Source organism: Pseudomonas sp. (assembly GCF_002796985.1).
GTDB lineage: Bacteria > Pseudomonadota > Gammaproteobacteria > Pseudomonadales > Pseudomonadaceae > Pseudomonas.
In genome coordinates this window covers 1-230,686 of record NZ_PEKX01000012.1, presented here as the reverse complement: position 1 = coordinate 230,686, position 230,686 = coordinate 1, and the positions used below count along the sequence as shown (strand labels likewise).

Below are 230,686 nucleotides of genomic sequence, written 5' to 3'. Positions count from 1 at the left end.
CAAGGAAGTCGCTGATGGCGCCGGAGAACACCTTGACGATCAGCGCGGTAGCCTCGGCGATGCCCTCGATCAGGCCGACTGCAACCATGCTCAGCCCCAGGCTGCCGACCAGGAACAGCGGCAGCAGGCTGTGCAGCAGTTCGGAAGACACGTCCATGAACAGGCTGACGAAACCCAGCGCCCAGACTGTCCCAGGAATGCGCGGGCGTGTGCGGTCCGTGCCGTCGGCCATGGTGAAGCTTCCTTGTGCATCAGGAGAGGGGTGAACAGTCTGGCCGATCACCCATCAAGAAAGCGTCAAGGTCGACGTTTACAAGCGTGCGCTTATAGGCGGTCGAGATCGTCGCGCTGGGCCAGTTCGGCCAGGGCTTCGCGGGAGTCCAGCGGGAGTTCGCCACGGCCTTCGAGGACTTCGTGGAGGAAGCTCATGAACACCGTGTAGACCACCTCGCGGCCGTCATCGTGGCGGACGACGAAGAAGGGCGCGGTATCCACGCCGTATTGGGCGGCAACCAGCCAGCCGGTGCTGGCGGGGTTGCGCTCGTCGGCGACCAGGGTGCGGTCGATGCGATTGAGGTAGCCGCCCTTGACCAGGCGTTCGTGAACTTCGCGGCACTTGCGGCAGTCCTGGCCATCGGCCAGGACCTTCTTCACCAGGGTGATGCGCATGGAATCGGCTCCGCCGCAGGCATGCAGGCGTCCGATCCTGGGCTGCGGGCTGACTTGGGAATTTCCGTCAGCCGAGGGTAAGGCCTCAGGCCTTGCTGATCAAATTGCCGGCGTGCAGACCGCACTCTTTCTGCGTGGCTTCTTCCCACCACCAGCGACCTTCGCGCTCGTGCTGGTTCGGCAGCACCGGGCGGGTGCAAGGCTCGCAGCCGATACTGATGAAGCCGCGCTCGTGCAGGCTGTTGTAGGGGATTTCCAGCATGCGGATGTAGGCCCAGACGTCCTCGCTGCTCATGCTGGCCAGCGGGTTGAATTTGACCAGCGGTTTCTCCGGGGTAGAGAAGGCGCCGTCCAGTTCGACCACGGCGACCTGGCTGCGGGTGCCGGGGCTCTGGTCCTTGCGCTGGCCGGTGGCCCACGCGGTGACGGTAGACAGCTTGCGCTTGAGCGGCTCGATCTTGCGGATGCCACAGCATTCGCCGTGGCCGTCCTTGAAGAAACTGAACAGGCCCTTTTCCTTGACGAACGGCTCCAGCAGGCGCGGGTCCGGGGTCATCACTTCGATGGCGATGCCGTAGTGCTCACGGACCTGCTCGATGAAGCGGTAGGTCTCCGGGTGCAGGCGGCCGGTGTCCAGGCTGAACACCTTGACGTTCTTGTTGAGCTTCCAGGCCATGTCCACCAGCACCACGTCCTCGGCGCCGCTGAAGGAAATCCACAGCTCATCGCCGAAGTGCTCGAAGGCAAGCTTCAAGATGTCCTGCGGGGATTTGCTGGCATAGCTCGCGGCGATTTCCGCGATATCGAATGGGAGGCTCATCAGGCGGTATTCCTAGTTTTAATGGCGCAAGGCGCTCTGTGGGCGCGATGGTAGCAAAGAGGCGGATATGCCCCTAAATAACCATCAGGAAGGTAGACTGTGGTGTTTGGGTATAAGTGGCGCGTTGCGCCGCTGGGAGCGAGCGGCTAGAGTGCCGCCTCTCAAGTCAATCCTGCGGGGAAATCGTTCGTGGAAATCGCCTGTCTCGACCTGGAAGGGGTTCTGGTTCCGGAAATCTGGATCGCCTTCGCTGAAAAAACCGGTATCGATGCGCTCAAGGCGACGACTCGCGATATTCCGGATTACGACGTGCTGATGAAGCAGCGTCTGCGCATCCTCGATGAGCACGGCCTGAAGCTGTCCGACATCCAGGAAGTGATCGCCACCCTGAAGCCGCTGGAAGGCGCAGTGGAGTTCGTCGACTGGCTGCGCGAGCGCTTCCAGGTGGTGATTCTCTCCGACACCTTCTACGAATTCTCCCAGCCGCTGATGCGCCAGCTCGGTTTCCCGACCCTGCTGTGCCACAAGCTGATCACTGACGAGACCGATCGCGTGGTGGATTACCAACTGCGCCAGAAGGATCCGAAGCGTCAGTCGGTTATCGCCTTCAAGAGCCTGTACTACCGTGTGATCGCCGCTGGCGATTCCTACAACGACACCACCATGCTCTCCGAAGCCCACGCCGGCATCCTGTTCCACGCGCCGGAAAACGTGATTCGCGAGTTCCCGCAGTTCCCGGCCGTGCACACCTATGAGGACCTGAAAAAGGAGTTCCTCAAGGCGTCCAACCGCCCGCTCAGCCTGTAAGACTGGCTGTGATGAAAAAGCCCCGCATCAGCGGGGCTTTTTCTTTTGTGGTGGCTTTTTGTAGGAGCGAGGGGGACTCCATCGTTATTGCTCGCGAACCGCGCACGTCGACGTGGCCGGGAATCTGTTCGCGAGCAAGCTCGCTCCGACAGGGAAGCGCCAGGATTCAGAGGCTTTCCAGGGTCCGCAGGAGCACGTCCACCTTGGTCAGCGATTCCTCGTATTCATCCTCCCAGTTGGAATCGGCGACGATGCCGCCGCCGCCCCAGCAGCACGCCTGGCCGTCCTTCACCAGCACGGTGCGGATGGCGATGGAACTGTCCATTTCGCCACGTACGTCGAGGTAGAGCAGGCTGCCGCAGTAGATGCTGCGCTGGGTCGGTTCCAGCTCGTCGATGATCTGCAGGGCGCGAACCTTCGGTGCGCCGGTGATGGAGCCGCCGGGGAAGCTGCCTTCGAGCAGGTCCAGCGCGTCCTTTCCTTCCGCCAGTTCGCCACGCACGCTGCTGACCAGGTGGTGCACGTTGGGATAGGTCTCCACCGCGAACAGCTCGGGCACGCGCACGCTGCCGGGGCGGCAGCTACGGCCGAGGTCGTTGCGCAGCAGGTCGACGATCATCAGGTTCTCGGCACGGTCCTTCTCGCTGGCGAGCAGGGCTTTGGCATTCTGTTGGTCGGCCTCGGGCGTGTCGCCGCGCGGGCGGGTGCCCTTGATCGGGCGGGTTTCCACCTGCTTGCCGTGGAGCTGGATGAAACGCTCCGGCGACAGGCTGAGGACGGCGCCTTCAGGCAATGCCAGATAACCGGCAAAAGGCGTAGGACAGGCTTCGCGCAGTGCCCGGTAGGCCAGCCAGGGCGAGCCGTTGCAGGGTGCGCGGAAACGCTGGGTGTAGTTCACCTGGTAGCAGTCGCCGGCGAGGATGTAGCCGTGCACGCGCTCCAGCGCCTCGCGGTACTGCTCGCGGCTGAGGTCCGGGCGGAACGGGGCGGAGAGCCGGAAAGGTGCCAGCGCTTCATCAGTGCGAGCGCTATCGAACAGCGCGATAAGCCGGTGCCGTTCGCCTTGTGCCAGCGACGGGTGGAATACCAGCTGGCTGCGGCGCTCCTCGTGATCGGTCACCAGCGCCCAGGCGTACAGGCCCAGACGCGCATCCGGCAAGGCCAGGTCGTCGAGGTTCGGTTCGGGCAGGTATTCGATGCGTCGGCCAAAGTCATAGCCGAGATAACCGATCATTCCGCCGACGAATGGCAGTTGGCGATTGTCCGGGACTTTAGCCTCGCCCAGGCTCTGCAAGGCGGCTCTTGCGCGGGCAAAAAAGCTCTTGGCCGATTCGTCGGCGGTGGGCGCCAGTTCTGCCAATGGCCAGGCGCTCAGAAGGTCATAGCGTCCACGTGTGGCAATGGGTCGACCGGCGTCCAGGAGGACGGCACCGGGCGCTCGGTGGATCAGGGCGAAGCGTTCACCCGGGTCTTCCTGATAGGAAAGCGGGTGCAGGAAACAGTCAGGCATGGGTAACAGCGTGCAGGCAAATGAGGTGAACAGGTCGTCTGAAGCGTCGATCCTAGAGCTATTTCTTCAGTTTACGTCGGAAAGGCATTCTGATAAGAAGTGACGAATCCCACGCGGACATTGCTCCGTACCAACAACGATAATGACATAGGGATACAGGCCGTGGATGTAGTGCTCGAACCCGCAGCCGGCAGCCTTCTGCGCTCCAGATTAACACCCCCTCGGGTGCCTGCTGATTATTTGATTCGTCCTGAGGTCCAGAATGCCCTGGACCGTCATCCTTATGCCTCGATACTGCTTTTCTCGGCTCCAGCCGGTTTTGGCAAGACCACCGCGCTGGCGGCACTGGCTGGCAGGCGTGCCGGCGAAGGCCACAAGGTCGCCTGGCTTTCGCTGGAGAGTGACGACGACGACCCCGGCCGTTTCTGCCTGAAACTCATCCAGGCGCTGGCCAGCGCCGTGCCGGGTACTGGCGAGGATGCGTTGGGCTATGTGCACAACACCATGCGCGTGCCCGTGGTCGCGGTCATGGAAAGCTTGCTGATGGACCTTTCGCGCGACGAGTGCAAGGTCCTGCTGGTACTCGACGATCTGCATGAGCTCACCCATTCCGAGGTCTTCGCCGGCCTCAATCGGCTGGTGCAGTACGCACCACCTGGCCTCACCCTGGCCATCGGCAGCCGTTCACAGCCGCCGCTGAACCTCGCCACCTGGCGCGCTAAGGGGCTGTTGCTGGAAGTCGGCCAGGACGAGCTGCGCCTGTCCCGCGACGAAACCCGAGAGTACCTGGCCCGTGATGGCCTGCAGCTCGAAGATAGCTGCCTGCAGTCGCTGCACAACCAGACCGAAGGTTGGATGGCAGGGGTGCACCTGGTCAGCCTCTGGCTGCGCCAGCAGAGCGGTGCACCGGAAGACCTCAAGCTGCTCAGCAGCGACAAGGCGGCGGTGGGCGATTACCTGCTGCGCGCGGTGTTCGAGCGCCTGCCTGCCGACGTGCAGGAAGCACTGCTGTCCCTGGGGATTGCCAGTCGCCTGAACGGCGACCTGGCCAATACCCTGACCGGTCGCCAGGACGGTCAGGCACTGCTGGAGCACCTGGACAGCATGCAGCTGTTCCTCCTGCCGCTGGACCGCGACCGCCAGTGGTACCGCTTCCACCAGCTGTTTGCCGATTTCCTCCGGGCCCGCCTGCGCGAGCGCGACCCGGAGCGTTTCAAGCAACTGCACTTCAACGCCAGCCTGTGGTTCACCAACCACCACATGCCGACCCTGGCCATCGAGCACGCCTGCCTCGCAGAGGACCCGGAGATGCTCGCCGCACTGGTGGATGGCTGTGGTCTGGACCTGATCAACCGCGGCCAGCTCTACCTGATCTCGCGCTGGCGTAAGCAGGTGCCGAACGAGATCGCTGAGCGCTACCCGATCCTGGTGCTGAGCGACGTCTGGACTCGTGCCTCGGAGCTCAGTCTGCCCGAAGCCAATCGGATGATGGATGAGCTGCTGGCGCGCTGGGGCGATCCCAAGGGCAGCGGCCCGATGGGAAACCAGTACCTGTCGGCGCTGGCGGTGAAGGCCGTGCTGGCGCTGCAGAAGGACGACCTCGAGCAGTGCATCACCCTGGCACGCAAGGTGGAGAGCCAACTGGGGCAGAACTCGGCTTTCCTTGAAGGCGCCATCCTGCTGATTGCTGCCTTCGCCCAGGTCGTGCGTGGCCAGGCGGAGCAGGCGCGGCGGCTGATGGGCCTGGCGCAGCAGCGTAACCACTTCCTCGACGGTCGCTACCTGCACATGCAGCAGTGCACCATCGAGGTGGTGCTGGCGCTGGAACAGGGCCAGGTCAAGCAGGCGCAGATGCTCATCGAACGTGTGCGCGAGCAGGCCATGCCGCTGTTCGACAAACGCTCCCAGGCCCTTGCCCTGCCAGCCATCGCCGAGGCGCTGACCGCCTACTACCGTACCGACCTCGACGGCCTGGAAGAGCGCCTGCGCTGGGCGCTGGGGCGGGTCGACGTGGTCAACCCCATCGATCTGTACGCCCAGGGCATGCAGTGTCTGGCGCGTATCCAGCGCCTTCAGGGGCGCGGCAAGGAGGCGCTGGCCACCCTCGGGCTGATGCAGACCCTGGCCTCGCGCAACCAGTCCTGGCGCTTCTTTGCCATGGCTGTCGGCGAGGAGATCAACCTGATCCTCCAGGAAACCGCCACCGACCGCTGCAAGCGCGCCGAGCAGCGGCTCAAGGCGATCGACTGGGCCAAGCTCGCCAGTCACTACAAGCAGATGCCGTTCAACCCGGTGCTCTGGGTGCAGGGCATCAGCCGCGTGCGCCTGCTCCAGGCGCGCGGGCATTTCAGCGAAGCGCTGCATGAGATCACCCAGCTGCGCAGCATGCTGCAGCCGGGCTGGCATGGCTTGCAGCGCTTGCGCCTGGACCTGCTGGCGGCCCTGAGTTACCAGCGTCTGGGCTACCAGGAACGCTCCCACAGCCTGCTCGGCCAATGTCTGGTGGGTGCCGAGCGGGAAGGGGTACGGAGCATTTTCATCGAGGAAGGCGAGGGGATTCGCCAGCTGTTGCAGCAGTTGGAGTCCACCGAGCGACAACCGGCGCTGCAGGTTTTCATTCGCGGAATGTTGACCGTCTGGCCGGGGCAGGAAGCACGCAGGTCACCCGAGGTGCTCGAAGAAGGTCTGACCGACCGCGAGCGCGAGGTGGTATGCCTGGCGGCCCAGGGACTCTCCAACGAGGAGATTGGCCAGCAGCTCTCGCTGGCCCTGGGCACCGTCAAATGGCACCTGCACAACATCTACGAGAAGCTCAAGGTGCGCAATCGAACCCAAGCGATACGCCGTGCCCGCGAGCTGAGTCTGCTCTGACATGACGACCCTGACCGCTTTGCCGCAGCAACCCTTGCCGCTGCTGCGCACCAAGTTGTTCCCGCCGCGCGCCGACAGTGATTCGCTGCTGCCGCGCCGCGCCTTGATCGACCGACTGCACGCCAACCGCCAGCAGCGCGTGCTGATCCTCAGCGCGCCGGCCGGCTTCGGCAAGAGCACCATCCTCAGCCTGTTCCGCCAGCGCCTGTTGGCAAGCGGCGCACGGGTTGCCTGGATGTCCTGCGACGAGGGCGACAGCGAGCCGCAACGCCTGGTGCAGTACCTGGTGGCGAGCATCCGCAGCGTCGAGGCCGATTTCGGCACCAATACCTCGAATCTGTTGCAGTCGGATATGACACTGCCGCTGGAAGGCATCATCGATGCCTTCCTCTCCGATCTGCGCCGGCTCGAAGGGCCGCTCTACCTGCTGCTCGACGACTTCCACCAGATTCGCCACCCGGCGCTGGCACACGGCGCCCGCTACCTGATCGAACACCTGCCGGAAAACATCCGCCTGGTCACCAGCACCCGCTATCGTCCGCGCTTCCTGGTGGACGAGCCGGGCCTGGCGCCCTGGGCTTTCTGCCTGAGCGGCGACGACCTGCGCCTGACCCGCGAGGAAACCGACACCTTCCTCACCGGGCTCAAGGGCCTGGCCCTGAGCGACAGCGAACTCAAGCTGCTGCACAAGCGCACCGAAGGCTGGATCACCGCACTGCATCTCGCCGCCCTGGCGCTGGCGCGCAATCCGGATCGCGCGGCGCTGCTCAAGGGACTCTCCGGCACCGAGCGCGACCTCGCCGATTACCTCGCCGAAGACGTGCTGCGCAGCCTGCCTGAACCGTTGCAGCAGTTCCTCGACCAGACCTCGGTGCTCGACGAATTCTGCGCCGAGCTGTGCAATGCGCTGACCGGGCGCCGCGATGGCCTGGACATGCTGATGCGGCTGCAGAACGAACAGCTGTTCATCATCCCGCTGGACGACCAGCGCGAATGGTTCCGCTATCACCACCTGTTCGCCGAGTTCCTTCAGGGGCGCCTGGCGCGCAACTCCGACCCGACGCCATTGCTGCATGCTGCCGCGCGCTGGTGCGAAAGCCGCGACATGGCCGACCGGGCGATCAAGTACGCGCTGCGTGCCCGCGACTATGCCTTTGCCGCCGACCTACTGGAGCGTCAGGGCGCCAAGCTGATCGCCGGCAACCGTGTCTACGGCATTCTCGGCATGCTCGGCAGCATTCCCGCCGAGGTGATCCGCGAGCACCCGGTGTTCCAGATCTTCTACGCCTGGCAGTTGGCCTTCGAGCAGAAGTTCGCCGAGGCCGAGGCGCTGATCGAAGAACTCAGCGTCCGGCTGCTGCAAGGGCAGGGCAAGGTGCGCCACTTCGGCATGGCCGAGTTGCTCGGCGTGGCCCAGGTGCTCAAGGCGCTGGTGCTGCTCTACCAGGACAAGCTGGAAGCCTGCCTGAAGGTGGCGCGCCAGTGGCTGGCTCTGGTGCCGGGTAACCAGCCGGTGTTCCGCGCCAGCCTGTCGTGCATCCAGGCGGCGGCCTATGCGCTGCTGGGTGATTACGCCGAGGCGGCCAACGCCATCGGTGTCGCCCGCGAATGTCTGCGCATGGCCGACAGTGAGTACCTGCAGGTCGTCGTCAGCATGATCGAGGCGTTGATCTGCAAGGAACGCGGTGAGCTGGAACGCGGCCGGACCATCGCCGAGAGCGCGCGCAGCCGCGTGGAGCGGGTTTTCGGCCGGCGTAGCCGAGTTGGCGGGCCGTTGTCGCTGGCGTATGCCGACCTGCTGTATGAGCAGGATCGTCACGCGGCGATCCTCGCCGAACTGCCGCTGGCGACCACCTGGCGCGACGTGGCTACTCCGGTGGAACTGATCAGCCGTGGCCAACTGGTGATGGCCAAGGCGCGGTTCTTCGCCGGCGAGGCCGAACAAGGTCTGGCCCAGCTCGACGAATGGCTGGTTGGTTTGCAGTCGCCGGGCTATGAGCGGGTCCATGCGCTGGCGATGAGCTGCAAGGTGCAGTTGCTGCTGTGGATGCGCCGGCCCAATGAGGCCGAGCGCGTGTGCCTGCAGTTGGCGCGGCACCTCTCGGGGCTCAACGCCGAACGCTATGCCGACGCCCACGCGGCGCTGGTCATGGCGGAGGCGCGTCTGGCGCTTTCCGAGCGTCACGCCGAGCGTGCGCAGCAGCGTCTGGAATCGTGCCTGGCGGGCTTTACCTCGCCCTATCAGCGCGACCGACGGCTGCGTCTTTCGCTGTTACTTTCTGTGGCGTATTGGCAGAAAGGTAACAGCGAAAAAGCCTTCGCTCTGTTCGCTCCTACCTTGGAGGAAGCCTGGAACCTGGGTTACCGGCGCCTGTTCCAGGACGACGCACTGTGGCTGCTGCCGCTATGGGAGGCCTGGAAGGGTGCCGAACCCAAGCGTGCCTCGGCCTGGCAGGGGGTGGCGGAAATGCTCCGCGAACAGTGCCGCAGGCTGTCCGTAGATCCGGAAAGTTTCGATGAAAATCAAGATGTTAGCCATCGCGAACGGGAGATTCTGCGGCTCGTGGCGGCCGGCTTGTCGAACCGCGACATCGCCCAGGCGGTGCATCTGTCGGAGGCCACCATCAAGTGGCATCTGCACAACCTGTTCGCCAAGCTGGGTGTGCGTAGCCGGACCCAGGCGGTACTCAAGGGGAAGAGTCTGGGGCTGCTCAGCGAAGCTTGAGTCAGGTGGTGGGTTTTGCGCCATCCCTTGGATGGGCTGGCAGGTTCACGGCGGGCCAGTAGCTTGGAGATCAGGACGCGAAGCCTTGTGCTTCACGGATCCATGCCGGCGGCGCTTAAGGAAGAAGTCGCGGGTCTGGAAGACCGGCAGCAACCGGTCAATCTGCAGCGGGGCACGACGCCCCTTGCAGTGCCTGGGGCAATCCCACCTGAACACTGGAGACTTATAACAATGAAAATCAAGCAACTGGTTCTTGCAAGCGCAGTTCTGGCCACCCCGTTCCTGGCACATGCCGACATGAAATCCATGGATGACGCTGCACTGTCCGGGATCACTGGCCAGGATGGCATCAGCATCGCCGGTACCTTCAATGCCCAGATCGGCGCGATCACCTACACCGACGCCGATCCCAAGGGCGGCTCCCTGGTGCTGCAAGGCATTCACCTGCCGAGCGTGACCATCAGCGACGACGCTCCGATGACCATCGATGTCGTGACCAACGACGTCAAACCGCTGGGCGGCGGTACTGCTGTCGCTACCCAGCAGCTGTCGATCGGCCTGCCGACCGTGACCGGCGACGTCACCATCGACGCCGTCAAGGTTGGCAGCACCGGCGCCAGCATCGGTTCGCTGAGCGTCTCCAACCTGAACCTGGCCGGTTCCACCGTGCGGGTCTGGGGTCACTGATCCCGAAGGTTGAAGCGCAGTACCCCTTGCCGGCTTTCGCCGGCAAGGGTCTTCCAGGATTGACTTCCAATATTGAAGAGAGGGGTGGGATGTTCGAGATTCTGCTGGGAAGCCTGTTGGGCCTGTTCGGTTTTACCCAGGCCGTGGATACCAAGCCGCAACAGCAGGGCACAGTGAATATCTCGCAGCCGCTCACGCCCAACGGTCCCTTCCGCGAATCGGTCCAGCTTGAACCGATGAGTCAGGTGCAGTTCCGCAACGTCATCCGCCAGGCCTACGACTACAGCTGCGGTTCGGCGGCGCTGACCACGCTGCTGGATTACTACCTGGGGCGCAACCTGGAAGAGCGTCAGGTCATGGAAGGCCTGATCAAGTACGGCGAGGCCGACAAGATCGTCCAGCGCCGTGGCTTCTCGCTTCTGGACATGAAGCGCTACGCCGCAGCCCTTGGCTACAAGAGTGGCGGCTTCCGTGCCGAGTTCTCCGACCTGGACTCGCTCGAACACCCGGCGCTGGTGCCGATCCACTATGCCGGTTTCAAGCATTTCGTCGTGGTCCGCGATGTCTACAACGACCACGTATTCGTTGCCGATCCCGCCTTGGGCAACATCAGTTTCACCCGCGCCCGTTTCGAAGCGATCTGGGACCAGAACGTGCTCTTCGTCATCTACCCCAGCGGCCAGGAGCCCAAGAACGCCCTGGAGCTGCGCGAGGCCGACCTGCGCCTGGTGGACGACCGCACCGTCAGCCTGCTGGCGTTCCGCGAGTTCCCGGAGATGAGCAAGCTCACCCAGAACCAGATTGGCGAAGCCGCTACCAAGGGGGATGTCCAGTACATCCGGCGCAAGTGATTGTCCGATCGGCCCATACGAATAAGAACAAGACCAGGGGATAGCAACATGGATTTGAAGGGGTTTGCGTGCGTTGCCGCTCTGGCCTTGCTGGTAAATACCGGCGCACTGGCCGAAGAAGCGACAACCGACGACGCGCGTGACGCGCTGGCCAAGAAGGACACCGATGCCGACAGCGCCAAGGCGCTGGAGCAGGTGTTCCAGGCCGCCGAGAAGAGCTACACCCTGCTCAAGAAGGGTGAGCGTCAGCTGACCTACGGCTTCGACTACACCATGATGCGCGACACGCGCCTGCAAGCCGTGCGCAGCGGTGAGAACGTTTACAGCGTGCTGGCCCAGAGCGAGGCGCAACACACCTTCACCAACTCCTTCACCTTCGACTACGGCATCTGGGACAACCTGACCTTCAGCATGCGCTTGCCGTTCGTAGCCAAGTACGACACCGAGCGCGACATCCATGCCTACAGCCTGGGCGACGTCTCCGGAACCCTGCGCTGGCAGCCCTGGGCTACGCGCCGCGGCCGCCCGGTCACCACGCTTTACGCAACCCTCGGCCTGCCCACTGGCGACAGCCCGTACAAGGGCAACGTGCAGGACGACCTGTCCACCGGCAACGGCTTCTACAGCCTCGGTGCCGGGGCCAACATGTCCTACGTGATCGACCCGGTCGTGCTCTACGGCTCGCTGGGTTACACCTACAACATGAAGGTCGATGACATCCACCAGAACCAGTACGGCGAAGAGCTGGAGAAGGTGGCGCCGGGCGATACCGTCAACTTCGCCATGGGCATGGCCTACGCGCTGTCCTACGACGTCTCCCTGGCCACCTCCTACCAGATGGCCTACTCGTTCAAGAACAAGTACTACTTCAACGACCGCACGGTCGAGGCGCCCGAGCAGACCAGCGCGATCATGAACTTCTCGCTCGGCCTGCGAACATCGCCGGATTACATCGTCAACGTGAACGCCGGTTTCGGTCTGACCGAAGACTCGCCGGATGTACTGCTGGGGGTTTCCCTGCCCCTGGATATCCAAGGCCTCAAAGCCCAGTAACCGACGAGCGACTACCACATGACAATGCGCATTTCGCCCCTCGCGGTGGCGATGGCAGGGGTAGGGTTTGGCTGGGCGACGCTCGCCAACGCCCAACTGGCCAACGATCTGACCATCGGCAACCCCAAGGCCATGGCCATGGCCAACGCGGTCACGGCGGATTCCACGGGCATCGACGCGGTGCACTACAACCCCGCCGCCCTGACCAAGCTCAAGGGACGCCAGACTCAGCTCAAGCTGATCACCGGGGTGATGGACATCCGCGCCGGCTTCAAGGCTCCGCCGAACTACGGCTCCTCTGCTTTCGGCCTGGACGACGATCCGGTGGCCGGAGAGAACAGCCGCACCCTGACCCCGACCATGTACCTGCCGGGCCTCGGCGGCATGACCGATATGCCGTTGCTGGTGGCACCGCTGGCGGGCCTGTCGATCAACCCGCCGGGCTCCAAGTTCACCTTCGCCACCAACGTCTACGCGCCCCAGGCGCTGGGCTACTCGCGAGATTCGGACAGCGACCCGGCGCGCTTCGAAGGGCGCCGCGTGTCGCTGCAGCGCATCACCTACTTCTCGCCCTCGGTGGGGTACGAGGTCAACAACGACCTGTCGGTGGGGCTGAGCATCGGCTTCTCGCACCAGGCCATGGCGCTGGACACCGACTTTCGCAACCCCGGCCTGCTCACTGGCCTGCTGCAGACCCTGCACGACACCACCTGTGTGCCCGGCGCGCAGGAAATCGTCGAGCTGGTGTTCAACGTCTGCGGCGGGCGCATCGGCCCCTACGACTCGCTGGCCAACCTCAAGCTGGACATGCAGCAGAGCCTCTCGCCCAGTTACAACCTCGGCGTGCTCTGGGAGCCGTACGACTGGTTCGCCTGGGGTGCGACTTACCAGAGCGAGTCGCGCATGCACCTCAAGGGCAAATACCGCGTCGACTACACCAAGGACTGGCAGGGCTTCTGGTCCGGCATGCAGAGCTCGATCTTCGGCGCCTTCCTCAGCCCGCTGTTCCCCTACGGCAACGCGGAGGAGGAGCACGGCGTAGCGACGCTGAACATGGTCAACCCGGACAGCTTCTCCACCGGGATCAAGGTGCGCCCGTTCGACAAGTGGCAGTTCAACTTCGACCTGAAGTGGACCGACTACAGCGACTGGAACAACCTGGAAATCGAGTTCGACAAGGAGCTCGACCTGCTGCGCATCGCCAAGAACTTCGCCCCCAACGGCGCCACCGACCACAGCATCATCCTCGACCGTGGTTACCAGGACACCTGGAGCTATGCGATGGGCATGCAGTACGACGTCAACGACCGCCTGCAACTGCGCGCCGGCTACGAGTACCGGCCCTCGGCGATTCCCAAGGACAAGGCCGACGCCCTGGTGCCCATCGGTGACGCCGATCTCTACGGTCTCGGCCTGGGCTACCAGTGGGACAAGGACACGGTGATCGACCTGGGCTTCAACTACTTCATCTCCAAGCAGAGCATCAAGGCGGGCACCAGCTGCAACCTCAACTGCACCGGCATCGATAACCTGGTCTACAACCCCTATGCCGGCCTTGACGTCAGCACCACGGTGAAGGCCTACGTCTTCGCCATGACTTACCGCACCACCTTCTGAGGGCATGAACATGGGCAGGCTGACCCTCCTGATTTCCTGCATCGCCGCCGCCGGCCTCAGCGCATCGGCGCAGGCCGCCAGCGGCCGCTACCTGTCGTGGATCGACGACAGCGGCCGGGTGCACAACACCTTCGTCGACGCCAGTTACGCCAAGCAACAACGCCAGGCCGACCAGCGCATCGATCGGAGCGACCGCGCGCGGATGATCGACCTCAGCGCCACCCAGTGGCCGGGTAGCCGGCCAGCGGGGGAGAGCAAGCGTCGCTATTTCACCTGGGTCGATGCCCAGGGCAACCTGCAGAACAGCTTCTACGCCGCCGGCCAGGTAGCGCCGGGGCGTGCGGACTATGTGCTGCCCAATGGCGATCACTCTGCCGAGTACATCGACGCCGAATCCTATGAGGACCGTGGCTTCGTCCGCAGTGAGAATGGCAACCCGTACTTCACTTGGGTCGATGACAAGGGCCAGATCCGTAATTCGCCGATCACCGGCGAGCAGCGCGCGGAGACCTTCCGCCGGGGCGAGCAAGGGGGTAGCAATATCGCCTTCACCGAGGGCCGGCAGATCGACCTGAAAGGGCGCCCGAGCAACCTGCCGGGGCTCGACGGCATGGGCGAACAGACCGATGCGATGAAGGCGCTGCTCAAGGGCAGCGGCAAGACGCTGGACGATCTCTACGTCGACCTGCAACGGCGCTGCTGCGATCAGATGGGCGATGGCGACTTCACCGAGCTGACCTCGGACGAACCGCGCTACGAGGAACTGAACAAGTTCTCGCCGAGCTTCGATTTCCCCATGGGCAAGAGCTACTTCGTGGCGATGAAGCTGCCCAGTTCCCAGCGCGTCTACGGCCTGCGCGTGCGCAGCTTCGCCAACCACCAGGTGGTCTATCCGTCGCTGCTGTTCCTCGATGAGCAGAAACGTCCGACCCGGCTGGTGAGTGACGCGGTGTACAAGCTGAATCCGGAAACCTGGTACCGCTACGCCTTCATCGAAGGGACCATCCCGGTGCGCGCCAACCAGGGCGAACGTTACGTGCTGCTGCTCACCACCGACGAGGACCGCAGCCTGCAGACCCTCGACAACAAGCCCTACAAGCGCCCGCTGGAAAACCTGGCGGTCAACGAGGCGGGCATGAAGGTGCGCGAACATGGCGACCAGGGTGGCTTCGAGCTGGCGGTGGTGCGCTGATCCTATTGCACCGGGCTGCTCTTGCTCTTCGTAGAAGCGAGCTTGCTCGCGAACGGACTCTCCGGTGATGTCGAGGTGGGGGGCGGTTCGCGAGCAAGCTCGCTCCTACAGTGGGAATCCTCCACCCATGAAAAAGCCCGGCATTTGCCGGGCTTTTTCATGGGGCAGGGCGCCTCAGACTTCCTTCGGGTGCACGTGGCCAAACAACTGCTGGGAGAAGCGCACGCGCTCTTCCACGGTTTCCTTCACGCCCTTGGCTTCCATCTCGGCGATGTGTGCTTCGACGGCATGGGTGCGCAGGGTCAGGCCGCAGTCGTTGGCGATCTGGATGTTCAGGCCGGGGCGAGCGTTGAGCTCCAGGATCAGCGGGCCCTTGTCCTGGTCCAGCACCATGTCCACGCCGATGTAGCCCAGGCCACACAGTTCGTAGCAGCCAGCAGCGAGCTTCATGAAACCGTCCCAGTTGGGCAACTGCACGCCGTCCACCGCGTTGGTGGTGTCCGGGTGCTTGCTGATCTTGTTGTTCAGCCAGGTGCCGCGCAGGGTCAGGCCGGTGGCCAGGTCCACACCGACGCCGATGGCGCCCTGGTGCAGGTTGGCCTTGCCGTTGGACTGGCGGGTTGGCAGGCGCAGCATCGCCATCACCGGGTAGCCCATCAGCACGATGATGCGGATGTCCGGCACGCCTTCGTAGCTGATGCTCTTGAAGATCTGGTCCGGGGTGACCCGGTACTCGATCAGCGCGCGGTCGCGGTGGCCGCCCAGGGAGTACAGGCCGGTGAGGATGCTCGACAGTTGGTGCTCGATTTCCTCATGGCTGATGATCCGTCCGGAGACCGTCTTGTAGCGCTCCTCGAAGCGGTCGGCGATCACCAGGATGCCGTCGCCGCCGGCGCCCTGCGCCGGCTTGATGACGAAGTCGCTGCGCTCGCCGATGATCTCCGGCAGGCGTTCGATCTCCTTCTCGGTGGAGATGATCCCGTACATTTCCGGTACGTGGATACCCGCCTCGATGGCGCGCTGCTTGGTGATGATCTTGTCATCGACGATCGGGTACAGGTGCCGCTGGTTGTACTTGAGCACGTAGTCCGCGTTGCGTCGGTTGATGCCCATGATGCCTTTGGCTTCCAGGGCTTTCCATCGCTTGATCAGGCCGAACATGGCTTAGTCCTTGAGGAAGGCTTTGAAGCGGAACAGTTCGGTCAGGCGGTAGCCGCGGTAGCGACCCATCGCCAGCATGAACGACACCAGGATCAGCAGCACGGCCGGGAAGGTGAACACGAAGTACACCAGCTCCGGTACACGCATCAGGATGTGCGCCAGGGCGGCGGCGAACAGGGTGCCGATGGCAGCCTTCATGGCGTGGGCGGCGCCGCGCTCCTCCCAGGTGATCGACAGGCGTTCGATGCTCATGGTCAGGATCACCATCGGGAACAGGGCGACCGACAGGCCGCTCTCGAAGCCGAGCTTGTGGCTGAGCAGGCTGATGGCGGCGATCATCACGACCACGAAGGTCAGGACCACCGACAGGCGCGGCAGCATCTGCAACTTCAGGTGTTCCAGGTACGAGCGTAGCGACAGGCCCAGCGCGGTGATCACGGTGAACAGGCCGATACCCCACTGCAGGCCGGTCTCGCGGAAGGCCAGGGCGATCAGCACCGGGGTGAAGGTACCCAGGGTCTGCAGGCCGATCAGGTTGCGCAGCACCAGGATCACCAGCACGCCGAACGGGATCATGATCATGATCTGGAAGGTCTGCTGGGTGGACAGCGGCAGGCCGTACAGCGAGTACTCGAGGAAGGCCGCGTCGGTGTTCTCGTCCGACAGCTTGGCCAGGCGGATGGCGTTCATCTCGCTGCTGTTCAGGCTGAAGCTGACCTGGGCCTTCTTGCCACCTTCGATGGACAGCAGGCTCTCGTCACCCAGCCACCAGATCAGGCGGTCGTTGGGCAGGCCGCGTTCGCCGGTTTCCGGGTTGAAGTACAGCCATTCCTTGCCGTTGTAGCTGCGCAGCCAGAGTTCGGGCTGCTGCGGCTGGTTGGCGATCAGGCGGATGGTGTGCACGCGCTCCAGCGGTACGTGGGCCACCGCGAGCAGGGTTTCGACCACGTGGGAGCGCTTGTCCAGGCTGGTGTCGCCGGCCAGCAGCAGCTTCACGTTGTCATCGTTGAGGTTGTTGGCGCGCTTGATGGCTTCGCTGACGAAGGTCTCGACGTCCGCCGAATGCTGGCGGATGGGCGCGATCAGGGCTTCGGCGGCGATCTTGTCCGGGCCTTCCAGGGGCAGGCTGTCGCGGAAGATCGGGCCCTTTTCCTTGGCCTTTTCGGTGGCGCCGGCATAGCGCTTGGTCAGCACCAGGCGGTAGTAGAGCGTCTGCTGGCCGCTGGCGCGACGCGAGGACCAGGTCACCTTGCGGTTACCGTCGGAGCGGTTGATGCCCACGCCGTAGTTGTTCGAGACGAAGCTCTCGTTAAGGCTGACGTAACCCTGCGCCAGGGGGGGCACGAACATCTGCACCTTCACCGGAGTTTTCGGCGTGGCGACGAACTCGACCTTGGCGTCGATGTTCCACAGGTCGTCGGTCTCGGCCTCGGTCATGGGGATGCCGAGGACGAAGATCTGGTAGGCGGTGATCGCGACGCCCAGCGTCAGCAGGATGGCGATCAGGACCTTCAGATGCAGGGTAAGAGAGCGCATGGGATTACTCGGCAGGTTTCGCTACGGGTTGGCAGCCGGGCTTGCCGGCAGCGTATTTCAGGCTCGGGTCGACCAGGGCTCCGAAGCGCTTGAGCGCGTCGGAGCCGATCAGAAGCGGGTATTGGAAGGCGCTGCGGTCAGTAAGGTTCACTTCGATGGTGCGCAGGGCCTTGCCCATGCACAGCTGAAGCTCGATCACCGGTCGCGCGGTGTAGGCCTTGCCTTCGTCGGGGTTGTAGTCGCCGTGGCGGCGCTTGATCTTGCTGATGCGCGCCAGGGGCTTCTCGATCGGCTGGCTGTCGGCGGTGTCGGTGGCCAGGTAGAAACGCACCCAGGTCTCACCGTCACGCTTGAAGCGCTTGATGTCGCGGGCGCTGAGGGAAGCGGTCTTGGCGCCGGTGTCGAGCTTGGCGGCCAGTTCGATGCCCAGGTCGTTGATCTGCGCGTATTCGTTCAGGCCATAGACCGTCTTGCCGGCAGCGGCGCTGATGCCGGGGAGCAGGAAGATGCTCAGGAAGAGGAGCAGGGCAGTGGGCTTGAGTCGCATGGGCCTTGATGAGTGAGTGGCCGCAAAGCCTTGAAAATGAACGCCCCGGTCGTCACCCCTCTGGTCTTGGCCGGCATGCCAGCCGACGGGGCCTGGTGACGCCAGGCAATAGCGCGGCGAATTCTATCATGTGGTTTTTCGCTGGCGACAGTCGGTTGGTGTCTTGGCAGGGTATTTGTTGCAAGCGCATGACAGGCGTGTGCTCGCTCGCCAGGAATCGGGGCGAGCGACGGACGCCCTGGGCGCCGCCGGCCGCAAGGCGGCCGGCGGCGCGAGGGTCAGGGTTTCTCTTGCGGTACGCTGATCTCGGTCCAACTGCTGTCCGGGTCGAAGCGGCTCAGCTTCATGGCGATCTTGCCACTCTCCGGGCCGAGGTTCTTGGAGAAGATCTCGCCGTCATGGCTGATCATGAAACTCATGACGCCGGTGTCGCCGTACTTCACCGGCCAGGCGACCAGGGCGAAGCCGCGGGTCATCTTGCCGCCGATCAGGTAGTCATAGGCACCGCCTGGCGCCGAGGGGCCCTGGGCGGTGAGGATGCGATAGTGGTAGCCATGCCAGCCATCACCGGGGAGTTCGTCGCCGAACAGCGGGCCGAGCGGGCTCTCCTCGCCGCCTTCCTCTTCCGGCCAGTACAGGCCGTCGTGCTGGCCGTCGCTGCTGACGAACTTCTGCGCGTATTCCAATACTCCGTCACCGTTGTGATCGACTTCGGCAAAGTCCATCTGTGCATCGTGGTAAGCCTGCACGGCGTCAAGCGTCGCCTCTTCATTGCGACCTATGCGGCGGATGCGGATTTCTTCACCGCCAGCTTTGGCATTGAAGGCCCAGCCGTTCTTCTCGTGGACGATTGGCAGGGGCAGGGTCCAGGGATCGTTGCCGACCACCAGGTGGGCCAGGTGAGGGTTGTCCTTCTCGATCTGGTGCTTGTTCTTGTAGTGGGCGAGGAAGGCGTCTACTTCGGCGCGGTCTATGCCTTCGGTAGGGATATAGCTGTGCCAGTCCTTACCCAGCAGCGCGGCCAGGCGCTCGGGATCGGCCTTTTCGGTGCCCAGTGCGGCGATGAAGGCGTCGGCGGCTGCGTCAGGGGTAGGGAAGCTTTCCTGCGCCAGCAGACCGCAGGACAGGGTGCCCAGGAGGGCGAGCGCCAGCAGGCGCGATGCGATAGGCATGGCTCGTCTCCTAGCGGTGCCGGCCGCCGCCGGAAAGCGCGCGGGCAGGGCGTTGTACGGTGTGGCCGGCACGCGCCGCCTGCGGACGGCTGGCGACGGCTCGGCTGGCCTGGCCGCGGTTGGCGAGCTCGCGGGACTGCCTCGGGTTGTTGGCGCCGGCGAAGGCATTATTGCGCGGGGCCTGTGTGCGGGCGTGCTGCTGGCGCGCCTGTTGGCGGATCTGCTGGTTGTTCTGCACGCGTGGCCGCTGCTGCGTTTGGCTATTGCGGTTCTGCGCCATGTTCTGGGCACGCTGACGGTTGTCGGGAGTGCGGTTCAGTTCGCGGGTGGCGGCCTGCGCACGTTCACGAGCTTGGGCGTTGTCGCGAGCTTCGCGGTTGCCTTGCTGTGCGCGCTGGAGGGCCTGCGGATTGTCCCGCAGGTCGCGAGTCGCTGCCTGGGCACGCTCGCGGGCCTGCATGTTGTTCGCCGCCGGCGGGGCAATGCCTCGTTGGGTCAGGCTTTCCCTGGCCTGCGCGCGCTCCTGCGCGCGGTTCGAGTCGAAGCCGCGCATTGCTTCGCGCTGCTCGCCACCAGCGAGGCGGCGGTTGTACTGCGCGCGACTGGTGGCGTCGCGGTAGGGCACGCCATTGCGGTAGGTCGGGTTGTGCTGCCACTTGGTGCGGTTGCCGTTGATGTTCCGGTTGCTGTTGAACTCGCGGTTGACGTTGACGTTGCGATTGAAGTCGTTGTGGTGCTCCACGTCGACGTCGATCTCATGGTCATCCCAGTCGCAGTCGCCCCAGAGCGAACCGACGATAGCGACACCTGCGCCGAACGCCAAGCCGGTGGCCAGCGCGGTGGCAACAGGATATTCGGGCGGCGGCGGGTAGTAGGCCGGAGGGCTGGACGGGTACGCCCAAGTGCCATAGACCTGCGTGGGGTTATAGCTGGGGACGTAGACCACCTGCGGATCGGTCGGCTCGATGATGATCGTCTGCGCCGGTGCCGGTTGCTGCACCACAACGGTATCCCCGCCGGAAGCCGGTTGTGCCGGGGCGGGCTGGGCGGCAGGCTTGAGGGTGACGGTCTGCTGTTCGTTCGACTGCAGATTGCCGGCGGCCTGGGCCTGGCGGCGCAGGCGCTGGATCGAATCCATCACCGCCTCGGGCTGGGCCAGGAAGGCATCGCCGACGCGTTGCACCCAGACCGGGTCCTGCCCCAGCGTCGCCAGCACCAGGGGGAAGGCGACCAGGGACTGGACGCTTGGGTCCCACGGCTGGTCGGCGACCTGCTTCACCGCATCATCGCCCACCGCTTTGGGGTGAGCTTTTGACCAGGCCGCAGCATCGGCCACGTTGCCGGGGTAGGTGGTCGCCATCAGCACCTGCGCCAGCAGCGAGTCGGGATACAGCGCTAGCGGGGCGAGCATCTGGTCCAGCTCCTCGACGGTGAACACCGTCTGGGAGGGGGCCGTCGGTGCTGCCGCTGGGGCAGGCGTTGCCGGTGCCGGTGCCGGCGGGGGCGCTGGTGGTGGTGTGGGGGCGGCGGGCTGGCTGGCGGGTGAGGGGGCAGGCGTAGCGGCCTTGGCGCCGGGCTTGTCGCCCGAGTCGCAACCTGCCACCACCAACAAGGCAACCAGAATCAGGTACTGACATTCTCGCATGGCGCTCTCCTGTGCCGGGAATGCCCGATCCGTGAAAACTGCCACGGGTAAAACGCGGGTTCAGAGAATGATAGGCGTACTCGCGAGAGGCTGCAGAAAGTCGAACGGCCGGTATTGCCGACCGTCGGTTGGGGCGATTTGCCGAGCGGAAGCCGTTACTTTAGCCGGCGTTCCACACCCTTTTCGACGAGGATCTTCGCGGAAATTTCTTCCACGGAGAAATGGGTGGAGTTGATATAGGCGATGTTCTCGCGGCGGAACAGGTTCTCCACCTCGCGGACCTCGAACTCGCACTGGGCGAAGCTGGCGTAGCGGCTGTTGGGCTTGCGTTCATTGCGGATGGAAGTGAGCCGTTCGGGATCGATGGTCAGGCCGAACAGCTTGTGCTTGTAAGGCTTGAGCGCATTGGGCAGTTGCAGGCGCTCCATGTCTTCTTCAGTCAGCGGATAGTTCGCCGCGCGGATGCCGTACTGCAACGCCATATAAAGGCAGGTCGGGGTCTTGCCCGAGCGCGACACACCGACCAGGATCAGGTCGGCCTTGTCGTAATAATGGGTGCGGGCGCCGTCGTCGTTATCGAGGGCGAAGTTCACCGCATCGATCCGCTCCATGTAGTGCGGGTTGTGGCCGATGCTGTGGGATTTTCCGACGGAATACGATGAGTCTGAGGATAATTCTTGCTCGAGCGGGGACAAAAAGGTCGAGAAGATGTCAATCATGAAACCGTTGGATTGCGCCAGGACCGAGCGGATCTCACGATTGACGATGGTATCGAAGATGATCGGTCTCGCCCCGTCCGCCTCCGCAGCCCGGTTGATTTGCTGTACCATGACGCGCGCCTTTTCTTCGGTATCGATGTAAGGTCGCGTCAGTTTGGTGAAGTTGATGTTCTCGAACTGCGCCAGAAGGCTCTGGCCGAGGGTTTCGGCAGTGATGCCGGTGCCGTCGGAAATGAAAAATGCAGTTCGTTTCATGTGCGCTGCGGGCCTTATAGGTAGGATCGAATCCTGGTTATGATAGGCCCCGCGTTTGCAAGGCCCTTTGCCGGGGCATTCTCACCCATTTTTCCGGCTCCGGCCAGACAGGGTGGGGCCGCCCCGACGTGTATGACCTTTTCCAACACCTAGTGGAGAGATCACCTTGGTAGAGTACGTAGTTTCCCTCGATAAGCTCGGCGTCCACGATGTCGAACATGTGGGGGGCAAGAACGCATCCCTGGGCGAAATGATCAGTAACCTCGCCGGTGCCGGCGTTTCCGTACCGGGTGGCTTCGCCACTACCGCCCAGGCCTACCGTGACTTCCTCGAGCAGAGCGGCCTGAACGAGCGCATCCATGCGGCCCTCGACGCCCTCGATGTGGATGACGTCAACGCCCTGGCCAAGACCGGCGCGCAGATCCGCCAGTGGGTAATGGACGCCGAGTTCCCCACTCGCCTCGATGCCGAGATTCGCAAGGCCTTCGCCGAGATGGCCGGCAGCAACGACAACATGGCCGTGGCCGTGCGTTCCTCCGCCACCGCCGAAGACCTGCCGGACGCCTCCTTCGCCGGCCAGCAGGAGACCTTCCTGAACATCCGCGGCGTGGATAACGTGATCCGCGCGGCCAAGGAAGTCTTCGCCTCCCTCTTCAACGACCGTGCCATCGCCTACCGCGTGCACCAGGGCTTCGACCACAAACTGGTCGCCCTGTCCGCTGGCGTACAGCGCATGGTCCGCTCGGAAACCGGCACCGCCGGCGTGATGTTCACCCTGGACACCGAGTCCGGTTTCCGTGACGTGGTGTTCATCACTGGCGCCTACGGCCTCGGAGAGACCGTGGTGCAGGGCGCCGTGAACCCCGACGAGTTCTACGTGCACAAGCCGACCCTGGAAGCCGGCCGCCCGGCGATCCTGCGTCGCAACCTGGGCAGCAAGGCGATCAAGATGATCTACGGCGACGAAGCCAAGGCCGGCAAATCGGTCAAGGTGGTCGACGTGGAGAAGGCTGATCGTGCGCGCTTCGCCCTGTCCGACGCGGAAGTGACCGAGCTGGCCAAGCAGGCCCTGATCATCGAGAAGCACTACGAGCGTCCGATGGACATCGAGTGGGCCAAAGACGGTGACGACGGCAAGCTGTACATCGTGCAGGCCCGCCCGGAAACCGTGAAGAGCCGTTCCAGCGCCAATGTGATGGAACGCTACCTGCTCAAGGAAAAAGGCAAGGTCCTGGTTGAAGGTCGTGCGATCGGCCAGCGCATCGGCGCAGGCCCGGTGAAGGTGATTCGTGACGTTTCCGAGATGGACAAGGTTCAGCCGGGCGACGTACTGGTCTCCGACATGACCGACCCGGACTGGGAACCCGTGATGAAGCGCGCCAGCGCCATCGTCACCAACCGTGGCGGCCGAACCTGCCACGCCGCGATCATTGCCCGTGAACTGGGTATCCCGGCAGTCGTTGGCTGTGGCAACGCTACCGCGGCGCTCAAGGATGGCCAGCGCGTGACCGTATCCTGCGCCGAAGGCGACACCGGCCTGATCTACGAAGGCGAACTGGGCTTCGACATCCGTCAGAACTCGGTCGACGCCATGCCCGATCTTCCGTTCAAGATCATGATGAACGTCGGCAACCCGGACCGCGCCTTCGACTTCGCCCAGCTGCCGAACGAAGGTGTGGGCCTGGCCCGCCTGGAATTCATCATCAACCGCATGATCGGCGTGCACCCGAAGGCGCTGCTGAACTTCTCCAGCCTGCCGGCGGACATCAAGGAAAGCGTCGAGAAGCGCATCGCCGGTTATGACGATCCGGTCGGCTTCTACGTCGAGAAGCTGGTCGAGGGCGTCAGCACCCTGGCCGCCGCTTTCTGGCCGAAGAAGGTCATCGTGCGTCTGTCGGACTTCAAGTCCAACGAGTACGCCAACCTGATCGGCGGCAAGCTCTACGAGCCGGAAGAAGAGAACCCGATGCTCGGCTTCCGTGGCGCCTCGCGCTACATCAGCGAATCCTTCCGCGACTGCTTCGAGCTCGAATGCCGCGCGATGAAGAAGGTTCGCAACGAGATGGGCCTGACCAACGTCGAACTGATGGTGCCGTTCGTGCGGACCCTGGGCGAGGCCTCGCAAGTTGTCGACCTGCTGGCCACCAACGGTCTCAAGCGTGGCGAGAACGACCTGCGCGTCATCATGATGTGCGAGCTGCCGTCCAACGCCCTGCTGGCTGACGAGTTCCTCGAATTCTTCGATGGCTTCTCCATCGGCTCCAACGACCTGACCCAGCTGACCCTGGGCCTGGATCGTGACTCGGGCATCGTCGCGCACCTGTTCGACGAGCGTAACCCGGCGGTGAAGAAGCTGCTGTCCAACGCCATCCAGGCCTGTAACCGCGCCGGCAAGTACATCGGTATCTGCGGCCAGGGCCCGTCGGACCACCCGGACCTCGCCAAGTGGCTGATGGAGCAGGGCATCGAGAGCGTGTCGCTGAACCCCGACTCGGTCCTCGACACCTGGTTCTTCCTCGCCGAAGGCCAGTCCTGACGGTTCCTTCACCATCCTGAAGAGGGCGGGTGATTTCACCCGCCCTTTTTTATGCAAGCGATTCCATGCAAAGCAGCAGTCAACTTTTCCCCGTCGCACTCCTGAGTGCCGAACTGCGCGGTGACCTCACCGAGGACATCTACCGCCTCAAACCGAACAACAGCCCGGACTCCAGCGTCGAGCTGGCCGTTACCCGTCTGGGGCGGCCGGATGAGCGCCGGGGCGTGCCGGTGATCCTGCTGCACGGCAGTTTCTCCAACCGGCGCTTCTGGTACTCGCCCAAGGGACTCGGTCTGGGACCATACCTGGCACGCGCTGGCTTTGATGTGTGGATCGCGGAAATGCGCGGGCACGGCCTGTCACCGCGCAACCACGACTATGATCGCAACCGGGTGGCGGACTACGCCCGCTTCGACCTGCCGGCCATTGCCGAGTTCGTGGTCGAGCAGAGCTGTCAGGCGCCACACTGGGTCGGTCACTCGCTGGGTGGCATCGTTCTGGCGGCTGCGCTGGGTGGCGGCTACCTCGATGAGAACCGGGTCGCCAGCATTGCCTTGTGCGGCAGTCAGGTCAGTCGCACCTATTGGCCGCTGAAACTGCCGCCGATTGCCTGGGGCGGGCGATTCCTGCTCAAGCGCATGGGCGGGCTGTCCGGTTCGCGGCTCAAGCGCGGTCCGGAGGACGAGCCGCTGGGGCTCGCCCTGGAAACCCTGCATTGGTACAGCCTGTTCGGTCGCTTCGGCGAGAAGGACAACGATTGGTGGGGCGGTTTGCAGAAGGTTTCCCTACCGGTGCTGGCCATCGGCTCCGACGGAGATATCCAGGATCCGGCCTGGGCCTGCCGCAAGCTGCTGGAGCAGTTCGGCTCCGGCGTGCGGGAATACCTGCATCTGGGGCGGCGCCAGGGCTTCTCCGAGGATTTCGGTCACGTCGAGATGCTGGTCAGCAAGGGCGCCCAGCGCGAAGTCTGGCCATTGTTGCAGCATTGGCTGGAGCACGGCGCCTTGCCGGCAGGGCAGGGGGCTCTGGCGCAGGCTTGAGCTTGGCGCGGCAGGGAGTAGACTGTGACGCCATTGCGGCTTTCGGTCACATCCCGGCCTGAAGCCCTGGCGGATTTCATCAAGAGGAGCGTCTCCATGCATTACGTCACCCCCGATCTGTGCGATGCCTACCCGGAGCTGGTCCAGGTCGTCGAGCCGATGTTCAGCAACTTCGGCGGGCGGGACTCCTTCGGTGGCGAGATCGTCACTATCAAGTGCTTCGAGGACAACTCGCTGGTCAAGGAGCAGGTCGAGAAGGACGGCAAGGGCAAGGTGCTGGTGGTGGATGGTGGCGGCTCGCTGCGTCGCGCGCTGTTGGGTGACATGCTGGCCGAGAAGGCCGCCAAGAGCGGCTGGGAAGGCATCGTGGTGTACGGCTGCATCCGTGATGTCGACGTGATCGCGCAGACTGATCTGGGCGTGCAGGCGCTGGCCAGCCACCCGATGAAGACCGACAAGCGCGGCATTGGCGACCTGAACGTGGCCGTGACCTTCGGTGGCATCACCTTCCGCCCGGGCGAGTTCGTCTATGCCGACAACAACGGCATTATCGTGTCGCCTAAAGCGTTGAAAATGCCGGAATAATTCGAACCTTCCAGCTGAGGTTCGGGTCAATGCCGGAAGCGAAAGCTTCCGGCATTTTTCATGGGCCTTTCGACAGCGACCTTGAGCAAAGGAAATGGGCATGCAGCAGTACGAGAGCGGCACGGAGCGCGGACTGATCGACGGCTTCGTGCTGGATGGCCATGGCGGCGGTCGGCGGATCACCCGCAGCGAACTGCCGCTGCTGGATCTCAAGCCCGAGGAAAGCCTCTGGGTGCATTGGGATCGCGGCGTCCCCGAAGCTCAGTTGTGGCTGCGTGAATCCAGCGGGCTGAATGAGTTCGCCTGCGACCTGTTGCTGGAGGAGGCGACCCGGCCGCGCCTGGTGGATCTGGGAGGCGAGCGCTTGCTGCTGTTCCTGCGCGGGGTCAACCTGAACCCTGGCGCCGTGCCTGAGGACATGGTTTCGCTGCGCGTCTACGCCGAGTCGCAGCGCGTTATCTCCCTGCGCTTGCGTCCGCTCAAGGCCGTGGCTGACCTGCGCGCGGACCTGGATGCCGGGCGCGGCCCCAAGACGGCCTCGGAAGTGGTGCTGTACCTCGCCCACTACCTCACCGACCGTGTCGATACGTTGATCGGCAGCCTCGCCGACCAACTCGATGCCATGGAAGAGGCAATCGAAGAAGACGAGCGCAGTATCCCCGACCAGCACCAGCTACGAACCCTGCGACGACGCGCCGCAGGTCTGCGCCGCTACCTGGCGCCGCAGCGGGAAATCTACTCGCAGATGGTCAAGTTCAAACTGTCCTGGACAGTGGCCGACGACGCCGACTACTGGAACGAGCTGTACAACCGTCTGACCCGAAACCTGGAAGAGTTGGAGCTGGTGCGCGAGCGCATCAGCCTGATCCAGGAAGCCGAACATCGTCGAATTACCGAACGGATGAACCGCACCATGTACCTGCTTGGTATCATCACCGGCTTTTTCCTGCCCATGAGCTTCGTGACCGGGCTCCTGGGCATCAACGTCGGCGGTATTCCCGGTTCCGGTTCGTCCTACGGCTTCGCCGTGGCCTGCGTGGCAATTCTCGGGATTGTGGCTTTCCAGTGGTGGATCTTCCGCCGCCTGCGTTGGCTCTAGGTGTGACTTTTGAGGTAGTGGGGGCGTCAAGCACCTCACACAGGCGAGGTGCGCATGCACGACCCATTTGAAGAATCCCTGCGCGATCTGCTGCGAATGCCCCCGGAACAGCCGGGAGACGACTCGCGCCTGGATCGCGTCCTCAAGACCGCCAACCGCCAGGTGGGCGCAGGCGACCTGTTCAGCCTGATGGGGCACTGGTTCCAGGCCCTGTCCATTGGCGTGAGTCGTGGCGCCGCGCACCTTGCACCCGTCTCGCGCCACGCGCAGAATTCCGCCCCTTCCGCTGACAAGGCCGACTGAACATGCAATTCGACATCTGGACGCAAAGCCTGCTCACCGCCATGAACACCCTGTGGGGCAAGCTGGCCGGGTTCATTCCGAACCTGCTCGCCGCGCTGGTGATCGTGCTGCTCGGCTTCGTCGTTGCCAAACTGCTCGATGCACTGCTGTCCAAGCTGCTTGCCAAACTTGGCCTCGATCGCCTGATGGCCGGCACCGGCCTGACCAAACTGCTGTCGCGCGCCGGCATCCAGGTGCCGGTGTCGACCCTGATCGGCAAGATCGTCTACTGGTTCGTGTTGCTGGTGTTCCTCGTCTCGGCGGCGGAATCCCTAGGCCTGCAGCGCGTCTCGGCGACCCTGGACATGCTTGCGCTGTACTTGCCCAAGGTGTTCGGCGCGGCGCTGGTGCTGATCGTCGGCATCCTGCTCGCTCAATTGGCCAACAGCCTGGTGCGCGGCGCCGCCGACGGCGTTGGTCTGGAGTACTCCAACGGCCTGGGCCGCGTCGCCCAGTGGCTGGTCATCATCATCAGCATCTCGGTGGCGATCGGTCAGCTCGAGGTGAAGACCGACCTGCTGAACTACATCATCGCCATCGTGCTGATCACCATTGGTCTTGCCGCCGCTCTGGCGCTGGGGCTGGGCAGTCGCGAGGTGGCGGGACAGATCATCGCCGGGATTTACGTACGAGAGCTGTATCAGGTCGGACAACAGGTGAAAGTCGCGGATGTCGAAGGCATCATCGAGGAAATTGGTACCATCAAGACTATCCTGCTGACAGACGAGGGTGAGTTGGTGTCGATCGCCAACCGCATCCTGCTCGATCAGCGTGTAACCAGTCGCTGAAGATGATGACCGATTGCCGGCACGGCTTCCTGAAAGCCGCGCCGGACGCTGACTTGACCTGGCCCGACCCGACTTGAACAAGCCGCAATCACTGTCCTTGCGCTATGACCCGCGCCAGCTCACCGACGAGGAGCTGGTGGAGCGTTCTCACGAGGAGCTTTACCACGTGACACGGGCCTATGAAGAGCTGATGCGCCGCTACCAGCGCACGCTCTTCAACGTCTGTGCGCGCTATCTGGGCAATGACCGGGACGCCGATGATGTGTGTCAAGAGGTCATGCTCAAGGTGCTGTATGGTCTGAAGAACTTCGAGGGGAAATCGAAGTTCAAGACCTGGCTGTACAGCATCACTTACAACGAGTGCATTACCCAGTATCGGAAGGAGCGGCGCAAACGCAGATTGCTCGATGCGCTGAGTCTGGATCCCATCGAGGAGGCTTCTGAAGAGAAGGCCCCGAAAGTCGAAGAGCGAGGTGGGCTAGACCGCTGGCTAGTTCATGTCAATCCCATTGATCGGGAAATTCTCGTGCTTCGATTTGTTGCGGAACTGGAATTCCAGGAAATCGCCGACATCATGCATATGGGGCTCAGCGCCACGAAAATGCGCTACAAACGTGCACTCGATCGAATGAGAGAAAAGTTTTCGAATGTGACGGAATCTTAGTCCGGGAAATATTGTCTCTCTGTTTGGCGAGTTCTGATAAACTTGCCACCCAAGTTGTACAGCCTATGGTTAGGACAACTTATTGACCACCAAGATGGGGATTTAACGGATGAAACTGAAGAACACCTTAGGCGTCGTAGTTGGCTCGCTGATCGCCACTGCCGCTGTCAATGCGTTCGCTCAAGGCCAGGGCGCCGTCGAAGTCGAGGCTTTCGGCAAGCGCTACTTCACCGACAGCACCCGCAATATGAAGAACGCCGATCTGTACGGCGGCTCGGTTGGCTACTTCCTGACCGACGACGTCGAGCTGGCTCTGTCCTACGGTGAGTACCACGACGTTCGTGGCACCTACGAGACCGGCAACAAGAAGGTCCATGGCAACCTGAGCACTCTGGACGCCATCTACCACTTCGGCACTCCGGGTGCTGGCAACCTGCGTCCGTACGTTTCCGCCGGCGTTGGCCACCAGAGCCTGACCAACATCAACTCCGACAACGGTGGCCGTCAGAACCTGACCATGGCCATGGTCGGTACCGGTCTGAAGTACTACTTCACCGAGAACTTCTACGCCAAAGCCAGCCTCGACGGCCAGTACGGTCTGGAGAAGCGTGACAACGGTCACCAGGGCGAGTGGATGGCTGGCCTGGGTGTTGGTATGAACTTCGGTGGTGGCAAAGCCGCCCCGGCTCCGGAGCCGGTTGCTGAAGTCTGCTCCGACTCCGACAACGACGGCGTCTGCGACAACGTCGACAAGTGCCCGAACACCCCGGCCAACGTCACCGTTGACGCCAACGGCTGCCCGGCTGTTGCCGAAGTCGTTCGCGTTCAGCTGGACGTGAAGTTCGACTTCGACAAGTCCAAGGTTAAAGAGAACAGCTACGCTGACATCAAAAACCTGGCTGACTTCATGAAGCAGTACCCGTCCACCTCCACCACCGTTGAAGGCCACACCGACTCCGTCGGCACCGACGCCTACAACCAGAAGCTGTCCGAGCGTCGTGCTAACGCCGTTCGTGACGTACTGGTCAACGAGTACGGTGTTGAAGGCGGCCGTGTGAACGCTGTTGGTTACGGTGAGTCCCGTCCGGTTGCTGACAACGCAACCGCCGAAGGCCGCGCTGTTAACCGCCGCGTAGAAGCCGAAGTGGAAGCCCAAGCCAAGTAATTGGTCTGAGCTGACGAGAAAAACCCGGCCTAGGCCGGGTTTTTCTTTGCCTGCAGAAAAGTGGAGCTCAGGCGGTGCGGGCCAGGATTGCCTGCTGCGCGGCGGCTGCGACTTCGCCGATCACCAGGATCGCCGGGCTCTTCAGGGCGAAGCACTGGGCGTCCTCCAGCACGTCGCGCAGTTGGCTGCGGTACTCGCGCTGGGTCGGCAGAGAGGCGTTCTCGATCATCGCCACCGGCGTGCAGGCAGCCATGCCACCTTCGAGCAGGCCGTCGCGGATTTCCGCCAGTTTCGCCACACCCATGTAAACCACCAGTGTCGTCCCGCTTTCGGCCAGGCCGCGCCAATTCAGCGGGCTGTCGTCCTGGGTGTGTGCCGTCACCAGGGTCACGCCCCGGCTGACGCCGCGCAGGGTCACGGAGATTCCGCACTGGGTCGCTGCTGCCAGCCCGGCGGTGATGCCGTTGACCAGCTCGCAGTCGATGCCGCGCGCAGCGAGCCAGTCAGCTTCTTCGCCACCACGGCCGAAGATGCACGGATCGCCGCCTTTCAGGCGTGCCACGCGGCGCCCCTGGCGGGCGTAGCGCAGCATCAGACGGTGGATGAAATCCTGTGGGGTGGAGCGGCAGCCGCCGCGTTTGCCGACGGCAATCACCCGTGCGGATGGGCAGTGCTCCAGCACTGCGGGATTCACCAGGTCGTCGATCAGCACCACATCGGCCTGCGCCATGGCGCGGACGGCCTTCAGGGTCAGCAGCTCCGGATCGCCGGGGCCGGCACCGATCAGCCAGACTTTTCCACTCATGTCGTACTCCTCAGGCTGCCGTCTTCGCGGCTTGATTCAGGCGGTCGCCAGCAGTGGCTTCTGGGCCAGCAGGCGCTTGATTTCCGGTACACAGGAGCCGCAGGCGGTCCCGCACTTGAGCTCGCATTTGAGGCCTTCCAGGTCCAGGCCGTTGTCGATGCCAGACTGGATGCGGCTCTGGCTGACGTTCAGGCAGTTGCACAGGGTCTTGTCCGCCGCCGCGCTGACCTTCCCAGGTGCAGCGCTGAGCGGGGCGAGCAGCCAGCGGCGCAGTTCCTGGTCGGCGCGGCCTTCCTTCCACAGTTCGCGCAGCCAGGCGCGGGCGGCGGTTTCGCCGGCCAGGCGCAGCGAGACAATTCGCGATTGTTCGATACGTACACGTTTGCCGACGGTACGGCGCGGGTCGTCATAGGCCATGACCGGGCCGTCGCAGAGGTCGAGCAGGGCGTCGATGCGGGCCAACCAGTCCGCGCTGGGGGCCTCGTGGTGCGCGGCGCGGATCACCAGCGCCAGGCGCTCGCGGCCGGTGGGGCTGAAGCTGGCGTAGCGCAGGTCTTCGAACAGCGGGCGCAGGGCATCGAAGCGCTTCTGCACGTTGCCTTCCACCAGGGCAAAGAATTGCCAGGGCAGTTCGATCCGGCTGACTTCCACTGTGGCGTGCTTCAGCTCGGGCTGGCGCGACAGTGGGTCCACTGCCGGAAGGGTAAGTACATTGATGCCCAGTCCCTTGAGGAAGCGGTCGCCCCAGTGCATCGGCAGGAAGGCCTGGCCGGGGCGCAGGCGGTCGTCGGCCTGCACCGGCAGCACCAGTTCGCCACGGCGGCTATGCAGGCGGACCAACTGGCCTTCGCTGATGCGCCGGCGACGCAGTTCGTCCGGGTGCAGGCTGAGCACGGCTTCCTCCGCGTGGCCGAATAGTTGCGGCGCTGTACCGGTGCGAGTCATGCCATGCCATTGGTCGCGCAGTCGTCCGGTATTGAGGATCAACGGGTAGCGGGCGTCGCGTTTTTCCTTCGGCGCGCGGTAGGGCTCGGCGATCAGCCGGGCGCGTCCGTTGGCGGTGGGAAATTGCCCGTCGCCGTACAGGCGTTCGGTGCCCCGGACCGCGCCGGAATGGAATGGCCATTGCTGCGGGCCGCGAGTGTCCAGCAGCGGGTAGTCGATGCCACAGAGGTCAAGATCACGCTCGCGGGTCAGTAGCTTGTATTCGTCGAACAGCGCGGACGGCGAGTCGAAGTCGAACAGGCTGCTTTCGCCGGGGCGCAGGCGCTGCTCCAGGCGGCGGGCGAAATCGCAGACGATGCTCCAGTCCGCGCGCGCCTCGCCGATGGCGGGGATGGCCGGACGCACGTGGCTGATGCGGCGTTCGGAGTTGGTCACAGTGCCTTCCTTCTCGCCCCAGCTGGCGGCCGGCAGTAGCAGGTCGGCGTACTGGCAGGTCTCGCTGGTGGTGAAGGCTTCCTGGACGATGACGAAGGGGCAGGCAGCGAGGGCTTCGCGCACGCGGGTCTGGTCCGGCAGTGATTGTGCCGGGTTGGTGCAGGCGATCCACAACGCCTTGATGCGCCCGTCGCGCACGGCGTCGAAGAGCTCGATGGCGCTCAGGCCGGGGCGCTCCGGCAGTTGTTCGACGCCCCAGTAAGTCGCCACTTCGGCACGGTGTTCGGCGTTGGCAGCCTCGCGGTGGCCGGGCAGCAGGTTGCACAGGCTGCCGGTCTCGCGGCCGCCCATGGCGTTGGGCTGGCCGGTGAGGGAGAAGGGGCCGGCGCCGGGGCGGCCGATCTGCCCGGTGGCCAGGTGCAGGTTGATCAACGCGCTGTTCTTCGCGCTGCCGGCGCTGGACTGGTTCAGACCCATGCACCAGAGCGAGAGGAAGGACGGTGCCTGGCCGATCCACTGTGCGGCTCGCTGCAGGTCGTCGACGGCGATGCCGCAGATTTCTGCCACGGCCAGCGGGCCGTAGTCGTGCACCAGGGCTTTCAGCTCGTCCAGGCCCTCTGTGTGGGCGTCGATGAAGGCGCGGTCGGTCCAGCCTTCCCAGAGCAGGATGTGCAGGATGCCGTGGAACAGCGCGACGTCGGTGCCGGGCAGGATCGCCAGGTGCAGGTCGGCCGCCTCCGTGGTGTCAGTGACGCGCGGGTCGATGACGATCAGCTTCATCTCCGGGCGACGTGCGCGGGCCTCTTCCAGGCGGCGGAACAGCACAGGGTGGGCATAGGCCATGTTGCTGCCGGCGATCATCACACAGTCGGCCAGTTCGATGTCCTCGTAGCTGCAGGGCGGGGCGTCGGCGCCGAGGCTGCGCTTGTAGCCGACTACCGCCGAGGACATGCACAGGCGCGAATTGCTATCGATGTTGTTGGTGCCGACCAGGGCGCGGGCCAGCTTGTTGAAGGCGTAGTAGTCCTCGGTCAGCAATTGGCCGGAAACATAGAAGGCCAAGCTGTCCGGCCCATGCTCGCGGAGGGTTTCGGCGAAGACGCCAGTGGCATGTTCCAGCGCCGTGTCCCAGTCGGTGCGGGCGCGCGACAGGCCCTTGCCCAGGCGCAACTCAGGGAACTGCGCGCGGGCATCCGCATCGCCGGTGAGGTGCAGGGTCGAGCCCTTGCTGCACAGACGGCCGAAGTTGGCTGGATGCTGCGGGTCGCCCTGTACGCCGAGGATGCGCTCGTCGTCGTGCTCGATCAGTACGCCGCAGCCCACGCCGCAGTAACAGCAGGTGGATGCGGTGGTGCGACGGTTCGGGGTCATGGCGCGGCCTCGCTGTGAGTCAGGCTCTTGGAGAATCAGGCGCAGTGGGCCTGGTCCGGAACAGCGGCGCCACGCAGGGCCAGCAGCACGCGGCCGTCCTCGACCTTCACCTCGTGGCGATGGGCGCAGCCCTGGTCGGGGGCCACGGCTTCGCCGCTGGCCAGTTCGATCTGCCAGTTGTGCAGCGGGCAGGCCACGCGCTTGCCGTAGATCAGGCCCTGGGACAGCGGGCCGCCCTTGTGCGGGCAGCGGTCGTCGAGGGCGAAGACCTCGTCGCCTGCGGTGCGGAAGATCGCGATGTCGCCCTTGGGGCCGGCAATGACGCGCGAGCCCAGCGGGTTGATGTCGTCCAGGGCGCAGATGTCGAACCAGTTCATGGGGTGTCTCCGGCAATCAGGTAGGAAGGGCCCCGATGGCGGGGCCCGGCAAGCACTCAGGCGGGTTCCAGTTGCTGGAGGGGAATCCGTTCGAATTCCTTCTTCAGCGGCTGCTGGGCGATGCGCTCCTGCCACGGGTCCTGCTCCAGCGAGAGGGAGAACTGCAGGCGGGCATTCAGTGCCTTGCGGTTTTCCGCGTCTTCCAGCACGGCCTTCTTGATGCGCTCCAGGCCGACCCGTTGCAGGTAGTGCACGGTGCGTTCGAGGTAGAAGGCTTCTTCGCGGTAAAGCTGCAGGAAGGCACCGCTGTACTCGCGGACTTCGTCGGAGGTCTTGAGCTTGACGAAGAACTCCGCTACCTCGGTCTTGATCCCGCCGTTGCCGCCGATGTACAGCTCCCAGCCCGAATCCACGCCGATGATGCCGATGTCCTTGATCCCGGCCTCGGCGCAGTTGCGCGGGCAGCCGGAGACCGCCAGCTTGACCTTGTGCGGCGACCACATGTTGAACAGGTCGTGCTCGAGATCGATGCCCAGCTGAGTCGAGTTCTGCGTGCCGAAGCGGCAGAACTCGCTGCCGACGCAGGTCTTCACGGTGCGGATGGACTTGCCGTAGGCGTGGCCGGAGGGCATGTCCAGCTCCTTCCAGATGGCCGGCAGGTCGTCCTTCCTGATGCCCAGCAGGTCGATACGCTGGCCGCCGGTGACCTTGACCATCGGCACCTGGTACTTGTCGGCGACGTCGGCGATGCGCCGCAGTTCTGCGGCGTTGGTGACGCCACCCCACATGCGCGGGACCACCGAGTAGGTGCCGTCCTTCTGGATGTTGGCGTGGGCGCGTTCGTTGATCAGGCGCGACTGCGGGTCGTCCTTGGCTTCGCCCGGCCAGCTGGAGATCAGGTAGTAGTTCAGCGCTGGGCGGCAGGTGGCGCAGCCGTCCGGGGTGCGCCAGTCCATGAAGCGCATGGCGCTGCTCAGGGTGATCAGGTGATGGTCGCGGATCGCCTTGCGCACCTGGCCGTGGTTGAGGTCGCTGCAGCCGCAGATGGCTTTCTCGCTCTTGGGCTTGACGTCCGCCGCGCCGCCCACGGTGCTGATCAGGATCTGCTCCACCAGGCCGGCGCAGGAACCGCAGGAACTGGCAGCCTTGGTGTGCTTTTTCACCTCGTCGACGCTGAACAGGCCGTTCTCCTGGATCGCCTTGACGATGGTGCCTTTGCACACGCCGTTGCAGCCGCAGACTTCGGCGCTGTCGGGCATGTTCGCCGCGCTGTTCTGGCCCTGGTGGCCGACGTCGCCCACGCTGCTCTCGCCGAACATCAGGTGGTCGCGAATCTCGCCGACGTTATGGTTCTCGCGGATCTGCCGGAAGTACCAGCCTCCGTCGGCGGTATCGCCGTAAAGGCAGGCGCCGACCAGCACGTCGTCCTTGATCACCAGCTTCTTGTACACGCCACCGATGGGGTCGGAGAGGGTGATGGTCTCGGTGCCTTCACCGCCCATGAACTGGCCGGCGGAGAACAGGTCGATGCCGGTGACCTTGAGCTTGGTGGAGGTCACCGAGCCCTGGTAGCGGGCGAAGCCGAGCATGGCGAGATGGTTGGCGCAAACCTTGGCCTGCTCGAACAGCGGCGCCACCAGGCCGTAGGCGATGCCGCGGTGGCTGGCGCACTCGCCCAGGGCATAGATGCGCGGGTCATAGGTCTGCAGCGTGTCGTTGACCAGGATGCCGCGGTTGCAGGGCAGGCCGGTCTTCTCCGCCAGGTCGGTGTTGGGGCGGATGCCGGCGGCCATCACCACCAGATCGGCGGCGATCACTTCGCCGTCCTTGAAGCGGATGGCGCAGACACGGCCGCTGCCGTCGTCGATCAGTTCTTCGGTGTGGGTGTTCAGGCGGAAGTGGATGCCGCGCGACTCCAGCGCTTCCTGCAGCAATTTGCCGGCAGTACGGTCCAGTTGGCGCTCCAGCAGCCAGTCGGAGAGGTGCACTACGGTGACGTCCATGCCGCGCTGCTTGAGGCCGTTGGCCGCTTCCAGGCCGAGCAGGCCGCCGCCGATGACCACCGCGTGGCTGTGGGTGCCGGCGGTGTCGATCATGGTCTGGGTGTCGGCGATGTCGCGGTAGCCGATCACGCCCTGCAGGCGGCTGCCCGGCACCGGCAGGATGAAGGGGTTGGAGCCGGTGGCGATCAGCAGGCGGTCGTACTCCGCCTCGGTGCCATCTTCGGCGTACACCTTGCGGCGATGACGGTCGATGCGGCTGACCTTGCGGTTGAGCAGCAGGCGGATGCCGTTCTCGCTGTACCAGTTGAGGTCGTTGAGGACGATGTCTTCGAAAGCCTGCTCACCGGCCAGTACCGGGGAGAGCAGGATGCGGTTGTAGTTGGGGTGGGGCTCGGCGCCGAACACGGTGATGTCGTAGAGGTCCGGTGCGACCTTCAGCAGTTCTTCCAGGGTCCGCACACCGGCCATGCCGTTGCCGATCAGTACGAGCTTGAGCTTTTTCATGTCAGGGCTCCGTCACGCAATCGCGGAAAACAAAAAAGGCGTCCCGCCGGTTACCCAGCGAGGACGCCTTTGTCCAAGTCCCGATCGGTCGGGAAGTGCGAGCCTCTTCGTTGAGGGACGCGCTTTTGTAGATTGTTGCCAGGGGTAATGCAGGGGCTGTGCCAACTTTCTCGGCCCCCGGTTTTCGGGGCTTTCGGCTGGCCTGTTCTGCCGGTTGGCCTTTTTGCTGCACTGCGGTGATGCGTTCTGAACCGATCTGGTGCGCCTTCAGCCCCCGTGCAGCAGCCAGAGCAGCAGCCCCAGGTTGATCACCAGCGAGGCCAGGGCGACACCGCGCCAGACCCGCAGCGGCTCGCGCTCCAGCAGGGGGCGCGGGCGCGCCGGGGCCTGCCGCTCGCCTTGCTCCAGGATGAGCAGGCATTCTTCGGCGGTCTCGAAGCGCTGTTGCGGCTGGGCGCAAGTCAGTTTCGCCAGCCAGTCGTCGAGCCAGGCTGGAACGTCCGGACGGTAGCGGCTGGCCGGTGCGGCCGTGCCGAAGCGCGGATGCTGGAAGGCTTCGATCTCGCCGTAGGGGTAGTGCCCGCAGAGCAGGCGGTGGAGCGTGACGCCGGCCGCGTAAAGGTCCTGGCGGGCGTCCGGCGCCGCACCCTGGAAGGATTCCGGGGCGAGGTAGCTCGGCGTGCCGGGCAGGTCGTGCGGGTCTTCCTGTGACAAGCCGGGGCAATAGGCGAGGCCGAAGTCCAGCAGGCGCAGCTCGCCGTCTTCGGCCCAGTGCAGGTTTTCCGGCTTGATGTCGCGGTGCAGGATGTTGCGCCGGTGTAGCTGGCCCAGGCCGCGCAGCAGGCGCTGGGCGAGGTCCAGCCAGTCGGGCAGGTTCAGCGGGCCGTTGAGCTTCAGCTGCTCGTCCAGCGTCTGTCCCGGATACTCGCGCATCACGTAGTACAGGTGCTGGCGTTGCGGCAGGCTGTGCAGTTCGGGGAAGTAGCGGCCCTGCACGCGGCGCAGGAACCACTCTTCCAGCAGCAGCGCCTGGGCGGCCTCGGGGGAGTCGCGCAGCGCTGGCGGCAGGGTCTTGAGCAGCCAGGGACGATTCTGCCGGTCGCGCACGCGGTAGATCAGCGATTGGCGGGACTGGGCCAGCTTGCCCTCGACCTGCCAACCCTCGAATTCCTGCTCGTCTCGCAGGGCGGGCGGTGCGGGCCAATGGTCGAGCTGGGCGAGGGCGTCGCCGAGGCTCGCGGGCGGCAGTTCGTCCACCTGCAGGAGCAGGGCGCTGGCGTTGTCCTGGCTGCCGGCCAGGTGCGCGGCACTGACCAGTGCGTCGGCGCAGGCTTGCAGGCTTTGTGCGTCCTCCAGCAGGCGCTGGATGGCGCTGTCGCCGAGGGCGGCCCAGATGCCGTCGCTGACCAGCAGGAAGCTCTGCCCGGCTTCCAGTTCGCCGTCGCAGTAGTCCACTACCAGGTGCTGGTCGAGGCCCAGCGCGCGCTTGAGCACGTGCTGCATGCCAGGTTGCTCCCAGACGTGGTCCTGGGTCAGACATTCCAGTTGTCCGGCATGCCAGCGATAGAGGCGGCAATCGCCGACATGGGCGAGGGTGAAGCGCCTGCCCCGAAGGACCAGCGCAGTGAGGGTGGTGAGCAGCGGCTGGCCGCCGCCGTTGGCCTGCAGCCAGCGGTTCTGCGAGATCAGCAGGCGGTCGAGGGCCTGGGCGACGGCCCAGGTCTCGGGAGTGGCGTAGTAGTCGGCGGCCAGCGCCTGAAGGCTCAGGCGCGCGGCCAGGCCGCCGTCGGCGCAATGGCTGACGCCGTCGGCGATGGCGAACAGGTGCCCCTTGCTGGCGGCCAGCCCGGCGGGCGGGGTGACCACCCGCAGGGCATCCTGGTTCTCGTCGCGCGGGCCGGTGGCGCTGGCCTGGGCGAAGGACAACTGCAAGGTCATCGCCACCACCTGTAGGAGCGAGGGGGACGCCATCGTTGTTGCTCGCGAACTGATTTACAGGCGACTTCGGTGTCAAGCGGTTCGCGAGCAAGCTCGCTCCTACAAAGGCGCATCGTTCAGACTCGCGCTGCGGTGACGGCCGCGCTGCCCCAGGTGGTGCGCCAGCGGGCTTTCACCGCGTGCAGGCCGAACCAGGCCAGCACGCCGAGGCTGGCGAACAGCCAGAGGCCGATCTGGTAATCGCCGGTGGCTTGCTTGATTGCGCCCAGGCCCGCCGTCAGGCAGAAGCCGCCGATGCCGCCGGCCATGCCGATCAGGCCGGTCATCACGCCGATGGTCTGGCGGAAGCGCTGCGGCACCAGCTGGAACACCGCGCCGTTGCCCGCGCCGAGGCTGAGCATGGCGACCACGAAGAGGCTCAGTTCGGCGATCGCGCTGGGCAGGTGGAAGCCCACGGCGGCAATGCAGATCGAGGCGACGGTGTACATCACCAGCAGGCTGCGGATGCCGCCGATACGGTCGGCCAGGGCGCCGCCCAGCGGGCGCATCAGGCTGCCGGCGAACACACAGGCGGCGGTGTAGTAGCCGGCTGTCACCGGGTCCAGCCCGTACTGGTCATGGAAGTAGCCGGGCAGGGTGCTGGCCAGGCCGAGGAAGCCGCCGAAGGTCACGCTGTAGAAGAACATGAACCACCAGCTGTCGCGGTCACCCAGGGCTTTCAGATAATCACCCAGGGACTTGGCCGGTGGGCGCTCCGGGGCATTGCGGGCGAGCAGGGCGAACACCACCAGGGTGACCAGCAGCGGAACCAGTGCGAAGCCAAAGACGTTCTGCCAGCCGAAGGCGGCGGCGATGGCCGGCGCGAACAGTGCGGTGAGCACGGTGCCGGAGTTGCCGGCGCCGGCGATGCCCATGGCCTTGCCCTGGTGCTGCGGCGGATACCACTGTGAGGCCAGCGGCAGCGCCACGGCGAAGGAGGCGCCGGCCATGCCCAGCAGTACGCCGAGGATCATCGCCTGCTCCAGGCTGTGGATGCCCAACTGCCAGGCGCCGAACAGCGCGCAGATGACAATGATCTGGCCGAGGATGCCGGCCGCCTTGGGCGACCAGCGATCAGCCAGCAGGCCCATGAGGAAGCGCAGGATGGCGCCGGACAGAATTGGCGTGGCGACCATCAGCGCGCGCTGCTGGGTGGTCAGTTGCAGGTCGGTGGCGATCTGCACCGCCAGCGGGCCGAGGACGTACCAGACCATGAAGCTCAGGTCGAAATACAGGAAGGCGGCAAACAGGGTCGGCGCATGGCCGGATTTCCAGAAACTCGTGTTCATCGAACACCTCATCAGCAACGGTAGAGGAGCCCGGTCGCGCGCCACGTGGCAGCCGCCGGGATCGAGAAGGTCCTGTGCCCCTGCGCCGGGGCAAACGAAAAAGGCGTCGCTCCACCCACCGCAGTGCGCGGGTGTGGATGCGACGCCTTTGTCGAAGTTGGGTAATCGCCGTTGATTACCATCGCCTTGTGCAGAGCAAGGCGCGGGCCAACAGCGGAAAATCCATGCGGGTCAGCAGGTTAGTGGGCCTGCCGGGTCGTAGGCTGAGCCACAACGGGGCGCACGCGGCGATGGCGTGCTCCCCGTTGGGGCGATTCAGGGCGCTGGCGGGGACGGGAAGAGCACGACCGGTCCCTTGGGCGTACCGCCGGGCGGCACGTAATCGGGAGCTCTGTTTCCGGCTGCACCCAGATGGCGGACATAGCGATAGATTCCGCGCAGATCGGCTTCGTCCATGATCCGCAGGGTGTGGGAGGGCATTGGCGGACGGAAGTTGGCCTGGCGCGCTACCGCCAGCCACTGCTCCTCGTCATAGGCCTGCATGGCCAGGCGCAGGTTGCTGGCGTAGGTGGTGCCCCAGGGGCCGCTCCAGCCGAGCTGGTCGCCGGTGAGCCAGGTGCTTTCGGGGACCTTGTCCGGGGCGAGGATGTAGCCCGCGGTGTGGCAGTCGTTGCAACCGGCGACTTGCACCAGATAGCGGCCGCGCTGGACCGGATCGGCATCCGCCGCATGGGCGATGGAAAACAGGGAAAGGAAGGGCAGGCACAGACAGCTGGACAGCGCGCCCACCCGCAGGAAGGACGGCATGCTGGGATCTCCTCTGGAGGCTGACGGGTACGACTCCAGAGGTATAGCGCGCCGCCGCTTCGCTTGCCGCTCAGGCGACCCAGTTGACGTTGGCGAAGGTGTCGCGGAACGCCTCGGGAATAGGCACCACCTTGTTGGCCTTGTAGTCGAAGAACACGAAGCCGGACTTGGCCATCGCCACCAGGGTGTCGTCGGCCGGGCGGGTGATGCGGAAGATGATGTCGCCGCCGTACTTGTTGAAGTCCATGACGCCGACCTCGAACAGCAACTGGTCGCGGGCGTGGGCTTCGGCGCGGTAGGTGGTGGCGAGGTCGGTGACGATGATGCCGGTCTCGCGGATGCCGTAGTCGAACAGGAAGCGTGCGCGGGCCTCGGAGATCATCGAGATCATCGAGTCGTTGCCCAGATGGTTGGCGCCGTTGATATCGGTGACGCGGACGGTGAGCTTGGTGCTGTAGATGAACAGTTCTTCGGGGAATTCCAGTTTCAGGCGGGCCATGGGCGCTCTCGATGACAATGCGGCGGGCAGTGCGGTGGTTGGTGCGGGCGGAAGTGCATTCTACGCGCAGTCCGCCCGCGCCGCGCCTCATCAGGCCAGTGAATGGCGCTTCAGCGGTGGGCCATGTTCAGGTGAAAGACGGTTACCCGCGCGCCTTCACTGCTGCTGCCGTAGTTGTCATTGATGTAGGCGCCGGCCTTGAAGTAGAGCAGTTGCTTGGACCAGGTGGTGCTGAGGATCTTGCGGTAGTAGTTGGCGCGGCCGTCGGAGCTTTCCACGCGGATGGCCAGGTTGCCCACCGAGGTGACGCGCAGGCTGTAGTTGAAGCGCTGGTCCAGGGCGAGGCCGTCCAGCAGTGGCACGTTGATGCTGGCGCTGTCGTCGGGGTGATTGCGTACCAGGGCTTCCAGCCGGCCGCTGCCCTGGCTGGGAATGTAGTGGTACTGCAGCTTGATCAGGGGTTCGCCGTCGCCGGTGTACGGCGAGCGACTGTGAATCTGACCGATGATGATCTTGTTCTTCGACGGCACCTGCTGGACGCTCATGGTCACGCGCAGTTCGTTATCGCCCTGGTTGTAGTACCAGTTGGCGACTTCGCCATTGCGCGTGGTCTCGCGCAGTTCGCTGCGTGGATAGACGCTGTCGGAGGTGTGCGAGCCGGTCACGGGCACCCAGAACACCACCTGGCTGCCGCCGCGCTGGAAGTAGCGGCTTTCATAGCCTCGGGCGATCTGCTGGGTGGTGACTTCGGTGGGACGTGGGTCGGTGGGAACGCTGAGGTTCCAGGTGCTGAGGTCGATCATGGGCTTGCCCTTGCTGAGCCGCACAGGCGGCGAGGTCGGGTGGGCGCCGAGGTGCCTAGCCGGCGGCGGCCACTGCGATGCGCCATCGAACCCTGCCGATGACGCTCCTGGGGCCCGGCCAGGAGACCGGGCGGCCGCAGCATAGGGCGTTGCGGGCGAGGCGGGGGCCAGCTGGGCGGGTGGCGAAATGATCGCGCCTTGCCGCCGCTGGCAGTTGGCCGGCCTCACGCTTTCAGCATCGGCACCCCAACATCAGTGCCCCAACATCTCGTGCATCGCGATGATCTGTTCCGCCACCTGCGCGAGCTTCTGCTGGCGGCCCATGGCCTGGCGGCGCATCAGGGTGTAGGCCTCTTCCTCGGCGCAGCCTTTCATTTTCATCAGCAGACCCTTGGCCAGCTCGATGCGTTTGCGCTCGGCCAGTTGCAGCTCGCGCGCCTGCAGTTGGGCACGCAGGGCCTGGTCGCTCTCGAAGCGGGCCATGGCGACATCGAGGATCGGCTGCAGGCGCTCGGCCTGGATGCCCTCGACGATATAGGCGCTGACCCCGGAACGGATGGCCTGGCGCATCACCTGTGGGTCGTGCTCGTCGGTGAACATGACGATCGGGCGCGGCTGGTCACGGCTGACCAGCACCACCTGTTCCATCACGTCGCGGCCGGGGGACTCGGTGTCGATGAGGATCACGTCGGGGTGCAGGGCCTCGACCCGTTGCGCCAGGTCGACCGTGAGGCCGGATTCGTCGATCACCTCGAAGCCGCACTCCACCAGGGCGGCCTTGAGGCGCCCGACCTTTTTTGCGGTGTCGTTGATCAGCAGGACGCGCAGCATGCTCAACCTCGCTCCGCCAGGGCATTCAGCTCGAAGCTGCGGGCGTAACCGGTCGGGTCGCTGCCGTCCCAGAGGCGACCGTCGATCAGGGTCGAGGCGCGCATCAGGGCTTTTGGCACGCCGACGCCCACGGCGCTGGCGGCTTCGCGGTACAGATCGAGCTGCTGGACCTGGCGGGCGATGCCGAGGTAGTCGACGTCCTCGCGCAGCAGGCCCCAGCGGCGGAACTGGGTCATGAACCAGAGCCCATCGGACAGCCAGGGAAAGGTCGCCTGACCGTCGTTGAAGAAGCGCAGCGGGTGCGCGTCCTGCCAGGCGTGGCCGAGGCCATCCTGATAGCGGCCGAGCAGGCGCGGTTCGACGCTGGCGAGCGGGGCGTTGACGTAGTCCTCGCTGCTGATCAACTGGGCGGCGCTGCGCAGGTTGTCCTCGCTGGCTTCGATGAAGCGGCTCGCGTCGAGGAGGCTCATGATCAGTGCGCGGGCGGTATTGGGGTACTGCTCGACGAAGGCGCGGGTGGTGCCCAGCACCTTTTCCGGGTGGTCTGGCCAGATCTGCTGGCTGGTGGCGAGGGTGAAGCCCATGCCTTCGTCCACCGCCAGGGCGCCCCAGGGGCCACCGGCGCAGAAACCGTCGATGCGCCCGGCCTTCAGGTGCTCGACCATCTGCGCCGGCGGCACCACCAGGCTGCGCACGTCCCGCAGGGGATGTATGCCGTGGGCAGCCAGCCAGTAGTACAGCCACATGGCGTGGGTGCCGGTGGGGAAGGTGTGGGCGAGGGTCAGCTGCGCACCGTTCTGGCGCACATGGCTTTGCAGTGCTTCAGCGCAGGTCACGCCGTCGCGCATCAGCGGGGCGGAGAGGTTGATCGACTGACCGTTCTGGCACAGCCCCATGAGTACGGCCATGTCGGTAGCCGGCGCGCCGCCCAGGCCCAGTTGCAGGTCGTAGATGAGCCCGTAGAGGCTCTGCGCCGCATCCAGCTCGCCGCTGAGCAGGCGGTCACGCAGCCCGGCCCAGGAGTTCTGCCGTTGCAGGTTCAGGGTCAGCCCGTAGGGCTGGCCAAAGCCCTGGGTCGCGGCCACCACCAGCGAGGCGGAGTCGGTGAGGGCCATGTAGCCCAGGTTGAGCGCGGTCTTCTCCGGGGCATCGGAGCCGGCCACCCAGGCCAGGCTGTCCGGCAGTGCGCTGCTGCTGTCGATCATTTCCACCTCTGCACACACTCTCAATGCACGCTCAACGCAAGAGAATGGCGCCGCGCCACCTGCCGTCAGAGGAGGTGACCGCGACGCCATTGTCGATTGTTGATTGTCGGGAGCGATCCGCCGTTGGATCGCAGGTGTCAGGAGTGGAGCAAGGGCTGTGCCAGGCGGGTGGGCAAAAAAGAAGCCCCGCCATGGAGGCGGGGCGCAGAGGAAGGGAGCGCACCTCTGGAGGGTTCCACAAGGGCACCTGAGCACGGATATCGGCAGGAGCCTGTTGTCCACCATAGCCCTCGAAGCCCGAGGCGCAACCGGTCAATAAGTATTAGGCCCATCGTTAGGATGGGTGCGAAGCGCTCTATTTCGGCCCTTGCAGAAAAGAAAAGCCCCGCACGAGGCGGGGCTTTTCATCACGCTAGGAGACTCAGACCTGAACGGCTGGGATCTTCGCGTTGGCTGCAGCTTCGCGGAACTCGGCGATCTGGTCGAAGCTCAGGTAGCGATAGATATCGGCAGACATGCTGTCGATGTCCTTCGCGTAGGCCATGTACTCCTCGATGGTCGGCAGTTTGCCGATGATCGAAGCGACGGCGGCCAGCTCGGCGGATGCCAGGAACACGTCGGTGGCGTCGCCCAGACGGTTCGGGAAGTTACGGGTCGAAGTGGAGACCACGGTCGAACCGGTCTGTACGCGAGCCTGGTTACCCATGCACAGCGAGCAGCCCGGCATTTCCATGCGCGCGCCAGCCTTGCCGTAGATGCCGTAGTAGCCTTCCTCGGTCAGCTGGTGGGCGTCCATCTTGGTCGGCGGAGCCAGCCACAGACGGGTCGGAATGCCACCCTTGACCTTGTCCAGCAGTTTGCCGGCAGCGCGGAAGTGACCGATGTTGGTCATGCAGGAGCCGATGAAGACTTCATCGATCTTGCGGCCTTGAACGCTGGACAGCAGACGGGCGTCGTCCGGGTCGTTCGGAGCGCAGAGGACCGGCTCCTTGACGTCGGCCAGGTCGATCTCGATGACCGCGGCGTACTCGGCGTCCTTGTCGGCTTCCAGCAGCTGCGGGTTGGCCAGCCAGGCTTCCATCGCTTGCGCGCGGCGCTCCAGGGTGCGGGCGTCGCCGTAACCTTCGCCGATCATCCAGCGCAGCAGGGTGATGTTGGACTTCAGGTATTCGGCGATGGCGTCTTCCGGCAGCTTGATGGTGCAACCGGCAGCCGAACGCTCGGCAGAGGCGTCGGACAGCTCGAAGGCTTGCTCGACGGTCAGGTCGTTCAGACCTTCGATCTCGAGGATGCGGCCGGAGAAGATGTTCTTCTTGCCTTTCTTCTCGACGGTCAGCAGGCCCGCCTGGATGGCGTAGTAGGGGATCGCATGGACCAGGTCACGCAGGGTGATGCCCGGTTGCAGCTTGCCCTTGAAACGCACCAGAACCGATTCCGGCATGTCCAGCGGCATGACGCCGGTGGCAGCGGCGAAGGCGACCAGGCCGGAACCGGCCGGGAAGCTGATGCCGATCGGGAAGCGGGTGTGCGAGTCACCGCCGGTGCCGACGGTGTCAGGCAGCAGCATGCGGTTCAGCCAGCTGTGGATGATGCCGTCGCCCGGACGCAGGGAGACACCACCGCGGGTCATGATGAAGTCCGGCAGGGTGTGGTGGGTCTTGACGTCGATCGGCTTCGGATAAGCGGCGGTGTGGCAGAAGGACTGCATCACCAGGTCGGCGGAGAAGCCCAGGCAAGCCAGGTCTTTCAGCTCGTCGCGGGTCATCGGGCCGGTGGTGTCCTGGGAACCGACGGTGGTCATCTTCGGTTCGCAGTAGGTGCCCGGACGTACGCCCTGGCCTTCGGCCAGACCGCAGGCGCGGCCAACCATCTTCTGGGCGAGGGTGAAGCCCTTGCCGCTGTCTACCGGAGCTTCCGGCTTCTTGAACAGGTCGGATGCCGCCAGGCCGAGTTCGGCACGGGCCTTCTCGGTCAGGCCACGGCCAACGATCAGCGGAATACGGCCGCCGGCGCGGACTTCGTCCAGCAGAACCGGGGTCTTCAGCTCGAAGGTGGTGACCACTTCGCCGCTGTCATGACGCACGACCTTGCCTTCGTACGGGTACACGTCGATGACGTCGCCCATGGCCAGGTTGGTGCAGTCGAATTCGATCGGCAGGGCGCCGGCGTCTTCCATGGTGTTGTAGAAGATCGGGGCGATCTTGGTGCCGAAGCAGAAACCGCCGCCGCGCTTGTTCGGCACGTAGGGGATGTCGTCGCCGAAGAACCACAGCACCGAGTTGGTGGCGGACTTGCGGGAGGAGCCGGTACCGACCACGTCACCGACGTAGGCGACCGGGAAGCCCTTGGCCTTGACGGCTTCGATCTGCGTCAGCGGACCGACGGAGCCCGGCTGGATCGGCTCGATGCCGTCACGGGCCATTTTCAGCATGGCCAGGGCGTGCAGCGGGATGTCAGGGCGCGACCAGGCGTCCGGAGCGGGCGACAGGTCGTCGGTGTTGGTTTCGCCGGGGACCTTGAACACGGTCAGGGTCAGCTTCTCGGCGACGGCCGGACGGGCCTTGAACCACTCGCCATCGGCCCAGGACTGCAGCACGGCCTTGGCGGCGGCGTTGCCTTTCTTGGCGCGCTCGGCAACGTCGTGGAAGGCGTCGAACATCAGCAGGGTGTGCTTCAGTTGCGCGGCGGCAACTTCAGCCAGCTCGGCGCTGTCCAGCAGCTCGACCATGGTGGTGATGTTGTAGCCACCCTGCATGGTGCCCAGCAGCTCGAGGGCGCGGGTCTTGGAGAGCAGCGGGGAAGTGGCTTCGCCCTTGGCAACGGCGGACAGGAAGCCGGCCTTGACGTAGGCAGCTTCGTCCACGCCCGGCGGGACGCGGTTGGTGATCAGGTCGAGGAGAAATTCTTCTTCGCCGGCCGGCGGGTTCTTCAGGAGTTCGATCAGACCAGCGGTCTGTTCGGCGTTCAGCGGCTGGGGCACGACGCCCTGGGCGGCACGCTCTTCTACGTGTTTGCGATAGGCTTCAAGCACAGTATTTCCCTCATCAGTGGTCCCGGAGGACGCGTATCCAGGAGACCTCTCCGATCCATTCGTCAGGCATGGTGGACGGTAATCCACTGACCTACGACGGCACCGGCGATCTCCGGGCAGAAGCTGTTTTCAAAGTTTTACGCCGGGCTGGCCTGGGACTGATGGGTCTGGACGCTTGAGGGGAACGCCAGACCGCGCGGCTGCCGGAATCTGTGCTTCGTGACGCTTTGAAAACAGCTTCTTTCGGACAATGACGCCAAAAAGGCGGACCTAGTCTAATGGAATTAACCGGCCTTGGTAAGCCGATTTACGTGGCTCCGAAGGGTGATCTTGCCTAGACAAAGGGCTAACATGTCGCCTTTGCCCGCTACCTGTTGCCCCATGTCTTCTCAGCGCATCAAAACCCCCTGTGTCGGGCTCTGCTCGACGGTCTATGGCGACCTGGTCTGCCGTGGCTGCAAGCGTTTCCATCACGAAGTGGTGAACTGGAACCGTTACGGCGACGAGGAGAAACGGGCGGTCCTGAGCCGTCTGGAGATCCTGCTGGCGCAGGTGATGATGGCCAAGCTGGAAGTCTTCGATGCGCCCCTGCTGCGCAGCCAGCTGGAGCAGCGGCAGATTCGCTTCGTGCCCGAGCAGTCGCCCTATTGCTGGGCCTACCAGTTGATCGCCCGCGGCTCGCGGATGATCAATCAGGTGGAAGCCTACGGTCTGGCGCTGCTGCCGGAGTTCCGCGGATGGCCGCTGCCGGACCTGCGCGATGCCATCGACAAGGAGTTCTTCATTCTCTCCGAGGCGCATTACGAGCGTTACATTGCGCCGAGCTTCCTGGTCGAGGGATTGGAGCCGCAGGCCTGATTCGCCCTGCGCATTGAAAAAGCCGCCTCGAAGGGCGGCTTTTTTGCGGGCTTTTCGTAGGAGCGAACTTGCTCGCGAACGGATTTACCAGCAGCTCCAACGTTGAGCGGGTTCGCGAGCTGCCGGTATTCAATCCGCGTTCGTCAGGGCTTAGCGGCGATCTCTTCCAGGTGGGCGACGATGTCGTCTGGCTTGAGGACCAGGATGTCGCTTTCCAGGGAGTCGAGCACGACTTCGGCGGTGTTGCCGATCAGCGCGCCGGACAGCCCGGTGCGCGCCACGCTGCCGATCACCGTCACTGCCGCGTCGAGGTTATGGGCCGCGCGCGGGATCAGGACATCCGCCGGGCCTTCCTCGATGTGCAGGTGCTGGTCGTCCACGCCGTATTCAGCCTGGAACGTCTTGCAGGCCTCGCGGTACTTGGCCTCGATGGTTTCGCTGAGCTGGAAGGTCGGGTCGGCGGCCGAGAGCATGGGGGAGGGGTGGGCGCTGATGACATGCAACTGGCCGTGGGCGAGCCCGGCAATGTCGTAGGCGTGGCTGACGATCCCGGCGTGCAGGGTGCGGTGCTCGATGTCGTTGTTGCCCACGTCCACGGCGGCGAGGATGTTGCGCCCGGCCCAGGGCAGGCTGGTCTTCACCAGCAGTACGGGGGACGGGCAGAAGCGCAGCAGCTTCCAGTCGTCGGGGGTGAGCAGGGCTTTCTTCAGCGGGTTGTCCGGGCTGTGCTGCTTGATCACCAGCCCGCAGCCTTCGGCCTGCTGCTCGGCGATGATGGTCTGGTGCAGGTTTTCCTTCCACGCCTGGCGGCTGGAGGCGCTGAAACCTTCCTGGCGCAATACCTCGGCAACTTGCTCGAGCTTGGCGCTGTAGTCGGCGCGACGTTCGCAGGCCAGCAGGTGCAGGTGCGACTGGGTCACGCTGGCAATCAGGCGGGCCCGTTTCAGTGCGAGACCTTCCGGCTGGTCCGGGTCCACGACTACGAGGATGCTACGGATGGCTTGCATGATCGTCTCCCTTCGTGCGCGTTGTTTATGTGGAACAACTGTAGTCGGGTTATCTCACTCATGACGTTGAGGCATATCAACGCCGGACGCTGGTTCCGCGCAGCGGCCCTCGTATAATGCCCCGCCTTTATGACACCGGCCAGCGATTGGCGGGTGCGCCAAGTGTTTGCGCCGCTGCGCGGCGGCCTGCGGGTTGGAGAAAGAACATGCTGTCTGAAATCAGGGAATTCCTCGGTTGTGCCACGCCGGATGCGTGGGTGGAAGCCGCGCTGCGCGATCCGGCGGTGATGCTGATCGACCACAAGAACAATGAGTTCAAGGCCGCCAGCACAGCCCTGGCCCTGATCGCCAAGTACAGCACCCACGAGGAGCTGGTGAACTTCATGTCGCGCCTGGCGCGGGAGGAGTTGCGCCACCATGAGCAGGTGCTGGCGATCCTGAAGAAGCGTGGCATACCGCTGCGGGCGATCTCTGCCGGCCGCTACGCTTCCGGCTTGCGCGCCGTGGTGCGCAGCCATGAGCCGAAAAAGCTGGTGGACACGCTGATCGTCGGCGCCTTCATCGAATGCCGCAGCTGCGAGCGCTTCGCCGCGCTGGTGGATCACCTGGACGCGGATCTCGCCAAGTTCTACGGCTCGCTGCTGAAATCCGAAGCGCGACACTTCCAGGGCTACCTGAGCCTGGCGCGCCGCTATGGCGATGAAGCCGACATCGAGCGTCGCGTGGTGGAAATCCGTGAAGTGGAGGCTGGGCTGATCCAGTCGCCCGACAGCGAGTTCCGCTTCCACAGCGGTGTGCCGATGGAGTAGGTGGCCTGAGTCGGACATCGGAATGAAAAAAGCGCCCAGTTCGGCGCTTTTTTCTTGGCTGCTTTTTGTAGGAGCGAGCTTGCTCGCGAACGGAGTTCCCGGCCGCTCTGTAGCCGGGTTGGTTCGCCAGCAAGCTCGCTCCTACAATTCCCGTGTCAGTCCTTTACCTTCAGATCCAGCGCCAGGTCGCGCGCGGCCTTGGTGGCGAGCACGCCCATCAGTTGGCCGATCTCGTCCTGGCGACTGCTGGCGCCGGTCCCGCTGCCGGCCATCATCACGCTGGGTACCGGTGCCTGGGCGGCCGCTTCGGCCCATACCTTGTTGATGGCGATCAGCGCGTCGAGCTTGGGCTGCAGTGCGCCGTCTGCCTTGATCACCGCTTCACGGGCATAGGCGTCGGCGTCGGCGGTGATCTTGGTGGCTTGAGCGGTGACGGCAGCCTTGTCGCGCAGTAGTTCGGCGGTCTGCTTCTCGATCTCGGCGCGCTGCTTCTCGCGCTCGGCGTTGATCACGGCGAGCTGCTTTTCGGTTTCCGCCTGAGTGGTGCGCTCGATCTGGTCGCGCAGGGTTTCCTGGCGCTTGGCTTCCACTTCCTTCTCGCCGCGGGCGGTGACCAGCAGTTTCTCTTCCTCTTCCTTCAGGCGGTTCTGCCGGGCTACCGCCAACTCGGCCAGTGCCTGCTGTACCTTGACCATGCGCTGCTTGTACTGCGGGTTCGGGTCGACGTTGGTGATGCGCGCCTCCACCACTTCCACGCCGAACTTGCGGAACTGCTGCTGCTTGCGCACCGGGATGCCCTTGGCGTCGATGACCTTCTCGGTGACGAACTGGCTGGCGTTGTTGTCGCCGTAGCTGCCCTGCTCGGTGCCGGCCTGGAGGATCGCGGTCTGGTGCGGGACTGCGCCACGCGGGCCGCGGACTTCCTTGCGCTTGATCAGGTACAGGCCGTCGTTGAGCTGATTCTCGAACTCTGCGGCGAATTCGCTGCGGGCGCCGGCGTAATAGTCGTCGGCGGTCATCAGCGAGGCGGTGGCCTGCAGGGTTTCCTTGATCGCCGGGACCAGCGCGGTGCGGATGAAGTTGTCCGGGTTGCGGTACTCCTGGGCCATCTTCAGGAACTGGTCGCCGCCGGGCAGGCGGAAGCGCGCAGAGGATTCGACCTTGGCGTCGACGTTGCCGAGGAAGACGATGGGGAAGGCTTCGATGGTGGCGCCCAGCCCGTCGTTGTCCGGGTTGTTGTCGTTCTCGTCCATGATCAGCACGGATTGCACGCTGATGGCTTTCTTCCAGGTAGTCGCGCGGCCGAACCATTTGGTGGCGTAACCCACGTCGTCGACAATCTTCTCGTCGCCGAAGATGGTCCGCACGTGGGTCATGAAGCCGGCTTCGTTATAGAAGAAGACGCCGTTGAACAGAATGAAAGCGGCGGCGACCAGTGCCAGGGGCAGGGCGCCGAACTTGATGAGGTTTCCCTTGCTGAACATGTTTCTTCCTTGATTGAGCAAACCGGCAATGCTGCTCAAGGCGGCCGGTTGCGGTCAAGCGGAAGCGTCTTATTGTGCGTATGGGTTAACGTCAGATGGCCACTATTGCGGTGGCCATTATGCTCAGAGCGGGAAGGGCGCCTGCTCCAGGCCCTGTTCGTCAGCTTCCAGAGCCCAACCCTGGCTGTCCCAGTCGCCAAGGACGATGCGCCGCGCGGGGCGGCCGTCGATCTCCAGTTCATGGACGGCAGGGCGGTGGGTGTGGCCGTGGATCAGGATGCGCACGCCGTTATCGCGCATGATGCGCTCCACCTCCGCCGGGGTGACGTCGACGATGTCGCTGGCCTTCATGCGCGTCTGCGCGCGGCTTTCCTTGCGCAGCTTGCGCGCCAGCTTGTGGCGGGTGGCCAGGGGCAGGTTGCGCAGGATGAACAGTGTCAGCGGATTGCGCAGCCAGCGGCGCAGTTTCATATAGGCCGCGTCGAGGGTGCACAGGCTGTCGCCGTGCATCAGCAGGATTTTCTCGCCATCCAGGTCGATCAGGCTGGGGTCCCGCAGCAGGGTGCAGCCGGCCTCGCGGCAGAACGCCTGGCCGATCAGGAAGTCGCGGTTGCCGTGCATCAGGTAGATGCGCGTGCCGCCGTCGGACACTTCACGCAAGGCGCGGGCGATCGAGCGCTGGAATTGGTCCATGCCGTCATCGCCGATCCAGGCTTCGAAGAAGTCTCCGAGGATGTACAGCGCTTGCGCCGCACGGGCGCGGGTGGCGAGGAAATGCAAGAACGCCCGGGTAATATCCGGGCGTTCTTCTTCGAGATGCAGGTCCGAGATGAACAGGACGCTCATCTATTTACTCGCCGATGACTTCGGCTTTCTCGATGATCACGTCGTCGGCCGGCACGTCCTGGTGGCCGGAGCGCATGGTGGTGGCGACGGCCTTGATCTTGTTGACCACGTCCATGCCGTCCTTCACTTCACCGAACACGCAGTAGCCCCAGCCCTGCACGGTCGGCGCGCTGTGGTTGAGGAAATCGTTGTCGGCCACGTTGATGAAGAACTGCGCGCTGGCCGAGTGCGGTTCCATGGTGCGGGCCATGGCCACGGTGCCGATCTTGTTGCCGACGCCGTTGTTGGCTTCGTTCTTGATCGACTTGCGGGTGGACTTCTGCTTCATGCCCGGCTCGAAACCGCCGCCCTGGACCATGAAGTTGTTGATCACGCGGTGGAATACGGTGTTGTCGTAATGGCCAGCCTGTACGTACTCCTTGAAGTTGGCCACGGTTTCCGGCGCCTTGTCGTCGAAGAGTTCAAGGGTGATATCGCCGAAGTTGGTCTGCAGTTTGACGGTGGTAGGCATCAGGGAATTCCGCTCTTTGGAAAAATCGAAGGCCTGTCAGGGGGTTGACAGCTTCGGCTATGATAAGCGCTTTGGTTTGGCTGGCCTACCCTGGCCGAACACCAGCATGATCAAGGACACCATGAGCAAGCCTACCGCCGATACGAAAGAAGCCACTGTTGCCGCCAATTTCCTGCGCCCGATCGTTCAGGCCGACCTGGAAAGTGGCAAGCACCAGAAGATCGTCACCCGCTTCCCGCCGGAGCCCAACGGCTACCTGCATATCGGCCATGCCAAGTCCATCTGTCTGAACTTCGGCCTGGCCAAGGAGTTCGGCGGTGACTGCCACCTGCGCTTCGACGACACCAACCCGGCGAAGGAAGACCAGGAATACATCGACGCCATCGAGGCCGATGTGAAGTGGCTGGGCTTCGAGTGGGCTGGCCAGGTGCGCTACGCGTCCAACTATTTCGATCAGTTGCACGCTTGGGCGGTTGATCTGATCAAGGCCGGCAAGGCCTTCGTCTGCGACCTGAACGCCGAGGAAATGCGCGCCTACCGTGGATCGCTCACCGAGCCAGGCAAGAACAGCCCGTTCCGTGACCGTTCGGTAGAAGAGAACCTGGATCTGTTCGCCCGCATGAAAGCCGGCGAGTTCCCGGACGGCGCCCGTTCGCTGCGTGCGAAGGTCGACATGGCCTCGCCGAACATCAACCTGCGCGACCCGATCCTCTACCGAATCCGCCACGCCCATCACCACCAGACGGGCGACAAGTGGTGCATCTACCCCAGCTACGACTTCACCCACGGCCAGTCGGACGCCATCGAGGGCATCACCCACTCCATCTGCACCCTGGAGTTCGAGGATCACCGCCCGCTGTACGAGTGGTTCCTGGCTAACCTGCCGGTCCCGGCGCAGCCGCGTCAGTACGAATTCGCGCGCCTGAACCTGAATTACACCATCACCAGCAAGCGCAAGCTCAAGCAACTGGTCGATGAAAACCACGTGCATGGCTGGGACGACCCGCGCATGTCGACACTGTCCGGCTATCGTCGCCGTGGCTATACCGCCGCTTCGATCCGCACCTTCTGCGACATGATCGGCGTGAACCGCGCCGGCGGCGTGGTGGACATCGGCATGCTGGAGTTCGCCATCCGTGACGACCTGGATGCCAATGCCGGTCGCGCCATGTGCGTGCTCAAGCCGCTGAAGGTGGTGATCACCAACTACCCGGAAGGCCAGGTCGAGAACCTCGAGCTGCCGCGCCATCCGAAGCAGGACATGGGCGTGCGCGTGCTGCCGTTCAGCCGCGAGATCTACATCGATGCCAGCGACTTCGAGGAAGTCCCGCCGGCCGGCTACAAGCGCCTGATCCCGGGTGGCGAAGTGCGCCTGCGCGGCAGCTACGTGATCCGTGCCGACGAAGCCATCAAGGATGCCGCCGGCAACATCGTCGAACTGCGCTGCAGCTATGACGAGAACACCCTGGGCAAGAACCCCGAGGGCCGCAAGGTCAAGGGCGTGATCCACTGGGTGCCGGCCGCCGAAAGCGTCGAGTGCGAAGTGCGCCTGTATGACCGCCTGTTCCGCTCCGCCAACCCGGAGAAGTCCGAAGAGGGCGGCAGCTTCCTCGACAACATCAACCCGGACTCCCTGGTGGTGCTCAAGGGTTGCCGCGCCGAGCCGTCGCTGGCCAGCGCCACTGCCGAGGATCGCTTCCAGTTCGAGCGCGAGGGCTATTTCTGCGCGGATGCCAGGGACTCCAAGGCTGACGCCCTGGTATTCAACCGCACTGTGACCCTGCGCGACTCCTGGGGGCAGTAACGGATGGCTGACTTGCAGATCTACAGCACGCTGTCCAAGACCAAGGACAGTTTCAAGCCGCTGCTGGGCAACCAGGTGCGCATGTACGTGTGCGGCATGACCGTGTACGACTTCTGCCACATCGGCCATGCCCGCGTGATGGTGGCGTTCGACGTCATCGCCCGCTGGCTGCGCCATCGCGGCTACGACCTGACCTACGTGCGCAACATCACCGACATCGACGACAAGATCATCCGTCGCGCCCAGGAGAACGGTGAGTCGTTCGAAGACCTGACCGGCCGCATGATCGCCGCGATGCATGAGGACGAGGCGCGCCTGTCGGTCCTGCGTCCTGACATGGAGCCGCGCGCCACCGGCCACATCGCCGGTATGCACGAGATGATCCAGACCCTGATCGACAAGGGCTATGCCTACGCGCCGGGCAATGGCGACGTTTACTACCGGGTTGGCAAGTTCGCCGGCTACGGCAAGCTGTCGCGCAAGAAGATCGAAGACCTGCGCATCGGTGCGCGGATCGAGGTCGACGAATCCAAGGAAGACCCGTTGGACTTCGTGCTCTGGAAGGGCGCCAAGCCGGGCGAGCCGAGCTGGGAATCGCCGTGGGGCGCCGGGCGTCCGGGTTGGCACATCGAGTGCTCGGTGATGTCCACCTGCTGCCTGGGCGAGACCTTCGACATCCACGGTGGCGGCCCGGACCTGGTGTTCCCGCACCACGAGAACGAGATAGCCCAGAGCGAGGCGGCCACCGGCAAGCTCTATGCGGCCAGCTGGATGCACGCCGGCGCGGTGCGCGTGGACGGCGAGAAGATGTCCAAGTCCCTGGGCAACTTCTTCACCATCCGCGAGGTGCTGGAGAAATACCACCCGGAAGTCGTGCGCTTCCTGCTGGTCTCCAGCCACTACCGCAGCCCGATCAACTACTCCGAAGACAACCTGAAGGAGGCCAAGGGCGCGCTGGAGCGTTTCTACACCGCGCTGCGCGGCTTGCCGCAGGTGACTGCCGCGGGTGGTGAGGAGTTTGTCGAGCGCTTCGGCGCCGCGATGGACGACGACTTCGGTACGCCGGAAGCGGTAGCTGTGCTGTTCGAGATGGTCCGCGAGGTCAACCGTCTGCGTGAAGGTGATCCTGCAGCCGCTGCAGAGCTGGCGGCGCGCGTGCGTGAGCTGGGCGGCTTGCTGGGCGTTCTGCAGATGGATGCCGACGAGTTCCTTCAGGCGGGCGCGGCCGGCAAGGTCGATGCGGCGCAGGTCGAAGCGCTGATCCAGGCCCGTCTGGATGCCCGCGCGGCGAAGAACTGGGCCGAATCCGACCGCATCCGCGACGAGCTGACCGCTCTGGGCGTGGTGCTGGAAGACGGCAAGGGTGGCACTACCTGGCGTTTGGCCGAGTAACAGCTTCATGAAACGAAAAAGCCCGCATCACTGCGGGCTTTTTCTTGCTCGTCGAACACCTGTCAGGTGTGCAGGTGTTCGGCGGCGTACAGGGTGTTTTCCAGCAGGCAGGCGCGGGTCATCGGGCCGACGCCACCTGGCACCGGGGTGATCCAGCTGGCGCGCTCGGCGGCGACGTCGAATTCGACGTCGCCCACCAGCTTGCCGTCCTCCTGGCGATTGATGCCCACGTCGACGACGATGGCGCCTTCCTTGATCCACTCGCCCTTGACCAGGCCCGGCTTGCCGGCGGCCACGACCACCAGGTCGGCGCGGCGCACGTGGTCTGCCAGGTCACGGGTGAAGCGGTGGGTCACGGTAACGGTGCAACCGCCCAGCAGCAGTTCCAGCGCCATGGGGCGGCCGACGATGTTCGATGCGCCGACTACGACTGCGTCCATGCCGTACAGGTCGACGCCGGTGCTTTGCAGCAGGGTCATGATGCCCTTCGGGGTGCACGGGCGTAGTAGCGGGATGCGCTGGGCCAGACGGCCGATGTTGAAGGGGTGGAAGCCGTCTACGTCCTTGTCCGGGCTGATGCGTTCCAGTAGCTGGGAAGCATCGAGGTGGGCGGGGAGGGGAAGCTGGACGAGGATGCCGTCGATGGCCGGATCGGCGTTCAGGCGGTCGATCAGCGCCAGCAGCTCTTCCTGGGTGGTGCTGGCCGGGAGGTCGTAAGCCTGGGAGAGGAAGCCGACCTCTTCACAGTCCTTGCGCTTGTGCGCGACATAGACCTGAGAGGCGGGGTCGCTGCCGACCAGGATCACAGCCAGGCCGGGGATGCGCAGTCCTTGCTGGCGGCGCTCATTGACGCGTTGGCCAATCTGCTGGCGGAGGCTGGCGGCGATCGCTTTGCCGTCGATCAGTTTTGCAGTCATGTCGGGGGGATAACCATTAAGGCGGGTGAAAAGAAGGCGCGCATTTTCGCATGCTGCCTCCATAAGGCAAAGGCGGGCGCCCCTGATTTGGCGTAACTCCTTTATCTCTTTGAACTTTTTTTAAAAAAGTTGTTGACGGGGTATGGCCTCATCGATAACATGCGCCCCGCTTGCCGAGCACAGCCTGAAACACGAAAGAGGCGGTGCCAACCGATTCAGTGGTTCCACTGGGTCTGCTTAGCAAGGGTTGCCGCCACTAAAGCGCCCGTAGCTCAGCTGGATAGAGCATCCGCCTTCTAAGCGGATGGTCGCAGGTTCGAGTCCTGCCGGGTGCGCCAAGTGGCGTTCGGTACAAGCAAATGTAATATGGTGGGCGTAGCTCAGTTGGTAGAGCACAGGATTGTGGCTCCTGGTGTCGTGGGTTCGATTCCCATCGTCCACCCCATATTCCGAAGCGCCAGGCCTAGAGCCTGGCGTTTTCGTTTCTGCGGTACCCTGCGGACGTGGTGAAATTGGTAGACACGCCGGATTTAGGTTCCGGTGGCGCAAGCTGTGAGAGTTCGAGTCTCTCCGTCCGCACCATCTTCTTTCCATAAGCTCTCGCATCCGTGAATTTCCGCAGCTTCCAGTCAGGGTGACTTCTGCATTTCTAGCTACTAGAATGCTTGCCCTTGATTCTGGGAGCCGGAAGGACCGGCTTACGTCTGTGCCACGAGGAATATCCATGCAAGTTTCCGTTGAAAGCACCTCCGCTCTTGAGCGCCGCATGACCGTTGGCGTGCCGGCCGAGCGCATCGAGACCGAAGTCAACAAGCGTCTGCAGCAGACTGCTCGTCGCGCCAAGGTTCCTGGCTTCCGTCCCGGCAAGGTGCCGATGAGCGTGATCCGTCAGCGCTACGAAGCCGCCGCTCGTCAGGAAGCCCTCGGTGACCTGATCCAGGAAACCTTCTACGAAGCCGTGGTCGAGCAGAAGCTGAACCCGGCTGGCGCTCCCTCCGTCGAGCCGAAAGTGTTCGAGAAGGAGAAGGGCCTCGAGTACATCGCTACCTTCGAAGTCTTCCCTGAGTTCCAGGTTGCCGGTTTCGACGGCATCAAGGTTGAGCGCCTGCAGGCCGATGTGGCCGACGCCGACCTCGACAACATGCTGGAAATCCTGCGCAAGCAGAACACCCGCTTCGAAGCTGTTGATCGTGCCGCTCAGAACGACGACCAGGTAAACATCGACTTCGTCGGCAAGATCGACGGCGAGGCCTTCGCTGGTGGCTCCGCCAAGGGCACCCTGCTGGTGCTGGGCTCCGGCCGCATGATCCCGGGCTTCGAAGAAGGCCTGGTTGGCGCCAAGGCCGGTGAAGAGCGCGTTCTGAACGTGACCTTCCCCGAGGACTACCAGAACCTGGACCTGGCCGGCAAAGCCGCCGAGTTCACCGCTACCGTCAACAGCGTCGCCGAGCCGAAGCTGCCGGAATTGAACGAAGAGTTCTTCGCTCTGTTCGGCGTGAAGGAAAGCACTCTGGAAGGCTTCCGCACCGAAGTTCGCAAGAACATGGAGCGTGAGCTGCGTCAGGCCATCAAATCCAAGGTGAAGAACCAGGTGATGGAAGGTCTGGTCGAGACCAACCCGATTGAAGTGCCGAAAGCCCTGATCAGCAACGAAGTCGACCGTCTGCGCGTGCAGGCTGTCCAGCAGTTCGGTGGCAACATCAAGCCCGATCAGCTGCCGGCTGAGCTGTTCGAAGAGCAGGCCAAGCGCCGCGTCGTTCTGGGTCTGATCGTTGCCGAGTTGGTCAAGCAGCACGAACTGAAGGCCGACGAAGCCCGCGTTCGCGAAATGATCGAAGAGATGGCTTCGGCTTATCAGGAGCCGGAACAAGTCGTTTCCTGGTACTACAAGAATGACCAGCAGCTGAACGAAGTCCGTTCGGTTGTACTGGAAGAACAAGTTGTAGATACTGTCCTGCAGAAGGCCAATGTGACCGACAAGCAGGTATCCTACGAAGACGCGGTCAAGCCTGCTGAAGCTCCGCAAGCAGCCTGATTCGTCGCTTTGTTCGATTGTCATAAGCCAGCCTTCGGGCTGGCTTATGCGCTATAGAGACATGACTTTTTATTAGGGAGTGATCGTCGGACATGCACAATCCTTATATGCCGCAAGTTCCGAACATCCAGGCCGCTGGTGGTCTGGTGCCGATGGTGGTGGAGCAGTCCGCCCGCGGTGAGCGTTCCTACGACATCTATTCGCGCCTGCTGAAGGAGCGGATCATCTTCCTGGTCGGCCAGGTCGAGGACTACATGGCCAACCTCGTGGTGGCCCAGTTGCTGTTCCTCGAGGCCGAGAACCCGGACAAGGACATTCACCTCTACATCAATTCCCCGGGTGGCTCCGTGACCGCTGGCATGTCGATCTACGACACCATGCAGTTCATCAAGCCTGACGTATCCACCATCTGCGTTGGCCAGGCGTGCAGCATGGGCGCGCTGTTGCTGGCCGGCGGTGCTGCTGGCAAGCGTTACTGCCTGCCGCACTCGCGCATGATGATCCACCAGCCGCTGGGCGGCTTCCAGGGCCAGGCCTCGGACATCGAGATCCATGCCAAGGAAATCCTCTTCATCAAGGAACGCCTGAACCAGGTGTTGGCGCATCACACCGGCCAGCCGCTGGACGTCATTGCCCGTGATACCGATCGTGACCGCTTCATGAGCGGGGATGACGCCGTCAAATACGGACTGATCGATCAGGTCTTCACCCAGCGTCCTGCTGCCAACTAAGCCTCTCCGCAGTACCGCGGCCGGTAATCCGGCCGCTCGCGGGCTTGAAAATGCCTGCGAATGCCTTCATCTTGTCCTTCACGTATATCCCCGATTGGAACGATCGAATGACTGACACCCGCAACGGCGAGGACAACGGCAAGCTGCTGTATTGCTCCTTCTGCGGCAAGAGCCAGCACGAAGTGCGCAAGTTGATTGCCGGCCCCTCGGTCTTTATCTGCGACGAGTGCGTCGACCTGTGCAACGACATCATCCGTGAGGAGGTGCAGGAAGCACAGGCGGAGAGCAGTGCGCACAAGCTTCCGGCGCCGAAAGAGATCCGCACCATCCTCGATCAGTATGTGATCGGCCAGGAGCGTGCCAAGAAGACACTGGCAGTAGCGGTGTACAACCACTACAAGCGGCTGAACCAGCGTGAGCGCAAGGATGACGTCGAGCTGGGCAAGAGCAACATTCTGCTGATCGGGCCGACTGGCTCGGGCAAGACTCTGCTCGCCGAGACTCTGGCGCGTCTGCTCAATGTTCCCTTCACCATCGCTGATGCCACCACCCTCACCGAGGCTGGCTACGTGGGCGAGGACGTCGAGAACATCATCCAGAAGCTGCTGCAGAAGTGTGACTACGATGTCGAGAAGGCCCAGATGGGTATCGTCTATATCGACGAAATCGACAAGATCTCGCGCAAATCGGACAACCCATCGATTACCCGCGATGTGTCTGGTGAGGGCGTTCAGCAGGCTCTGCTGAAACTGATCGAAGGCACCGTGGCTTCCGTGCCGCCTCAGGGAGGCCGTAAGCATCCGCAGCAGGAATTCCTGCAGGTCGACACCCGCAACATCCTGTTCATCTGTGGTGGTGCGTTCGCTGGTCTGGAAAAGGTCATCCAGAACCGTTCCACCAAGGGCGGCATCGGCTTCAGTGCCGAAGTCCGCAGCCAGGAAGCTGGTAAGAAGGTGGGGGATGCTCTGCGTGAGGTCGAGCCGGAAGATCTGGTGAAATTCGGCCTGATCCCGGAATTCGTCGGCCGTCTGCCGATCATCGCGACGCTTGAGGAGTTGGACGAAGCAGCGCTGATGCAGATTCTCACCGAGCCGAAGAACGCGCTGACCAAGCAGTACGCCAAGCTCTTCGAAATGGAAGGCGTGGACCTCGAGTTCCGTCCGGACGCTCTCAAGGCGGTCGCTCGCAAGGCGCTCGAGCGCAAAACCGGCGCCCGTGGCCTGCGTTCGATCCTCGAAGGCATCCTGCTCGATACCATGTACGAGATCCCCTCGCAGAACGACGTCAGCAAGGTGGTGATCGACGAAAGCGTCATCGAGGGCTCCTCCCAGCCGCTGCTGATCTACGAGAACAGCGAGCAGCCGGCCAAGGCTGCACCTGACGCCTGAAACCAGAAGGGGCCCTAGGGCCCCTTTTTTCTTCCCATCTACCGCGCTTGTTTTTTCCCAGTCCTAACCCCATCTTAGGCCGAAGGGTCCAAACCCCATCGTTATGGCCAAGTGCCGCTGTAGAGCCGAATATCATGAAAACACTCGTCGAGTTGCCCCTGCTGCCCCTGCGTGACGTAGTGGTTTATCCGCACATGGTCATCCCGCTGTTCGTGGGTCGTGAGAAATCCATCGAGGCCCTCGAGGCCGCCATGACCGGCGACAAGCAGATCCTGTTGCTGGCGCAGAAGAATCCTGCTGACGATGATCCGGGTGAAGACGGCCTGTACCGCATGGGTACGGTCGCTACCGTCCTGCAACTGCTGAAACTGCCCGATGGCACCGTCAAGGTGCTGGTGGAAGGCGAGCAGCGAGGCCAGGTAGAACGCTTCATCGACGAGGAGGCCTACTGCCGCGCCGAAGTGTCGATCATTGATGAGCCCTCTGTCGGCGAGCGCGAATCCGAAGTTTTCACGCGCAGCCTGCTCAGCCAGTTCGAGCAGTACGTACAACTGGGCAAGAAGGTCCCGGCCGAAGTCCTGTCCTCGCTCAACAGCATCGATGAGCCCGGTCGCCTGGTGGACACCATGGCGGCCCATATGGCGTTGAAGATCGAGCAGAAGCAGGAAATCCTCGAAATCACCGAGCTGTCTGCCCGCGTCGAGCATGTGCTGGCGATGCTGGACGCCGAAATCGACCTGCTGCAGGTCGAGAAGCGAATTCGCGGCCGCGTGAAGAAGCAGATGGAGCGCAGCCAGCGCGAGTACTACCTCAACGAACAGATGAAGGCCATCCAGAAAGAACTGGGTGACATCGATGAAGGCCATAACGAAGTCGAAGAGCTTAAGAAGCGCATTGACGCTGCCGGTCTGACCAAGGAAGCCATGGCCAAGGCCACTGCCGAGCTGAACAAGCTCAAGCAGATGTCGCCGATGTCCGCCGAGGCGACCGTGGTGCGTTCCTATATCGATTGGCTGGTGAATGTGCCGTGGAAGGCTGAAAGCAAGGTGCGCCACGACCTGGACAAGGCCGAGGATATCCTCGATGCAGACCACTACGGTCTGGAAGAGGTCAAAGAGCGCATCCTCGAGTATCTCGCCGTGCAGAAGCGCGTGAAGAAGCTCAAGGGTCCAGTGCTCTGCCTGGTCGGCCCGCCCGGCGTGGGCAAGACCTCGCTGGCCGAGTCCATCGCTCGCGCCACCAACCGCAAGTTCGTGCGCATGGCCCTGGGCGGCGTGCGTGACGAGGCCGAAATTCGTGGCCACCGTCGTACCTATATCGGTTCCATGCCCGGTCGCCTGATCCAGAAGATGACCAAGGTAGGCGTGCGCAACCCGCTATTCCTGCTGGATGAGATTGATAAGATGGGCAGCGACATGCGCGGCGACCCCGCATCCGCGCTGCTGGAAGTACTCGACCCGGAACAGAACCACAATTTCAACGACCACTACCTCGAAGTCGACTACGACCTCTCCGACGTGATGTTCCTCTGCACGGCGAACTCCATGAACATTCCGGCAGCACTGCTGGACCGCATGGAAGTCATCCGTCTGCCGGGCTACACCGAGGACGAGAAGATCAACATCGCCTCGAAATATCTTGTACCGAAACAGACTGCGGCTAATGGTCTCAAGAAGGACGAACTGGTCTTCGAGGAAGCGGCTACCCGCGACATCATTCGCTACTACACCCGCGAAGCCGGCGTGCGTAGCCTTGAGCGTCAGATCGCCAAGGTCTGCCGCAAGGCGGTGAAGGATGGTGGCAAGGCCAAGCGTATCGACGCTGTGGCAACGCCGGATTCGCTGGAAAACTACCTGGGTGTGCGCAAGTTCCGCTACGGCCTGGCCGAGCAGCAGGACCAGATCGGCCAGGTGACCGGTTTGGCTTGGACGCAGGTGGGCGGCGAACTGCTGACCATCGAATCGGCCATGGTGCCCGGCAAGGGTGCATTGACAAAAACCGGCTCACTGGGCGACGTCATGGCGGAGTCCATCACCGCTGCATTGACTGTGGTTCGTAGTCGTTCGAAGAGCCTGGGCATTGCCCCGGACTTCCACGAGAAGCATGATATCCACATCCACGTGCCGGAGGGCGCGACGCCCAAGGACGGCCCTAGCGCGGGCATTGGCATGTGCACTGCACTGGTTTCGGCAATCACCCAGATCCCGGTGCGTGCGGACGTTGCGATGACCGGCGAGATCACCCTGCGAGGTCAGGTTCTGGCCATTGGCGGCCTGAAGGAAAAACTTCTCGCAGCACACCGGGGGGGAATCAAGACTGTGATCATTCCCGAGGAAAACGTACGAGACCTTAGGGAAATTCCGGATAATATTAAGGCCGATCTCGTTATTAAACCGGTTAAATGGATTGACGAGGTCCTGCAAATTGCGCTGCAATACGCCCCGGAGCCCTTGCCCGATGCGGCTCCCGAGATGGTTGCAAAGGATGAGAAGCGCGAGTCTGATTCCAAGGAGCGAATCAGCACGCATTAGTTGGGGGGCTTTCTTGACACTGTTTTTGAGCCCTTGTTATAAAGCGGCACTTGCTTTGTCAGTTGGCAAACCAACACCTGCTTTTGCTTAGACCTTACACATAGAAACATACTCAACAGAAATAAGGGGACTTAGAGTGAACAAGTCGGAACTGATCGATGCTATCGCCGCATCTGCTGATATCCCGAAAGCTGTTGCCGGTCGCGCTCTGGACGCGGTGATCGAGTCCGTAACTGGCGCCCTGAAGGCTGGTGACTCCGTCGTACTGGTAGGCTTCGGCACCTTCGCTGTCAAAGAGCGCGCTGCTCGCACCGGTCGCAACCCGCAAACCGGCAAGCCGATCAAGATCGCTGCTGCTAAGATCCCGGGCTTCAAAGCCGGTAAAGCCCTCAAGGACGCTGTCAACTAAGCGTCTTTTTGGACTTGACCTGTACCAGTTCAGCTTCGGCTGGGCTGGTCACGGAGCGGTGACCCGGCTGGCGTAGGTCGGTTGGAATCATCGGGGGTCACGGGCTCAAGCCCGCAAGCTCCACTCGTTACGAGAAGGCGCATCCTCGGATGCGCCTTTCTTATATCCGCCTTTTTTCCACGCCGCGCCGCCATTGAAGGTGGGTCGTGGCCGCGTCGGGGGCCGCATGCTGCAAAACATCAGGGACAATTCCCAAGGCTGGATCACCAAGACCATCCTGGGCGTGATCGTTGTCCTCATGGCTTTGACCGGGTTCGATCAGATCATTCGCGCAACCCACCACGAGAACGTCGCCGCTCAGGTCAATGGCGATGACATCGCTCTGTCGGAGCTGCAACAGGCTGCGGACATGCAGCGTCGTCAGCTGATGCAGCGCCTGGGCAAGGACTTCGATGCATCCATGCTCGATGACAAGCTGCTCAGGGAATCCGCGCTGAAGTCGCTCATCGAGCGCAAGCTGATCCTGCAAGCTGCGCAGAATGACAAGTTCTCCTTCTCTCAGCAGGCGCTGGATCAACTGATCCTGTCGACCCCTGAGTTCCAGGTAGATGGCAAGTTCAGTGCCGATCGCTTCGACCAGGTCATCCGCCAGATGGGCTACGACCGCATGCAGTTCCGCCGCATGTTTGGCGAGGAAATGTTGATGGGCCAACTGCGTGCCGGCATCGCCGGTACTGGCTTCGTCACCGACGATGAACTGAATGCCTTTGCGCGACTGGAGAAGCAGACCCGTGACTTTGCCACCCTGACCCTCAAGGCCGACCCGGCCAAGAGCAAAGTCGAGGATAGCGAGATCAAGGCGTACTACGACGCGCACAGCACCGAGTTCATGACGCCCGAGCAGGTCACCATCGACTACGTCGAGCTGAAGAAGTCTGGCTTCTTCGATCAGGTCGAAGTGAAGAAGGAAGACCTCGATGCCCTCTATCAGAAGGAAATCGCCGGCCTGGCCGAGCAGCGCGACGCCGCGCACATCCTGATCGAGGTGAACGATAAGCAGAACGACCAGCAGGCCAAGGCCAAGATCGACGAGATCAAGGCGCGCCTGGACAAGGGCGAAGACTTTGCCAAGCTGGCCAAGGAGTTGTCTAACGACACCGGTTCCGCCGCCAACGGTGGCGACCTGGGCTTCGCTGGTCGCGGCGTGTATGACCCGGCCTTCGAGGAAGCGCTGTATGCGCTGAAGAAGGGCGAAGTCTCCGCTCCGGTGAAGACCTCCTACGGCTGGCATCTGATCAAGCTGCTGGGAGTCGAAGCGCCGGAAGTCCCGACCTTCGACAGCCTGAAGGCGAAACTGGAACACGAAGCCAAGACCCAACTGGTCGAGCAGCGTTTCGTCGATGCTACCAAGCAACTGGAAAGCTCCGCCTACGAGGCTTCCGATCTGGGGCAGCCGGCTCAGGACATGGGCTTGAAGGTGCAGACGAGCAAGCCGTTTGGCCGTGAAGGCGGCGAAGGCGTCACCGCCAATCGCCAGGTCATCCAGGCCGCTTTCAGCCCTGAAGTGCTGGAAGAGGCTGCCAATAGCGGAGCTATCGAGCTGGATCCGGATACTGTGGTCGTGCTGCGCGTGAAGGAGCATCACAAGCCTGAGCAGGAAACCCTGGAGCAGGTCAGCGATAGCATCCTCAAGCGTCTGCAGGTCGAGCATGCTGCCGCCGATGCCAAGACCCGTGGCGAAGCGCTGCTGGCAGGTCTGCGCGACGGCAAGATCCCGCTGACCCAGGCTCAGGAAGGCCAGCAGTGGAAGGTTGTGGAAGCTGCCGCCCGCGGTCAGGAAGGTGTCGATCCGGTCGTGCTGCAGAGCGTGTTCCGCATGGCTCGCCCGGAGGGTGCCGACAAGCCCAGCCTCGGTGGTGTCGCGCTGCAGAACGGCGACTTCGTACTGGTCAAGCTCAGCGGTGTGAGCGAGCCGGAAGGCAAGCCGACCGAAGAAGAGAAGGCGATGTACCAGCGCTTCCTCGCTTCGCGTAGCGGCCAGGACGACTTCGCTGCGTTCCGTCGCTACCTGCAGGATCAGGCGAAGATCGAGAAATTCGACGAAGCCAAGAAGTAAGAGACTGGGGTCGCGCAAGCGGCCCTCGTTTTGCGCAGTAAAGGAAAAGGCCGCATCAGCGGCCTTTTTCTTTGCCTGTGGGAAGGCTCAGTCGTCGGCCAGCGGGCCCATGGCGGTGGTGTTGAAGCCGCCGTCGACATAGAGGATCTCGCCGCTGATGCCGCTGGCGAGGTCCGAGCAGAGGAAGGCGCCGGCATTGCCGACTTCCTCGATGGTCACGTTACGCCGCAGCGGAGTCTGGCGTTCGTTGGCGGCGAGCATCTTGCGGAAGCTCTTGATGCCCGAGGCGGCCAGGGTGCGGATCGGGCCTGCGGAGATCGCGTTGACGCGGGTGCCTTCTGGGCCGAGGCTGCCGGCCAGGTAGCGCACACCGGCTTCCAGGCTGGCCTTGGCCATGCCCATGACATTGTAGTTGGGCAGGGTGCGCTCGGCGCCCAGGTAGGAGAGGGTGAGCAGGCTGCCGTTACGGCCCCTCATCAATGCGCGGCCGGCCTTGGCCAGGGCGACGAAGCTGTAGGCGCTGATGTCGTGGGCGATGCGGAAGCCGTCGCGGGTGGTGACTTCGGTGAAGTCGCCGTCGAGCTGATCGCCCGGCGCGAACCCCACCGAGTGGACGATGCAGTCCAGGCCGTCCCACTGCTTCGCCAGCGCGGCGAACACGGCTTCGATGTCCGCATCGCTGGTCACGTCGCAGGGGAAGCACAGTCCGGCTCTGGAGCCCCAACCGGCGGCGAATTCCTCGACGCGGCCCTTGAGCTTGTCGTTCTGGTAGGTGAAGGCGAGCTCGGCGCCTTCACGGTGCATCGCCGCGGCGATGCCGGAGGCGATGGACAGCTTGCTGGCGACACCGACGATCAGTACGCGTTTACCGGCGAGAAACCCCATGTGATTGCTTCCTTGTCTGCTGTTGGCTCAGGCTTGAGTGGGCACCATGAAGGCTGCCTCCAGCAGTTGCTGCGTGTAGGCATGCTGTGGCGCGGCGAAGACTTCCTCGGCCAATCCCTGTTCGACTACCTTGCCGTGGCGGATCACCATCAGCTGGTGGCTGAGGGCTTTCACCACCGCCAGGTCGTGGCTGATGAACAAGTAGGTCAGGTTGTACTTGGCCTGCAGCCCGCGCAGCAGTTCGACCACCTGGCGCTGCACGGTGCGGTCCAGGGCCGAGGTCGGCTCGTCCAGCAGGATCAGCGCCGGCTTGAGCACCAGCGCGCGGGCGATGGCGATGCGCTGTCGCTGGCCCCCGGAGAACTCGTGGGGGTAGCGGTGGCGGGTGTCCGGGTCGAGGCCGACTTCCTTGAGCGCTTCGATGATCGCCCGCTCGCGCTCCTCGGCTGTGCCCATGCCATGGATTTCCAGGCCTTCGCCGACGATCTGGCCCACCGACATGCGCGGGCTGAGGCTGCCGAACGGGTCCTGGAAGACTACCTGCATCTCGCGGCGCAGAGGCCTGACTTCCGCCTGGTTCATGCCTTCGATGGCCTGGCCCTCGAAGCGAATGCCACCCTGGCTGTTGATCAGGCGCAGGATGGCCAGGCCCAGGGTCGACTTGCCCGAACCGCTCTCGCCGACGATGCCCAGGGTCTGCCCGCGCGGCAGGCTGAAGTCGATGCCGTCCACCGCCTTGACGTGGTCGACGGTTTTGCGGAACACGCCTTTCTTGATCGGGAACCACACGCGCAGGTCGTCGACCTCCAGCAGCGGCGCACCGGGCTCGTTCTGCGCGGGGGTGCCACTGGGTTCGGCACCGAGCAATTCACGCGTGTAGGGGTGCTGTGGCGCCTCGAAGAGGGTTTCGCAATCGGCCTGCTCGACGATGCTCCCGCGCTTCATGACGCAGACGCGATGGGCGATGCGCCGAACCAGGTTCAGATCGTGGGTAATCAGCAGCATGGCCATGCCCAGCCGCTGCTGCAGATCGCGCAGCAGGTCGAGGATTTTCAGTTGCACGGTGACGTCCAGCGCCGTGGTCGGTTCGTCGGCGATCAGCAACTCCGGCTCGCAGGCCAGCGCCATGGCGATCATCACCCGTTGCCGCTGGCCGCCAGAAAGCTCATGGGGGTAGGCCTTGAGGCGAGTGGAGGGGTTGGGAATGCCGACCAGGTCCAGCAGTTCCAGCGTGCGCGCACGGGCTTGAGCACCGCTCATACCTTTGTGCAGAGCCAGCACTTCACCGATCTGCTTCTCGATGGTGTGCAGCGGGTTCAGCGAGGTCATGGGTTCCTGGAACACCATGGCGACGCGGTTGCCGCGAATGCTGCGCAGCTTGCGCTCGGGCAGCTTGAGCAGGTCCTTGCCGGCGTACTGGACGCTGCCGGAGGGGTGGCTGGCGGTGGGGTAGGGCAGCAGGCGCAGGATGGAGTGCGCGGTGACCGATTTGCCGGAGCCGCTTTCACCCACCAGCGCCAGGGTCTCGCCCTTGCGGATGTCGAAGCTGATGTGTTCCACCGCGCGCACCTGCTCGTCGCCGCAGAGGAAATCGACGGACAGGTCGCGGACTTCGATGAGGTTCTCGTTCTGGGTCATGTCACTTCCTCGGGTCGAAGGCATCGCGGGCGGCTTCGCCGATGAACACCAGCAGGCTAAGCATTACGGCCAGCACCACGAAGGCACTGATGCCCAGCCAAGGTGCCTGCAGGTTGGACTTGCCCTGGGCGACCAGTTCGCCCAGCGACGGAGAGCCGGCAGGCAGGCCAAAGCCGAGGAAGTCCAGGGAGGTCAGGGTGCCGATCGCGCCGGTGAGGATGAAGGGCATGAAGGTCAGGGTGGAGATCATTGCGTTGGGCAGGATATGGCGGAACATGATCGCCCCGTTGCGCATGCCCAGGGCGCGGGCGGCACGCACATACTCCAGGTTGCGGCCACGGAGGAACTCGGCGCGCACCACGTCCACCAGGCTCATCCAGGAGAACAGCAGCATGATTCCCAGCAACCACCAGAAGCTTGGCTGGACGAAGCTGGCGAGGATGATCAGCAGGTAGAGCACCGGCAGGCCCGACCAGATTTCCAGGAAGCGCTGGCCGAGCAGGTCGACCCAGCCGCCGTAGAAGCCCTGCAGTGCGCCGACGATGACGCCGATGAGGGAACTGAGCACGGTGAGGATCAGGGCGAAAAGCACCGACACGCGGAAGCCATAGATCACCCGCGCCATCACGTCACGGGCCTGGTCGTCGGTGCCCAGCCAGTTTTCCGCGGTGGGCGCCGAGGGGGCCGGCACCCGCAGGTCGTAGTTGATGGTGTCGTAGCTGTAGGCGATCGGCGGCCAGAGAATCCAGCCGTCTTTCTGCGCGATCTGCTCGCGCATGTACGGGCTCTTGTAGTTGGCCTCCATGGGGAATTCGCCACCGAAGGCGGTTTCCGGATAGCGCTTGACCACCGGGAAGTACCACTCGCCGTCGTAACGGATGGCCAGCGGCTTGTCGTTGGCGATCAGCTCGGCACCCAGGCTGAGGACGAACAGCGTAAGGAACAGCCAGAGTGACCACCAGCCGCGCTTGTTGGCCTTGAAGCGCGCCCAGCGGCGCTGATTGATGGGAGACAGGCGCATCGGATTACTCCCGGTTCTCGAAGTCGATGCGCGGATCGACCAGCGTGTAGAGGACGTCGCTGACCAGTTTCATGATCAGGCCGAACAGGGTGAAGATGAACAGCGTGCCGAACACTACCGGGTAGTCGCGGTTCAATGCCGCCTCGAAGCTGAGCAGGCCCAGGCCGTCGAGGGAGAAGATCACCTCGATCAGCAGCGAGCCGGTGAAGAAGATGCCCAGCAGGGCCGAGGGCAGGCCGGCGATGATCAGCAGCATGGCGTTGCGGAATACGTGGCCGTAGAGCACGCGGCGCTCGGTCAGGCCCTTGGCGCGGGCGGTGACCACGTACTGCTTGCCGATTTCGTCGAGGAAGCTGTTCTTGGTCAGCAGGGTGATGGTGGCGAAGTTGCCGATCACCAGCGCGGTGATCGGCAACGCCAGGTGCCAGAAGTAGTCGCGGACCTTGCCGCCCCAGGTCAGCTCGTCGAAGTTGTTGGACGTGAGTCCTCGCAGCGGGAACCAGTCCCAGTAGCTGCCGCCGGCGAACAGCACCACCAGCAGGATGGCGAAGAGGAAGGCGGGGATGGCGTAGCCGACGATGATCGCCGAACTGGTCCAGACGTCGAAGTGGCTGCCGTGGCGCACCGCCTTGGCGATGCCCAGCGGGATCGACACCAGGTACATGATCAGTGTGCTCCACAACCCGAGGGAGATGGAGACCGGCAGCTTCTCGACGATCAGGTCGGTGACCTTGGCGTCGCGGAAGAAGCTCTGGCCGAAGTCCAGGTGCACGTAGTTCTTGAGCATGATCCAGAAGCGCTCGGGCGCCGGCTTGTCGAAGCCATACATGCGCTCGATTTCCTTCACCAGCTCGGGGTCGAGGCCCTGGGCGCCACGGTAGTGCGTACCGGCGGCGGGGACTTCACCGCCGCCGCCAGAGATGCGCCCGGTGGCGCCGCCGCTGGCAGCGTCGAAGCCTTCCAGCTTGGCGATCATCTGCTCCACTGGGCCACCGGGGGCAGCCTGGATGATGATGAAGTTGATCAGCAGGATGCCGAACAGCGTGGGAATGATCAGCAGCAGGCGCCGCAGGATGTAGGCCAGCATCAGTTTGTTCCTTGGGCGACAGCGCCGTCAGCCGGTGCTGCGCTCGTGGCCTTGGCGTCCGTCTTGGTCGGTACGGCCTTGTCGCGGGCCTGCCACCAGGTCTGCAGTGCATAGCTGTACGGCGGCAACTTTTCCGGGTGGGCGATGCGGTTCCAGTAGGCGAGGCGCCAGTTGCCCAGGTACCAGTTGGGCACCACGTAGTGTCCCCAGAGCAGGGCGCGGTCGAGGGCGCGGGCGTGGCGCACCAGGCTTTCGCGGGAGTCGGCGTTGATCAGTGCTTCCACCAGGGCGTCGATGCCCGGGTCGCGCAGGCCGATGAAGTTGCGGCTGCCCGGCTTGTCGGCGCTGCTGGAGTGCCAGAACTCGCGCTGCTCGTTGCCCGGCGAGCTGGACTGTGGCCAGCTGCTGACGATCATGTCGTAGTCCCGCGAGCGCAGGCGATTGATGTACTGCGAGACGTCGACGCGGCGCAGCTGCATGTCGATGCCCAGCTCGGCGAGGTTGCGCTTGAAGGGCAGCAGCACGCGCTCGAAGTCAGCCTGGGCGAGCATGAACTCGAAGCTCAGCTGCTTGCCGTCGGGACCAACCATCTTGTCGTTCTCGATCTTGTAGCCGGCCTCCAGCAGCAACTGGTAGGCCTTGCGCTTCTGCTCGCGGATGATGCCGCTGCCGTCGCTGGTGGGTGGCACGTAGACCTGGGTGAAGACCTGTGGCGGCAGCTTGTCGCGCAGCGGTTCGAGTATCTTCAGTTCCTCGGCGTCGGGTAGCTCCTTGGCGGCCATTTCGGAGTTCTCGAAGTAGCTGCCGTCGCGCAGGTAGGAGCCGAAGAACAGTTGCTTGTTGGTCCACTCGAAGTCGAACAGGTTGGTGATGGCCTCGCGCACGCGCGGGTCCTGGAACACCGGGCGGCGGATGTTGAAGGCGTAGGCCTGCATGCCCCACGGATTGCCGTTCACCGGCTCCTCGCGGACGATGCGGCCGTCGCGCACGGCTGGCGAGTCGTAGGCGGTAGCCCAGTTCTTCGCGATGCGCTCGTCGTTGAAGTCGAACTGCCCGGCCTTGAAGGCTTCCAGAGCGACGGTGAGGTCGCGGTAGGACTCGACCACCACGGCGTCGAAGTTGTTGAAGCCGCGGTTCACCGCCAGCTTGTCGCCCCACCAGTCCTTGACCTTCTCGTAGCGGATCGAGCGGCCGGCCTCGACCTTGGCGATGCGGTACGGGCCGCTGCCCAGCGGCGGCTCCATGTTGGTCTTGTTGAAGTCGCGGCTGGCCCACCAGTGCTTGGGCAGGATCGACAGCTGGCCGAGTATCAGCGGCAGCTCTCGGTTGTCGCCGTGCTTGAAGTCGAAGCGCACGCGCAGCTTGTCCTCGGCCACCACCTTGTCGACGTCCGCGTAGTAGTTGCGGTACATCGGGTCGCCGTCCTTCATCAGCGTCTCGAAGGTGAACACCACGTCTTCGGCGGTGACCGGCGTGCCGTCCTGGAAGCGCGCTTCCGGGCGCAGGTAGTAGCGTACGAAGCGGTGCTCCGGGTCCTTCTCGATCTTCTCGGCGAGCAGGCCGTATTCGGTGAAGGGCTCGTCGAGAGAGTGGAAGGTCAGGGTGTCGTAGATCAGGTTGATCTGCGGCGCGGAGTTGCCCTTGGCGATGAAGGGATTGAGGCTGTCGAACCCGCCGAAGTCGGAGAGACGCAGGGTGCCGCCCTTGGGCGCATCGGCGTTGACGAAGTCGAAGTGCTTGAAGTTCGCCGGGTACTTGGGCGCCTCGTCATACAGGGTGATGGCGTGCTGCGGCGCGGCCTGCGCACTGCCCAGCAGTCCCAGCAACAGGCCGGCGCAGAGCGCGGCGCGGCGGGGGCTTTTCATAGGGTGTTCTCCTGGTCTTTTTGCCACCAGGCTCGCAAACCCAGCGTGTAGGGCGGCGTGGTGACGAAGGCGAAGCGGTTGCGGTACGCCAGTCGGTGTTTGTTCAGGTACCAGTTGGGAATGCTGTAGTGCTGCCACAGCAACACCCGATCCAGTGCGCGGGCCGCGGCTTCCTGCTGGTTGCGGTCGGTGGCGCCGAGGAGCTTCTCGAGCATCGCGTCCACCACGGGGTTGGCGATGCCCGCATAGTTCTTGCTGCCCTTCACCGCCACCTGGCTCGAATGGAAGTACTGCCATTGTTCGAGACCGGGGCTCAGGGTTTGGGGCAGGGTCATCAGAATCATGTCGTAGTCGAACTGGTCCAGACGCTGTTTGTACTGGGCGCGGTCCACGGTGCGCAAGCTCGCATTAATGCCGATACTGGCGAGGTTCTCGCGGTATGGCTGGAGGATGCGTTCCAGGCTGGGATTGACCAGCAGGATTTCGAAGCGCAACTGCCTGCCGTTGGCGTCCAGCAGGCGGTCACCGGAAAGCTTCCAGCCGGCTTCGCCCAATAGACCCAAGGCGTGGCGCAGGGTTTCCCTCGGGATGCCGGCGCCCTTGGTCACCGGCACCGTGAAGGGGCGCTTGAACAGCGCTTCTGGCAGTTGCTGCCTATACGGGGATAGCAGCAGCCATTCCTGGCCCTGGGGTACGCCGGTGGCGGAAAAGGTGCTGTTGGGGTAGTAGCTGCTGGCGCGCACGTAAGCGTCGTTGAACAGTGCGCGGTTGGTCCACTCGAAGTCGAACATCATCCCCAGCGCTTCGCGCAGGCGGCGATCAGCGAAGGTCGCGCGACGGGTATTGAGGAACAGCGCCTGGGTCTGGGTAGGGATCTGGTGGGGGATTTCCACCTTGGCCACTTCGCCCCGGCGCACTGCCGGGAAGCGGTAGTTGCTGCGCCAGTTCTTCGCCTGGTGCTCGATGTAGAAATCGAATTCGCCGGCCTTGAAGGCTTCGAAGGCAATGCCGGCATCGCGGTAGAAATCCACCTCGACGCGGTCGAAGTTGTACTTGCCACGGTTCACCGGCAGGTTCGCGCCCCACCAGTTCTTGACTCGCTCGAACACCAGGCGGCGACCCGGCGCCACCTCGGTGATTCGGTACGGTCCGCTGCCCAGCGGCGGCTCGAAAGTGGTGGCCTGAAAGTCGCGGCCTTTCCAGTAGTGCTGCGGTAGCACCGGCATTTCGCCCAGGCGCAGGATCAGCAACGGGTTGTCGTGGCGCTTGAAGACGAAGCGGATGCTCTGCGGCGAGAGGATGTCGACCCGCTGCACTTCCTGCAGGTTGGTGCGGTACATCGGGTGGCCGTGGTGCAGCAGCGTGCGATACGAGAACGCTACGTCGTAGGCGGTGATCGGCTTGCCGTCGTGGAAGCGCGCTTCCGGGCGCAGGTTGAACACCACCCAGCTGCGGTCCTCGGCGTACTCCACGCTGCGGGCTATCAGGCCGTAGCTGGAGGCGGGCTCGTCGCCGGATGGGTCATACAGACCGGTGCCGACCATCAGCGGCTCGTTCAGTTCGCTGACGCCGTACTGCAGGAAATCCGCGGTGCTGACCGGCGGGCTGCCCTTGAAGGTGTAGGGGTTGAGGGTGTCGAAGGTGCCCAGCCCCATCAGCCGCAGCAGGCCGCCCTTGGGCGCCTTGGGGTTTACCCAGGCGAAGTGGTCGAAATTGGCCGGGTACTTGAGGTCGCCGAACTGAGCGTAGCCGTGGCTCTCGGTGATCTGGGCGGAGGCGGGGAGGCCCAGGAAGAGGCCTAGGAACAGGAGAGACAATCGACGCATCAGGCGTAGGATCCGATCCTGGCAGGCTGAAGGGGTTAGCGTCGTACAGTAGCAGCTTGTCCTGGCTGCCAGAAGACATGCAGCCGGGGCTGTGCGCCCCGGCGCAAGGTGACACTCAGCGGCTGGCGGTGCCGAGGTAGAGCGTCAGGGTCTGGCCCGGTTTCAGCGCCTTGCCGCTACGCGGATTCCAGCGCTGGATGTGTTGCATCTCGACATTGAACCGCTTGGCGATCATGGACATCGAGTCGCCTTGCTTGACCTTGTAGTAGGTTGCGGCGTCCTGCTTGGTCTTGCCCTTGCCAGTCGACGCCACCTGGGAGGCGTTGCCGCCTTGCAGCGCGAGGGTCTGGCCCGGCTTCACGCCGTGGCTGTCGAGCTTGTTCCAGCGCTTGATGTCGGCGACGTCGACATTGTTCTTCCTGGCGATCTGCCAGAGCGTGTCGCCGCTCTTCACGGTGTAGCTGCGGCTGCTGGTGCGGGAGCTGGGGGCCGCCTTGGAACGGTCCACCTGGGCCAGTTGGCGTGGGCTTTCCGGCTCGATGGTCGGGCGGCCGGGCTGGCCGGGAATGACCAGGGTCTGGCCATTGCGCAGGCGGTTGGCGCTCAGGTGGTTGGCTGCCTTGAGTTCGGCCACGCTCAGGCGGTAGCGCTGGGCGATGCTGTGCAGGCTATCGCCCTTGCGAACGCGATAGCGCGCACCGCTGCTGGCAACCGCCATCGGCTTGATCTCGATGGGCTGCATGTTGGCGACGCCGGCCTGCAGGGTGTCGGCCTTGTCCAGCGGTACCAGGAGGTGGTGCGGGCCGTCCCGGGTCACCTTGCGCTTGAAGGCGGGGTTGAGCTGGTACAGCTCATCCTCGTCCAGGTCGGCCAGGGCGGCGACGCGCGAAAGGTCCAGGCCCGGCTTGACGCGGATCGAGGTGAAGTAGGGTTGGTTGGCAATCGGGTTGAGGTTGATGCCGTAGATGGTCGGGGCATTCACCAGTTGCGACAGAGCCAGCAGCTTGGGCACGTAGTCCTGGGTTTCCTGCGGTAGCGGCAGGTTCCAGTAGTCGGTGGGCAGGCCTAGGCGCTCGTTGCGCTCGATCGCGCGGCTGACGGTGCCTTCGCCGGCGTTATAGGCGGCGAGCGCGAGCAGCCAGTCGCCATTGAACATGTCGTGCAGGCGAGTCAGGTAGGTCAGTGCGGCGTTGGTCGACGCGGTGATGTCGCGGCGACCGTCATAGAAGTTGGTCTGGCGCAGGTTGAAGTGCGTACCGGTGCTCGGAATGAACTGCCACAGGCCGACGGCCTGTGAGCGTGACACGGCCATCGGGTTGTAGGAGCTCTCGATCATCGGCAGCAGGGCCAGCTCCAGCGGCATGTCGCGTTCTTCCAGGCGCTCGACGACATAGTGCATATACGGTGCACCGCGCTCGCTGGCATTCTCCAGGAATGACTGGTTGCTCATGAACCACAGGCGCTGGCGCTCGATGCGCGGGTTGGTGTCGATCTGGTCCTGCAGCTGGAAACCATCGCGCATGCGCTCCCAGATATCGTTCTGGGCTTCGGTCCAGGCCGGGTTGAACTGCACGTCGACGGCACGGGAGGCGATGCGCGCCTGACTGTCGTCGGCAGCCTGATGGGTCGACTGGCAGCCCGCCAGGCCCGCAGCGAGCAGCACGATAGAGACTCGGATGGCGCGCGCCAAGGCGTCTAGATCGGAGGTCTTTCTGGTCTTTGGCGGCATTGGCTGATGACTATGTCCGAGGCAAAAATTTCGGCGATTCTAGAAACCGAGCCTGCCTTGGTCAAGATTTCGCCAACCTTCAGAACTGGTCCTTCCAGCGGCGAATGGTCGCAAAGACCTCTTCGGGCGTGCGGATTTGCTGGCCGCTCCGCTCGTCGGCCATTTTCTTAACGGATGTTTCTGACACGCGAAGGAAAGGATTCGTAGCCCGTTCCAGGGCAATGGAAGAAGGAAGACTGATCTTCCCTTGTTCGCGCCAGCGGCTGACTTCTTCGAAGCGGGCCAGGACTTCTGGGTTCTCCGGCTCTACCGCGCAGGCGAAACGCAGGTTGCTCAGGGTGTACTCGTGGGTGCAGTACACGGCAGTGGGGCCGGGCAGGGCGGCCAGCCGGCCCAGCGACGCATGCATCTGCGCTGGCGTGCCCTCGAACAGACGACCGCAGCCCGCGGCGAACAGCGTGTCGCCGCAGAACAGCAAGGGTTGCTCCTGGCTCTGGCTGAAGTACGCGATGTGGCCGAGGGTGTGGCCGGGCACATGGATCACCTGGAAATCCAGGCCGAGCACTTCGACACGGTCACCCTCGTCCAGCGCCACGTCGCGGGCTGGAATCTTTTCCCCGGCCGGGCCCAGAACTCGGGCGCCGGTTGCGGCCTTCAGACGGGCGACGCCGCCGACATGGTCGGCATGATGGTGGGTGACGAGGATGTCGGTCAGCTTCCAGTCGGTGTGGGCTTGCAGCCATTGCTCGACCGGCGCGGCGTCACCCGGATCGACCACCGCGCATTCGCGGCGGGTCACATCCTGCAACAGCCAGAGATAGTTGTCGGAAAAGGCGGGCAGAGCATCTATCTGTATCATGGGGGGAAAGTCGCCAAGAGGTGGGCATTGGCGCATAGTAGTGCGGATACGCACTTTTGTGTCGCGCTGTCCCACAGGGGGTAGTGATGATCGAAGAACCCTTCGCCCAGGCCGATGCCGACTGGCTGGAGTTGATCGACCAGGCCCGCCACTGGCTGTCCGGGCCGATCGGCGGAATGATGCTTGCCGAAGAGCAGCAGTTGCTGATCGACGAGCTGGAGCGCTATTTCGGCGGTTACCTGGTGCATTACGGACCGCATGCCGAGTTGCCCGCCAGTGTTGGCAACATCCAGCGCGGTGTGCGCCTGGGGCCGCCACTGCCAGGGGTGGAAATCGCCTGTGACGAGGCGGCCTGGCCGCTGGGCGAACACGCCGCCGACGTGGTGCTGCTGCAGCACGGCCTGGACTTCTGCCTGTCTCCCCACCGATTGCTGCGTGAAGCCGCGCGCAGCGTGCGCCCTGGCGGACATCTGCTGGTGGTCGGGGTAAATCCCCGGAGTGCCTGGGGCATCCGGCATTACTTCGCCCGCGATGCCTTGCGCCGCGCGCGCTGCATCTCGCCGAACCGGGTGTGCGACTGGCTGAACCTGCTCGGCTTCGCGCTGGAGAAACGCCGCTTCGGGTGTTATCGTCCGCCGCTTGCATCGGCGAAATGGCAGGGCCGCCTGGCCCGCATGGAAACCTGGGGCCCCGTGCTGCAAGGTTCCGGCGCCGGCTTCTATCTGTTGGTGGCGCGCAAGCTGGTGGTCGGTCTGCGGCCCCTGCGTCAACCTCGTCGTGAACCGCGCGGGCAGTTGGTGCCGTTGCCGGTAGCCAAGGTCAGTCGCCGCGATTCCGAATCCTGAATACGAGTCCAATGAGCGAAGAGAAAGTCGAGATCTACACCGACGGCGCCTGCAAGGGCAACCCAGGCCCCGGTGGCTGGGGCGCCGTGCTGTTCTACAAGGGCGCCGAGCGCGAACTGTGGGGCGGCGAGGCGGAAACCACCAACAACCGCATGGAAATGACCGCCGCCATCATGGCCCTGGCGGCGCTCAAGCGGCATTGTGACGTGCGCATCGTCACCGACTCGCAGTACGTCATGCAGGGCATCACCGAGTGGATGCCCAACTGGAAAAAGCGCGGCTGGAAGACCGCCGCCAAGCAGCCGGTGAAGAATGCCGACCTGTGGCAGGCGCTGGACGAGCAGGTGAACCGGCATACTGTCGAATGGCGCTGGGTGCGCGGCCATACCGGCCACCCCGGTAACGAACGCGCCGACATGCTCGCCAACCGTGGCGTGAGTGAATTGCCGCGCTGAGAATCAAGAGCGTCCGGAACGCTCCGGGCGAATCAACCGCAAAAAGGTTTCACACAGAATGCGTAGCGTCGTACTCGACACCGAAACGACCGGTATGCCGGTCACTGACGGCCACCGGATCATCGAGATCGGTTGCGTCGAACTCGAAGGCCGCCGTCTCACCGGCCGACACTTCCACGTCTATCTGCAGCCCGACCGTGAAATCGACGAAGGCGCCATCGCGGTCCACGGTATCACCAGCGATTACCTGAAGGACAAGCCGCGCTTCCGCGAAGTCGCTGACGACTTCTTCGAGTTCATCAACGGCGCACAACTGATCATCCACAACGCCGCGTTCGACGTCGGCTTCATCAACAACGAGTTCGCCCTGCTGGGGCAGTCCGAGCGTGCGGAAGTCAGCGACTACTGCTCGATCCTCGACACCCTGCTGATGGCTCGCGAGCGCCATCCGGGCCAGCGCAACAACCTCGATGCCCTGTGCAAGCGCTATGGCGTCGACAACTCCGGCCGTGACCTGCACGGCGCACTGCTCGACGCCGAGATTCTCGCCGACGTCTACCTGGCGATGACCGGTGGCCAGACCAGCCTGTCGCTGGCTGGCAACGGTGCCGAGGGTGACGGTAGCGGTCGCGCGATGGCTTCGGCGATTCGTCGCCTGGCGGCCGAACGTGGCCTGACTCGCGTCATTCGTGCCACCGATGAAGAGCTGGAGGCGCACATCGCCCGCCTGGCGGTGATCGAGAAGTCCGCTGGCGGGCCGTCGCTGTGGGCGCAGATGGAAGCGCCGAAGGAGTGATCTTCCGTGCTGCCTGAGAAAAGGCCGCCTTCAGGCGGCCTTTTTCATTGCGCATTACCGCTGTAAGCGGGTCATGCCCGCGATCCGTTGGCAGGGCCGGCGCTTTCTTTTGCTCCGGTGATGCGCTTCTGCTGCATTGGTCTGGGCGTTCCTGCGCCGCTTCGACGTGCGCGTGGACTTTGTGTTTCGCCCCCTCGGGCGAGTCACTTCTTCCAAGCGCCGAAGAAGTAACCAAGAAGGCTTGCCCTGGACATCCGGTTTTTCGTTTGGGGCGAAACATACCCTCGTTGAATCGAAGTTTCAGGGGCACGAACTAGGCGTCCCCCTCGACGGGCCATCCCTGGCCCGACAGCGCTCTCGCGACATCCATGTCGCTCAACCCCTGAAGCTCCGATTCAACGAGGCCTCCTGAACGGGGCCGTTCGGAGTGCGCGATTGTTTCTCTGGAAGTCTTCAATTGCCAGAGCCAGAGCCAGAGCCAGAGCCAGAGCCAGAGCCAGAGCAAAGCGCTCAGCACGGATAGTCCTGTCACCCACGCGACGTTTTATTACAGCCGTCAGCCGGCCGCATTCCCCTACATTCCGTGAGTCCATACTCTGAAAGGGATCGACGCCAGTCGTACGTCCATTCAGGGGTTCACAATGTACAAAGACTTAAAATTCCCCATTCTCATCGTTCACCGCGACATCAAGGCCGACACCGTGGCCGGCGACCGGGTGAGGGATATCGCGCGGGAGCTGGAGCAGGATGGCTTCAGCATTCTCTCCACCGCCAGTTCCGCCGAGGGACGCATCGTCGCCTCCACCCACCACGGTCTTGCCTGCATCCTGGTCGCCGCCGAGGGGGCGGGGGAGAACCAGCGGTTGCTGCAGGATGTAGTGGAGCTGATCCGCATGGCGCGGGTGCGCGCGCCGAAGCTACCGATCTTCGCTCTCGGTGAGCAGATGACCATCGAGAACGCGCCGGCCGAGTCCATGGCCGACCTGCACCAGTTGCGCGGCATCCTCTACCTGTTCGAAGACACCGTGCCCTTCCTCGCGCGCCAGGTCAGCCGCGCCGCGCGCAAGTACCTGGAGGGCCTGTTGCCGCCATTCTTCAGGGCTCTGGTAGAGCACACTGCACAGTCCAACTACTCCTGGCACACGCCCGGCCACGGCGGTGGCGTGGCTTATCGCAAGAGTCCGGTGGGGCAGGCCTTTCACCAGTTCTTCGGGGAAAACACCCTGCGTTCGGACCTCTCCGTCTCGGTGCCCGAGCTGGGCTCGCTGCTTGACCACACCGGCCCGCTGGCCGAGGCGGAAGCCCGCGCGGCGCGCAATTTCGGCGCCGACCACACCTTCTTCGTGATCAACGGCACCTCCACGGCGAACAAGATCGTCTGGCACTCCATGGTCTGCCGCGACGACCTGGTGCTGGTGGACCGCAACTGCCACAAGTCGATCCTCCATTCGATCATCATGACCGGCGCCATCCCGCTGTACCTGACGCCGGAGCGCAACGAGCTGGGCATCATCGGGCCGATTCCGCTGTCCGAGTTCAGCCGCGAATCCATCGCCGCGAAAATCGAGGCCAGCCCGCTGGCTCGCGGCCGCGAGCCCAAGGTGCGGCTGGCAGTGGTGACCAACTCCACCTACGACGGCCTTTGCTACAACGCGCAGATGATCAAGCAGGCGTTGGGCGACAGCGTCGAAGTGCTGCATTTCGATGAAGCCTGGTACGCCTATGCGGCCTTCCATGAGTTCTACGCCGGTCGCTACGGCATGGGCACCCGCCGTGACGATAGCGGCCCGCTGGTGTTCACCACCCACTCCACGCACAAGATGCTGGCGGCCTTCAGCCAGGCGTCGATGATCCATGTGCAGGATGCCGGCGTGAGGCGATTCGAGCAGGCGCGCTTCAATGAAGCCTTCATGATGCACATCTCCACCTCGCCGCAGTACAGCATCATCGCCTCGCTGGACGTGGCTTCGGCGATGATGGAGGGCCCGGCGGGGCGCTCGCTGATCCAGGAGACCTTCGACGAAGCCCTGAGCTTTCGTCGCGCTCTGGCCAATGTGCAGCAGAACCTCGTCGAGGATGACTGGTGGTTCTGCGTCTGGCAGCCGCCGGGTGTGGAGGGTACCGACGAGGTCAAGACCCGTGACTGGGTGCTGGAGCCCAACGCCGACTGGCATGGCTTCGGCGATGCGGTGGAAGATTACGTGCTGCTCGACCCGATCAAGGTGACCCTGGCCACGCCGGGCCTGACGGCTGGTGGCCGTCTGGATTCGCGCGGCATTCCCGCCGCAGTGGTCAGCCGCTTTCTCTGGGAGCGCGGGCTGGTGGTGGAGAAGACCGGTCTGTACTCCTTCCTTGTGCTGTTTTCCATGGGCGTCACCAAGGGCAAGTGGAGCACCCTGGTCACCGAGCTGCTGGAGTTCAAGCGCAGCTACGACGCCAACCAGCCGCTGGCGGACGCGCTGTCCAGCGTTGCCCAGGCCGGCGGCGCGCGCTATGCGGGCATGGGCTTGCGTGATCTGTGCGACGAACTGCACCGCTGCTATCGCGACCACGCCACGGCCAAGGCCATGAAACGCATGTACACGGTACTGCCGGAAATCGCCATGCGCCCGGCGGATGCCTACGCGCAACTGGTGCGTGGGGAGGTCGAGGCTGTGCCTGTCGATCAATTGGAAGGGCGCATCGCCGCGGTAATGCTGGTGCCCTATCCACCGGGTATTCCGCTGATCATGCCGGGCGAGCGGTTCACCGAGTCCACCCGCTCGATACTCGATTACCTGATTTTCGCCCAGAGTTTCGAGCGCAACTTCCCCGGCTTCGATTCCGACGTCCATGGCCTGCAGGTACGCGAGGTGGACGGCGAAAAACGCTACACCGTGGAATGCTGTAAATGACCGCTCGGCCCCTGTTTCCGGGGGCCGGCGTCCACTTTGAATCGAGTAACGATTCTGCTGCGGCTCGGTGAGGAGAGCGGTGAAGGGCGCGGTGAGGGGAAAGGGAAGTCTCCCCATGACGAAAGCCTGCTGATCAGCCACGACCCTGAGTTCTTTGCTGCTGCCACCGGTATTGGCGAGGTGACATGGGCGGTGACGAACGCCTCCATAACCATCCGCGGATAACCGCGCCCAATGGCATGGGGTTCTGCCCGGGTGTTCCGCTGCTGTCGGTAGGGCGCAGCCGCTGGATGCGCTGTGCATCTTCGACAGCGAACCCTGGGCAGACTGCTCCGGTGAGGACTGCGAACGCCTGCGTGAGCGGGCGCGCCGGGAGCTGTCGTTGCAATTCGAGCGGCGCTACGAGATCGGCCCGCACCAGGTCGGGTGCTGTCTGACGGGTGGGTTTTCTGCAGCGACATTGACCGGGCGGGGCGAAATTGCTCGAAACGAGCGACTTAGTCCTGCAAAACGGTTTCCTCCTTTGCCTGGTGCTGTCTACCCTGTAGGGCAGATCGGAGTTTTGCGTGCGAACAGGCTGTAAGTGCCTGAAGGCAAAACGCCGCAATCAATAATGAGTTGAGTCGCAGGCTTCTAAGGAGCGCAGATGGCGGAAGGGAAAAAGGGCAGCATGGGGTTCTGGAGCTGCACTGCGCTGGTGGTTGGCAACATGGTGGGGTCGGGGGTGTTCCTGTTGCCGTCGAGCCTGGCGGCGTTCGGAGGGCTGAGCCTGTTCGGCTGGCTGGTATCGAGCACCGGGGCGGTCATCCTGGCCTTCACTTTCGCCCGGCTGGCGCGGCTCAATCCCAGCGCCGGCGGCCCCTATGCCTATACCCGTGACGGTTTCGGCAGCTTTGCCGGCTATCTCTGCGCCTGGACCTACTGGAAGGCCGCCTGGATCGGCAACGCCGCCATCGCCGTCACGCTAGTGGGCTACCTGCGGGTGTTCATTCCGGCGCTGGCCGACCCGTTGCTGATGGTCGCCACGGCCATCGGCGCCATCTGGCTGTGCACCCTGATCAACCTGCGCGGCATCACCGCCTTCGCCGTGGTGCAGAACTGCCTGACCGCGCTCAAGCTGATCCCGCTGCTGCTGGTGGGCATCCTCGGCTGGTTCCACTTCAACCCCGAGTACCTGACCATCCCCGCCGCCAGCGAACTGCCGAACATGGGTTACGCCCAGGCGATCGCCACCACGGCGGCGCTGACGCTCTGGTCGTTCATCGGGCTGGAATCGGCCACCGTGCCGGCGGATGACGTGCGCGACCCGAAGAAGACCATTCCCCGCGCCACACTGGTCGGCACCCTCGCGGCCGCCGCCGTGTACATCCTCTCCATCACTGCCGTGCAGGGCTTGATGCCGCCGGAAGTGCTGGCCAAGTCCACTTCGCCTTTCGCCGATGCAGCGCGCATCCTGCTGGGCACCTGGGGCTACTACCTGGTGGCTGGTGGAGCAGTGATTGCTTGCCTGGGCGCGCTCAACGGCTGGGTATTGCTGCAGGGCCAGATCCCGGTGGCGCCGGCCCGCGACGGGCTGTTCCCTGAATCCCTGGGCAAACTCAACAAGAACGGTGCGCCGGCCAACGGGCTACTGTCTTCGGGGTTGCTGGTGACGGCGCTGGTGATGGTCGACGGCCACGGCGAGCTGGTGGAGGTGTTCAACGTCATCATCCTGCTCGGCACCATGACTGGTGTCGTGCCCTATGCGTTCTGCACCGCCGCGCTGCTGCAACTGCTGGCGGTGAAGCCGGAGTCGTTCTCCCCGCGCTCTCGGCCGCAGGTGCTGGCCATTGGCTGCCTGGGTTTCCTCTACTCGCTGTGGGCGCTGTACGGTACCGGCCAGCAGGCGATCTTCTGGGGCTTCCTGGTGTTCATGGCGGGTATCCCGATGTACACCTGGCGCCAATACCGCAACCGTGCACAGGGTCTGCCGCTGGCTTCCGGCGATTGACTGTCACGTGGGCCACGTTCCAGCCAGATCAATCACTTGATGGCCAATTTGCGAGCCAATTCGCGTCCGATGCCGTGGGCTGCGTCACAGACCACGGCATCGACTTTTAGTTTCGCCTTGTTATAGTGACGCGATTTCCGACATCTATTTCCCACGCGAATCAGAAACACCAATAAGAACTGTTGGCCCGGGCTCCAGCGGCTGCGCCGCACCCAGATAAGAAGCAGGGCATACCCGAGGACATTCCCGTGACCGAATACAAAGCCTTCCGCGTTGAACTGGCGGACAAGATCGCCCATGTGCAGATCAACCGTCCGGAAAAGCTCAACGCGATGAACGTCGATTTCTGGAAGGAAATCATCGATATCTTTCAGTGGGCCGATGAAACGGATGAAGTCCGCGTCGTCGTCCTCAGCGGCGCCGGCAAGCACTTCTCCGCCGGTATCGACCTGGCCCTGCTGGCCCAGGCCGCCAGCCACCTGGGCAAGGACGTCGGCCGCAACGCCCGCACCCTGCGCAAGACCATCCTGCAACTGCAGGGCTCCTTCACCGCCGTGGACAAATGCAGCAAGCCGGTCCTCGCGGCGATCCAGGGCTACTGCATCGGCGGCGGCATCGACCTGATCTCCGCCTGCGACATGCGCTACTGCAGCGCGGACGCGCAGTTCTCCATCAAGGAAATCGACATGGGCATGGCGGCCGATGTCGGCACCCTGCAACGCCTGCCGCGCCTGATTGGCGATGGCATCATGCGTGAGCTGGCCTACACCGGGCGTAACGTCAACGCCGAGGAAGCGCAGCGCATCGGCCTGGTCAACTGCGTCTATGCCGACCATTCCGCGCTGCAGGACGGCGTGATGGAGCTGGCCCGGCAGATCGCCGCCAAGTCGCCGATCGCCATCCGCGGCACCAAGGAAATGATCGGCTACGCCCGTGACCACCGCGTCGAGGACGGCCTCGAATACATCGCCACCTGGAACGCCGCCATGCTGCAGTCCGCTGACCTGCAGGCCGCCATGATGGCGCACATGAGCAAGAAGACCCCCGAGTTCGCCGATTGATGTCCGTTCACTCTTCTTGCGCGCAGGAGGCGCACTAGGCCGATGGTTACTGGAGCCACGTCCCTCAGTCTGGTCCGCGACGAGTTGTTCGCGACGATGGAGGAGGCCGAGCAGAATCTCGAGCACTTCATCGCCGAGCGTCAGAACGGCAGCCTGCTGCAACATTCCGTCGATTGCCTGAGCCAGATTCGCGGCACGCTGAATCTCATCGAGCTGGCCGGCGCCGAACTGCTGGCGCAGGAAGCGCTGGACCTGGCCACCGACATTCCGACCGGGGTCAGTGAAGACCGCGACGGCCAGTTGGCCGCGCTCGGCAACGCTCTCTATGTGCTGCGCCGCTACCTGGAAAACCTCGAAGCGCACCGCCAGGAAATCCCCGAGCTGCTGCTGCCAGCGATCAACGACGTGCGTCAGGCCGCCGGCCAGCCCGCGCTGCCGGAGAGCTTCTTCTTCAGCGCACGCCTGGATCTGCCGCGCCCGCTGCGCGCGGTCACCGCGCCGCAGGTCGAAGACCCGGCCCGCGAAGTCCGCCGCCTGCGGCAGATGTACCAGGTCGGCCTGGTAGGGCTGATCCGCGAACAGAATCTCTACCCCAGCCTCAAGCTGATGGGCCGCGCGCTGGGCAAGCTCGACGTGCTGCTGGGCAGTGCTGCGCGCACCCGCCTGTGCTGGGTCGGCGCTGGCGCGCTGGAGTCGCTGGTGGACGCGCAGATGCTGCCGCGCAAGACGCGCAAGCAGGTGTTCTCGCGCCTGGACCGCGAGCTGAAGCAACTGATCGCCAACCCGCAGTACGAAGCGCCGCGTCAGTTGCTCAAGGAGCTGCTGTACCTCACCACGCTGGCTGACACCAGCGGCGTGCGCGCCACCGAATTGCGCCAGGTGTTCGGCCTGGCCCCGCTGCCATTCACCGATCACCTGCTCGAAGACGAGTCGCAGCGCCTGTCCGGTCCCGGCAAGTCAGTGATGCGCTCGCTGTCGGTGGCGATCCGCGAGGAACTCACCGCAGTGAAGGACCAGCTCGACTTGATCGAGCGTGGCGTATCCCAGGCCGATGCCTTGGGCATCCTGCACACCCAGCTGGGCAAGCTGGCCAAGACCCTGGGCATGGTCGGCCTGAACTCCGCCGCCACCTCGCTGCAGCATCAGCATGGTGTGGTTGCCGGCTGGGTCGCCAAAGGCTCGGTGGATGAACCTGCCGCGCTAAACTCCCTGGCCGACGCGCTGCTGTACGTGGAGAGCATGGTCGGCAACCTGGTGCGGGGTGAGCGCATGAGCGCACGTCCGGCTCCGATGGGCGAGGACGACTCCTTCGCCGTGCACCAGCTCGCCGAAGCCCGCATCGTGGTAATTGACGAGGCCCAGGCAGGCCTGGCGCTGGCCAAGCGCGCGATCACCGCGTACCTGGAATCCAATGGCGACAAGCTGCACCTGGCCAACGTACCGATCAGCCTGCAGGCGGTGCGCGGTGGGCTATGGTTCCTCGGCCAGGAGCGCGCGGCATTGCTCGTGGGCGCCTGTGCCGATTACATTCAGGGGCAGATGATCGAAGTCACCCAGATGCCGTCCGAGCAGATGCTGGAAACCCTGGCGGATGCGTTGACCGGCCTGGAGTACTACCTGGAGGGTGGAGCCATGATGCGGCCTGAAGGCCAACCCGACGTCCTCGACGTCGCCAGCGAGAGCGTCAAGGCCCTGGGCCTGACGGTGGCAGCCTGATGCGTACCGGGCGCTGGGAATCCTCGATGTTCGAGGTGGCAGCGAACGGTGGCTGGGCGCTTGCCCACTGCCAGCAACAGTTCCTCGCCGACAGCAACGGCGTGCTGTTCCCCCGTGACTGGCTCAAGCGCCAGGACCTCTCGGTGCTGTCCGAGCATGCCGTCGGCCAATTCGACGGCGAGCCGGTGTACTTGCTGGAAATCGACCGTACCGACCCGCTGGAAGACGCCAGCTGGGTCAGTCTGCGCCAGTTCATGATGCAGGCCGAGGAAGACCTCTTCGCCATGCTCGGCTTCGCCAGCCAGGTCGGTATCTGGTGGCGGCAGAACCGCTTCTGCGGCAGTTGTGGCCAGCCCAATCTGCGCATGCCCCGCGACCGTGCCATGCAGTGCGAAAGCTGCGGCATCCAGCGTTACCCGCTGCTGTCGCCGAGCATGATCGTGCTGGTGACCCGTGGCGATGAAGTGCTGCTGGCGCGTTCGCCGCGCTTCGTGCCGGGGATGTACAGCACCCTGGCTGGCTTCGTCGAACCAGGCGAGTCGGTGGAGCACTGCGTCGCGCGCGAAGTGCGCGAAGAGGTGGGCGTCGAGATCGGCAATATCCGCTACATGGGCAGCCAGCCCTGGCCGTTCCCGCATTCGCTGATGTTCGGCTACCACGCCGAGTACGTCAGCGGCGAGATCGTCATGCAGCCGGACGAGATCGAGGATGCCCGCTGGTTCCACGTCGACGAGTTGCCGCGCCTGCCGGCCGAGCGCTCCATCGCCCGCTACCTGATCGAGGTCTACCTGGCGCGCCGCGCCGGTCGTCCCGATCCCGTCCTGCCCGGCGGCGCCTGAAGCTTCAGGCGCTGCGCGAGGCCATCAGACTGCGCTGAACCAGTGCTGCCAGGCCAGGCGCACGGTCAGCGCCAGTACCACCAGGATGAACACCGGGCGGATGAACTTGGCACCGCCGCCAATCGCTGTGCGCGCGCCGAAGTAGGCGCCGACCATCAGCGAACTGCCCATGCACAGGCCCATCAGCCACACCACCTGACCCGAGGCGATGAACACCGCCAGCGCGACGATGTTGCTGACGAAGTTCATGCTGCGCGCCACGCCGCTGGCGCGAACCAGGTCGAGCGGGTACATCAGCAGGCTGCTGACGGTCCAGAAGGCGCCCGTGCCGGGGCCGGCTACGCCGTCGTAGAAACCCAGGCCGAGGCCTTGCGGCCACTGGCGACCCTGGGCGATACGCGGGTTGGCGTCCAGCGGCGCTTCGGGCGTCTTGCCGAACAGCAGGTACAGGCCACAGCCGAATACCACCACCGGCAGCATGCGGTTGAGCCATTCCGCCGGCATCAGGTGCGCGGCCCAGGCGCCCAGTGCGGCACCGATGGCGGTGGCGATGATGCCCTTGCGCCACTGGCGCGGCTGGAACAGTTTGCGCCGGTAGAAGGTGTAGCTGGCCACGGCGGCGCCGAAGGTCGAGCTCAGCTTGTTGGTGCCCAGCGCCAGGTGTGGGGGTACGCCGGCAGTGAGCAGGGCCGGGATGGTCAGCAGGCCACCGCCGCCGGCGATGGCATCGATGAAACCGGCGAGGAAGGCGACGCCGGCAAGAATGACGAGGGTGGTCGGGTCTACGACGAGTTCGAAGGGCATGAGTCAGGCCTTGATCGGGGGCCCGTGGCGACACTCTCTCGTAAAGAATGGCGCGCGGGAAACGTTAACGGGCCCGAAAGCTGCGACGGTCTGGCTGGCCGCGCAGATACGCGGTGCGCATAATGCCGGCAATTCCACGTGTAAGGAAATCATTCGATGCAGTACGACGGTCTGGCTTGGGTCGTTGCCCTCCTGGCGCTGTTGGTCCTGGTGGTAGCCGCCCGCATTCTGTTTGACCGTCACTGGTTCCTCGGTTGGTTGCGGGGCACGGCGGGGATGCTGTTCGTGGCCGTGGCCGCGCTGGTGGCGCTGGTGGCCTGGGATCTGCGCAGCTACGACGCGCTGCCAGCGGAGCGCCCGCTGGCGACCTTGAGCTTCCACAAGCTGGGCGAGCAACGCTTCGAGGTAACCCTGCTGCAAGGCGATGAGGAGCGCCGCGTGGAGCTGGCCGGCGACCTCTGGCAACTGGATGCGCGGGTGCTGGAGTGGAAAGGGTTGGCACGGCTGATCGGCCTGGCGCCGGGCTACCGCCTGCAGGACCTCAGCGGCCGCTTCCTGGCCGTGGAGCAGCAGAGCCTGGGGCGCAAGGTATCGCTGGCGGACGACGTGCCGGGTATCGACCTGTGGCGCTGGCTGCGCGACGGCCAGCATGACCTGCTGACCTTCGTGCCCAAGGCCGGCCGGGTGAACTACCTGCCGCTGGCGGACCAGGCGGTGTTCGCCGTGCGCTACGGGGCGGGTGGGCTGACCGCCGAACCGATGAATGCGGCGGCGAACCAGGCGCTCAAGACCTGGCAGTGACTGCTGTTATGTAGGAGCGAGCTTGCTCGCGAACCCGCATCACGCCGGAGTCCATGGGGGCGAGGCGTTCGCGAGCAAGCTCGCTCCTACGAAAACCCCACGTTCCGCCCATGAAGAAGGGAGCCAACCGGCTCCCTTTTTCGTTTCCGCGATAACGCTTAGGCGAGGAAGCCGCCGTCCACGTTCAGCGTCACGCCGGTGGTGTAGCTGGAGGCATCGCTGGCGAGGTACAGCACGGCGCCGGCCATTTCGCTCGGGTCGGCCACGCGCTTGAGCGGGATGCGCTGCAGGGCAACGTTGCGGATGGCGTCGTTGCTCACCAGCGCCGAGGCGAACTTGGTGTCGGTCAGGCCCGGCAGCAGGGCGTTGCAGCGGATGTTGAACTGCGCGCATTCCTTGGCGAAGACCTTGGTCATGCTGATCACTGCGGCCTTGGTCACCGAGTAGATGCCCTGGAACTCGCCGGGGGTGACGCCGTTGACCGAGGCGACGTTGATGATGCTGCCGCCGCCGTTGGCCTTCATCAGCTTGCCGCCTTCGATGGACATGAAGTAGTAGCCGCGGATGTTCACGTCGACGGTCTTCTGGAAGGCCGACAGGTCGGTGTCCAGCACGTTGCAGAACTGCGGGTTGGTGGCGGCGTTGTTGACCAGGATGTCCAGGCGGCCGAACTGCTCGCGGATCTGGGCGAAGACGGCCTGGATCTGCTCCATCTCGCCGATGTGGCAGGCAATTGCGGTGGCTTTGCCGCCGGCGGCGACGATTTCGTCAGCCACGGCCTGGCAGCCGTCGATCTTGCGGCTGGAGACGATCACGTGGGCGCCCTGTTGGGCCAGCAGCTTGGCGATGGCCTCGCCGATGCCGCGGCTGGCGCCGGAGACGAAGGCAATCTTGCCTTCGAGGTCGAACAGTTGGGTCTTGGACATGGGAGTTCTCCTTGTTCTTTGGCGCCTTTTACAGGCGGGACTTGCCGATGACTTGCAGGCTCACCTGTTCCAGCAGCTTGTTGGCATGGATGAAGGTGGCGAAGCGCTTGTCCTGGGTCTGGCCGTGGAAGAAGCGGTAGTAGATCTGCTGCATGATGCCGGCCAGGCGGAACAGGCCGTAGGTGTAGTAGTAATCGAGGTTGTCGATCTGGATGCCGGCGCGCTCGGCGTAGTAGTCGGCGAACTGCTGTCGGGTCAGCATGCCCGGCTCGTGGCTGGGCTGGCGGCGCAGCATCTGCATCGGTTGCGGGTCGCCCGCTTCGATCCAGTAGGCGAGGGTGTTGCCCAGGTCCATCAGCGGGTCGCCGAGGGTGGTCATTTCCCAGTCGAGCACGCCGATGATCTGCATCGGGTTGTTCGGGTCGAGGATGACGTTGTCGAAGCGGTAGTCGTTGTGCACGATCCCCGGCTTGTGATGGTCGGCCGGCATCTTCTCGCGCAGCCAAACCTTCACCTGTTCCCAGGCCGGCGCATCGGGGGTCAGGGACTTCTCATAACGATCGATCCAGCCGCCAATCTGGCGCTGCACATAGCCCTCGGGCTTGCCCAGGTCACCCAGGCCGCAGGCGTTGTAGTCGACGTTGTGCAGGTCGACGAACTTGTCGATGAAGCTCTTGCACAGGGCGGTGGTCTTCCCGGCGTCGAGGTTCAGCTCCTTCGGCAGGTCGCTGCGCAGGATGATGCCGTTGACCCGCTCCATGACGTAGAACTCGGCGCCGATCACCGATTCGTCGGTGCAGTAGGCGTACGCCTTGGGGCAGTAGGGGAAGCCGTCCTTGAGCTGGTTCAGGATGCGGTATTCGCGGCCCATGTCGTGGGCGGACTTGGCCTTCTTGCCGAACGGCGGGCGGCGCAGGACCAGTTCCTGGTTGTCGTACTGGATCAGGTAGGTCAGGTTCGAGGCGCCGCCGGGGAACTGGCTGATGCGCGGCTGACCCTGCAGGCCGGGGATGTGGTCCTTGAGGTAGCCGTCGATCACGGCGGCATCGAGTTCTTCGCCTTCGCGGGAGCGGATGGTCTGGTCGGTCAACGACATGCTGGTCCCTTTCTTGTACGGGCTTTTACGAATCGTCCTCGCGAGAGCCCAAGGCTCCTGGCGAGGTGCGCGCAGGCCGGCGGCCGTCTCTTGCCCGATGGGTTGCGGCAGGATCAGGCAAAGCAATGATGGCGCCGGGTGATCATTGGCTAATCTAATGTCCGGCCCGGCCTGTCACAAGTGCACAAAGCCCTTATTGGCGTTCGTGTTGCACCCCGATCAGGCTGCCTGATCCGGGCCTTGCAGCGGGGCGCGGGCATAAAAAAACCGGAGCCATGGACTCCGGTTTTTCGTGCTGCGCGGGCAGGTTTTCCTCGGATCAGACCGGGAACAGTTCGCCCAGCTTCATCGCCAGCATCATGTCGCCTTCGGCGCGCAGCTTGCCAGCCATGAAGGCCTGCATGCCGTCGGTTTCGCCGCTGGTGATGCCCTTGAGGGTATCGCTGTCCATGATCAGGGTGACGTTGGGGGACTCGGCGTCGCCCTGTACGACCTGGCAGGTACCGTCCTTGACGACCAGGTAGTGGTTGTCGCCGTCTTCGATGTTGAACTGGAACACCAGATCCAGGCCGGCGGCCGCGCTGGCGTTGAACTTGCTCTGCATGGTGGAAACGATGTCAGCAACACTCATGGTTCTATTCCTTTTCTAGGTTTTCTCGCGCGACGCTCGCGTCGCAATGGGCCGGTACTCAACGATAGGTGATGAGTTCCGGCGCCCTCAACAGTTCCAGATGCACGTGACTGTTGAAGGAAGCCAGGGCCACTTCGCTGCCGCGGAACTTCAGGCGGTTGAGCGAGGTGTTGACGATCTGCCAGTTGAGTTCGAAGGCGTTCAGCGCCGGGATGCCGGTCACCTGCTGGAGTACCGCAGTGATGGTGCCGCCGGAGGTGAATACGCCGATGTTGTCCTTGCCGCTGGCCGACTCCAGCAAGCGCTTCAAGCCGCCGTGCACGGTATCGAGGAATTCCGCCCAACTGACCAGGCCGTCCTTGTCGTGGTCGCCGGAAACCCAGCGGGAGATCACGGTGGAGAACAGGCGCTGGAATTCGGCGCGGTGGTCGGCGGCGTTGCGCATGATGTGCAGCGCCTGCGGCTCGATCTCGAGCAGGTCCGGCAGGTGCGCGCGGATCACGGCGTCGGCTTCGAATTCGTTGAAGGCGGAGTCGATTTCCAGGGTGGGCGTATCGATCCCGGCTTCGTTCAGCCGGCCCATCACCGCTTCGGCGGTGTGGCGCTGGCGGCGCAGGTCGCCGGCGACGCAGCGGTCGAAGCGCAGGCCCAGGCCAGCCAGGTGCTCGCCGAGGATTTCCGCCTGGCGTACGCCGGTGGCCGAGAGCACATCGTAGTCGTCGGCGCCGAATGAAGCCTGGCCATGTCGAATCAGGTAGATGCTTCCCACGCGCAGTATCCCGGCAGGGCTGAAAGTTCCGGCGAGGTTATGAGGATCACCTGGGGCTGTCAACGAAAAAACATACGCTTGTTTGAATGGCATTCGCTGGACTGATGCAGCGGTTTGCCAGCGCTGGTGGCGGGCCGGCGGCGTGGGTATGCTTGCGGGATTCGCTGCGCTCGCCTGGCGGGCTCGACCAGAATTGTAAAAGGGGATGTGAGTGGAGTTTCTAGCGGATTACGCGGGTTTCCTGGCCAAGACCTTCACCGTGGTGGTGGCCATCGTCATCGTCCTGGTGGTGATCGCCGCACTGCGCGGCCGTGGTCGTCGTGGCGGCAGCGGGCACCTGGAGGTGCACAAGCTCAACGACTTCTATAAGGAGCTACGCGAGCGCCTGCAACATAGCGTATTGGAAAAGGCCAAGCTCAAGGCCCTGCGCAAGTCCGAGGCGAAAAGCCTGAAGGACGCGAAAAAGAAGAAGGGCGGCGAGAAGAGTCGCGTCTATGTGCTCGACTTCGATGGCGATATCAAGGCCTCGGCCACCGAACAGCTACGCCATGAAGTGACCGCACTGCTGACCCTCGCCACGCCGCGCGACGAAGTGGTGCTGCGCCTGGAGAGCGGCGGCGGCATGGTCCACGGCTACGGCCTGGCGGCCTCCCAACTGGCGCGCATCCGCCAGGCCGGCGTGCCGCTGACCGTCTGTGTCGACAAGGTGGCCGCCAGCGGCGGTTACATGATGGCCTGTATCGGTGAGCGCATCCTTTCCGCGCCTTTCGCCATCCTCGGCTCCATCGGCGTGGTGGCGCAGTTGCCCAACGTCAATCGCCTGCTGAAGAAGCACGACATCGATTTCGAGGTGCTCACCGCCGGCGAGTACAAGCGCACCCTGACCGTGTTCGGTGAGAACACCGACAAGGGCCGCGAGAAGTTCCAGGAAGACCTGGAAACTACCCACGAACTGTTCAAGCGCTTCGTCGTCCACTATCGCCCGCAACTGGCCATCGACGAGATCGCCACCGGCGAGGTCTGGCTGGGCCAGGCGGCGCTGGGCAAGAAGCTGGTCGACGAGCTCAAGACCAGTGACGAGTACCTGGCCGAACGCGCCCGCGAGGCCGATGTCTACCAGCTCAGCTACGTGCAGAAGAAGTCCATCCAGGAGCGCTTCGGCGTCGGTGTCAGCGGCGTGATCGATCGCGTGCTGGTGACCTGGTGGGACCGCCTGGGTCGCAGCCGCTTCTGGCAATGACGCTTCTGGCAAAGATTGGGTGTCGGGCGCCGGGATCGCGCCCGTTTTAGCGAATTCGAAAGAGGAGGGTCGAGATGAGTGCATTCAAGGCGTTGTGGGTCACGGAGAGCGCACACGGTGTGTATGACCTGCAGGTGGCCGAGCGGCAGGTTGCTGATCTGCCGGCGGGTGAAGTGCTGGTGCGGGTGAAGTATTCCTCGCTGAACTACAAGGATGCGCTGTCCGCCAGCGGCAACCGTGGCGTCACCCGCAAATACCCGCACACTCCCGGCATCGATGCCGCCGGCGTGGTGGAAGCGTCCTCGGTGGGCGAATTCGCCGCCGGCGATGAAGTCATCGTCACCGGCTACGACCTGGGCATGAACACGCCGGGTGGTTTCGGCCAGTACATCCGCGTCCCTGCGGCCTGGCTGATCAAGCGCCCGCAGGGCCTGTCGCTGCGTGAAGCCATGATCCTCGGCACCGCCGGCCTGACCGCTGCGCTGTGCGTCGACAAGCTGGAACGCGCCGGCGTCACGCCGTCCGCCGGCCCGATCCTGGTCACCGGCGCCACCGGCGGCGTGGGCAGCATCGCGGTGATGCTGCTGGCGCAACTGGGCTACACCGTGGCTGCCGCCACCGGCAAGCTGGAGCAGGCCGAGCTGCTGAACCGTCTTGGTGCGCGGCAGATCCTCGACCGCGCCACCGTCTCCGACGGCGTCGACAAGCCGCTGCTGCGCGAGCAATGGGCTGGCGCGGTGGACACCGTGGGCGGCGACATCCTGTTCAACGTAGTCAAGTCGCTGCAATACGGCGGCAGCGTCGCCTGCTGCGGCCTGACTGCCGGCGCCGCCTTCAAGGCCACCGTGCTGCCCTTCATCCTGCGCGGCGTGAACCTGCTGGGCGTGGACTCGGTGGAGCTGCCGCTGGTGGTCAAGGCTTCCATGTGGGACAAGCTGTCCCTGCAGTGGAAGCTCGACAACCTCGAAGCGGCGGTGCGCGAGGTCAAGCTCGACGACCTGCCGGCCGCCATCCACCAGATCCTCGCTGGCAAGCTGGTCGGCCGAGTGCTGGTGACGCTGGACTGATCCTCTGATCGATGCCCGCGCCGGGCCTGGGTGTCAGCCCAGGTCCGGCAGCAGGTAACCCGCCCACAGCGAATCGGCGAACTGGCTGCGGAAGAAGCCGAAGTGGCCGATGCGCTTCACGCCGATGTCTTCCGGGGCGATTCTCTTCACGGTCTTTGGCGAGCCACGGTAGAAGCCGTGCAGCGACTCGGTGTTGCGCCCGGACATCATCTCGTCGTCGGTGAAGGAGATGGAGGTGATCGGTGTGCGCACCGAGGAATACGCCTCGCGCACCGCGCCGCCTTCCGCGCCGACGGCGTACTCCGGGTCCAGGCACCAGCGCCGCCATTGTTCGATCACCCCGCGCGGCAGGTCGCCGACCACGCCCAGGCGCTTGCCTGGGAAGTAGCCCAGCAGCGGCGTGATGGTCGGGGCCAGGCAGTACCAGAGCAGCCAGGCCTTGTGCCGCAATCCCTTGGTGTTCTCGCGCCAGTAGCCGCTGCCGGTGGCGATGGTGAAGGCGCGCTGGATGCGCTCGTTTCCACGGACGAAGGGCAGTATCTGCCCGCCGAGGCTGTGGCCGATCCAGTACACCGGCAGCTCGCCGGCGGCCTCGACCACCGCGTCGAGCATGGCGCTGCAATCATGATTGCCCCAGGCAACGACGTTGACGTCCAGGTCGCGCAGGTGGCCGGCTCGGGACTTGCCCATGCCGACGTAGTCGAAAGTCACGGCGAGGTAGCCGCGCTCGGCCAGCCAGTTGGCGAAGGCAGTGTAGAAGCGCTGCTCGACGCCCATGGCGGGGACGATCAGCACCGCTCCGCGAGCTTCGCCGGATGGGTAGTACCAGTGGCTGGAGAGGTTGTGGCCGTTGCCGTTGTCCAGCGGGCGGGGGAGCGGGGTAATCATGGCGGGTTCCCTCAGGCCTGGCTGACGTACATGGTGATGTCGGCGCGGAAGACTTTCTTGTCGCCGACATAGGCGAGCACCGGCACGGTAATGTCGCCTTCCTGGTTCCAGTCGATCGCGCAGCCATCGGCTACGGCGCGGACGTCGCCCTCGGCCTTGGCCAGGTATTCCACAGTCATGCCACGGGGAATCCAGCGGCGGCCCTTGGGGATCGACACATCGGTCAGGGTCCCGGCCACCAGTTCGGCAGCGTTGCACAGGGCGATGGCGTGCACAGTGCCAATGTGGTTCAGCACTTCGCGGCGTTTGGGGAAGGTGACTTCCGCATAGCCCGGGCGCAGCTCGACGAACTGCGGGGCGATGGTGGAGAAATAGGGGGCGACCTGGCCGATCATGGCGCTGAACTGCGCCGGGCCGGCCTGTTGGAACATCTGCAGCATCTGGCTCATGGTGGCTCCGCAGGCTGATGGGGTGGGGCAAGCTGGGATTGAAGATCTGTGATTGAAGAGCTGTCATTGAAGAGAACAGCGCGCCCAGGCAGTATACGAAGATTAGAAAGTAATTCTAGAAGATTATTCTAGAATTACTTTCTGGAACGAATTCCCGATAGGAAGCCCATGGCCCGACCTTCCCGCAAAGACGACATCCTCCAGGCCGCGCTGGCCTGCTTCAGTGAATCCGGCGTGGATGCCACCACCATCGAGATGATCCGCGACCGTTCCGGCGCCAGTATCGGCAGCCTCTATCACCATTACGGCAACAAGGAACGCATCATCGGCGCGCTGTACCTGACCGGCATCGGTCAGTACGCGGCGTTACTCGATGCGGGGCTGGAGGAGGCGAAGAGCGCCGAAGCGGTGGTGAAGCTGTTCGTCACCTCCTACATCGACTGGGTCTCGGCCAACCCACAGTGGGCGCGCTTCATCCTGCACAGTCGTGGGCGCGTGGAAGCGGGGGAGATGGGCGAGGAGCTGCGCGAGGCCAACCGCCAGCAGGGCCGGCGCATTGCCGAACTGCTGGCCGAGCATCGCAAGACTGGAGCTTTCAAGGCGCTGTCGGCGGAGCTGTTCAACTCCGTGGTGATCGGCCCGACCCACGACTACGCGCGCAACTGGCTGGCCGGGCGTACGCGAATGGACCTGATCGAATGCCGCGAGCAGCTGGCGCAGATTGCCTGGGAGAGCGTGCGGGCCTGATTTCGGGGGGGCGCAGTGAATCCTGTAGGAGCGAGCTTGCTCGCGAACAGAGGTTTCCCGTCGCGCTGGCATCCAGCGGATTCGCGAGCAAGCTCGCTCCTACGAAAAGCCCCAGAAGCCGCGCACCAGCGTAGGGCGAATAACCTGGAACAGGTTATCCGCCGTTGCCCCGGCGGCGGATAACGCTGGTCCGTTATGCGCCCTACGAGAAACGCGCCGTGCAGAAATGAAAAAGCCCCGCAGTGCGGGGCTTTTTACTGTCGCTGAATCAGGCGAGCTGACGGCGACGGAACAGCGGTTGCGGCTGGGTCACCGAGGTCTGGTAGACCTCGGAGAAGTCGTCCAGGCCGGCCAGCGCGGCTTGCGGGTCGCGGTCGGCGCGGATGGCGTAGGCGTCGAAGCCGCAGCTCTGCATGAAGAACAGCTGGTCGCGCAGCACGTCGCCGATGGCGCGCACTTCGCCCTTGTAGCCGAAGCGCTCGCGCAACAGGCGCGCGGTGCTGAAGCCACGGCCGTCGGTGAAGGCGGGGAAGTTCACGGCGATGACCTTGAACTTGTCCAGGTCTTGCGCGATGGCTTCGGGCTCTTCGTCCGCGTCCAGCCACACGCCCAGGCCGCCGTCACGGCCGCGCAGGGCCGGGCCGTGTTCCAGCCACAGGTTCAGCGGGATGATCACGTCGTCGCAGTTGGGCACGGTTTCCAGGGTCGCGTCCTTGGGCAGCAGGTGCCAGCGGTCGTCGACGACCTCGCGGTGCTTAATGATTCGCTGCATATACGCGCTCCTTGAAGAGGTCGATGCCGATGCGACGGTAGGTATCGAGGAAGCGTTCGTCTTCGGTGCGCTGTTCCACGTAGACCTTGATGATTTTCTCGATCACGTCGGCCATCTGGTCCTGGGCAAACGACGGGCCGAGGATCTGCGCGAGGCTCGCTTCACGGCTGGAGCTGCCGCCGAGGGAGACCTGGTAGAACTCTTCGCCCTTCTTGTCCACGCCGAGAATGCCGATGTGGCCGACGTGGTGGTGGCCGCAGGCGTTCATGCAGCCGGAGATGTTCAGGTCGAGATCGCCGATGTCGAACAGGTAGTCGAGATCGTCGAAACGACGCTGAATGGCTTCGGCTACCGGCAGCGACTTGGCGTTGGCCAGGGAGCAGAAGTCACCGCCCGGGCAGCAGATGAGGTCGGTCAGCAGGCCCACGTTGGGGGTGGCGAAACCGTTCTCGCGCAGTTCGCCCCAGAGGGTGAACAGCTGCGATTGCTCGACGTCGGCGAGGATGATGTTCTGGTTATGGCTGTTGCGCACTTCACCGAAGCTGTAGCGGTCGGCGAGGTTGGCGATCACGTCCAGCTGCTTGTCGGTGACGTCGCCCGGCGCCACGCCGGTGGGCTTGAGCGACAGGGTCACGGCGACGTAGCCAGGCTTCTTGTGGGCAAAGGTGTTGCGGGTGCGCCAGCGGGCGAAGCCGGGGTTCTCGGTGTCCAGCTGGGCGAGGGCGGCGTCCTGGTCTTCCAGGGCCTTGTAGGCCGGGTCGACGAAGTGGGCGGCCACGCGCTGCAGTTCGGCGTCGGTCAGGGTGCTCGGGCCGTCCTTCAGGTTCGCCCATTCGGCGTCGACCCGTTGGGCGAAGACTTCCGGCGTCAGTGCCTTGACCAGAATCTTGATGCGCGCCTTGTACTTGTTGTCCCGACGGCCATAGCGGTTGTACACGCGCAGGATGGCGTCCAGGTAGGACAGCAGGTGCTTCCACGGCAGGAATTCGTTGATGAAGCTGCCGACGATCGGGGTACGGCCGAGGCCGCCGCCGACGGAAACGCGGAAGCCCAGCTCACCGGCTTCGTTCTGCACCGCTTCCAGGCCGATATCGTGCACCTCGATGGCTGCGCGGTCGCTCACGGCGCCGTTGACGGCGATCTTGAACTTGCGCGGCAGGTGGGCGAATTCGGGGTGGAAGGTCGACCACTGGCGGATGATCTCGCACCAGGGACGCGGGTCCACGAGCTCGTCACGGGCAACACCAGCGAACTGGTCGGTGGTGGTGTTGCGGATGCAGTTGCCGCTGGTCTGGATCGAGTGCATCTGCACGGTCGCCAGTTCGGCGAGGATTTCCGGCACGTCTTCCAGTTCCGGCCAGTTGTACTGGACGTTCTGGCGGGTGCTGATGTGCGCGTAGCCCTTGTCGTAGTCACGGGCGATCTGCGCCAGCTTGCGAACCTGCCGGGATGCCAGCAGGCCATAGGGCACGGCGATACGCAGCATCGGCGCATAGCGCTGGATGTACAGGCCATTCTGCAGACGCAGCGGGCGGAATTCCTCGCCGGTCAGTTCACCTGCCAGGTAGCGGCGGGTCTGATCGCGGAACTGCTTGACGCGATCCTCTACGATCCTTTGATCGTATTCGTCATATACGTACATGAATCATCCTGCTGTCAGGCTATAGCGCTCAGGCGTACTGCGTGTCCCGGCGCGCACGGCAACGCGCTCCACGCGGAGTGGGGCGCACGATACCAGTTCGGGAATATGCGCAAAAGTGATGTTTGAGTATATGGCGAGAACTTTCAGATCTAAGCCGCGGCGGGCCTGAAGCTCAGGCGGGACGCGGCTTGCGCCGGGGCGATGGCGCCCTGTTGCATCGCTGCCCTCTATCGCTATTTCAAATGGCAGCGGCGCAATGGGTGTCGATCAGGCGTCGCGGCCGTGGGCGGCGTCGCGTAGTTGCGAGGTGTCGACGCGGACGAAGATCGAGTCGCCCACGCAGGTCAGCACGTCACCGGCGTAGACCTCGCAGATGATCCGGCTCTTGCGTCCGACTTCGCCCTCGACGTAGGCCTTGAGGGTCAGCGGTACGCCCATGGGCGTCGGCTTGATGTACTTGATGCCCAGGTTGCCGGTGACGCAGTCGATACGCGGCAGGCTGCCCGGCTCGCGGCCTTCGGCCCGGTAGTGGTAGGCCATGGCGGTCCAGTTCGAGTGGCAGTCCACCAGCATGGCGATCAGGCCGCCGTAGACCAGTTCCGGCCAGCCGCAGTACTTGGCTTCGGGCAGGTGCTCGGCGACGACGTGGATGCCGTCCTCGTGCCAACGGCTCTTGATGTGCAGTCCGTGCGGGTTGCTGCCGCCGCAGCCATAGCAGACGCCTTCCGGCGCGACAGTATCTTGCAGTGAGTCGACGTGCATGGTCGTTCCTTAATCCACTCGCTTGTTGTTGTTTCAAGGGCATGGGGAACCGGCAGCCTAACGGCATTTGCGCAGCGGCGGAAAGAGGCGGTTCCTTGAGCACAGGGCAGGGCTGGTCTTAACTCTTGCCTGTGGTCCTTCAACCAATAACGAGAAAATGGGGGAAGCATGAGCGAAGAAACGTCCCACAAGACAAGCGACAGCGTCGTCGATGCCCGCGCCGCATTCATCCTGATCCTGCTGGTGGTCGCCACCGCCGTGTATTGGGTCAGTCACCAGTGACAACGGTACCGGCGGGCCGTCCTGCGGCCCGCCAGGTACCTTCCCTCTCAGTTGGGTCTTCTAGAGCCCGGCGAAATGCAGCACCAGTTGCACCAGCCCGTAGAGCAGCAGCACGAAGATCAGTGTGAAGAGAATGCCCAGGGCGATGAAATGGCTGGGCTTGCCGTGGGTGAAGTCGCGCGCGCGGTTGCGCCCGCTCTGCACGCCGAAGGCGGCGGCCAGCACGCTGTGCAGCATCTGCCAGAAGCTTGGCGGCTTGTTCTGTTGCTCGTCCATCATTCGTCCTCCTTTTGCCTGCAAGCCTAGCTCCTGACGGAGCAAGCGCTAGAGTTCGATCTGCGTCCACTGGCGCTTCTGCCACATCACCGCGAAGATCGCCGAGGCCAGCCCGCGCTGGAGTATCTGCATGCTCCAGATTGCCAGCAGCCCACCGCCCAGCACCGGGCCGACCAGGTAGGCCAGCGGCAGGAAGAACAGCCACTGGTTGCCCAGGCTCACCGCCATTACCGTGCGCACGGCGCCGGCACCGAGCAGTGCCTGGGTCAGTACCAGCGCGGTGGCGTCGATCACCATGCCCATGCCGGTGAGCATCAGCGGCACGCGGCCCAGTTCGATCAGTGCAGGATCGCTGACGAACAGTCGCAGGATGGCTTCGGGGAATATCCAGAACGGCGCCCCCAGCAGCGCCAGCCCGCAGGCCGCCACCTTGACCACATCCCAGCCCCAGCGGTGCGCGCTGTCGAAATCGCGCTCGCCCATGCTCTGGCTGACCAGCGTGGTCGCCGCCATCCCCAGGCCGACGCCGGGCAGGATCAGGAACAGCGCCAGGTTGATCAGCACGTGGGCTACCGCCAGTTCGCGGGTGCCGACCTGGGCGATGATCCAGAACAGCAGGGTGATGCCGGCGGCGAAGAAAAACTGCTGCAGCGAGTTGGGCAGCGACAGGCGCAGCAGGGTGCGGATGTCCCGCTCGCGTGGCAGGCGCGGATGGAAGCCCTGGGCGCGGGCGTCGCGCCAGGTGATCCAGGCGTAGATCAGCGAGCCGAGGTACAGCGCCAGCGTGGTACCCAGGCCGCTGCCCACCGCGCCCATCCGGGGCAGGCCGAACAAGCCGTGGATCAAGCTGTAGCTGATCGCCGCGTTGGCCAGGTGCATTACGATCAGCGTACGCATGTACATGCCCGAGCGCCGCGTGCCGTTCCAGTAACCGCGGAAGGAGAAATTCAGGCCGACGGCAAGCACCGACAAGGCGCGCCATTCGAAGTAGGGGATGCCGACCGCGAGCACTTCGGGGTCGTTGGACAGGGCGCGGACGATGGGCTCGGCGAATAGCAGGCAGATCAGCGTGATTGGCAGCGACAGGCCCAGCGCCACCAGCAGCCCGCAATTCAGCGGTGCGGCCAGCTCGTCGCTGCGCCCGTCGCCCCGGCGACGCGCCACCAGCGCCTGGACTCCAGCGCCCAGGCCCATCACCAGAGAGATGGCGACGAAGTTGGCGTAGCTGCCGATGCCGACCCCGGCCAGGGACTTTTCCCCGAGATGGCCGACCATGGCCGCATCCACCAGGTTGAGCAGGCTCTGGCTGAGCATGCCGCCGATGATTGGCAGGCCCAGGCTGAGGATATTCTGAAAGCGCTGGCGCTCTAGCATGGCGTCTCGGGGCAGTAAGCTCCGGCCTGTTCTGGAGATCCGTCGGGCCCGTGCCGGTAGGGCGCCGTTGTGGGGAATCCTAGCCGAAGCGACAGTTTTTCGCTCCTGCTTATGCCGGAATATGTCTACGAATACTGTGAATATTGTTCCGGTGATATTTCCGATACTTGTGTGAGCGTGCGTCACGCTTTTCCGCTTTGGTGAACGGGAGCGGCGTACAACGATGAGACTCAACTGACCGGGAAAACCTGTGCGAAAGCCAGGAACGCAGGGCTATTGAGCAACAGCCCGGACGTTCGTTCGGGCCCTCTGAGAGTTTGCGCTTGGCATCCTCCAATCTCCCGGTGAGCCTCTGGAGCAACCCGTGCTGATTGGTGGTGTTTGTTGGCTCAAGGGCGCGCGCCGATGCCGTGGCTGGACGCCAAGCGCGGCAGGCTGCTCGCGCAGGCCGGCGGAGACGTGGCCCCGGAACTGGCCGCAGCGGGCAATACCAAGGTGGTCCGCGTCAGGCTCAAGCTCATGAAGTCCCTGGTACGCCACGATGTGATCGAGGACATCCTCATCACCCCCGGCCGTTAGTACGACATCATCCGGCCCATGGCGAAGCACGAAGGCGTGTTCATGTTCTACGTGCAGGACAAGGTGAAAGCCAACCTGGTGCTGGCCCGGCGCAAACGGCAGGAGGTGGGGCGCAGGAGGCGATCTGAGGAGAGGGTGGGATCTGAACGCGGGCGGGCCGGGGAGGCCGCCCGCGTTTTTCAGGGGCGGGACTTACTCGAACAGGCCGTGCCAGCAGTCACTCAGTTCGCCCAGCTCGAAGGACTTGGCCCAGGACTGCTTTTCCAGCCACAGGCGGGTGGTTTCACGGTCGGCTTCGGTCAGGCTGCCGACAGCGTTCAGGCACAGGTAGCCGGTGAACTCGCCATCTTCGGTGGCGCCGCCGACGAAGACCCAGCCCTCGGACTCGACGAAGGCGATCCACTGATCGAGCACGTCATCCAGGTCGCCGCTGTAATTCACTTCCAGGCTGAAGCCGAATTCCTGGAACTCGGCCAGGCGCAGTTTCTTCAGCAGGCGGCGCTTGCGTGGTTTGGCCATCTGTTCGGGCGTGAGGTATTTCATCTGTCATTCTCTCGTCAGGGTAAGTCCGGCGGATGGCCGGGCTTCAGTCCAGGGTGTCCTGGGTGATGTGCACATCGGCGAACCATAGCTCGCGCCAGCGCTCCTTGCGCTCCTCCAGCGGTAACTGGCGTGGTGAGGCGGGTTGGGAAGCGCCCAGGGTGGCGGGATTATCCCGTATCCGGGCGTTGAGTGCAGCGTAGGTTTTCCCGTCGTCGTCCCAGAGCCCGCTTGTCAGCACTCCCCAGCGGCGGCATAGAAGGAATTCGACTGTGCCACTGCCCTGTCAATCGTGTTGCGTATCGGCGAGGGACTGGCAATGAATGGAAACCTTGCCAAGGGCATCCGAAATATAGGCCGCGCCATGCTTTCGGCAAAACTGGCAATCTCAGGCTCGCGGAGTGAGGCGGGGAGTTGCTGGTGGAAGTTGGCGTAGACAGTGATATTGCTGCAGTGACACTGGCGGTGGATAGAGTGTGTCATGCAGAGGGTTCCTGGCGGCAGTTCATCCGGGGGGAGTGACTCCGCGCTGCGGTATGTTCAAGCGGCACGGGGCATTGGCTGCCGGAGAGAGCTGTATGGCATGTGACGAAAAGGCATCCGTAGATGCCTTTCAGCCGAAAGCTGGGTGTTACAGGTAGAAAAGTGTCAGTTGCGCGGTTCCCATCACCTTGCCCGCGGTGACTTGCGCTGCTGTCCCTGTTCGGTAGTACGAAACATTCATCTTGATAGGGATGGAGGAGTTGCCCGACGCCGAACTGTAATCAGACACCACGTAGCTGGAGTCGCCAAAGCGAATTGGAGCGGTGTTGGCTTCATTGGTGATTCGCAGGCCGACGCCTTTCGCCATGTTGGTGCCGGTGGCGTTCTGGAAGGTGCCATCAGTTGCGCTGATGATCGTACCGATCGGGTCGAGCTGGTATTTGATGCTGTTCATGCCGGCCGGACAGTTCCGGAGGGTGAACTGGAATGGCTTGGTCCTGATGCTGGTTGCCGAGGCGAAATCGGCCTTCTTCGCTGCATCGAGGATGACCTGCGCTCCATCGGCCGTGCAGCCCAGAGCCTGGAGGTTCACTGAACTGACGAGGTAGTTCTTGCTGCCAACAGCCGTGGAATAGTTTCCATCGGTATCCAGTGCGGTATAGCTGAGCGTAAACGCCGGCATCGTGCCGGCGACAATCTTTCCGGTCTTGATCAGGCGGGCTTGCAGCTGGGCGCCGTAGGTGGAGGAGGTCGACTCTATGCTGTAGCAATAGGCGTAGCTGTATGGAATGTTGCCTGAGCCGGTTAGCCAGCCGCTCCATCCGTTGATGCCGCCGTTATCCGCACAATGGGGCCCCGCTGAATAGGTCCGAAAGCCGTAGACGATGCCAACGCCGGCTAATCCGGTATTGAAAACCTTATAAGTCGTTCCGCCTTCTGAATAAGTGCCTGCTTGTGCCAAGGTGGGGAATTTGATGCCAATGCCCACCTTGGTGTTGTTGTCGGAGGTGCAGGAGTAAATATTGGATGCCGCCGCGCCGGCGATCCAGTTGGATAATGGTGTCATCGACGCAGTGTTGTCGCGGGGGACTGAAATAGGGCTTGGAAAAGTGAAGGTTTCAGATCCGCCACCGGTGAAGCTACAACTGCTCGAAGCCAGTGATTGTTGGCTCCAGATACTCAGGATTAGTGTCAGTGCGCTATAGACTGCCGCTGGCCGAATTCTAAGAATCATTTTCAACCTCCCAGGTTTTCTCATTTCCATATCTGTAATCCTGTATCGGTGGAGAAAAGTGTTATTTGATTGCACACCGAGCCGGTCGTGCTCGTGTGCTAGTTGATCCACTCTTGAGAACGTGCCGCAGGTATTGCCATGGCCTTGGATGAGTCTTTCGGCCCGGATAACTAATAAAGCGTTATTGACCCGGCGTCTGTCCGATGGAGATTCCCGCATGTTGGGAAAGTTCTTATTCCAGCAAGGATTACGCTATGAATTGGGAGTGCTTCCTGGAGCGAGCTGAAGTCCCGTCGATTCTCCTTCATTTTGTCGGAGCGAACCCGTAGCGGGATGGATGATCAGCCAGGATCCAGTTCGGGTAGGCGTCGTGGTAAGCCCGTTCGATGTAGTCAGCTACCCGCTGAGGGGCATTCGCCTGACGAAGCTCGACAGGTTCGAAGATCCGGTGGCCGAACCTGCCTTGTCTGAATGTCAGGTGGAAGCACAGGAGTACGGCATTGGTGTGCCCACCGATGTTGAATACTCCGCGATGCAGGCGTGCGGGACGGCCTAGCATGGACACTTCCACGGTTTCCATGGGGTATCGCTGCATCATGTGGGGCGGCACGTCGCTGAATAGAACGGCCGCACCATCCCGCTTCAGCGCTCGCAACAGACGAAGGCCGAGAGCCGACCGATTGTTTTCATCGAGCGTGTGCAGTATCCGCAATCCAGGTATCAGGATATCTTCCTGGCGGCCGTAGGCTTCCCTTGGGCTGCCCGATACGACGGCAAGCTCGGTCAAGTTCAAGGCTGAGCGCAGTGCATCGACCACATAGATGTTGGCGTATTCGGATACATAGTGAAACGGCGAAACAATCACGGGCTTGCCGGGTGATTCTCGGTGAATGCCATTGATGATTGCGGCCAGCTCGGCTGCCGTTGACTCAAGCGCCGGCCAATGATCCCCCCGGCCGTACAGCCGGCCGAGATGCATGCGACGGTCCAGCAGGTGCTCGATATCTGCGCTGGCCATGGTGCGCCAGGCGTCCTTCTGGCTCAGTGAGGCGCTGTCGCTTCCCCATTCGTAGCGTAATCGTCCCCGCCAACGCGACTTGGCGCTGACGAGGCTGCGCAGCCCCCAGGACAGCAAGGCGACCCGCTCCAGCGAACGTGCGGACAGTGTCAACAGGCAGCGGTCTTGCCAGCGAATAGCGGCCATCTCAGTTCACCTGGGCATCGGACGTCAACCATGCGTCAAGCACCTGGATATCACCGAGACCCAGAGAAGCGACTTCGGCCTTCAGCGCCAGGAAGGCTGTCAGCATCTCGTACTGGGCTTTCGCCTGCTCGCCACGGCTGCTGAACAACAGTTCCTGCGCTCGCAGAACATCGAGGTTGGAGCGACTGCCTGCCTGGTACCCCATGCGAGTCGCTTGCAGGGCCGATTCGTTGAGACGAGCGATATCCCGAAGTGAATTGCTTCGTTCACGCGCCCAATTGAGGCGCTGGAACCACTCGCGTGCGTCGGCCGCCGATTTGCGAGTTGCTGCCAGCAGCTTGTGCTCGGCTTTTTCTTCGCCGGCCGTGGCCTGGCGCAAGCGCGCCCGATTGGCTCCACCGGTAAACAGCGGGGCGGAGATAGTGAGCATGGCACTATTGGTCGTGGTGGGATCGGAGTAGCCGGCGGCGGCGCCGGATGGCGCGTGACTGGCGCTGAAGCTGACGACTGGGTAACGCTGGGCGCGTGCTTTCTCGGTATCTTCGCCGGCGATGCGGACCTCGAGCTGGCCCAGTTGGACCGGGAAGCTGCGTGTCTCGGCCTGGTGGACCCATTGCTGAAGGCTCTGGGATTTCAACCAGGGTCTCGTGCGCATTGGACTGATCACGGATTCCAGGGTCACCGGGCGCCCAGTCAGAGTTTCCAGAGCGCGGCGACGGGACTCCAGAGTACGAGTGGCGTCCTGCCTGCGCAATTGGGCCTCGCTCAGGCGCGACAGTGCTTCCTGTGCATCGATGACGGTTGCTTCACCGCCGGCCTGCAGTCGCTGGGTCAGGTCATACTGTTCTGACACGGCACGAAGGTAGTCGCTGGCGCGGCCCAGTTCCTGAGAAGCCGCCAACAGGTCGAAGTATGCATTCGCAGAGCGCAATACCAGGGCTTGCCAGGTACTGGCGTATTGGAGCTCTGCCTTGGCGCTGGCAATGCTCGCCTGGCGCAGTTCCACCCAGCGTTCCCAGTCGAACACGGGTTGCGTGAGCGTCACCATCCAGCCGTTCTGCCAGTATTTGGCCGTTGGCTGGTTTTCCGTCGTGATCTGGTTGTAGGCGCGGCCCCATCCGCCATCGAGCCTGGGCAGGAGCGCCGCGCGTGCCAGCGGCACTTCCTCTCGCTCAATCCTGATTTCGGCGCTTGCGGCGGAAAGCTCGGCATCATGGACAAGTGCGTCATTGACCACGGCCAGCAGTTCACCCGCGAAGGCGGCCGAAGGGACAAGGCTCATCCACACCCAAAACACGAATCTCATGCCTGCTCACCCGTGCGAAGGGCGCGGTCCAGAAGCTTGCCCTCGATCAGTTGATAGCTGCGCTCGAAGCGCGATGCCAGCTTCGGGTCATGGGTGATGACGATCAGCGTGCGATTCGTTTGCTGCAGGACGTCGGCAATCGCCGTCACCGAATCCGGGTCCAGGTTGGACGTGGGCTCATCGAGCAGCAGCACTTCGGAGTCCTGATACAGCGCTCGCGCCAGCAGCAGGCGCTGGCGCTGGCCGGCGGAAATATTGGCAATCGAATCGCTGATGATGGTTTGGGTGCGCATGGGCAGTTGCATGACGTCACCCAGGAGTCCGACATCCTTCAGGAGCTGGTTGATGCGATGGTGGTCGGGGCTGGCGCTGAACAGGGAGATGTTGTCGGCGATGCTGCCGTTGAGGATCAGGTCGCCTTGGCGCATCTGGGTCATATGTTGGCGAACTTCGTCGACGGCAAGGTTCGCATAGCTCACACCGTTCAGGCGGATCTCGCCTTGCTGTGCCGGTTCCGCCGCGCAAAGCAGTTTGAACAAGGTGGACTTGCCGACGCCAGAGGGGCCGACGATGGCGATCTTGTCACCCCGGCGGATATCCAGGGAGACTCCTGACAGTACGGCCCGGTCGGAGATGCCGTAGCTGAAGCCCAGGTCGCGCACCTGAATCGAATCAAGGCAGCGAAGTTCAACGGTCCTGCCAATCTGCCCCTGCAGCGCATAACGCTCCGGCTCATGCTCCACGATGTCGGCGACCCGTTGCACCGGAACGCTCAGCATGAAGCGACCGAAGAGGGCATTGATGGCTTGGGCAAGCCGAGCGGAGGCCAGAGACTTGTAGATCATGAACGAATAGAAGACACCTACTGAGACCTTGCCGTCGAGCATCAGTCCGGCGGCCAGCCAGGTGACGACTATCACGTCGGCATATTCGACCAGCCCCAGTACCGCGTCGCGGAAGGCTGTCAGCTTTGCGCTTTGCAGCACGGCTGCAGCGTTGGCTCGAAATCTTCCCATGAAGAGCGCGGTTCGGCGGGTTTCACCGCAGGCCAGTTTGATCAGCGAGGCGCCGCGAATCGTCTCGATCAGGGTGTCGTCGCACTGGGCCGACCTTTCCAGCACCAGCATATGTGCGTCGCGCATTGGCACGTAGAGCGCAAACGCAGTACCCAGGTACAAAGCGAAAATACCCAGGGCGACGGCAGTCAGCACGGCGCTCTGGATCAGCATGAGGGTAATGGCCAGGGCGGCGACCACGAGGTCGATGCGCAGCGCAATGCGTGTCTGCACCGAGTAGCTGTTGATTTCTTCCTGTGACTTCATGCGAGCGAACAGGTCACCGACATTTCGCTTCTCGAAGTAGGAGATGGGGTTTTTCAGGAGTTGCCCCACTAGACCTTGGGTGACGTTGACGCTGACCAGGGTTCCCGCGAGTGCAGTCAGGTAGGTCTGAACGAATTTGCTGAAGGTGCCGATGGCGAAGATGCTGGCGAAGGTGATGGCGAGTATGTGCAGCAAGTTGCGGTTGTCGCTGGTCACGACCTGATCGAGTACCAGGTTGCCGAAATAGGGCATGGCGAGAATGGCGAACTGACTGCCGATGGCGATGAAAGCCAGCTTGGCGATCTGGCCGTGCAACTGCGGATTCAGGGCACGTACCTGGTCGAGCGCACCTGGCACTTGCGACCGGGCCTTGATGCGAGGCAGCCCCGGAGTGGGTGTGCACTCGAGCAGGAAGCCGGAGGTATTCGCCAGGAACATCTCCAGACCAAGACGGCGGCGGCCTGACGCCGGATCGATCACCACCACATGACCGCGCCGGTACTTCTCGAAGACCACGAAGTGAGCACCACCGAAGTGCAGGATCGCACCCGGTTTGATGTTAGGCAGATCGTCGCTATCGAACTGGAAGGCCTGAACGGCGAGTCCGAAATCGGTGGCTACGTCGAACAGGTCCATCAACGTCAGGCCGTTGGCGGAGAGGGGGCGGTGAGCTGCGATCTCCCGTGTTTCCGTCGCTCGCCCGAGATGCGTCAGAACCATTGCCAGGCAGGCGTAGCCGCAGTCGGCGACTTCATTCTGGTAGATGATGCGCACGATCAGCCTCGCATCATCTGGAAGAGTGGTTCCAGTACCCATTCAGCAATGGTCCGGCGCTCGATCACCACGCTGGCGGTGCCGCGCATTCCCGGAAGAATGCGCAAAGGCGCTCGAGCTGGGCCGAAGACTTCGCCTGAGAGCGTTGCCCAGGCCATGTAGTTGTTGATCTCCATGGCTTTCCCGGGAGTGAGGGGGGCGGTGTTCTCGCTCTTGTTCATCGCGGTGTCCGAGATCGAGCCGATGCGGGCCTGGAGGGTGCCGAAACGGGCATAGGGGAATGAGTCCAGCTTGAGGCGCACAAGCTGTCCTTCCTTGACGAAACCGCGTTGCCGCGATGGGATATTCAGTGCTGCCACCAGGGGCTCGTTGGAGCCCGAATTGATGACCAGGGCAACATCGTCGATTGCCAGCGAGTGTCCCGCGACCAGGCTGGAGAAGGTGATGACACCCGAGTGGGGGGCGTAGATGGTGGTGTTCTGTCTATTCGCTTCGAAACGCAGGCGGATGTCCTGAGTCTCGCGGTCCAACTGAGCGCCTGTCTCTCGCTGTTGTACTTTCAGTTCGCTGCGGTTGCCGCGCAGCGTCTCGATCTCGCTCTGTAGCGAATGGCGTCGGCCCTCGCTCTGAGCGACTTCCGCAGCGCTCTGGTTGGCCAGAAGGCGCGCCTGCTCCTGGCGATCGGCCGTCACGTAGCCGGCAAGGCCTTCGAGGCGTTGCTGTGTCCTGCGGGCGTCGGCAGCGATCTGCTGGGTTCGCTGCTGCTGCCGGGCTAACGCCTGCAGCTCCAGTTCGCGGGCGCTGAGGGTGAGCTCAAGGGCTTGAAGGCGTGCGTCGAGTGCGGCCAGACGATCACCGTGTTGAGAGGTTGCCGTGGCGATCTGCTCATCGCGCATCGTCTCGTCGAACCTTGGCTTGGGCGTCCCGTCGCTCGACAGGGTGAGATCGCGGTCGAGCTGGAAGAGCGGCTGCCCCTGACGGACCTCCTGCCCTGAAACGACCTGCACGGCAGTGACCAGCCCTGTCAGTCCCCGCACTTTGATCTCTGACGGCGAGACGATTTCACAGGGAACATCTCGCTTGAGTTCGACTTCCTGGAAGAATGCGTAAACGACAGCCAACGCCACGAACGTTGAAGTGAAGTAGGCGATCCAGCGCCAGGAAACGTCGGCGAAACGTGGCAGCTTTTCTACTGGGGTGCTCAAACTATCAACCTGCTGTACTGCGCGAGGCTTTGGCCGGTGCTGGCCAGCGTTGTGGGAAGAAATCAGAATTTTTCTGGCGGGTAGGACGCTGTCCGAAGCTTGATGTCGGACAGCGCTGTATGGCGGAAGGACTGGGCTAATCCGTTATCCTCGATCCACCAGGGAAAGGCTGTGGATCACCCCTGAGCCTGCTGGTTGGGTCAATTACTGACCGCCGCCACCGCCGCCACCATTCGGCTTGGGAGCTGGTGCCGGTGCCGGTGCCGGTGCCGACTTCCGCTTGCAGCAACCGCCTGCCAGTTCGGATTTGGCCAGTTGCTCGCGCTCGATTTTTTTCATGGTTATTTTCCCTGTGTATCAGTTTTCAGATTGATTTTTTCTTGTGCCGGAAGGTTATGGATCTTCCTTGCTCCCCTTCTTCAAGTGAGTGTCGGAAGAGGGGCATGCACCAGGGTTCGTATAGGCTGAAACCGTTTCCTGAGTGAAAGGTTAATTCCGGCGTAGTCGTTGTAAGGTTTTTTTTGTGAAATTGAGCATGTCGGCCAGAGTGAGGTGCGTCGGTATAAAAACTTTGACTCATACAGTTCCGAGATTCGCAGGGGCTGGTGAATGCAGGGCTGGAGCCGTTCAGTTGAAGTTTGAATTCGTGAAGAATATTCGACGCGTGAGCGTAAGTTAATTGTCTTTATTGGGTGGTGCGCAATGGGGTTAAATTTATATCGTTGTCAGAAATGTCTGATATCAGGGGGTGTGTTTCGGTGAAGCCTGAATATTCGAGAGGGCTAATTTTAAAACTCAATTCTTGAGCGAAAGATTGCAAGTTTTCGAGTTGGGCGCTTTCGACGATTCAAGATGCCCACACGCGTGGTGTTGGCTGATGACGCAGAGGGGGCGGAAAAACGACGAGGGATTAATTGCCGCTCCAGCCGTTATGGAACGGTTCCTGAAGTGCGGCACCCTGGCCTGTGGGGAAGGAGGAGAAGGGGACGAGCACGGGCGGTGGAGGGGCAATTCACCCGTGATCGGCAGTGGGGGCTGGGCGGGACGAGGTGTCTCCGCCCAGATTTCAGGGACTATCGATCGTAGCCGGCGAGTTTCAGTTGTCGTACCCCAGGTTCGGCGACAGCCAGCGCTCGCTGGTGGTGATTTCCTGGTCCTTGCGCGCGCTGTAGCGTTCGATCTGGTCCTTGTCGACCTTGCCCACGGCGAAGTACTGCGCCTGTGGGTGGGCGAAGTACCAGCCGCTGACGGCGGCGGCGGGGAACATGGCGTAGTGCTCGGTCAGGGTCACGCCGGAGACGCCCTTCGGGTCGAGCAGCTTGAACAGCGTGCCTTTCTCGGTGTGGTCCGGGCAGGCCGGGTAGCCGGGCGCCGGGCGGATGCCGACGTACTGCTCCTTGATGCGCGCCTCGTTGTCCAGGTGCTCCTCGGGCTGGTAGCCCCAGTATTCCTTGCGCACGCGCTCGTGCAGCCATTCGGCGCAGGCTTCGGCGAGGCGGTCGGCGAGGGCCTTGACCATGATCGCGCTGTAGTCATCGCCCTTGGCCTCGTAGGCCTTGGCCACTTCCTCGGCGCCGATCCCGGCGGTGGTGATGAAGCCGCCGACGTAGTCCTGCACGCCGCTGTCCTTGGGCGCGACGAAGTCGGCCAGGCTGAAGTTCGGCTTGCCGTCGGGCTTGATGGTCTGCTGGCGCAGGTGGTGCAGGGTGGCCAGCTTGTGGCCATCGTCGCCGTAGACTTCCAGGTCGTCGTGCTGCACCTGGTTGGCCGGCCAGAAGCCCAGCACCGCACGGGACTTGATCAGCTTCTCGCCAATCAGCTTGTTCAGCAGTTCCTGGGCATCGTTGAACAGGCTGGTGGCTGCTTCGCCGACGACTTCGTCGGAGAGGATGCGCGGGTACTTGCCGGCCAGGTCCCAGGAGATGAAGAAGGGCGTCCAGTCGATGTACTCGACCAGCTCGTTCAGGTCGATGTCATCCAGCACCTTCACGCCGGTGAAGCTCGGCACCGGCGGCTGGTAGCCGGCCCAGTCGAACTTGGGCTTGGCGGCGATGGCCTGCTCGTAGGTCAGGCGTTCGGTGCGCGCGCTGCGGTTGGCGGTGCGCACACGAACCTCGGCGTACTCCTCGCGCAGTTTGCGGGCGTACTCGGGTTTCATTTCCTTCGACAGCAGGGTGGTCGCCACGCCCACCGCGCGGGAGGCGTCGGTGACGTAGACCACGGCGTCGTTGCTGTACTGCGGGTCGATCTTCACCGCCGTGTGCGCCTTGGAGGTGGTGGCGCCGCCGATCATCAGCGGCAGGCTGAAGTTCTGCCGCTGCATTTCCTTGGCGACGTGGACCATCTCGTCCAGCGACGGTGTGATCAGGCCGGACAGGCCGATGATGTCGCACTTCTCGGCGATGGCGGTCTGGAGGATCTTCTCGGCCGGGACCATCACGCCCAGGTCGACGATGTCGTAGCCGTTGCAACCCAGCACCACGCCGACGATGTTCTTGCCGATGTCGTGCACGTCACCCTTCACCGTGGCCATGAGGATCTTGCCCTTGGCTTCGGGCTTGTCGCCTTTGGCTGCTTCGATGAAGGGGATCAGGTGGGCCACCGCCTGCTTCATCACGCGGGCGGATTTCACCACCTGCGGCAGGAACATCTTGCCGGCGCCGAACAGATCGCCGACCACGTTCATGCCGGACATCAGCGGGCCTTCGATGACCTCGATGGGGCGCTCGCATTTCAGGCGGCACTCCTCGGTGTCTTCGACAATGTAGGTGGTGATGCCCTTGACCAGCGCGTGCTCCAGGCGCTTCTCGACGCTATGGCTGCGCCATTCCTCGTTTTCCACTTCCTTGGTGGCGCCGCCGCCCTTGTAGTTGTCCGCGATAGCGAGCAAAGCCTCGGTGGCGTCCGGGCTGCGGTTGAGCACCACGTCCTCGACCTTGTCGCGCAGCTCCTGCGGGATCTCGTCGTAGATCTCCAGCTGGCCGGCGTTGACGATGCCCATGGTCAGACCGTTCTGGATCGCGTAGTAGAGGAACACCGAGTGGATCGCTTCGCGCACCGGGTTGTTGCCGCGGAACGAGAAGGACACGTTGGACACGCCGCCCGAGGTCAGGGCGTAGGGGAGGTTGTCGCGGATGTAGGCGCAGGCCTCGATGAAATCGACCGCGTAATTGTTGTGTTCCTCGATGCCGGTGGCGACCGCGAAGATGTTCGGGTCGAAGATGATGTCTTCCGGCGGGAAGCCCACTTCATTGACCAGGATGTCGTAGGAGCGCTGGCAGATTTCTTCCTTGCGCGCCTGGGTGTCGGCCTGGCCGGCTTCGTCGAAGGCCATCACCACCACGGCGGCGCCGTAGCGCTTGCACAGGCGGGCGTGGTGCTTGAACTGCTCGACGCCTTCCTTCATGGAGATCGAGTTGACGATGCCCTTGCCCTGGATGCACTTCAGGCCTGCCTCGATCACTTCCCACTTGGAGGAGTCGATCATGATCGGCACGCGGGAGATGTCTGGCTCGGAGGCGATCAGGTTGAGGAAGCGGACCATGGCGGCCTTCGAGTCCAGCATGCCCTCGTCCATGTTGATGTCGATCACCTGGGCGCCGGCTTCCACCTGCTGCTGCGCCACTTCCAGCGCTTCGGCGTAGTTCTCCTCGCGGATCAGCCGGGCGAACTTGGCGCTGCCGGTGATGTTGGTGCGTTCGCCGACGTTCACGAACAGCGAGCTGCGGTCGATGGTGAACGGCTCGAGGCCGGACAGCCGGCAGGCGCGGGGAATTTCCGGGATGGCGCGCGGGGCGTACTTGGCCACGGCCTTGGCGATGGCCTCGATGTGCCCCGGTGTGGTGCCGCAGCAGCCGCCGATGATGTTGAGGAAGCCCGAGGCGGCGAACTCTTCCACGACCACGGCCATTTCCGCCGGGGTCTCGTCGTATTCGCCGAAGGCGTTGGGCAGGCCGGCGTTGGGGTGCGCGGAGACGTGGGTCGCGGCCTTGGTCGACAGCTCTTCCAGGTACGGCCGCAGCTCTTTCGCACCCAGGGCGCAGTTCAGGCCGACGGAGATCGGCTTGGCGTGGCTCACCGAGTTCCAGAACGCTTCGGTGGTCTGGCCCGACAGGGTGCGGCCGGAGGCGTCGGTGATGGTGCCGGAGATCATGATCGGCAGTTCGACGCCCAGCTCTTCATAGACGCCTTGCACGGCGAAGATCGCGGCCTTGGCGTTCAGGGTGTCGAAGATGGTCTCGATGAGGATCAGGTCGGCGCCGCCCTCGATCAGGCCACGGGTGGATTCGCTGTAGTTCTCCACCAGTTCGTCGAAGGTGACGTTGCGGAAACCAGGGTCGTTGACGTCCGGGGAGATCGAGCAGGTGCGGCTGGTCGGGCCGAGGACGCCGGCGACGAAGCGCGGGCGGTCAGGGGTTTCGGCGGTCTTGGCGTCAGCGACTTCGCGGGCCAGGCGCGCGCCTTCCACGTTCATCTCGTAGGCCAGTTCCTGCATGTCGTAGTCGGCCTGGGACACGCGGGTGGCGTTGAAGGTGTTGGTCTCGAGGATGTCGGCGCCGGCGTCCAGATAGGCTTTCTCGATGGCCTGGATGACGTCCGGGCGGCTGAGCAGCAGCAGGTCGTTGTTGCCCTTCACGTCGCTCGGCCAGTCGGCGAAGCGCGTGCCGCGGTAATCCTCTTCCTGCAGCTTGTAGCTCTGGATCATGGTGCCCATGCCGCCGTCGAGGATCAGGATGCGCTCCTTGAGGGCTTGCTGGAGGGCTTGCTGGCGTGCGGCACGGTCGATCATGGGAATACCTGGAAAAGGGCGTGACGAAAGGTCGCTGATGATAACAAAGCTGCAGGAAATTTGACCTTCCCGGGTTTTACATGAAGATTGCTCATGTTCAGCCTTTGGTTGGAGCGCATTGTGGCGGCACTCCCGCTAGAATCCGCTCCATTCTGATGTTCGGAGTCCTTCATGTCCCTGCGAGCCCGTTTCACGTTGCTCATCGCATCCCTGGCGTTTTCGGCGCAGGCCTTGGCGGGAGGGCTGTCCTACACCCAGGATATCCAGCCGATCTTCACCGAGAAATGCGTGGCCTGCCACGCCTGCTACGACTCGCCATGCCAGCTCAACCTGACCGCCGCCGAAGGCGCGCAGCGCGGAGCGAACAAGCTGCCGGTGTACGACGGTGGACGCAGCAAGGCGCAGGACCCGACGCGGCTGTTCCTCGACGCCCAGGGCGCGGATGCCTGGCGGCGCAAGGACTTCTGGTCGGTACTCGACGGGCGCGGCAGCCAGGCGGCGCTGATGGCACGGATGATCGATCTCGGTCATGAGCATCCGCTGGTGCCCAACGCGAAGATTCCGGATGGCCTGGACCTGTCGATCAACCGCACCAACCAGTGCCCGACGCCCGACAGCATCGACGACTTCGTGGCCAAGAACCCGCTCAGCGGCATGCCCTTCGCCGTCACCGGCCTGACCGACAAGCAACTCAAGACCATCAAGACCTGGCTGGCCCAGGGCGCACCGGTGGACGAGCAAGCCTGGCAGCCGAGTAGCGAAGAGGCGCAGCAGATCGCCGAGTGGGAGGCCTTCCTCAATCAGTCCGGCGCACGCCAGAGCCTGGTACAGCGCTGGATCTACGAGCACTTGTACCTTGCCCACCTGTACTTCACCGAACGCGGCGAGCCGGGGCATTTCTTCCAGCTGGTGCGTTCGCGCACGCCCAGCGGCCAACCCATCGACCCCATCGCCACGCGCCGGCCGAACGATGATCCGGGCAACACCTTCTATTACCGCCTGTGGCCCATCCAGGGCGTGATCGTGCACAAGACGCACATCACCTATCCACTCAACGAGGCGCGGCTAAAGCGTAACCAGGAGCTGTTCTACGGCACCGCCTGGAATACCGACAAGGTTCCGGGCTACGGCCTGAAACATCGCGCCAACCCATTCGAGACTTTTGCGGCCATCCCGGCCAGCGCGCGCTACCAGTTCATGCTGGACAACGCCGAGTACTTTGTCCGCACCTTCATTCGCGGACCGGTATGCCGTGGGCAGATCGCCACCGACGTGATTCGCGACAACTTCTGGGTGGTGTTTCAGGACCCCCAGCACGACCTCTACGTCACCGATCCGAAATTCCAGCACCAGGCCTCGCCCCTGCTCGCGTTGCCAGGGCAGATCGATGACGTTGGCAGCATGTTGTCGCAATGGCGCTCCTACCGCGACAAGCGCAACCAGTACGAAGAGCTGCGCCAGGATGTCTACGACGAAGCACCAGCGCCGACCTGGGGAGATATCTGGGCCGGCAACGACAACGGGGTGCTGAGCATCTTCCGTCAGTACGACAGCGCCTCGGTGCGCAAGGGCTTGATTGGCGGCGTACCGCAGACCATCTGGTGGATGGACTACCCCTTGCTGGAGCGTACCTATTACGGTCTGGTGGTGAATTTCGACGTGTTCGGCAACGTCGCCCATCAGGCGCAGACGCGGTTGTACTTCGACCTGATCCGCAATGGCGCCGAGCAGAACTTCCTGCGCCTGATGCCTGTCGGCGCGCGCAAGGAGCTGCTCGATGACTGGTACCAGAACAGCGGGAAAATCAAGATGTGGGCCGACTACTACAGCAATGACAGTGACCAGCCAACCGGCCTGTTCCTGCCGGAGAAGGGCGCCAAGCTGGCCTTCGCCAGGGAGTTGCTGAAGAACTACGTGGCGCTCAATGCACGGCCCGACCCGATCAACCTCTGTGAGAATGGTGCCTGCTACCGCAACACCGTGGCGGCGCCGCTGCAGGACGCCGAGCAGGCCTTCAGCCGACTGGTCAGCCGCCCGGCGGCCGGACTGCCGGTGATCGACCAGTTCCCCGAGGCGACCATGCTGCGCGTGGAACTGCCGGACGGGCAGCGTGAGATCTACACCGTGCTGCGCAACCGCGCGCACAGCAACGTCGCCTTCATTGCGGGTGAATCCATGCGTTACCAGCCGGGGCTGGACACCCTGACCATCTACCCCGGTGTGCTGTCGAGCTACCCGAATTTCATGTTCAACCTGAAGGCTGGCGAGGTGGGCGATTTTGTCGCGGCGCTGGAGCAGGTGAAGACGGCGGTGGACTTCGAGAAGGTCGCCGACCGCTGGGGCGTTCGTCGCAGCCATCCGCAATTCTGGTTCTACTTCCACGACCTGGATGCCTACCTGCGCGAAACCGAGCCGGTAGAGGCGGGCGTACTGGACATGAACCGCTACGAGAACCTCTGACGGCGCCCATCCTGTAGGAGATTCTATGTCTACCCCAGCGCCGGTCTTACCGACGGACCGCCATCCTACGACGTGTTCCTCCTACCTATTAATCACCCTGTAGGATCAAGGCGCCCCTCGATCCTACAAAAAAGCGGTGCAGCCCCACTGCGAATTACTCCTACTAAAACAGTAGGGCTTTCTCCCATACCCCCGAATGGCGTAAACTGGCGCCACGTTTGCGAGGAGTTGCCATGAGCGCTATCACCATCACCGAAGCTGCACAGGATTACCTGGCCGAACTGCTGTCCAAACAGGACACCCCCGGCATCGGCATTCGCATCTTCATCACCCAGCCCGGTACCCAGTACGCCGAAACCTGCATTGCCTACTGCAAGCCGGGCGAGCAGAAGGCGGAAGACACCCCGGTTGGCCTGAAAGCCTTCACCGCCTACATCGACGCCATCAGCGAGCCGTTCCTGGACGACGCCGTGGTCGATTACGCCACCGATCGCATGGGTGGCCAACTGACCATCAAGGCGCCCAACGCCAAGGTGCCGATGGTCAATGAAGACAGCCCGCTCACCGAACGCATCAATTACTACCTGCAAACCGAGATCAACCCCGGTCTGGCCAGCCACGGCGGCCAGGTGAGCCTGGTGGACGTGGTCGAGGACAACATCGCCGTGCTGCGTTTCGGCGGCGGTTGCCAGGGCTGCGGCGCGGTCGAGATGACCCTGAAAGACGGCGTCGAGAAGACCCTGATCGAGCGCATCCCGGAGCTGAAGGGCGTGCGTGACGTCACCGACCACAGCAACCGCGAGAACGCCTACTACTGAGTCAGGCGTACGAGCAGCGAAAAGGCGACCTCGGGTCGCCTTTTTCGTTGGTGTGACTCTACGCAGATGTCATCGTAGAAACGTAGGGTGAATAACGCCTCAGGCGTTATCCGCCATTGCGGCGGATAACCCGTTCCGGGTTATGCGCCCTACGCGCTGCAGGCCGGGTTTGGCGCGCTTGGTAGGAGCGAGCTTGCTCGCGAACCGATTTGGCAGGTGGATTGCCGGGGACGCAGCCGTATGGCCGACCTTCAGCCCTGGCAGCCGGCGGCCTTGAGCACCCGCTGGGTCGAGGCCGGATTGGCCGCCAGCTTCTCCAGTGGGCGGCGCGGGCGCGGCACAAGCTCGCCGCCGCAGTTCGGGCAGCGGCCGTGCAGCACCTGCTCGGCGCAGTCGCTGCAGAAGGTGCATTCGAAACTGCAGATGTGTGCATCGGCGCTGTCGCCGGGCAGGTCGCGGTCGCAGCACTCGCAGCCGGGGCGGAGTTCGAGCATGGCAGGCTCCTGAGATAGAGAGAATCTGAGTGTTGTCATGGTTGTCAGTGCAACTGGCCGAAGCGCTCGGCGTAGTCCTGGGGGCTGATCGCCAGGTGCTTGTGGAAGGTGCGGCGCAGGTTTTCCGGATGGCCGAAGCCGCACAGCCGCGACACCGTGCTGATCGACGCCTGGGCGTCTTGCAGCAGCGCGCGAGCGGCTTCCAGGCGGACACGCTCGACATAGCGGCCAGGCCCCATGCCCAGCTCGTTGATGAACACCCGCGACAGCGTGCGCGGGCTCATGCAGGCCTGCTCGGCCAGGGCCTCCAGCGACAGGTCGTCGCCCAGGTGAGCCGGTATCCACTCCAGCAGCGCGGCCAGGCGCGGCGTGCGGGTGGGCTCGGGGGTCAACCAGTGACTGAACTGCGCCTGCCCGCCGGGGCGCCTGAGGAACATCACCAGGCGCCGCGCCACAGCCAGGGCGAGGGCTCGGCCGAGATCAGCTTCCACCAGCGCCAGGGCGAGGTCGATGCCGGCGGTGACGCCCGCTGAGGTGAACACATGGTCGTCACCGTCGCGGCGCCGTGGATCGTAAGTGTGCAAGCGGTCGCCCTGGACGAGGACTTCGGGAAAGCTGGCGCACAGCTGATCGACATCCGCCCAGTGCGTCGTGGCCGGGCGACCGTTCAGCACGCCGGCGGCCGCGAGGATCAGCGCGCCGGAGCACACCGACCCGAGCCGGCGCACCTGTGGTTCGGCGGCCGCCAGCCAGTGCAGCAGCTCGCTGTTCGCGCATTGCGCGGGGACGCCCAGCCCGCCGGGCACCAGCAGCGTATCGAGGGTGACGGGGTCGACTTCGCGCCAGGCCATATCGGCACAGATGCGTATCCCGGCCGAAGTGGCCACCGGCCCGGCCTGTTCGCCCAGCACCAACAGCTCGTAGACCGGCGCCAGACCCTGGCGCTGGTGCTCGACGTTGGCGGAAGCGAACACCTGCAGCGGCCCGGTGATGTCCAGGCTCATCACCTCGGGGTAGAGCAGGCAGGCAACGCGGCGCGGCGATTCCATGGCAAGGCTCGTTCAGATGGTGCCACGAGTGTGGCGATGACTGACGCTGGCGGCAATGTCAGTCATCCCATGGATATTGCCAAACTGCCGGTGTTGCGCGTCAGACCTTCAGCACACCGCGAAAGCCGCGCGCGGCGTAATAGGACTGCACTCCGTTGTGGTAGGTGAAGACCCGCTCATAACGACGGTCACCGAACAGCGCGCCGTCCAGCTTGCGCATGGAGCCAGGGGTGCGCAGCCAGCTGGAAGTCTTCTGATCGAAGCTGCCCAGGTCCTGCAACTGGCGGTACTGTGCCTCGTCGAGCAGCTCGATGCCGATCTGCGCGGCCAGTTCGGTGGCACAGCCGGCGGGCTTGTCCTTCTTGCGGGCGTCCAGCGCCTCGCGGTCGTAGCAGAGGCTGCGGCGGCCGTTCGGGGTTTCGGCGGAGCAGTCGAAGAACAGGAAGGCGCCGCTGGCGCTCTCGCGGCCAACCACGTCGGGCTCGCCGCCGGTGGCCTCCATCCGCTCCAGTGTCTTGAGTTTGGCCGGGGCGGGCTCCAGGCGCGCCTGGACTTCCGCCCAGGTGATGCCGGCGTGGCGCTCGGGGTGCTGGTCGAACCGCGCCTGCAGTGTCGCCAGCAGAGTGTCGTGCTGCTTCGCATTCATCTTGCTTTTTCTCGGCAGGGGCTGAAGGTCTGAGAGTAAAGCATCAATTGCGTGGCCCGCCGCTCAGCAGGCGCCGTCCGGCGCTTGTGATCGGTAATGCCAAGGCTTACCCGCAAGGGGGCTCACGGCCGTCGCGGGTAAGGCCTTCCAGTTTCAGGTCGGAGTTGTCGAACTGGCGCTGATGCTGGCGCTGACCGTACCCCGCCGGTAGCTGGTTATCGGTCGCCGCACCCGCGAAACCCGCACCGAATTGCGGCTTTCTGACGAGTGGGATGTGCGTTTTCGGAAACGAAGCTGAAACGATGCGGCAGGAGAGGTGACTGAAACGGCGAAGCCCGGCTTGGGGCCGGGCTTCGGGGGAGGTACCAATCTGCGGATCAGGCGGGCATGTGCCATTCCTGCAGGCGGTAGCCTTCGCGGTTCAGCTCGTCGCGGGCCTGGTTCAGCAGGCCTTCGAGCTGTTCCGGGTCGGAGTACGCGGAGCTGGGAATGCGGGTGAGGCCCAGCAGGCGGGTACCGGTGCGATCGAGGACGGACAGGTCGAGGCTGCCGTCGCCCCCTTGGTCAACCCAGGTCACACAATTGAAGGGTTGGAAGGCTCGTCCAGTGATCAGCAGAGCCTCGTTGAAACGAAGAGTCGCATGCATGGTTGTGATCTCTCTGCGGGGTAATCCATTGCGAAGGTGGCGAAAGCAGTTCATCCACTTTCGTGTTCGTTCACGCAATTGATGGTTTCAGAGTCGAAGAAAGTCACAGCCCATGTCGCGCTTGTACACAAAGTTGTCGCAAATAAAACCGATTTAAGCGCTGCAGGCCCCGTCAGCCGTGGCCTGCAGCGCTATGGCGGGTGCGCCATCGCGCCGCACATACCGCTCGTCAGAAGCGATGAGCGGTCAGGCCTGCATGGCCCAGCCGTCCACGTTCATCGCCGCCTGGCGCAGCGCCTCCGAGCGCGTCGGGTGTGGGTGGCAGGTACGCGCGATGTCCTCGGCGGCGCCGCGGAACTCCATGGCCACGCAGTATTCCGCGATCATGTCGCCGACGTTCGGGCCGATCATGTGCACACCGAGGATCTCGTCGCTGCGCTCGTCCGCCAGCACCTTCACGAAGCCTTCGGTCTCGTGGTTGATCTTTGCCCGGCTGTTGGCGGTGAAGGGGAACTTGCCGACCTTGTAGGCGCGGCCCTCGGCCTTGAGCTGCTCCTCGGTCTTGCCCACGGTGGCGACTTCCGGGTGGGTGTAGATCACGCTGGGGATCACGTCGTAGTTCACTTCCCCGGCCTTGCCGGCGATCAGTTCGACGCAGGCGATGGCTTCGTCCTCGGCCTTGTGCGCGAGCATCGGGCCGGAGGTCACGTCGCCGATCACCCAGATGCCCGGCACGCTGCTGCGGTGTTCGTGGTTCTCCAGCATGCCGCGCTTGTCGGTGGTGAGGCCCACGCTTTCCAGCCCGAGGCCCTGGGTATAAGGGCGGCGGCCAATGGCGAGCAAAACGTAATCCGCCTGGATCGACTCCGCCGCGCCGCCGGCGGCTGGCTCCACGCTCAGGGTTACCTGCTTGCCGCTGACCTTTGCCTGGGTGACCTTCGAGCCGAGCTTGAAGCTCATGCCCTGCTTGGTCAGTGCGCGCTGGAAGGTCTTGGCGGTTTCCAGGTCCATGCCGGGGCAGATACGGTCGAGGTATTCGATGACCGTGACTTCCGCGCCCAGGCGGCGCCACACCGAGCCCAGCTCCAGGCCGATGACGCCGGCGCCGATCACCACCAGGTGCTTGGGTACTTCGGGGATGGACAGCGCGCCGGTGGAGTCGAGGATGCGCTGGTTGTCGACCTCGACACCCGGCAGCGGGGAGGGCTCCGAGCCAGTGGCGATGATGATGTCCTTGGCGGTCAGCGTGCTCTTGCTGCCGTCAGCGGCAGTCACTTCGACCTTGCCCGGCCCATTGATGCGGCCCCAGCCCTTCACCCAGTCCACCTTGTTCTTGCGAAACAGAAACTCCACGCCCTTGGTCAGCGCGGTCACGCTTTCCGTCTTCTGCTTCATCATCTGCGCCAGGTCCAGCTTGGGTTTGACCTGGATGCCGAGGTTGGCGAACTCGCCGCCGGCCGCCGCTTCATACAGCTCGGACGCATGCAGCAGTGCCTTGGACGGCATGCAGCCGACATTCAGGCAGGTGCCGCCGAGGGTTTCGCGGCCCTCCACGCAGGCGACTTTCAGGCCCAGCTGGCCCGCGCGAATCGCGGCGTTGTAGCCGCCGGGGCCGCCGCCAATGACGATCACATCGTATGCGCTCATGCAGTGTTCTCCGCAGTTGGGGATGAGTCCGTTGGAAAAGTGGCTGTTGGAAAGAGTGAGTCGAGGTTAGCCGGTGGTTGCTGGATCACCAGCGCAGGGCCGCGCCAATCCGTTACCTGATTTATATTACATATATAATATATTTGCACGGGCAAGTCGCCGCTACATGACAGACGCAGCGGGGAGGGCGAAAATGCCGGGCTTTGGCGCCTCAGGTTCGTGCGCCTACGGAGAATTCATGAAGATCGACTGCGATTTCGACAGCGGCAACATCCAGGTCATCGACGACAGCGACCCGCGCCACGTGCGCCTGGCGCTGCGCCCGGACACGAAAAGCCCGCACTTCCAGTGGTTCCACTTCAAGGCCGAGGGCCTCGAACCCGGCCAGCAGTACCAGTTCAGCCTGACCAACACCCCCGGATCCAGCTACACCGGCGGCTGGCCGGGCTACAACGCCGTGGCCTCCTACGACCAGCGTGACTGGTTCCGCGTGCCCAGCACCTATGACGCCAATGGCCTGCACTTCAGCCTCGACGCCGAGCAGCCCCAGGCCTGGTTCGCCTACTTCGAGCCCTACAGCCGCGAGCGCCACGCCGAACTGGTGAAGCGCGCCCAGGCCAACGGAGCCGAACTGCTCGCCACCGGTCACAGCCTCGAAGGCCGCGAACTACCCCTGCTGCGCATCGGCAAGGGTGCGGCGGGTGCGCGCAAGATCTGGCTGATCGCCCAGCAGCACCCCGGCGAGCACATGGCCGAGTGGTTCATGGAAGGCCTGATCGACCGCCTGCAATCTGCCGATGCCGACATCCAGCGCCTGCTGGAGCGCGCCGACTTCTACCTGGTGCCGAACATGAACCCGGACGGCGCCTTCCACGGCCACCTGCGCACCAACGCCGCCGGCAAGGACCTCAACCGTGCCTGGGCCGCGCCCAGCGCCGAGGAGAGCCCCGAAGTGCTGTTCGTCCAGCAGCAGATGGCCCAGTACGGTGTGGACCTGTTCCTCGACGTGCACGGCGACGAGGAAATCCCCTTCGTGTTCGCTGCCGGCTGCGAAGGCAACCCGGAGTTCACCCCGCGCCTGGACCGCCTGGAAAGCCTGTTCCGCGAGCGCCTGGAAGCCATCGGCGAATTCCAGAGCGTGCACGGCTACCCGAAGGATGCTCCCGGCCAGGCGAACCTGACCCTGGCCTGCAACCACGTTGGTCGCACTTACGATTGCCTGTCCCTGACCCTGGAAATGCCGTTCAAGGATCACAACCTCTCGCCCAACGTGCGCACCGGGTGGAGCGGGGCGCGGTCGAAGGCGCTGGCTGTGGCTGTGCTGGTGACGGTGGCAAGCCTGATCGACGAGCTGCGTTGATTCGTAAGGCGTACAAGCGTTCGTGGTTGTACGCCGTGGTACAGGCTCTTTATAGGAGCGAGCTTGCTCGCGAACAGCCCAGCGTTGGTGCAGCAGGGGAACTCGTTCGCGAGCAAGCTCGCTCCTACAGGTTGTTCGTCAGCCATGCCACTATCGCGTGGTGTTCCTACACCTCACCCGCCTGACCGTTCGGTCAATCCATCCTGCTTGGCTGTTGAATCTTCCTACGCGCGTGCTAGTCCAATAAAGGAGGCATCAGCACGCAGGAGGTGCGTATGACTCGACATCGCAAGCTGTTGACCCCGCAGGTCATCGAAGACCTGCAGGAACGCATGGACGCTCTGGACGAACTGGACTTCAGAGAGCGCCGGGAAGTGCGCAAGAACCGCTCGGGCGAACACAGGCCCCGCACTTTCGCTGGCGCGGCCTGAGCAAGCGGGCCCAGGGCCCGGCCTCACTGGCGCCTGCGCCAGCCAAGGAGACACGCCAAGGCCGATTCGGCATCCCGCCGGACCGGCCTTGGGTGACGTTAATTCCCTGATAATTCATTTCGTCGGACAGTGTTTGGTATTCCGCGCTGCGGTTCCGCTTCCGACATCCATTTCCTCACGGAAAACGGCATCCCAGAGCGGTTCGTATCTGTAACGTCGTGCTTACCCAATCGCTGTTGTCTTACAGAGAAGCCCCTGTAAACTTGAACTGCTTCACATAAAATCGGGTCTTCCGTTAGTGCATTTCGCTCTACCCCGCAGCAGTCAGAAGTAGCCCCATGGAAAACCACAGCACCCCCCTGGGTCCAGTCCCCGCACATCTGGTTCGCGAGGCCGTGGCCAAGAAAACCGGCCTGGGCTGGGTGATCGAATTCAACATCGCCACCTGGCTCAACCTGGCCGTGCGCGACGACACCGCCATCGCCCTCAAGGTCAGCTACCTGGACGGCGAAAAGCCTCGGGAAGTGCTGGTCGACAAGGGCAATATCTTCGGTGCCCAGCGCATCCTGCTGTGCGGCATCGCCCGCCTGGGGGTAAACCAGAAGCTGGAATCCATGAGCCTGTCGCTGGAGACCCGTTCGCCGATCCAGTCGCTGCTGGTCGAGGAACTCTTCGTCCAGGCCGTTGAGCGCCAGACCGAGAAGAAGAGCGGCACCCGCAAGTCGCGCTGAGCATTCATCGCCTAAAGGCCACCTGAAAGCAGCTATCGGCGGGCATTCCCGCTGTGCATCAGGCTTCGCCGGGGTTGCGGCCAGCGGGTCGGAACAGGGAACATCGCCACGCCCCATTCCTGGCTTCCGGACGTTCCATGCCACTCGATATCGACCAGCTCAAGCTCTACACCGCCCACCGTGGCATCGCCATCCCCATGCTCGACTTCCTGCAGTTTCGCCATGCCCCGGCGGCGGACGGGCCGGGTTGCCTGGTCGTGCGTGTCGAACCGCAACTGGTGAACGGTTGGGCCAATGCCCATGGCGGGCTGATCATGACCCTGCTCGACGTCGCCATGGCGCTGAGCGCCAGCGATGCCGACGAAGCCGGCCGCGGCGTAGTGACCGTCGAGATGAAGACCAGCTTCCTGCGCCCCGGCGGCGAAGTGGGCGAGGTGCTCGAAGCCCACGGCAAGGTCCAGCATCACACCCGCTCCATCGCCTTCTGCGAGGGCGAGCTGCGCAACAGCCAGGGCCTGGTCGTCGCCACTGCCTCCGGCACGTTCAAATACGTCAACAAGCCACGTCCGCTGGCTGACGCCTGATCTTTCCTTTCTTCGCGGTGCTGCGCCTGGCTCCGCGATCCTGGCAGCCGTCCCTGCAAAGCAACCGCGAACACGGGTAACCGTTCGGCAGCGGAGGTGAGCTGTTAAGACCTTCTTAATGTATTGGGTGTCAGATCGAGGAGGGCTCTAAACCGGGCTTTGTAAGAAATATCTTTCACTGGCTGTAATGAATTCGTCATAAAGCGTGGCTACATTTTTCTGTCATGAAAATGTCACTCAATGTGACTGAGCCAGTGACGGCACAAGGCAACCCACCATGCTGCTCGATGACAAGAACTTCCCTCGGCGCGTCCAGCGCGACCTGCTGGATGACCGCGACGAAGAGCTCGAACTCGAACTGTTCGACGAACTCTACGACTTCGAAGGGCTGCGCCACGGCAGCCTGCAGACCCATGAGGAACGCCTGGCACGCCAGCGTTACTTCCACACCCTGTTCAGCCTGCAGGCCGAGCTGGTCAAGTTGCAGAACTGGGTGGTGAAGACCGGCCACAAGGTGGTCATCCTCTTCGAAGGCCGCGACGCCGCTGGCAAGGGCGGCGTGATCAAGCGCATCACCCAGCGCCTCAACCCGCGTGTGTGCCGGGTCGCCGCGCTGCCCGCACCGAACGACCGCGAACGCACCCAGTGGTACTTCCAGCGCTTCGTTTCGCACCTGCCGGCGGCAGGTGAGATCGTCCTGTTCGACCGCAGTTGGTACAACCGCGCTGGCGTCGAGCGGGTGATGGGCTTCTGCTCGGACGACCAGTACGAAGAGTTCTTCCGCAGCGTGCCTGAGTTCGAACGCATGCTCGTGCGCTCCGGCATCCAGGTTCTCAAGTACTGGTTTTCCATCTCTGACGAGGAGCAGCACTACCGTTTCCTCAGCCGCATCCACGATCCGCTCAAACAGTGGAAACTCAGCCCCATGGACCTGGAATCCCGCCGCCGCTGGGAGTCCTACACCAAGGCCAAGGAAGTGATGCTCGAACGCACGCACATCGCCGAGGCGCCCTGGTGGATCGTCCAGGCCGACGACAAGCAGCGCGCGCGGCTCAACTGCATCAGCCACCTGCTGAGTCAGATCCCTTACCAGGAAGTGCAGCTGCCCGCCGTCAACCTGCCCGAGCGGCAGCGCCACAAAGGCTACCGCCGGCATCCCACGCCGCAGGAATTGCAGGTGCCGGAAGTCTACTGATACCACCCCGCGATATGCCGTGTGGCCTTTGTAGGATGGCGTGGAGCGCAGCGATACCCATCAAGCCTTTTCGCGCCAGCGGCATGGGTATCGCTTAGGCTCCACACCATCCTACGATCTCTATCCGGGTCAGCACCGGCCTGCGCTCGGAACAGGAGCGGGCAATGCCCGCGATCCGCGCGCAGGGTGCGCCCTCACTTGGCCAGGCTGCGCACGTTGTAAATGCCGTCCGTAATGGCCTCGCAGAGGAAGTACGGCATCCATTCCTCCCAATGCCCCTTGGCCACCGGCGATTCGTAACGGCACAACAGCCCGCCCTCGGCATCGAACAGCCCCCAGGGCTGCAACTCGCCGTCCTTCAGCTTGCTCTGCACCCTGATGCCCTGGTAGCTGGCGTTACAGCCCACATGGAAGGCCTCCATCCGCCAACGCACCGGCTCGTGCGGCGGGAAGGGCTGCGCGTCCAGGAAACCGAACAGATCGTCATGGCTCAGCAGGCTCTGGCGGATGGTCGGCCACAGGCTGCGGCGCAGGAAGTACTGGTCGGCGAAGCGCTTGTGCGCCTCTTCCTCCTTCAGGTACTGCGCGATCAGCTCGCGGATGCCCGGCAGGTTCGGGTTGTGGCAGCCGGCCCACATCCCTGCCAGCAGCAGTTCGGTATGGCTGAAGTAATCGCGCATGTGGTGGTACCAGAAGCCGCTCTGCAGCCAGGCTTCCACTGCCGCGCGGTCTCGCTCGGAAAGTAGCGCGTCGGCATCGCGCACCTGGAAGCGCGAAACCTCGGGGTCTTCCATTACCAGGAAGCGCCACATGGTCGGTGGAATCGCCTGGCGGGTCGCCTCGTCCACCTGCACCACCTGTGCACCGGCCGCCGTCAGACGGGTCAGCACCGCCGGTGGCACGGAATCATCCACGTAGAAGCGACAGCGCCAGCCGGGGAACAGGTCGCGCGCGGCCTCCACGTTCTTCAGTGCGCTCTCGCAATAGCGTGGGCGGGCGCCAAACAGGGAGAAGACGATCAGGTTGCGCTCCGGGTTTGCGCCGTCGAATGGTGCTGGCGGCGTGTCGGGCAATGGGTAAGCGGGGAACTGGCTGTACTTCTGGTCCGCCACGCTAAGCGACAGGTTGCCGTAGCGACGCACCAGGTCCTCCCGCTTCAACCAGCCGCAGACCTCGGTCAGCCCATCCAGCGCGGTGCCGGGCATCTTTTCCTCACCCAGCGTATGCAGCAGCTTGAGGTAGGTCTTGTAGGCCTGCTCGTAGTCCTTGGTGCGCATCAGGCACAGGGCATAGTCCGCCAGCAGCGTGGGATGGTTCGGGGCGATTTTCAGCGCCTGTTGCGCCGCCTCGCGGCCCTGCTGGTAATTCCCTTTGGCCAGGGCTGCGCGAAAGGTAGCGGCCAGCTTGTTCAACTTCTTCTCGACGGCAGACATGCAGGAACTCTCCGAAGCACGACGGCGGCGGATTAGCCTGCACGGAATGAGCAGCCCGCCCGCCTTCGATCGCGTGGAGCACAAGGCTAGGGGGCCGCCCGTGATGGCTCTATCGGAGAATTCCTGCGCGTAGCGGCGATAATTACGAAGTCTCTCGCGGCCAACTTCGGCGGCTGATGCAGGGCTGCTGCGCTTCTGCCAAGAGCTGCCGCTCCGGCCTGCGATCTGATGTGGACGGCCTGTCCGCTTCTTCACCGTGCGCCGCAGCGACATGGGTGGCAACTCCAGCAACCCCCTGGGCGAATTCCACTGTAACGAACCCGGCGATTACCAGATCACCTGCCTGACCCCGAATCACATCCGCCCCGGCTTCCTCCTGGAAGTGACGCCCTACGTCTCGCCGGGCGGCGTCGTCCCGCTGATCCTCGGCACGCTGCTCGCGTCCTTCATGACTATCGGCGGGCTGATAGTGACGCTCCTCAAGCTGGGCGGGCAGCCCTGACGACACCGCGCCGTGACGCACCAGTAAGATGGGTGGAGCGCAGCGATACCCTTCGACACCCACCCACCGTCAGCATGGGTATCGCTCCGCTCCACGCCATCCTACGAACGGTATTTCCCGGTGAACCCGCAGGGCGTACAGCCGCCGCGGTTGTACGCCGCCATGCCTCGCGCCGCTGGTGGGTTCGGTGCGGCCCGGGCCTCCGGCCAAACGGCGGATAACGCGTACCGCGTTATGCGCCCTACGTCCGCAACCGCTTCGCCCAACCCCGCCAGCCGCTGCGCCCGGCAATCGGCGAACGCCCGCCCAGCACGCGAGGCAGGTCGCCGAAACTCACCCACAGGTCGTCCTGCCAATCCAGCACCCGCAGGCATTGCCGGTCGAATTGCAGTTGCACATGGCGCGGGCCGGCGGGGTTGAACTGGCTGCGCACCTGCGGCACCACCGTGCCGCTGATCCAGCGCCGCAGCGAGCCGTAGTCCGGCACGTTGAACAGCACCAGCGCCTGGTACACGGCGGATTCGCTCAACAGCACGTAATCGAGCTCCAGACCGTCCTCGGTCAGCAGCCGCTCCTGACGAATCTGGTCGTCGGCCAGGCGCATGGCCATGCGTTCTTCGTGCGGGTAGCCCGTCACGCGGCAGAAGTCGGAGAGGAGGAACCAGACCTGATCGTCGATCAGCAGGGCGCGCAGGGTGCGGCGATTGCGGAGGAAGGGGAGTGGGGTTGGCAGGGAAGAATCGTCCATTTCAGTCGCATCTCTACTACGAGCAGACCACCTACGGACGATGTTGGATCAGCAGCCACACGAACCAACACGCCGCGTTCCGGTGGACGGCCCAAATGGTTGGGCCGCCGATACAGATCGGCGATTGTCTCTGGAGTTTCGGGCTGCTAATCCCGGCCCCATTGATTTGATGGGGCCGGGAAATAGTATTTGTGGTTTTTGATATGGTCAAGCTTTATTGCTTCATTGCGTTCGTTGATATTGATAGTGGTTTTTAATGTTGGCCGCCAAGTACGAACCATGAGAGTTGGAATTCATAAGTTCGTTGTAGGTGCTTTCTGAAATTCCATAGTATTCATAAATACTTCCGTTGTTAAACTCTACTTCAAGAGTCTCTGTGGATGGGTTGTACCCAATTGATGAAATATTGCTGGACTGGACTGGGGTTCTTTCCATGAGTTGTTCTCCTAGTTTATGGATTGTTTGCGCCAAGCTAATATTAGTTCCGAGTAATCTTCGTTGGTTTTTTCTTTTCTCCACGATTGGTAAACGTCCGGATCTTTGCTGTTGGGGTACTTTCCTTCGGGCAGTTCGGTGAACTTGCAGCGTGTTGGTAGCTTTGCTGCTTCCCCAACAATTATGGCCTCTCCTGTTCTGAGGATAGGTAATGAATCAATTATGCCGGATAGTCCCTCGGACATTGCTGATTTTACTATCGAGCGATCAGTTGAGTTGTTAATTCGAAGAGAGATTATGGTTCCGCATTGAGAGAGAATGGTTTCGTCTATCTCTGAGGGTCTTTGGCTTACCAACATTGACCCTGCTCCAAATTTTCTCCCCTCTTTTGCTATTTTTTGAACCATCGATTTTGCTAATCCATTCTCTGACTTGGAGAGATATCGGTGCGCTTCCTCCAGCACCAATAAGAGAGGCTTTTCTCTCATTCCTGAAATGCTGTTTCTCCCCCATATTGCGGTCTCGAACAATATGTCTAGAATTGCACCAAGTAAGAGGCTTAGTCTTGCAGATGGCATGCCGGATAGATCTAATATTGTTATTGGTTTATCATGGCCTAGCCAATCTTTTATGAGGTCTCCGAGGTCTTTCTCGATTTTTCCGTCCTTGTCTGGATTCCAAGGTCCAGGGTCAAGCAAAAAAGAGTATTGCGTATCTATTAAGCGGGACTTCATTAAGTCAAGTTGCTTTCTGAGAAGCCCTTGTCCACCTTTGAATGGCGAATTTTGACCCGCACCGGGAGGGAGGAAGCGAGGGGGGGAAAGTTTTTCAAAGTCTCCTTTCTCATCTCCTTTGTAAGCGGGGATTGTTTTGTCTTTATCTTCCCAGTTGACAGTGTCCTCAAAGCAGAGTTCATGCCATATCTTTTTAATTCTATAGGGGAGTGGCGTTCTATTGGTTATTTTTTCGGGGTCAATGTCGTCTAAGTTGTTCGCGTTAATGGCGTGCTTTCGCTCTTCCACGGACTTGTCTAGATATAGAGCTCTGGTTGACTCGTTAAGTGTGCCAAAGAGGAAGTCTATTAGGCTTTCAGGTGATAGGCACCAGAAAGGGATAAACAGTTTGTTGTGTGGGGAGTCGATGGAGAATGTCTTTGCATGATCGCTCAGGGCGGAAGAGTACTCTCCATGAATGTCAATTAACAAAATTCTTGCAGATGGGAGTTTTAATTCATTGTCTTGCCCGGAAACAAGTGAGCGCAAAATGCTGGCTGTGCTAGTGGATTTTCCCGCGCCAGTAGAACCAAGAATTGCTGAGTGCCTAGATACAAGCTTGTTTAAGTCAAGGCTAACCTTGATGCTGTCGGAACTAGAAAGTGTGCCGATCTCAAAGTGGTCTTGCAGGCGCTCTCCAAAGATTTTGCTGAGGTCCGAGTCAGTCACGATATGAACTTCGTTTCCTATGTTTGGGTACTCACTTATTCCTCTTTCAAATTCCCCTCCAACTATTTCGCCGATTAATTCTATTTTAATCCATCGCCGGTCAGGAGATATTGTTTCTTGTTCTTCGATTTTTCCTGATTCGCTTGAACCTGATATTATTGCATATAATTTGTTGTATCCTAATGGGATCTTGACGAAGCTGCCGACCTGCCCAACTCTATAGTTTTGACCCTCTAGGATTACAACTCCAGACTCTACTGAATCTGATAATTCAACGGTCGCAGAGGAGCTAGAAACAGAACTGATTGTTCCAAGTAATGTTGGGTTATTCATCTGGTGCATTTTCCGGCTCCTCCTCAGTTACGCTTATCGTTTCTAAGGTGTATTCAGCACCTGCGGCTGCTAGAAATCTTGAGAGCATGCTGAAGTCACCCAATAGGAATTGTTCGTCTTTGTAATACTCGTCCCTGAAGTTCTTCCAGTTTCGGGCAGGTAGACTGCCGATTTTCCACCTTGCCTCGGTGCCATTGATAACTGCTCCGTCTCGGCAATAGGCACTAATTCCCGGGCATTTAATTGCCAGGTCTTTAATGTATATTTCGCTCTCAAGGTTTCCGTACTGGAATGCGAATAGAGCAGATGATGGGTTCGCTAGGAGGCTTTCAAGTAATTTTGAGGATATGTGGGCGTCCGCGAAAGAGAATCCAGTTGAGAGGAGAAGCGTGTCCGGTTCTAGGATGAAGTTTTTCAATCGCTCGAAGAGAGACGAAAATGGGGCAGCTTGAGTCTGGTCGTACTTGATGTGCGAGGGATAGACCATATTTGCGGTTTTTGATCTAGGTATCCTTGTCACTTCATTTTTGTTGTTCTTTTCCCAACCAATTGAGCCGTGCAATTTCCATAGCCTCACCCATCTTGGAGGAAGGTCATTTCGAGAAATTGTAGACGGGTCGAAAAAAGCGCTATCAGAGCCGCTAAATTCATCAAAATACGGTGTTTTGGCGCGCTCTAAGGCCTGTTCAAGGAGTAGGTCATAGTTCGTGGTAAATATTTCAACCCCATATTTTCTGGAAATACCATTTATCCATGAAACTAGCTCGGTGTAGGGGTTCTGTCCGACAGGGAGCACTTGGTCTACTTCATCTCTAATTGCGTTGCATATGTTTTCGGAGAGATTTTGGTAGTCTGTTGAGTTGTAATTGTTTATTTTATTCTCGCCGATCACCTCAGAAATTGTTCTTATTTTGCTAAGCACCTTTTCTAAGTTTGGTTCGGAAATTGATGATTCTAGTGAGTTGTAGGCTGAGAGGTCGTCGGCGCTTAATTTTTCTTTTACTATTTTCGTTAGGCCGGCAAGGTTTGGTATAAGCGACTTCCATGTTTCGTCTTTGCTGATGTTTATGCTGACCGGTGCGCCTGCCCCAAGTAGTATTCCAATTTTTTTCTTCCCATTACTAGCGATTTGTCTAAAGGAGAATATATATTGATCTGGATTGTGCGAGGTGCGTTTCATTGCTCAACTCCAAATTAAAGAATCGTGTTTGGCACATGTCCATTGATTAATATTGTTTGGATGATTTTAGTGTGTCTGGTCATTCAATCCATTCCGCTCATGCCGATAAACACTCACCGCCTCATAAACCGCCTTCCTTAGCCGGTTGATTCCACCAATCGGGCGGTGTTCGGGGAGGGCGTGCCACGGGTTGTAGGAGAGGTTGTCGCAGGCGAGGTTCTGCTCGCGGCTGTCGAAGTCCTGGGCCGGGATGCTGACGGTGGCGACGGTCTGGAAGGGCGCGTCCTTCTCGCTCCATTCGACGCTGACGTCTTCGATGGGCATGTATTGGCTCGGGTCCTGTTTCTGCACTTGCAGGGCGAAGCAGGCGGGGGTGCGGTCGACCGAGAGTTGCTGGTACATGGCGGTGCGCAGGAAGTTGGGCAGCTTTTCGTTGAGCTTGGGCAACTGGTAGGCCGGGCAGCCTTCGCTCAGCGGGATGACGCGGTACTTGATGTTGTTTGCCTCGCCCAGCTTGTAGGGGGCGATGCCGTTGTAGCCGGCTTGCAGGGGGCTGCTCGGGGCGGGGGCGAGGGTTTGCAGTGCGATGATCAAGTGGCGGATTTCCCAGGTGCTCGGCTTCCAGCTGGGGAAGAACGCGGCGACCTTCTGGCCGCTGGCTTGCGCGGCGAAGTTCTGCCGGTATTCGGCGACGTCGCGGACGAAGAACACCGAGTGGTTGAACATGACGAAGTCCTGTTCGGTGTCGTGGCCTTTGCCGGGCATCAGCTTGGCGCCGGGCACGTCGAGCAGTTTGATGGCCATGCCGCGGGCGTCGCGGGCGCTGTCGAACTGCGGATAGGCGTTGCCGTTGGAGAAGCGGACCATCGCCTCCCATTTGTGCCCCGGCTCGGCGAACACACCCTGGCGCAGGCCGGGAGCGAGGTCGCTGCTGACCGTGACTTCGGCCTTCACGCAGCCGTGGGCCTTGGCGTGGGCGTCTCGCAGTACGCGGGTGTTGTCGCGGTGCTGTTCGACGATGCGCACGGCGTCTTCGATGATGGCCTGGGTGAGCTGGGCTTCGCCCGCCGGGATTTCTTCCTGGGCGGAGACGGGGCCGGAGAATTTCCACGCGTAGTAGAGGCTGCCGATGCCCCAGCCGAGCAGGCCGATGGCGGCGACGGCGAGGAGCAGACGGCCGAGCCATTTGCCGAGGAAGAGCCAGATTCGGGTGAGCAGGGAGCGCATGGCACGGGGTCCTTTGGTGTTCTTTTTATGGAGGGGATTCCGTTCCCTGGCCCTTGCGGGTGTAGCGGGGTGGGCCTGGTGCGGGGTGTTTCCCTCTCCCTGGCCCTCTCCCTGAAGGGAGAGGGGGCGGATCGGTGTTCAGGCGGTGCTGCGGAGCGTGGGGCATCTGTAGGAGCGAGCTTGCTCGCGAACCCGCCCAACGCCGGAGCTGCCGGGGCTGTTCGCGAGCAAGCTCGCTCCTACGAAGAGCAGTCCGGCGCGGCTCATTCGCACTTCGGCCCCGGTGTCCACGGCGGGGTGGGGACGTTCGGGTCGAGTTTGTTTTCGTACTCGGGGTTGCCCAGCACCTTCAGGTATTCCACCAGCGCCCAGCGTTCTTCCGGCGACAGGGCGCGGCCGATGGCGCCGTCCTTGCGGCAGCCGTCGCGGAATTCGTGGCCGCCGTTGCTGTTGCCGGTGACGCTGGTCTTGTAGAGGAAGCCGCCGGGGAAGCGCTCGGTGCGGTAGCCGGCATATTTCGGGTCGTACTCGAAGCTGCCGACCCAGAACTGGCTGTCGCGCTCGGCCACTGGCGAGAGCATCTGGAACAGGTTGGGCACCGAGCCGTTGTGCAGGAAGGGCGGGGTGGCCCAGATGCCGTCCAACGGGCGGGCTTTGTAGGCGCGCAGTTCCTGCACACCGATGGGCAGGCCGTAGCCGTTCATTTCCTGTTGCTGCTCCGCGCCGATGTGCGCGTCGCGGTAGGCGCGCTGCTCGACGAAGGCGGTGACGTAGGCCAGGCCCTTGGCGGCGGAAATCTTCGAGAAGTCCAGCGGCACGTCGCTCTGCGGGTACAGGTGGACGTTCATGCCCTGCAATTCTTCGGCCTTGAGCTTGAGCGGGCGCACGTCGAAGGTGTGGTCGGCGATGTTGTCGGCGGTGGTCGGGTCGGTACCGATCTCGCTGGTGGGGACCATCTTCATGCGCCACTCGGGCACGCGGGCCGGGGCGATGTAGTCCTTGGCGCCGGGCTCCTTCACATGCGGGCCGTGGCAGTACACGCAGTTGGCCTGGAACAGGGCGCGGCCCTGGGAGGCCTTCTTCAGGTCGACTTCGCCGAACACGTCCTTCGGCCAGGCCGGCGGCTTGAGTTGCTTGAGGGTCTCTTCGAGGGTGTAGAGGTCGCGCAGGCGCACGCTGGAGGCGTAGCGCTCATCGCCCATCACCGGTTTGCCGTCGCTCTCGAACATCCGCAGCGTGGCGCCGACGCCGAGGGCTTCGCCGATGTTGCGCGCCATGGGCTGCATGGCCGAGCCGTTCCACTGCACCCAGTCGAATTTCCAGATGTCCCACACCTGCGGGTAGTTCACCGGGGCGTTGGCGACGCGGTAGTTGGAGGCGTCGATGCCGTCGCCGAACACGCTGTTGGCGATGCGGCCGAAGGCGTCGGCGCGGCCGGGGCCTTCGAGGGTCGGGTAGAGGCCGCGGTGGGTGTCGTTCCAGGCGGTGGAGACGAGGGTGCCGAGCACGTTGCGCACGTCGCGCTTGAGCGCGGCCTTGCCTTTGGGATAGCTGTCGCCCAGCACGCCCTTGGCGAAGCGGTCGAACTTCCACGGCACGTAGTAGGTGGAGGCGAGGCTGGCGCCCAGCGCCTGGCCGAATGCGCCGCCGCGCAGGGTGGGCACGGTGGAGGCGATGGAGTGCATGGCCGCGCCGCCGTCGATGCGCACGGCGGTGCCTTTATAGCGCAGCTCGCCGGTGTGGCAGGCGGAGCAGGTAATGTCGAGGTACCACGCGCCGGTTTCGCCGTCCTGGTGGCGGGCGAAGCCCACGGGCAGGTTGCCGGGGTTTTTGGCCGTGGCGGCCAGGGTGTCGTCGGGGGCGCGGCCGATCTGCTCGGGCTCGATGAGGAAGCCGAAGCGCGCGAGGTTTTCCGGGCTGGCGAACTTGCCCTTGTTGAAGGGCTGCTCGAGGTGGGTGAACCAGTCGTAGCGCAGGCCCTTCACCTGGGTGCCCTGGGGCGTGTAGTAGTAGGTTTCGCGGTCCTGTTTGGACCACTGCTCCTCAAGGTGGATCATCTTCTGCGGCGGGGTGTAGTCCGGAAGATTGGGATGCGCGGTGTACCAGGCGATGACGCCGCCGACGAGCAAGAGCAGCAGCAGGACTGCAAGTAGGACGCGTCCGAGAATGCGCATCGAAACTTCCTTGTTATGTGTGCGAAAAAGAATCGGACGTTTATGCCAAGTACGCGGCGGCTTGGCAAGGTAATGCCGTACGGCGTTCGGGGTTTTTATGGCGGGTTACGGGGCTGGGGTGGGTTGTTTCTGGCTTTCTTCGAAGAGCGACAGCATGGGTATCGCGCTCCACCCATCCTACGGAGAGCTCCGAGGCGGGCACGTGGCACGTCGTAGGATGGCGTGGGGCGAAGCGATACCCATCGTCTTTCAGCCAAGCGCCTAATGTGCGGGCCGCAGTTCTAGCAGCAGGCTCAGGCAGATCACCGCGCCGATCAGCACGCCGACCACGCTGGCGATGATCAGCGGCCAGCGCAGGCCGGGGCTATCGCCCTCGTCATCGGGAAGGCGTGCGTGGATGGCAGGCCAGAGTTCGTCCGGCGGCGGCAGTTCCGGCCAGGGCTCGTCGCTGGGTGGCGGGGAGGGGCGGTCGGCGAGCTGATAGAGCAGGGCGATCATCCAGTCCAGCGCGGTGCTGCGCGTGGGGTGGTAGCGGTCGGCGTCGGTCCAGACGTGGAGGTAGGTGTCGACCAGCAAGGTGTCGGCTTCTGTCTGATCGGTCTTCAGTTTCAGCGCCAGCGGGTAGAGACGCGCGGCGGTGCAGCGGTACAGCGTGGCGAAGGCGCGCGCGTCGCCGTCGCCGCTTTCGGCGAGCAGGTAGCTGAGGAAGTTCGCTTCGTCCGGGTCGATGGCGGCCTCCGGCGGTGTCGCGGCGAGCGGCGTGGCTGGAGGGGTAAGGATAGATGGTGGGGTTTTTCGTAGGAGCGAGCTTGCTCGCGAATGGATTTCGCCGGTAATTCCGTTGCCAGGCGGTTCGCGAGCAAGCTCGCTCCTACAGGTCGTGCTTCGGAGTTGGAGCTTTTTGTAGGAGCGGAGCTTCTCCGCGAAATCCCGGTGCAGCCGGGACCGTCGTCGCTTGCACCGGCCTGTCGGCCGGATCGCTTAGAAGCTTCGCTCCTACGAGGTCAAGAGCCTCGCACCCTGTCCGGCCAGCGGGACATCAGACCACTTCCTCGAACGGCAGCCCCACATAGTTCTCCGCGATGGTCGTGCGGCCGGCCTCGGAACCTAGGAAGTAGTCCAGCTCGGTTTCCAGCATGCGCCGGGTGAAGGCGTCGCTGTCGGGGAACTGGTGCAGCATCGAGGTCATCCACCAGGAGAAGCGCTCGGCCTTCCAGATGCGCCGCAGGGCGATGGGCGAATACTGTTCCAGCAGGTCGGTGCGGCCGTCGCCGTAGACCTTCACCAGGATGCGGTGCAGGGCATCGACGTCGCTGGCCGCCAGGTTCAGGCCCTTGGCGCCGGTGGGCGGGACGATGTGCCCGGCATCACCGACGAGGAACAGCCGGCCGTACTGCAGCGGTTCCACCACGAAGCTGCGCAGCGGGGCGATGCTCTTTTCCAGCGATGGCCCGGTGACCAGCTGGCGCGCGGCGTCTTCGGGAATGCGGCGCTTGAGTTCGTCCCAGAAGCGTTCGTCGGACCAGTCCTCCACCTTCTCCTCCAGCCCCACCTGCAGGTAGTAGCGGCTGCGGCTGGCGCTGCGCTGGCTGCACAGGCTGAAGCCGCGTTCGCTGCTGGCGTAGATGAGTTCGTGGTTGACCGGCGGGGTGTCGCTGAGCAGGCCGAGCCAGCCGAACGGGTAGACGCGCTCGAAGATGCTCAGGCGCTCGGCGGGAATGCTGCGCCGGGCCACACCGTGGAAGCCGTCGCAGCCGGCGATGTAGTCGCAGTCCAGGCGCACCTGTTCGCCCTGGTGAGTGAAAGTGAGGTAGGGCTTTTCGCTGGTGACGTCATGCAGCTCCACGTCGGCGGCTTCGTACACGCTCATCGCGCCGCAGGCCTCGCGGGCCTGCATCAGGTCGCGGGTGACTTCGGTCTGGCCGTAGACCATCACCTGCTTGCCGCCGGTGAGGGCCTTGAGGTCGATGCGCTCACGGCGGCCATTGAGGACCAGTTCGAAGCCGTCGTGGAGCAGTCCTTCGGCATCCATCCGCGCACCGGCATTGGCTTCGCGCAGCAGGTCGGCGGTGCCCTGTTCGAGCACGCCGGCGCGGATGCGGCCGAGCACGTAGTCGGGTGTCTGGCGTTCGAGGATGACGGTATCGATACCGGCCTTGTGCAGCAGTTGGCCGAGCAGGAGACCGGCCGGGCCGGCGCCGATGATGGCGACTTGAGTCTTCATGGGGTGGCTCCTTGGAGAGCGCTGTTGTTTTTGTCTCCTGCATTTTTTGTGGATGGGATCGGCGTTTGAAGGTAATTTCCAACAGTCTTCTTGGATTTTTCATGGATGTGGGCGGTGATCGAACAACGTGCTGACACGCCGGTCCCGGTGTTCCGCCTGTATGGCGAAACGACGGTGTGGCCGACGCCGGACCTGATCCACTGCGAATCCATTGCCTCGCGCAGCCGCCTGCACGACTGGGAAATCCGCCCGCATCGCCACGGCGACCTGGTGCAGCTGCTGTATGTGCAATCCGGCGCGGCGGAGCTGGAAGTGGAGGGGCGGGTGACGCCGGTCCGCGAGGCTTCGCTGCAGGTCACGCCGGCGCTGGCGGTGCATGGCTTCCGCTTCGCCGAGGACGTGCAGGGCTGGGTGCTGAGCATGGGCCTGCCGCTGGCCGAGCAGCTCGGCGGCCTGCTGCAAAGTACGGTGCTGGAGCAGCCGGTGTGCTTTGCCGTGGGCGAGGGCAAGCGCCAGCTGGATGGGCTGTTCGAGTCCATCCAGCGCGAGTACGCCGGGCAAGCGCCGGGCCGCGACCTCATGCTGCAATCGCTGCTCAATATGCTGCTGGTCTGGCTCAGCCGCCGGGCGCTGGAGCAGGCCCGTGCCCAGGCGAGCCAGCAGGATCGCGGCGTCGAACATGTGCATGGGTTCTCCCGCCTGCTGGAGCAGGACTTCCGTTTACACCGGCCCATCGAACATTACGCGGCGGCGCTGGGTATCAGTGCCGCGCACCTCAACGCGCTGTGCCGGCGGCTGGCCGGGCAGTCGGCTTTGCAGATGATCCACCAGCGCCTGCTGCTGGAGGCCAAGCGCAACCTGGTGTACACAGCCATGACCATCCAGCAGGTGTCGGACAGCCTGGGCTTCTCCGAACCCGCCTACTTCTCCCGATTCTTCAAGCGCTACGCCGGGGTTTCGCCCCGCGCCTTCCGCGAGCCGCGTTGAGCCGCTATGAATATCGATTCGCGTATCAAGTTCCGCCACCTGGTGTGTTTCCTCGAAGTGGCTCGCCAGGGCAGCCTGGCCCGCGCGGCGGACGCCCTGGCGGTGAGCCAGCCGGCCATCTCGAAGACGCTCAAGGAGCTGGAGGACCTGCTCGCAGCCAGCCTGTTCGAGCGCGGCAAGAGCGGCGCCAGCCTGACCGAGGCGGGCGCGGCCTTCCTGCGCTACGCCGGCCCCTGCGTGCAGGCGCTGCGCGACGGGGTGAACAGCCTGCGCGGCGGCGAGTACGCCTCCAGCACGGTGCGCCTCGGCGTGCTTTCCACTGTGGAAAGCCTGCTGATGCCGGAAACGGTGCGGCGCCTGCACGAGCGCCACCCGGCGCTGGTGGTCAGTGTGGTGACTGGGCCCAGCGCGCACCTGCTCTCGCAATTGCGCGTGGGCGAGCTGGACCTGGTGGTCGGCCGGATGACCGAGAGCCCGCAGATCCAGGGGCTCGCCTTCGAGCACCTGTACAGCGAATCCATGACCCTGGTGGCCCGTGCCGGCCACCCGCTGCTGGGCCGCCCGCTGCCGCCCTCGGCGCTGGACGACTGGCCGCTGGTGCTGCCGCTGGCCGGTACCACCATCCGCAAGTCTGCCGACAGCCTGCTGGTGCAGAGCGGCCTCGGCCAGCCGCGTCGCCGGCTGGAAACCCTGTCCACGGTGCTCAGCCGCCGTTATGTATTGACCAGCGACGCGCTGTGGATCGCCCCGCTGGATTCGGTGCGCCTGGACCTGCGCTCCGGCGAGATCGTCGAACTGCCGCTGGACGTGCAGGAACCGGGCGGTTCGGTGGGCGTTTGCAGTAACTCGACGCTGCCGCTTTCGCTCGGCGCGCACTGGTGCCTGGAGGTGCTGCGCGAGGTGGGGGAAGCGTACCGTGAGGGTGCTTATCCATAACCAAATGGTTATGGATGGCGGGCATCTTTTCAGTGTTCGGTGTCAGGCAGGCGGGCGACACTCCGCCGCACTGCCTGATGCAACAGGCTCCTATAAATCCAACAAGAGGAGACCGACATGTCCGACGCGGAAAACAGCCGCTTCGTCATTCGTGACCGAAACTGGCACCCCAAAGCCCTCACCCCCGACTACAAGACCTCCATCGCCCGTTCCCCGCGCCAGGCGCTGGTGAGCATTCCGCAATCGGTCTCGGAAACCAGCGGCCCTGACTTCTCGCACCTGAAGATGGGCGAGCACGACAACGACCTGCTGCTCAACTTCAACAACGGCGGCTTGCCCATCGGCGAGCGCATCCTGGTGTCCGGGCGGGTGATGGACCAGTACGGCAAGCCCGTGCCGCACACCCTGGTGGAGATGTGGCAGGCCAACGCCGGCGGCCGCTACCGCCACAAGAACGACCGCTATCTCGCGCCGCTGGACCCGAACTTCGGCGGCGTCGGCCGTGCGTTGACCGACAGCGAAGGGCGCTACGTCTTCCGCACCGTCAAGCCCGGCCCGTACCCCTGGCGCAACGGCCCCAACGACTGGCGCCCGGCGCACATCCACTTCTCCATCAGCGGCCCGTCGATCTCCACGCGGCTGATCACCCAGCTGTACTTCGAGGGTGACCCGCTGATCCCGATGTGCCCCATCGTCAAGTCCATCGCCAACCCGGACGCGGTGGAAAGCCTGATCGCCAAGCTCGACATGAGCAACGCCAACCCCATGGACTGCCTGGCCTACCGCTTCAATATCGTGCTGCGCGGCCAACGCAAGACCCATTTCGAAAATCGCTGAGGAGGACCGACCATGCCTATCGAACTGCTGCCGGAAACCCCCTCGCAGACCGCCGGCCCCTACGTACACATCGGCCTGGCGCTGTCCGCCGCCGGCAACCCGGCCCGTGACCAGGAAATCTGGAGCGAAATGGCCAAGCCCGGTGCGCCCGGCGAACACATCCTGCTGATCGGTAACGTGTACGACGGCAACGGCCACCTGATCCGCGACTCCTTCCTGGAGCTGTGGCAGGCAAATCACCAAGGCGTGTATGACGCTGCCTACGATCAGGAGAGGCCCTTCAACGGCTTCGGACGCACAGCAACGACCTTCGATGCCGGCGAGTGGCAGGTGCAGACCATCAAGCCCGGCGTGGTGAAAAACGCCGCCGGCGTACCCATGGCGCCGCACATCAACGTCTCGCTGTTCGCCCGTGGTATCAACATTCATCTGCAGACCCGCCTGTACTTCGGGGATGAAGCCGAGGCGAACGCGGTGGACCCGGTGCTGAACCTCATCGAGCAGCCCGAGCGTCGGCAAACCCTCATTGCAAAGCGCTGCGAGGTAGACGGGAAGCTCGCATACCGGTTTGATATCCGCGTCCAGGGAAATGCGGAAACGGTGTTCTTTGACTTTTGATACTGAAACATCCGCCGAACCGGTCGCCGACCGCGTTCGGCGACACTTCGCCGCCGCGCTCGACGAGCGCGGCTATCGAGCGGACGAGGCGCAGGTGACGGCAGTCGATCACCTCGCCAACTGGCTCGACGACTTCCTCGCCGGCCGCCATGGCTTCCTGCGCAAGCCGGTAGCCGGTGTCTACCTGTGGGGTGGTGTGGGGCGCGGCAAGAGCTTCGTCATGGACCAGTTCTTCGCTGCCGCGCCGACTGAGGCCAAGCGCCGCGTGCACTTCCACGCGTTCCTGCAGGAACTGCAGGGGCGCATGCTGGCGATCACCGGGCAATCCGACCCGCTGGTGCGCGTGGCCCGCGCCATCGCCGAAGAAACCCGGTTGCTGTGCTTCGACGAATTCCACGTGCACGACATCGGTGACGCCATGCTCCTGGGGCGAATGCTGAAGGTGCTGGTGGACGAAGGCGTAGGCCTGGTCTGCACGTCCAACTACGAGCCGGAAAACCTCTGTCCGAATCCGCTGTACCGCGAGCGCTTCCGCCCGGCCATCGATCTGATCGAAAAGCGCTTCGACGTGATCTCGGTGGATGCCGGTCAGGATTACCGCGAGCACAGCACGTCGCTGGAAGAGTGGGGCAGTTTCCTCTGGCCCGCCCGCGCCGACGACCTCGAACTGATCGGCTCGCGCCTGGGGCTGGCGGCGGAGGCGAAGTTCGACGAGGTGCTCAGCGTCAATCACCACCCGCTGAAAGTGCACGCCCATGATGAGCATTGCGCGTGGATGGACTTCAGCGAGATGTTCGAGCGCCCGCGCTCGGCCAGCGATTACCTGTGGCTGATCGAGCATTACCCGCGCATGGCCGTGAGCGGCCTTGGCCCGCTGGCGGACTACCCGCCGGACGTGAGCATGCGCTTCCTCAATTTCATCGACATTGCCTATGACCGGCAGCTGAAGTTGCAGCTGTTCGCCACGGTGTCGCTGGAGGACCTGGCGGCGGGCGGCGCGGCGCTGGACTTCTCGCGTACGTTGAGCCGGTTGCGGCAGTTGAGGTTGGTGCCGCTCTGAGGATTCCCAGTGCTGGGTTGTTCGCGAGCAAGCTCGCTCCTACAGACCAGAACCGGTGCGCTCTTCGTAGGAGATTCTATGTCTACCCCAGCGCCGGTTTCGCCGACGGACCTCCAACGTAGGATGTGGTGGAGCGAAGCGATACCCATGCTGTCGGTGCCCGGAATCGATGGGTATCGCTGCGCTCCACACCATCCTACGAGGTGTTCCTCCTGACGCTTGTGTGAAAGACGACACCCTTCAATCAAACGCCACAATCGCCTCCAGCTCGTGTAGTGGGTAGGGCGCATAACCCGGAACGGGTTATCCGCCGATGCCACTTCTCGCGCACGTTGAGTAGGTTGCGGCAGTTGAGGTTGGTGCCGCTCTGAAGATTCCCAGTGCTGGGTTGTTCGCGAGCAAGCTCGCTCCTACAGGCCAGCACCGGCGCGCTCTTCGTAGGAGCGAGCTTGCTCGCGAAGCAGGAGAGGCATCGGGAGGGAGTCCGCTCCACAGGTGTACGGCAAGCTCCGTTCGATAATCGACCATTCATGTTGCGATAATCGCCCATGCGTGTCGATAATCGCCCGGCATTCGCCTGCCAGGACCACAACATGACCGACGCCCCCCGTGCCAGCTTGCCGCCCCTTGCGCCGCCGATCATCGCTTCGCCGGCCAAGCGCATCGAGGCCTTCACCGGCGACCCGAATTTCATGACCTCGCTGGCCCGTGGCCTGGCGGTGATCCATGCGTTCCAGGAGCGCAAACGCCACCTGACCATCGCGCAGATCAGCCACCGCACCGAAATCCCCCGCGCCGCCGTGCGCCGCTGCCTGCACACGCTGATGAAGCTGGGCTACGTCACCTCCGACGGCCGTACCTATTCGCTGCTGCCCAAGGTGCTGACCCTCGGCCACGCCTACCTGTCCTCGACGCCGCTGGCGGTCACCGCGCAGCCGATCCTCGATCGCCTCAGCGAGCAACTGCATGAGGCCTGCTCCATGGCCACGCTGGAAGGCGACGAGATTCTCTATATCGCCCGCTCGGCCACGCCGCAGCGCCTGATCTCGGTGGACCTGAGCGTCGGCAGCCGCCTGCCGGCCTACTGCACCTCCATGGGCCGCATCCTGCTCGCCGGGCTGAACGACGACGCGCTGGAGGATTACCTGGCCCACGCCGACCTGCAGGTGAAGACCAGCCGCACCGTGCACACCCCGGAAATGCTCCGCGCGAACATCGCCGAAATCCGCCAGCAGGGCTGGGTGATCATCGACCAGGAGTTGGAAGTGGGCCTGCGCTCCATCGCCGTGCCGCTGAAGGATTCCGCCGGCCAGGTGCTGGCCGCGCTGAACGTCGGCACTCACGCCGGCCGCGTGTCGCGCCAGGAGCTGGAAACGCGCTTCCTGCCGGTGTTGCTGGAGGCCAGCCGCGAGCTGGGCACGCGGCTGTTCCATTGACTGATCAAGCCGGTGGGAGCATTGCCCGCCGGCTCGCAGCAATCCTGTTCGCTAACCGCCCACAGGCGCGATTATCGAATTGAACGGCTCCACGTCTCTTCGTACTGTGGCTCAACCTGTCCAGCCGGACGGGCAATAACAACAATGAGCGTCAGCCATGGCCCCTGTGTGCCTGCCCCATCCGCCGGTCCGTGCGTCCACCGGCTCGCGCCTCATTCCTGTCCAGCTTGCGGGAGTGCCGGGCGATAAAGCCGGCCTTCCCGCGACGACGCCTTCGCAGGAAGCCTTCGCATGACCAGCTCCGCCCACGTGCCCACTGCCGGCACCCTCGACGTCCAGTCCTTCATCAACGCCCAGCCGTTGTCGCTGTACCAGTGCCGCATCGTGCTGCTGTGCTTCCTCATCGTCTTCCTCGACGGCCTGGATACCGCCGCCATGGGTTTCATTGCCCCGGCGCTGACCCAGGACTGGGGCATCGACCGCGCCAGCCTCGGCCCGGTGATGAGCGCCGCGCTGATCGGCATGGTGTTCGGCGCCCTGGGTTCCGGCCCACTGGCCGACCGCTTCGGGCGCAAGGGCGTGCTGGTGGTGGCGGTATTCCTGTTTGGCCTGTTCAGCCTGCTGTCGGCCTACAGCAGCAACCTCGAACAACTGCTGGCGCTGCGCCTGCTGACCGGCATCGGCCTGGGCGCGGCGATGCCCAACGCCACCACGCTGCTCTCGGAGTACACCCCCGAGCGCCTCAAGTCGCTGCTGGTGACCAGCATGTTCTGCGGCTTCAACCTGGGCATGGCGTCGGGCGGCTTCGTCTCCGCCAAGCTGATTCCGGCCTACGGCTGGCACAGCCTGCTGCTGCTCGGCGGCGTGCTGCCGCTGGTGCTGGCGGTGGTGTTGCTGGTGTGGCTGCCGGAGTCGGCGCGCTTCCTGGTGGTGCGCAATCGCGGGGCGGACAAGGTCAAGCGCGTGCTGGCGCCGATCGCGCCGTCCGAGGTGGTGACTGCGCGGGATTTCAGCGTGCCCGAGCAGAAAACGGTGCAGAGCCGCAACGTGTTCAAGGTGATCTTCTCCGGCACCTACAGCGCGGGAACCCTGCTGCTGTGGCTGACTTATTTCATGGGCCTGGTGATCGTCTACCTGCTCACCAGCTGGCTGCCGACACTGATGCGCGACGCCGGCGCGAGCATGGAGCAGGCGGCCTTCATCGGCGCGCTGTTCCAGCTCGGCGGGGTGCTCAGTTCGGTAGCGGTGGGCTGGGCCATGGACCGCTTCAACCCGCACAAGGTCATCGGCATCTTCTACTGCCTGGCCGGCGTGTTCGCCTACTGCGTTGGGCAGAGCCTGGGCACGGTCACGCTGCTGGCGACCCTGGTGCTGGCCGCCGGCATGTGCGTGAACGGCGCGCAATCGGCCATGCCGTCGCTGGCGGCGCGCTTCTACCCGACCCAGGGGCGCGCCACCGGGGTGTCCTGGATGCTCGGGATCGGCCGCTTCGGCGCCATCCTCGGTGCGTGGATGGGCGCGACCCTGCTGGGCCTGGGCTGGAATTTCGAGCAGGTGCTGACCGCCCTGATCGTGCCGGCTGCCATCGCCACCGCCGCCGTTGTGATCAAGGGTCTGGTGAGCCACGCCGACGCCACCTGAGGGCTTGTGGGGCAGGGTGAAGGTGTTGCCATTCATCTCTGCCCGGTCCCTTCGCCGCGCCGCGCGCATAGACTGGAGCGACCGCGACGAAGAGCGTGGCCAACGACAAGAGTGAGTGCCTGTATGCAAAGCCTGCTGAGTGAGCGCAGTCGCGTGTTCGAGCGTGCCGACCCGTATGCGGTGTCCGGCTACGTCAACCAGCACGTCGGCACCCACGACCTGCGCCTGCCGGCCCACGGCCACCCGCAAGCCAGCCTCAACCACCGCCGCTTCGCCAGCCTCGACCTGTGCCGCATCAGCTATGGCGGCGCGGTGCGCGTTACCTCGCCAGCGCTGGAAAGCATCTTCCACCTGCAGATCCTCCTCAGCGGCCACTGCCTGTGGCGCGGCCAGCGCCAGGAACACTACCTGGCGCCGGGCGAGCTGCTGCTGATCAACCCGGACGACCCGGTCGACCTGACCTACTCGGACGACTGCGAGAAGTTCATCCTCAAGGTACCGGTGACCCTGCTCGAAGCCATCTGCGCCGAGCAGCGCTGGAACCACCCGCGCGCGGGTGTGCGCTTCACCGAAAATCGCTACCAGCTGGGCGAACTGGAAGGCTTCGTCAACCTGCTGTCGATGGTTTGCCAGGAGTCCGAAGCCGGCGAGCGTCTGGTTCGGGTGGATGAGCACTACCAGCAGATCGTCGCCAGCAAGCTGCTGACGCTGCTGAAAACCAACGTCAGCCGCGAACCCATCGCCGGCGCCAGCGCTTCCTTCGAGCGCATCGAGGCGTACATTGAAGGCCACCTGCGCGAGGACATCGACGTCGAAGCCTTGGCGCGCCAGGCATCCATGAGCCTGCGTTCGCTCTACGCACTGTTCGAGCGGCATGCCGGCACCACGCCGCGCCAGTACATCCGCCGCCTCAAGCTGGAGCGCATCCGCGCCTGCCTGGCGGACCCGGCCTGCCCGGTGCGCAATGTCACCGAGCTGGCGCTGGACTACGGCTTCCTGCACTTGGGGCGGTTCGCCGAAGGGTACCGGCAGCAGTTCGGCGAGCTGCCGTCGGAGACGCTCAAGCGCCGCAGCTGATTTGCGCGGTGGGAGTTCCCGCTCCCGCCAGCGTCATGCTGGAGCTCTGACGTAGGATGGCGTGGAGCGCAGCGATACCCATCAATTCCTGTTCACCGACAGCATGGGTATCGCAAGCTCCACCCATCCTACTCAAGCGTTTGCCGGGGAGCGCGAACCGGTCGACGCCGGGACAGAGCTGCGAAAGACGATTCGTACGGCGGATAGCGCGCCAGCGTTATCCGCCCTTGTGGCATCGGCGTATAACCCGTTCCGGGTTATACGCCCTACGAACAGATACTGGCCCTGGCTCTGGATCTTGATGTCTTCCAGAGAAATCTCCGCATGCGCCCGAGGGGGCGAAACAAGAAGTCCGGGCGCACGTCAAAGCGACGCGGGACACCCAAGTCAAAGCAGGTCGGCTCCAGCATCGGATTAGAAGCAGACGCCGACCCTGCCGGCGGATCGCGGGCATGGCCCGCTCCTACAGGGAGCAAGCCCGCGAACACCACGCAAAAACCACCCCTGCAGAAAACGGATAGCACTCTGCACAAAGCGGATATTGCCCCGCCGAACCCAGCCCTAACCTGAGCCTGCCTGAACAAAAACAACGGAGGCCCCGGCCATGTCCCTGGGTATCGACTACTTGCGTTCGCTGCTCGAAGAAGACCCTGAGAAGGGTGTCTACCGCTGCCGGCGGGAGATGTTCACCGACCCGCGCCTGTTCGACCTGGAGATGACACACATCTTCGAAGGCAACTGGGTCTACCTCGCCCATGAAAGCCAGATCCCCGAAAAGAACGACTTCCTCACGACCATGATCGGTCGCCAGTCGATCTTCATCGCGCGCAACAAGGACGGCGTGCTCAACGCCTTCCTCAACGCCTGCAGCCACAAGGGCGCCATGCTCTGCCGGCACAAGTCCGGCAACCGCGCAAGCTACACCTGCCCGTTCCACGGCTGGACCTTCAACAACTCCGGCAAGCTGCTCAAGGTGAAGGACCCGGCCGAGGCCGGCTACCCGGAAGGCTTCAACTGCGAAGGCTCCCATGACCTGACCAGAGTGGCGCGCTTCGAGTCCTATCGCGGCTTCCTCTTCGGCAGCCTGAAGGCCGAGGTCAAACCGCTGGTGGAGCACCTGGGCGAGTCGGCAAAGGTCATCGACATGATCGTCGACCAGTCCCCCGAAGGCCTGGAAGTGCTGCGCGGCTCCTCCAGCTACATCTACGAGGGCAACTGGAAACTCACCGCCGAGAACGGCGCCGACGGCTACCACGTCAGCTCCGTGCACTGGAACTACGCCGCCACTCAGAACCAGCGCCAGCAGCGCGAAGCCGGCGAGGCGGTGAAGACCATGAGCGCCGGCGGCTGGGCCAAGCAAGGCGGCGGTTTCTACTCCTTCGACCACGGCCACCTACTGCTCTGGACTCGCTGGGCCAACCCCGAGGCGCGCCCGGCCTTCGAGCGCCGCGACGAACTGGCCCGTGACCACGGCCAGGCCCGCGCCGACTGGATGATCGAGAACTCGCGCAACCTCTGCCTGTACCCCAACGTCTACCTGATGGACCAGTTCAGTTCGCAGATCCGTATTGCCCGGCCCATCGACGTCAATCGCACCGAGATCACCATCTACTGCATCGCGCCCAAGGGCGAGAGCAGCGAAGCGCGCGCCCAGCGCATCCGCCAGTACGAGGATTTCTTCAACGTCAGCGGCATGGCCACGCCGGACGACCTGGAAGAATTCCGCTCCTGCCAGCAGGCCTACCAGGGCAGCGCGGGCGGCTGGAACGACCTGTCGCGCGGGGCCAAGCATTGGGTCGACGGCGCTGACGATGCGGCGCGGGAGATCGACTTGGCGCCGGCGCTCTCCGGTGTGCGCACCGAGGACGAAGGCCTGTTCGTGCTGCAGCACCAGTACTGGCAGCAGACCATGATCGACGCGCTGGCCGCCGAGCAGGCCAAGCGCATCGCTGTGAAAGAGGAGGGCGTGTGATGAGCCGCTACGAGACCGTCCGCGACTTCCTCTACCGCGAAGCGCGCTACCTCGACGACAAGGACTGGGATGCCTGGCTGGAGCTGTACGCCGCCGACGCCACCTTCTGGATGCCCTCCTGGGACGACCGTGACCAGCTCACCGAAGACCCGCAGCGGGAAATCTCGCTGATCTGGTACGGCAACCGTGGCGGCCTGGAAGACCGCGTGTTCCGCATCAAGACCGAGCGCTCCAGCGCAACCCTGCCGGACACCCGCACCTCACACAACCTCAGCAACATCGAGGTACTCGGCGAGGCCGACGGGCAGTGCCAGGTGCGCTTCAACTGGCACACCCTGAGCTTCCGCTACAAGACCGTCGACAGTCACTTCGGCACCAGCTTCTACACGCTCGACGTGCGTGGCGAACAGCCGTTGGTGAAGGCGAAGAAGGTCGTGCTGAAGAACGACTACGTCAGGCAAGTCATCGACATCTACCACATCTGATTCCGCCGTCAGGGCTGTGCGTCGCGCGCGTGGATTCGCCGCGCGCGACACCGCCTGCGCGGCGCCGAGGTGCACGCCATGAACCACAAGATCGCCCTCAACTTTGAAGACGGCGTTACCCGCTTCATCGACGCCAGCCCCAGCGAGACCGTGGCCGATGCGGCCTACCGCCAGGGCATCAACATCCCGCTGGATTGCCGCGACGGCGCCTGCGGCACCTGCAAGTGCTTCGCCGAAGCCGGCCGCTACGACCCGGGCCAGGAATACATCGAGGACGCGCTGACCGAGGACGAAGCCGAGCAGGGCTACGTGCTCACCTGCCAGATGCGCGCGCAGAGCGATTGTGTGGTGCGCGTGCCGGCCTCTTCGCAAGTCTGCAAGACCGCCCAGATCAGCTTCGAGGCCAGCATCAGCGCGGTTCGCCAGCTCTCGGAAAGCACCATCGCGCTGTCGATCAAGGGCGAGTCGCTGAGCAAGCTGGCCTTCCTGCCGGGGCAGTACGTCAACCTGCAGGTGCCGGGCAGTGAGCAGAGCCGCGCCTACTCCTTCAGCTCGCTGCAGAAGGACGGCGAGGTCAGCTTCCTGATCCGCAATGTGCCGGGCGGCCTGATGAGCAGCTTCCTCACTGGCCTGGCCAAGGCCGGTGACGCCATGTCCCTGGCCGGCCCGCTGGGCAGCTTCTACCTGCGCGAGATCAAGCGGCCGTTGCTGCTGCTGGCCGGCGGCACGGGCCTGGCACCCTTCACCGCAATGCTCGAACAGATCGCCGAACGCGGCAGCGAACATCCGCTGCATTTGATCTATGGCGTCACCCACGACTTCGACCTGGTGGAGATGGACCGCCTGGAAGCCTTCGCTGCGCGCATCCCCCACTTCACCTGGAGCGCCTGCGTGGCCAGTCAGGAAAGCAACTACCCGCGCAAGGGCTACGTGACCCAGCACATCGAGCCTGCGCACCTGAACGACGGCGAAGTGGACATCTACCTCTGCGGCCCGCCGCCGATGGTCGAGGCAGTCAGCCAGCACATCCGTTTACAGGGCATCACGCCGGCGAATTTCTATTACGAGAAGTTCGCGGCGAGCGCGGCCTGAATTCGACAACCAAAACTTGGGCGTGACGGACCTTTGTAGGGGCGAGCTTGCTCGCGAACAGCTTCACAGCGGGGTTTGGTTCGCGAGCAAGCTCGCTCCTACAGGGTTTGCCCCGACGTCATGAGGTCACCATGAACCGATTCAAAGACAAGATCGCCCTCGTCACCGGCGCCGCCCAGGGCATCGGCCGGCGCGTTGCCGAGCGGCTGGTGGAAGAGGGCGCCAGGGTCATCGCCGTGGACCGCTCCGAGATCGTCCACGAACTGCAGGACGCCCTCGGCCAGCACGACAAAGTGCTCACCCTGACCGCCGACCTGGAACGCTTCGCCGATTGCCAGAACGTGGTTGACCAGGCGCTCGAACGCTTCGGCCGCCTCGACATCCTGATCAACAACGTCGGCGGCACCATCTGGGCCAAACCCTTCGAGCACTACGCCGAAGACGAGATCGAAGCCGAGGTGCGCCGCTCGCTGTTCCCCACCCTGTGGTGCTGCCGCGCGGCGCTGGTGCCGATGCTGGAGCAGGGCGCGGGTGCCATCGTCAACGTGTCGTCCGTCGCCACCCGTGGGGTGAATCGTGTGCCCTACGGCGCGGCGAAGGGCGGGGTGAACGCGCTGACGGCGTGCCTGGCCTTCGAGACTGCCGAGCGCGGCGTGCGGGTCAACGCCACCGCGCCCGGCGGCACCGAAGCACCGCCCCGGCGCATTCCGCGCAACGCGGCGCAGCAGAGCGAACAGGAGAAGGTCTGGTACCAGCAGATCGTCGAGCAGACCCGCGACAGCAGCCTGATGAAGCGCTATGGCAGTATCGACGAGCAGGTCGGCGCGATTCTCTTCCTCGCCTCCGACGAAGCCAGCTACATCACCGGCGTAACCCTGCCGGTGGGTGGCGGCGACCTCGGCTGAGGCGCCGCGATGCTGCGCTTACGGCAGCTTCGCGCCGATCAGTTGCAGGCAACGTTGCAGCGGCGCACTGACGTCGCCACGGCGCTGGCTGAGGATGATCGGCGAGACCGCCTCGGCGTCGGTCAGCCTGGCGTAGCCGATGTCGGCGCGGTGCTGCTGTTGCACCGAGGCCGGCACCAGCGCCACGCCCAGGCCGGCGGCGACCAGGCCGATGGCGGTCTGCAATTCGTTGGTCCACTGCGCGACGTGCACGCTCAGGCCGTGGTTGGCGAACAGCGCCAGCACGTGGTCGGCATAGCTGGGGCGCGGGTTGGCGGGGTAGAGCACGAAGTCCTCGCCGGCCAGTTGCTCCAGGCTCAGCGGTGCGCCGAGCAGACGATGCCCGGCCGGCAGCACGGCGACCATCGGCTCCTCGCGCAATACCTGCTGGGTAATGGCCGGATCGTCGATGCGAATGCGCCCGAAACCGATGTCGATGCGCCCGCTTTTCAGCGCCTCGACCTGCTGCACCGTGGTCATTTCCTGCAGGCCCAGTTCCAGCCCGGCGTCGCCGCGCAGCTCGCGGATCAGCTCGGGCAGCCCGTCGTACAGCGTCGAGGGCGCGAAGCCGATGCCGAACCACTGGCGCTCGCCGTGGCCAATGCGCCGGGTGCTCTCGCAGATGCTTTCCAGCTGCGCCAGCAGGGTGCCGGTCTGCTCGTGGAAGTAGCGCCCGGCGTCGGTCAGGCGCAACGGTCGGCCACGTTCCAGCAGCGGCACGCCGAGCAGTTCTTCGAGCTGCTGGATCTGCCGGCTCAGCGGCGGCTGGGCGATGTGCAGGCGCTCGGCGGCGCGGGTGAAGTTGAGGGTGCCGGCCACTTCGCGGAAGTAGCGCAGGTGTCGCAGCTCCATGATACCTCCAGGGTATGCAACAAGATGGCAACGATATTGGACTGCCTGCAGCCCCCGGCGCAATCCTTCGTTAATCGTGAAAAGACCTGCCGGGTATCGCCGAAGTGCGGCCCGGCCCATCCCGAAATCCCAGACCGGAACGCCGTCCATGAGTAGCCCCGTCATTGAACGCATCGAGTCGATCATCGTCGACCTGCCGACCATCCGCCCGCACAAGCTGGCCATGCACACCATGCAGCAGCAGACGCTGGTGATCATCCGCCTGCGCTGCTCCGACGGCGTCGAGGGCATCGGCGAAGCCACCACCATCGGCGGCCTGGCCTACGGCAACGAGAGCCCGGAAAGCATCAAGGCCAACATCGACGCGCACTTCGCGCCGCTGCTCAAGGGCCAGGACGCCAGCAACATCAACGCCTGCATGCAGCGCCTGGACAAGTCGATCAAGGGCAACACCTTCGCCCGCTCGGGTATCGAGAGCGCGCTGCTGGACGCCCAGGGCAAGCGCCTCGGCCTGCCGGTCAGCGAACTGCTCGGCGGCCGCGTGCGCGACAGTCTCGAAGTGGCCTGGACCCTCGCTTCCGGCGACACCGCCCGCGACATCGCCGAAGCCGAGCAGATGCTGGAGATTCGCCGCCACCGCATCTTCAAGCTGAAGATCGGCGCCAACTCGCTGGAACAGGACCTCAGGCACGTCGTGGCGATCAAGAAGGCCCTGGGTGAGCGCGCCAGCGTGCGCGTGGACGTCAACCAGGGCTGGGACGAATCCCAGGCCATCCGTGGCTGCCAGGTGCTCGGCGAGAACGGCATCGACCTCATCGAGCAGCCCATCTCGCGCATCAACCGCAGCGGCCAGGTACGCCTGAACCAGCGCAGCCCGGCACCGATCATGGCCGACGAATCCATCGAGAGCGTGGCCGACGCCTTCAGCCTCGCCGCCGACGGCGCGGCCAGCATCTTCGCCCTGAAGATCGCCAAGAACGGCGGCCCGCGCGCCGTGCTGCGCACCGCGCAGATCGCCGAAGCCGCCGGCATCGCGCTGTACGGCGGGACCATGCTCGAAGGCGCGGTCGGCACCCTGGCCTCGGCCCACGCCTTCCTCACCCTGGAGAAGCTTACGTGGGCCACCGAGCTGTTCGGCCCGCTGCTGCTCACCGAGGAAATCGTCACCGAGGCGCCGGTCTACCGCGACTTCCAACTGCACGTTCCGCGTACGCCCGGCCTGGGCCTGACGCTCGACGAGGAGCGCCTGGCGCGCTTCCGCCGTACCTGATTCGCAACCCTTTCCGACTGCCCGATAGAGGAGAAGACCCGATGCTGTTCCACGTGAAGATGACCGTGAAATTGCCCGTCGACATGGACCCGGCCAAGGCCGCCCAGCTCAAGGCCGACGAGAAGGAACTGGCCCAGCGCCTGCAGCGCGAGGGCAAGTGGCGCCACCTGTGGCGCATCGCCGGGCACTACGCCAACTACAGCGTGTTCGACCTCGCCAGCGTCGAGGAACTGCACGACACCCTGATGCAGCTGCCGCTGTTCCCGTACATGGACATCGAGGTCGACGGGCTCTGCCGCCATCCGTCTTCGATCCATTCCGACGACCGCTGATTTCTGTCCGAACGACTCAACAAGAACAAGACTTGAGGATCGCATCATGACCGTGAAGATTTCCCAGACTGCCGACATCCAGAAGTTCTTCGAAGAAGCCAGCGGCGCCCTGAACGACCAGGGCAATCCGCGCGTGAAGAACCTCGTCCTGCGCATCCTGCAGGACACTGCCAAGCTCATCGAAGACATGAACGTCACCCCCGACGAGTTCTGGAAAGCGGTGGACTACCTCAACCGCCTCGGCTCCCGTCAGGAAGCCGGCTTGGTCGTCGCTGGCCTCGGCGTCGAGCACTACCTCGACCTGCTGCTGGATGCCCAGGATGAAGCCGCCGGCATCGGCGGCGGCACCCCGCGTACCATCGAAGGCCCGCTGTACGTGGCCGGCGCACCGCTGTCCGAAGGTGAAGCGCGGATGGACGATGGCAAGGATGCGGGCACCGTGATGTTCCTCTCCGGCCGCGTGTTCGATCCGCAGGGCAAGCCGCTGGCCGGCGCCGTGGTCGATCTCTGGCACGCCAACACCAACGGGACCTACTCGTACTTCGACAGCACCCAGTCCGAGTTCAACCTGCGCCGACGCATCGTCACCGACGCCGAGGGTCGCTACAAAGCCCGCAGCATCGTCCCCAGCGGCTACGGCTGCCCGCCGGACGGCCCGACCCAGGAGCTGCTGAACCAGCTCGGCCGCCACGGCCAGCGCCCGGCGCACATCCACTTCTTCATCTCCGCGCCGGGGCATCGCCACCTGACCACGCAGATCAACCTCGCGGGCGACCAGTACCTGTGGGACGACTTCGCCTACGCCACCCGCGACGGGCTGATCGGCGAGGTTCGTTTTGTCGAGGACGCGGCGGCCGCCGATGCGCGCGGTGTGGAAGGGCGCTTCGCCGAGATCGAGTTCGACTTCCAGCTGCAGCAGGCCGTTTCTACCGACGCAGAAGACCGCAGCAACCGCCCCCGCGCGTTGCAGGAAGCCTAACTCCCGCCAGCGCCCCAACCTTGCCGGTAACCCCGCCGTAGGATGGCGTGGAGCGCAGCGATACCCATCGTTCCGTGCACCTTGACCTCGGCGTGGCCGGGGAGCAATCGCGGACGGAGTCCGCTCCTACGCCCCTGGCACCTTTCTCGCCAGGAGTGTAGGAGCGGACTCCGTCCGCGATCGGCCTGCCTCCGGGTGGGCGAGCGAGCCAGGGCAGCCGAGCGATATGACGTCCGTTAGCCCGCTAAGAGAAGCGTTCGATAATCGCACCGATAGTCGATTATCGCATTGTTCACCCATCCCCCCGACGGTACTGTTTTCCCATCGGCACCCCTACACAACGAGACCGACCATGGCTGAACTCCTGACTCTCCGCGAAGCAGTCGAGCGCTTCGTCAACGACGGCGACACCGTCGCGCTCGAAGGCTTCACCCACCTGATCCCGACCGCTGCCTCCCACGAGCTGATCCGCCAGGGCAAGAAAGACCTGCACCTGGTGCGCATGACGCCCGACCTGGTCTACGACCTGCTGATCGGTGCCGGTTGCGTACGCAAGCTGACCTTCTCCTGGGGCGGCAACCCCGGCGTCGGTTCGCTGCATCGCCTGCGTGATGCGGTGGAGAAGGGCTGGCCGCGCGAGCTGGAAGTCGACGAGCACAGCCACGCCGACCTCGCCAATTCCTACGTCGCTGGCGCCTCGGGCCTGCCGTTCGCGGTGCTGCGTGCCTATGCCGGTTCCGACCTGCCGAAGGTCAACCCGAACATCAAGTTCATCAACTGCCCGTTCACTGGCGAGCAGCTGGCGGCCGTGCCCTCGATTCGCCCGGACGTCACCGTGATCCACGCGCAGAAGGCCGACCGCAAGGGCAACGTGCTGCTGTGGGGCATCCTCGGTGTGCAGAAGGAAGCCGCCCTGGCCGCCAAGCGCTGCATCGTCACAGTCGAAGAAATCGTCGACGACCTGAACGCGCCGATGAACTCCTGCGTGCTGCCGACCTGGGCGCTGTCCGCCGTCTGCCTGGTGCCTGGCGGTTCGCACCCGTCCTACGCCCACGGCTACTCCGAGCGCGACAACCGCTTCTACCAGGCCTGGGACCCGATCGCCCGCGACCGCGACACCTTCAACGCCTGGATCGATACCTACATCCGTGGCACCCAAGACTTTGCAGCGTTCCGAGCCAAACTCGCGGAGGCCAAGTAATGAGCGCCTACAGCACCAATGAAATGATGACCGTGGCCGCCGCCCGCCGCCTGAAGAACGGCGCCGTCTGCTTCGTCGGCATCGGCCTGCCGTCCAAGGCCGCCAACCTCGCGCGCCTGACCGCATCGCCCGACGTGGTCCTGATCTACGAATCCGGCCCCATCGGCGCCAAGCCCAGCGTGCTGCCGCTGTCCATCGGTGACGGCGAGCTGGCCGAGACCGCCGATACCGTGGTGCCTACCGGCGAGATCTTCCGCTACTGGCTGCAGGGCGGGCGCATCGACGTCGGCTTCCTCGGCGCCGCGCAAGTCGACCGCTTCGGCAACATCAACACCACCGTCATCGGCGACTACAACAAGCCGAAGGTGCGCCTGCCCGGCGCCGGCGGTGCGCCGGAGATCGCCGGTTCCGCCAAGGAAGTGCTGATCATCCTCAAGCAGTCCCACCGCACCTTCGTCGACAAGCTGGCGTTCATCACCTCGGTCGGTTTCGGCGAAGGCGGCGACCATCGCCAGCAGCTCGGCCTGCCGGGCAAGGGCCCGGTGGCGATCATCACCGACCTGTGCATCATGGAACCGGAAGCCGGCAGCAACGAATTCATCGTCACCACCCTGCACCCGGGTGTGACCCGCGAGCAGGTGGTCGAGAATACCGGCTGGGCGATCCGCTTTGCCGAGCAGGTGAAGGAAACCGTCGCGCCGACCGACGTGGAACTGGAAGCCCTGCGCGCCCTCGAAGCCCGCACCGCCGCCGCCCACGGCCAGCTGGGAGGTGAGGAATGAGCCGCGAGGTCTTCATCTGTGACGCCGTGCGTACGCCCATCGGCCGCTTCGGTGGCTCGCTGGCCGGCGTGCGCGCCGACGACCTTGCCGCCGTGCCGGTGAAGGCGCTGGTGGAACGTAACCCGCAAGTCGACTGGGCCGCGCTGGACGAGGTCTACCTCGGCTGCGCCAACCAGGCCGGCGAAGACAACCGCAACGTGGCGCGCATGGCGCTGCTGCTGGCCGGCCTGCCGGAAAGCGTGCCGGGCGTGACGCTCAACCGCCTCTGCGCCTCGGGCCTGGACGCGGTGGGCACCGGCTTCCGCGCCATCGCCAGTGGCGAGGCCGAACTGGTCATCGCCGGCGGCGTCGAGTCCATGTCCCGCGCGCCCTACGTAATGGGCAAGGCCGACAGCGCCTTTGGCCGTGGCCAGAAGATCGAAGACACCACCATCGGCTGGCGCTTCATCAACCCGCTGATGAAGGCGCAGTACGGCGTGGACGCCATGCCGCAGACCGCCGACAACGTGGCCGACGATTACAACGTCAACCGCGCCGACCAGGACGCCTTCTCCCTGCGCAGCCAGCAGCGCGCTGGCGTCGCCCAGGCCAACGGCTACTTCGCCGAGGAAATCGTCCCGGTGGTGATCAAGGGCCGCAAGGGCGAGACGGTGGTCGATACCGACGAACACCCACGCCCGGATACCACCCTGGAAGCGCTGGCCAAGCTCAAGCCGGTCAATGGCGAAGGCAAGACTGTCACTGCCGGCAACGCCTCGGGCGTCAACGATGGCGCCGTGGCGCTGATTCTCGCCAGCGCCGAAGCAGTGAAGAAACATGGCCTGACGCCGCGCGCTAAAGTGCTTGGCATGGCCAGCGCCGGCGTCGCTCCGCGCGTGATGGGCATCGGCCCGGTGCCGGCGGTGCGCAAACTGCTGGAGCGCCTGAACCTGTCGGTCGACCAGTTCGACGTCATCGAGCTGAACGAGGCCTTCGCCGCGCAAGGTTTGGCGGTGACCCGTGATCTGGGCATCGCCGATGACGACGCACGGGTGAACCCCAACGGCGGCGCCATCGCCCTCGGCCACCCGCTGGGGGCCAGCGGCGCGCGCCTGGTGCTGACCGCTGTGCACCAGTTGCAGAAGTCCGGCGGCAAGCTTGGCCTGTGCACCATGTGCGTGGGCGTAGGGCAGGGCGTGGCGCTGGTGGTTGAGCGCGTGTGATCAAGGGCCCCTCACCCTAACCCTCTCCCGTAGGGAGAGGGGACCGTTCGGCGTGGCGACAAGCGCGTGTAGATCCTGAAGCCTCAGGATGCATGCCGGAACATCCTCTCGCTGCGGACGGCTCCCTCTCCCCCTGGGAGAGGGCTGGGGTGAGGGCCGCCCAACGCGCCATACTATCCCGACCAAGCCGCCGATCTCCGGAGCCACCGTGAGCACCAACCACCTGTTCGACGCCTACTTCACCCAGCCCGCCATGCGCGCGATTTTCTGCGACCACGGCCGGGTGCAGGGCATGCTCGACTTCGAGGCTGCGCTGGCCCGTGCCGAAGCCCGCGTGGGCGTGATCCCGGCGAGCGCCGTGGCGCCCATCGCCGCCGCCTGCCGCGCCGAACTCTACGATTTCGATGCACTGGCCCAGGCCATCTGCAGCGCCGGCAATTCCGCGATCCCGCTGGTGAAGGCGCTGGGCAAGCGCATCGCCGCCGAGAACGCCGAAGCCGAGCGCTACGTGCATCTGGGCGCCACCAGCCAGGACGCCATGGACTCCGGGCTGGTTCTGCAACTGCGTGCCGCCATCGAGCTGATCGAAGGCGACCTCGCCCAACTGGCCGACGCGCTCGCCACTCAGGCCGAAGCTCACGCCGGCACGCCCATGGTCGGCCGCACCTGGCTGCAGCACGCCACGCCCGTCACCCTTGGCATGAAGATCGCCGGCTGGCTGGGCGCGATCACCCGCCATCGCCAGCGTCTGAACGAACTCAAGCCGCGCCTGCTGTGCCTGCAATTCGGCGGCGCTTCCGGCAGCCTCGCCGCGCTGGGCGAGCAGGGCTTTGCCGTGGCCGAGGCGCTGGCTGAGGAGCTGGACCTGCAACTACCCGAGCAACCCTGGCACACCCAGCGCGACCGCCTGGTGGAGTTCGCCAGCCTGCTCGGCCTGATCGCTGGCAGCCTCGGCAAGCTCGGCCGTGACCTCAGCCTGCTGATGCAGACCGAGGCCGGCGAAGTCTTCGAGCCTTCCGCGCCGGGCAAGGGGGGGTCCTCCACCATGCCGCACAAGCGCAACCCGGTGGGCGCCGCCGTGCTGATCGGCGCGGCAACCCGTGCGCCGGGCCTGGTCTCGACCCTGTTCGCCGCCATGCCCCAGGAGCACGAGCGCAGCCTCGGCCTGTGGCACGCTGAATGGGAAAGCCTGCCGGAGCTGTGCTGCCTCGTCTCGGGCGCGCTGCACCAGGCGCTGAGCCTGGTGCCGGGCCTGGAAGTCGATGCCGAGCGGATGCTCGCCAATCTTGATCTGACGCGCGGCCTGGTGCTCGCCGAAGCCGTGAGCATCGCCCTGGCCCAGCGCATCGGCCGCGACGCCGCGCACCACCTGGTGGAGCAATGCTGCAAGCAGGCGGTGAAGGAGGGCGCACACCTGCGCGCGGTGCTCGGCGCCAATGCCGAAATTGCTGAACAACTGAATGCCGAGGAGCTGGATCGCCTGCTCGATCCCGCCCATTACCTGGGCCAGGCGCGCCGCTGGGTCGAGCGCGCGCTGGCCGAGCACCAAGCACTTTCCTTGCGCAAAGAATCTCGATAGGAGCCTTGCATGCCTGCCGTACGTCTCGCCGATGGCGACCTGAATTACTTACTTGAAGGGCCGCAAGTCTCAGGCCCCGCCGACGCTCCGGTTTTGGTGCTGTCCAACTCGCTGGGCACCGACCTGCACATGTGGGACGCGCAGGTCGCGGCCTTCGCCGAACACTTCCGCGTGCTGCGTTATGACACCCGTGGCCACGGCGCCTCGCTGGTCACTCCCGGCCCGTACAGCATCGAGCAGAACGGCCGCGACGTGCTGGCCCTGCTGGATGCGCTGGACGTCCCGCGTGCGCACTTCTGCGGCCTGTCCATGGGCGGCCTGATCGGCCAGTGGCTGGCCATCCATGCGCCGGAGCGCATCGAGCGCCTGGTGGTGTGCAACACCGCCGCCAAGATCGGCACCCCGGACATCTGGAATCCGCGCATCCAGACCGTGCTCAGCGGTGGCGCCGAGGCCATGCGCAACCTGCGTGATGCGTCGATCTCGCGCTGGTTTACCGCCGACTTCGCCGAAGCCGAGCCGGGCAAGGTCGAGCCCATCGTCGGCATGCTGGCGCAGACCTCGCCGGAAGGTTACGCAGCCAACTGCGCGGCCGTGCGTGACGCCGATTTCCGTGGCGAGATCGGTACGATCACCGCGCCGACCCTGGTGGTCTGCGGCGCCGCCGACCCGGTGACCACCACCGAGGACGGCCGCTTCCTGCAGGCACGCATTCCCGGCGCGGAGCTGGTGGAATTCCGTGCCGCGCACCTGTCCAACGTGCAGGCCGGCGATGCCTTCAGCCAGCGTGTGCTGGCATTCCTGCGCGCCTGACTGCTTTTCGTAGGAGCGAGCTTGCTCGCGAACAAGCCCCGCTGCGGGCTCGGGTTCGCGAGCAAGGGCTAGGCGCCCCCCTCGCTCCTACAGGCTGAACACCGGAGTTTGAGATGGACGAAAAACAACGCTACGAAGCCGGCATGCAGGTGCGCCGCGCGGTGCTGGGCGATGCCCACGTCGACCGCAGCCTGGAGAAGCGCAACGCCTTCAACGAAGAGTTCCAGGAGATGATCACCCGCCATGCCTGGGGTGACATCTGGACCCGCCCCGGCCTGCCGCGCCACACCCGCAGCCTGATCACCATCGCCATGCTGATCGGCATGAACCGTGAGGGCGAACTCACACTGCACCTGCGCGCCGCGCGCAACAACGGCGTGACCCGCGAAGAGATCAAGGAAGTCCTGCTGCAGAGCGCGATCTACTGCGGCATCCCGGCTGCCAACGCCACCTTCCACCTTGCCGAGGCGGTGTGGGACGAGCTGGGCACCGAGTCGCTGGACGACGCCTGATCAGCGCCCCCGGACCACGCATCCGGGCGGTGCCTGATTGGCTGATGCTCGGTCCGCTCTGGTAGGGCGCATAACGCGCCAGCGTTATCCGCCGCGAGGCTAACGGCGGATAACCTGTTCCAGGTTATGCGACCTACGACTGCGGGTAGGGTTCGCGAGCAAGGGCTAGGCGCCCCCTCGCTCCTACGAAGAGCGCACCGCTGCAGACCTGTAGGAGCGAGCTTGCTCGCGAACCGAAGCCTGCACCGTGGCGCGGCCTGAAGCCATCGCGGACAAGTCCGCTCCTACGAGAGCGAGAGCCCCTCACGCTGGCCTGGCTGCGTGCCCCGCTCCTCAAGTGGGATAGGGGCGCGTCGGTACGGCGTCAGAGAACCTCAGCTCTCCAGCTCCTTGCGATCCCTGAACAGCTCCAGCGCCTGCGGGTTGGCCAGGGCGTCGGTGTTCTTCACCGGCTGGCCGTGCACCACGTTGCGCACCGCCAGTTCGACGATCTTGCCGCTGATGGTGCGCGGGATGTCGCTGACCGTGAGGATCTTCGCCGGCACGTGGCGCGGGGTGGTGTTGCTGCGGATGGTCTGGCGGATGCGCTCCTGCAATGCGTCGTCCAGCTCCACGCCGTCACGCAGGCGCACGAACAGCACCACGCGCACGTCGCCTTGCCACTCCTGGCCGATGGCGATGGACTCCAGTACCTGCTCGATCTTCTCCACCTGGCGGTAGATTTCCGCCGTGCCGATGCGCACGCCGCCAGGGTTGAGCACGGCATCCGAACGGCCGTGGATCACCAGGCCGCCGTGTTCGGTTTCCTCGGCGTAGTCGCCGTGGGCCCAGACACCGGGGAAGGTGCTGAAGTAGGCGGCGAGGAATTTCTCGTCGTTCTCGTCGTTCCAGAAACCCACCGGCACCGACGGGAAATGCCGCACGCAGACCAGCTCGCCTTTTTCGCCGCGCACCGGTTTGCCGGCCTCGTCCCAGACTTCCACCGCCATGCCCAGGGCCTTGCACTGCATTTCCCCGCGCCACACCGGCGCGGTTGGGTTGCCAATGGCGAAGCAGGCGACAATGTCGGTACCGCCGGAAATCGACGACAGACAGACATCGGGTTTGAGGTCGCGGTAGACGTAGTCGAAGCTGGTATGAGCCAGCGGCGAGCCGGTTGAAAGAATGGTTTTCAGGCGTTCCAGCGCGTGGGTCTGGCGCGGCCGCACAGTGGCCTTTTCCAGCGCGGCAATGTACTTGGCGCTGGTGCCGAACACGCTGATGTGCTCGGCGTCGATCAGGTCCATCAGGCGCTCGGGGCCGGGGTGGAAGGGCGAGCCGTCGTAGAGCACCAGCGTGGCGCCGACGGCGAGGCCCGAGACCAGCCAGTTCCACATCATCCAGCCGCAGGTGGTGTAGTAGAACAGCGTGTCGTCGTTGCCCAGGTCGACGTGCAGGCCGTGCTCCTTCAGGTGCTGCAGCAGTACGCCGCCGGTGCCGTGGACGATGCACTTGGGCACGCCGGTGGTGCCGGAGGAATAGAGGATGTACAGCGGGTGGTCGAAGGGCACCGGGGTGAACACCGGGTCGCCGCCGCTGTGGAAGAACTCCTCCCAGAGGCTGACCCGTGCCGGCGTCTGGAAGTCGCTGCGGCGGGCGTGGCCGTTGGCGTAGGGGACGACCACCAACTGCTCCAGGCTCGGCAACTGGGCGAGGATTTCATTGAGCTTGGCGGTCAGGTCCAGCACCTTGCCGGCGTAGCGATAGCCGGCGCAGGCGATCAGCACCTTGGGCTCGATCTGGCTGAAGCGGTCGACCACGCCGTGGGTGCCGAAGTCCGGCGAGCAGTTCGACCAGGTGGCGCCCAGGCTGGTGGTGGCGAGCATGCCGACTACCGTCTGCCAGGTGTTGGGCATGAACGCCGCGACGCGGTCGCCGAGGCCGACCCCGGCCTCGCGCAGGGCAAGTTGCAGGCCGGCGACCTGGGCGGCCAGTTCAGCATGGCTGATCACCTCGCGGCGTTCATCCTCGCTGATGGCGATCAGCGCCGGCTTGCTGTCGCGACGGCGCAGCAGGTGCTCGGCGAAGTTCAGGGTGGCGCCGGGGAACCAGCGCACATCGGGCATCTCCGGGCCTTCCTCGAGGACCGCCGTGGGCGCCTCGTGGAACTGCACGCCGAAGGTGTCGACGATGGCCAGCCAGAAGGCTTCGCGCTCGGCGATGCTCCAGGCGTGCAGCGCGGCGTAGTCGGGCAGGTCGACGCCGTGCTGCTGCGCCACCTTGCGACGGAAGGCGTCCATCCGGGTGGCGGCGATGCGTTCGGGGGAGGGGCTCCAGAGCGCCTGGTTCATCGACTACGACTCCAGCAGATTCGAGGGGGCGAAGGGCACCGCCGACGAGCGGTGCCCGCGCAGCAGGTCACGACGCGACGCAGTAACCCTCGGGTTACTGCGCGACCCAGCCGCCGTCCATGTTCCAGGCGGCGCCGCGAACCTGGGCGGCGGCCTCACTGCACAAGAATAGCGCCAGCTCGCCAAGCTGGTCGGCGGTGACGAAGTCGAGCGACGGCTGCTTCTCTGCCAGCAGGTCGTGGCGCGCCTGTTCGGGGGTGGCACCGGCCGCTATGCGCGCATCGATCTGCTGCTGCACCAGCGGCGTCAGCACCCAGCCGGGGCAGATGGCGTTGCAGGTGATGGCGCTGGTGGCGGTTTCCAGCGCGGTGGTCTTGGTCAGGCCGATTACCCCGTGCTTGGCGGCCACGTAGGCGCTCTTGCCGGCGGAGGCGACCAGCCCGTGGGTCGAGGCGATGTTGAGGATGCGCCCCCAGCCGCGCTGGCGCATGCCCGGCAGCGCCAGGCGGGTGGTGTGGAACACCGAGGAGAGGTTGATGGCGATGATCGCGTTCCAGCGCTCCACGGGGAAATCCTCCAGCGCCGCGACGTGCTGGATGCCGGCATTGTTGACCAGGATGTCGAGGCCGCCGAACTCGCGTTCGACGTAGGCGATCATCTGCCCGATCTGCTCGGGCTGGGCCATGTCCGCGCCGTGGTGGCCGATGCGGGTGCCGTGGACCGACAGCTCGCGCACCGCCGCATCGATGTCGCCGAAGCCGTTGACCACCACGTTGGCGCCTGCCCGCGCCAGGCTCGCGGCGATGCCCAGGCCGATGCCGCTGGTGGAGCCGGTGACCAGTGCGGTCTTGCCTTTGAGAGTCATGCAAATCTCCTTTGGAACAGGGCGGCCGCCGCGCGGCGACCGCTTGAAAACAACCGGTTTATACGATGCCAGTAGCGTAGAAGGTTCCTATCACCACGAACACCGCGAGGGTCTTGATCAGGGTGATGGCGAAGATGTCCTTGTAGGCCTCGCGGTGGGTCAGGCCGGTGACCGCGAGCAGGGTGATGACCGCGCCGTTGTGCGGCAGGGTATCCATGCCGCCGGAGGCCATGGCGGCGACCCGGTGCAGCACTTCCAGCGGGATGTTGGCGGCGTGGGCGGCGGCGATGAACTGCTCGGACATGGCTGCCAGGGCGATGCTCATGCCGCCCGACGCCGAGCCGGTGATGCCGGCCAGGGCAGTGACGGTGACGGCCTCGTTGACCAGCGGATCGGGGATCTTCTTCAGCGCGTCGGCCAGCACCAGGAAGCCCGGCAGCGAGGCGATCACCGCGCCGAAGCCGTATTCCGAAGCGGTGTTCATGGCCGCCAGCAGCGCGCCGGACACCGCAGTCTTGCTGCCCTCGGCGATCTTGCTGCGGATCACCGTGAAGCTGCTCACCAGCACCAGCAGGATGCCCAGCAGCAGCGCTGCCTGTACTGCCCAGATGCCGGTCAGCTTGGCCACGTCGCTGGCCACCGGCGCGGCCATGCCGGCCAGTTGCAGGCTGTGGGTCTTGCCGTAGAGTTGCGGAATCCAGTGGGTGAACAGCAGGTTGGCGACGCCCACCAGCACCAGCGGCGAAAGTGCCAGCAGCGGGTTTGGCAGCTTGATGTTCTCGGCGGTTTCCGGCTCGTTGCGCAGCTCGGTGCCGTAGCCTTCACCGGCGGTGCGTGCCTTGCCGGCCTGGCGACGGAGGAACAGCATGCCGACGCTGAACACCAACAGGCTGCCGATCAGCCCCAGCCAGGGCGCGGCCCAGCCGGTGGTGTTGAAGAAGGCGGTAGGGATGATGTTCTGGATCTGCGGGGTGCCGGGCAGGGCGTCCATGGTGAAGCTGAACGCGCCCAGGGCAATGGTCGCCGGGATCAGCCGCTTGGGGATGTCGCTCTGGCGGAACATCTCGGCGGCGAACGGGTAGACCGCGAACACCACCACGAACAGCGACACGCCGCCGTAGGTGAGCAGTGCGCAGACCAGCACGATCACCAGCATCGCCTGGCTCGTGCCGAGCAGGCGGATGGCGGCGGCGACGATGGAGCGCGAGAAGCCCGACAGCTCGATCAGCTTGCCGAACACCGCGCCGAGCAGGAACACCGGGAAGTAGAGTTTGACGAAGCCGACCATCTTCTCCATGAACACCCCGGTGAAGGCCGGGGCGACGGCGGCAGGATCGGTTAGCAGCACCGCGAGCAGCGCCGCGATGGGGGCGAAGAGGATCACGCTGTAGCCGCGGTAGGCGGCGAGCATCAGCAGGGCGAGGGCCGCTAGGGCAATGACCACGCTCATCGAAGTATCTCCAGTTGTCGCGCGGCCCAGGGCCGCGCTTCGTTCTTGTTGTAATGGCGTTGCTTGACGATCAGGCGATCACCAGAGCGGCAGCACGTAGCTGAGGATCAGCCGATTCTCGTCCAGGTCGTTGCCGAAGTGGCTCGAACGTACCGTTGCGTTGCGCCACTTCACGCCGACGTTTTTCAGCGGGCCACTCTGCACCACGTAGCCGATGTCGGTGTCGCGCTCCCATTCCTTGCCTTCGGGTTTGCCCGCGCCCAGCTCGATGTTGTCGCCGGACAGGTAGCGCGTCATGAGGGTCACGCCGGGCATGCCAAGGGCGGCGAAGTCGTAGTCGTAGCGCGCCTGCCAGGACTTCTCGTCGCGGTTGGCGAAGTCGCCGATCTGCACGAAGTTGACCAGGAAGGCGTCGGCGCCGCTGAGGTAGGCGTAACCGGTGTCGCCGCTCATGGTCTGGTAACCGGCACTGAAACCGTGGCCACCCAGGGTGTAGGTGAGCATGGCGCTGAACGCGCGGTTGTCGACGTTGCTGTGACCGTCGTCGTCGGAGCGCGCGTAGCGCAGGTCGGTTTTCAACGTCTGGCCGGCGACGATGGGCAGCATGTGCACCAGGTTGACGATGTGCTGGTCGTAGAGCCCGTCGAGCTTGGCGTAGCTGTAGCCGGTGGTCAGCTGCGCTGTCCACTTGTAGCTCAGGCCGGCGAAGTCGAACTGGTCGCTGGTGTCGGTGGCGACGATGCCGCGCGCGCTGCCGCTGGTGACGCTCATGTCCTCACGGTTGGACGAGTCGCGCTGGCTCACCTGGCGCAGGCGGCCGCCGTCGAAGGTCAGGCCGGCGAACTCGGCCGAACTCAGTTGTGCGCCTTCGAAGGTCTGCGGCAGCAGGCGCGTGTCGTTGGCCTGTACGGTGGGGACCTTGGGCAACAGGGTGCCGATCTTCAGCGTGCTCTTCGAGGCGCGCAGCTTGGCGGTCAGGCCCAGTTGGCTGTAATCGTCCGCTGCGCCGTTGAGCTTGTCCTTGTCGCTTGGCAGCAGGCCGGAGCCGGCGCGGTCGGGGCTCGAATCCAGCTTCACGCCGAGCAGGCCGAGGGCATCGACGCCGACGCCGATGGTGCCTTCGGTGTAGCCGGATTCGTAGCGCAGCAGGAAGCCCTGGGCCCATTCGTCCTGTTTGGACTGCGGGGCGTTGTCCTGGCGGAAATCACGGTTGAAGTAGAAGTTGCGCAGTTCGACGCTGGCCTTGCTGTCGGCAACGAATTCGGCGAAGGCCTGGGGCGACAGGGCGAGGGTGGAACCGAGGGCGGTCAGAACGGCGGCATGATTGAGCTTGGAGCGGCTCATCGGGTGATCTCCTGGCGCGGCGCCGTGTGCGAAGCGGGACTAGCCGTAATGTCCGCTGGGGTCTGTTCGCGTTCGGGCAGCTTTGATTGTTGTTATGTCGGCTGTGCGGCGTTTCAGGCCGCGAGAGGCGACATAGCCAGGACCGTGCCAGGATTGTAACTATCTGATTTTTAAGTCTTATTTTGAGAATTTCGGCTGCCGGAGAAAAGCATTCGTCTCCGAATGGAGACAGATCGCACGAAGGCTTCGCCGGGGCTCAAGGAAATCTGCGGAATAGTCGATCTGTCTCTATTTTGAGACTTGTCTCTGTTTAGGGATAAAAGCTCAGGATTGCAGGCCCAGGGCCGCCATCTTCTTGTACAGCGTCGAACGGCCCAGCCCCAGCCGCCGCGCGGCATCGTCGACATTGCCGGCGTGTTCGGCCAGGGTGTTGGCGATCAGCTCGCGCTCGAAGGCGTCCCGCGCCGCGTAGAAGTCCTGCCCATCGGCCAGCCTGGCTACGGGCGTTGTCGAATCCGCCGGCAACGGTTGCAGCACACCCAGCGCCGAGCGCAGGGCTGCCGCGTCGATCTGCGGGCGGTCGCCCAGCAGCACGGTGCGCTCCAGCAGGTTGCGCAGCTCGCGCACGTTGCCCGGCCAGGCATGCTGGGCAAGCAGGGCGAGGCCGCCGGCCTCCAGCTCGTAGAGGGTCTGGCGGTCGTCGCGCAGGCCGTCGAGGATGGCTTCGCACAGCGCCGGCAGGTCTTCCAGGCGTTCGCGCAGCGGCGGAATCTCAATGGGCAGGACGTTGATGCGGTAGAACAGGTCGGCGCGGAAACGCCCTTCGCGCACGGCGGCGTCGAGGTCGATGGAGGTGGCGGCGATCAGGCGGATGTCGCTGCGCAGCACCTCGTTGGAGCCCACCGGCTCGAACTCCTTTTCCTGCAGCACGCGCAGCAGTTTGCTCTGCAGGGTCAGCGGCATGTCGCCGATCTCGTCGAGAAACAGCGTGCCGCCCTGGGCGATCTGCAGCTTGCCGGCGCGGCCCTTGCGGTCGGCGCCGGTGAAGGCGCCCGGCGCGGTGCCGAAGAACTCGGCTTCCAGCAGGGTCTCGGGAATGGCGGCGGCATTGAGGCTGACGAAGGGCTTGTTCGCGCGGGGGGATGACGCGTGGATGGCGTGGGCCAGCAGCTCCTTGCCGGTGCCGGTTTCACCCAGCAGCAGGATCGGCGCTTCGCTGGCGGCACCGCGCCGGGCGCGGCGCTTCACTTCCAGGCTGGCCGGGCTGGTGCCGATGAAGTGGCCGAAGCTGTACTTGGCCTGGCGTGCCTGCAACAGCGAGCGGGTGGAGGCCAGTTCGGCCTGCATGCGCTGGTAGCGGGTGAGCAGCGGCGAGAGCGCGCGCAGCTCGTCGAACAGGGCGAAGCCGATGCCGCCGATGACCTCGCCGGCGTCGTCGCAGATCGGCACGCGCATGACCACGAACGGGTCCTTGGCCATGTCGAGGATGTCCAGCAGCATCGGTCGGCCGCTGCTGACCACTTCGCGCATCAGGCTGCCGGGGATCACCTGTTCCACCGGGCGGCCGATGGCCTGCTCGGCGCTGTCCAGGCCGAAGCGCTGGGCGTAGCGCTGATTGATCCAGACGATACGCGCCTCGCGGTCGACGATCAGCGTGCCTTCGCTGAATTGCTCGAAGATCTCGAACAGCGAGCGGATCGCCTGCTGGCGGACGCTGGGGTAGTCCTTGAGGCTGTCGTTATCGGTCATCGGTGGGCCGCGCGCGGGGAGGGTGGAGGGCGCACTGTACCGGGATGTGGGGGCTCTTTGTAGGACCGAGGGGGACGTCTAGTCCTTGCTCGCGAACATACTCCGCAGCCGGGGTGGTTCGCGAGCAAGCTCGCTCCTACAGGGTTGTGTCTCAGCGCTTGGACAACTGCGCCTTGGCCACGCGCGAGCCGTTGGGCTTGTCGAGCACGGCGCAGATGCGCTGGCCGGCGTCGATCAGTTGGTCCAGGTCGATGCCGGTGTGGATGCCCAGGCCATTGAGCAGGTACAGCACGTCCTCGGTGGCAACGTTGCCGGTGGCGCCCTTGGCGTAGGGGCAACCGCCGAGGCCGGCGACCGAGCTGTCGAACACCGCGATGCCTTCCAGCAGGCTGGCATAGATGTTTGCCGTGGCCTGGCCGTAGGTGTCGTGGAAGTGCCCGGCCAGTTGCGCGCGCGGCACGCGTTGGCCGACGACCTCGAACATCTGGCGGGTGGCGCCGGCGGTGCCGACGCCGATGGTGTCGCCCAGGGAGACTTCATAGCAGCCCATGGCGTGCAACTCGGCAGCGACGGCGGCGACCTGCGCCACGTCCACTTCACCCTGATAGGGGCAGCCAAGGACACAGGAGACATAGCCGCGCACGCGTACGCCGTGCTGGCGAGCCGCTTCCATGATCGGCACGAAGCGTTCCAGGCTCTCCTTGATCGAACAGTTGATGTTCTTCTGCGAGAAGGCTTCGGAGGCGGCGGCGAATACCGCGACTTCCTTGACCTGGGATTCCAGCGCGGCCTCGAAGCCCTTCAGGTTCGGCGCCAGCGCGGCGTAAGTGACGCCGGCCTTCTGCTGGATGCCGGCGAAGACTTCGGCCGAGCCGGCCATCTGCGGTACCCACTTGGGCGAGACGAAGCTGCCGACTTCGATGTAGCTCAGGCCGGCGCCGGTGAGGTCGTCCACCAGGCGCACCTTGTCGGCGACCGCGATGGGCTGTTTCTCGTTCTGCAGGCCGTCGCGCGGGCCGACTTCGACCAGGCGGACGGATTGGGGCAGGGTCATGGTTTGTCCTCGTTGAATGGGTGCGAAGGGCGGCTTTGGCTCTTCGTAGGAGCGAGGGGGACGCCTAGTCCTTGCTCGCGAACGCATGGCACCCTGAGTGACCGGAGTGAAGCGGGTTCGCGAGCAAGCTCGCTCCTACAAAAAAGCGGCATCGGTATCAGGCGGAAGCCAAGTAGGGCGCATAAAGCGGAACGCTTTGTCCGCCCTACAAAAGCCAGCGTCAGGCCGACGCTTCTTCCAGCTCCACCAGCGCGGTCCCTTCTGACACCAGTTCGCCTTCGCTGCAATACAGCGATTTCACCACGCCAGCGTGCGGCGCGCGAATGCTGTGTTCCATCTTCATGGCTTCGAGCACCACCAGCGCGGCGCCGGCTTCGACGCGTTGGCCGGGTTCGACCAGGATGCGCACGATGCTGCCGTTCATCGGTGCGCCCAGGCCGCCCTGGTGCGAGTGCGAAGCTTCCGCCTCGGCAATCGCATCGAAGCGCTGCACGCCGATCAGTTCGCCGTTCCATTCCAGGTAGAGGCTGTTGCCGCGGCGGATCAGCTTATGCCGACGGCGAATGTCGCCGTCCTGCACGTCCAGATACTGTCCATCGAGGGGGCCGTCGAGCTGGGCGATACGCTGGCTGTCGGCGTGGCGCAGGCGCACCACCCGGGACTCGCCCTTGGCCAGCAGGTGCAGGTCGGTTTCCCCCGGCAGGCCGCTGCGCCAGCCGCTCTGGGCGGACCAGGGCGAATGGGCGTCGTCAGCGCGCACGCGGGCGGCTTCGCTCTGCACCCAGGCTTCGGCGGCGAGCTGCCAGAAGCGCTCGGGCAGGGCGGTGGCTGCCGGCAGCAGGTCATCCTGGTAGCGGCCGATGAAGCCGGTATCCAGCTCGCCCTCGGCGAAGGCCGGGTGGGCCAGCACGCGGCGCAGGAACGCCAGGTTGGTCTTGAAGCCGCCGACGGCGGTTTCCCCGAGCATCGACAGCAGGCGCTGGCGGGCTTCCTCGCGGTTCTCGCCCCAGGCGATCAGCTTGGCCAGCATCGGGTCGTAGAACGGCGAGATGTCGTCACCTTCGCGGATGCCGCTGTCCACCCGGCGACCGGGGCCGGCGGGCGGTTCGCGGTACAGCGCGAGGTGGCCGCTGGCGGGCAGGAAGCCACCTTCGGGGTCTTCGGCGTAGAGGCGCACTTCGATGGCGTGGCCGAGCAGCGGCACCTGTTCCTGGGTCATCGGCAGCGGCTCGCCACGGGCGACGCGGATCTGCCAGGCGACCAGGTCGAGGCCGGTGATGGCTTCGGTGACCGGGTGCTCCACCTGCAGGCGGGTGTTCATTTCCATGAAGAAGAACTGGCCGCTGCCTTCGTCGTAGAGGAACTCCACGGTGCCGGCGCCGACGTAGCCGATGGCCTGGGCGGCGCGCACGGCGGACTCGCCCATGGCGGCGCGCAGTTCAGCGCCGAGGCCCGGTGCCGGCGCTTCCTCCACCACTTTCTGGTGGCGGCGCTGGATCGAGCAGTCGCGTTCGTTGAGGTACAGGCAGTGGCCGTGCTGGTCGGCGAACACCTGGATTTCCACGTGGCGCGGCTTGGTCAGGTACTTCTCCACGAGCATGCGCGAGTCGCCGAAACCGGACTGCGCTTCACGCTGGGCGGACTCCAGCGCCTCGGCCAGCTCGGCCTCGCGCTCGACCACCTTCATGCCCTTGCCACCGCCACCGGCGGCGGCCTTGAGCAGCACCGGGTAGCCGATGCGCTGCGCTTCGCGCTGGAAGGTAGCGTAGTCCTGCGCCTCGCCGTGGTAACCGGGCACCAGCGGCACGCCGGCGGTTTCCATCAGCGCCTTGGCCGCGGACTTGCTGCCCATGGCGTCGATGGCGCTGGCCGGTGGGCCGAGGAAGATCAGCCCGGCCTCTTCGCAGGCGCGGGCGAAGCCGGCGTTCTCCGAAAGGAAGCCGTAGCCGGGGTGGATGGCCTGGGCGCCGGCGGCTTTCGCGGCGGCCAGTACGGCGTCCGCGCGCAGGTAGCTCTCGGCGGGTTTGGCGCCGCCCAGGTCGATGGCGATGTCCGCCTCTTCGACGTGGCGGGCGTGGCGGTCGGTGGCGCTGTGCACGGCCACGGTGGTCAGGCCCATGGCCTTGGCGGTGCGCATCACGCGGCAGGCGATTTCGCCGCGGTTGGCGACCAGCAGGGTTTCGATCTTGCTCATCAGACTTGCTCCTGCCAGGCCGGTTTGCGCTTCTCCAGGAAGGCATGCAGACCTTCCTGCCCCTCGGGGCTGATACGGATACGGGCAATCGCGGCTTCGGTGTAGCGGCGGCGCTCGGGGGTGAGTTCACCGGCGCCGATTTCGTGGAACAGCGCCTTGCAGGCCACCAGGGCCGCTGGACTGTTGTTCAGCAGGTTGGCGATCCAGGCGTCGGCTTCGTCATCCAGCTCGGCGGCCGGGTAGTGCTCGTCCACCAGGCCCAGCTCGCGGGCGCGGAGGCCGCTGAAGCGTTCGGCGGTCATGGCGTAGCGGGTGGCGGCGCGCTGGCCGATGGCCTTGGTGACGAACGGGCCGATGGTGGCCGGGATCAGGCCGATGCGTACTTCGGACAGGCAGAACTGCGCGTCCTCGGCGGCCAGCGCCATGTCGCAGCAGGCCACCAGCCCCACGCCGCCGCCGAAGGCCGCGCCCTGCACGATGGCGAGGGTCGGCTTGTTCAGCTGGTGCAGGTTGTAGAGCAGTTCGGCGAGCTGCTGGGCATCGTTGAGGTTGCCCTGGTAGTCCAGCTTCACCGATTCCTGCATCCACGAAAGGTCCGCGCCGCCGCAGAAGTGCCGGCCACGGCCGCGCAGCACGACGAGGCGCACGCGCTCGTCAGCCGCCACGGCGGCCAGCGCCTGGATCAGCTCGGCGATGGTCTGGGCGTTGAAGGCGTTGTTCTTTTCCGGGCGGTTCAGCCAGAGACTGGCGACGCCGCGCGGGTCGATATCGAGCTGGATATTCTGGAAGTCTGTCATGTGACCATTCTCGAATTGGGCAGGTGGGTCGTCCCTCACCCCCGGCCCCTCTCCCAGAGGGAGAGGGGAGAAGAGCATTACATGCGGAAGATGCCGAAGCGCGTGGCTTCGACCGGCGCGTTGAGCGAGGCGGAGAGGGCCAGGCCGAGCACGTCGCGGGTCTGCGCCGGGTCGATGACGCCGTCATCCCACAGGCGCGCGCTGGAGTAGTAGGGGTGACCCTGGCGCTCGTACTGTTCGAGGATCGGCGCCTTGATCTTCGCCTCGTCCTCGGCGGACAGCGTGTTGCCGGCGCGTTCGGCCTGCTCGCGCTTGACCTGGGCGAGTACGCCGGCGGCCTGCTCGCCGCCCATCACGCCGATCCGCGCGTTGGGCCACATCCACAGGAAACGCGGGTCGTAGGCGCGGCCGCACATGCCGTAGTTACCGGCGCCGAAGCTGCCGCCGATGATCACGGTGAACTTCGGCACCTGGGCGCAGGCCACCGCGGTGACCAGCTTGGCGCCGTGCTTGGCGATGCCGCCGGCTTCGTACTTCTGGCCGACCATGAAGCCGGTGATGTTCTGCAGGAAGACCAGCGGGATGCCGCGCTGGCAGGCCAGTTCGATGAAGTGCGCGCCTTTCTGCGCGGCCTCGGCGAAGAGGATGCCGTTGTTGGCGAGGATCGCCACCGGGTAGCCGTGCAGGTGGGCGAAGCCGCACACCAGGGTGGTGCCGAACAGTGCCTTGAACTCGTCGAATTCGCTGCCGTCGACCAGCCGGGCGATGATCTCGCGCACGTCGAACGGCTGCTTGCTGTCCACCGGGATCACCCCGTACAGCTCGTTGCTGGCGTACAGCGGCGCGCGCGGAGTGCGGGTGTTGAGCTGGCCGTGCTTGCTCCAGTTGAGGTTGGCGATGCATCGGCGGGCAATGGCCAGGGCGTGCTCGTCGTCCTCGGCGTAATGGTCGGCCACGCCGGAGGTCTTGCAGTGCACGTCGGCGCCGCCCAGGTCCTCGGCGCTCACCACTTCACCGGTGGCGGCCTTCACCAGCGGCGGGCCGGCAAGGAAAATGGTGGCCTGGTTACGCACCATGATGGTCTCGTCGCTCATGGCCGGCACGTAGGCGCCGCCGGCGGTGCAGGAGCCCATCACCACGGCGATCTGCGGGATGCCCTGGGCGCTCATGTTGGCCTGGTTGAAGAAGATCCGGCCGAAGTGCTCGCGGTCGGGGAAGACCTCGTCCTGGCGCGGCAGGTTGGCGCCGCCCGAGTCCACCAGGTAGATGCACGGCAGGCGATTCTGCTGGGCGATGGTCTGGGCGCGCAGGTGCTTCTTCACGGTCAGCGGGTAGTAGCTGCCGCCTTTCACCGTGGCGTCGTTGCCGACGATCATGCATTCCACGCCTTCCACGCGGCCGATGCCGGCGACCACGCCGGCGGCGGCGACGTCTTCGCCGTACACCTCATGGGCGGCGAGGGCGGAGACTTCGAGGAAGGGCGAGCCGGCGTCGAGCAGGCGGTTGATGCGCTCGCGCACCAGCAGCTTGCCGCGCGCGGTGTGCTTGGCCTGGGCGGCGGCGCCGCCGCCTTCATGGACGCGGCCGAGGACGGCGCGCAGGTCCTGGACGTTCTCCAGCATGGTCGCGGCGTTGGCGGCGTATTCCGGGGAACGGGTGTTGAGCTGGGTGCCGAGGATGGTCATAGGGTCTCCACGAGCGGGATGCTCTTGTAGGAGCGAGCTTGCTCGCGAACAACCTCCACAGCGGGGGTTGGTTCGCGAGCAAGCTCGCTCCTACAGAAGCGGAAGCGGTTGGGCTTAACGGGTCTCGTTGAACAGCTCGCGGCCGATCAGCATGCGGCGGATTTCACTGGTGCCGGCGCCGATCTCGTAGAGCTTGGCGTCGCGCAGCAGGCGGCCGGTGGGGAACTCGTTGATGTAGCCGTTGCCGCCCAGGATCTGGATGGCGTCCAGGGCCATCTGGGTGGCGCGCTCGGCGGTGTAGAGGATCACCCCGGCGGCGTCCTTGCGGGTGGTCTCGCCACGGTCGCAGGCCTGGGCCACCGCGTACAGGTAGGCGCGGCTGGCGTTGAGCTGGGTGTACATGTCGGCGACCTTGCCCTGGATCAGCTGGAACTCGCCGATGCTCTGGCCGAACTGTTTGCGGTCGTGGATGTAGGGGACGATCACGTCCATGCAGGCCTGCATGATGCCGATCGGGCCGCCGGCGAGCACCACGCGCTCGTAGTCCAGGCCGCTCATCAGCACCTTCACGCCGCCGTTGACCGCGCCCAGCACGTTCTCTTCCGGCACTTCGACGTCATCGAAGAACAGCTCGCAGGTGTTGGAGCCGCGCATGCCCAGCTTGTCGAACTTGCTGCCACGGCTGAAGCCTTTCCAGTCGCGCTCGACGATGAACGCGGTGATGCCGTGCGCGCCTTTCTCCGGCTCGGTCTTGGCGTAGATCACGTAGGTGTTGGCGTCGGGGCCGTTGGTGATCCAGGTCTTGCTGCCGTTGAGGACGAAGCGGTCGCCGCGCTTCTCGGCGCGCAGGCGCATGGACACCACGTCGGAGCCGGCGTTGGGCTCGCTCATGGCCAGTGCGCCGATGTGCTCGCCGCTGATCAGCTTGGGCAGGTACTTGGCCTTCTGCTCGGCGGTGCCGTTGCGCTTGATCTGGTTGACGCACAGGTTGGAGTGCGCGCCGTAGGACAGGCCGACCGACGCCGAACCCCGGCTGATTTCCTCGATGGCGATGACGTGGGCCAGGTAACCCATGTTGGCGCCGCCGTACTCCTCCGCGACGGTGATGCCGAGCAGGCCCATGTCGCCGAACTTCTTCCACATGTCCGCGGGGAACAGGTTGTCGGCGTCGATCTGCGCGGCGCGCGGGGCCAGTTCGCTGGCGACGAAGCCCTGCACCTGCTCGCGCAGCATGTCGATGGTTTCGCCGAGACCGAAGTTGAGGGAGGGGTAGCTCATGGAATCACCTGTACTTGTATTTGTAATTTGATGAGAGAGCGGAGCAGGGCGGCGATCAGCTCGGCACGCGCTGCTTGCGGGGTTTGTCGGTCTCGGCCATGGCCGCCAGGCAGCGCTCCTCGGCCGTGTCCAGTTCCAGTTTCATCTGCTCGATGTCGAGCAACTGCTGTTCCAGTTGCGCGCGGCGCGCGGTGATCTTGTCGAGGAAGGTCTGCAACTGCTTGGTGTTGCCGCTGCTGGGGTCGTAGAGGTCGATCAGTTCCTTGCACTCGGCCAGCGAGAAGCCGATGCGCTTGCCGCGCAGGATCAGCTTCAGCGCCACCAGGTCCTTTGCGCTGTAGACACGCTCCTGCCCGCGGCGCTCGGGGCTGAGCATTTCCTGCTCCTCGTAGAAGCGGATAGCGCGGGTGGTGACGTCCAGTTCGCGGGCCAGCTCGGAGATGGTGTAGGTCGTGGGCATGGGAATGTTCTTGCTCGGTCGTTTACCTTTACGTTAACGTAAACCTGCCTTGAGTCAGTGTCAATACAACTCGAAGGCGGCGTAGGGAGGTCCACTGGCGCGGGAATTGCCTGTCGCTCGCTACTAGACTTTCCTACCAGGGGCTTCCCCTTTACTGACGCCGCCTGCGGGTGTACACAGCCCTGACCAGCCTGCGAGTTCCGCGCCCCGACATCCCTGAAAAGGGGGCACGGAACCTACCGGAGCGAAGCATGACGACAAGAACAATAAGCAGTGACCTGCTGCGCGAAGCCCACCTGGCCCGTGAACACCTGCAACAGGAAGGTGAAGTCCCCAGCGGCGTTCTCCGCGAGGAAATCGACGCCTCCTGGCGGCGCAGCCTCGACCACGGCCTGGACTGCAGCAACGGCACCGAGCACGGCCTCGACACGCGGATGAAGCCTGACGCGTTGCTGGCCGGCAATCGCCTGCTGCTGGACGCCGCCATCCCCGAAATCGATTACCTGCAACAGCGCCAGGGCCACGATGGCGTGATCATCCTGGCCAACGCCGACGCGACCATCCTCTCCGTCGAAGGCGCCCGCGAGCGCATGCAGAGCCGGGGCCTGGCGGACATCGTCCAGGGCGCCTGCTGGAGCGAAGCCTCGCGCGGCACCAACGCCCTGGGTACCGCGCTGGTGGAAAAGCGCGCCACGCAGATCGACTGCGGCGAACACTTCCTCGACCGCCTGAGCCGCTTCTCCTGCACCTCGGTACCCATCGAGGGGCCGCAGGGTGCGCTGCTTGGCGTGCTCGACATGACCCGCGAAGGGCCGCTCTCCGGCCCGCGCGAAAGCCTCTCGCTGCTCAGCCTCGCGGTGTTCCAGATCGAGGCGCGGCTGTTCGCCGTCAGCCATCCGGGGCAGGTGGTGATCGCCTTCCATTACCGCCGCCAGTACCTCGATTCCGCCTGGCAGGGCCTGCTGGCGCTGGGCCTGGACGGCAAGCTGCTGGCCGTCAGCGGCCAGGCCTGCCAACTGCTCGGCGCCAGCCGCGAAAGCCTGGTCGGCCGGCGCAGCGAAGACTTCCTCGGCCTGCGCGGCGACCAGTTGCTCGGCCGCCTCTATCAGGGCGGCGTCGGCAGCCTGCAGACGCCCAAGGGCGAGCTGTTCTACAAGACCCTGCAAGCGCCGCTGCGCAGCCATGGCGTGCCGGTCAGCACCCGCGCGCCGCGCCCGGCCGCGGGCCCCGATCTTGAAGCTCTTGCCGGTAGCCACCCGCGTTACGCCCGTGCGTTGCGCATGGCGCGCCAGGGGCTGGTGAACGAACTACCGGTGTTGCTGCTGGGTGAGACCGGCAGCGGCAAGGAAGTGGTCGCCCGCGCCCTGCACCAGGCCAGCGCACGCAGCGACAAACCCTTCGTTGCGGTGAACTGCGCGGCGATCCCCGAAGGCCTGATCGAATCCGAACTGTTCGGCTACCGCGACGGCGCCTTCACCGGCTCGCGGCGCGGCGGCATGGTTGGGCGGCTGCAACAGGCCCACGGCGGCACGCTGTTCCTCGACGAAATCGGTGACATGCCACTGGCCCTGCAAGCGCGCCTGTTGCGCGTGCTGCAGGAGCGCAAGGTAGCGCCGCTGGGTGCCGGCGAGGAGCAGGACATCGACGTTGCGCTGATCTGCGCCACCCACCGCGACCTCAAGCGCCTGGTGGAGGAAAAACACTTCCGCGAGGACCTCTACTACCGCGTCAATGGCATCAGCGTGAAGCTGCCGGCGCTACGCGAGCGCGACGACCTGCCCGAGCTGGCCGCCGGCCTGCTGGCGCGCCTGGGCGCACCGAAGGTGAAGCTCTCCGCCGAGCTGCTGGGCCTGCTGCGCGAGTACCACTGGCCGGGCAACATCCGCCAGCTGGAGATGGTCCTGCGCACCGCGCTGGCCATGCGCGAAGAGGGCGAGGAGGAACTGAGCCTCGACCACCTGCCCGACAGCACCCTGGACGAACTCGCTGCCGGCGAGCGCCCGCAGAGCGGCAGCATCCGCGAGAACGAACTGGAGCTGATCCGCCAGGCGCTGGAGCGCCACCAAGGCAACGTCTCCGCCGCCGCCGACGCGCTGGGCATCAGCCGCGCCACGCTGTACCGCAAGCTCAAGCAACTCAAGGTGGGCTGATGTTCTTCACCCGCCTCATCGAGAGCGACGACCCGCAGCAACTCAAGGCCTCGCTGCGCTGGCTGTACGGCTTCGTGCGGCCGCACAAGGCGGCCATCGCCGGCCTGCTCGGGTTGTCTTTCTGCGCCTCGCTGCTGGTGCTCGCACAGCCCTGGCTGACCAAGACGCTGATCGACGACGGCCTGCTGGCGAAGGACTTCCCGGTGCTGGTGATGGTGGCCGGCGCGATGATCGTCGTTGGCCTGCTCGGCACGGCGTTGTCCGGCCTCAACCGCTACCTGCACACGCGCCTGTCCGGGCGCATCCTCTTTTCCCTGCGCGACGCGCTGTACCGCCACCTGCAAACCCTCTCGCCGAGCTTCTTCGGCCGCCGCCGCATTGGCGACCTGATGTCCCGGCTCGACGGCGACGTTGCCGAGATCCAGCGCTTCGCCGTGGACTCGCTGTTCTCCGCCGTCTCCAGCGTGATCGGCCTGATCGGCGCGCTGGCGCTGCTGCTGACCCTGTCGTGGAAGCTCTCGCTGCTGGTGGCGCTACTGATCCCGCTGGACGTGCTCTGGTTGCGCTGGATGCGGCGCAAGGTGGAGCGTGAGGCGCGCGGCCTGCGTGAGCGCTCGGCGGACCTCTCGTCGTTCTTCGTCGAGACCCTGCCGGCGATGAAATTCATCCAGTCCGCCGGCCAGCAATCCCGCGAATCCGGGCGCCTGGAAGGGCTGGGGCAGGGCTACCTTGGCCAACTGCTGCGCCTGCAACTCACCGAATTCTTCACCCAGGCGGTACCCGGCACGCTGATGTCGCTGTCCCGCGCCTGCGCCTTCCTGGTCGGCGGTTACTGGGTGGTGCAGGGCACCTGGCAGTTGGGTTCACTGATCGCCTTTTCCACCTATCTGGGCATGGCCATCGGCCCGGTACAGAGCCTGCTCGGCCTGTACGTCGCGCTGCAGCGCATGACCGTCAGCCTCGGCCGGGTGATGGAGCTGCGCGGCGAGGAAGCGACCATCGTTTCGCCCGCCGCGCCCAGGCCTATGCCGTCGGTGGGCGAACTACGCCTGGAGAATCTGCACTACGCCTGGCCGGGCCGCGCACAGGCGGTCCTGCAGGATGTGCAGGCGGTGATTCCCGCCGGCCTCAAGGTCGCGTTGAGCGGTCCATCGGGCGTCGGCAAGAGCACCCTGATCGACCTGCTGCAACGCTTCTACGACCCCGACCAGGGACGCATCCTGTTGGACGGCGTGGACCTGCGCGAACTCGACCTGCACGCCCTGCGCCGCCGCGTGGCGGTGGTCAGCCAGGACATCGTGCTGTTCCGTGGCAGCCTCGCCGACAACCTGGCCTACAGCGCGCCCGAATCGAGCCGCGAGGCCATCGACCGGGCCGCCCGCGCGGCGCAGCTGGACAGCCTGATCGCCAGCCTGCCCGAAGGCCTCGACAGCCCACTGGGCGAACGCGGCCAGCAGCTTTCCGGCGGGCAGAAGCAACGCATCGCCATCGCCCGCGCGCTGCTGCAGGACCCGCTGATCCTGGTGCTGGACGAAGCCACTTCGCAGGTGGACGAGAGCACCGAGCGCGAGGTGATCGCGGCCATCGACCAGTTGTTCGCCGGGCGCACGCGGCTGCTGATCAGCCACCGCACTTCGACCCTGGCCGCCGCCGACCTGCACCTGGAATTGCAGGATGGGCAGATGCGTGTGCGCGAGGCGCAGCCGGTGCAGCACCATGAGGCCTGAGCTACGGGTTGGGGTCGTCGACAGTGGTTTCGCCGAGGCTCAATCCGCGAGCGTCAGCGGTGCGCGGCGATTCTTCCTCACGGACGAAGGCCACGCTGACGGCGAGCCTGTGGTGGATGCCCTGGGTCACGGCAGCGTCGTCTGCGAAGCGATTCTTTCCCATGCGCCCGATGCCCGCCTGTGCGTCGCCCAGGTCTTCGATGAACGTGGCGTGACCAGCCCGCTACAGATCGCCGCCGCGCTGCACTGGCTCGGCGAGCAGGGCGTGCGGGTGATCAACCTGAGCCTGGGTGTGCGCCAGGATCGACCGATCCTGCGCGAGGCCGTGGTGGAGCTGATCGAGGCCGGCGTGCTGGTCTGCGCATCCAGCCCGGCGCGGGGTGAGCCGGTGTTTCCGGCGAGTTACGCGGGGGTCATCCGGGTCACCGGCGATGCCCGTTGTGGCGAGGGCGAGTGGTCCTGGCTGGACAGCCCGCAGGCGGATTTCGGTGCGGCGGTGAAGGTGGGCGGGCGCTCCGGGGCGAGCCTGGGCTGTGCGGCCTTCAGTGGGTATCTGGCGGCTTTGCTGGCGGAGCGGCCGGAGCTGTCGAATCTGCAACTCGTCGAAGTGATGCGTGAGCGGGCGGTTTTTCGGGGGATTGAGCGGAGGGTGGGGCCGTGAGTGGAGGTCGAGTCCGTTCCCCTCACCCCAGCCCTCTCCCGGAGGGAGAGGGGGCCGTCCGGTGCATGTGTTCCACCTTGAAACTCTCCTGTAGCTGTCGGCCTGCGCAGAAACACCTAAGCGCGCCAATCAGTCCCCTCTCCCTCTGGAGCGGGGCGCGCAGCCAGGGCTCGGTGAGGGCCTCCGCAGCATGAGTGACCTCCCCATCCTGATCCTCGGCGCCGGCCCCGCCGGAGCGGCGGTCGCCCTCGGCCTGCGCCGCCTGGGCCATCCCGTCGTCGTCATCAGCGAATGGCGCCGCTTCGCCGCCGTGGAAGGTGTGTCCCAGCGTGTGCTGGAAGGCCTGCGCAATTCCGGCCTGAAGCATGCGCTGGAGTGCGCCGCGCCGCCGTCGCAACGGCGCGTGCACTGGAATGGCGTGGAAAGCGCGCAGAACATCGAATGCGTCATCGACCGCCCGCGCTTCGATGCCGGGTTGCGCGAGGACCTGAAGCAAGCGGGCGTCGAGCTGATCGAAGCCCAGGTGCTGGCCGTGGCCGAGGAAGGCCCCGGCTGGCGCGTGAAGCTCGAAGGCGGCCGGGAAGTGCAGGGCGCCTTTCTGGTCGAGGCCCGAGGCCGGCAGGCGCCGCTGAACCAGAAGGGCAGCAGGGCCCGGCGCGGCCCGGAGACCCTGAGCCTGCTCAATCGCTGGCAGGCCGAACCCGGCCCGCTGGCGACGGCAGTGGAAAGCCTGCCCGATGGCTGGGCATGGATGGCCCGGCTGGAGGATGGGCGCTGCTACTGGCAGCTCACCCTGGACGTCGCCAGCAGTCAGTTGCCGCACCGCGAACAACTGCTGGACTACTGCCGCGAGCGCCGCGCCAAGTCGCAGCTGGTCCGGCAGTTCTTCGGTGCTGCTACAGAGCGCGAACTGGACCTGCACGCCCGCAGCAGCACGGCGATCCTCTGCCTGGAAGCCTGCGGCGATAACTGGATTCGCGTGGGCGATGCGGCGATGGCGGTTGATCCGCTGTCCGGCAACGGCATCTTCCAGTCGCTGTCCTCGGCTTTGCAGGCGCCGCTGGTGATCAACACGCTGCTGCGCGCGCCGGAGCGCGCGGAGCTAGCCAAACGCTTCCATCAGCAACGGGTCGAGCAACTGTTCCTGCGCTTCGCCCGTGTCGGCCGCGACTTCTATGCCAGCGAAACGCAGTGGGCCAATCAGCCGTTCTGGTTGGCGCGCCGCGCCTGGCCGGACGAGCAACCGAGCCACGTGCAGGCGGACTTCGCCAGCCTGCGCATCGAGCGCGCCCCCGTGCTGAAAGGCGAATTCGTCGACGAGGCGGAAGTGGTGGTCAGCGCCGACCAGCCGCTGGGCATCTGGCACCTCGACGGCCTGGAACTGGCGCCCTGGCTGCGACGGCTGCGCGCAGAGCCCGAGGCCCAGGTGCTGGCGGACCTGCCGCCGGAGCGGCGCCGGGCCTTCCAGGGCTGGCTACTGGCGCAGGGTTATCGCCCTCGTTCCTGATCGAACAGCCCCCGGCGCATAACGCCGCTGGCGTTATGCGCCCTCGAACCCACCGGACGTTCGCGTGGGGGCTCTTCGTAGGATGGCGTGGAGCGCAGCGATACCCATCGATTCACTTTCCGGCCCGCTCGATGGGTATCGCAAGCTCCACCCATCCTACTCGGGTGCCCGCCGGGGACCTTGGCGGCAGGGCTGGCTATCGGCCGCAGCTTTAACCACTTCACGGAATTTCGAGGCCTCGTCGGGCGATGATGCCCGGCTGCCCGATGGAGAATCCCATGGCCTTCCTGCGATCCGCCTTTGCCCTGTCGCTGATCCTGTTGACGCTCTTCGATACTTCGCTCGCGGCTTCGACGCCGGTGGCGGATACCGCCAGTGCGGAGCGCTTCCTGCGCCAGCTGTACGCCAGCTATTCGCCGGATGGCCCGGGCGTGCCGAACAAGACGCTGAAGGAGGAGGACGTCTACGACGCTTCGCTGATCGCCCTGATGAAAGCGGACCAGGATGCCGCCGGTGGTGAACTGGGTTACCTGGGTGGCGACCCGTTGTGCGATTGCCAGGACTGGGGCGACATCAAGGTGAAGTCGCTGGCGTTCACCCCGCTGGACGATGAGCGCATCAAGGCCCGGGTGGTGCTCAAGGATGCACTGACGGGGGAGGATCGCAATCTCGGCCTGCTGTTGCATCGCACGGCTGGCGGCTGGCTCGTCGAAGACTGCTTCAACGAGCAAGGCAGCCTGGCCGAGAATCTGCGGCATAGCACCCGGGAGCTTCTTCTGCTGAAGAAGGGTACGGTCAAACCCTGACGCAACTTGTGGAAGAGGCGGCGTGCGCCGGTTTCGCGAGCAAGCTTGCTCCTACAGGGATGCACCGTCTCTCCTTGTAGGAGCGAGCTTGCTCGCGAACCGCACGGCGCGAAGACCATCGTGATTTGACAAGGAACGTAAAAAGCAAAAGCCCCTGCCGCGAACGGCAGGGGCTTTTTTATCTTGCGAATCGACTTACTTGCGGTCGATCCACACGGTCTGCGGGTTGGTGAACTCGCGCAGTCCGAAGTGCGACAGCTCGCGACCGAAGCCGCTCTTCTTCACGCCGCCGATCGGTACACGGGGGTCGGAAGCCGAGAAGCCGTTGATGAACACGCCACCGCTGACCAGGCGACGGGCCATGTGCTGGGCCTTGGCCTTGTCGGCACTCCAGATGGCGCCGGAAAGGCCGAACTCGCTGTCGTTGGCCAGCTCCAGGGCATGCTCGGCGTCACGGGCGACGATCAGCGAAGCGACCGGGCCGAAGATTTCCTTCTTGAACGCGGTGTTGCCCGGCTTCACGTCGGCCAGCACGGTCGGTGCGTAGTAGTTGCCTTCGCCTTCGAGCTTGTGGCCGCCCAGCAGCAGCGTGGCGCCGTCGGCGATGGCCTGTTGCACCTGGCCGTCCAGTTCGTCACGCAGGTCGAAGCGAGCCATGGGGCCGACGAAGGTGTCGTCCGCCAGCGGGTCGCCGATCTTCAGCGCCTTGACGGCGGCCAGCAGCTTCTCGGTGAAGGCCGGGGCGATGGATTCTTCGAGGATCATGCGCTTGGCGGCGATGCACACCTGGCCGCAGTTGCCGAAGCGGCTGGCGACGGCGGCTTTCACAGCGGCGTCGAGGTCGGCGTCGGCGAGCACGATGAAGGCGTCGGAACCGCCTAGCTCCAGCACGCACTTCTTCAGCGCGGCACCGGCCTGGGAGGCAATGGCGGCGCCCGCGTCGACGCTGCCGGTCACGGCGATGGAGGCGATGCGGTCATCGGCGATGGCCTTGGAAACCAGCGGCGGCTCGACGTTCAGCACCTCGAACACGCCTTCCGGCAGGCCGGCATCCCGCCAGGCTTTTTGCAATTGATAGGCGCAGCCCATGACGTTCGGTGCGTGCTTGAGCACGTAGGTGTTGCCGCCCAGGATGATGCTCACCGCACCACGCATGACCTGCCAGGTCGGGAAGTTCCACGGCATCACGGCCAGCACCGGGCCCAGCGGCAGGTAGGAGATGTACGCGCCTTCGATGCTGGTCTGCTCGTCTTCGAGCATGGCCGGGCCGTTATCGGCGTACCACTCGCAGAGGTTGGCGCACTTGTTGATCTCGCCACGCGCCTGGGTGACCGGCATGCCCATTTCCTGGGCTTCCATACGGGCCATCGGCTCGACGTTGGCACGCAGGACTTCGGCCATCTTGCGCAGCACGGCAACACGTTCGGCGATGCCGGTGTCGCGCCATTGGCGGAACGCGGCATCGGTACGGGCCAGCGAGGTTTCCAGCTGGGCGGCGTCTTCGAAGGTGTAGCGGGCCAGTTCCTGGCCGGTGGCGGGGCTGCGGGAGATGGCAGCGGGGATGGCGGCGATCTGGTTCATGCTGAGTCCTGCTTGTTCGGTGTGAGGCGTAAGGCCGGTCGTTCGTCCGGGCGCACTGGCTCCGGGATGGGGCAGAAATTAAGATGCGGATTCATTCATGTAAAATGAATAATCAAGAAAGACTCTTTCTCTTGGAGAGAATGATGGACCTCACCCAGCTGGAAATCGTCCGCGCCGTCGCCCACGAGGGCAGCATCACCGCTGCCGCGGCGCGTCTACACCGCGTGCCTTCGAACCTGACCACGCGGATCAAGCAGCTGGAAGCCGAGCTGGGTACCGAGCTGTTCATTCGCGAAAAACTGCGCCTGCGTCTGTCGCCGACCGGCCGCAGCTTCCTCGACTACGTCGAACGCATCCTCGATCTGGTGGAGGAGGCCAGGCAGGTGGCGGTGGGCGCCGAGCCCCACGGCGGCTTCTCCCTGGGCTCGATGGAGAGCACGGCGGCGGTGCGTATTCCGGAGATGCTGGCGCGCTACCACCAGCAGTGCCCGAAGGTGCAGCTGGACCTGTCCACCGGCCCGTCGGGCGAGATGATCGACGGGGTGCTCTCCGGCCGCTTCATCGCCGCCTTCGCCGACGGCCCGGCCAACCACCCGCAGCTGGACGGCAAGCCGGTGTACCGCGAGGAACTGGTGCTGATGAGCGCCAGGCACCATGCGCCGGTACACGATGCGCGGGATGTGGCGGGGGAGACGGTGTTCGCCTTCCGCGACACCTGCTCCTACCGCAAGCGCCTGGAAGGCTGGTTCGCCGAGCACCGGGTAGTGCCGGGCAAGATCGTCGAGATGGAGTCCTACCACGGCATGCTCGCCTGCATCGCGGCGGGCGGTGGCGTGGCGATCATTCCGCGGGCGATGTTCGACAGCCTGGCCGGCGGCCGTAACGTGGCGATCCACCGGCTGGCGCCGCAGCATGCCGACGCTACGACCTGGCTGTTCTGGCGCCGGGGCACCGACACGCCGGCGCTGCGGGCTTTTATCGGACTGCTGGATACGCCCCTGGCCGAGGCCGAAGTGGCTTGAGGCCGGGCCTTTGCGGGCACTGTTTCGGCGGCTTTACGTAACGCTGGCGAGACAGCGGTTAAAAATTCACCAACGCCTCTTGCAGCGGCTTTGCACTGCGCTAACGTGAATTTCTCTGTCCGTCGTGCGAAGGCGGAAAACACCCTTCGCGGCAGGGTGTTTTTCTCGCTGGCCTTCTGCCCGGAGCGCATGATGGAGACACGCAGCAAGAGACGACGAGCCAATGCTTTACAGATCACATTGATGGGCGCGGGACTGATGTTCCTCGCCCTGGTTCTCGCGGTTGTCCTGGTCTGCCTGTGGCCGCCGTTCTACCCGAAGTTTCCGCCCGCCGGCGCGGTGGGCGACCCCGGCGTGCAATGCCTGATCGGCTGGTGCCCGGGGCCGGATGCGCGGCTGCTGGTGATGGTGATGGTTGCCGGCGCGCTGGGTAGCTTCGTCCATGTCGCCAAATCTTTCGGCGACTTCGTCGGCAACGACCGCTTCATGGCCAGCTGGATCTGGTGGTACCTGCTCAAGCCCTGCATCGGCATGGCGCTGGCGCTGATGCTCTACCTGATCGTGCGCGCGGTGCTGCTGACGGTGAACGCCGGCAGTGACTCGGCCAGCGTCAATCTCTACGGGTTGATGGCCATGTCCGGTCTGGTCGGGATGGCGTCCAAGCAGGCCACGGACAAGTTCGCCGAGGTCCTCGATAGCCTGTTCCGCACCCGCCAGTCCGCCGGCGACGCCCGGCGCAAGGACCCGCTGGAAAACCCCGTGGCGGTCATCACCGCGGCGCAGCCGCCGGTCCTCGATGCCCAGTCGCTGTACGTCACCCTGCGTGGCAAGGGCTTCAGCCGTGGCGCGCGGGTGCAGGTAAATGGTGTGGAGCGCGAGACGTCGCTGGCCGACAGCATGCGCTTGGCCTTTCAGTTGCTACCCGAGGATGTGGCAGCCGCCGGCAACCTGGCCGTGGTGGTGGTCAACCCGCCGCCGGGAGGTGGGCCCTCGGCGCCGCTGATGCTGGAGGTCACCGCACCGGCAAAGCCAGAGCCGGAGCCGGCTCCAGAGTCGGCGCTGGCGCTGGCCGGGCCAGTGGCGATGGTGGTGGCTTCGGCCGAAGAGGACTCGGCGGTGGCGCTGCACTGATTCACGAACAGTCTTTCGCTTTTGGGTAGGAGCGAGCTTGCTCGCGAACCGCTTGACGCTCGTGGTGCCGGTACTGCTCTTCGCGAGCCAGCTCGCTCCCACTGAAAGCTCGAGGTATGAAAATGAAAAAGGCCCCGCAAGGGGCCTTTTTCATGGGCGTCGGACTGATCGTCAGGCGCTGCTATTCACCGTCTCGCGCTTTACCGGCTTGGCGGCGGGCGCGTGGTGCTCGTCGTGATCGTCGCCGATAACAGGAACCTCGTTGCCATCGGCGTCGTACAGCTTGCCGTTCTGGAAGTAGTCACCCTCGTTCAGCGCGGCGATGTCGCGGTAGCGCAGGGTGCGTTCCTCGGCGGCGACGAACACCGATTGCTGGTCCGAGTTGCCGGTCTTGAAGTGGTTGAACAGCAGGTTCAGACCGATGGCCATGATGGCGGCCGAGCTGATGCCCGAGTGGAAGATGGTGGCGAACCAGCTCGGGAAGTGCTCGTAGAAGCTCGGCGCGGCGATCGGGATCATGCCGAAGCCGATGGAGGTGGCGACGATGATCAGGTTCATGTTGTTGCGGTAGTCCACGGTCGCCAGGGTACGAATCCCACTGGCCGCCACGGTGCCGAACAGCACGATGCCGGCGCCGCCGAGGACGGAGGTGGGCACGGCGGCAATCACCCGGCCCATCACTGGCAGCAGGCCGAGGGTTACCAGGATCAGGCCGCCGGTAGCCACCACGTAGCGGCTCTTCACGCCGGTGACGGCGACCAGGCCGACGTTCTGGGCGAAGGCGCTCTGGGTGAAGGAGCCGAAGATCGGCGCCAGGATGCTCGACGCCATGTCCGCGCGCAGACCGTTGCCCAGGCGCTTGGAGTCGACTTTGGTGCCGATGATTTCACCGACGGCGAGGATGTCCGCCGAGGTTTCCACCAGGGTCACCATGATCACGATGAGCATCGAGATGATGGCGGCGATGTGGAAGGTCGGCATGCCGAAGTGGAAGATCGACGGGAAGGCGACCATCGGGCCTTCGGCCACGCGGGAGAAGTCGGTCATGCCCAGGGCGGCGGCGATTACCGTGCCGATCACCATGGCCAGCAGGATCGACAGGCGCGAGATGGTTGCGCTGCCCAGCTTGCTCAGCAGCAGGACGATCACCAGGGTGAGGGCGGCCAGGCCGATGTTGGCCGTGCTGCCGAAGTCCGGCGCCTTGGAGTTGCCGCCCATGGCCCAGCGTGCCGCCACTGGCATCAGCGTCAGGCCGATGGTGGTGATGACGATGCCGGTGACCATCGGTGGGAAGAACTTGGTGATGCGCGAGAACACCGGCGTGATCAGGAAGCCGATGAACGAGGCTGCCATCACTGCACCGAGCACGGCGGGCATGCCACCGCCTTCGTAGCCGCCGCCGAGGATGGCGATCATGGTGGCGACACCGGCGAAGGATACGCCCTGCACCAGCGGCATTTGCGAGCCGAAGAAGGGCAGGCCGAGGGTTTGCAGCAGGGTGGCCAGGCCACCGGCGAACAGCGAAGCGGCGATCAGCAGGCCGATCTCGCTGGGCGAGAGCCCGGCTGCCTGGCCGAGGATCAGGGGAACGGCGACGATACCGCCGTACATCGTCAGAACGTGTTGCAGGCCGTACGCCAGGTTGGCGCCGATTCCGAGGTTCTCGTCTTCCGGGCGTGCTCCGGCAGACGCTACAGCTGAACGATCATTCATGGCTGAGGACTCGCTTGTTTTTGTTGTGCGGCCACTGTAGACAAAGTGCGTGGGAAATATCCACTGTTTTGTATACATGTTTGTGTCCGGCGGTCCGGAATCTGACCGGTCGGTTATGTGTTTCAGGTGGATGGGTGGCTCTGAAATAGGTGTTCTGCATGAAATCCTGACTCGGCCTCGCTTGCACTTTATGTGTGCACAAGTGACTCCAAAAGCACCTGTTAGCTGCAGGCAGAGCTCCGAAAGGTTCTTTGCGGCCGCCTGTACACAGGCCAACGCAAATGGCGGGCCAGCGACGCTGGCGCCGCGCCGCGCTCCCTCGCAAAGGCCGGTCCTGCTATAACCGTCCGCCTTGGTCTGTTCAGGATTTCTTCAGAAGATGGCCCTTCCACCGCTGCACAGCTTCAGGGTGTTCGAGAGCGTGGCCCGCCTGGGCAGCCTGGCGGCGGCCGCCGTTGAGCTGCATGTCACCACCGGCGCGGTCAGCCAGCAGATCAAGGCGCTGCAGGCCAGCCTGGGCGTGGAGCTGTTCGAGAAGCGCGGTCGGCAACGGGTGTTGACCGCCAGCGGGCGGGAGCTGCAGAAGCGCGTGGCCAGCGCCATGGGCGAAATCACCGAGGCCGTCCAGGCGCTGCAGGCCGGAGTCCGGCCGGAAGAGGCGCGAGTGGACATCTGCCTGTCGATCCCTCCCGCCGAGGGCGTGGAGTGGCTGACCCGCCCGCTGCTGCGCTTCATGGAGGAATCGCGCTCGGTGCGGGTGAGCGTGATCACCGCACCGGGCATGCCGCAGGTGGACTGGCGCCGCGCCGATGTGGCGGTGATCTATGGCACGCCGCCGTGGTCGGGTGTCTGGTGGCGTTTGCTGCACGGCATCCGCATGACGCCGGTGTGCAGCCCGCAGTACCTGCGCGGGCCGCTGGCCATCCGTGAGGCCGCCGACCTGGCGCGCCATCGGCTGCTGCACGAGGACGACGGCAGCCAGTGGCAGCAATGGCTGGCCGAGGCCGGTTACAGCCGGGGTGGCGCCGAGGATATCCATTTCGAGGATTTCGGCATGCTCCTGCAGGCGGCCCGCGATGGTTTCGGCGTGGCGCTCAGCGACGAGACGGTTTCACAGCGCGACCTCGACGAGGGCCGGCTGGTGCGCCCGCTGCCCATCTCGGTGGCGGCGGTGCACAACTACTACGTCGTCTGCCCCGAGGCGAAACGCGAACGCCCGGAGGTCCGGGCGTTCGTCGAGTGGTTGCTGGCGATTGGGGAGTAGGGCTAGACCGGTTTTGCAGTGGGTTGGAAGTGTCTGTAGGAGCGAGCTTGCTCGCGAACCCGAGTCAACCTGATGCGCCAGTGCAGAACGATTGGCCGTTGTTCGCGAGCAAGCTCGCTCCTACAAGGATCAGGTGACTCCGTGCCTGCGTTTCCCTCTCCCTGAAGGGAGAGGGGACCGTTCGGTGCAGGCGGGAACCATGACGTCAGCCGGTGCGAACAGCTCCCCATCCCTTCGGAGCGGGCGCGTAGCCAGGGCGGGGGCGATGGCCGAGCACTGCACTGGGCGTAACCTGGGGCCATCAATACCCATACCCACGCCCATCGGTGAACTGGATGTCGGTGAGGATGCTGATGTCCTTCTCCACCTTGTACAGCTCCGAACTCTTGATCAGCTCCGGGTCGCTGAAGGCTTCGCCCTTGGCGCGGCCGGCCTGGATCTGCTGCATCTTGTCGCGCACCGCCAACACATCGGCGTAGGTCATGGCCGGCACCTGGCTCGGGTCCTCGTCGGCGTGGGCGCCGTAGAGGGTGGTCTGCGGGTTGATCACCTTCAGCGTGGAATCCAGCGAGGCCACGTAGTCCTTGAGGTTCCCCGCCAGCAGCCAGGACGGATAGAGGTGGTCGCCGGAGAGCAGGATGTTGTGCGCCTCATCGAACAGCGCGACTTCGTCCGGGGTGTGGCCGGGCATGCTCAGCAGGCGCAGCTTCAGGCCGCCCAGGTCGATCACTTCATCGGGCTTCACCAGCCGCGACACCTTGAAGGGCGCCAGGATCATGTGGTCGATGTTGCCCAGGTAGACCGGCTCGGGCACCTGATAGAGGCCGTCGGCGCGGCGGAATTTGGCGGTGAACGGCGTATCCACCAGGTAGATGCTCTGGAAATTGTGCAGCCCGCCCAGGTGGTCGAAGTGCAGGTGCGAGGGCAGCACCGAGAGCGGCTTGTCGGTGATCTGGCGGGCGACCTGGGTGATGTCCTCCTTCTGATTGGCGCCGGAATCGAACATCAGCGCCTGCTCCGAACCCACCAGCAGGTACGAATAGTTCTTCTGGTAGTAGTTCGGCTCGCCGATGGCGTAGAGGAAGTCGGTCAGCTTGTGTACCACGAAGGCCGGATTCTCACCCTTGAGGGCTTCAGCCTTGGGTGCTTCGGCCTTGGACGCATCTGCCGCGGTGGCGGCGAAGGGCACGGCGAGGAGGGTGGTGGAAGCCAGGGCCAGGACTTTGATCAGCGTGCGCATGGGGCGCGAACCTCTTTCTCGTTGTTGTCGGGGGCGGCGGGTTGTCCGCCGCTCCATCTCACCGCTGGCGAGGCCGCACTTCAATGCACGATTTCTAAAGCCTCCCGGTTGAGCCCGGCTAAAGCATCCATGGCGCCGATGGTGAAAGAGCAGGGCTGCTGGCCGACTGCCGGCATTGCTATATCCGAGTGCTCAACTATGACTTTCTGAACGCCAACACCGGGATAGACAACAACGATGACAAGGTCCTGTCTGCATCACGCGTTGGGTGCGGTCATCCCTTTGACCTTCCTCCTGCCCGGTGAATCCCCCAGGGCCGATTGCAGTTTTTCCGTCTCGGCCGGTAACGACCAGCACGTCTGCAGTTCGGGGAGCGCCACCGCATTGAACGACACCGCCGGCAGCAACAGCCTGAGCTTTCCTACGGGCGGCAGCGGCGTCATCAGCAGCGATGTTGCCTTTGGCAACGGCGACGACACGGTAGTCATGGACTCGGGCAGCATTGGCGGCGCCCTGCGCCAGGGTAGCGGCGCCGACAGCTTGCGCATGAGTGCCGGGACCATCCACGGGGCGGTCAGCCAGGGGGAGGGTAGCGACGACTTCTTCATGAGCGGCGGCGTCATCGGCTCGCTGGCCCAGGGCGACCAGCACGACACTTTCAGCATGACCGGCGGCACCATCATTGGAGCCTTCGAGGACGGTGACTCGGCGCGGATGAGTGGGGGCAGCATCGGTCGGGTGGACATGAAGCTGGACAACAACCTGTTCGACCTCTCCGGTGGCTCGATCATCGGCAACCTGGTCACCGGCTTCGGCCAGGACACCATCATCGTTTCCGGCGGCACTATTGGCGGCAACCTGAGCGTCAGCAGTGGCGATGACAGCATCACCCTCACCGGCGGCGATATTCGTGGCCAGATCCTGATGAGCCTCGGCAACGACAAGCTGAACTGGACGGGCGGCGGCACGGTGCACAGCGCCATCCTCATGGGCGAGGGGGACGATAGCGCCACGCTCAGCCATCTCAGCGAAGTCCAACTGGGAACCCTGCCCACTCTCGACGGTGGGAAGGGTACCGACAGCCTCATCTTCAGTGGCACCAGCACCAACCGCGGCGGGCGTTACCTCGAGTGGGAAAGCATCGCGCTGACCCAGGGTTCGCGCCTGGATCTGAACGACTCCCTGGTCCTGGGCGACAGCGCCTCGGGTAGCGGCACCTTGATGCTCGACGCCAGCAGCCTGCTGGCTTCCAGCCGGGGCAGCATCGTGCCGAGCAACCCGGCGCTGAGCGCGCGACTGGTGAACGCCGGGCTAATCGACCTCACGACTTCCGGGGCCAGCGCCGCCGACCGCCTGAGCGTTGACAGTGATTACCTGGGAAGCGCTGGCACCCTGCGCCTGCAAAGCGTGCTGGCGGGCGATGACGCCGATTCTGATCGCCTGGTGGTAAACCGGGGCAGCATCGCTGGCAGCACGGCGCTGGAAATCGGCAACCTCGGCGGCGTCGGCGCGCTCACCGCCCTCAATGGTATCCAGGTCGTCGAAGCCGGGCAGGGCGCGGTCAGCAGCAACGATGCCTTCAGCCTGGCCGGCGGCGTCTCCGCCGGCCCCTACCAGTACTACCTGTTCAAGGGTGGCTACACCGCCGGTTCGGAGAACAGCTGGTACCTGCGCTCGACCGTCGCGACGCCGCCGTTGCCTCCGGCGGTTGTGCCGGACCCGCCGGTAGTCCCGCCCGTTTCACCCGGAGTGCCTCCGGAGCCGCCGGTAGTCCCGCCCGTTTCACCCGGAGTGCCTCCGGAGCCGCCAGTGGTCCCGCCCGTTCCGCCCGAGGTACCGCCGACTGTGCCCCCCGTTTCACCGCCCGAGCCACCTGTCCCTCCCGCCGTGCCCGCTCCAGCCGCCACGCTGCCGGTGGCGGCGCCGGGTACCCCCGCACTGCCCACACCGGCGTCTGGCGAAGTCGTGGTGTTGTACCGTCCCGAAGTGCCGGTCTACTCCATCGTCCCACCCGTCGCCTCGCTGCTGGTGCTCAACGCCGTCGGCACCTTCCATGAACGCCAGGGCGAGCAGAGCCTGCTCGGCGAATCAGGCGTAGCCCCGGCGGGCTGGGTCCGGGTGTACGGCAAGGACCTGCGACAGAGCTGGGCGGGCACCGTCTCGCCGAACTTCGATGGCAACCTCAACGGCTTCCAGATTGGACATGACCTGTTCGCCCTCACTCTGGAAAACGGCTCAACCCAGCGCGCCGGCCTGTTCGTCGGGCACTCCAGCCTCGACGGCAGCGCCAAGGGCTTCAACCTCGGCTTCGAGAACCTGCGCAGCGGCAACCTCGACCTGGAGGGCGACAGCCTGGGTGCCTACTGGACGCTCAGCGACCCCACCGGTGGCTATCTCGACCTGGTCGCCCTGGGCACCCGCCTGGACGGGCGTAGCCGCTCGGATCGTGGGCGCAGGATCGACCTCGATGGCGACGCCTGGGCCGTCTCCGCCGAGGCGGGTCTGCCTTTGCCGATGAGCCCGCGCTGGGTCATCGAGCCGCAGGCCCAACTGATCGTGCAGAAGGCTGAACTGGACAGCGACGACGACGGGATTTCCCACATCGCTTTCGATACCCAGGAGTACTACACCGGCCGCCTCGGTGCGCGCCTGAAGGGGCGTTACCAGGTCAACGGCACACCGCTGGAGCCCTGGCTGCGTGCCAACCTCTGGCATAACTTCGGCGGCCGCGATGCGGTGGTCTATGACCATTCGGAGGCGATCCGCACCGACCACGACAGCAGCTCGCTGGAAATTGGCGGCGGGGTCGCCGCGCGGTTGACCGAGGAGGTCGCCCTGTACGCCGCAACCAGCTACGCCAGCAATATCGACAGTGAGAACCTCGAATCCCTGTCGGGCAGCATCGGGGTGCGGATCAGCTGGTGAGCGATGATAAGCAGATGTAATTTTCAACTGCCATTCATTAGCTGGGTGAATCATGCATTCGGGGATTTCATGGCAGCGGCATGGTCTGGTCTGTAGAAATAGCGGGGTGGCGCGCTGTTCGCCCTCCCTTCCCACTGACCCGGAGAGATACCCATGAAGTCCAGATGGACCGCCTTGCTGTGTGTGCTGAAAACCCTGTCCGTCGCCTGGGGCGACTACAACAAACGCAACTTCGTCCGCCGCTGAGGCGGACTATTGGATCGACCGGTTCACCGCGCTTTTCGACTTACGCCAAGGATTCCGTCATGCAGCCCGTCACTCCCCATATCGACTCTGCGATCGCCGCCATCGCCCCCGGCTTCCGCGCCCTGAGTATTAGCGTGGATGCCGCACCGATCCTCCATCCGGAGGTGGCGGAGCAGGCCCAGCAGCGCGCCTGCTCGGCACTGCTGGCAGGCGAGCCGGCGTGGGCCGATGTGCATCTGGCGGCGTGGGCCGAGGTGTTCCGCCGCTTCGGCGCCAAGCCCCAGCGCACGCCCTGTTCGGCGGAGGCGCTGCGCAAGCGCGCGTTGCGAGACGGCAGCCTGCCGAGCATCGATCCGCTGGTGGACCTGTACAACGCCGTCAGCGTGCAGTTCGCCATTCCGGTAGGGGGAGAGAATCTCGCCGCCTACGCCGGCACTCCGCGCCTGATGGTCGCCGACGGCAGCGAAACCTTTGACACGATGAAAGACGGCGCGCCGGCCCATGAATCGCCCGACGCTGGCGAAGTCATCTGGCGCGACGACCTCGGCGTCACCTGCCGCCGCTGGAACTGGCGACAGGGTGTGCGCACGCGCCTGGACGCTGAGGCGCAGCGCATGTGGTTCATCCTCGAAAGCCTGCCGGAGATGCCGCTGGAGGCGCTGCACGCAGCAGGTGATCAGCTGGTCGCTGGGCTGCTGGCGATGATGCCGGGGGCCAGGACAGAGACGGTGCTGGTGGGAACGGTTGCTCGGTAGGAATCTGCTAGCAGCCCCTGGCATCGCGCCTCTGGCATGCTTGAGGCTCATCGATCGCGGACTCACGCCATGCTCACCGGACTGAATCACCTGACCTTGGCCGTCACCGATCTGTCGCGCAGCACCCAGTTCTATCAGGAGGTACTGGGAGCGAGGCTCCGGGCGAGTTGGGCGACTGGGTGCTACCTGGCTATGGGCGATCTCTGGCTGTGTCTCTCGCTGGATGACCATGGTCGGGTCGATCCGCGTCGGGATTACACGCACTACGCCTTTTCAGTCGAGCAGAGTAATTTCGCTACCTTGCGCGGGCGCCTGCTTGCCGTGCCGGTCGAGGCATGGAAAGACAATTCCAGCGAAGGCGATTCCTTCTACTTCCTTGACCCGGATGGCCACCGTCTTGAAGTCCATGTCGGCAGCTTGGAATCGCGCCTTGACGAGTGTCGGCGGCAGCCTTATCGGGGCATGCAGTTTTTCGACTGAGCGGCAGCGAAGAGGCGGCCGAGTTAACCTATCGCCTCGATTTTGCTTTGCCAGGAATCCCCCGTCATGACCCAACCGACTTTCCGTACCGCCACCCCCGCCGACGTCGACCGCTGCTTCGAGATCGAAACCACCGCCTACGAAGGCGACGAGGCGGCGACCCGCGAGAAGATCGCCACGCGCATTGCGCAGTACCCCGAAGGCTTCCTGATCATGGAGCTGGGTGGCGAGATCATCGGCTTCATCAACAGCGGCTGCGCGCACGAGGTGGTGATGTCCGACGAGGAGTTCAAGGAGCTCATCGGCCATGATCCGGCGGCGCCCAATGTGGTGATCATGTCGGTGGTGATCGACCCGGCGCAGCAGGGCAAGAGTTACGCCACGCTGCTGATGCGCACCTTCATCGAGCGCATGGCCGGCCTGGGCAAGCGCACCCTCCACCTGATGTGCAAGGACCGCCACGTGCCGCTCTACGAGCGCTTCGGCTACCGCTACGTGAAACCGTCGGCGTCCGACCACGGCGGCATGGCGTGGCACGAGATGGTGATGGAGCTGGCCTGACGCTTCGGCGTTCCCGCCGCTCGTTCACCCGGTCGCGAGCGGCGCGCAGCAGGCCTTTGAACAGGTCCCCGTGGTAGCTCATGGCGTGTCCTCCAGGGCGCAATGGCGGGGGATTCCTGATTGGCGACCGGGCTCGGCGGGAGGGTTCGAACTTCCTGCGCTACGGCGCGCAACCATCGACGGCGTCGAGTTTCACTATCGATGCAATCGAGTGGTACGCGAGCCGGGAGCGGCTGACTATCTGTCCCAAGAGCTGGTTGCACCGACCAAGGGACCGAATCGATGAACACTCCGCGCCCCACCCCGAATCGCCTGGTTGCCCGTATCACCCTTGGCCCGCTACTGCTGGCCGTGGCCAGCCTGACCGGCTGCGCGGCAACCTCCGAAACCCAACTGAGCTGGGATAGCCTCGGCGGCACCACCGCCCAGGACAGCAGCACTTACCTGAGCTGCGTCGACGGCAGGCTCACCCCCGGCACCGCCACCTTCGTCAGCGACAGCGGCGCCACCCGCCAGTTGCTCACCGGCAGCGCTGATCCGCTGCAGGCCAGCGGCATCGTCCGGGTGACTCCAATCGCTGGTGGTAACCACTTCAGCGCGTACCAGCGCAGCGCCTGGCAGGACAAGGGCGAGCTGCTGGATGCCGCCTACCAGTGCGCGCAGCACAGTTGATGATCTTTCCAGGTTGATACGTCTTCGAGCGGGCCGCTCCCCCCAGCGACCCGCCCAGCGCCGGCAGGCGGCGAATAGCCTGCGTCAGCATCGGCCATCGGGCTTTCGCTGATTCACTCTCCAGGGCGCTCCCCACAGCGCCCGACTATCGCCCGGCGAGTCCCCCCACTCGGCGGGCGTTTTTTTTAATTTACGACTGTTGTGTATTCTGATCGCGCATGCCAGTGTGTGCGCCCTGGCGGCTGTATTCGCCTTTCACAGCCTGTTGATGCGCTTCCGGTTTGTCCGCCGGGCGCTGAACCCTGCCGCCGGCCGACGGTACACTCACTCCCGTCGCGTAACAGAAGTACAAGAGAATCGAGATGAACACGCATTTTCCGACTTGCGCCGTCTGGGTCCGTCGCGACGCAGACCTGCTCCTTCCCACCAACCTTCAGCCGACGGTGAAAGCATGATCGAGGTAACCGAAGTTTCCATTGCGCAGCTGCGTGAAGCCCTGGAGTCGGGCCGCACCACCGCGGTCGAACTGGTCAAGGCCTACCTCGCGCGCATCGACGCCTACGATGGCCCGACCCGGCTCAATGCCGTGGTCGTGCGCAACGCGCAGGCCCTGAAGGAAGCCGAAGCCTCCGACGCCCGCCGCGCCAGTGGCGAAACCCTCGGCCCGCTGGACGGCATTCCCTACACCGCCAAGGACAGCTACCTGGTCAAGGGTCTGACCGCCGCCTCCGGCAGCCCGGCCTTCAAGGACCTGGTCGCCTACCGCGACGCCTTCACCGTCGAGCGCCTGCGCGCTGGCGGCGCCATCTGCCTGGGCAAGACCAACATGCCGCCCATGGCCAATGGTGGCATGCAGCGCGGCGTCTACGGCCGTGCGGAAAGCCCGTACAACCGCAAATTCCTCACCGCGCCCTTTGCCTCCGGCTCCTCCAACGGTGCCGGCACCGCGACCGCCGCGAGCTTCTCGGCCTTCGGCCTGGCGGAAGAAACCTGGTCCAGCGGTCGTGGCCCGGCCTCGAACAATGGCCTGTGCGCCTACACCCCGTCCCGTGGCGTGATTTCGGTGCGCGGCAACTGGCCGCTGACCCCGACCATGGACGTGGTGGTGCCCTACGCGCGCACCATGGCCGACCTGCTGGAAGTACTCGACGTGGTGGTGGCCGAAGACGCCGACAAGCGCGGCGACCTGTGGCGCCTGCAGCCGTGGGTGCCGATTCCCGCCGTCGCCGACGTGCGTCCGGCGTCCTACCTGGAGCTCGCCGCCGGCCCCGAAACCCTCAAGGGCAAGCGCCTGGGCGTGCCGCGCATGTTCATCAACAAGGACGAACTGGCCGGCACCAGCGAGAAGCCCGGCATCGGCGGCCCGACTGGCCAGCGTATCCACACCCGCGCCTCGGTCATCGACCTCTGGGAACAGGCCCGCAAGGCCCTGGAGGCCGCCGGCGCCGAAGTCATCGAAGTGGACTTCCCGCTGGTCTCCAACTGCGAGGGCGATCGCCCTGGCGCGCCGACGGTGTACAACCGCGGCATCGTCTCGCCCGAGTTCCTTCACGATGAGCTGTGGGAACTGTCCGGTTGGGGCTTCGACGATTTCCTCCGCGCTAACGGCGACCCCAAGCTGAACAAGCTGGCCGACGTCGATGGCCCGAAGATCTTCCCGCACGATCCGGGCACCTTGCCGAACCGTGAGGATGACCTGGTCGCCGGTATGGACGAGTACGTCAACATGGCCAAGCGCGGCCTGAAGACCTGGGACCAGATCGAGACCCTGCCTGACGGCCTGCGCGGCCTGGAAAAGACCCGCAAGCTCGACCTGGAAGACTGGATGGACGGCCTGAAGCTCGACGCCGTGCTGTTCCCCACCGTGGCCGATGTGGGCCCGGCGGATGCCGACGTGAACCCGGAATCGGCTGACATCGCCTGGAGCAACGGCGTCTGGGTCGCCAACGGCAACCTGGCGATCCGTCACCTGGGCGTGCCGACCGTCACCGTGCCGATGGGCGTGATGGCCGACATCGGCATGCCGGTGGGCCTGACCTTCGCCGGTCGCGCCTATGACGACTCGGCGCTGCTGCGCTTCGCCGCCGCCTTCGAGGCCACCGGCTCCAAGCGCCTGGTGCCGCCGAGCACGCCGCCGCTGGGCTGATCGGCTGCCGGATGAAGAACCGCGCCCCAGGGCGCGGTTTTTTATGGCCGCAAAGTGTGGGGGCCGTTCGGAGTGCGCGGACATTTCGCTGGAAGTCCCTAGAGAGCGAAGGGGCGGAAAGCGGATGTAGGAGCGAGCTTGCTCGCGAACCGCCCAACGCCAGAGTTTCCCTGTAGGACGGGCGGGGACGCCCAGTCCCCGCCCGTCCTACACGTTGCGCTGGGCTTTCACACAACCGTGGCGCGCTTCCTTCGACGGCGAGTAGCCATAGAACGAGGTGTAGCACTTGCTGAAATGGCTGGGCGAAACGAAGCCGCAGGCCAGCGCCACCTCGACCATCGGCAAGCTGGAATGCTGTAGCAGGCGGCGGCTTTCGGTGATGCGCAGTTCCAGGTAATAGCGCACCGGGGTGGTCCCCAGTTGTTCCTGGAACAGCCGCTCGATCTGCCGCTTGGAGCGGCCAACGTAGCTCGACAGCTGGTCCTGGCTCAGCGGTTCCTCGATGTTCGCGCTCATCAGGTTGATCGCCTCGCGCAGCGGCTCGCTGAGCTTCTCGTGCAGCGACGGGCGGGTGCGGCGGAAGCGCGATTCCTCGAAGGCGAGGATGTCGACGATAGCGTCCACCAGCTCGCGGCCGTGGCGCGCGTTGATCCACTCCAGTACCAGGTTGAAGGCGCCGGTGGGGCTGGCGGCGCTGAGGCGGTCGCGGTCGGCCTGGTAGCTCTCGCTGGTGACCTCGCTGTGCCGGGCGATCTCCGCCAGCGCCGCGCGGTTCTCCGGGTGGATGGCGCAACGGTAGCCGTCGAGCAGGCCGGCCTGGCCGAGGAACCAGGCGCCGTTCCACAGGCCGGCGAGGGCGATGCCCTTGTCGGCGGCCGTCTGCAGCAGGCGCGTCAGTTCGGGTATCGCGCGCAGCGGTGTGCGCAAGCCGCCGCAGACCACCAGCAGGTCCAGCTCGGCGAGTTGCACCGAGCTCAGCGTGGCGTCGGGGCAGATCACCAGGCCGAGGTCGCTGGTGACCGATTCGCCATCAAGGCTGAAGGTTTCGGTGGCGAAAGTCTGCGTGCGGATCAGGTTGGCGGTGACCAGCGTATCCAGCGCCTGGGTGAAGGCGGGCAGGGAGAAGTGTTCGAGCAGCAGGAAGCCCACCCGCGCGAGGCGGCCGGGCTCTGTGGCCTCACCGTCGAGGTAGCGCAGGTTGCGGCCCTGCATGGCACCACTGAACTGGCGGCGTTCGACCAATCGGCACCTCGTCTGCTTGGGTTGGTGACCTGCTCAGCCGCGCACGGCGCGGCGGCTGACGGCCGGCTGGATGGGGTGCGAGGAGCGCCGGCGGGTCTGGCTGAGCAGGATGATAATGACCGTCAGCGCCAGGGTCGAACTCACTTCGATGCGGTGCGTCGGCATGATGAACATCACCGCGAGGATGAAGCTGATGATCCCGATTACCAGCCAGGTCAGCCAGGGGAACAGCCACATGCGAAACACCAGCTCGTGGTTGCGCCGGCGCAGGATGCCGCGCATGCGCAACTGCGACACGGCGATGGCGAGGTAGGCGAGCAGGGCAATGGAGCCGGAGCTGGCCAGCAGGAAGTCGAACAGGCGGCCGGGTGCGAAGAAGTTGAGCAGGGTGGTGAACATGCCGATCAGCGTGCTGGCGATCACTGCCGCGCGCGGCACGCCGGCTGCCGAGGTGCGCTGGATGAAGGCCGGTGCGTCGTGGCGGCGGCTCAGCGAGTAGATCATCCGCGAGGCGATATACACCGAGGAGTTCAGGCAGCTGGCCACGGCGACCAGCACCACCAGGTCCATCAGCAGTTGCGCGTTGGGGATGTGCAGCAGTTCCAGGGTGCGCTGGTAGGAGCCGATCTCCACCAGGCGCGGGTCGTTCCACGGCACTACCGAGATGATCACCAGTATCGACAGCAGGTAGAACACGCTGATGCGCCAGATCACCGAGCGCGTGGCCTTGGCGATATTGCGGCTGGGGTCGCTGGATTCGGCGGCGGCGATGGTCACCGCCTCGGTGCCGATGAAGCTGAACAGGGTAGTGATCAGCGCGCTGAAGATGGCCGTCCAGCCGTTGGGCATGAAGCCGCCGTGCTCGCCGATCAGCTTGTTCAGGCCGCTGGCCTCGCGCCCCGGCAGCAGGCCGAACAGCGCGGCGGCACCGAGGCCGATGAAGGCGACGATGGCGACCACCTTGAGCATGGCGAACCAGAATTCGAACTCGCCGTACTTGGCGACGCTGAACAGGTTGGTGACGGTCAGCAGCAGCGTCATCGACAGGGCGAACACCCAGGTCTCGACCTGCGGGAACCAGTTGTTGAGGATGACCCCGGCGGCGATGGCCTCGATGGGGATCACCAGCACCCAGAACCACCAGTACAGCCAGCCGATGGTGAAGCCGGCCCAGCGGCCGATGGCCTGGTCCGCATAGGCGGAGAACGAGCCGGTGTCGGGGCTGGCCACGGCCATCTCGCCGAGCATGCGCATCACCAGCACTACCAGCAGCCCGGACAGGGCATAGGCGACGATGGCGGCGGGGCCGGCGGCGGCAATCGCGTGGCCGGAGCCCACGAACAAGCCGGCGCCGATGATGCCCGCGATGGAAAGCATGGTGACGTGGCGGGGCTTGAAGCCCTGCACCAGATCGCCATGGGCGCCTTTTGCACTGGGAGCACTCATCTGTCGGCCTTTTATTGAAATTGTTATCCAGGGCGCGGTGACGCAGAGCCGGGCGCAGCTTCCCCTCGCCGAGGGGCTGCAAGCCGAGGCCGGGGAATCCGCGTGGCGGCAATGCGCTTCACGCGGGGCTCAAGCTAAGGCAGTGCGGGGGTGGCGAGTTGCTCGAAATCGCCATGGGCATGACCAAAAACGACATGGGTGGCGGCTTGTGTAGTGGCGATGGGCCGCTCTGGGACGGAGGTTCCATGCGCAGCGGATGGCTTTGTGCGGTGGCCTGATCGGATCGACGGTCATGCTCGCTTCGCCCGTCGGCATTCGGGTCTAGGCTGAGTACTTTCGTCTGCCTCAGGTGACCTCGCCATGTCCCTCGTCCTGTTCGGCCATCCGTTTTCCTCCTACACGCAGAAGGTGCTGATCGCCCTCTACGAGAACGCCACGCCTTTCGAGTTCCGTTGCCTCGGCCCGGATCAGCCGGAGAATGGCGCGCACTGGTTGCGCCTGTGGCCGCTGGCGAAGTTCCCGGTGCTGCTGGACGGCGAGCACAGCGTCGCCGAGACCAGCATCGTCATCGAGTACCTGCACCTGAAGCATCCCGGCCCGGTGCGCCTGCTGCCGGACGACCCGCTACAGGCGCTGGACGTGCGCTTCCTCGACCGCTTCTTCGACTGGCACGTGATGACCCCGGTACAGCACGCCGTTCTGGGGGCCATGAGCGGCGAAGCGGGCAAGCGCGCGGAAGGTCTGGCCCATGCGGTGAGCAAGCTCGAACTGGCCTACGCCTGGCTGGAAGAGGAACTGACCGGGCGCACCTGGGCGGCAGGGGACAGCTTCAGCCTCGCCGACTGCGCGGCGGCTCCTTCACTGTTCTACGCCGACTGGACCCATCCCATCGGCGACCAGTACCCAACGCTGCGTGCCTACCGCTCCCGCCTCCTGGCGCGCCCATCCTTCGCCCGCGCGGTGGAGGAGGCGCGGCCGCACCGGCCGCTGTTCCCACTGGGGGCGCCGGATCGGGATTGAGCCGGGCAAAAAAATCCCCCGCGCGCTGCCGCGACCGGGGGATGCAAGACCCGCGCAGGGGGACCGCGCGGGCGAGGTAGATGGTTCGATATCGGCACCAAGCTGCGGTGCCACCTGATAGCGTAGGAGCGGACTCTGTCCGCGATGATTTCCGGCGCGGTGCGGACCTATCGCGGACGGAGTCCGCTCCTACCGAGCTTGCAAGTTCTGGCGCGGGCTTACAGGCGGATCAGCACCGATTTCAGCTCGGTGTAGTGCTCGATGGCGGCAGCGCCCATCTCGCGGCCCACGCCGGACATCTTGTAGCCGCCGAAGGGCAGCGCCGGGTCCAGCGCGCTGTGGCAGTTGACCCACACCGAGCCGGACTTGATACGCGGCACCATGCGGTGCACCGCCGCCAGGTCGTTGGACCAGACGCTGGCGCCCAGGCCGTAGGGGCTGTCGTTGGCCAGGCGCAGGGCGTCTTCGATGTCGTCGAAGGGCATGGCGACCAGTACCGGGCCGAAGATTTCTTCCTGTACCAGCGGGTTCTGCTGGTCGACATCGACGATCACCGTGGGTTTGACGAAGTAGCCGGGGCCGAACTGTTCGCCGCCGCAGGCGATGGTGGCGCCCTTGTCGCGGCCCAGTTCGATGTAGTCGAACACGCGCTTCTGCTGTTTGGCGGAGATCAGCGGGCCCATGTCGATGCTCGGGTCCAGGCCGTTGCCCAGCTTCATGCCGTTGGCGATGCCGGCGATGTCGGCCACCACGTTGTCGAAGTGCTTGCGCTGCACGTACAGGCGCGAGCCGGCGCAGCAGACCTGGCCCTGGTTGAAGAAGATCGCCTGGGCGGCGCCGGCGGCGGCGGTGGCGAGGTCGGCATCGGCCATGACGATGGTCGGCGACTTGCCGCCCAGCTCCAGGGTCACGCGGGTCATGTTGTCCATGGCCGCCTTGCCGATCTGCTTGCCCACCGGGGTGGAGCCGGTGAAGGTCAGCTTGTCCACCAGCGGGTGGTGGGAGAGGGCGGCGCCGGCGGTGATGCCGGTGCCGGTAACGACGTTGAACACGCCCGCCGGGTAGCCGGCTTCGAGTACCAGCTCGGCGAGTTTCAGTGCGGACAGCGGGGTTTCGTCAGCGGGTTTGAGTACCACGCTGCAGCCGGTGGCCAGCGCCGGGCCGAGCTTCCAGCAGGCCAGCAGCAGGGGGAAGTTCCAGGCGACGATGGCACCCACCACGCCGACGGCTTCGCGGCGGATGTAGCCGTGGAAGTCGCCGTCGGGCATCAGCGGCATGGACACGTCGACGGTGGTGCCTTCGATCTTGGTGGCGTAGCCGGCCATGTAGCGCAGGAAGTCGATGGCCAACTGCACGTCCATCACGCGGGCGACGGCGGCGCTTTTGCCGTTGTTCAGGCATTCCAGCTCGGCCAGCAGGTCGGCATCGCGCTCCATCAGGTCGGCGAGCTTCCACAGCAGGTTCTGCCGTTCGCGCGGACGGGTGCGGCTCCAGGCCGAATCATCGAAGGCCTGGCGCGCGGCGCGCACGGCGCGGTCGACGTCTTCGGCGGTGCTGGCCGGCACCTGGCAGAGCACTTCGCCGGTGGCCGGGTTGCGCAGGTCCATCAGGGCGCCGTCGCTGGCGGAGGTCCAGTCGGCACCGATCAGCATCTTCGGGGCGCGCTGCAGGAAGGCGCGGGATTCGGGCTTGATGGGCAGGGAAGCGAGCATTGCGGTGGCCTCTTGTTGTCTGTTCGTGCTCCCGGTCTGGGAGTCGCTGAGGCGGAGCATCGCAACGGCTGTGCCAAGGCTGTGTTTTTTGTTTAATTTATTGAATTTAAAGGGATTATTTTGTTTTTTGGTGGATTCGATAAGGAGCTGCTGTCGCACATTGCGACAGCAGCTGAGACGGTACCGGGTTGTTTGTGGATGGAATCTCGGAGCTGGGCGTTCCTTCTCCCTAACCCTGGCTGGGGAGAGGGGGGCTCCGGCGACGCACAGCCCATCAGTGGGTGATATCCCGATCCTTGGTCTCCGGCAGGAACAGGATGCCCAGCACCGCCGTCATCACCGCAATGACGATGGGGTACCAGAGGCCGTAGTAGATGTCCCCGGTGGCCGCCACCATGGCGAAGGCGACGGTGGGCAGGAAGCCGCCGAACCAGCCGTTACCGATGTGGTAGGGCAGCGACATGGAGGTGTAGCGGATGCGTGTCGGGAACAGCTCCACCAGCCACGCGGCAATCGGCCCGTAGACCATGGTCACGTAGATCACCAGGATGGTCAGCAGCACCAGCATCATCAGGTGGTTGATCTTCGCCGGGTCAGCCTTCTCCGGGTAGCCGGCTTCCTTGAGCGAGGCGGCCAGCTGCGCGGTGAAGACTTCCGACTGCACCTTGAACTCCGCCGCTGGCATGCCGGCGCCTTCGAAGCTGGCGATGATCTTGTCACCCACATGCACCTGGGCCAGCGCGCCGGTCTCGGCCTTGATGTTCTCGTAGGGGATGGCGCGCTTGGCCAGCAGGCTCTTGGCCATGTCGCAGGAGCTGACGAATTTCGCCTTGCCCACCGGGTCGAACTGGAAGGAGCAGGCGCTCGGGTCGGCCACCACCGTGACCGGGTTCTTCTCCTGGGCGGCGAACACGTCCGGGTTACCGAACTGGGTCAGCCCGTGGAAGATCGGGAAGTAGGTCAGCGCGGCGAGAATGCAGCCGGCCATGATGATCTTCTTGCGGCCGATACGGTCGGAGAGGCTGCCGAAGAACACGAAGAACGGCGTGCCCAGCAGCAAGGAGCCTGCGATCAGCAGGTTGGCGGTCTGCGCGTCGATCTTCAGCGTCTGCAGCAGGAAGAACAGCGCGTAGAACTGCCCGGTGTACCAGACCACGGCCTGGCCGGCGGTGCCGCCGAGCAGCGACATGATCACCACCTTGAGGTTGTCCCAGCGGCCGAAGGATTCGGTCAGCGGCGCCTTGGACGCCTTGCCTTCCTCCTTCATCTTCAGGAACACCGGCGACTCGGAGAGCTGCAGGCGGATGTACACCGAGACGATCAGCAGCAGGATCGACAGCAGGAAGGGAATCCGCCAGCCCCAGGCCTCGAACGCTTCGTTCCCCAGCACGGTGCGGCAGGCCATGATCACCAGCAGCGAGAGGAACAGGCCGAGCGTGGCGGTGGTCTGGATCCACGAGGTGAAGAAGCCGCGCTTGCCCTTGGGCGCGTGCTCCGCCACGTAGGTTGCCGCGCCGCCATATTCACCGCCCAGGGCCAGGCCCTGCAGCAGCCGCAGGGTGATCAGGATGATCGGTGCCGCCACGCCGATGCTGGAATAGGCAGGCAGCAGGCCGACCACGGCGGTGGAGATGCCCATGATGATGATGGTGATGAGGAAGGTGTGCTTGCGCCCGATCATGTCGCCCAGCCGGCCGAACACGATGGCGCCGAAGGGCCGTACCGCGAAGCCGGCGGCGAAGGCCAGCAGGGCAAAGATGAAGGCGGTGGTTTCATTGACCCCGGCGAAGAAGTGCTTGGCGATGATCGCCGCCAGGGAGCCGTAGAGGTAGAAGTCGTACCACTCGAACACCGTACCCAGGGACGAGGCAAAGATGACCTTGCGCTCCTCCTTGGTGATGCCTTTGTGAGGAGCGTTGCCCGCCGTGGGGCTGTATGTCTGCGCCATGTTCGTCTCCGTCTTGTTGTTGTTCTGGGCCGGAGTCCCTCAATTTCCGTTACCGCACTCGAGCCCGGGGCTGATGACAGGTCGTACGGATTGCAGATGCGTGAATACAGGTGACCCTGCGAAGGGCCGCCAGTTCATCTGAAAGCATAATCGTTCTCACGCGTCTGGCCACCCGCACCCCCTGGCAAAGCCCCGGCTGGCGCGGATTGGCGCCTGTTCTGGACAGGTCGGCTGGCGCGAGGCGTCTGGCTGGCGCTTCGGGGGTGGCGATTGCTTCGCCGGGAGGGCGTGCAATTAGACCATCGTCTATAACGGCTGGGTCTGTCTCAGACTGCTACAGCTGTCGCGATCTGCCACGCGCCGCTGGTCGTTGCCTGAATGCAGGCGGCTGTTTCGCAAGGACTTTTCCCGCTGGCACGCAACGTGAAGAGCGCTGGGTTTCGCCCAGCGCCGCGTCGGCGCTGCACAAGGAGGCCTGGCTTGAAGAGGATGCACCTGTCGTCGCCGTGGAGCGTGGGGCTGATTGCCGCCACGTTGACTGGCCTGCTCTTGTGGTGGCTACCCAGCCTGGGCAATGCCTTGCTCTGGATGCTCGCTGCACTGATCGCGGTTGGCGCATTTCACCAACAGTGGCGCAGGCTGGCGTGGCCGGTTGCCCTTGGCGCACTGTGCGGCGCCTGCCTGGCACTGGCTCTGCACCTGGTGGCGGACCATTTCCAGCTGCGTTATGCCTGGCTCTACAGCAGTGCGGCGCTGCCGGCGTACCTGAAGTTCTCCAACCTCTGGGGCGGCGACGAGGGCACGGTGTTGCTGCTGGCGACCTTCAGCCTGGCCATCTCCCTGAAGAGCTCGGCCTTGCCCGGCTGGGCGGGACGGGGCATGGCGTTGATCGCCGCCTGGTACGTCGCCACTGCCGCCTGGCTCGGGCCGTTCAGCGCGACGCCGGCAGACTGGCTGGCGGCGCAGCCGAGCCAGGGCATGAACGCCCACCTGCAGACCTTCTGGATGTCCTTGCATGCGCCGCTGATCCTCTGCGCCTACGCCTGGGTGTTGGCGCCCGCCGGAGCCGCGCTGGAAGCGCTGAGGCGGGGCGGGCACGCCTATGCCTGGGTGATGCCGCGCTACAGCCGCCGCGCCTGGCTGGTCCTCAGCGCCGGCATCGGCGTCGGCATGGCCTGGGCCATGGAGGATTTCACCTACGGCCAGTTGTGGCACTGGGACCCGGTGCAGACCTCGGCCTTCATCATCTGGGCGCTGCTCGGTGCGGTGCTGCACGGCGCCCGTCGCTGGCGCGCGGACGGTGCTTACGCACGCCTGTTGCCGGTGCTCAGCCTGCTGGCGGCGGCCATGGCCTGCGGCGCCATGGCGGTGACCCGCAGCACGGTGCTGGCCAGTTCGCACCGCTACATCGGCACCACGTCGTGGCTCAGCCACCTGGCGCTGGCGGCGATTCTGCTGGCCCTCGCGGCGTTCTATCTGCTGGCGGGATGGCGTGCGCGGCAGCGGGCAGGGCGTCAGCGCGGCGCGAAGGACTGGACGCTGGACGTAGCCATCTACCTGTTTGCCGGCACCGGCCTGCTGGCGCTGGGCGCGCTGCTCCAGGCGCACCTCTACGAATGGCTGGGCAGGGAGCGGCCGAGCGAGCTGAAACCCTTCTTCGAGACCCTGACCGCCTGGGCCACCACGGCGGAGATGGACAGCCTGCGCCGCGCCTTTGACCAGTGGGACGTCAACGGTTACGGCCTGGCGCACTGGGTGGTGCCGCTGCTGGCGGCGCTCGGCCTGATGGGTGGTTACAGCTTCCTGCGCCGTTGCGGTCGCCCACGGCTGGCGCTGCTGGCGACCCTGCTGATGGCTGCGCTGATGCTCTGGACTGGCTGGCGCGGCGGCTGGCTGAGCGGCGGCTACAACGGCGACGGCATGCTCTCGCAGAGCATCGTGCAGGTGCTGCCGTGGCTGGATGCGGCGCTGCTGGGCGGCGCCTTCCTGATGGGCAGTTGCCTGCTGTGGGGCGCGCAGAGCCTGTGGCGCAGCCGGCGCCTGGGCAACCTGCGCTACAGCGGCGGACTGGCGCTGGTCCACGGCGGCGCGGTGATCGCGCTGGTGGGCGGGCTGGCCGCCACGGCGCTGAACAGCTACCAGCAGATCAGCATCCCGCCGGGCACGTCCTTCGAGCGGTGGCACGCGGTGATCGGCGGCATGCAGTTGCGTGTCTCGCCGGATGCCAGCCGGCCGGATTTCTCCGGGTACCACGCGGTGGCCAAGGTCGAGCTGCGCGACGGCGAGCGCACGCTGGCCGGTCACGCGCTGTTCCAGGACAGCCGGGGCAACCCACCCGCCTACCAGGGCCCGGTGCGCCAGCTTTGCGAGATTCTCGATTACCACTACGCGCGCTTCGCCTCCGAGCGCGGCTACGTGCTGCACCCGTTCATCGTGCGTGGCTGGAGCGGTGATCTGCAGATCTGGGTGCCGGCTTCCGCGCGGCTGCTCAAGCAGCCCGGCGACGACATCGAGAGCGTGGTGGTGGTGCGCCGTTTCCCGTTCCTCTCGCTGGTCTGGGTCGGCCTGCTGACCATGTTGTTCGGCGCCCTGTTGCTGCCGGCGGGCGGCGCTTTGCGCAAGCCGGACCATACTGCTTCAGGCGGCGTCTCACAGGGTCTGTCTCAGAGTTAGACAGCTATCGCGAAATGTGACGCTGGCAACCCGGCAGCACCTGCCGGGTGTGCCCGCAAACCCCGGTGAAAGCCTGATTCGACGGGGTTTGCGCAGTAGTGGCACACAACCTGCTATCTCGCTTTCAAGAGCTCGCTCTTAGCCCATCGGTGGGCGCGAATAACCAACAAGAATACCGAGGAGGCCTGACCTTGAAGATGACACGACTTCGGCACTATCTGGGTGCCGGAACCCTGGCCGCACTGGCCCTTGCGCTGCACCAGACGGCCCAGGCCGCACCCGAAGGCCAGGCGATCATCAACGCCAAGTGCCAGGCGTGCCACACGCCCGAAGGCAACAATTCCCTCAGCCGTATCAGCCACCAGCGCAAGACCCCCGAAGGCTGGCTGATGAGCATCGCCCGCATGCAGGTGATGTACGGCCTGAAGATCACCGACGAGGAGCGTCGCTCGGTGGTCAAGTTCCTCGCCGACAAGCAGGGCCTGGCGCCCAGCGAAACCGAAGGCGTGCGCTACGCCCTCGAACGCCGGCTGAACACCGTCGAGAAATTCGATACCAACTTCGAGCAGATGTGCGCCCGCTGTCACTCCGGCGCGCGCATCGCCCTGCAGCGCCGCCCGGCGGCGGAATGGGAGAAGCTGGTGAACTTCCACCTCGGCCGCTGGCCGTCGCTGGAATACCAGGCGCTGTCCCGCGACCGCGACTGGTTCGACCTGGCGAAGAAGGAAATGGTCCCCGAGCTCGCCAAGCGCTACCCGCTGGACAGCAAGGCCTGGTCCGACTGGCAGAAGAACCGGCCCAAGGCCGAGTCGCTTGCCGGCAGCTGGAGCTTCGCCGGGCACATGCCGGGCAAGGGTGATCTGGCCGGCACGATGAGCGTGAGCAAGGACGGCGACGACGCCTTCAAGGTCAGCGTCAAGGGTCAGTACGCCGACGGCACGCCGTTCAACGGCGACGGTAGTGCAGTGCTCTACAACGGCTACGAATGGCGCGGCGCGGTCAGCGTCGGTGACGTGACCCTGCGTCAGGTGTTCGCTGCCCTCAATGGCCAGATGCAGGGCCGCATGTTCGACAAGGCCCACGATGAGCGCGGCCTGGACTTCGTCGCGGCGAAGGACGGCACCAGCCACGTGCTGGGTGTACAGCCGGCCTACATCAAGGCAGGCGCGGAGACCGAAGTCAGCGTGGTCGGCACCGGCCTGAAGGGCAAGCCGTCGTTTGGCAAGGGCGTGGAGGTGGTGTCGGTGGTTTCCGAGACGCCCGAGCGCGTGACCGTGAAGGTCAAGGCCAGCGATTCGGCCGCCACCGGCGAGCGCGATGTCAGCGTGGGCACCGCCAAGGGCGGCAGCCTCGCGGTGTACAAGGACATCGCCGAAGTGAAGGTGGTGCCGGAGTTCTCCATCGCCCGCATCGGCGGCAATGGCGGCTCCACGCCCAAGGTCCAGGGCAGCTTCGATGCCGAGGCCTGGGGCAAGGGCGCCGACGGCAAGCCGTTCCGCATCGGCGTGTTCCCGGCGCAGTGGTCGGTGGAGCCGTTCGATGACCGCGCCAAGGAAGACCAGGATGTGAAGTTCGCAGGCTTGATGGACGCGGCCACCGGCATCTTCACACCGGGCGATGCCGGCCCGAACCCGGAACGCAAGATGATGACCAACAACGCCGGCAACCTGAAGGTGATCGCCGCAGTGGACGACGCTGGCCAGTCGCACAAGGGCGAAGGGCACATGATCGTCACCGTGCAACGCTGGAACAACCCGCCGATCCCGTAAGCCACGGATCGCATGAACTGAACGCATGAGCCCCGCCTGCGGGCGGGCGTACCAAGCAAGTTCCGGGAGGTCGCCATGGGCGCCATCTTGAATCTGGTCGAGCGCAACCTGCACGAAGTGCAGGTCGACGCCGACCGCCTGTTGTTCCACATCCCCAGCTCCTCGCTGTTCGCCAGCGACGAGCTGACTGGCGGGATCATCGACGCGCTGCGCGGGCATGCCTGCTCGCCGGACGAGCTGACCCAGCGCCTTGCCGGGCGTTTCGCCGCCGAAGATATCGACGAGACCCTGCGCGAGCTGATCGCGCTGGAGCTGGTCAGCGACGGCTCGCCACTGACGCCTGAAATCGGCATCAAGAAGGTTGACCGCACCGCGCTCAACACCGTGGTGCTGAACGTCAACACTGGCTGCAACCTCAGCTGCACCTACTGCTACAAGGAAGACCTGGACAAGCCCTCCGCCGGCAAGAAGATGGGCGCGGAGACTGCCGAGGCCTCGGTGGAAATGCTCATCCAGGAATCCCCTGACGAGCAGCGCTACACCGTGGTGTTCTTCGGCGGCGAGCCGCTGTCCAACCGCCCGCTGATCGAGCACATGGTCGCTTACTGCGAGCGCCGCTTTGGCGAGCTGGGCAAGACGGTGGACTTCGTCATGACCACCAACGCCACGTTGCTCACCGAGGAAATCGTCGACTGGCTCAACGCCCATCGCTTCGGTATCTCGATCAGCATCGACGGACCGAAGACGGTGCACGACCGCAACCGCATCACCGTGGGCGGGCAGGGCACCTATGACGTGGTGCGGCGCAAGGCCGACATGCTGTTGTCGCGCTACACCGCGCGGCCGGTCGGCGCGCGGGTGACGCTGACCACCGGCGTCACCGACGTCGAGACCATCTGGAACCACCTGTTCAACGAGATGGGTTTCGCCGAAGTCGGTTTCGCCCCGGTCACCTCGGGCGACATCAGCAGCTACAACCTCACCGGGGAAGAACTGAAGGATGTCTTCGCCGGCATGAAGGCCCTCGGCCGCCGCTACCTGGACGAGGCACTGGAGGGGCGCAACATCGGCTTCTCCAACCTGCACCAGCTGATCACCGACATCCACGAAGGGCAGAAGAAGGCCCTGCCGTGCGGCGCCGGGCTGAAAATGCTGGCGGTGGACCACAAGGGCGAGCTGAACCTGTGCCACCGTTTCACCGGGTCGTCGCTGCCGACCTTCGGCAACGTCCACGAAGGGGTGAAGCAGGCGGAGCTGAACGAGTTCCTCTCCCAGCGCCTGGACCGCACCGACACCGGGTGCGCCAGCTGCCACATCCGCAACCTCTGCTCCGGCGGCTGCTACCACGAGAGCTACGCGCGCTACGGCGACCCGGCGCACCCCACCTACCACTACTGCGAACTGATGAGGGACTGGGTCGACTTCGGCATCGAGGTCTACAGCCGGATCATGGCCTCCAACCCCAGCTTCATCGACCGCCACATCACTCCGCGGAAGGCGCACTGACATGAAACATCTGAAAGCGATCAACACCAAAGCACAGAAGCTCGAACAGGCCGCCGCCGAGGATCGCATCGAAGACGTGGTGGCGATGAATTCCGTGGCCGGCTGCGCGGCGACCACCGACCCGGGCTGGGAAGTCGACGTGTTCGGCGGCGTGTCCTCGCTCTGCCAGCCGATGGAAGCGGACCTCTACGGCTGCTCCGACCCTTGCTGGTGGCCGGCCCAGGTGCCGGACATGATGAGTACCTACCCCGACTGGAACAAGGATGCCCAGGCCTCGGCCGAGGACTGGCGCAACCTGGGCACCGTATTCCCGAACGACAAATGAGCGGGCAGAAGAACAAGAGGAAAACCTGCATGTCCAGAAAAGCATTCACCGCCGTGCTCGGCGGCCTCTCGTTGGCCTGCGCGCTGCAAGCCGTCGCCGCCGACGCCAACCAGAGCAAGGCGCTGGAAAGTGGCCACGAGTACCTGATCAGCACCAACTACCCGAACAACCTGCACGTCATCGACATGCAGACCGACAAGCTGTTCAAGACCTGCACCATCCCTGGCGCCTATGGCCCGGGCATGACCCAGCTGTCGCCGGATCGCAAGACCGTCTACATCCTCAGCAACCACTACGCGGACATCTACGGCATCCAGCTCGATGACTGCAAACCGGTGTTCCACGCCACCATCGCGCAGAAGCCGGGCGAGAACGCGCGGGCGATGTTCTCCATGACCGTCAGCCACGACGGCAAGGCGATCTACGCCATCGCCAACCCGACGCTGATCCTCGCCGAGCACTACGAGGTGCAGCAGCCGCGCCTGCAGGTGTATTCCGTCGCGGACGGCATGAACGCCAAGCCGGTGCGCACCTTCCCGGCGCCGCGCCAGCTGACCATCATGCAGAGTGGCGACGACGGCACCCTCTACGTGGCGGGCCCGGACATCTACAAGGTGGACGTGAAGACCGGCAAGTTCGACGTGGTGATCCCCAGCCGCAACTGGAAGCGCACCAACTACGCGCCGCCGGATGTGCTCTACGTGTGGAACCAGCAGACCTACCCGCGTGACTTCTCGCTGCTCTACACCACGGCGAAGTTCAAGGACGCCAAGCAGGACCTGGCCACGGCCGACTTCCTCTACGGCTTCTTCAACATCGACCTGGCCACCGGCAAGACCGAGACCGTCGACTTCGGCCCGGTCACCGAGGTGTACTTCAGCGGCATCCGCTCGGCCAAGGACCGCAACATCGTCTACGGCGTACTGAACCGACTGGCCAAGTACGACATCAAGGAGCAGAAGCTGGTCAAGGCGGCGAATCTGGACCACTCCTACTACTGCCTGTCGACCAACAAGGCCGGCAACAAGCTGTACCTGACCGGCACCCTGAACGACGTGGCGATCTTCGATGCCGACAGCCTGGAGCGCATCGGCGATCTGAAGCTGCCCGGCGGCGACATGGCGATCACCACCAGCCAGGCGTTCGTGGCCAACTGACCACCCTCCGCTGTACCGGACTGCCCGGAGCACCCATGTGCTCCGGGCAGTTTCGTTTCCGGCTCAGGTATCCGGCTCGGGGCTCACGCTCTTTGTTGCCAAGTAACGCTGTGCACCGCAGCGCGCACAGCGCTGGCACAGCATCGGCACGCGGCCGACTTCGCTCAGGCTCCCTTCATCCCAAACACATCCCAGGAACAGACAGCGCAATCGCATGTGTCCTCCTCCGGATCATTCCGGTGCGTAGACAGGCAGAAAGTGCAGGTGGTGCTCCGGGATTGTTCTTGTGCGGAGGCGGGTAGCAGCCTCGCGCCGGCGCTCTAGAGTGGGCAATCTAAAGTGCCGGGTGGTCTCTGGCTGCCACCGTTGGCGGCCCGTTGCCTGTGTGGACCGCGCCGGCGCGATCCCTCGAAAGGCCTGCCGTATCGCTCAGCAGCGTGCGGGGAGCGCTGCGTGTAACCGATCAATGGCAGTCAATAAAATGACATAGATCATCGAATTACAATTGAGGCGACAAATTAACGACGAGCGACTGATGTGCTTTTGCTATGATCGGCTCCTGAGTTAAGGGCCACTCGCAGAGATTTTTATGAATACCGCGTCACCCCTGACCGCCGTTGTCGGCAGCATTTCCTCCCGCTACAGCGGTGCTGAACTGGAGCATTTCGCTGATCTGGCCGGTCTGCAGTCGGCGGCGACCTACGATGTGCTGCTTCTCGATCTACCCGGCATCCAGGCTGGGCAGATGCTCCGTCACCTGCGCCAGGACCCGCGCTATCGCTTCGCCCTGATCTATTGCTGCCAGGATATTGACTCCTGGTGCGCGGCGTTGGGCGATGGGCCGCCGCCAGCCGAGATGGGCGCCATCACGCCGCTCTGGCGCCTGTGGCGTGAACGCTTCCACCTGTTCAACCAGGGACACGCGCCGACGCGCTTCGAGGAGCGCGTGCTCGCCTGGCTCTGGCTGCGCTCGCGCGGCGATGTGCATGCCGTGCGCGATACCGCCGTGCCCCAGCATTACCGCTACCCGATTCTCGAAGCCCTGAGCGACAGCGAGGAAATCAATCCCTTCTCCTGGCTGCAACTGATGAGGCAGCAGGGCTGGCTGGAAGAGGGCGAGTTGCTGGACCGCCTGCGCCTGTGCACCGGCTGTGGCTCGGGACGCCTGAACTATGTGGACGTCTGCCCGGAATGCCAGGCGCTGGACATCGGTCGCCAGCCGTCGCTGCATTGCTTCACCTGCGGCCACGTCGGACCCCAGGAGCACTTCCTCAAGGACGGCCTGCTGCTGTGCCCGAACTGCCTGACCCGCCTGCGTCACATCGGCAGCGACTACGACCGTCCGCTGGAGAACTACCGCTGCCGCAGTTGTCAGGCCTTCTTCGTCGATGCTGCCGTGGAGGCGCGTTGCCTGGATTGCGGACAGAACCATGAGCCGGACAAGTTGCGGGTGCGCGAGGTGCGCCACTTCCGCCTTGCCGAGGCTGGGCGCCTGCGATGCCGCGAGGGCTTTGCCGCCACCTCGGCGAATATGGAACGGTTCGGCAACCTCAGCCTGCTGCCGCGCCAGGCCTTCCTGGACCTGCTCACCTGGCAGTTGCAACTGACCACGCGCCACCGCAAGCCGCCGTTCTCGCTGCTCGGGCTGCGCTTCGTCAACCTGCTGGAAACCCTTGCCGAGTTGGGCGAGATGCGTGGCCATGCCTTGGTGGACGGGCTGGTGGAACGCCTGCAGGAAGCCGTGCGCGAGACGGATCGCTGCTCGCGCATGAGCGAGGAAGTGCTCTGGGTACTCATGCCCCACACCGACGCCGCCGGGCTGGACGTGGTGCGCCAACGCCTGGCCAAGGGCGCCGAGAGCCTGACCCTGGAGAAGGCCATGCGCATCAATGTCCGTCTGGCGGGCTTCACCGCACCGGACGACCAGCTGGAGCAGGAAGACGCCGCCTTGCTGCTGGCCAGGCTGGGCGGACAGCTCGGCTGAAGCCATGGACGCATTCATCGAGCAATGGCTGCTGCTGATCGGGGAGTTCGCCCGTAGCGACGGGTTCTTCCAGGCCGCGTTCAAGCTGCTGCCGGCTTTCCTGCTGCTGGAAGTCCCGCTCAACCTGATGGTGCTGATCGGCGTGCTGCGCTGGTTCATGCGCAAGCCGTTCGAGCTGCCCAGGGACAACGGCTTCCGCCCGCGAGTGTCCTGCATCATCACCTGCTACAGCGAAGGCCTCGATGTACAGAAGACCCTGCTGAGCCTGTGCGAGCAGACCTATCCGGGCTACATCGAGATGATCCCGGTGGTCGATGGCGCGGCGGTCAACAAGCCCACCATGCAGGCGGTGCGGGACTTCCGCGTCGATCCGGCGCTGCATCCCCGGCGTCTGCTGCGGCCCATCGCCAAATGGCAGCGCGGCGGCCGGGTGTCGTCGCTCAATGCCGGCCTCGCGCATTGCACGGGCGAGGTCATCATGGCGCTGGACGGCGACACCTCCTTCGACAACGACATGGTCAGCCGCATGGTCCGCCATTTCGCCGACCCGGACGTGCCGGCGGTGGCGGGCAGCCTGCGGGTGCGCAACGCCTGGGCGTCGCTGACCACGGCCATGCAGGCGCTGGAGTACCAGTTGTCGATCCACATGGCCAAGATCGGCCTGAGCGAATGGAACCTGGTGAATAACGTCTCCGGTGCCTTCGGCGCGTTCCGCCGCAGCTTCCTCGACAAGATCGGCGGCTGGGATACCCACACGGCCGAAGACCTGGACATCACCCTGCGGATCAAGAACTACTTTGGCCGCCGATCGCTGCGCATCCCCTTCGAGCCCGGTGCCATCGGCCATACCGACGCCCCGGTGAAGTTCCTGCAGTTCCTCCAGCAGCGGCTGCGCTGGGATGGCGACCTGTACTTCCTCTATATCCGCAAACACCGCCACAGCTTCAACCCGCGCCTGCTGGGCTGGCCGAATTTCCTGATGACGCTGTTCACCGGCTTCTTCTTCCAGCTGGTGCTGCCGTTCATCATTTTCGGCTACTGCGTGATTGGCCCCCTGGTCGTGCCCGTACCGCGCTTCCTCGCCCTGGCCTCGCTCATCTACCTGGTCTACCTGGGCATGACCCTGTTGCTGTACCTGGCCATGCTGGTCCTGGTGTCCGAGCGTCCGCGCCAGGACCTGAAACTGTTCCCGGTGATCTTCGTTTTCCCGCTGTTCATGCTGGTCATGCGCCTGTGGAGCGCGGTGGCGATGCTCAACGAGGCGCTGCGCCGTGGCCATGAAGAAACCAGCATGGCGCCCTGGTGGGTGCTGCGTAAGGCAAAGAGGTTCTGATCTGATGAAGCGTTCCCTGCTCCTGGGCTCTTTGCTGCTGGCTGCAGGCCTGGCCCAGGCCGATGTACTGCCGTTGTCGCGGGTGCTCGACAGCGCCGAAGACAGTGCCGTCCTGCAATCCAACGCCGCCGACCTGCGGGCCCTGGACGCGCTCAAGGAGCAGCGCGAGGCCGAAGCGGGCTGGCAGTGGTTCGGCGCCGGCAGCACCGGGCACTACCGCGAGCTGGTGACCGAAGACGTGATCGACACCTACTACGGACGCAGCCTGGCGCTGGGCTTGCGCCACCCCTTGCTGGGCAGCTTGCGGCGCCAGGTGCAGGCGGTTTCCGCGGTTGAGCTGGAACAGCAGCGGCAGCAGTCCCGCCGCCTGCTGCAAAAGGCCGAACAGCGGCTGGCGCTGCGCAGTGCCTACGCCGACTGGTGGCGGGCCGAAGAGGAAAGCCGCTGGTGCCAGACACTGCTGCCCGACGCAGCCAGCGCCCGCGAGCGCCTGACCCTGCGTCAGCGCCAGGGCTGGCTGTTGCCGTCCCAGGCGCGACTGCTCGACGGCCGCTGGCAGTCCTTGCAGCGCCATTGTGCATCGAGTGCGCGGCTGATGGATGACACCCGTGCCAGCCTGGCGGAGCTCTCCGGTCTGGATATCGGCCCCGGCCAGCAGGCCCGGGCGGAAGCGCTGGCGACGCAGGTACAGCCCCTGACCCGCTGGCGCCAGGCGCTGGAAGGCCATCCGCGCCTGCAGGAGCGTAAGGATGAACTGCGCCAGGCCGAGCAGAACCGCAAGTCGCCCTGGTACGACAGCATCGACTCCAGCTTCAGCGTTGCGCAGAGCTACGAGGACCGCAACGGAGCCAGCAATACCGGCAATGGCCTGGTCGCCAGTCTCAACTTCTCCACGCCCTTCGACCTGATGTCCTACGGCCAGGCCCGTGGACGGGAAGGGGAGGCGCGCCACCAGGCGGCCCAGGCCAAATTGAATGCCGAGCGCCAGCAGTTGCTACAAGCCCTGGGCAAGGCCCTGCAGGGGCAACGGCAGGCTGTGGAGGATCTGGAGCGCGAGCGTGAGCAACTGGCGGTGTCGTTGGTCGCTCTGCGCGAACAGCGCCTGCGCTCGGAGCGTTCTGCCGAAGGCTCGCTGGGCGAGCTACAGGCAGTAGAACTGGAGCGCTACGACAACGGTTTGCGCCTGATTGCCGCGTGGCATGCCGTCTGGCTGCGCGAAGCCGCCTTGCGCCTGTTCGTCGATGATGACCAGGCATTGAGCCCGTTGCTCGGTGTGCAGAACCTCAGTTGGCAATCGCCGGCCGGTGCTCAGGCCAAGACCCCGGCGAAGGCCGGCCCGTCCAGGGAAACAGCCTGGAGCCAGGGGGCGTATCTATGGAAGAGCCAGGCCCTGCTGCAACCCGAGACCCGCAGTGCCGAGCTGAAGGCTCTGCGCAGTGCCGGCATGCAACGTCTGTATGTGGGGCTCGACGCCCGCCAGGTGGCGAACATGCCGGCCCTGCGCAAGCAACTCCAGGGCACCCTGGCTGATGCCCGAGCCCAGGGCATGCAGGTCGTCCTGCTGCTGGGCGACCCGGCGTGGCTGTCGGCCAACGGGCGACAGGACCTGCTGGCGCTGCTTGGACAGCTTCGCGAAGTACGCTTCGACGCCGTGCACCTGGACCTCGAGGTCGAGCAGCTCGGCTGGCCGGTCCCCGACAGCCGCCTGCAGGACTGGCTGGACACCCTGGGCGCGGTCGCCCGGCTTGATTACTGGCCGCTGGAACTGTCCAGCCACCCGCGCTGGTTCGCCGAGCCCGCTGGTGGCACCTGCGTGCCCTGTGCCTTGCCGCAGCGTGGCGTGCGGCAGGTCAGCCTGATGATCTACACCCGTAATCCCGAACGCAGCGCGGAACTTGCCGCGTCCATTGCCCGGCGTTGGCCGGAGCTGCGTTTCCGCCTGGCGCAGAGCGTCGAGCCGCAATTGTCGGCCGAGGAGTCCTGGGCCGGAGCGCCGCGCGCCCTGCTGCAGCAGCAGGTGGAGCGCTGGCGCACGCGTCTGCAGACGGCCGGAGTCTCCGGTATCGACTGGCAGGACTGGTCCCATTTCCCGCATTGAGCAGCCCATGAAGATTCGATTCTCGAGCCACAAGGAACAACAGCCCACCCAGGACCAGGGCCTCAAGGTGCTTTATGCGCCGGGCAAGCGCATGGCGTTCAAGCTGCGCTGGTACCTGATCCTGCTGGTGGTGACCAGCCCGCTGCTGTTCCTGGTGGGGCGCGAACTGCTCGGCCTCTGGCTGATCGAAGCCCCCGCGCAGTTGCACCTGCCGTCCAGTGAGTTGCGGGCACGGGAGGCCGGGCAGGTGGCTCAGGTACTGGTCCGCCCCGGCGACAAGGTCCAGGCCGGCCAGTTGCTGATGCGGATGGACAATCCCGAATGGCGCGCCCGCCTGGCCCTGCTGGCTGATCCTTCGAAGGCAGCCGTCGTGACACCGGGCCGCCGAACCCTCAGCGAACGCGAGCGCGAGCCGCTGGTGCGCCTGCTCGGTAGCGCGGAAAGCCGCCTGCGGCAGCTGCGTGGCCTGCTTGCTGCCGGCGCTGCGACCCGTGGCGAAGTGCAACAGGCACAGGACGAGCGTGACCGCCGCCAACGCGATCTGGTCGAGTTCGACCGGCGCGAGTCGCAGCCAGGGGATGACACGCTGGACCGTCAGCGTCGACTGGAAAGCGACTGGCTGCAGTCGCGCCTGCAGGGCCTCGAACTGAAGGCCAGCGACTCCGGGGTCATCAGTGAAGTTCTGGTGGGCGAGGGCGAGAATGTCGGCCCCGGCACCCTGCTGATGCGCCTGCAGCGCCTGGGGGATGCCGAAATCTGGATCTACCTCGACCCGCGCTTTGCCGAATATGCCTCGCCCGGCCAGCCGTTCCGCGTGCGCCTGCCCGACGGGAAATGGCTACAGGCGGAGGTGGTGCGCATGGTGGAGGACGCCGCCCCGGTGCCGGTGGAATTGCGCGAGGCCTTCAGTGCCCCGAATCGCAATCTGCGCTTGCTGGCAAAGGTGAAGGGTGAGTGGCCGGCATTCTGGCGCGTCGACCGCCTGGGTCTGAAGGCCCGCTTCCCGCATCGCTGGAGCTGGCTCAACCGCTGGGCCGTTCAAGAGTGAACCCTGCCGGGCGTCGGCTTCGCTGACGCCTCCGGAGTGGCACGCCAGCCCTTGGGCGTGCCGGCGAATCGGTTCTGGTCTTTCGATGAGCGCGCGCAGGCTGGGCTGAAAGGCGCAACGCGTCGCACCTCTTGCATTACCCCGCCTGTTTCGCTGCACCATCCTCCGAATTCCTTCGTTCCTCCCGCCGCCGGTCACCCTTTGGCGAGGGGGATTGACAGTTAATATTACATGCATAATATTAATCGTCAGATGTCGGCCGTAATTCAATTCGCGCCGAACCTTCCGGATGGCCCTCGGGCTCCGATCACCCTTGCATGCGGGGCGCGTGCCCCTCTGGAGAAGAATCATGAATGCCAAATCCGAACTGGGCCGCGCACTGATCACCGGTGCTTCTTCCGGCATCGGCGCTACCTACGCCCAACGCTTCGCCGCCCAGGGCTACGACCTGCTGCTGGTGGCCCGCGACCAGCAACGCCTGGAGGCCCTGGCGGCGCGCCTGGGCGAGGAGTATGGCGTCTCGGTGGACGTGCTGAAGGCCGACCTGACCCGCCGCGAAGACCGCGCCCGCATCGAGGCCCGTCTCGCCGAAGACGCCAGCATCAGCCTGCTGCTGAACAATGCCGGTGTGGCGATCAACGGCACCCTGCTGGAAACCGACCTGGACCGCCTGGAAAGCATGATCGAGTTGAACGTCATCGCCACCGCGCGGCTGGCCGGCGCCGCCGCCAAGGCCTTCGCCGGGCGTGGGCGCGGCACCATCATCAACGTGGCCTCGGTGCTGGCGCTGGCGCCTGAGTTGTTCAACGGCAGCTACAGCGCCACCAAGGCCTTCGTACTTAATTTGACTCAATCCATGCAGCAGGAACTGGCCCCGCTGGGCCTGCGTATCCAGGCCGTGCTGCCGGGGGCTACCCGTACCGAAATCTGGGACCGCGCCGGCACCGACATCTCCACATTGCCGGCGGAAATGCTGATGGACGTGAACCACATGGTGGACGCCGCCCTGGCTGGCCTGGCCCAGGGGGAAGTGGTGACCTTGCCGGCGCTGCCGGACGCGAGCGAATTCGAAGCCTTCACCGCCGCGCGGCTGAAGATGGCGCCGAACCTGTCGCGCAGCGCGCCGGCGCAGCGTTATGGCGTGGCGGTGGCATAACCGGGTAACTGAGTGGCGAAAAGCTTGCCCCGGCCTTGCGCCGGGGCTTTTTTATGCGTGGCTTTCGGGGGAGCGGGCCATGGCCGTTCGGGGTGAGCATCAGCGCTCGGATTGGCCCTCACCCTAACCCTCTCCCAGGGGGAGAGGGGACATTCGGTGTGAAGTGAATCCATAGCGTCAGCCGGCACGGGCGGCCCCTCTCCCTCAGGAGCGGGGCGCGCAGCCAGGGCTGGGGTGAAGGGAATACGCAGGAGCGTAGAGCGAATAATCTGGAACAGGGTATCCGCCGGCCCTTGAACGGCGGATAAGGCTAGCGCGTTATGCACCCTACGAAAGCGCCATATGCGCCTGCTGTGGGAGATTCACTCCGCTGCGCCGATCTCGCGCTTCAGGTGCCGGCGAGTACTTTCCAGGATGCGGTCGGACATCTCCGGGTCGGCCACGCTGCGCGACAGCACCAGTGCGCCGATCAGGGTGGCGAGCAGGGCGACGCTTTCATCCTCGGCATGTTCGGCCGGCAGTGCCTGCTCGATGGCATCGATGCGCGCCTGGACGATGGCGTCGGTGGTGGCGCTGGCATGGCCGCGCGCGCCCAGTTCCGCCGAGATGGTCGGCAGCGGGCAGCCCTTGCCGGGCGTGTTGCGGTGGCCGGGGGAGAGGTACTGGTCGATGAAGCCGGGCAGCGGGTCAGCCTTCTCGAACTGCTGGTCGACGATCGGGCGCAGTTGCTCGGCGGCCTGCTGCAGGGCGATCTCCACCAGTTCGTCCTTGGACTTGAAGTGCGCGTAGAAGCCGCCGTGGGTCAGGCCCAGCGCCTTCATCAGCGTCTGCAGGCCGGTGGCGTCCACGCCTTCGCTGCGGAAGCGCTGCGCCGCCTCGTTGATGATGCGTTCGCGGGTCTGGGCCTTGTGGTCTTCGGAATAACGCATGACCGGTCTCCTGCGGTTCATGGAATGCTGGATGTCATTCTAACGCAGGGCGAGCGCGGGGAGGTGATTCAGGGCAGACATGGCATGCGCTGAAAAACGATCGCGGACGGAGTCCGCTCCTACGATCAACCCGACCGCGTAGGAGCGGATTTCGTCCGCGATGTGTTCGCCCAGGCCGTGGGCATTACCTGTAGGAGCGAGCTTGCTCGCGAACGAACCCCGCTGCGGAGCCTGGGTTCGCGAGCAAGCTCGCTCCTACAAGTTGGATGCGCGCCGGAATCGCCCTACGGGTGTGACAATCAGCGAACGGCTTCCAGCAGCGTCGCCACACCTTGTCCGCCGCCTATGCACTGGGTGGCGATGGCATAGCGTCCGCCTGTTTCCTTCAGCAGCGCCGCCGCCTTGCCGGTTATGCGCGCGCCGGTGGCGCCCAGCGGGTGGCCGATGGCCAGGGCGCCGCCGTGCAGGTTGACCCGGTCGCCATCCAGCTCCAGCCCACGCAGGCAGGCCAGTGCCTGGCTGGAGAAGGCCTCGTTGATCTCTACCAGATCGATGTCAGCCATGCGTAAGCCTGCGCGGTCGAGCAGCTTGCGGGTCGCGTAGAGCGGGCCCATGCCCATGATTTCCGGCGGGCAGCCGACCACGGCGACGGCCTTCACCCGCGCGAGGATGTCCAGGCCATGGGCTCGGGCGAAGTCTTCACTGCACACCAGCACGGCCGCCGCGCCATCGGTGAGCGGCGAGGCGGTGCCGGCGGTAACGCTGCCATCGAAGGCCGGCTTGAGTTGCGCCAGCGCTTCCTGATTAGTGCCGGGACGAATGCAGCCGTCTTCGCTGACCACACCGCTGGGCGTATCGATGGGCACGATCTCCGCCGCCAGCAGGCCCTGCTCGCGTGCGCGGGCGGCCTTGGCATGGGAGTCAACGGCCATGGCTTCCTGGTCCGCGCGGGAGATGCCGAAGCGTTCGGCGACTATCTCTGCGGTCTGCCCCATGGGCATGTAGGCCTGGGGGAACTCCGCCAGCAGGCGCGGGTTGGGCGAGAGGTTGAAGCCACCCATGGGCACGCGGGTCATGGACTCCACGCCCGCACAGATGAAGGCATCCCCCGCGCCGAGCTGGATCTGACCGGCAGCGAAGTGGATGGCGGTCATGGACGAGCCGCAGAAGCGGTTTACCGTGGCGCCGGCCACCGTTTCCGGCAGCCCGGCGAGGAAGCCGGTGATGCGCGCCAGGTTCATGCCCTGTTCGGCCTCGGGGTAGGCGCAGCCCAGGATCAGGTCCTCGATCAGTCGGGCATCCAGGCCGCTGCGCTGCACCAGCGCTTTCACCGTCTGCGCGGCAAGGTCGTCCGGGCGCACGTCGATCAGCGCGCCTTTCTTGGCGAAGTGGAACGGGGAGCGGGCATACCCCGCGATGACGACGGAAGTCATGGTCGGTCTCCAGAATGAGTATCGCGATCAGCGCCCGAGGATCAGGCAGGTGGTGGAGCCGGTGGCGTAGAGCCGGCCGTCCACGTCGTAGAGGCGGCCCTCGGCCAGGGCGGTGGAGCGGCCGATGTGCACCAGGGTGCCTTCGGCGCGGATCGGCCCGGTGTCGCGGGTCAGTGCGCGGATGTAGCTGATGCGCAGGTCGGTGGTGGTGTAGCCCAGACCCGGTTCGAGCATCGTGTGCACCGCGCAGCCCATGGCCGAGTCCAGCAGCGTGGCTGCGTAGCCGCCGTGCACGGTGCCCAGCGGGTTGTAGTGGCGCATGTCCGGAGTGCCCTGGAAGATGAAGCGGCCCTGGCTCCACTCCAGCGGGACGAAGCCGATCAGCGCATTGATCGGCGGGGCCGGCAGCTCGCCCGCGCCGATGCCGTCGAAGAACTCCTGGGGCGTCTTGCCGCGCAACTCCTGCAGCGAAACCACGCCGGGCTCGGCCAGGCGCTGGCGCATTTGCGCGGCCGCCGCTTCCCAGGCGGCAATCTTCTGTTCACGGGTGAGTGTCAGGTCGGTCATCGCAAGGCTCCGGCAATCAAATATTACGGTCGTCATACTAACATTGAATGACGATAAGCATATAAGTGGCGAAAGTGCCATCCAGCAGGGCTGAAGCGACAGGGCAAGAAGGGGAGAAGAGGGGCAGCAGGAGAGGGCGGCTGGCGGAGCGGGCTCCGCCAGCACGGGGAGAGCTTACTCGGCGGTGGCCGTGATACGGGTCGCGCGCGCCTGGCTGCGCTGGGCCTTGTACTGCAGGGCGACAGCGGGCACCGGCGAGGCGACGCCGGTTTCCACCCAGCGGCGGATGCGCGCGGCGTCGGCTACGTGGGTGCGCTTGCCGAAGGCATCGAGCAGCGCCAGGGCGACTGGGCGGCCGTCCATCATGGTGACCATCACCAGGCAGTGGCCGGCGTCGTTGGTGAAGCCGGTCTTGGTCAGGCGGATGTCCCATTTGCCGCTGCGCACCAGCGGGTTGGTGTTGAAGAAGCTCAGCGAGTAGCTGGGCTTGCTGAAGCGCGCATCGCTGGTTGCCGTGGTGCTCAGTTGGCGGATCTGCGGGTAGGTGTAGGCGGCCTTGGCCAGGCGGATCAGGTCGTTGGCATCGGAGACGTTGTGGATCGACAGGCCGGTGGGCTCGACGTAGTGGGTGCTGCTCATCCCCAGGGATTTCGCCTTGGCGTTCATCGCGGCGACGAAGGCCTTCGAGCCGCCCGGGTAGTTATGCGCAAGGCTCGCGGCGGCGCGGTTTTCCGAGGACATCAGCGCCAGCAGCAGCATGTTCTCGCGGCTGATCATGCTGCCCAGGTGCACGCGGGAGAACACGCCCTTCATCTCGGCGGTCTCGGAGATGTCCACGGGGATCAGCTCATTCATCGGCAACTTGGCGTCCAGGGTGACCATGGCGGTCATCAGCTTGGTCACCGAGGCGATGGGCACCACCAGGTTGGGGTTGCTGGAGTAAAGGGTCTTGCCGGTCTGCAGGTCGACCACCAGCGCGCTGCCGGAGGCGAGCACCAGCTCTTTGGGGGACGCCGCCTTGGCGGGGGAGGCGGCGAAGGTGTTCGATGAACAGACAACAGCGGCACAGGCAAACAGCAGGCTCAGTATCGAACGACGACTAGTCATGGATGGGATTCGCAAGCATGAGTGGGAATGTGTCTACATCCATGTAGGCATATTCGGCGAATTCTAATGCAAGGTCCGCCGGAGCGCACGTAGTGCGGGGTGTCTCAGATTGCGACCGGCTGAGACGTTCCGGCGGCCGTCCCGGCCCGGCCGCCGCCCGCGCTGGCAATCAGGACGCGGCAGCTTGCCCGAGCTGTTGCGAAATGCAACCGGAGACGCTAGCCGCGTACTCGCCGAAACCTTCTCAAAGCCGCGCCGCATATGGCGTTCAGGCCGGATGGCACGCTTTGTGAGTGGCTATCCTGAAATGAGCGGAGGCGCCCGGCCCGTCGCGTTGCCAATGGTCGGGGTTGCGTTTACCTTTACGTTAACGTAAACATGCTTCGCCGCCCGCGACCGGTCAGTCAGTCCAGCGGGCTGCCTTTAGGCAAGCTCGGCGGAAGACGCTCTGCGTCGCCACCCGAACCGATCGTTCAGCGTTGATCCCAGAACAAGCACAACAAGGGAAAGCCATGAACCACCTGAGTTACACCCGCGGCCCGCAGGACAAGCCCCTGCTGGCCATGACCGTCGGCGCTGCCTTCGATGCCACCGTCGAACGTTTCGCCTCAGGCGAGGCGCTGGTCGTGCGTCACCAGAACCTGCGCTACACCTGGGCCGAACTGGCCGAGGTGGTCGATGGCGTTGCGCGCGCTTTCCTTGCCCTGGGCCTGCGTCCCGGCGACCGCTTAGGGATATGGGCGCCCAACTGCGCGCAGTGGTGCGTGACCCAGTTCGCCAGCGCCAAGGTCGGCGCGGTACTGGTCAACATCAACCCGGCCTACCGGGTGAGCGAGCTGGAATACGCGCTGAAGCAGTCCGGTTGCCGCTGGCTGGTGTGCGCCGACGCGTTCAAGTCCTCCGATTACCACGGCATGCTCGCCGACCTGCTGCCCGAACTGGGGCAGGGGCGCCCGGGCGAGCTGTCCAGCGATCGCCTGCCGGAGCTGCGCGGGGTGATCAGCCTGTCCGATAGCGCGCCCACCGGCTTCCTTCGCTGGAGCCAGCTGGAGCCGCTGGGCCGTGGCATCGCCGCCGCCGAACTCACTGAGCGCCAGGCGCTGCTGCAGTTCGACGAGCCGATCAACATCCAGTACACCTCCGGCACCACCGGCTTCCCCAAGGGCGCCACGCTCAGCCACTACAACATCTTGAACAACGGCCTGATGGTCGGTGACAGCCTCGGGCTTACCGAGCACGACCGCCTGGTGATCCCGGTGCCGCTGTACCACTGCTTCGGCATGGTGATGGGCAACCTCGGCTGCCTGACCCACGGTTCCACCATGATCTACCCCGCGCCCAGCTTCGAGCCCGAGGCGACCCTGGCGGCGGTGGCGGAAGAGAAGGCCACCGCGTTGTACGGCGTGCCCACCATGTTCATCGCCGAACTGGACCACCCGACTCGCCGCGACTTCGACCTGTCGAGCCTGCGCACCGGCATCATGGCCGGCGCCACCTGCCCGATCGAAGTGATGCGCCGGGTCATCGACGAGATGCACATGGCCGAGGTGCAGATCGCCTACGGCATGACCGAGACCAGCCCGGTATCCCTGCAGACCGGTCCGGAAGACGACCTGGAAACCCGCGTCACCACCGTCGGCCGCACCCAGCCGCACCTGGAAAGCAAGATCATCGACGCCGACGGCCGCGTCGTCCCGCGCGGCACCATCGGCGAGCTGTGTACCCGTGGCTACAGTGTGATGCTCGGCTACTGGAACAACCCGCAGGCGACCTCCGAGGCCATCAGCCCGGCGCGCTGGATGCTTACCGGTGACCTCGCCGAGATGGACGAGGCTGGCAACGTGCGCATTGTCGGGCGCAGCAAGGACATGATCATTCGCGGCGGCGAGAACATCTATCCGCGCGAGATCGAGGAATTCCTCTACACCCACCACGCAGTGGCCGACGCCCAGGTGATCGGCATCCCCGACGAAAAGTACGGCGAGGAACTGGTGGCCTGGGTCAAGTTCCACCCCGGCCACAGCGTCGCCGAAGACGAGCTGCGCGCCTTCTGCAAGAACGCCATCGCCCACTTCAAGGTGCCGCGCCACTTCCGTTTCTGCGACGAGTTCCCGATGACGGTGACCGGCAAGATCCAGAAGTTCCGCATGCGCGAAATCAGCATCGAAGAGGTGCGCAGCCAGCGTGGCTGATCGTTCGCTGCCTGCCTGCGCCCTGGCGCGCCCCAGGAACGTCGGGGCGCCATGGGCGTAGAGAAGGGCACCATCTCCATCCGCCTGGTCAGCGAAGCGCTGGCCGAGTTTCGTCGCGCCGGTCGCGACGACGGCCCGCTATTGTCTGCCGCCGGCATCGTGCCGGAACTGTTCGGCAAGCCCTACGCGCGGGTTTCCAGCCAGGCCTACGCGCGGCTCTGGCTGCGCCTGGCCAGGGAGATGGACGACGAGTTCTTCGGCATGAACGCCCGGCGCATGAAGTCCGGCAGCTTCAACTTCATGGCTGCCGCGGCGGTTCGCGAACCGACCCTGGAAGCGGCGCTGAACGCCGCGCTGCGCTTCATGGGGCTGGTGTTCGACGACTTCACCCCGCGCCTGACACGCCAGGAAGGCTTGGCCGCCATCGTCCTCGACGAACCCGAGGGCCCGGCGCCGCGTGCGTTCTGCTACTTCACCCTGTGGCTGATGCTGCACGGCCTGGCCTGCTGGCTGGTGGGGCGGCGGATTCCGGTGCTGGCCATCGAACTGCGCTGCCCGCAGCCGGATTTCATCGCCGACTACCGGGTGATGTTCACCGAGAACCTCAACTTCGCCCGCCGCCAGTCGCGCCTGCTGTTCAATGCCGAGGCACTCGATCTCCCCGTGCGCCGCGACGAGCGTGAGCTGCGGCGATTCCTGGGCGGCGCACCGGCCAACATCCTGGTGCGCTACCGCGACCCGCAGAGCCTCGCCGCGCGCACCAAGGCCTACCTGCGCAGCCTGAAGTTCGAGCGCTGGCCGGACCTCGACGCGCTCGCCGGGCACTTCTACATGGCGCCCTCGACCCTGCGCCGCAAGCTTGCCGCCGAGGGGCAGTCCTACCAGGCGCTCAAGGACCAGTTGCGCCGCGACCTCGCCATTGCGCGGCTGGACAGCGGCGACGGCAACTTCGCCGATCTGGCCGAGGAGCTGGGTTTCGCCGACACCAGCGCCTTCTACAAGGCCTTCCGCAAATGGACCGGATCCACGCCCGGACAGTACCGCGCGCTGATCCGCCAGGAGCCCTGACATTTAAGGGTTCGGCTCAAGTGGCCGCCTTACAGGCCGATAAAACCTCAAAGAATTGCTTGTTGCCCAAGGACGCCCGCCATGCCCCTGTCCCGCCTCTCGATCCAGTGGAAGATCACGCTGCTGACCGGGCTTTGCCTGCTCTGCATTGTCAGCCTGCTGGTCGGCCTCTCGTTGTCGCGGATGAACCACGACGCGCAACTGATCAATACGGCCAACGCCGACATGCTCAAGGACGCGGCCAAGTCGCGGATGCAGGCGCGCAGCGAGCAGCAGGCAGAGATCATCCAGCGCTTCTTCACCGACGTTTACCACTTCGGCAACCAGTTCTCCCGCCAGGTCGCGCAACTGCGCGAGCAGTCGATCAAGCACGGCGCGGACGCCAGCGGCGTGCGCAAGGACCTCAACCTGCTGGTGCGCGACGGCCTGAAGGGCAACCCCAACCTGCTCAGCCTCTACGTGGTCTTCGAACCTGATGCGCTGGACGGCCAGGACGCCGCCTTCCACGACCAGGCCGACGCCGGCAGCAACGAGAAGGGCCGCTTCGGCGCCTACTGGGCACAGAAGGCCTCCGGCGAGATGACCGGCCTCGCGGTGACCGAAGACATGATCGCCGACACCTCCGTGATGCTCGACGGCAGCCCGTTCAACACCTGGCAGCTGTGCCCGCTGCAGACCCGCAAGGCCTGCGTGCTCAACCCGTATTTCGACAGCGCCTCCGGCAGCAAGGTGCTGATGACCACCGTGACCTTCCCGCTGATCGACCAGGGCAAGGTCATCGCCGTGATCGGCATCGACATCAGCCTCAGCCGCCTGCAGCAACTCACCGTCGACGGCGACCGCCAGCTGTATGACGGCGCCGGCAGTGTCAGTATCGTCAGCCCGGCGGGCCTGCTCGCCGGCTACAGCAGCGACGAAGCGCTGCTCGGCCAGCCGCTGGCCAAGGCCATCCCCGACCAGGCCGCGGAATTGCTCGCCCTGCAAGCAGGCGGCCGCCCGCAGGTGCTGGAACAGGGCGGGCAACTGCGCGTGGTCGAGCCGCTGCTGCCGATCCCGGAGGCCACCAAGCCCTGGGCCGTGGTGCTAGACGTGCCACAGGACGTGCTGCTGGCGCCGGCGCTGCAACTGCAGAAGCAGCTGGATGAACGCAATTCCAGGGGCGCTCTCTGGCAGACCCTGTTCGGTCTCGCCGCCGCCATCGTCGGCCTGCTGCTGGTATGGCTCACCGCCCGTGGCGTGACCCGGCCGATCCTCAACGTCGCCGCCATGCTGCGCAACATCGCCAGCGGCGAGGGCGACCTGACCAAGCGCCTGGAGTATTCCGGCAAGGACGAACTGGGTGAACTGGCCGGCTGGTTCAACCGTTTCCTCGACAAGCTGCAGCCGATCATCCGCGACGTGAAATCCTCGGTGCAGGACGCCCGCGCCACCGCCGACCAGTCCTCGGAAATCGCCAGCCAGACCAGCGCCGGCATGCAACAGCAGTTCCGCGAAGTCGACCAGGTGGCCACCGCTTCCCAGGAAATGAGCGCCACCGCCCACGACGTCGCCAACAGCGCCGCCATGGCC

190 protein-coding genes and 3 tRNA genes (1 of these 193 cut by a window edge) are annotated in these 230,686 nt (G+C 64.6%); 99 read left to right on the top strand and 94 right to left on the bottom strand.

The features are described 5' to 3' along the window. The 3 genes from CTR55_RS18740 to CTR55_RS18730 all read right to left on the bottom strand — a co-directional run. On the bottom strand, positions 1–232 hold the beginning of the coding sequence (locus CTR55_RS18740; RefSeq protein ID WP_296288321.1) for an MFS transporter. The gene continues 953 nt to the left of window position 1, outside the view; 232 of the gene's 1,185 nt are visible here — the first part of the coding sequence; its start codon is at positions 230–232; its stop codon lies off the left edge, out of view. Between the two features lie 92 nt (positions 233–324). Next, complete coding sequence (locus tag CTR55_RS18735) at positions 325–669, bottom strand: hypothetical protein (protein WP_045208573.1); 345 nt, start codon at positions 667–669, stop codon at positions 325–327. A gap of 85 nt (positions 670–754) precedes the next feature. Continuing rightward, positions 755–1,489 (bottom strand): phosphoadenylyl-sulfate reductase, encoded by a 735-nt coding sequence (locus tag CTR55_RS18730; protein WP_296288320.1) that lies wholly within the window; start codon positions 1,487–1,489, stop codon positions 755–757. A 189-nt stretch (positions 1,490–1,678) separates the two neighbouring features. On the opposite strand from CTR55_RS18730, the gene thrH reads away from it, so the two are divergent. Beyond that, positions 1,679–2,296 carry a bifunctional phosphoserine phosphatase/homoserine phosphotransferase ThrH gene (thrH, locus tag CTR55_RS18725; RefSeq protein ID WP_296288319.1) on the top strand — a complete coding sequence of 206 codons (618 nt, stop codon included), beginning with the start codon at positions 1,679–1,681 and terminating at the stop codon, positions 2,294–2,296. A 166-nt stretch (positions 2,297–2,462) separates the two neighbouring features. Here the strand turns inward: thrH and pabB are convergent, their stop codons facing one another. Then, positions 2,463–3,806: an aminodeoxychorismate synthase component I gene (pabB, locus tag CTR55_RS18720; RefSeq protein ID WP_296288318.1), complete on the bottom strand. Its 1,344-nt coding sequence runs from the start codon at positions 3,804–3,806 to the stop codon at positions 2,463–2,465. A 162-nt stretch (positions 3,807–3,968) separates the two neighbouring features. Between pabB and CTR55_RS18715 the strand changes: the two genes are divergently transcribed. From CTR55_RS18715 to CTR55_RS18685, 7 genes are all read left to right on the top strand, one after another. After that, complete coding sequence (locus tag CTR55_RS18715) at positions 3,969–6,677, top strand: helix-turn-helix transcriptional regulator (RefSeq protein WP_296288317.1); 2,709 nt, start codon at positions 3,969–3,971, stop codon at positions 6,675–6,677. Position 6,678: 1 nt separating this feature from the next. Beyond that, the gene (locus CTR55_RS18710; protein ID WP_296288316.1) at positions 6,679–9,402 is read left to right on the top strand and encodes a helix-turn-helix transcriptional regulator; all 2,724 of its coding nucleotides are present in this window, start codon (positions 6,679–6,681) and stop codon (positions 9,400–9,402) included. Between the two features lie 231 nt (positions 9,403–9,633). After that, positions 9,634–10,089 (top strand): DUF6160 family protein, encoded by a 456-nt coding sequence (locus CTR55_RS18705; RefSeq protein WP_296288315.1) that lies wholly within the window; start codon positions 9,634–9,636, stop codon positions 10,087–10,089. A gap of 89 nt (positions 10,090–10,178) precedes the next feature. Then, positions 10,179–10,940: a C39 family peptidase gene (locus tag CTR55_RS18700; RefSeq protein WP_296288314.1), complete on the top strand. Its 762-nt coding sequence runs from the start codon at positions 10,179–10,181 to the stop codon at positions 10,938–10,940. 48 nt (positions 10,941–10,988) lie between these two features. Continuing rightward, entirely contained in the window at positions 10,989–11,993 is a 1,005-nt protein-coding gene (locus CTR55_RS18695) for a transporter (protein ID WP_296288313.1), read from the top strand. Between the two features lie 18 nt (positions 11,994–12,011). Next, positions 12,012–13,610, top strand: coding sequence for an outer membrane protein transport protein (locus CTR55_RS18690; protein WP_296288312.1), 1,599 nt, complete (start codon positions 12,012–12,014; stop codon positions 13,608–13,610). A 10-nt stretch (positions 13,611–13,620) separates the two neighbouring features. After that, entirely contained in the window at positions 13,621–14,802 is a 1,182-nt protein-coding gene (locus CTR55_RS18685; RefSeq protein ID WP_296288311.1) for a MalM family protein, read from the top strand. Between the two features lie 174 nt (positions 14,803–14,976). Here CTR55_RS18685 and CTR55_RS18680 read toward each other — a convergent pair whose 3' ends face one another. From CTR55_RS18680 to CTR55_RS18655, 6 genes are all read right to left on the bottom strand, one after another. Continuing rightward, complete coding sequence (locus CTR55_RS18680; protein WP_296288310.1) at positions 14,977–15,963, bottom strand: alpha-L-glutamate ligase-like protein; 987 nt, start codon at positions 15,961–15,963, stop codon at positions 14,977–14,979. A gap of 3 nt (positions 15,964–15,966) precedes the next feature. After that, positions 15,967–17,499: an inactive transglutaminase family protein gene (locus CTR55_RS18675; protein ID WP_296288309.1), complete on the bottom strand. Its 1,533-nt coding sequence runs from the start codon at positions 17,497–17,499 to the stop codon at positions 15,967–15,969. A gap of 4 nt (positions 17,500–17,503) precedes the next feature. After that, positions 17,504–18,046 carry an ATP-dependent zinc protease gene (locus CTR55_RS18670; RefSeq protein ID WP_296288308.1) on the bottom strand — a complete coding sequence of 181 codons (543 nt, stop codon included), beginning with the start codon at positions 18,044–18,046 and terminating at the stop codon, positions 17,504–17,506. A gap of 278 nt (positions 18,047–18,324) precedes the next feature. Further along, complete coding sequence (locus tag CTR55_RS18665; RefSeq protein WP_296288307.1) at positions 18,325–19,218, bottom strand: DUF2950 domain-containing protein; 894 nt, start codon at positions 19,216–19,218, stop codon at positions 18,325–18,327. Positions 19,219–19,228: 10 nt separating this feature from the next. After that, positions 19,229–20,863 (bottom strand): DUF3300 domain-containing protein, encoded by a 1,635-nt coding sequence (locus CTR55_RS18660; protein ID WP_296288306.1) that lies wholly within the window; start codon positions 20,861–20,863, stop codon positions 19,229–19,231. A gap of 155 nt (positions 20,864–21,018) precedes the next feature. After that, positions 21,019–21,837 carry a pyruvate, water dikinase regulatory protein gene (locus CTR55_RS18655; protein ID WP_296288305.1) on the bottom strand — a complete coding sequence of 273 codons (819 nt, stop codon included), beginning with the start codon at positions 21,835–21,837 and terminating at the stop codon, positions 21,019–21,021. Positions 21,838–22,003: 166 nt separating this feature from the next. Between CTR55_RS18655 and ppsA the strand changes: the two genes are divergently transcribed. The 8 genes from ppsA to CTR55_RS18615 all read left to right on the top strand — a co-directional run bounded on the left by ppsA (position 22,004) and on the right by CTR55_RS18615 (position 30,056). Beyond that, on the top strand, positions 22,004–24,373 hold the full coding sequence (ppsA, locus tag CTR55_RS18650) for a phosphoenolpyruvate synthase (protein ID WP_296288304.1): 2,370 nt from the start codon (positions 22,004–22,006) through the stop codon (positions 24,371–24,373). 65 nt (positions 24,374–24,438) lie between these two features. Next, complete coding sequence (locus CTR55_RS18645) at positions 24,439–25,413, top strand: alpha/beta fold hydrolase (RefSeq protein ID WP_296288303.1); 975 nt, start codon at positions 24,439–24,441, stop codon at positions 25,411–25,413. Positions 25,414–25,509: 96 nt separating this feature from the next. Beyond that, entirely contained in the window at positions 25,510–25,998 is a 489-nt protein-coding gene (rraA, locus tag CTR55_RS18640; protein WP_024765711.1) for a ribonuclease E activity regulator RraA, read from the top strand. Positions 25,999–26,098: 100 nt separating this feature from the next. Next, positions 26,099–27,097 (top strand): zinc transporter ZntB, encoded by a 999-nt coding sequence (locus CTR55_RS18635; protein WP_296288302.1) that lies wholly within the window; start codon positions 26,099–26,101, stop codon positions 27,095–27,097. 54 nt (positions 27,098–27,151) lie between these two features. Next, a complete protein-coding gene (locus CTR55_RS18630; protein WP_017516812.1) occupies positions 27,152–27,400 on the top strand; it encodes a hypothetical protein in 249 nt (82 codons plus the stop codon). 2 nt (positions 27,401–27,402) lie between these two features. Beyond that, entirely contained in the window at positions 27,403–28,227 is an 825-nt protein-coding gene (locus CTR55_RS18625) for a mechanosensitive ion channel domain-containing protein (protein ID WP_017516811.1), read from the top strand. A 73-nt stretch (positions 28,228–28,300) separates the two neighbouring features. Further along, the gene (gene sigX / locus CTR55_RS18620; RefSeq protein ID WP_138216354.1) at positions 28,301–28,891 is read left to right on the top strand and encodes an RNA polymerase sigma factor SigX; all 591 of its coding nucleotides are present in this window, start codon (positions 28,301–28,303) and stop codon (positions 28,889–28,891) included. Positions 28,892–29,000: 109 nt separating this feature from the next. Beyond that, positions 29,001–30,056, top strand: coding sequence for an OmpA family protein (locus tag CTR55_RS18615; protein WP_296288301.1), 1,056 nt, complete (start codon positions 29,001–29,003; stop codon positions 30,054–30,056). 67 nt (positions 30,057–30,123) lie between these two features. On the opposite strand, the gene cobA is transcribed toward CTR55_RS18615, so the two are convergent. The 12 genes from cobA to acnB all read right to left on the bottom strand — a co-directional run bounded on the left by cobA (position 30,124) and on the right by acnB (position 46,938). Continuing rightward, a complete protein-coding gene (gene cobA, locus CTR55_RS18610) occupies positions 30,124–30,861 on the bottom strand; it encodes a uroporphyrinogen-III C-methyltransferase (RefSeq protein ID WP_296288300.1) in 738 nt (245 codons plus the stop codon). A 36-nt stretch (positions 30,862–30,897) separates the two neighbouring features. Beyond that, on the bottom strand, positions 30,898–33,612 hold the full coding sequence (locus CTR55_RS18605; protein ID WP_296288299.1) for a nitrate reductase: 2,715 nt from the start codon (positions 33,610–33,612) through the stop codon (positions 30,898–30,900). Positions 33,613–33,647: 35 nt separating this feature from the next. Beyond that, positions 33,648–33,989 (bottom strand): nitrite reductase small subunit NirD, encoded by a 342-nt coding sequence (nirD, locus tag CTR55_RS18600; RefSeq protein WP_296288298.1) that lies wholly within the window; start codon positions 33,987–33,989, stop codon positions 33,648–33,650. Between the two features lie 56 nt (positions 33,990–34,045). Continuing rightward, the gene (gene nirB, locus CTR55_RS18595) at positions 34,046–36,496 is read right to left on the bottom strand and encodes a nitrite reductase large subunit NirB (protein ID WP_296288297.1); all 2,451 of its coding nucleotides are present in this window, start codon (positions 36,494–36,496) and stop codon (positions 34,046–34,048) included. 267 nt (positions 36,497–36,763) lie between these two features. Then, complete coding sequence (locus tag CTR55_RS18590; RefSeq protein WP_296288296.1) at positions 36,764–38,434, bottom strand: bifunctional protein-serine/threonine kinase/phosphatase; 1,671 nt, start codon at positions 38,432–38,434, stop codon at positions 36,764–36,766. Positions 38,435–38,550: 116 nt separating this feature from the next. Then, positions 38,551–39,762 carry a nitrate/nitrite transporter gene (locus tag CTR55_RS18585; protein WP_296288295.1) on the bottom strand — a complete coding sequence of 404 codons (1,212 nt, stop codon included), beginning with the start codon at positions 39,760–39,762 and terminating at the stop codon, positions 38,551–38,553. Between the two features lie 315 nt (positions 39,763–40,077). Next, a complete protein-coding gene (locus tag CTR55_RS18580; RefSeq protein ID WP_296288294.1) occupies positions 40,078–40,569 on the bottom strand; it encodes a cytochrome C in 492 nt (163 codons plus the stop codon). Between the two features lie 70 nt (positions 40,570–40,639). Continuing rightward, positions 40,640–41,068, bottom strand: a complete 429-nt coding sequence (locus tag CTR55_RS18575; protein ID WP_296288293.1) for a thioesterase family protein — start codon at positions 41,066–41,068, stop codon at positions 40,640–40,642. 110 nt (positions 41,069–41,178) lie between these two features. Further along, on the bottom strand, positions 41,179–41,871 hold the full coding sequence (locus tag CTR55_RS18570; RefSeq protein WP_296288292.1) for a polysaccharide lyase family 7 protein: 693 nt from the start codon (positions 41,869–41,871) through the stop codon (positions 41,179–41,181). A gap of 252 nt (positions 41,872–42,123) precedes the next feature. Continuing rightward, the gene (locus CTR55_RS18565) at positions 42,124–42,702 is read right to left on the bottom strand and encodes an ANTAR domain-containing protein (RefSeq protein ID WP_296288291.1); all 579 of its coding nucleotides are present in this window, start codon (positions 42,700–42,702) and stop codon (positions 42,124–42,126) included. A gap of 2 nt (positions 42,703–42,704) precedes the next feature. Beyond that, the gene (locus tag CTR55_RS18560; protein ID WP_296288290.1) at positions 42,705–43,907 is read right to left on the bottom strand and encodes a CmpA/NrtA family ABC transporter substrate-binding protein; all 1,203 of its coding nucleotides are present in this window, start codon (positions 43,905–43,907) and stop codon (positions 42,705–42,707) included. Between the two features lie 421 nt (positions 43,908–44,328). Next, complete coding sequence (acnB, locus tag CTR55_RS18555; protein ID WP_296288289.1) at positions 44,329–46,938, bottom strand: bifunctional aconitate hydratase 2/2-methylisocitrate dehydratase; 2,610 nt, start codon at positions 46,936–46,938, stop codon at positions 44,329–44,331. 381 nt (positions 46,939–47,319) lie between these two features. Here acnB and CTR55_RS18550 point away from each other — a divergent pair, with 381 nt between their 5' ends. After that, positions 47,320–47,796, top strand: coding sequence for a DUF1289 domain-containing protein (locus CTR55_RS18550; protein WP_296288288.1), 477 nt, complete (start codon positions 47,320–47,322; stop codon positions 47,794–47,796). A gap of 143 nt (positions 47,797–47,939) precedes the next feature. Here CTR55_RS18550 and CTR55_RS18545 read toward each other — a convergent pair whose 3' ends face one another. Then, positions 47,940–48,803: a universal stress protein gene (locus CTR55_RS18545; RefSeq protein WP_296288287.1), complete on the bottom strand. Its 864-nt coding sequence runs from the start codon at positions 48,801–48,803 to the stop codon at positions 47,940–47,942. A 206-nt stretch (positions 48,804–49,009) separates the two neighbouring features. Between CTR55_RS18545 and miaE the strand changes: the two genes are divergently transcribed. After that, positions 49,010–49,612: a tRNA isopentenyl-2-thiomethyl-A-37 hydroxylase MiaE gene (gene miaE, locus CTR55_RS18540; RefSeq protein WP_296288286.1), complete on the top strand. Its 603-nt coding sequence runs from the start codon at positions 49,010–49,012 to the stop codon at positions 49,610–49,612. 155 nt (positions 49,613–49,767) lie between these two features. On the opposite strand, the gene CTR55_RS18535 is transcribed toward miaE, so the two are convergent. From CTR55_RS18535 to CTR55_RS18525, 3 genes are all read right to left on the bottom strand, one after another. Continuing rightward, the gene (locus CTR55_RS18535) at positions 49,768–51,096 is read right to left on the bottom strand and encodes an SPFH domain-containing protein (protein WP_296288285.1); all 1,329 of its coding nucleotides are present in this window, start codon (positions 51,094–51,096) and stop codon (positions 49,768–49,770) included. Positions 51,097–51,219: 123 nt separating this feature from the next. Next, positions 51,220–51,942 (bottom strand): UDP-2,3-diacylglucosamine diphosphatase, encoded by a 723-nt coding sequence (gene lpxH / locus CTR55_RS18530; RefSeq protein WP_296288284.1) that lies wholly within the window; start codon positions 51,940–51,942, stop codon positions 51,220–51,222. A gap of 4 nt (positions 51,943–51,946) precedes the next feature. Next, on the bottom strand, positions 51,947–52,453 hold the full coding sequence (locus CTR55_RS18525; RefSeq protein ID WP_296288283.1) for a peptidylprolyl isomerase: 507 nt from the start codon (positions 52,451–52,453) through the stop codon (positions 51,947–51,949). Positions 52,454–52,574: 121 nt separating this feature from the next. Between CTR55_RS18525 and CTR55_RS18520 the strand changes: the two genes are divergently transcribed. Together CTR55_RS18520 and cysS are read left to right on the top strand one after the other, a co-directional pair. Continuing rightward, positions 52,575–54,257, top strand: coding sequence for a glutamine--tRNA ligase/YqeY domain fusion protein (locus CTR55_RS18520; protein WP_296288395.1), 1,683 nt, complete (start codon positions 52,575–52,577; stop codon positions 54,255–54,257). A gap of 3 nt (positions 54,258–54,260) precedes the next feature. Then, the gene (gene cysS, locus CTR55_RS18515) at positions 54,261–55,649 is read left to right on the top strand and encodes a cysteine--tRNA ligase (protein WP_296288282.1); all 1,389 of its coding nucleotides are present in this window, start codon (positions 54,261–54,263) and stop codon (positions 55,647–55,649) included. 62 nt (positions 55,650–55,711) lie between these two features. On the opposite strand, the gene folD is transcribed toward cysS, so the two are convergent. After that, positions 55,712–56,566, bottom strand: coding sequence for a bifunctional methylenetetrahydrofolate dehydrogenase/methenyltetrahydrofolate cyclohydrolase FolD (folD, locus tag CTR55_RS18510; RefSeq protein ID WP_296288281.1), 855 nt, complete (start codon positions 56,564–56,566; stop codon positions 55,712–55,714). 261 nt (positions 56,567–56,827) lie between these two features. Here folD and CTR55_RS18505 point away from each other — a divergent pair. From CTR55_RS18505 to CTR55_RS18465, 9 genes are all read left to right on the top strand, one after another. Beyond that, positions 56,828–56,904, top strand: a tRNA-Arg gene (locus CTR55_RS18505). 31 nt (positions 56,905–56,935) lie between these two features. Continuing rightward, a tRNA-His gene (locus CTR55_RS18500) sits at positions 56,936–57,011 on the top strand. Between the two features lie 52 nt (positions 57,012–57,063). Then, positions 57,064–57,148, top strand: a tRNA-Leu gene (locus tag CTR55_RS18495). Positions 57,149–57,290: 142 nt separating this feature from the next. Continuing rightward, positions 57,291–58,601: a trigger factor gene (tig, locus tag CTR55_RS18490; protein WP_296288280.1), complete on the top strand. Its 1,311-nt coding sequence runs from the start codon at positions 57,291–57,293 to the stop codon at positions 58,599–58,601. A 92-nt stretch (positions 58,602–58,693) separates the two neighbouring features. Then, a complete protein-coding gene (gene clpP / locus CTR55_RS18485; RefSeq protein WP_296288279.1) occupies positions 58,694–59,332 on the top strand; it encodes an ATP-dependent Clp endopeptidase proteolytic subunit ClpP in 639 nt (212 codons plus the stop codon). Positions 59,333–59,439: 107 nt separating this feature from the next. Further along, positions 59,440–60,720, top strand: coding sequence for an ATP-dependent Clp protease ATP-binding subunit ClpX (gene clpX, locus CTR55_RS18480; RefSeq protein WP_296288278.1), 1,281 nt, complete (start codon positions 59,440–59,442; stop codon positions 60,718–60,720). A 134-nt stretch (positions 60,721–60,854) separates the two neighbouring features. Next, entirely contained in the window at positions 60,855–63,251 is a 2,397-nt protein-coding gene (gene lon, locus CTR55_RS18475) for an endopeptidase La (RefSeq protein ID WP_296288277.1), read from the top strand. 136 nt (positions 63,252–63,387) lie between these two features. Then, positions 63,388–63,660 carry a nucleoid-associated protein HU-beta gene (gene hupB / locus CTR55_RS18470; protein ID WP_003087931.1) on the top strand — a complete coding sequence of 91 codons (273 nt, stop codon included), beginning with the start codon at positions 63,388–63,390 and terminating at the stop codon, positions 63,658–63,660. Positions 63,661–63,886: 226 nt separating this feature from the next. Then, entirely contained in the window at positions 63,887–65,776 is a 1,890-nt protein-coding gene (locus tag CTR55_RS18465; RefSeq protein WP_296288276.1) for a SurA N-terminal domain-containing protein, read from the top strand. Between the two features lie 87 nt (positions 65,777–65,863). Here CTR55_RS18465 and fabI read toward each other — a convergent pair whose 3' ends face one another. The 8 genes from fabI to gloB form a co-directional block, all read right to left on the bottom strand. Beyond that, the gene (gene fabI / locus CTR55_RS18460) at positions 65,864–66,661 is read right to left on the bottom strand and encodes an enoyl-ACP reductase FabI (protein WP_296288275.1); all 798 of its coding nucleotides are present in this window, start codon (positions 66,659–66,661) and stop codon (positions 65,864–65,866) included. Positions 66,662–66,688: 27 nt separating this feature from the next. After that, on the bottom strand, positions 66,689–68,299 hold the full coding sequence (locus tag CTR55_RS18455) for an ABC transporter ATP-binding protein (RefSeq protein ID WP_296288274.1): 1,611 nt from the start codon (positions 68,297–68,299) through the stop codon (positions 66,689–66,691). A gap of 1 nt (position 68,300) precedes the next feature. Then, a complete protein-coding gene (locus CTR55_RS18450; RefSeq protein WP_296288273.1) occupies positions 68,301–69,320 on the bottom strand; it encodes an ABC transporter permease in 1,020 nt (339 codons plus the stop codon). A gap of 4 nt (positions 69,321–69,324) precedes the next feature. Next, a complete protein-coding gene (locus CTR55_RS18445) occupies positions 69,325–70,407 on the bottom strand; it encodes a microcin C ABC transporter permease YejB (RefSeq protein ID WP_296288272.1) in 1,083 nt (360 codons plus the stop codon). Then, positions 70,407–72,272, bottom strand: a complete 1,866-nt coding sequence (locus CTR55_RS18440; protein WP_296288271.1) for an extracellular solute-binding protein — start codon at positions 72,270–72,272, stop codon at positions 70,407–70,409. Before CTR55_RS18440 ends, CTR55_RS18445 begins: the two co-directional genes overlap by 1 nt. Then, on the bottom strand, positions 72,269–74,098 hold the full coding sequence (locus CTR55_RS18435) for an extracellular solute-binding protein (protein ID WP_296288270.1): 1,830 nt from the start codon (positions 74,096–74,098) through the stop codon (positions 72,269–72,271). The genes CTR55_RS18440 and CTR55_RS18435 overlap by 4 nt, the downstream gene beginning before the upstream one ends. A gap of 115 nt (positions 74,099–74,213) precedes the next feature. Next, positions 74,214–75,827, bottom strand: coding sequence for a LysM peptidoglycan-binding domain-containing protein (locus CTR55_RS18430; RefSeq protein WP_296288269.1), 1,614 nt, complete (start codon positions 75,825–75,827; stop codon positions 74,214–74,216). Positions 75,828–75,906: 79 nt separating this feature from the next. Next, a complete protein-coding gene (gloB, locus tag CTR55_RS18425) occupies positions 75,907–76,686 on the bottom strand; it encodes a hydroxyacylglutathione hydrolase (protein WP_296288393.1) in 780 nt (259 codons plus the stop codon). 89 nt (positions 76,687–76,775) lie between these two features. Here gloB and CTR55_RS18420 point away from each other — a divergent pair, with 89 nt between their 5' ends. The 8 genes from CTR55_RS18420 to nudC all read left to right on the top strand — a co-directional run bounded on the left by CTR55_RS18420 (position 76,776) and on the right by nudC (position 87,282). Beyond that, positions 76,776–77,531, top strand: coding sequence for a methyltransferase domain-containing protein (locus CTR55_RS18420; protein WP_296288391.1), 756 nt, complete (start codon positions 76,776–76,778; stop codon positions 77,529–77,531). Positions 77,532–77,542: 11 nt separating this feature from the next. Then, complete coding sequence (gene rnhA, locus CTR55_RS18415) at positions 77,543–77,986, top strand: ribonuclease HI (RefSeq protein WP_296288268.1); 444 nt, start codon at positions 77,543–77,545, stop codon at positions 77,984–77,986. Positions 77,987–78,044: 58 nt separating this feature from the next. After that, on the top strand, positions 78,045–78,782 hold the full coding sequence (gene dnaQ, locus CTR55_RS18410; RefSeq protein WP_296288267.1) for a DNA polymerase III subunit epsilon: 738 nt from the start codon (positions 78,045–78,047) through the stop codon (positions 78,780–78,782). A 641-nt stretch (positions 78,783–79,423) separates the two neighbouring features. After that, positions 79,424–81,676, top strand: a complete 2,253-nt coding sequence (locus tag CTR55_RS18405; protein WP_296288266.1) for an arginine/lysine/ornithine decarboxylase — start codon at positions 79,424–79,426, stop codon at positions 81,674–81,676. A gap of 646 nt (positions 81,677–82,322) precedes the next feature. Next, positions 82,323–83,666: an amino acid permease gene (locus tag CTR55_RS18400; RefSeq protein ID WP_296288265.1), complete on the top strand. Its 1,344-nt coding sequence runs from the start codon at positions 82,323–82,325 to the stop codon at positions 83,664–83,666. Between the two features lie 248 nt (positions 83,667–83,914). After that, on the top strand, positions 83,915–84,727 hold the full coding sequence (locus CTR55_RS18395; protein ID WP_296288264.1) for a crotonase/enoyl-CoA hydratase family protein: 813 nt from the start codon (positions 83,915–83,917) through the stop codon (positions 84,725–84,727). A 42-nt stretch (positions 84,728–84,769) separates the two neighbouring features. Beyond that, complete coding sequence (locus CTR55_RS18390; RefSeq protein WP_296288263.1) at positions 84,770–86,443, top strand: ferrous iron transporter B; 1,674 nt, start codon at positions 84,770–84,772, stop codon at positions 86,441–86,443. Beyond that, positions 86,443–87,282 (top strand): NAD(+) diphosphatase, encoded by an 840-nt coding sequence (gene nudC / locus CTR55_RS18385; protein WP_296288262.1) that lies wholly within the window; start codon positions 86,443–86,445, stop codon positions 87,280–87,282. The genes CTR55_RS18390 and nudC overlap by 1 nt, the downstream gene beginning before the upstream one ends. Before the next feature lie 24 nt (positions 87,283–87,306). Here nudC and CTR55_RS18380 read toward each other — a convergent pair whose 3' ends face one another. Continuing rightward, a complete protein-coding gene (locus CTR55_RS18380) occupies positions 87,307–88,086 on the bottom strand; it encodes a TSUP family transporter (RefSeq protein WP_296288261.1) in 780 nt (259 codons plus the stop codon). Between the two features lie 156 nt (positions 88,087–88,242). Here CTR55_RS18380 and CTR55_RS18375 point away from each other — a divergent pair, with 156 nt between their 5' ends. After that, complete coding sequence (locus CTR55_RS18375; RefSeq protein ID WP_296288260.1) at positions 88,243–88,887, top strand: hypothetical protein; 645 nt, start codon at positions 88,243–88,245, stop codon at positions 88,885–88,887. Positions 88,888–89,045: 158 nt separating this feature from the next. Here CTR55_RS18375 and CTR55_RS18370 read toward each other — a convergent pair whose 3' ends face one another. From CTR55_RS18370 to CTR55_RS18355, 4 genes are all read right to left on the bottom strand, one after another. Further along, positions 89,046–89,813 (bottom strand): SDR family oxidoreductase, encoded by a 768-nt coding sequence (locus tag CTR55_RS18370; protein ID WP_045208354.1) that lies wholly within the window; start codon positions 89,811–89,813, stop codon positions 89,046–89,048. A 28-nt stretch (positions 89,814–89,841) separates the two neighbouring features. Then, positions 89,842–90,909 carry a phosphotransferase family protein gene (locus tag CTR55_RS18365; protein WP_296288259.1) on the bottom strand — a complete coding sequence of 356 codons (1,068 nt, stop codon included), beginning with the start codon at positions 90,907–90,909 and terminating at the stop codon, positions 89,842–89,844. A 319-nt stretch (positions 90,910–91,228) separates the two neighbouring features. Next, entirely contained in the window at positions 91,229–91,540 is a 312-nt protein-coding gene (locus CTR55_RS18360; RefSeq protein ID WP_296288258.1) for an SCP2 sterol-binding domain-containing protein, read from the bottom strand. 58 nt (positions 91,541–91,598) lie between these two features. Beyond that, positions 91,599–92,309, bottom strand: a complete 711-nt coding sequence (locus CTR55_RS18355) for a histidine phosphatase family protein (protein ID WP_296288257.1) — start codon at positions 92,307–92,309, stop codon at positions 91,599–91,601. Between the two features lie 211 nt (positions 92,310–92,520). Here CTR55_RS18355 and sohB point away from each other — a divergent pair, with 211 nt between their 5' ends. Together sohB and CTR55_RS18345 are read left to right on the top strand one after the other, a co-directional pair. Then, positions 92,521–93,549 carry a protease SohB gene (sohB, locus tag CTR55_RS18350; protein ID WP_296288256.1) on the top strand — a complete coding sequence of 343 codons (1,029 nt, stop codon included), beginning with the start codon at positions 92,521–92,523 and terminating at the stop codon, positions 93,547–93,549. Between the two features lie 74 nt (positions 93,550–93,623). After that, positions 93,624–94,616, top strand: coding sequence for a YhdH/YhfP family quinone oxidoreductase (locus CTR55_RS18345; RefSeq protein WP_296288255.1), 993 nt, complete (start codon positions 93,624–93,626; stop codon positions 94,614–94,616). Positions 94,617–94,649: 33 nt separating this feature from the next. Here the strand turns inward: CTR55_RS18345 and CTR55_RS18340 are convergent, their stop codons facing one another. Together CTR55_RS18340 and CTR55_RS18335 are read right to left on the bottom strand one after the other, a co-directional pair. After that, complete coding sequence (locus CTR55_RS18340) at positions 94,650–95,504, bottom strand: alpha/beta fold hydrolase (RefSeq protein ID WP_296288254.1); 855 nt, start codon at positions 95,502–95,504, stop codon at positions 94,650–94,652. Between the two features lie 11 nt (positions 95,505–95,515). Further along, complete coding sequence (locus tag CTR55_RS18335) at positions 95,516–95,953, bottom strand: hotdog fold domain-containing protein (protein ID WP_296288253.1); 438 nt, start codon at positions 95,951–95,953, stop codon at positions 95,516–95,518. Positions 95,954–96,121: 168 nt separating this feature from the next. Here CTR55_RS18335 and CTR55_RS18330 point away from each other — a divergent pair, with 168 nt between their 5' ends. After that, positions 96,122–96,700, top strand: a complete 579-nt coding sequence (locus CTR55_RS18330; protein WP_296288252.1) for a TetR/AcrR family transcriptional regulator — start codon at positions 96,122–96,124, stop codon at positions 96,698–96,700. Positions 96,701–96,968: 268 nt separating this feature from the next. Here the strand turns inward: CTR55_RS18330 and CTR55_RS18325 are convergent, their stop codons facing one another. From CTR55_RS18325 to CTR55_RS18305, 5 genes are all read right to left on the bottom strand, one after another. After that, positions 96,969–97,472, bottom strand: coding sequence for a DUF934 domain-containing protein (locus CTR55_RS18325; RefSeq protein WP_296288251.1), 504 nt, complete (start codon positions 97,470–97,472; stop codon positions 96,969–96,971). Next, positions 97,456–99,114, bottom strand: coding sequence for a nitrite/sulfite reductase (locus CTR55_RS18320; RefSeq protein WP_296288250.1), 1,659 nt, complete (start codon positions 99,112–99,114; stop codon positions 97,456–97,458). Before CTR55_RS18320 ends, CTR55_RS18325 begins: the two co-directional genes overlap by 17 nt. Positions 99,115–99,381: 267 nt before the next feature. Further along, positions 99,382–99,876 carry a PaaI family thioesterase gene (locus CTR55_RS18315; protein ID WP_296288249.1) on the bottom strand — a complete coding sequence of 165 codons (495 nt, stop codon included), beginning with the start codon at positions 99,874–99,876 and terminating at the stop codon, positions 99,382–99,384. Between the two features lie 342 nt (positions 99,877–100,218). Then, complete coding sequence (locus tag CTR55_RS18310; protein ID WP_296288248.1) at positions 100,219–100,434, bottom strand: DUF2970 domain-containing protein; 216 nt, start codon at positions 100,432–100,434, stop codon at positions 100,219–100,221. Between the two features lie 48 nt (positions 100,435–100,482). Beyond that, a complete protein-coding gene (locus CTR55_RS18305; protein ID WP_296288247.1) occupies positions 100,483–101,808 on the bottom strand; it encodes an MATE family efflux transporter in 1,326 nt (441 codons plus the stop codon). A gap of 384 nt (positions 101,809–102,192) precedes the next feature. On the opposite strand from CTR55_RS18305, the gene CTR55_RS18300 reads away from it, so the two are divergent. Beyond that, the gene (locus CTR55_RS18300; protein WP_296288246.1) at positions 102,193–102,387 is read left to right on the top strand and encodes a hypothetical protein; all 195 of its coding nucleotides are present in this window, start codon (positions 102,193–102,195) and stop codon (positions 102,385–102,387) included. Positions 102,388–102,579: 192 nt separating this feature from the next. Here CTR55_RS18300 and CTR55_RS18295 read toward each other — a convergent pair whose 3' ends face one another. The 9 genes from CTR55_RS18295 to metH form a co-directional block, all read right to left on the bottom strand. Then, entirely contained in the window at positions 102,580–102,930 is a 351-nt protein-coding gene (locus CTR55_RS18295) for a 50S ribosome-binding protein YggL (RefSeq protein ID WP_081516557.1), read from the bottom strand. A gap of 43 nt (positions 102,931–102,973) precedes the next feature. Then, positions 102,974–103,168: a hypothetical protein gene (locus CTR55_RS18290; RefSeq protein WP_296288245.1), complete on the bottom strand. Its 195-nt coding sequence runs from the start codon at positions 103,166–103,168 to the stop codon at positions 102,974–102,976. A gap of 390 nt (positions 103,169–103,558) precedes the next feature. Continuing rightward, positions 103,559–104,674: a fimbrial protein gene (locus CTR55_RS18285; RefSeq protein ID WP_296288244.1), complete on the bottom strand. Its 1,116-nt coding sequence runs from the start codon at positions 104,672–104,674 to the stop codon at positions 103,559–103,561. Positions 104,675–104,948: 274 nt separating this feature from the next. After that, positions 104,949–105,848, bottom strand: coding sequence for a hypothetical protein (locus CTR55_RS18280; RefSeq protein WP_296288243.1), 900 nt, complete (start codon positions 105,846–105,848; stop codon positions 104,949–104,951). A 1-nt stretch (position 105,849) separates the two neighbouring features. Further along, positions 105,850–107,154 carry a TolC family outer membrane protein gene (locus CTR55_RS18275; RefSeq protein WP_296288242.1) on the bottom strand — a complete coding sequence of 435 codons (1,305 nt, stop codon included), beginning with the start codon at positions 107,152–107,154 and terminating at the stop codon, positions 105,850–105,852. After that, positions 107,151–109,250, bottom strand: a complete 2,100-nt coding sequence (locus CTR55_RS18270; protein WP_296288241.1) for a peptidase domain-containing ABC transporter — start codon at positions 109,248–109,250, stop codon at positions 107,151–107,153. The genes CTR55_RS18275 and CTR55_RS18270 overlap by 4 nt, the downstream gene beginning before the upstream one ends. 2 nt (positions 109,251–109,252) lie before the next feature. After that, positions 109,253–110,455: an HlyD family efflux transporter periplasmic adaptor subunit gene (locus CTR55_RS18265; RefSeq protein ID WP_296288240.1), complete on the bottom strand. Its 1,203-nt coding sequence runs from the start codon at positions 110,453–110,455 to the stop codon at positions 109,253–109,255. 204 nt (positions 110,456–110,659) lie between these two features. Next, entirely contained in the window at positions 110,660–110,794 is a 135-nt protein-coding gene (locus CTR55_RS18260; RefSeq protein ID WP_296288239.1) for a hypothetical protein, read from the bottom strand. Between the two features lie 757 nt (positions 110,795–111,551). Next, positions 111,552–115,244, bottom strand: a complete 3,693-nt coding sequence (metH, locus tag CTR55_RS18255) for a methionine synthase (protein ID WP_296288238.1) — start codon at positions 115,242–115,244, stop codon at positions 111,552–111,554. Between the two features lie 171 nt (positions 115,245–115,415). Here metH and CTR55_RS18250 point away from each other — a divergent pair, with 171 nt between their 5' ends. Continuing rightward, entirely contained in the window at positions 115,416–117,704 is a 2,289-nt protein-coding gene (locus CTR55_RS18250) for a fatty acid cis/trans isomerase (RefSeq protein ID WP_296288237.1), read from the top strand. Positions 117,705–117,937: 233 nt separating this feature from the next. After that, complete coding sequence (gene nfuA, locus CTR55_RS18245) at positions 117,938–118,522, top strand: Fe-S biogenesis protein NfuA (protein WP_296288236.1); 585 nt, start codon at positions 117,938–117,940, stop codon at positions 118,520–118,522. Between the two features lie 251 nt (positions 118,523–118,773). On the opposite strand, the gene CTR55_RS18240 is transcribed toward nfuA, so the two are convergent. From CTR55_RS18240 to lpdA, 5 genes are all read right to left on the bottom strand, one after another. Further along, a complete protein-coding gene (locus CTR55_RS18240; protein ID WP_296288235.1) occupies positions 118,774–119,016 on the bottom strand; it encodes a DUF1272 domain-containing protein in 243 nt (80 codons plus the stop codon). Positions 119,017–119,060: 44 nt separating this feature from the next. Further along, complete coding sequence (locus tag CTR55_RS18235; protein WP_296288234.1) at positions 119,061–120,065, bottom strand: GlxA family transcriptional regulator; 1,005 nt, start codon at positions 120,063–120,065, stop codon at positions 119,061–119,063. 100 nt (positions 120,066–120,165) lie between these two features. Continuing rightward, positions 120,166–120,711, bottom strand: coding sequence for a DUF4256 domain-containing protein (locus tag CTR55_RS18230; RefSeq protein ID WP_296288233.1), 546 nt, complete (start codon positions 120,709–120,711; stop codon positions 120,166–120,168). A 377-nt stretch (positions 120,712–121,088) separates the two neighbouring features. Then, on the bottom strand, positions 121,089–121,358 hold the full coding sequence (locus CTR55_RS18225) for a hypothetical protein (RefSeq protein WP_024763325.1): 270 nt from the start codon (positions 121,356–121,358) through the stop codon (positions 121,089–121,091). A gap of 246 nt (positions 121,359–121,604) precedes the next feature. Beyond that, positions 121,605–123,005 carry a dihydrolipoyl dehydrogenase gene (gene lpdA, locus CTR55_RS18220; RefSeq protein WP_296288232.1) on the bottom strand — a complete coding sequence of 467 codons (1,401 nt, stop codon included), beginning with the start codon at positions 123,003–123,005 and terminating at the stop codon, positions 121,605–121,607. Positions 123,006–123,243: 238 nt separating this feature from the next. On the opposite strand from lpdA, the gene CTR55_RS18215 reads away from it, so the two are divergent. The 5 genes from CTR55_RS18215 to ppk2 all read left to right on the top strand — a co-directional run bounded on the left by CTR55_RS18215 (position 123,244) and on the right by ppk2 (position 127,306). Further along, positions 123,244–124,365 carry a M14-type cytosolic carboxypeptidase gene (locus CTR55_RS18215; protein ID WP_296288231.1) on the top strand — a complete coding sequence of 374 codons (1,122 nt, stop codon included), beginning with the start codon at positions 123,244–123,246 and terminating at the stop codon, positions 124,363–124,365. Between the two features lie 275 nt (positions 124,366–124,640). Beyond that, the gene (locus tag CTR55_RS18210; protein WP_296288230.1) at positions 124,641–124,796 is read left to right on the top strand and encodes a hypothetical protein; all 156 of its coding nucleotides are present in this window, start codon (positions 124,641–124,643) and stop codon (positions 124,794–124,796) included. Between the two features lie 338 nt (positions 124,797–125,134). After that, positions 125,135–125,527 (top strand): hypothetical protein, encoded by a 393-nt coding sequence (locus CTR55_RS18205; protein ID WP_296288229.1) that lies wholly within the window; start codon positions 125,135–125,137, stop codon positions 125,525–125,527. 137 nt (positions 125,528–125,664) lie between these two features. Continuing rightward, complete coding sequence (locus tag CTR55_RS18200) at positions 125,665–126,111, top strand: PaaI family thioesterase (protein WP_296288228.1); 447 nt, start codon at positions 125,665–125,667, stop codon at positions 126,109–126,111. Positions 126,112–126,388: 277 nt separating this feature from the next. Beyond that, a complete protein-coding gene (ppk2, locus tag CTR55_RS18195) occupies positions 126,389–127,306 on the top strand; it encodes a polyphosphate kinase 2 (protein ID WP_296288227.1) in 918 nt (305 codons plus the stop codon). 194 nt (positions 127,307–127,500) lie between these two features. On the opposite strand, the gene CTR55_RS18190 is transcribed toward ppk2, so the two are convergent. Beyond that, on the bottom strand, positions 127,501–128,739 hold the full coding sequence (locus tag CTR55_RS18190) for a tetratricopeptide repeat protein (protein ID WP_296288226.1): 1,239 nt from the start codon (positions 128,737–128,739) through the stop codon (positions 127,501–127,503). 256 nt (positions 128,740–128,995) lie between these two features. Between CTR55_RS18190 and CTR55_RS18185 the strand changes: the two genes are divergently transcribed. Next, positions 128,996–129,241 (top strand): hypothetical protein, encoded by a 246-nt coding sequence (locus CTR55_RS18185; RefSeq protein ID WP_296288225.1) that lies wholly within the window; start codon positions 128,996–128,998, stop codon positions 129,239–129,241. Positions 129,242–129,482: 241 nt separating this feature from the next. Here the strand turns inward: CTR55_RS18185 and CTR55_RS18180 are convergent, their stop codons facing one another. The 8 genes from CTR55_RS18180 to pobA form a co-directional block, all read right to left on the bottom strand. Further along, the gene (locus tag CTR55_RS18180; protein WP_296288224.1) at positions 129,483–129,989 is read right to left on the bottom strand and encodes a BRO family protein; all 507 of its coding nucleotides are present in this window, start codon (positions 129,987–129,989) and stop codon (positions 129,483–129,485) included. Positions 129,990–130,211: 222 nt separating this feature from the next. After that, the gene (locus tag CTR55_RS18175; RefSeq protein ID WP_296288223.1) at positions 130,212–130,424 is read right to left on the bottom strand and encodes a KTSC domain-containing protein; all 213 of its coding nucleotides are present in this window, start codon (positions 130,422–130,424) and stop codon (positions 130,212–130,214) included. Positions 130,425–130,435: 11 nt separating this feature from the next. Then, complete coding sequence (locus CTR55_RS18170) at positions 130,436–132,208, bottom strand: ATP-binding protein (RefSeq protein WP_296288222.1); 1,773 nt, start codon at positions 132,206–132,208, stop codon at positions 130,436–130,438. Beyond that, positions 132,192–133,379 carry an SIR2 family protein gene (locus CTR55_RS18165; RefSeq protein ID WP_296288221.1) on the bottom strand — a complete coding sequence of 396 codons (1,188 nt, stop codon included), beginning with the start codon at positions 133,377–133,379 and terminating at the stop codon, positions 132,192–132,194. Before CTR55_RS18165 ends, CTR55_RS18170 begins: the two co-directional genes overlap by 17 nt. A 66-nt stretch (positions 133,380–133,445) precedes the next feature. Then, entirely contained in the window at positions 133,446–134,606 is a 1,161-nt protein-coding gene (locus tag CTR55_RS18160; RefSeq protein ID WP_296288220.1) for a catalase family protein, read from the bottom strand. 263 nt (positions 134,607–134,869) lie between these two features. Then, complete coding sequence (locus CTR55_RS18155) at positions 134,870–136,780, bottom strand: di-heme-cytochrome C peroxidase (RefSeq protein ID WP_296288219.1); 1,911 nt, start codon at positions 136,778–136,780, stop codon at positions 134,870–134,872. Between the two features lie 261 nt (positions 136,781–137,041). Then, a complete protein-coding gene (locus CTR55_RS18150) occupies positions 137,042–137,356 on the bottom strand; it encodes a hypothetical protein (protein ID WP_296288218.1) in 315 nt (104 codons plus the stop codon). Positions 137,357–137,819: 463 nt separating this feature from the next. Beyond that, the gene (gene pobA / locus CTR55_RS18145; RefSeq protein WP_296288217.1) at positions 137,820–139,004 is read right to left on the bottom strand and encodes a 4-hydroxybenzoate 3-monooxygenase; all 1,185 of its coding nucleotides are present in this window, start codon (positions 139,002–139,004) and stop codon (positions 137,820–137,822) included. Positions 139,005–139,121: 117 nt separating this feature from the next. On the opposite strand from pobA, the gene CTR55_RS18140 reads away from it, so the two are divergent. The 12 genes from CTR55_RS18140 to CTR55_RS18085 all read left to right on the top strand — a co-directional run bounded on the left by CTR55_RS18140 (position 139,122) and on the right by CTR55_RS18085 (position 152,050). Continuing rightward, positions 139,122–139,991, top strand: a complete 870-nt coding sequence (locus CTR55_RS18140) for a helix-turn-helix domain-containing protein (protein ID WP_296288389.1) — start codon at positions 139,122–139,124, stop codon at positions 139,989–139,991. A 6-nt stretch (positions 139,992–139,997) separates the two neighbouring features. Further along, positions 139,998–140,927 carry a pca operon transcription factor PcaQ gene (gene pcaQ / locus CTR55_RS18135; protein WP_296288216.1) on the top strand — a complete coding sequence of 310 codons (930 nt, stop codon included), beginning with the start codon at positions 139,998–140,000 and terminating at the stop codon, positions 140,925–140,927. 117 nt (positions 140,928–141,044) lie between these two features. Continuing rightward, positions 141,045–141,764: a protocatechuate 3,4-dioxygenase subunit beta gene (gene pcaH, locus CTR55_RS18130; protein ID WP_296288215.1), complete on the top strand. Its 720-nt coding sequence runs from the start codon at positions 141,045–141,047 to the stop codon at positions 141,762–141,764. 12 nt (positions 141,765–141,776) lie between these two features. Then, entirely contained in the window at positions 141,777–142,382 is a 606-nt protein-coding gene (gene pcaG, locus CTR55_RS18125) for a protocatechuate 3,4-dioxygenase subunit alpha (protein ID WP_296288214.1), read from the top strand. Next, positions 142,372–143,442 carry a cell division protein ZapE gene (gene zapE / locus CTR55_RS18120; RefSeq protein WP_296288213.1) on the top strand — a complete coding sequence of 357 codons (1,071 nt, stop codon included), beginning with the start codon at positions 142,372–142,374 and terminating at the stop codon, positions 143,440–143,442. Before pcaG ends, zapE begins: the two co-directional genes overlap by 11 nt. A 593-nt stretch (positions 143,443–144,035) precedes the next feature. Beyond that, positions 144,036–144,878, top strand: coding sequence for an IclR family transcriptional regulator (locus CTR55_RS18115; protein ID WP_296288212.1), 843 nt, complete (start codon positions 144,036–144,038; stop codon positions 144,876–144,878). A 291-nt stretch (positions 144,879–145,169) separates the two neighbouring features. Continuing rightward, positions 145,170–146,519 carry an MFS transporter gene (locus CTR55_RS18110; RefSeq protein ID WP_296288211.1) on the top strand — a complete coding sequence of 450 codons (1,350 nt, stop codon included), beginning with the start codon at positions 145,170–145,172 and terminating at the stop codon, positions 146,517–146,519. Positions 146,520–146,642: 123 nt separating this feature from the next. Continuing rightward, positions 146,643–147,596 (top strand): AraC family transcriptional regulator, encoded by a 954-nt coding sequence (locus tag CTR55_RS18105; protein ID WP_296288210.1) that lies wholly within the window; start codon positions 146,643–146,645, stop codon positions 147,594–147,596. Positions 147,597–148,200: 604 nt separating this feature from the next. Then, the gene (benA, locus tag CTR55_RS18100) at positions 148,201–149,568 is read left to right on the top strand and encodes a benzoate 1,2-dioxygenase large subunit (protein ID WP_296288209.1); all 1,368 of its coding nucleotides are present in this window, start codon (positions 148,201–148,203) and stop codon (positions 149,566–149,568) included. Beyond that, a complete protein-coding gene (benB, locus tag CTR55_RS18095) occupies positions 149,565–150,053 on the top strand; it encodes a benzoate 1,2-dioxygenase small subunit (protein WP_296288208.1) in 489 nt (162 codons plus the stop codon). Before benA ends, benB begins: the two co-directional genes overlap by 4 nt. A 78-nt stretch (positions 150,054–150,131) precedes the next feature. Then, positions 150,132–151,145 carry a benzoate 1,2-dioxygenase electron transfer component BenC gene (gene benC, locus CTR55_RS18090; RefSeq protein WP_296288207.1) on the top strand — a complete coding sequence of 338 codons (1,014 nt, stop codon included), beginning with the start codon at positions 150,132–150,134 and terminating at the stop codon, positions 151,143–151,145. A gap of 131 nt (positions 151,146–151,276) precedes the next feature. Then, the gene (locus CTR55_RS18085) at positions 151,277–152,050 is read left to right on the top strand and encodes a 1,6-dihydroxycyclohexa-2,4-diene-1-carboxylate dehydrogenase (RefSeq protein WP_296288206.1); all 774 of its coding nucleotides are present in this window, start codon (positions 151,277–151,279) and stop codon (positions 152,048–152,050) included. Positions 152,051–152,068: 18 nt separating this feature from the next. Here CTR55_RS18085 and CTR55_RS18080 read toward each other — a convergent pair whose 3' ends face one another. Next, complete coding sequence (locus CTR55_RS18080; protein ID WP_296288205.1) at positions 152,069–152,941, bottom strand: LysR family transcriptional regulator; 873 nt, start codon at positions 152,939–152,941, stop codon at positions 152,069–152,071. A gap of 148 nt (positions 152,942–153,089) precedes the next feature. On the opposite strand from CTR55_RS18080, the gene CTR55_RS18075 reads away from it, so the two are divergent. The 9 genes from CTR55_RS18075 (at position 153,090) to pcaC (ending at position 161,611) form a co-directional block, all read left to right on the top strand. After that, entirely contained in the window at positions 153,090–154,211 is a 1,122-nt protein-coding gene (locus tag CTR55_RS18075; RefSeq protein WP_296288204.1) for a muconate cycloisomerase family protein, read from the top strand. A 41-nt stretch (positions 154,212–154,252) separates the two neighbouring features. Beyond that, positions 154,253–154,543 (top strand): muconolactone Delta-isomerase, encoded by a 291-nt coding sequence (gene catC / locus CTR55_RS18070; protein ID WP_017519458.1) that lies wholly within the window; start codon positions 154,253–154,255, stop codon positions 154,541–154,543. Positions 154,544–154,589: 46 nt separating this feature from the next. Next, positions 154,590–155,522: a catechol 1,2-dioxygenase gene (gene catA / locus CTR55_RS18065; RefSeq protein WP_296288203.1), complete on the top strand. Its 933-nt coding sequence runs from the start codon at positions 154,590–154,592 to the stop codon at positions 155,520–155,522. A gap of 352 nt (positions 155,523–155,874) precedes the next feature. Then, the gene (locus CTR55_RS18060; RefSeq protein WP_296288202.1) at positions 155,875–156,723 is read left to right on the top strand and encodes a CoA transferase subunit A; all 849 of its coding nucleotides are present in this window, start codon (positions 155,875–155,877) and stop codon (positions 156,721–156,723) included. Further along, positions 156,723–157,505: a CoA-transferase subunit beta gene (locus CTR55_RS18055; protein ID WP_296288201.1), complete on the top strand. Its 783-nt coding sequence runs from the start codon at positions 156,723–156,725 to the stop codon at positions 157,503–157,505. Before CTR55_RS18060 ends, CTR55_RS18055 begins: the two co-directional genes overlap by 1 nt. Beyond that, on the top strand, positions 157,502–158,707 hold the full coding sequence (gene pcaF, locus CTR55_RS18050; protein WP_296288200.1) for a 3-oxoadipyl-CoA thiolase: 1,206 nt from the start codon (positions 157,502–157,504) through the stop codon (positions 158,705–158,707). Before CTR55_RS18055 ends, pcaF begins: the two co-directional genes overlap by 4 nt. Before the next feature lie 208 nt (positions 158,708–158,915). After that, positions 158,916–160,286 carry a 3-carboxy-cis,cis-muconate cycloisomerase gene (locus CTR55_RS18045; protein ID WP_296288199.1) on the top strand — a complete coding sequence of 457 codons (1,371 nt, stop codon included), beginning with the start codon at positions 158,916–158,918 and terminating at the stop codon, positions 160,284–160,286. A 9-nt stretch (positions 160,287–160,295) separates the two neighbouring features. Then, positions 160,296–161,099 (top strand): 3-oxoadipate enol-lactonase, encoded by an 804-nt coding sequence (pcaD, locus tag CTR55_RS18040; RefSeq protein WP_296288198.1) that lies wholly within the window; start codon positions 160,296–160,298, stop codon positions 161,097–161,099. A 113-nt stretch (positions 161,100–161,212) separates the two neighbouring features. Next, entirely contained in the window at positions 161,213–161,611 is a 399-nt protein-coding gene (gene pcaC / locus CTR55_RS18035) for a 4-carboxymuconolactone decarboxylase (protein ID WP_296288197.1), read from the top strand. Positions 161,612–161,985: 374 nt separating this feature from the next. Here the strand turns inward: pcaC and CTR55_RS18030 are convergent, their stop codons facing one another. The 11 genes from CTR55_RS18030 to CTR55_RS17980 all read right to left on the bottom strand — a co-directional run bounded on the left by CTR55_RS18030 (position 161,986) and on the right by CTR55_RS17980 (position 176,817). Next, on the bottom strand, positions 161,986–163,941 hold the full coding sequence (locus CTR55_RS18030) for an acetoacetate--CoA ligase (protein ID WP_296288196.1): 1,956 nt from the start codon (positions 163,939–163,941) through the stop codon (positions 161,986–161,988). Positions 163,942–164,035: 94 nt separating this feature from the next. Further along, positions 164,036–164,806 carry a 3-hydroxybutyrate dehydrogenase gene (locus CTR55_RS18025; protein ID WP_296288195.1) on the bottom strand — a complete coding sequence of 257 codons (771 nt, stop codon included), beginning with the start codon at positions 164,804–164,806 and terminating at the stop codon, positions 164,036–164,038. 58 nt (positions 164,807–164,864) lie between these two features. Continuing rightward, positions 164,865–166,256, bottom strand: a complete 1,392-nt coding sequence (locus tag CTR55_RS18020; protein ID WP_296288194.1) for a GntP family permease — start codon at positions 166,254–166,256, stop codon at positions 164,865–164,867. Between the two features lie 78 nt (positions 166,257–166,334). Further along, positions 166,335–167,600, bottom strand: a complete 1,266-nt coding sequence (locus tag CTR55_RS18015; protein WP_296288193.1) for an OprD family porin — start codon at positions 167,598–167,600, stop codon at positions 166,335–166,337. 324 nt (positions 167,601–167,924) lie between these two features. Further along, positions 167,925–169,349: a sigma 54-interacting transcriptional regulator gene (locus tag CTR55_RS18010; protein WP_296288192.1), complete on the bottom strand. Its 1,425-nt coding sequence runs from the start codon at positions 169,347–169,349 to the stop codon at positions 167,925–167,927. A 151-nt stretch (positions 169,350–169,500) separates the two neighbouring features. Continuing rightward, positions 169,501–170,403, bottom strand: a complete 903-nt coding sequence (locus tag CTR55_RS18005; protein WP_296288191.1) for a hydroxymethylglutaryl-CoA lyase — start codon at positions 170,401–170,403, stop codon at positions 169,501–169,503. A gap of 220 nt (positions 170,404–170,623) precedes the next feature. Then, entirely contained in the window at positions 170,624–172,597 is a 1,974-nt protein-coding gene (locus CTR55_RS18000) for an acetyl/propionyl/methylcrotonyl-CoA carboxylase subunit alpha (RefSeq protein ID WP_296288190.1), read from the bottom strand. Further along, positions 172,597–173,394 (bottom strand): gamma-carboxygeranoyl-CoA hydratase, encoded by a 798-nt coding sequence (locus CTR55_RS17995; RefSeq protein WP_296288189.1) that lies wholly within the window; start codon positions 173,392–173,394, stop codon positions 172,597–172,599. Before CTR55_RS17995 ends, CTR55_RS18000 begins: the two co-directional genes overlap by 1 nt. Before the next feature lie 77 nt (positions 173,395–173,471). Next, the gene (locus CTR55_RS17990; RefSeq protein ID WP_296288188.1) at positions 173,472–175,079 is read right to left on the bottom strand and encodes a carboxyl transferase domain-containing protein; all 1,608 of its coding nucleotides are present in this window, start codon (positions 175,077–175,079) and stop codon (positions 173,472–173,474) included. Between the two features lie 114 nt (positions 175,080–175,193). Next, positions 175,194–176,357 carry an isovaleryl-CoA dehydrogenase gene (locus CTR55_RS17985; RefSeq protein WP_296288187.1) on the bottom strand — a complete coding sequence of 388 codons (1,164 nt, stop codon included), beginning with the start codon at positions 176,355–176,357 and terminating at the stop codon, positions 175,194–175,196. A gap of 55 nt (positions 176,358–176,412) precedes the next feature. Continuing rightward, a complete protein-coding gene (locus tag CTR55_RS17980) occupies positions 176,413–176,817 on the bottom strand; it encodes a MerR family DNA-binding transcriptional regulator (RefSeq protein ID WP_296288186.1) in 405 nt (134 codons plus the stop codon). A 251-nt stretch (positions 176,818–177,068) separates the two neighbouring features. On the opposite strand from CTR55_RS17980, the gene CTR55_RS17975 reads away from it, so the two are divergent. From CTR55_RS17975 to CTR55_RS17955, 5 genes are all read left to right on the top strand, one after another. After that, the gene (locus tag CTR55_RS17975; protein ID WP_296288185.1) at positions 177,069–178,967 is read left to right on the top strand and encodes a sigma-54-dependent Fis family transcriptional regulator; all 1,899 of its coding nucleotides are present in this window, start codon (positions 177,069–177,071) and stop codon (positions 178,965–178,967) included. Next, positions 178,967–180,694: an ABC transporter ATP-binding protein gene (locus CTR55_RS17970; RefSeq protein WP_296288184.1), complete on the top strand. Its 1,728-nt coding sequence runs from the start codon at positions 178,967–178,969 to the stop codon at positions 180,692–180,694. The genes CTR55_RS17975 and CTR55_RS17970 overlap by 1 nt, the downstream gene beginning before the upstream one ends. Further along, positions 180,684–181,355, top strand: a complete 672-nt coding sequence (locus CTR55_RS17965) for a S8 family serine peptidase (RefSeq protein WP_296288183.1) — start codon at positions 180,684–180,686, stop codon at positions 181,353–181,355. Before CTR55_RS17970 ends, CTR55_RS17965 begins: the two co-directional genes overlap by 11 nt. 190 nt (positions 181,356–181,545) lie before the next feature. Beyond that, positions 181,546–182,862, top strand: coding sequence for a lycopene cyclase family protein (locus CTR55_RS17960; RefSeq protein ID WP_296288182.1), 1,317 nt, complete (start codon positions 181,546–181,548; stop codon positions 182,860–182,862). Positions 182,863–183,140: 278 nt separating this feature from the next. Next, positions 183,141–183,668, top strand: coding sequence for a DUF3828 domain-containing protein (locus CTR55_RS17955; RefSeq protein WP_296288181.1), 528 nt, complete (start codon positions 183,141–183,143; stop codon positions 183,666–183,668). A 195-nt stretch (positions 183,669–183,863) separates the two neighbouring features. Here CTR55_RS17955 and CTR55_RS17950 read toward each other — a convergent pair whose 3' ends face one another. Beyond that, entirely contained in the window at positions 183,864–185,249 is a 1,386-nt protein-coding gene (locus CTR55_RS17950; RefSeq protein WP_296288180.1) for an NAD-dependent succinate-semialdehyde dehydrogenase, read from the bottom strand. A gap of 143 nt (positions 185,250–185,392) precedes the next feature. Between CTR55_RS17950 and CTR55_RS17945 the strand changes: the two genes are divergently transcribed. Then, entirely contained in the window at positions 185,393–186,271 is an 879-nt protein-coding gene (locus CTR55_RS17945; protein ID WP_296288179.1) for a LysR family transcriptional regulator, read from the top strand. 243 nt (positions 186,272–186,514) lie between these two features. Next, a complete protein-coding gene (locus CTR55_RS17940; protein WP_296288178.1) occupies positions 186,515–187,402 on the top strand; it encodes a hypothetical protein in 888 nt (295 codons plus the stop codon). Positions 187,403–187,573: 171 nt separating this feature from the next. Here the strand turns inward: CTR55_RS17940 and CTR55_RS17935 are convergent, their stop codons facing one another. Next, positions 187,574–189,115 (bottom strand): nucleobase:cation symporter-2 family protein, encoded by a 1,542-nt coding sequence (locus CTR55_RS17935; RefSeq protein WP_296288177.1) that lies wholly within the window; start codon positions 189,113–189,115, stop codon positions 187,574–187,576. Positions 189,116–189,494: 379 nt separating this feature from the next. On the opposite strand from CTR55_RS17935, the gene CTR55_RS17930 reads away from it, so the two are divergent. Further along, positions 189,495–190,379 carry a LysR substrate-binding domain-containing protein gene (locus CTR55_RS17930; protein WP_296288176.1) on the top strand — a complete coding sequence of 295 codons (885 nt, stop codon included), beginning with the start codon at positions 189,495–189,497 and terminating at the stop codon, positions 190,377–190,379. A gap of 301 nt (positions 190,380–190,680) precedes the next feature. Here CTR55_RS17930 and CTR55_RS17925 read toward each other — a convergent pair whose 3' ends face one another. Next, complete coding sequence (locus CTR55_RS17925; protein WP_296288175.1) at positions 190,681–191,619, bottom strand: MBL fold metallo-hydrolase; 939 nt, start codon at positions 191,617–191,619, stop codon at positions 190,681–190,683. Positions 191,620–192,003: 384 nt separating this feature from the next. Between CTR55_RS17925 and CTR55_RS17920 the strand changes: the two genes are divergently transcribed. From CTR55_RS17920 to CTR55_RS17895, 6 genes are all read left to right on the top strand, one after another. Then, positions 192,004–194,544: an autotransporter outer membrane beta-barrel domain-containing protein gene (locus tag CTR55_RS17920; protein ID WP_296288174.1), complete on the top strand. Its 2,541-nt coding sequence runs from the start codon at positions 192,004–192,006 to the stop codon at positions 194,542–194,544. A 305-nt stretch (positions 194,545–194,849) separates the two neighbouring features. Beyond that, positions 194,850–195,545, top strand: coding sequence for a B3/4 domain-containing protein (locus CTR55_RS17915; RefSeq protein WP_296288173.1), 696 nt, complete (start codon positions 194,850–194,852; stop codon positions 195,543–195,545). 69 nt (positions 195,546–195,614) lie between these two features. Beyond that, positions 195,615–196,025 carry a fosfomycin resistance glutathione transferase gene (gene fos, locus CTR55_RS17910; RefSeq protein WP_296288172.1) on the top strand — a complete coding sequence of 137 codons (411 nt, stop codon included), beginning with the start codon at positions 195,615–195,617 and terminating at the stop codon, positions 196,023–196,025. Between the two features lie 66 nt (positions 196,026–196,091). Next, complete coding sequence (locus CTR55_RS17905) at positions 196,092–196,586, top strand: GNAT family N-acetyltransferase (RefSeq protein WP_296288171.1); 495 nt, start codon at positions 196,092–196,094, stop codon at positions 196,584–196,586. 282 nt (positions 196,587–196,868) lie between these two features. After that, positions 196,869–197,258 (top strand): hypothetical protein, encoded by a 390-nt coding sequence (locus CTR55_RS17900; RefSeq protein WP_296288170.1) that lies wholly within the window; start codon positions 196,869–196,871, stop codon positions 197,256–197,258. 451 nt (positions 197,259–197,709) lie between these two features. Then, the gene (locus tag CTR55_RS17895; RefSeq protein WP_296288169.1) at positions 197,710–199,404 is read left to right on the top strand and encodes an amidase; all 1,695 of its coding nucleotides are present in this window, start codon (positions 197,710–197,712) and stop codon (positions 199,402–199,404) included. 207 nt (positions 199,405–199,611) lie between these two features. Here CTR55_RS17895 and CTR55_RS17890 read toward each other — a convergent pair whose 3' ends face one another. Both CTR55_RS17890 and gabP read right to left on the bottom strand, forming a co-directional pair. After that, positions 199,612–200,616 (bottom strand): GlxA family transcriptional regulator, encoded by a 1,005-nt coding sequence (locus CTR55_RS17890; RefSeq protein WP_296288387.1) that lies wholly within the window; start codon positions 200,614–200,616, stop codon positions 199,612–199,614. 63 nt (positions 200,617–200,679) lie between these two features. Beyond that, positions 200,680–202,092: a GABA permease gene (gabP, locus tag CTR55_RS17885; protein ID WP_296288168.1), complete on the bottom strand. Its 1,413-nt coding sequence runs from the start codon at positions 202,090–202,092 to the stop codon at positions 200,680–200,682. A gap of 360 nt (positions 202,093–202,452) precedes the next feature. Between gabP and CTR55_RS17880 the strand changes: the two genes are divergently transcribed. Continuing rightward, entirely contained in the window at positions 202,453–203,112 is a 660-nt protein-coding gene (locus CTR55_RS17880) for a glutathione S-transferase family protein (RefSeq protein ID WP_296288167.1), read from the top strand. A gap of 218 nt (positions 203,113–203,330) precedes the next feature. Here CTR55_RS17880 and CTR55_RS17875 read toward each other — a convergent pair whose 3' ends face one another. Together CTR55_RS17875 and CTR55_RS17870 are read right to left on the bottom strand one after the other, a co-directional pair. Beyond that, positions 203,331–204,824 carry an aldehyde dehydrogenase family protein gene (locus CTR55_RS17875; protein ID WP_296288166.1) on the bottom strand — a complete coding sequence of 498 codons (1,494 nt, stop codon included), beginning with the start codon at positions 204,822–204,824 and terminating at the stop codon, positions 203,331–203,333. A 274-nt stretch (positions 204,825–205,098) separates the two neighbouring features. After that, on the bottom strand, positions 205,099–206,772 hold the full coding sequence (locus CTR55_RS17870; protein ID WP_296288165.1) for an MFS transporter: 1,674 nt from the start codon (positions 206,770–206,772) through the stop codon (positions 205,099–205,101). A 489-nt stretch (positions 206,773–207,261) separates the two neighbouring features. Here CTR55_RS17870 and ccsA point away from each other — a divergent pair, with 489 nt between their 5' ends. From ccsA to peaD, 5 genes are all read left to right on the top strand, one after another. Then, positions 207,262–209,445, top strand: a complete 2,184-nt coding sequence (gene ccsA, locus CTR55_RS17865) for a cytochrome c biogenesis protein CcsA (RefSeq protein WP_296288385.1) — start codon at positions 207,262–207,264, stop codon at positions 209,443–209,445. A gap of 197 nt (positions 209,446–209,642) precedes the next feature. Then, on the top strand, positions 209,643–211,214 hold the full coding sequence (gene peaA / locus CTR55_RS17860) for a quinohemoprotein amine dehydrogenase subunit alpha (RefSeq protein WP_296288383.1): 1,572 nt from the start codon (positions 209,643–209,645) through the stop codon (positions 211,212–211,214). A gap of 75 nt (positions 211,215–211,289) precedes the next feature. Then, the gene (peaB, locus tag CTR55_RS17855) at positions 211,290–212,720 is read left to right on the top strand and encodes a quinohemoprotein amine dehydrogenase maturation protein (RefSeq protein WP_296288164.1); all 1,431 of its coding nucleotides are present in this window, start codon (positions 211,290–211,292) and stop codon (positions 212,718–212,720) included. 1 nt (position 212,721) lies between these two features. Next, positions 212,722–213,045 carry a quinohemoprotein amine dehydrogenase subunit gamma gene (gene qhpC / locus CTR55_RS17850; protein ID WP_296288163.1) on the top strand — a complete coding sequence of 108 codons (324 nt, stop codon included), beginning with the start codon at positions 212,722–212,724 and terminating at the stop codon, positions 213,043–213,045. A gap of 29 nt (positions 213,046–213,074) precedes the next feature. Next, a complete protein-coding gene (gene peaD / locus CTR55_RS17845) occupies positions 213,075–214,202 on the top strand; it encodes a quinohemoprotein amine dehydrogenase subunit beta (protein WP_296288162.1) in 1,128 nt (375 codons plus the stop codon). Between the two features lie 63 nt (positions 214,203–214,265). Here the strand turns inward: peaD and CTR55_RS17840 are convergent, their stop codons facing one another. After that, positions 214,266–214,418: a PSPA7_2676 family Cys-rich small protein gene (locus CTR55_RS17840; RefSeq protein WP_296288161.1), complete on the bottom strand. Its 153-nt coding sequence runs from the start codon at positions 214,416–214,418 to the stop codon at positions 214,266–214,268. 373 nt (positions 214,419–214,791) lie between these two features. On the opposite strand from CTR55_RS17840, the gene CTR55_RS17835 reads away from it, so the two are divergent. The 5 genes from CTR55_RS17835 to CTR55_RS17815 all read left to right on the top strand — a co-directional run bounded on the left by CTR55_RS17835 (position 214,792) and on the right by CTR55_RS17815 (position 221,821). Next, positions 214,792–216,186 (top strand): diguanylate cyclase, encoded by a 1,395-nt coding sequence (locus tag CTR55_RS17835; RefSeq protein ID WP_296288160.1) that lies wholly within the window; start codon positions 214,792–214,794, stop codon positions 216,184–216,186. A gap of 4 nt (positions 216,187–216,190) precedes the next feature. Beyond that, a complete protein-coding gene (locus CTR55_RS17830) occupies positions 216,191–217,519 on the top strand; it encodes a glycosyltransferase (protein WP_296288159.1) in 1,329 nt (442 codons plus the stop codon). Positions 217,520–217,523: 4 nt separating this feature from the next. After that, positions 217,524–219,617: a TolC family protein gene (locus tag CTR55_RS17825; protein ID WP_296288158.1), complete on the top strand. Its 2,094-nt coding sequence runs from the start codon at positions 217,524–217,526 to the stop codon at positions 219,615–219,617. Between the two features lie 7 nt (positions 219,618–219,624). Continuing rightward, positions 219,625–220,665: an HlyD family efflux transporter periplasmic adaptor subunit gene (locus CTR55_RS17820; protein WP_296288157.1), complete on the top strand. Its 1,041-nt coding sequence runs from the start codon at positions 219,625–219,627 to the stop codon at positions 220,663–220,665. 349 nt (positions 220,666–221,014) lie between these two features. Beyond that, positions 221,015–221,821, top strand: a complete 807-nt coding sequence (locus CTR55_RS17815) for an SDR family oxidoreductase (RefSeq protein ID WP_296288156.1) — start codon at positions 221,015–221,017, stop codon at positions 221,819–221,821. Positions 221,822–222,183: 362 nt separating this feature from the next. Here the strand turns inward: CTR55_RS17815 and CTR55_RS17810 are convergent, their stop codons facing one another. From CTR55_RS17810 to pbpG, 4 genes are all read right to left on the bottom strand, one after another. Next, entirely contained in the window at positions 222,184–222,750 is a 567-nt protein-coding gene (locus tag CTR55_RS17810; RefSeq protein WP_296288155.1) for a TetR/AcrR family transcriptional regulator, read from the bottom strand. A gap of 299 nt (positions 222,751–223,049) precedes the next feature. Then, positions 223,050–224,183, bottom strand: coding sequence for a thiolase family protein (locus CTR55_RS17805; RefSeq protein ID WP_296288154.1), 1,134 nt, complete (start codon positions 224,181–224,183; stop codon positions 223,050–223,052). Between the two features lie 27 nt (positions 224,184–224,210). Further along, positions 224,211–224,687 carry a PaaI family thioesterase gene (locus CTR55_RS17800; protein ID WP_296288382.1) on the bottom strand — a complete coding sequence of 159 codons (477 nt, stop codon included), beginning with the start codon at positions 224,685–224,687 and terminating at the stop codon, positions 224,211–224,213. 237 nt (positions 224,688–224,924) lie between these two features. Beyond that, positions 224,925–225,857: a D-alanyl-D-alanine endopeptidase gene (gene pbpG, locus CTR55_RS17795; protein ID WP_296288153.1), complete on the bottom strand. Its 933-nt coding sequence runs from the start codon at positions 225,855–225,857 to the stop codon at positions 224,925–224,927. 512 nt (positions 225,858–226,369) lie between these two features. Here pbpG and CTR55_RS17790 point away from each other — a divergent pair. From CTR55_RS17790 to CTR55_RS17780, 3 genes are all read left to right on the top strand, one after another. After that, on the top strand, positions 226,370–228,049 hold the full coding sequence (locus CTR55_RS17790) for an AMP-binding protein (protein ID WP_296288152.1): 1,680 nt from the start codon (positions 226,370–226,372) through the stop codon (positions 228,047–228,049). A gap of 51 nt (positions 228,050–228,100) precedes the next feature. Beyond that, positions 228,101–229,117 (top strand): AraC family transcriptional regulator, encoded by a 1,017-nt coding sequence (locus CTR55_RS17785; protein ID WP_296288151.1) that lies wholly within the window; start codon positions 228,101–228,103, stop codon positions 229,115–229,117. 81 nt (positions 229,118–229,198) lie between these two features. Continuing rightward, on the top strand, positions 229,199–230,686 hold a 1,488-nt coding region (locus CTR55_RS17780; protein ID WP_296288150.1), incomplete at its 3' end, for a methyl-accepting chemotaxis protein.

Bases quoted from the DNA above. Each gene is read 5' to 3' on its own strand.
- dnaQ (WP_296288267.1), top strand. From the start codon at position 78,045: ATGCGTAGCGTCGTACTCGACACCGAAACGACCGGTATGCCGGTCACT.
- pcaH (WP_296288215.1), top strand. From the start codon at position 141,045: ATGTCCGACGCGGAAAACAGCCGCTTCGTCATTCGTGACCGAAACTGG.
- CTR55_RS18430 (WP_296288269.1), bottom strand. From the start codon at position 75,827: ATGCCGCCAAAGACCAGAAAGACCTCCGATCTAGACGCCTTGGCGCGC.
- CTR55_RS17960 (WP_296288182.1), top strand. From the start codon at position 181,546: ATGAGTGACCTCCCCATCCTGATCCTCGGCGCCGGCCCCGCCGGAGCG.
- CTR55_RS18405 (WP_296288266.1), top strand. From the start codon at position 79,424: ATGTACAAAGACTTAAAATTCCCCATTCTCATCGTTCACCGCGACATC.
- CTR55_RS18080 (WP_296288205.1), bottom strand. From the start codon at position 152,941: ATGGAGCTGCGACACCTGCGCTACTTCCGCGAAGTGGCCGGCACCCTC.
- CTR55_RS18205 (WP_296288229.1), top strand. From the start codon at position 125,135: ATGGAAAACCACAGCACCCCCCTGGGTCCAGTCCCCGCACATCTGGTT.
- folD (WP_296288281.1), bottom strand. From the start codon at position 56,566: ATGACTGCAAAACTGATCGACGGCAAAGCGATCGCCGCCAGCCTCCGC.
- CTR55_RS18575 (WP_296288293.1), bottom strand. From the start codon at position 41,068: ATGGCCCGCCTGAAACTGGAATTCCCCGAAGAACTGTTCATCTACAGC.
- ppk2 (WP_296288227.1), top strand. From the start codon at position 126,389: ATGCTGCTCGATGACAAGAACTTCCCTCGGCGCGTCCAGCGCGACCTG.
- CTR55_RS18660 (WP_296288306.1), bottom strand. From the start codon at position 20,863: ATGCGAGAATGTCAGTACCTGATTCTGGTTGCCTTGTTGGTGGTGGCA.
- CTR55_RS18655 (WP_296288305.1), bottom strand. From the start codon at position 21,837: ATGAAACGAACTGCATTTTTCATTTCCGACGGCACCGGCATCACTGCC.
- CTR55_RS18000 (WP_296288190.1), bottom strand. From the start codon at position 172,597: ATGAGCAAGATCGAAACCCTGCTGGTCGCCAACCGCGGCGAAATCGCC.
- peaA (WP_296288383.1), top strand. From the start codon at position 209,643: ATGACACGACTTCGGCACTATCTGGGTGCCGGAACCCTGGCCGCACTG.
- miaE (WP_296288286.1), top strand. From the start codon at position 49,010: ATGCTGTCTGAAATCAGGGAATTCCTCGGTTGTGCCACGCCGGATGCG.
- CTR55_RS18115 (WP_296288212.1), top strand. From the start codon at position 144,036: ATGACCGACGCCCCCCGTGCCAGCTTGCCGCCCCTTGCGCCGCCGATC.
- pobA (WP_296288217.1), bottom strand. From the start codon at position 139,004: ATGAAGACTCAAGTCGCCATCATCGGCGCCGGCCCGGCCGGTCTCCTG.
- CTR55_RS18155 (WP_296288219.1), bottom strand. From the start codon at position 136,780: ATGCGCATTCTCGGACGCGTCCTACTTGCAGTCCTGCTGCTGCTCTTG.
- CTR55_RS18250 (WP_296288237.1), top strand. From the start codon at position 115,416: ATGTCCCTGCGAGCCCGTTTCACGTTGCTCATCGCATCCCTGGCGTTT.
- metH (WP_296288238.1), bottom strand. From the start codon at position 115,244: ATGATCGACCGTGCCGCACGCCAGCAAGCCCTCCAGCAAGCCCTCAAG.
- CTR55_RS18280 (WP_296288243.1), bottom strand. From the start codon at position 105,848: ATGGCCGCTATTCGCTGGCAAGACCGCTGCCTGTTGACACTGTCCGCA.
- CTR55_RS18075 (WP_296288204.1), top strand. From the start codon at position 153,090: ATGAGTAGCCCCGTCATTGAACGCATCGAGTCGATCATCGTCGACCTG.
- CTR55_RS18210 (WP_296288230.1), top strand. From the start codon at position 124,641: ATGACTCGACATCGCAAGCTGTTGACCCCGCAGGTCATCGAAGACCTG.
- lon (WP_296288277.1), top strand. From the start codon at position 60,855: ATGAAAACACTCGTCGAGTTGCCCCTGCTGCCCCTGCGTGACGTAGTG.
- CTR55_RS17955 (WP_296288181.1), top strand. From the start codon at position 183,141: ATGGCCTTCCTGCGATCCGCCTTTGCCCTGTCGCTGATCCTGTTGACG.
- CTR55_RS18285 (WP_296288244.1), bottom strand. From the start codon at position 104,674: ATGGAAATGAGAAAACCTGGGAGGTTGAAAATGATTCTTAGAATTCGG.
- CTR55_RS17985 (WP_296288187.1), bottom strand. From the start codon at position 176,357: ATGAGCTACCCCTCCCTCAACTTCGGTCTCGGCGAAACCATCGACATG.
- CTR55_RS17975 (WP_296288185.1), top strand. From the start codon at position 177,069: ATGACGACAAGAACAATAAGCAGTGACCTGCTGCGCGAAGCCCACCTG.
- CTR55_RS18685 (WP_296288311.1), top strand. From the start codon at position 13,621: ATGGGCAGGCTGACCCTCCTGATTTCCTGCATCGCCGCCGCCGGCCTC.
- nudC (WP_296288262.1), top strand. From the start codon at position 86,443: ATGCGTACCGGGCGCTGGGAATCCTCGATGTTCGAGGTGGCAGCGAAC.
- CTR55_RS18005 (WP_296288191.1), bottom strand. From the start codon at position 170,403: ATGACCCTGCCCCAATCCGTCCGCCTGGTCGAAGTCGGCCCGCGCGAC.
- CTR55_RS18630 (WP_017516812.1), top strand. From the start codon at position 27,152: ATGCACGACCCATTTGAAGAATCCCTGCGCGATCTGCTGCGAATGCCC.
- CTR55_RS18635 (WP_296288302.1), top strand. From the start codon at position 26,099: ATGCAGCAGTACGAGAGCGGCACGGAGCGCGGACTGATCGACGGCTTC.
- CTR55_RS17785 (WP_296288151.1), top strand. From the start codon at position 228,101: ATGGGCGTAGAGAAGGGCACCATCTCCATCCGCCTGGTCAGCGAAGCG.
- CTR55_RS18305 (WP_296288247.1), bottom strand. From the start codon at position 101,808: ATGCTAGAGCGCCAGCGCTTTCAGAATATCCTCAGCCTGGGCCTGCCA.
- CTR55_RS18730 (WP_296288320.1), bottom strand. From the start codon at position 1,489: ATGAGCCTCCCATTCGATATCGCGGAAATCGCCGCGAGCTATGCCAGC.
- CTR55_RS18580 (WP_296288294.1), bottom strand. From the start codon at position 40,569: ATGCCGTCCTTCCTGCGGGTGGGCGCGCTGTCCAGCTGTCTGTGCCTG.
- CTR55_RS18675 (WP_296288309.1), bottom strand. From the start codon at position 17,499: ATGCGCTCTCTTACCCTGCATCTGAAGGTCCTGATCGCCATCCTGCTG.
- CTR55_RS18085 (WP_296288206.1), top strand. From the start codon at position 151,277: ATGAACCGATTCAAAGACAAGATCGCCCTCGTCACCGGCGCCGCCCAG.
- pcaG (WP_296288214.1), top strand. From the start codon at position 141,777: ATGCCTATCGAACTGCTGCCGGAAACCCCCTCGCAGACCGCCGGCCCC.
- CTR55_RS18455 (WP_296288274.1), bottom strand. From the start codon at position 68,299: ATGACCCAGAACGAGAACCTCATCGAAGTCCGCGACCTGTCCGTCGAT.
- CTR55_RS18025 (WP_296288195.1), bottom strand. From the start codon at position 164,806: ATGACTCTCAAAGGCAAGACCGCACTGGTCACCGGCTCCACCAGCGGC.
- CTR55_RS17925 (WP_296288175.1), bottom strand. From the start codon at position 191,619: ATGCGCACGCTGATCAAAGTCCTGGCCCTGGCTTCCACCACCCTCCTC.
- CTR55_RS18345 (WP_296288255.1), top strand. From the start codon at position 93,624: ATGAGTGCATTCAAGGCGTTGTGGGTCACGGAGAGCGCACACGGTGTG.
- CTR55_RS18670 (WP_296288308.1), bottom strand. From the start codon at position 18,046: ATGCGACTCAAGCCCACTGCCCTGCTCCTCTTCCTGAGCATCTTCCTG.
- CTR55_RS18165 (WP_296288221.1), bottom strand. From the start codon at position 133,379: ATGAAACGCACCTCGCACAATCCAGATCAATATATATTCTCCTTTAGA.
- CTR55_RS18665 (WP_296288307.1), bottom strand. From the start codon at position 19,218: ATGCCTATCGCATCGCGCCTGCTGGCGCTCGCCCTCCTGGGCACCCTG.
- CTR55_RS18560 (WP_296288290.1), bottom strand. From the start codon at position 43,907: ATGATCGACAGCAGCAGCGCACTGCCGGACAGCCTGGCCTGGGTGGCC.
- CTR55_RS18010 (WP_296288192.1), bottom strand. From the start codon at position 169,349: ATGACCGATAACGACAGCCTCAAGGACTACCCCAGCGTCCGCCAGCAG.
- fos (WP_296288172.1), top strand. From the start codon at position 195,615: ATGCTCACCGGACTGAATCACCTGACCTTGGCCGTCACCGATCTGTCG.
- clpX (WP_296288278.1), top strand. From the start codon at position 59,440: ATGACTGACACCCGCAACGGCGAGGACAACGGCAAGCTGCTGTATTGC.
- CTR55_RS18360 (WP_296288258.1), bottom strand. From the start codon at position 91,540: ATGAGTGTTGCTGACATCGTTTCCACCATGCAGAGCAAGTTCAACGCC.
- CTR55_RS18330 (WP_296288252.1), top strand. From the start codon at position 96,122: ATGGCCCGACCTTCCCGCAAAGACGACATCCTCCAGGCCGCGCTGGCC.
- CTR55_RS17895 (WP_296288169.1), top strand. From the start codon at position 197,710: ATGATCGAGGTAACCGAAGTTTCCATTGCGCAGCTGCGTGAAGCCCTG.
- gloB (WP_296288393.1), bottom strand. From the start codon at position 76,686: ATGATACAGATAGATGCTCTGCCCGCCTTTTCCGACAACTATCTCTGG.
- CTR55_RS17810 (WP_296288155.1), bottom strand. From the start codon at position 222,750: ATGCGTTATTCCGAAGACCACAAGGCCCAGACCCGCGAACGCATCATC.
- CTR55_RS17935 (WP_296288177.1), bottom strand. From the start codon at position 189,115: ATGAATGATCGTTCAGCTGTAGCGTCTGCCGGAGCACGCCCGGAAGAC.
- CTR55_RS17915 (WP_296288173.1), top strand. From the start codon at position 194,850: ATGCAGCCCGTCACTCCCCATATCGACTCTGCGATCGCCGCCATCGCC.
- CTR55_RS18170 (WP_296288222.1), bottom strand. From the start codon at position 132,208: ATGCACCAGATGAATAACCCAACATTACTTGGAACAATCAGTTCTGTT.
- CTR55_RS18435 (WP_296288270.1), bottom strand. From the start codon at position 74,098: ATGCGTCGATTGTCTCTCCTGTTCCTAGGCCTCTTCCTGGGCCTCCCC.
- CTR55_RS18320 (WP_296288250.1), bottom strand. From the start codon at position 99,114: ATGTACGTATATGACGAATACGATCAAAGGATCGTAGAGGATCGCGTC.
- CTR55_RS17950 (WP_296288180.1), bottom strand. From the start codon at position 185,249: ATGAACCAGATCGCCGCCATCCCCGCTGCCATCTCCCGCAGCCCCGCC.
- CTR55_RS17890 (WP_296288387.1), bottom strand. From the start codon at position 200,616: ATGCAGGGCCGCAACCTGCGCTACCTCGACGGTGAGGCCACAGAGCCC.
- CTR55_RS18335 (WP_296288253.1), bottom strand. From the start codon at position 95,953: ATGAGCCAGATGCTGCAGATGTTCCAACAGGCCGGCCCGGCGCAGTTC.
- CTR55_RS18225 (WP_024763325.1), bottom strand. From the start codon at position 121,358: ATGCATGCGACTCTTCGTTTCAACGAGGCTCTGCTGATCACTGGACGA.
- nirD (WP_296288298.1), bottom strand. From the start codon at position 33,989: ATGAACTGGTTCGACATCTGCGCCCTGGACGACATCAACCCGCTGGGC.
- CTR55_RS18365 (WP_296288259.1), bottom strand. From the start codon at position 90,909: ATGTCGTTGACCGACCAGACCATCCGCTCCCGCGAAGGCGAAGAACTC.
- CTR55_RS18615 (WP_296288301.1), top strand. From the start codon at position 29,001: ATGAAACTGAAGAACACCTTAGGCGTCGTAGTTGGCTCGCTGATCGCC.
- peaD (WP_296288162.1), top strand. From the start codon at position 213,075: ATGTCCAGAAAAGCATTCACCGCCGTGCTCGGCGGCCTCTCGTTGGCC.
- fabI (WP_296288275.1), bottom strand. From the start codon at position 66,661: ATGGGGTTTCTCGCCGGTAAACGCGTACTGATCGTCGGTGTCGCCAGC.
- cobA (WP_296288300.1), bottom strand. From the start codon at position 30,861: ATGAGTGGAAAAGTCTGGCTGATCGGTGCCGGCCCCGGCGATCCGGAG.
- CTR55_RS18110 (WP_296288211.1), top strand. From the start codon at position 145,170: ATGACCAGCTCCGCCCACGTGCCCACTGCCGGCACCCTCGACGTCCAG.
- CTR55_RS18230 (WP_296288233.1), bottom strand. From the start codon at position 120,711: ATGAATGCGAAGCAGCACGACACTCTGCTGGCGACACTGCAGGCGCGG.
- CTR55_RS18585 (WP_296288295.1), bottom strand. From the start codon at position 39,762: ATGAACACGAGTTTCTGGAAATCCGGCCATGCGCCGACCCTGTTTGCC.
- pcaQ (WP_296288216.1), top strand. From the start codon at position 139,998: ATGAATATCGATTCGCGTATCAAGTTCCGCCACCTGGTGTGTTTCCTC.
- CTR55_RS17905 (WP_296288171.1), top strand. From the start codon at position 196,092: ATGACCCAACCGACTTTCCGTACCGCCACCCCCGCCGACGTCGACCGC.
- catC (WP_017519458.1), top strand. From the start codon at position 154,253: ATGCTGTTCCACGTGAAGATGACCGTGAAATTGCCCGTCGACATGGAC.
- catA (WP_296288203.1), top strand. From the start codon at position 154,590: ATGACCGTGAAGATTTCCCAGACTGCCGACATCCAGAAGTTCTTCGAA.
- CTR55_RS18215 (WP_296288231.1), top strand. From the start codon at position 123,244: ATGAAGATCGACTGCGATTTCGACAGCGGCAACATCCAGGTCATCGAC.
- CTR55_RS17840 (WP_296288161.1), bottom strand. From the start codon at position 214,418: ATGCGATTGCGCTGTCTGTTCCTGGGATGTGTTTGGGATGAAGGGAGC.
- CTR55_RS18700 (WP_296288314.1), top strand. From the start codon at position 10,179: ATGTTCGAGATTCTGCTGGGAAGCCTGTTGGGCCTGTTCGGTTTTACC.
- CTR55_RS18160 (WP_296288220.1), bottom strand. From the start codon at position 134,606: ATGCGCTCCCTGCTCACCCGAATCTGGCTCTTCCTCGGCAAATGGCTC.
- CTR55_RS17930 (WP_296288176.1), top strand. From the start codon at position 189,495: ATGGCCCTTCCACCGCTGCACAGCTTCAGGGTGTTCGAGAGCGTGGCC.
- CTR55_RS18240 (WP_296288235.1), bottom strand. From the start codon at position 119,016: ATGCTCGAACTCCGCCCCGGCTGCGAGTGCTGCGACCGCGACCTGCCC.
- CTR55_RS17790 (WP_296288152.1), top strand. From the start codon at position 226,370: ATGAACCACCTGAGTTACACCCGCGGCCCGCAGGACAAGCCCCTGCTG.
- clpP (WP_296288279.1), top strand. From the start codon at position 58,694: ATGCACAATCCTTATATGCCGCAAGTTCCGAACATCCAGGCCGCTGGT.
- CTR55_RS17995 (WP_296288189.1), bottom strand. From the start codon at position 173,394: ATGACAGACTTCCAGAATATCCAGCTCGATATCGACCCGCGCGGCGTC.
- ccsA (WP_296288385.1), top strand. From the start codon at position 207,262: ATGCACCTGTCGTCGCCGTGGAGCGTGGGGCTGATTGCCGCCACGTTG.
- CTR55_RS18380 (WP_296288261.1), bottom strand. From the start codon at position 88,086: ATGCCCTTCGAACTCGTCGTAGACCCGACCACCCTCGTCATTCTTGCC.
- CTR55_RS18325 (WP_296288251.1), bottom strand. From the start codon at position 97,472: ATGCAGCGAATCATTAAGCACCGCGAGGTCGTCGACGACCGCTGGCAC.
- CTR55_RS18680 (WP_296288310.1), bottom strand. From the start codon at position 15,963: ATGTTCGGCCTGATCAAGCGATGGAAAGCCCTGGAAGCCAAAGGCATC.
- CTR55_RS18055 (WP_296288201.1), top strand. From the start codon at position 156,723: ATGAGCGCCTACAGCACCAATGAAATGATGACCGTGGCCGCCGCCCGC.
- CTR55_RS18565 (WP_296288291.1), bottom strand. From the start codon at position 42,702: ATGCTGCGCGTCCTGCTGATCAACGACACCGCAAAAAAGGTCGGGCGC.
- CTR55_RS17880 (WP_296288167.1), top strand. From the start codon at position 202,453: ATGTCCCTCGTCCTGTTCGGCCATCCGTTTTCCTCCTACACGCAGAAG.
- pbpG (WP_296288153.1), bottom strand. From the start codon at position 225,857: ATGACTAGTCGTCGTTCGATACTGAGCCTGCTGTTTGCCTGTGCCGCT.
- CTR55_RS17820 (WP_296288157.1), top strand. From the start codon at position 219,625: ATGAAGATTCGATTCTCGAGCCACAAGGAACAACAGCCCACCCAGGAC.
- CTR55_RS17990 (WP_296288188.1), bottom strand. From the start codon at position 175,079: ATGACCATCCTCGGCACCCAGCTCAACACCCGTTCCCCGGAATACGCC.
- CTR55_RS18570 (WP_296288292.1), bottom strand. From the start codon at position 41,871: ATGATCGACCTCAGCACCTGGAACCTCAGCGTTCCCACCGACCCACGT.
- CTR55_RS18340 (WP_296288254.1), bottom strand. From the start codon at position 95,504: ATGATTACCCCGCTCCCCCGCCCGCTGGACAACGGCAACGGCCACAAC.
- pcaF (WP_296288200.1), top strand. From the start codon at position 157,502: ATGAGCCGCGAGGTCTTCATCTGTGACGCCGTGCGTACGCCCATCGGC.
- CTR55_RS18260 (WP_296288239.1), bottom strand. From the start codon at position 110,794: ATGAAAAAAATCGAGCGCGAGCAACTGGCCAAATCCGAACTGGCAGGC.
- CTR55_RS18030 (WP_296288196.1), bottom strand. From the start codon at position 163,941: ATGAACCAGGCGCTCTGGAGCCCCTCCCCCGAACGCATCGCCGCCACC.
- CTR55_RS17970 (WP_296288184.1), top strand. From the start codon at position 178,967: ATGTTCTTCACCCGCCTCATCGAGAGCGACGACCCGCAGCAACTCAAG.
- CTR55_RS18060 (WP_296288202.1), top strand. From the start codon at position 155,875: ATGGCTGAACTCCTGACTCTCCGCGAAGCAGTCGAGCGCTTCGTCAAC.
- cysS (WP_296288282.1), top strand. From the start codon at position 54,261: ATGGCTGACTTGCAGATCTACAGCACGCTGTCCAAGACCAAGGACAGT.
- CTR55_RS18710 (WP_296288316.1), top strand. From the start codon at position 6,679: ATGACGACCCTGACCGCTTTGCCGCAGCAACCCTTGCCGCTGCTGCGC.
- nfuA (WP_296288236.1), top strand. From the start codon at position 117,938: ATGAGCGCTATCACCATCACCGAAGCTGCACAGGATTACCTGGCCGAA.
- CTR55_RS18735 (WP_045208573.1), bottom strand. From the start codon at position 669: ATGCGCATCACCCTGGTGAAGAAGGTCCTGGCCGATGGCCAGGACTGC.
- pcaC (WP_296288197.1), top strand. From the start codon at position 161,213: ATGGACGAAAAACAACGCTACGAAGCCGGCATGCAGGTGCGCCGCGCG.
- CTR55_RS18645 (WP_296288303.1), top strand. From the start codon at position 24,439: ATGCAAAGCAGCAGTCAACTTTTCCCCGTCGCACTCCTGAGTGCCGAA.
- rnhA (WP_296288268.1), top strand. From the start codon at position 77,543: ATGAGCGAAGAGAAAGTCGAGATCTACACCGACGGCGCCTGCAAGGGC.
- nirB (WP_296288297.1), bottom strand. From the start codon at position 36,496: ATGAAAAAGCTCAAGCTCGTACTGATCGGCAACGGCATGGCCGGTGTG.
- CTR55_RS17800 (WP_296288382.1), bottom strand. From the start codon at position 224,687: ATGCGCCAGCGCCTGGCCGAGCCCGGCGTGGTTTCGCTGCAGGAGTTG.
- pabB (WP_296288318.1), bottom strand. From the start codon at position 3,806: ATGCCTGACTGTTTCCTGCACCCGCTTTCCTATCAGGAAGACCCGGGT.
- CTR55_RS18015 (WP_296288193.1), bottom strand. From the start codon at position 167,600: ATGAGCCGCTCCAAGCTCAATCATGCCGCCGTTCTGACCGCCCTCGGT.
- tig (WP_296288280.1), top strand. From the start codon at position 57,291: ATGCAAGTTTCCGTTGAAAGCACCTCCGCTCTTGAGCGCCGCATGACC.
- lpdA (WP_296288232.1), bottom strand. From the start codon at position 123,005: ATGAGCGCATACGATGTGATCGTCATTGGCGGCGGCCCCGGCGGCTAC.
- CTR55_RS18370 (WP_045208354.1), bottom strand. From the start codon at position 89,813: ATGTCCAAGACCCAACTGTTCGACCTCGAAGGCAAGATTGCCTTCGTC.
- CTR55_RS17875 (WP_296288166.1), bottom strand. From the start codon at position 204,824: ATGCTCGCTTCCCTGCCCATCAAGCCCGAATCCCGCGCCTTCCTGCAG.
- CTR55_RS18180 (WP_296288224.1), bottom strand. From the start codon at position 129,989: ATGGACGATTCTTCCCTGCCAACCCCACTCCCCTTCCTCCGCAATCGC.
- CTR55_RS18690 (WP_296288312.1), top strand. From the start codon at position 12,012: ATGACAATGCGCATTTCGCCCCTCGCGGTGGCGATGGCAGGGGTAGGG.
- CTR55_RS17825 (WP_296288158.1), top strand. From the start codon at position 217,524: ATGAAGCGTTCCCTGCTCCTGGGCTCTTTGCTGCTGGCTGCAGGCCTG.
- benC (WP_296288207.1), top strand. From the start codon at position 150,132: ATGAACCACAAGATCGCCCTCAACTTTGAAGACGGCGTTACCCGCTTC.
- CTR55_RS18375 (WP_296288260.1), top strand. From the start codon at position 88,243: ATGCAGTACGACGGTCTGGCTTGGGTCGTTGCCCTCCTGGCGCTGTTG.
- benA (WP_296288209.1), top strand. From the start codon at position 148,201: ATGTCCCTGGGTATCGACTACTTGCGTTCGCTGCTCGAAGAAGACCCT.
- CTR55_RS18235 (WP_296288234.1), bottom strand. From the start codon at position 120,065: ATGGAATCGCCGCGCCGCGTTGCCTGCCTGCTCTACCCCGAGGTGATG.
- CTR55_RS18105 (WP_296288210.1), top strand. From the start codon at position 146,643: ATGCAAAGCCTGCTGAGTGAGCGCAGTCGCGTGTTCGAGCGTGCCGAC.
- CTR55_RS18275 (WP_296288242.1), bottom strand. From the start codon at position 107,154: ATGAGATTCGTGTTTTGGGTGTGGATGAGCCTTGTCCCTTCGGCCGCC.
- CTR55_RS18535 (WP_296288285.1), bottom strand. From the start codon at position 51,096: ATGTTCAGCAAGGGAAACCTCATCAAGTTCGGCGCCCTGCCCCTGGCA.
- rraA (WP_024765711.1), top strand. From the start codon at position 25,510: ATGCATTACGTCACCCCCGATCTGTGCGATGCCTACCCGGAGCTGGTC.
- CTR55_RS17805 (WP_296288154.1), bottom strand. From the start codon at position 224,183: ATGACTTCCGTCGTCATCGCGGGGTATGCCCGCTCCCCGTTCCACTTC.
- CTR55_RS18705 (WP_296288315.1), top strand. From the start codon at position 9,634: ATGAAAATCAAGCAACTGGTTCTTGCAAGCGCAGTTCTGGCCACCCCG.
- CTR55_RS17835 (WP_296288160.1), top strand. From the start codon at position 214,792: ATGAATACCGCGTCACCCCTGACCGCCGTTGTCGGCAGCATTTCCTCC.
- peaB (WP_296288164.1), top strand. From the start codon at position 211,290: ATGGGCGCCATCTTGAATCTGGTCGAGCGCAACCTGCACGAAGTGCAG.
- CTR55_RS18525 (WP_296288283.1), bottom strand. From the start codon at position 52,453: ATGCCTACCACCGTCAAACTGCAGACCAACTTCGGCGATATCACCCTT.
- CTR55_RS17870 (WP_296288165.1), bottom strand. From the start codon at position 206,772: ATGGCGCAGACATACAGCCCCACGGCGGGCAACGCTCCTCACAAAGGC.
- CTR55_RS18520 (WP_296288395.1), top strand. From the start codon at position 52,575: ATGAGCAAGCCTACCGCCGATACGAAAGAAGCCACTGTTGCCGCCAAT.
- qhpC (WP_296288163.1), top strand. From the start codon at position 212,722: ATGAAACATCTGAAAGCGATCAACACCAAAGCACAGAAGCTCGAACAG.
- CTR55_RS18315 (WP_296288249.1), bottom strand. From the start codon at position 99,876: ATGCACGTCGACTCACTGCAAGATACTGTCGCGCCGGAAGGCGTCTGC.
- gabP (WP_296288168.1), bottom strand. From the start codon at position 202,092: ATGAGTGCTCCCAGTGCAAAAGGCGCCCATGGCGATCTGGTGCAGGGC.
- CTR55_RS18625 (WP_017516811.1), top strand. From the start codon at position 27,403: ATGCAATTCGACATCTGGACGCAAAGCCTGCTCACCGCCATGAACACC.
- CTR55_RS18550 (WP_296288288.1), top strand. From the start codon at position 47,320: ATGTCTTCTCAGCGCATCAAAACCCCCTGTGTCGGGCTCTGCTCGACG.
- CTR55_RS18020 (WP_296288194.1), bottom strand. From the start codon at position 166,256: ATGAGCGTGGTCATTGCCCTAGCGGCCCTCGCCCTGCTGATGCTCGCC.
- CTR55_RS17940 (WP_296288178.1), top strand. From the start codon at position 186,515: ATGGGCGCGGGACTGATGTTCCTCGCCCTGGTTCTCGCGGTTGTCCTG.
- CTR55_RS18390 (WP_296288263.1), top strand. From the start codon at position 84,770: ATGGTTACTGGAGCCACGTCCCTCAGTCTGGTCCGCGACGAGTTGTTC.
- CTR55_RS18400 (WP_296288265.1), top strand. From the start codon at position 82,323: ATGGCGGAAGGGAAAAAGGGCAGCATGGGGTTCTGGAGCTGCACTGCG.
- CTR55_RS17815 (WP_296288156.1), top strand. From the start codon at position 221,015: ATGAATGCCAAATCCGAACTGGGCCGCGCACTGATCACCGGTGCTTCT.
- CTR55_RS18440 (WP_296288271.1), bottom strand. From the start codon at position 72,272: ATGAAAAGCCCCCGCCGCGCCGCGCTCTGCGCCGGCCTGTTGCTGGGA.
- pcaD (WP_296288198.1), top strand. From the start codon at position 160,296: ATGCCTGCCGTACGTCTCGCCGATGGCGACCTGAATTACTTACTTGAA.
- CTR55_RS18295 (WP_081516557.1), bottom strand. From the start codon at position 102,930: ATGAAATACCTCACGCCCGAACAGATGGCCAAACCACGCAAGCGCCGC.
- CTR55_RS18695 (WP_296288313.1), top strand. From the start codon at position 10,989: ATGGATTTGAAGGGGTTTGCGTGCGTTGCCGCTCTGGCCTTGCTGGTA.
- lpxH (WP_296288284.1), bottom strand. From the start codon at position 51,942: ATGAGCGTCCTGTTCATCTCGGACCTGCATCTCGAAGAAGAACGCCCG.
- CTR55_RS18310 (WP_296288248.1), bottom strand. From the start codon at position 100,434: ATGGACGAGCAACAGAACAAGCCGCCAAGCTTCTGGCAGATGCTGCAC.
- CTR55_RS18465 (WP_296288276.1), top strand. From the start codon at position 63,887: ATGCTGCAAAACATCAGGGACAATTCCCAAGGCTGGATCACCAAGACC.
- CTR55_RS18545 (WP_296288287.1), bottom strand. From the start codon at position 48,803: ATGCAAGCCATCCGTAGCATCCTCGTAGTCGTGGACCCGGACCAGCCG.
- CTR55_RS17900 (WP_296288170.1), top strand. From the start codon at position 196,869: ATGAACACTCCGCGCCCCACCCCGAATCGCCTGGTTGCCCGTATCACC.
- CTR55_RS17965 (WP_296288183.1), top strand. From the start codon at position 180,684: ATGAGGCCTGAGCTACGGGTTGGGGTCGTCGACAGTGGTTTCGCCGAG.
- CTR55_RS18190 (WP_296288226.1), bottom strand. From the start codon at position 128,739: ATGTCTGCCGTCGAGAAGAAGTTGAACAAGCTGGCCGCTACCTTTCGC.
- CTR55_RS17980 (WP_296288186.1), bottom strand. From the start codon at position 176,817: ATGCCCACGACCTACACCATCTCCGAGCTGGCCCGCGAACTGGACGTC.
- CTR55_RS18200 (WP_296288228.1), top strand. From the start codon at position 125,665: ATGCCACTCGATATCGACCAGCTCAAGCTCTACACCGCCCACCGTGGC.
- CTR55_RS18450 (WP_296288273.1), bottom strand. From the start codon at position 69,320: ATGCGCCTGTCTCCCATCAATCAGCGCCGCTGGGCGCGCTTCAAGGCC.
- CTR55_RS18445 (WP_296288272.1), bottom strand. From the start codon at position 70,407: ATGCTGGCCTACATCCTGCGGCGCCTGCTGCTGATCATTCCCACGCTG.
- CTR55_RS17830 (WP_296288159.1), top strand. From the start codon at position 216,191: ATGGACGCATTCATCGAGCAATGGCTGCTGCTGATCGGGGAGTTCGCC.
- CTR55_RS18590 (WP_296288296.1), bottom strand. From the start codon at position 38,434: ATGACCTTGCAGTTGTCCTTCGCCCAGGCCAGCGCCACCGGCCCGCGC.
- CTR55_RS18605 (WP_296288299.1), bottom strand. From the start codon at position 33,612: ATGACCCCGAACCGTCGCACCACCGCATCCACCTGCTGTTACTGCGGC.
- CTR55_RS18175 (WP_296288223.1), bottom strand. From the start codon at position 130,424: ATGGAAAGAACCCCAGTCCAGTCCAGCAATATTTCATCAATTGGGTAC.
- CTR55_RS17945 (WP_296288179.1), top strand. From the start codon at position 185,393: ATGGACCTCACCCAGCTGGAAATCGTCCGCGCCGTCGCCCACGAGGGC.